This is a genomic window from Chryseobacterium piscicola, assembly GCF_900156685.1.
GTDB classification, from domain to species: domain Bacteria; phylum Bacteroidota; class Bacteroidia; order Flavobacteriales; family Weeksellaceae; genus Chryseobacterium; species Chryseobacterium piscicola.
The window spans coordinates 1-230,686 of the sequence record NZ_FTOJ01000001.1 but is presented as its reverse complement, the minus strand read 5'-3'; the positions used below and the strand labels follow the sequence as shown (position 1 = coordinate 230,686).

Annotated in this window: 216 protein-coding genes, 5 tRNA genes and 1 pseudogene; 115 read left to right on the top strand and 107 right to left on the bottom strand. The window is 34.4% G+C overall.

What is annotated here, in order from left to right; all coding sequences use genetic code 11:
• The first annotated feature begins 57 nt into the window (after positions 1 to 57).
• From BW939_RS01120 to BW939_RS01110, 3 genes are read left to right on the top strand one after another with little or no spacing between them, the layout of a single operon-like run.
• Complete coding sequence (locus tag BW939_RS01120) at positions 58 to 363, top strand: 2TM domain-containing protein (protein ID WP_076448979.1); 306 nt, start codon at positions 58 to 60, stop codon at positions 361 to 363.
• Positions 364 to 386: 23 nt separating this feature from the next.
• Complete coding sequence (locus BW939_RS01115; RefSeq protein ID WP_076448977.1) at positions 387 to 653, top strand: 2TM domain-containing protein; 267 nt, start codon at positions 387 to 389, stop codon at positions 651 to 653.
• 60 nt (positions 654 to 713) lie between these two features.
• Positions 714 to 1,457 carry a LytR/AlgR family response regulator transcription factor gene (locus BW939_RS01110; protein ID WP_084566562.1) on the top strand — a complete coding sequence of 248 codons (744 nt, stop codon included), beginning with the start codon at positions 714 to 716 and terminating at the stop codon, positions 1,455 to 1,457.
• 452 nt (positions 1,458 to 1,909) lie between these two features.
• Here BW939_RS01110 and mnmA read toward each other — a convergent pair whose 3' ends face one another.
• Positions 1,910 to 3,106 (bottom strand): tRNA 2-thiouridine(34) synthase MnmA, encoded by a 1,197-nt coding sequence (gene mnmA / locus BW939_RS01105; protein ID WP_262484463.1) that lies wholly within the window; start codon positions 3,104 to 3,106, stop codon positions 1,910 to 1,912.
• Between the two features lie 102 nt (positions 3,107 to 3,208).
• Positions 3,209 to 3,829: an endonuclease III domain-containing protein gene (locus BW939_RS01100; RefSeq protein ID WP_076448974.1), complete on the bottom strand. Its 621-nt coding sequence runs from the start codon at positions 3,827 to 3,829 to the stop codon at positions 3,209 to 3,211.
• A gap of 32 nt (positions 3,830 to 3,861) precedes the next feature.
• Between BW939_RS01100 and bcp the strand changes: the two genes are divergently transcribed.
• On the top strand, positions 3,862 to 4,314 hold the full coding sequence (gene bcp, locus BW939_RS01095; RefSeq protein ID WP_076448972.1) for a thioredoxin-dependent thiol peroxidase: 453 nt from the start codon (positions 3,862 to 3,864) through the stop codon (positions 4,312 to 4,314).
• On the opposite strand, the gene BW939_RS01090 is transcribed toward bcp, so the two are convergent.
• From BW939_RS01090 to BW939_RS01080, 3 genes are all read right to left on the bottom strand, one after another.
• Positions 4,311 to 5,147, bottom strand: coding sequence for a sulfurtransferase (locus BW939_RS01090; RefSeq protein WP_076448970.1), 837 nt, complete (start codon positions 5,145 to 5,147; stop codon positions 4,311 to 4,313). The two genes, bcp and BW939_RS01090, sit on opposite strands and share 4 nt — an antisense overlap.
• A gap of 105 nt (positions 5,148 to 5,252) precedes the next feature.
• A complete protein-coding gene (locus BW939_RS01085; RefSeq protein ID WP_076448968.1) occupies positions 5,253 to 5,654 on the bottom strand; it encodes an OsmC family protein in 402 nt (133 codons plus the stop codon).
• Positions 5,655 to 5,710: 56 nt separating this feature from the next.
• Complete coding sequence (locus tag BW939_RS01080; RefSeq protein WP_076450072.1) at positions 5,711 to 6,559, bottom strand: hydroxymethylglutaryl-CoA lyase; 849 nt, start codon at positions 6,557 to 6,559, stop codon at positions 5,711 to 5,713.
• Positions 6,560 to 6,746: 187 nt separating this feature from the next.
• Here BW939_RS01080 and pepT point away from each other — a divergent pair, with 187 nt between their 5' ends.
• Positions 6,747 to 7,994 carry a peptidase T gene (gene pepT, locus BW939_RS01075; RefSeq protein ID WP_076448966.1) on the top strand — a complete coding sequence of 416 codons (1,248 nt, stop codon included), beginning with the start codon at positions 6,747 to 6,749 and terminating at the stop codon, positions 7,992 to 7,994.
• A 136-nt stretch (positions 7,995 to 8,130) separates the two neighbouring features.
• Here the strand turns inward: pepT and BW939_RS01070 are convergent, their stop codons facing one another.
• Positions 8,131 to 9,927 carry a DUF885 domain-containing protein gene (locus tag BW939_RS01070; RefSeq protein ID WP_076450070.1) on the bottom strand — a complete coding sequence of 599 codons (1,797 nt, stop codon included), beginning with the start codon at positions 9,925 to 9,927 and terminating at the stop codon, positions 8,131 to 8,133.
• Between the two features lie 166 nt (positions 9,928 to 10,093).
• Here BW939_RS01070 and BW939_RS01065 point away from each other — a divergent pair, with 166 nt between their 5' ends.
• From BW939_RS01065 to BW939_RS01050, 4 genes are all read left to right on the top strand, one after another.
• Positions 10,094 to 10,555, top strand: a complete 462-nt coding sequence (locus BW939_RS01065) for a hypothetical protein (RefSeq protein WP_076448964.1) — start codon at positions 10,094 to 10,096, stop codon at positions 10,553 to 10,555.
• A 158-nt stretch (positions 10,556 to 10,713) separates the two neighbouring features.
• The gene (locus BW939_RS01060; protein ID WP_076448962.1) at positions 10,714 to 11,418 is read left to right on the top strand and encodes a MotA/TolQ/ExbB proton channel family protein; all 705 of its coding nucleotides are present in this window, start codon (positions 10,714 to 10,716) and stop codon (positions 11,416 to 11,418) included.
• A gap of 9 nt (positions 11,419 to 11,427) precedes the next feature.
• Positions 11,428 to 11,826, top strand: coding sequence for an ExbD/TolR family protein (locus BW939_RS01055; protein ID WP_076448960.1), 399 nt, complete (start codon positions 11,428 to 11,430; stop codon positions 11,824 to 11,826).
• A 26-nt stretch (positions 11,827 to 11,852) separates the two neighbouring features.
• Positions 11,853 to 12,725 carry a ferric siderophore ABC transporter substrate-binding protein gene (locus tag BW939_RS01050; RefSeq protein ID WP_076448958.1) on the top strand — a complete coding sequence of 291 codons (873 nt, stop codon included), beginning with the start codon at positions 11,853 to 11,855 and terminating at the stop codon, positions 12,723 to 12,725.
• Positions 12,726 to 12,740: 15 nt separating this feature from the next.
• Here BW939_RS01050 and BW939_RS01045 read toward each other — a convergent pair whose 3' ends face one another.
• From BW939_RS01045 to BW939_RS00995, 11 genes are all read right to left on the bottom strand, one after another.
• Entirely contained in the window at positions 12,741 to 13,133 is a 393-nt protein-coding gene (locus BW939_RS01045; protein WP_076448957.1) for a hypothetical protein, read from the bottom strand.
• Positions 13,134 to 13,144: 11 nt separating this feature from the next.
• Positions 13,145 to 13,636 (bottom strand): hypothetical protein, encoded by a 492-nt coding sequence (locus tag BW939_RS01040; protein WP_076448947.1) that lies wholly within the window; start codon positions 13,634 to 13,636, stop codon positions 13,145 to 13,147.
• Positions 13,637 to 13,669: 33 nt separating this feature from the next.
• A complete protein-coding gene (locus tag BW939_RS01035; protein WP_076448945.1) occupies positions 13,670 to 15,073 on the bottom strand; it encodes a nucleoside recognition domain-containing protein in 1,404 nt (467 codons plus the stop codon).
• A gap of 36 nt (positions 15,074 to 15,109) precedes the next feature.
• Positions 15,110 to 16,015: a KilA-N domain-containing protein gene (locus BW939_RS01030; protein ID WP_076448943.1), complete on the bottom strand. Its 906-nt coding sequence runs from the start codon at positions 16,013 to 16,015 to the stop codon at positions 15,110 to 15,112.
• A 100-nt stretch (positions 16,016 to 16,115) separates the two neighbouring features.
• Positions 16,116 to 16,628, bottom strand: a complete 513-nt coding sequence (locus BW939_RS01025) for a DUF6973 domain-containing protein (RefSeq protein ID WP_076448941.1) — start codon at positions 16,626 to 16,628, stop codon at positions 16,116 to 16,118.
• A gap of 145 nt (positions 16,629 to 16,773) precedes the next feature.
• Complete coding sequence (gene accD / locus BW939_RS01020) at positions 16,774 to 17,628, bottom strand: acetyl-CoA carboxylase, carboxyltransferase subunit beta (RefSeq protein ID WP_076448931.1); 855 nt, start codon at positions 17,626 to 17,628, stop codon at positions 16,774 to 16,776.
• A gap of 75 nt (positions 17,629 to 17,703) precedes the next feature.
• Positions 17,704 to 18,774: a class II fructose-bisphosphate aldolase gene (fbaA, locus tag BW939_RS01015; RefSeq protein ID WP_076448929.1), complete on the bottom strand. Its 1,071-nt coding sequence runs from the start codon at positions 18,772 to 18,774 to the stop codon at positions 17,704 to 17,706.
• A gap of 69 nt (positions 18,775 to 18,843) precedes the next feature.
• A complete protein-coding gene (locus BW939_RS01010; protein WP_076448927.1) occupies positions 18,844 to 19,710 on the bottom strand; it encodes an NAD kinase in 867 nt (288 codons plus the stop codon).
• A gap of 1 nt (position 19,711) precedes the next feature.
• A complete protein-coding gene (locus tag BW939_RS01005; RefSeq protein ID WP_056083255.1) occupies positions 19,712 to 20,362 on the bottom strand; it encodes a CBS domain-containing protein in 651 nt (216 codons plus the stop codon).
• A 272-nt stretch (positions 20,363 to 20,634) separates the two neighbouring features.
• On the bottom strand, positions 20,635 to 21,171 hold the full coding sequence (locus BW939_RS01000; protein WP_076448925.1) for an RNA methyltransferase: 537 nt from the start codon (positions 21,169 to 21,171) through the stop codon (positions 20,635 to 20,637).
• A 66-nt stretch (positions 21,172 to 21,237) separates the two neighbouring features.
• Complete coding sequence (locus tag BW939_RS00995) at positions 21,238 to 22,119, bottom strand: bestrophin family protein (RefSeq protein ID WP_076448924.1); 882 nt, start codon at positions 22,117 to 22,119, stop codon at positions 21,238 to 21,240.
• A 237-nt stretch (positions 22,120 to 22,356) separates the two neighbouring features.
• Between BW939_RS00995 and mutS the strand changes: the two genes are divergently transcribed.
• Positions 22,357 to 24,945 (top strand): DNA mismatch repair protein MutS, encoded by a 2,589-nt coding sequence (gene mutS / locus BW939_RS00990; RefSeq protein WP_076450068.1) that lies wholly within the window; start codon positions 22,357 to 22,359, stop codon positions 24,943 to 24,945.
• 46 nt (positions 24,946 to 24,991) lie between these two features.
• Here the strand turns inward: mutS and BW939_RS00985 are convergent, their stop codons facing one another.
• Together BW939_RS00985 and BW939_RS00980 are read right to left on the bottom strand one after the other, a co-directional pair.
• Positions 24,992 to 25,432 (bottom strand): energy transducer TonB, encoded by a 441-nt coding sequence (locus tag BW939_RS00985; RefSeq protein ID WP_076448922.1) that lies wholly within the window; start codon positions 25,430 to 25,432, stop codon positions 24,992 to 24,994.
• Positions 25,433 to 25,505: 73 nt separating this feature from the next.
• A complete protein-coding gene (locus BW939_RS00980) occupies positions 25,506 to 25,973 on the bottom strand; it encodes an energy transducer TonB (RefSeq protein WP_076448920.1) in 468 nt (155 codons plus the stop codon).
• A gap of 147 nt (positions 25,974 to 26,120) precedes the next feature.
• Between BW939_RS00980 and BW939_RS00975 the strand changes: the two genes are divergently transcribed.
• Positions 26,121 to 26,498 carry a ribosomal maturation YjgA family protein gene (locus BW939_RS00975; RefSeq protein WP_076448919.1) on the top strand — a complete coding sequence of 126 codons (378 nt, stop codon included), beginning with the start codon at positions 26,121 to 26,123 and terminating at the stop codon, positions 26,496 to 26,498.
• Positions 26,499 to 26,528: 30 nt separating this feature from the next.
• Here the strand turns inward: BW939_RS00975 and BW939_RS00970 are convergent, their stop codons facing one another.
• The 4 genes from BW939_RS00970 to BW939_RS00955 form a co-directional block, all read right to left on the bottom strand.
• Positions 26,529 to 27,434, bottom strand: a complete 906-nt coding sequence (locus tag BW939_RS00970; protein ID WP_076448917.1) for a YARHG domain-containing protein — start codon at positions 27,432 to 27,434, stop codon at positions 26,529 to 26,531.
• Complete coding sequence (locus BW939_RS00965; protein WP_076448915.1) at positions 27,431 to 28,069, bottom strand: DUF2306 domain-containing protein; 639 nt, start codon at positions 28,067 to 28,069, stop codon at positions 27,431 to 27,433. Before BW939_RS00965 ends, BW939_RS00970 begins: the two co-directional genes overlap by 4 nt.
• A 110-nt stretch (positions 28,070 to 28,179) precedes the next feature.
• Positions 28,180 to 28,590 (bottom strand): energy transducer TonB, encoded by a 411-nt coding sequence (locus BW939_RS00960; protein WP_123891547.1) that lies wholly within the window; start codon positions 28,588 to 28,590, stop codon positions 28,180 to 28,182.
• 10 nt (positions 28,591 to 28,600) lie between these two features.
• Positions 28,601 to 29,803 carry a BaiN/RdsA family NAD(P)/FAD-dependent oxidoreductase gene (locus tag BW939_RS00955; protein ID WP_076448911.1) on the bottom strand — a complete coding sequence of 401 codons (1,203 nt, stop codon included), beginning with the start codon at positions 29,801 to 29,803 and terminating at the stop codon, positions 28,601 to 28,603.
• A gap of 225 nt (positions 29,804 to 30,028) precedes the next feature.
• Here BW939_RS00955 and BW939_RS00950 point away from each other — a divergent pair, with 225 nt between their 5' ends.
• Positions 30,029 to 30,523: an acyl-CoA thioesterase gene (locus BW939_RS00950; protein WP_076448909.1), complete on the top strand. Its 495-nt coding sequence runs from the start codon at positions 30,029 to 30,031 to the stop codon at positions 30,521 to 30,523.
• Between the two features lie 85 nt (positions 30,524 to 30,608).
• The gene (gene thiL, locus BW939_RS00945; RefSeq protein ID WP_076448907.1) at positions 30,609 to 31,673 is read left to right on the top strand and encodes a thiamine-phosphate kinase; all 1,065 of its coding nucleotides are present in this window, start codon (positions 30,609 to 30,611) and stop codon (positions 31,671 to 31,673) included.
• A 347-nt stretch (positions 31,674 to 32,020) separates the two neighbouring features.
• On the opposite strand, the gene BW939_RS00940 is transcribed toward thiL, so the two are convergent.
• Positions 32,021 to 34,147, bottom strand: a complete 2,127-nt coding sequence (locus tag BW939_RS00940; protein ID WP_076448905.1) for a carboxy terminal-processing peptidase — start codon at positions 34,145 to 34,147, stop codon at positions 32,021 to 32,023.
• A gap of 256 nt (positions 34,148 to 34,403) precedes the next feature.
• Between BW939_RS00940 and surE the strand changes: the two genes are divergently transcribed.
• The gene (surE, locus tag BW939_RS00935; RefSeq protein WP_076448901.1) at positions 34,404 to 35,174 is read left to right on the top strand and encodes a 5'/3'-nucleotidase SurE; all 771 of its coding nucleotides are present in this window, start codon (positions 34,404 to 34,406) and stop codon (positions 35,172 to 35,174) included.
• Positions 35,175 to 35,329: 155 nt separating this feature from the next.
• Entirely contained in the window at positions 35,330 to 36,370 is a 1,041-nt protein-coding gene (locus BW939_RS00930) for a GMP reductase (RefSeq protein WP_076448899.1), read from the top strand.
• Positions 36,371 to 36,429: 59 nt separating this feature from the next.
• Here the strand turns inward: BW939_RS00930 and fabG are convergent, their stop codons facing one another.
• The 3 genes from fabG to BW939_RS00915 all read right to left on the bottom strand — a co-directional run bounded on the left by fabG (position 36,430) and on the right by BW939_RS00915 (position 39,390).
• Positions 36,430 to 37,173 carry a 3-oxoacyl-[acyl-carrier-protein] reductase gene (gene fabG / locus BW939_RS00925; protein ID WP_076448897.1) on the bottom strand — a complete coding sequence of 248 codons (744 nt, stop codon included), beginning with the start codon at positions 37,171 to 37,173 and terminating at the stop codon, positions 36,430 to 36,432.
• 109 nt (positions 37,174 to 37,282) lie between these two features.
• Positions 37,283 to 37,960 carry a 16S rRNA (cytidine(1402)-2'-O)-methyltransferase gene (gene rsmI, locus BW939_RS00920; protein ID WP_076448895.1) on the bottom strand — a complete coding sequence of 226 codons (678 nt, stop codon included), beginning with the start codon at positions 37,958 to 37,960 and terminating at the stop codon, positions 37,283 to 37,285.
• Between the two features lie 2 nt (positions 37,961 to 37,962).
• Complete coding sequence (locus tag BW939_RS00915; RefSeq protein WP_076448893.1) at positions 37,963 to 39,390, bottom strand: hypothetical protein; 1,428 nt, start codon at positions 39,388 to 39,390, stop codon at positions 37,963 to 37,965.
• A 60-nt stretch (positions 39,391 to 39,450) separates the two neighbouring features.
• Here BW939_RS00915 and BW939_RS00910 point away from each other — a divergent pair, with 60 nt between their 5' ends.
• The 6 genes from BW939_RS00910 (at position 39,451) to BW939_RS00885 (ending at position 48,132) form a co-directional block, all read left to right on the top strand.
• Positions 39,451 to 40,038: a thymidine kinase gene (locus BW939_RS00910; RefSeq protein WP_076448891.1), complete on the top strand. Its 588-nt coding sequence runs from the start codon at positions 39,451 to 39,453 to the stop codon at positions 40,036 to 40,038.
• Positions 40,039 to 40,119: 81 nt separating this feature from the next.
• Entirely contained in the window at positions 40,120 to 42,579 is a 2,460-nt protein-coding gene (locus BW939_RS00905) for a bifunctional UDP-N-acetylmuramoyl-tripeptide:D-alanyl-D-alanine ligase/alanine racemase (protein ID WP_076448889.1), read from the top strand.
• A 2-nt stretch (positions 42,580 to 42,581) separates the two neighbouring features.
• Complete coding sequence (locus BW939_RS00900) at positions 42,582 to 44,738, top strand: patatin-like phospholipase family protein (RefSeq protein WP_076448887.1); 2,157 nt, start codon at positions 42,582 to 42,584, stop codon at positions 44,736 to 44,738.
• Between the two features lie 4 nt (positions 44,739 to 44,742).
• Complete coding sequence (gene ybeY / locus BW939_RS00895) at positions 44,743 to 45,159, top strand: rRNA maturation RNase YbeY (RefSeq protein ID WP_076448885.1); 417 nt, start codon at positions 44,743 to 44,745, stop codon at positions 45,157 to 45,159.
• A gap of 188 nt (positions 45,160 to 45,347) precedes the next feature.
• Complete coding sequence (gene mnmG / locus BW939_RS00890) at positions 45,348 to 47,210, top strand: tRNA uridine-5-carboxymethylaminomethyl(34) synthesis enzyme MnmG (RefSeq protein WP_076448884.1); 1,863 nt, start codon at positions 45,348 to 45,350, stop codon at positions 47,208 to 47,210.
• Positions 47,211 to 47,310: 100 nt separating this feature from the next.
• Complete coding sequence (locus tag BW939_RS00885; RefSeq protein ID WP_076448882.1) at positions 47,311 to 48,132, top strand: class I SAM-dependent methyltransferase; 822 nt, start codon at positions 47,311 to 47,313, stop codon at positions 48,130 to 48,132.
• A gap of 585 nt (positions 48,133 to 48,717) precedes the next feature.
• Here BW939_RS00885 and BW939_RS00880 read toward each other — a convergent pair.
• Positions 48,718 to 49,908 carry a phosphoglycerate kinase gene (locus tag BW939_RS00880; protein WP_076448881.1) on the bottom strand — a complete coding sequence of 397 codons (1,191 nt, stop codon included), beginning with the start codon at positions 49,906 to 49,908 and terminating at the stop codon, positions 48,718 to 48,720.
• A gap of 619 nt (positions 49,909 to 50,527) precedes the next feature.
• Between BW939_RS00880 and BW939_RS00875 the strand changes: the two genes are divergently transcribed.
• The 12 genes from BW939_RS00875 (at position 50,528) to tsaB (ending at position 60,803) form a co-directional block, all read left to right on the top strand.
• A complete protein-coding gene (locus BW939_RS00875) occupies positions 50,528 to 52,105 on the top strand; it encodes a DUF4139 domain-containing protein (RefSeq protein WP_076448879.1) in 1,578 nt (525 codons plus the stop codon).
• A 19-nt stretch (positions 52,106 to 52,124) separates the two neighbouring features.
• Positions 52,125 to 52,559 (top strand): ribose 5-phosphate isomerase B, encoded by a 435-nt coding sequence (rpiB, locus tag BW939_RS00870; RefSeq protein ID WP_076448878.1) that lies wholly within the window; start codon positions 52,125 to 52,127, stop codon positions 52,557 to 52,559.
• A gap of 634 nt (positions 52,560 to 53,193) precedes the next feature.
• A complete protein-coding gene (gene rnr / locus BW939_RS00865; protein ID WP_076448876.1) occupies positions 53,194 to 55,344 on the top strand; it encodes a ribonuclease R in 2,151 nt (716 codons plus the stop codon).
• 140 nt (positions 55,345 to 55,484) lie between these two features.
• Positions 55,485 to 56,171: a LysE family translocator gene (locus tag BW939_RS00860; protein ID WP_076448875.1), complete on the top strand. Its 687-nt coding sequence runs from the start codon at positions 55,485 to 55,487 to the stop codon at positions 56,169 to 56,171.
• A gap of 108 nt (positions 56,172 to 56,279) precedes the next feature.
• Positions 56,280 to 57,209, top strand: a complete 930-nt coding sequence (locus BW939_RS00855) for a S66 peptidase family protein (RefSeq protein ID WP_076448874.1) — start codon at positions 56,280 to 56,282, stop codon at positions 57,207 to 57,209.
• Between the two features lie 4 nt (positions 57,210 to 57,213).
• Positions 57,214 to 57,564: a DoxX family protein gene (locus BW939_RS00850; RefSeq protein WP_076448873.1), complete on the top strand. Its 351-nt coding sequence runs from the start codon at positions 57,214 to 57,216 to the stop codon at positions 57,562 to 57,564.
• Between the two features lie 91 nt (positions 57,565 to 57,655).
• On the top strand, positions 57,656 to 58,027 hold the full coding sequence (locus tag BW939_RS00845) for a YraN family protein (RefSeq protein WP_076448872.1): 372 nt from the start codon (positions 57,656 to 57,658) through the stop codon (positions 58,025 to 58,027).
• Between the two features lie 77 nt (positions 58,028 to 58,104).
• The gene (locus BW939_RS00840; RefSeq protein WP_076450066.1) at positions 58,105 to 58,857 is read left to right on the top strand and encodes an SDR family NAD(P)-dependent oxidoreductase; all 753 of its coding nucleotides are present in this window, start codon (positions 58,105 to 58,107) and stop codon (positions 58,855 to 58,857) included.
• Between the two features lie 31 nt (positions 58,858 to 58,888).
• Positions 58,889 to 59,320: a nuclear transport factor 2 family protein gene (locus tag BW939_RS00835; protein ID WP_123891580.1), complete on the top strand. Its 432-nt coding sequence runs from the start codon at positions 58,889 to 58,891 to the stop codon at positions 59,318 to 59,320.
• Positions 59,321 to 59,448: 128 nt separating this feature from the next.
• Positions 59,449 to 59,616 (top strand): hypothetical protein, encoded by a 168-nt coding sequence (locus tag BW939_RS15985; RefSeq protein ID WP_228417068.1) that lies wholly within the window; start codon positions 59,449 to 59,451, stop codon positions 59,614 to 59,616.
• Positions 59,607 to 59,966: a RhuM family protein gene (rhuM, locus tag BW939_RS00830; RefSeq protein ID WP_076448870.1), complete on the top strand. Its 360-nt coding sequence runs from the start codon at positions 59,607 to 59,609 to the stop codon at positions 59,964 to 59,966. Before BW939_RS15985 ends, rhuM begins: the two co-directional genes overlap by 10 nt.
• Positions 59,967 to 60,122: 156 nt before the next feature.
• Complete coding sequence (gene tsaB / locus BW939_RS00825; RefSeq protein ID WP_076448869.1) at positions 60,123 to 60,803, top strand: tRNA (adenosine(37)-N6)-threonylcarbamoyltransferase complex dimerization subunit type 1 TsaB; 681 nt, start codon at positions 60,123 to 60,125, stop codon at positions 60,801 to 60,803.
• Positions 60,804 to 60,818: 15 nt separating this feature from the next.
• Here tsaB and porW read toward each other — a convergent pair whose 3' ends face one another.
• The 5 genes from porW to BW939_RS00800 form a co-directional block, all read right to left on the bottom strand.
• The gene (porW, locus tag BW939_RS00820; protein ID WP_076448868.1) at positions 60,819 to 63,431 is read right to left on the bottom strand and encodes a type IX secretion system periplasmic lipoprotein PorW/SprE; all 2,613 of its coding nucleotides are present in this window, start codon (positions 63,429 to 63,431) and stop codon (positions 60,819 to 60,821) included.
• Positions 63,432 to 63,514: 83 nt separating this feature from the next.
• Positions 63,515 to 64,069 (bottom strand): Maf family protein, encoded by a 555-nt coding sequence (locus BW939_RS00815; protein ID WP_076448867.1) that lies wholly within the window; start codon positions 64,067 to 64,069, stop codon positions 63,515 to 63,517.
• 6 nt (positions 64,070 to 64,075) lie between these two features.
• On the bottom strand, positions 64,076 to 64,594 hold the full coding sequence (locus BW939_RS00810; RefSeq protein WP_076448866.1) for a KdsC family phosphatase: 519 nt from the start codon (positions 64,592 to 64,594) through the stop codon (positions 64,076 to 64,078).
• Positions 64,595 to 64,622: 28 nt separating this feature from the next.
• Positions 64,623 to 65,378: an SIMPL domain-containing protein gene (locus BW939_RS00805; RefSeq protein ID WP_076448864.1), complete on the bottom strand. Its 756-nt coding sequence runs from the start codon at positions 65,376 to 65,378 to the stop codon at positions 64,623 to 64,625.
• A 32-nt stretch (positions 65,379 to 65,410) separates the two neighbouring features.
• The gene (locus BW939_RS00800) at positions 65,411 to 66,160 is read right to left on the bottom strand and encodes a Rossmann-like and DUF2520 domain-containing protein (RefSeq protein ID WP_076448862.1); all 750 of its coding nucleotides are present in this window, start codon (positions 66,158 to 66,160) and stop codon (positions 65,411 to 65,413) included.
• 315 nt (positions 66,161 to 66,475) lie between these two features.
• Here BW939_RS00800 and BW939_RS00795 point away from each other — a divergent pair, with 315 nt between their 5' ends.
• The 4 genes from BW939_RS00795 (at position 66,476) to lepA (ending at position 70,260) form a co-directional block, all read left to right on the top strand.
• Positions 66,476 to 67,027, top strand: a complete 552-nt coding sequence (locus BW939_RS00795) for an RNA polymerase sigma factor (protein WP_076448860.1) — start codon at positions 66,476 to 66,478, stop codon at positions 67,025 to 67,027.
• A 17-nt stretch (positions 67,028 to 67,044) separates the two neighbouring features.
• Positions 67,045 to 67,752 (top strand): hypothetical protein, encoded by a 708-nt coding sequence (locus tag BW939_RS00790; RefSeq protein WP_228417066.1) that lies wholly within the window; start codon positions 67,045 to 67,047, stop codon positions 67,750 to 67,752.
• A gap of 7 nt (positions 67,753 to 67,759) precedes the next feature.
• The gene (locus BW939_RS00785) at positions 67,760 to 68,242 is read left to right on the top strand and encodes a hypothetical protein (protein ID WP_076448859.1); all 483 of its coding nucleotides are present in this window, start codon (positions 67,760 to 67,762) and stop codon (positions 68,240 to 68,242) included.
• A 221-nt stretch (positions 68,243 to 68,463) separates the two neighbouring features.
• Positions 68,464 to 70,260, top strand: coding sequence for a translation elongation factor 4 (gene lepA, locus BW939_RS00780; RefSeq protein ID WP_076448857.1), 1,797 nt, complete (start codon positions 68,464 to 68,466; stop codon positions 70,258 to 70,260).
• A gap of 52 nt (positions 70,261 to 70,312) precedes the next feature.
• Here the strand turns inward: lepA and BW939_RS00775 are convergent, their stop codons facing one another.
• Both BW939_RS00775 and BW939_RS00770 read right to left on the bottom strand, forming a co-directional pair.
• Positions 70,313 to 71,101, bottom strand: coding sequence for a hypothetical protein (locus BW939_RS00775; protein ID WP_076448855.1), 789 nt, complete (start codon positions 71,099 to 71,101; stop codon positions 70,313 to 70,315).
• A 63-nt stretch (positions 71,102 to 71,164) separates the two neighbouring features.
• The gene (locus tag BW939_RS00770) at positions 71,165 to 71,800 is read right to left on the bottom strand and encodes a DUF1579 domain-containing protein (RefSeq protein WP_076448853.1); all 636 of its coding nucleotides are present in this window, start codon (positions 71,798 to 71,800) and stop codon (positions 71,165 to 71,167) included.
• Positions 71,801 to 71,923: 123 nt separating this feature from the next.
• On the opposite strand from BW939_RS00770, the gene BW939_RS00765 reads away from it, so the two are divergent.
• From BW939_RS00765 to BW939_RS00755, 3 genes are all read left to right on the top strand, one after another.
• Positions 71,924 to 72,619: an NUDIX hydrolase gene (locus BW939_RS00765; RefSeq protein ID WP_076448851.1), complete on the top strand. Its 696-nt coding sequence runs from the start codon at positions 71,924 to 71,926 to the stop codon at positions 72,617 to 72,619.
• 93 nt (positions 72,620 to 72,712) lie between these two features.
• Complete coding sequence (locus tag BW939_RS00760; protein ID WP_076448848.1) at positions 72,713 to 72,895, top strand: macro domain-containing protein; 183 nt, start codon at positions 72,713 to 72,715, stop codon at positions 72,893 to 72,895.
• Between the two features lie 142 nt (positions 72,896 to 73,037).
• Complete coding sequence (locus BW939_RS00755) at positions 73,038 to 74,030, top strand: AAA family ATPase (RefSeq protein ID WP_076448840.1); 993 nt, start codon at positions 73,038 to 73,040, stop codon at positions 74,028 to 74,030.
• 155 nt (positions 74,031 to 74,185) lie between these two features.
• Here BW939_RS00755 and BW939_RS00750 read toward each other — a convergent pair whose 3' ends face one another.
• From BW939_RS00750 to BW939_RS00725, 6 genes are all read right to left on the bottom strand, one after another.
• Positions 74,186 to 75,565 carry a tetratricopeptide repeat protein gene (locus BW939_RS00750; RefSeq protein WP_076448838.1) on the bottom strand — a complete coding sequence of 460 codons (1,380 nt, stop codon included), beginning with the start codon at positions 75,563 to 75,565 and terminating at the stop codon, positions 74,186 to 74,188.
• Between the two features lie 156 nt (positions 75,566 to 75,721).
• The gene (gene glmM / locus BW939_RS00745) at positions 75,722 to 77,104 is read right to left on the bottom strand and encodes a phosphoglucosamine mutase (protein ID WP_076448836.1); all 1,383 of its coding nucleotides are present in this window, start codon (positions 77,102 to 77,104) and stop codon (positions 75,722 to 75,724) included.
• Positions 77,105 to 77,749: 645 nt separating this feature from the next.
• Positions 77,750 to 79,765, bottom strand: a complete 2,016-nt coding sequence (gene feoB, locus BW939_RS00740; RefSeq protein WP_076448835.1) for a ferrous iron transport protein B — start codon at positions 79,763 to 79,765, stop codon at positions 77,750 to 77,752.
• Positions 79,766 to 79,768: 3 nt separating this feature from the next.
• Positions 79,769 to 80,023, bottom strand: a complete 255-nt coding sequence (locus BW939_RS00735; RefSeq protein WP_076450062.1) for a FeoA family protein — start codon at positions 80,021 to 80,023, stop codon at positions 79,769 to 79,771.
• Between the two features lie 127 nt (positions 80,024 to 80,150).
• Positions 80,151 to 81,089, bottom strand: a complete 939-nt coding sequence (locus tag BW939_RS00730; RefSeq protein ID WP_076448833.1) for a GLPGLI family protein — start codon at positions 81,087 to 81,089, stop codon at positions 80,151 to 80,153.
• Between the two features lie 121 nt (positions 81,090 to 81,210).
• Positions 81,211 to 83,919 carry a peptidase associated/transthyretin-like domain-containing protein gene (locus BW939_RS00725; RefSeq protein WP_076448831.1) on the bottom strand — a complete coding sequence of 903 codons (2,709 nt, stop codon included), beginning with the start codon at positions 83,917 to 83,919 and terminating at the stop codon, positions 81,211 to 81,213.
• Positions 83,920 to 84,264: 345 nt separating this feature from the next.
• Between BW939_RS00725 and BW939_RS00720 the strand changes: the two genes are divergently transcribed.
• Positions 84,265 to 85,149, top strand: coding sequence for a cupin-like domain-containing protein (locus tag BW939_RS00720; RefSeq protein ID WP_076448829.1), 885 nt, complete (start codon positions 84,265 to 84,267; stop codon positions 85,147 to 85,149).
• A gap of 60 nt (positions 85,150 to 85,209) precedes the next feature.
• On the opposite strand, the gene BW939_RS00715 is transcribed toward BW939_RS00720, so the two are convergent.
• The 5 genes from BW939_RS00715 to BW939_RS00695 form a co-directional block, all read right to left on the bottom strand.
• Positions 85,210 to 86,934 (bottom strand): M14 family metallopeptidase, encoded by a 1,725-nt coding sequence (locus tag BW939_RS00715; protein WP_076448828.1) that lies wholly within the window; start codon positions 86,932 to 86,934, stop codon positions 85,210 to 85,212.
• Positions 86,935 to 86,990: 56 nt separating this feature from the next.
• Positions 86,991 to 87,533, bottom strand: a complete 543-nt coding sequence (locus BW939_RS00710; RefSeq protein WP_076448826.1) for an RNA 2'-phosphotransferase — start codon at positions 87,531 to 87,533, stop codon at positions 86,991 to 86,993.
• Between the two features lie 10 nt (positions 87,534 to 87,543).
• Positions 87,544 to 88,230 (bottom strand): SIR2 family NAD-dependent protein deacylase, encoded by a 687-nt coding sequence (locus BW939_RS00705; RefSeq protein ID WP_076448824.1) that lies wholly within the window; start codon positions 88,228 to 88,230, stop codon positions 87,544 to 87,546.
• Positions 88,231 to 88,236: 6 nt separating this feature from the next.
• Complete coding sequence (aat, locus tag BW939_RS00700) at positions 88,237 to 88,887, bottom strand: leucyl/phenylalanyl-tRNA--protein transferase (protein WP_076448822.1); 651 nt, start codon at positions 88,885 to 88,887, stop codon at positions 88,237 to 88,239.
• A gap of 62 nt (positions 88,888 to 88,949) precedes the next feature.
• Positions 88,950 to 89,333, bottom strand: a complete 384-nt coding sequence (locus BW939_RS00695; RefSeq protein ID WP_076448821.1) for a DUF3127 domain-containing protein — start codon at positions 89,331 to 89,333, stop codon at positions 88,950 to 88,952.
• A gap of 174 nt (positions 89,334 to 89,507) precedes the next feature.
• On the opposite strand from BW939_RS00695, the gene BW939_RS00690 reads away from it, so the two are divergent.
• The 3 genes from BW939_RS00690 (at position 89,508) to BW939_RS00680 (ending at position 89,762) form a co-directional block, all read left to right on the top strand.
• Positions 89,508 to 89,589: transfer RNA gene (locus BW939_RS00690), tRNA-Leu, on the top strand.
• Positions 89,590 to 89,597: 8 nt separating this feature from the next.
• Positions 89,598 to 89,670: transfer RNA gene (locus BW939_RS00685), tRNA-Gly, on the top strand.
• Between the two features lie 8 nt (positions 89,671 to 89,678).
• Positions 89,679 to 89,762: transfer RNA gene (locus tag BW939_RS00680), tRNA-Leu, on the top strand.
• Positions 89,763 to 90,404: 642 nt separating this feature from the next.
• Here the strand turns inward: BW939_RS00680 and BW939_RS00675 are convergent.
• The 4 genes from BW939_RS00675 to BW939_RS00660 all read right to left on the bottom strand — a co-directional run bounded on the left by BW939_RS00675 (position 90,405) and on the right by BW939_RS00660 (position 94,471).
• Entirely contained in the window at positions 90,405 to 92,099 is a 1,695-nt protein-coding gene (locus BW939_RS00675) for a hypothetical protein (protein WP_076448819.1), read from the bottom strand.
• Between the two features lie 482 nt (positions 92,100 to 92,581).
• On the bottom strand, positions 92,582 to 93,031 hold the full coding sequence (locus BW939_RS00670; RefSeq protein ID WP_076448818.1) for a GNAT family N-acetyltransferase: 450 nt from the start codon (positions 93,029 to 93,031) through the stop codon (positions 92,582 to 92,584).
• Positions 93,024 to 93,647, bottom strand: a complete 624-nt coding sequence (gene yihA / locus BW939_RS00665; RefSeq protein ID WP_076448816.1) for a ribosome biogenesis GTP-binding protein YihA/YsxC — start codon at positions 93,645 to 93,647, stop codon at positions 93,024 to 93,026. The genes BW939_RS00670 and yihA overlap by 8 nt, the downstream gene beginning before the upstream one ends.
• Before the next feature lie 62 nt (positions 93,648 to 93,709).
• The gene (locus BW939_RS00660; protein WP_076448814.1) at positions 93,710 to 94,471 is read right to left on the bottom strand and encodes an alpha/beta fold hydrolase; all 762 of its coding nucleotides are present in this window, start codon (positions 94,469 to 94,471) and stop codon (positions 93,710 to 93,712) included.
• A 266-nt stretch (positions 94,472 to 94,737) separates the two neighbouring features.
• Between BW939_RS00660 and mraZ the strand changes: the two genes are divergently transcribed.
• The 23 genes from mraZ to BW939_RS00540 all read left to right on the top strand — a co-directional run bounded on the left by mraZ (position 94,738) and on the right by BW939_RS00540 (position 118,517).
• Positions 94,738 to 95,196, top strand: coding sequence for a division/cell wall cluster transcriptional repressor MraZ (gene mraZ, locus BW939_RS00655; RefSeq protein WP_076448811.1), 459 nt, complete (start codon positions 94,738 to 94,740; stop codon positions 95,194 to 95,196).
• A gap of 19 nt (positions 95,197 to 95,215) precedes the next feature.
• The gene (gene rsmH, locus BW939_RS00650) at positions 95,216 to 96,109 is read left to right on the top strand and encodes a 16S rRNA (cytosine(1402)-N(4))-methyltransferase RsmH (RefSeq protein ID WP_076448810.1); all 894 of its coding nucleotides are present in this window, start codon (positions 95,216 to 95,218) and stop codon (positions 96,107 to 96,109) included.
• Between the two features lie 54 nt (positions 96,110 to 96,163).
• Positions 96,164 to 96,529 (top strand): FtsL-like putative cell division protein, encoded by a 366-nt coding sequence (locus BW939_RS00645; RefSeq protein ID WP_076448808.1) that lies wholly within the window; start codon positions 96,164 to 96,166, stop codon positions 96,527 to 96,529.
• Positions 96,513 to 98,504: a penicillin-binding transpeptidase domain-containing protein gene (locus tag BW939_RS00640; protein WP_076448807.1), complete on the top strand. Its 1,992-nt coding sequence runs from the start codon at positions 96,513 to 96,515 to the stop codon at positions 98,502 to 98,504. The genes BW939_RS00645 and BW939_RS00640 overlap by 17 nt, the downstream gene beginning before the upstream one ends.
• A 23-nt stretch (positions 98,505 to 98,527) precedes the next feature.
• Entirely contained in the window at positions 98,528 to 99,988 is a 1,461-nt protein-coding gene (locus tag BW939_RS00635) for a UDP-N-acetylmuramoyl-L-alanyl-D-glutamate--2,6-diaminopimelate ligase (RefSeq protein ID WP_076448805.1), read from the top strand.
• Between the two features lie 44 nt (positions 99,989 to 100,032).
• Positions 100,033 to 100,413 (top strand): four helix bundle protein, encoded by a 381-nt coding sequence (locus BW939_RS00630; RefSeq protein ID WP_228417064.1) that lies wholly within the window; start codon positions 100,033 to 100,035, stop codon positions 100,411 to 100,413.
• A gap of 35 nt (positions 100,414 to 100,448) precedes the next feature.
• Positions 100,449 to 101,690 (top strand): phospho-N-acetylmuramoyl-pentapeptide-transferase, encoded by a 1,242-nt coding sequence (gene mraY, locus BW939_RS00625; RefSeq protein WP_076448802.1) that lies wholly within the window; start codon positions 100,449 to 100,451, stop codon positions 101,688 to 101,690.
• Between the two features lie 56 nt (positions 101,691 to 101,746).
• Positions 101,747 to 103,084: a UDP-N-acetylmuramoyl-L-alanine--D-glutamate ligase gene (gene murD, locus BW939_RS00620; RefSeq protein WP_084566587.1), complete on the top strand. Its 1,338-nt coding sequence runs from the start codon at positions 101,747 to 101,749 to the stop codon at positions 103,082 to 103,084.
• A gap of 22 nt (positions 103,085 to 103,106) precedes the next feature.
• On the top strand, positions 103,107 to 104,345 hold the full coding sequence (locus tag BW939_RS00615) for an FtsW/RodA/SpoVE family cell cycle protein (RefSeq protein ID WP_076450060.1): 1,239 nt from the start codon (positions 103,107 to 103,109) through the stop codon (positions 104,343 to 104,345).
• Between the two features lie 75 nt (positions 104,346 to 104,420).
• Positions 104,421 to 105,548: an undecaprenyldiphospho-muramoylpentapeptide beta-N-acetylglucosaminyltransferase gene (murG, locus tag BW939_RS00610; RefSeq protein WP_084566586.1), complete on the top strand. Its 1,128-nt coding sequence runs from the start codon at positions 104,421 to 104,423 to the stop codon at positions 105,546 to 105,548.
• Between the two features lie 55 nt (positions 105,549 to 105,603).
• A complete protein-coding gene (murC, locus tag BW939_RS00605) occupies positions 105,604 to 106,962 on the top strand; it encodes a UDP-N-acetylmuramate--L-alanine ligase (protein WP_076448797.1) in 1,359 nt (452 codons plus the stop codon).
• Positions 106,963 to 107,022: 60 nt separating this feature from the next.
• Complete coding sequence (locus BW939_RS00600) at positions 107,023 to 107,973, top strand: cell division protein FtsQ/DivIB (RefSeq protein WP_076448789.1); 951 nt, start codon at positions 107,023 to 107,025, stop codon at positions 107,971 to 107,973.
• A gap of 91 nt (positions 107,974 to 108,064) precedes the next feature.
• A complete protein-coding gene (gene ftsA, locus BW939_RS00595) occupies positions 108,065 to 109,456 on the top strand; it encodes a cell division protein FtsA (protein ID WP_076448787.1) in 1,392 nt (463 codons plus the stop codon).
• 81 nt (positions 109,457 to 109,537) lie between these two features.
• Positions 109,538 to 111,451, top strand: coding sequence for a cell division protein FtsZ (gene ftsZ, locus BW939_RS00590; protein ID WP_076448783.1), 1,914 nt, complete (start codon positions 109,538 to 109,540; stop codon positions 111,449 to 111,451).
• A gap of 87 nt (positions 111,452 to 111,538) precedes the next feature.
• On the top strand, positions 111,539 to 111,985 hold the full coding sequence (locus BW939_RS00585; protein WP_076448781.1) for a GatB/YqeY domain-containing protein: 447 nt from the start codon (positions 111,539 to 111,541) through the stop codon (positions 111,983 to 111,985).
• Between the two features lie 412 nt (positions 111,986 to 112,397).
• Positions 112,398 to 112,808, top strand: coding sequence for a BrxA/BrxB family bacilliredoxin (locus BW939_RS00580; RefSeq protein ID WP_076448780.1), 411 nt, complete (start codon positions 112,398 to 112,400; stop codon positions 112,806 to 112,808).
• A 207-nt stretch (positions 112,809 to 113,015) separates the two neighbouring features.
• Positions 113,016 to 113,435 (top strand): hypothetical protein, encoded by a 420-nt coding sequence (locus BW939_RS00575; RefSeq protein WP_076448778.1) that lies wholly within the window; start codon positions 113,016 to 113,018, stop codon positions 113,433 to 113,435.
• A 68-nt stretch (positions 113,436 to 113,503) separates the two neighbouring features.
• Positions 113,504 to 114,034 carry a hypothetical protein gene (locus tag BW939_RS00570; RefSeq protein WP_076448777.1) on the top strand — a complete coding sequence of 177 codons (531 nt, stop codon included), beginning with the start codon at positions 113,504 to 113,506 and terminating at the stop codon, positions 114,032 to 114,034.
• A 5-nt stretch (positions 114,035 to 114,039) separates the two neighbouring features.
• A complete protein-coding gene (locus tag BW939_RS00565; protein ID WP_105170201.1) occupies positions 114,040 to 114,513 on the top strand; it encodes a hypothetical protein in 474 nt (157 codons plus the stop codon).
• Between the two features lies 1 nt (position 114,514).
• A complete protein-coding gene (locus BW939_RS00560; protein ID WP_076448773.1) occupies positions 114,515 to 115,132 on the top strand; it encodes a DUF6705 family protein in 618 nt (205 codons plus the stop codon).
• Between the two features lie 743 nt (positions 115,133 to 115,875).
• The gene (locus BW939_RS00550; protein WP_123891581.1) at positions 115,876 to 116,463 is read left to right on the top strand and encodes a hypothetical protein; all 588 of its coding nucleotides are present in this window, start codon (positions 115,876 to 115,878) and stop codon (positions 116,461 to 116,463) included.
• A gap of 72 nt (positions 116,464 to 116,535) precedes the next feature.
• Complete coding sequence (locus tag BW939_RS00545) at positions 116,536 to 116,814, top strand: hypothetical protein (protein WP_076448769.1); 279 nt, start codon at positions 116,536 to 116,538, stop codon at positions 116,812 to 116,814.
• Positions 116,815 to 117,002: 188 nt separating this feature from the next.
• Complete coding sequence (locus BW939_RS00540; protein ID WP_076448768.1) at positions 117,003 to 118,517, top strand: GH3 auxin-responsive promoter family protein; 1,515 nt, start codon at positions 117,003 to 117,005, stop codon at positions 118,515 to 118,517.
• Positions 118,518 to 118,577: 60 nt separating this feature from the next.
• On the opposite strand, the gene BW939_RS00535 is transcribed toward BW939_RS00540, so the two are convergent.
• From BW939_RS00535 to BW939_RS00495, 9 genes are all read right to left on the bottom strand, one after another.
• Positions 118,578 to 118,952: a hypothetical protein gene (locus tag BW939_RS00535; protein WP_076448767.1), complete on the bottom strand. Its 375-nt coding sequence runs from the start codon at positions 118,950 to 118,952 to the stop codon at positions 118,578 to 118,580.
• Between the two features lie 10 nt (positions 118,953 to 118,962).
• A complete protein-coding gene (locus BW939_RS00530; RefSeq protein ID WP_076450058.1) occupies positions 118,963 to 119,298 on the bottom strand; it encodes a hypothetical protein in 336 nt (111 codons plus the stop codon).
• A 44-nt stretch (positions 119,299 to 119,342) separates the two neighbouring features.
• Complete coding sequence (locus BW939_RS00525) at positions 119,343 to 120,335, bottom strand: endonuclease/exonuclease/phosphatase family protein (protein ID WP_076448765.1); 993 nt, start codon at positions 120,333 to 120,335, stop codon at positions 119,343 to 119,345.
• A gap of 6 nt (positions 120,336 to 120,341) precedes the next feature.
• Positions 120,342 to 121,064 (bottom strand): rhomboid family intramembrane serine protease, encoded by a 723-nt coding sequence (locus BW939_RS00520; RefSeq protein WP_076448764.1) that lies wholly within the window; start codon positions 121,062 to 121,064, stop codon positions 120,342 to 120,344.
• A 4-nt stretch (positions 121,065 to 121,068) separates the two neighbouring features.
• Positions 121,069 to 122,844 carry a DNA mismatch repair endonuclease MutL gene (gene mutL, locus BW939_RS00515; protein ID WP_076448762.1) on the bottom strand — a complete coding sequence of 592 codons (1,776 nt, stop codon included), beginning with the start codon at positions 122,842 to 122,844 and terminating at the stop codon, positions 121,069 to 121,071.
• A 305-nt stretch (positions 122,845 to 123,149) separates the two neighbouring features.
• Positions 123,150 to 123,647 (bottom strand): hypothetical protein, encoded by a 498-nt coding sequence (locus BW939_RS00510; protein WP_076448760.1) that lies wholly within the window; start codon positions 123,645 to 123,647, stop codon positions 123,150 to 123,152.
• Positions 123,648 to 123,779: 132 nt separating this feature from the next.
• Positions 123,780 to 125,192 (bottom strand): sensor histidine kinase, encoded by a 1,413-nt coding sequence (locus BW939_RS00505; RefSeq protein ID WP_076448759.1) that lies wholly within the window; start codon positions 125,190 to 125,192, stop codon positions 123,780 to 123,782.
• A gap of 2 nt (positions 125,193 to 125,194) precedes the next feature.
• Positions 125,195 to 125,902: a response regulator transcription factor gene (locus tag BW939_RS00500; RefSeq protein ID WP_076448751.1), complete on the bottom strand. Its 708-nt coding sequence runs from the start codon at positions 125,900 to 125,902 to the stop codon at positions 125,195 to 125,197.
• Between the two features lie 105 nt (positions 125,903 to 126,007).
• Entirely contained in the window at positions 126,008 to 128,539 is a 2,532-nt protein-coding gene (locus BW939_RS00495; RefSeq protein WP_076448750.1) for an ATP-dependent Clp protease ATP-binding subunit, read from the bottom strand.
• A gap of 151 nt (positions 128,540 to 128,690) precedes the next feature.
• Between BW939_RS00495 and BW939_RS00490 the strand changes: the two genes are divergently transcribed.
• The 5 genes from BW939_RS00490 to BW939_RS00470 all read left to right on the top strand — a co-directional run bounded on the left by BW939_RS00490 (position 128,691) and on the right by BW939_RS00470 (position 132,383).
• Positions 128,691 to 128,912 carry a uroporphyrinogen decarboxylase gene (locus tag BW939_RS00490; RefSeq protein WP_076448748.1) on the top strand — a complete coding sequence of 74 codons (222 nt, stop codon included), beginning with the start codon at positions 128,691 to 128,693 and terminating at the stop codon, positions 128,910 to 128,912.
• 4 nt (positions 128,913 to 128,916) lie between these two features.
• Positions 128,917 to 130,023 (top strand): glycosyltransferase, encoded by a 1,107-nt coding sequence (locus tag BW939_RS00485; RefSeq protein ID WP_076450055.1) that lies wholly within the window; start codon positions 128,917 to 128,919, stop codon positions 130,021 to 130,023.
• A 66-nt stretch (positions 130,024 to 130,089) separates the two neighbouring features.
• Positions 130,090 to 130,509, top strand: a complete 420-nt coding sequence (locus tag BW939_RS00480; RefSeq protein WP_076448746.1) for a SufE family protein — start codon at positions 130,090 to 130,092, stop codon at positions 130,507 to 130,509.
• 2 nt (positions 130,510 to 130,511) lie between these two features.
• Complete coding sequence (locus tag BW939_RS00475) at positions 130,512 to 131,477, top strand: glycosyltransferase family 9 protein (RefSeq protein ID WP_228417060.1); 966 nt, start codon at positions 130,512 to 130,514, stop codon at positions 131,475 to 131,477.
• Positions 131,478 to 131,480: 3 nt separating this feature from the next.
• A complete protein-coding gene (locus BW939_RS00470) occupies positions 131,481 to 132,383 on the top strand; it encodes a glycosyltransferase family 2 protein (RefSeq protein ID WP_076448744.1) in 903 nt (300 codons plus the stop codon).
• A gap of 16 nt (positions 132,384 to 132,399) precedes the next feature.
• On the opposite strand, the gene BW939_RS00465 is transcribed toward BW939_RS00470, so the two are convergent.
• Positions 132,400 to 133,677 carry a Y-family DNA polymerase gene (locus tag BW939_RS00465; RefSeq protein WP_076448743.1) on the bottom strand — a complete coding sequence of 426 codons (1,278 nt, stop codon included), beginning with the start codon at positions 133,675 to 133,677 and terminating at the stop codon, positions 132,400 to 132,402.
• A gap of 244 nt (positions 133,678 to 133,921) precedes the next feature.
• Entirely contained in the window at positions 133,922 to 134,770 is an 849-nt protein-coding gene (gene ypfJ, locus BW939_RS00460) for a KPN_02809 family neutral zinc metallopeptidase (RefSeq protein ID WP_076448741.1), read from the bottom strand.
• Positions 134,771 to 134,825: 55 nt separating this feature from the next.
• Here ypfJ and BW939_RS00455 point away from each other — a divergent pair, with 55 nt between their 5' ends.
• From BW939_RS00455 to BW939_RS00445, 3 genes are all read left to right on the top strand, one after another.
• A complete protein-coding gene (locus BW939_RS00455) occupies positions 134,826 to 135,161 on the top strand; it encodes a hypothetical protein (RefSeq protein WP_076448740.1) in 336 nt (111 codons plus the stop codon).
• Positions 135,162 to 135,235: 74 nt separating this feature from the next.
• On the top strand, positions 135,236 to 135,493 hold the full coding sequence (locus BW939_RS00450; protein WP_143753979.1) for a hypothetical protein: 258 nt from the start codon (positions 135,236 to 135,238) through the stop codon (positions 135,491 to 135,493).
• Between the two features lie 107 nt (positions 135,494 to 135,600).
• On the top strand, positions 135,601 to 136,761 hold the full coding sequence (locus tag BW939_RS00445; RefSeq protein ID WP_105170202.1) for a glutathionylspermidine synthase family protein: 1,161 nt from the start codon (positions 135,601 to 135,603) through the stop codon (positions 136,759 to 136,761).
• Between the two features lie 33 nt (positions 136,762 to 136,794).
• Here the strand turns inward: BW939_RS00445 and ribH are convergent, their stop codons facing one another.
• The 10 genes from ribH to BW939_RS00395 all read right to left on the bottom strand — a co-directional run bounded on the left by ribH (position 136,795) and on the right by BW939_RS00395 (position 149,368).
• A complete protein-coding gene (gene ribH, locus BW939_RS00440; RefSeq protein ID WP_076448728.1) occupies positions 136,795 to 137,310 on the bottom strand; it encodes a 6,7-dimethyl-8-ribityllumazine synthase in 516 nt (171 codons plus the stop codon).
• Positions 137,311 to 137,313: 3 nt separating this feature from the next.
• Complete coding sequence (locus BW939_RS00435) at positions 137,314 to 138,024, bottom strand: YfgM family protein (protein ID WP_076448726.1); 711 nt, start codon at positions 138,022 to 138,024, stop codon at positions 137,314 to 137,316.
• Positions 138,025 to 138,170: 146 nt separating this feature from the next.
• Positions 138,171 to 139,349: an NTF2-like N-terminal transpeptidase gene (locus BW939_RS00430; protein WP_076448724.1), complete on the bottom strand. Its 1,179-nt coding sequence runs from the start codon at positions 139,347 to 139,349 to the stop codon at positions 138,171 to 138,173.
• A 53-nt stretch (positions 139,350 to 139,402) separates the two neighbouring features.
• The gene (locus BW939_RS00425) at positions 139,403 to 140,419 is read right to left on the bottom strand and encodes a hypothetical protein (protein ID WP_076448723.1); all 1,017 of its coding nucleotides are present in this window, start codon (positions 140,417 to 140,419) and stop codon (positions 139,403 to 139,405) included.
• A 530-nt stretch (positions 140,420 to 140,949) separates the two neighbouring features.
• A complete protein-coding gene (locus BW939_RS00420; protein WP_076448721.1) occupies positions 140,950 to 142,281 on the bottom strand; it encodes a quinol:cytochrome C oxidoreductase in 1,332 nt (443 codons plus the stop codon).
• 8 nt (positions 142,282 to 142,289) lie between these two features.
• Positions 142,290 to 142,988, bottom strand: coding sequence for a c-type cytochrome (locus tag BW939_RS00415; protein ID WP_076448720.1), 699 nt, complete (start codon positions 142,986 to 142,988; stop codon positions 142,290 to 142,292).
• Entirely contained in the window at positions 142,981 to 143,502 is a 522-nt protein-coding gene (locus tag BW939_RS00410) for a DUF3341 domain-containing protein (protein WP_076448718.1), read from the bottom strand. The genes BW939_RS00415 and BW939_RS00410 overlap by 8 nt, the downstream gene beginning before the upstream one ends.
• A complete protein-coding gene (gene nrfD / locus BW939_RS00405; protein WP_076448717.1) occupies positions 143,489 to 144,886 on the bottom strand; it encodes an NrfD/PsrC family molybdoenzyme membrane anchor subunit in 1,398 nt (465 codons plus the stop codon). The genes BW939_RS00410 and nrfD overlap by 14 nt, the downstream gene beginning before the upstream one ends.
• Before the next feature lie 25 nt (positions 144,887 to 144,911).
• Complete coding sequence (locus tag BW939_RS00400; RefSeq protein WP_076448715.1) at positions 144,912 to 147,983, bottom strand: TAT-variant-translocated molybdopterin oxidoreductase; 3,072 nt, start codon at positions 147,981 to 147,983, stop codon at positions 144,912 to 144,914.
• A 23-nt stretch (positions 147,984 to 148,006) separates the two neighbouring features.
• Positions 148,007 to 149,368 carry a c-type cytochrome gene (locus BW939_RS00395; protein WP_076448712.1) on the bottom strand — a complete coding sequence of 454 codons (1,362 nt, stop codon included), beginning with the start codon at positions 149,366 to 149,368 and terminating at the stop codon, positions 148,007 to 148,009.
• A 185-nt stretch (positions 149,369 to 149,553) separates the two neighbouring features.
• Here BW939_RS00395 and BW939_RS00390 point away from each other — a divergent pair, with 185 nt between their 5' ends.
• On the top strand, positions 149,554 to 150,087 hold the full coding sequence (locus tag BW939_RS00390) for a sporulation protein (protein WP_076448710.1): 534 nt from the start codon (positions 149,554 to 149,556) through the stop codon (positions 150,085 to 150,087).
• 53 nt (positions 150,088 to 150,140) lie between these two features.
• Here BW939_RS00390 and BW939_RS00385 read toward each other — a convergent pair whose 3' ends face one another.
• From BW939_RS00385 to BW939_RS00350, 7 genes are all read right to left on the bottom strand, one after another.
• A complete protein-coding gene (locus tag BW939_RS00385) occupies positions 150,141 to 151,376 on the bottom strand; it encodes a DUF6080 domain-containing protein (protein WP_228417058.1) in 1,236 nt (411 codons plus the stop codon).
• Between the two features lie 109 nt (positions 151,377 to 151,485).
• Positions 151,486 to 153,030, bottom strand: a complete 1,545-nt coding sequence (locus BW939_RS00380; protein WP_076448707.1) for a protein adenylyltransferase SelO — start codon at positions 153,028 to 153,030, stop codon at positions 151,486 to 151,488.
• A gap of 139 nt (positions 153,031 to 153,169) precedes the next feature.
• A complete protein-coding gene (locus BW939_RS00375; protein ID WP_076448705.1) occupies positions 153,170 to 153,736 on the bottom strand; it encodes a DUF6705 family protein in 567 nt (188 codons plus the stop codon).
• A 367-nt stretch (positions 153,737 to 154,103) separates the two neighbouring features.
• Positions 154,104 to 154,589, bottom strand: a complete 486-nt coding sequence (locus tag BW939_RS00365) for a hypothetical protein (RefSeq protein ID WP_076448701.1) — start codon at positions 154,587 to 154,589, stop codon at positions 154,104 to 154,106.
• A 278-nt stretch (positions 154,590 to 154,867) separates the two neighbouring features.
• Positions 154,868 to 157,243, bottom strand: coding sequence for a penicillin-binding protein 1A (locus BW939_RS00360; RefSeq protein ID WP_076448699.1), 2,376 nt, complete (start codon positions 157,241 to 157,243; stop codon positions 154,868 to 154,870).
• Between the two features lie 6 nt (positions 157,244 to 157,249).
• Positions 157,250 to 157,711, bottom strand: coding sequence for a gliding motility lipoprotein GldH (locus BW939_RS00355; protein WP_076448697.1), 462 nt, complete (start codon positions 157,709 to 157,711; stop codon positions 157,250 to 157,252).
• A complete protein-coding gene (locus BW939_RS00350; RefSeq protein WP_076448695.1) occupies positions 157,704 to 159,170 on the bottom strand; it encodes a PSP1 domain-containing protein in 1,467 nt (488 codons plus the stop codon). Before BW939_RS00350 ends, BW939_RS00355 begins: the two co-directional genes overlap by 8 nt.
• 283 nt (positions 159,171 to 159,453) lie before the next feature.
• On the opposite strand from BW939_RS00350, the gene BW939_RS00345 reads away from it, so the two are divergent.
• From BW939_RS00345 to BW939_RS00325, 5 genes are all read left to right on the top strand, one after another.
• On the top strand, positions 159,454 to 160,689 hold the full coding sequence (locus BW939_RS00345; protein WP_076448693.1) for an OmpP1/FadL family transporter: 1,236 nt from the start codon (positions 159,454 to 159,456) through the stop codon (positions 160,687 to 160,689).
• A gap of 12 nt (positions 160,690 to 160,701) precedes the next feature.
• Positions 160,702 to 162,234, top strand: a complete 1,533-nt coding sequence (locus BW939_RS00340; RefSeq protein WP_076448691.1) for an SGNH/GDSL hydrolase family protein — start codon at positions 160,702 to 160,704, stop codon at positions 162,232 to 162,234.
• An 84-nt stretch (positions 162,235 to 162,318) separates the two neighbouring features.
• Positions 162,319 to 163,257 (top strand): ribose-phosphate pyrophosphokinase, encoded by a 939-nt coding sequence (locus BW939_RS00335; protein WP_076448684.1) that lies wholly within the window; start codon positions 162,319 to 162,321, stop codon positions 163,255 to 163,257.
• Positions 163,258 to 163,312: 55 nt separating this feature from the next.
• Positions 163,313 to 163,951 (top strand): 50S ribosomal protein L25/general stress protein Ctc, encoded by a 639-nt coding sequence (locus BW939_RS00330; RefSeq protein ID WP_076448682.1) that lies wholly within the window; start codon positions 163,313 to 163,315, stop codon positions 163,949 to 163,951.
• Positions 163,952 to 164,216: 265 nt separating this feature from the next.
• Positions 164,217 to 165,437 carry an aminotransferase class V-fold PLP-dependent enzyme gene (locus BW939_RS00325; RefSeq protein WP_076448681.1) on the top strand — a complete coding sequence of 407 codons (1,221 nt, stop codon included), beginning with the start codon at positions 164,217 to 164,219 and terminating at the stop codon, positions 165,435 to 165,437.
• A gap of 81 nt (positions 165,438 to 165,518) precedes the next feature.
• Here the strand turns inward: BW939_RS00325 and BW939_RS00320 are convergent, their stop codons facing one another.
• Positions 165,519 to 167,714 carry a glutamine synthetase III family protein gene (locus tag BW939_RS00320; RefSeq protein ID WP_076448679.1) on the bottom strand — a complete coding sequence of 732 codons (2,196 nt, stop codon included), beginning with the start codon at positions 167,712 to 167,714 and terminating at the stop codon, positions 165,519 to 165,521.
• Positions 167,715 to 167,811: 97 nt separating this feature from the next.
• On the bottom strand, positions 167,812 to 168,903 hold the full coding sequence (locus BW939_RS00315; protein ID WP_123891583.1) for a hypothetical protein: 1,092 nt from the start codon (positions 168,901 to 168,903) through the stop codon (positions 167,812 to 167,814).
• A gap of 496 nt (positions 168,904 to 169,399) precedes the next feature.
• On the opposite strand from BW939_RS00315, the gene BW939_RS00310 reads away from it, so the two are divergent.
• The 4 genes from BW939_RS00310 (at position 169,400) to BW939_RS00295 (ending at position 174,623) form a co-directional block, all read left to right on the top strand.
• Positions 169,400 to 171,091 (top strand): DUF6909 family protein, encoded by a 1,692-nt coding sequence (locus BW939_RS00310; RefSeq protein WP_076448676.1) that lies wholly within the window; start codon positions 169,400 to 169,402, stop codon positions 171,089 to 171,091.
• A 156-nt stretch (positions 171,092 to 171,247) separates the two neighbouring features.
• Complete coding sequence (locus BW939_RS00305; protein ID WP_076448667.1) at positions 171,248 to 173,089, top strand: M1 family metallopeptidase; 1,842 nt, start codon at positions 171,248 to 171,250, stop codon at positions 173,087 to 173,089.
• A gap of 418 nt (positions 173,090 to 173,507) precedes the next feature.
• Entirely contained in the window at positions 173,508 to 173,762 is a 255-nt protein-coding gene (locus BW939_RS15980) for a hypothetical protein (protein ID WP_228417056.1), read from the top strand.
• A gap of 297 nt (positions 173,763 to 174,059) precedes the next feature.
• Entirely contained in the window at positions 174,060 to 174,623 is a 564-nt protein-coding gene (locus BW939_RS00295) for an STM3941 family protein (RefSeq protein WP_076448666.1), read from the top strand.
• Here BW939_RS00295 and BW939_RS00290 read toward each other — a convergent pair.
• Positions 174,620 to 175,453, bottom strand: a complete 834-nt coding sequence (locus BW939_RS00290) for a M23 family metallopeptidase (protein ID WP_076448664.1) — start codon at positions 175,451 to 175,453, stop codon at positions 174,620 to 174,622. The genes BW939_RS00295 and BW939_RS00290 overlap by 4 nt on opposite strands.
• Before the next feature lie 108 nt (positions 175,454 to 175,561).
• On the opposite strand from BW939_RS00290, the gene BW939_RS00285 reads away from it, so the two are divergent.
• On the top strand, positions 175,562 to 176,320 hold the full coding sequence (locus BW939_RS00285) for a type III pantothenate kinase (RefSeq protein WP_076448662.1): 759 nt from the start codon (positions 175,562 to 175,564) through the stop codon (positions 176,318 to 176,320).
• Between the two features lie 47 nt (positions 176,321 to 176,367).
• Here the strand turns inward: BW939_RS00285 and BW939_RS00280 are convergent, their stop codons facing one another.
• The 4 genes from BW939_RS00280 to BW939_RS00265 all read right to left on the bottom strand — a co-directional run bounded on the left by BW939_RS00280 (position 176,368) and on the right by BW939_RS00265 (position 179,051).
• A complete protein-coding gene (locus BW939_RS00280; RefSeq protein WP_076448660.1) occupies positions 176,368 to 176,799 on the bottom strand; it encodes a nucleoside deaminase in 432 nt (143 codons plus the stop codon).
• Positions 176,800 to 176,855: 56 nt separating this feature from the next.
• Entirely contained in the window at positions 176,856 to 177,422 is a 567-nt protein-coding gene (locus tag BW939_RS00275; RefSeq protein WP_076448659.1) for a DUF3575 domain-containing protein, read from the bottom strand.
• A gap of 55 nt (positions 177,423 to 177,477) precedes the next feature.
• On the bottom strand, positions 177,478 to 177,990 hold the full coding sequence (locus tag BW939_RS00270) for an energy transducer TonB (protein WP_076448656.1): 513 nt from the start codon (positions 177,988 to 177,990) through the stop codon (positions 177,478 to 177,480).
• 203 nt (positions 177,991 to 178,193) lie between these two features.
• The gene (locus BW939_RS00265; protein WP_076448654.1) at positions 178,194 to 179,051 is read right to left on the bottom strand and encodes a GLPGLI family protein; all 858 of its coding nucleotides are present in this window, start codon (positions 179,049 to 179,051) and stop codon (positions 178,194 to 178,196) included.
• 145 nt (positions 179,052 to 179,196) lie between these two features.
• On the opposite strand from BW939_RS00265, the gene BW939_RS00260 reads away from it, so the two are divergent.
• The 6 genes and pseudogenes from BW939_RS00260 to sufD all read left to right on the top strand — a co-directional run bounded on the left by BW939_RS00260 (position 179,197) and on the right by sufD (position 184,196).
• Entirely contained in the window at positions 179,197 to 179,526 is a 330-nt protein-coding gene (locus tag BW939_RS00260; RefSeq protein ID WP_076448652.1) for a HesB/IscA family protein, read from the top strand.
• A gap of 157 nt (positions 179,527 to 179,683) precedes the next feature.
• Positions 179,684 to 179,863 carry a four helix bundle protein gene (locus BW939_RS15975; RefSeq protein ID WP_228417054.1) on the top strand — a complete coding sequence of 60 codons (180 nt, stop codon included), beginning with the start codon at positions 179,684 to 179,686 and terminating at the stop codon, positions 179,861 to 179,863.
• A gap of 118 nt (positions 179,864 to 179,981) precedes the next feature.
• Positions 179,982 to 181,430, top strand: a complete 1,449-nt coding sequence (gene sufB, locus BW939_RS00250) for a Fe-S cluster assembly protein SufB (RefSeq protein WP_076448650.1) — start codon at positions 179,982 to 179,984, stop codon at positions 181,428 to 181,430.
• A 143-nt stretch (positions 181,431 to 181,573) separates the two neighbouring features.
• Positions 181,574 to 181,943 (top strand): annotated as a pseudogene (locus BW939_RS00245) (GxxExxY protein).
• A 98-nt stretch (positions 181,944 to 182,041) separates the two neighbouring features.
• Positions 182,042 to 182,785 (top strand): Fe-S cluster assembly ATPase SufC, encoded by a 744-nt coding sequence (sufC, locus tag BW939_RS00240; RefSeq protein WP_076450051.1) that lies wholly within the window; start codon positions 182,042 to 182,044, stop codon positions 182,783 to 182,785.
• Between the two features lie 103 nt (positions 182,786 to 182,888).
• The gene (sufD, locus tag BW939_RS00235; protein ID WP_076448648.1) at positions 182,889 to 184,196 is read left to right on the top strand and encodes a Fe-S cluster assembly protein SufD; all 1,308 of its coding nucleotides are present in this window, start codon (positions 182,889 to 182,891) and stop codon (positions 184,194 to 184,196) included.
• Positions 184,197 to 184,263: 67 nt separating this feature from the next.
• Here sufD and BW939_RS00230 read toward each other — a convergent pair whose 3' ends face one another.
• A complete protein-coding gene (locus BW939_RS00230; protein ID WP_076448646.1) occupies positions 184,264 to 185,196 on the bottom strand; it encodes a DUF3078 domain-containing protein in 933 nt (310 codons plus the stop codon).
• Positions 185,197 to 185,429: 233 nt separating this feature from the next.
• Here BW939_RS00230 and BW939_RS00225 point away from each other — a divergent pair, with 233 nt between their 5' ends.
• The 4 genes from BW939_RS00225 to BW939_RS00210 all read left to right on the top strand — a co-directional run bounded on the left by BW939_RS00225 (position 185,430) and on the right by BW939_RS00210 (position 189,453).
• A complete protein-coding gene (locus tag BW939_RS00225; protein ID WP_076450049.1) occupies positions 185,430 to 186,203 on the top strand; it encodes a rhomboid family intramembrane serine protease in 774 nt (257 codons plus the stop codon).
• Positions 186,204 to 186,233: 30 nt separating this feature from the next.
• Positions 186,234 to 187,343, top strand: coding sequence for a DNA-processing protein DprA (gene dprA, locus BW939_RS00220; RefSeq protein ID WP_076448643.1), 1,110 nt, complete (start codon positions 186,234 to 186,236; stop codon positions 187,341 to 187,343).
• Positions 187,344 to 187,534: 191 nt separating this feature from the next.
• Positions 187,535 to 188,893 (top strand): NADP-specific glutamate dehydrogenase, encoded by a 1,359-nt coding sequence (gdhA, locus tag BW939_RS00215; RefSeq protein WP_076448641.1) that lies wholly within the window; start codon positions 187,535 to 187,537, stop codon positions 188,891 to 188,893.
• Positions 188,894 to 189,090: 197 nt separating this feature from the next.
• Positions 189,091 to 189,453: an iron chaperone gene (locus tag BW939_RS00210; protein ID WP_076448639.1), complete on the top strand. Its 363-nt coding sequence runs from the start codon at positions 189,091 to 189,093 to the stop codon at positions 189,451 to 189,453.
• Between the two features lie 3 nt (positions 189,454 to 189,456).
• Here BW939_RS00210 and BW939_RS00205 read toward each other — a convergent pair whose 3' ends face one another.
• Positions 189,457 to 189,945 (bottom strand): YkgJ family cysteine cluster protein, encoded by a 489-nt coding sequence (locus tag BW939_RS00205; RefSeq protein WP_076448637.1) that lies wholly within the window; start codon positions 189,943 to 189,945, stop codon positions 189,457 to 189,459.
• Positions 189,946 to 190,917: an ion channel gene (locus BW939_RS00200; protein ID WP_076448635.1), complete on the bottom strand. Its 972-nt coding sequence runs from the start codon at positions 190,915 to 190,917 to the stop codon at positions 189,946 to 189,948.
• Between the two features lie 125 nt (positions 190,918 to 191,042).
• Between BW939_RS00200 and BW939_RS00195 the strand changes: the two genes are divergently transcribed.
• Together BW939_RS00195 and BW939_RS00190 are read left to right on the top strand one after the other, a co-directional pair.
• On the top strand, positions 191,043 to 191,423 hold the full coding sequence (locus BW939_RS00195) for a group III truncated hemoglobin (protein ID WP_076448633.1): 381 nt from the start codon (positions 191,043 to 191,045) through the stop codon (positions 191,421 to 191,423).
• A gap of 24 nt (positions 191,424 to 191,447) precedes the next feature.
• Positions 191,448 to 191,972: a hypothetical protein gene (locus tag BW939_RS00190; RefSeq protein WP_076448631.1), complete on the top strand. Its 525-nt coding sequence runs from the start codon at positions 191,448 to 191,450 to the stop codon at positions 191,970 to 191,972.
• A 31-nt stretch (positions 191,973 to 192,003) separates the two neighbouring features.
• Here BW939_RS00190 and BW939_RS00185 read toward each other — a convergent pair whose 3' ends face one another.
• The 10 genes from BW939_RS00185 to BW939_RS00135 form a co-directional block, all read right to left on the bottom strand.
• Complete coding sequence (locus tag BW939_RS00185; protein ID WP_076448629.1) at positions 192,004 to 193,074, bottom strand: calcium:cation antiporter; 1,071 nt, start codon at positions 193,072 to 193,074, stop codon at positions 192,004 to 192,006.
• Between the two features lie 64 nt (positions 193,075 to 193,138).
• Positions 193,139 to 193,477 (bottom strand): DUF6122 family protein, encoded by a 339-nt coding sequence (locus tag BW939_RS00180; protein ID WP_076448626.1) that lies wholly within the window; start codon positions 193,475 to 193,477, stop codon positions 193,139 to 193,141.
• Positions 193,478 to 193,673: 196 nt separating this feature from the next.
• Complete coding sequence (locus BW939_RS00175; protein WP_076448624.1) at positions 193,674 to 194,897, bottom strand: hypothetical protein; 1,224 nt, start codon at positions 194,895 to 194,897, stop codon at positions 193,674 to 193,676.
• Positions 194,898 to 197,006, bottom strand: coding sequence for a hypothetical protein (locus BW939_RS00170; RefSeq protein WP_076448622.1), 2,109 nt, complete (start codon positions 197,004 to 197,006; stop codon positions 194,898 to 194,900). It abuts the gene before it with no gap.
• Positions 197,007 to 197,018: 12 nt separating this feature from the next.
• Positions 197,019 to 197,681, bottom strand: coding sequence for a hypothetical protein (locus BW939_RS00165; RefSeq protein WP_076448620.1), 663 nt, complete (start codon positions 197,679 to 197,681; stop codon positions 197,019 to 197,021).
• A 21-nt stretch (positions 197,682 to 197,702) separates the two neighbouring features.
• A complete protein-coding gene (locus tag BW939_RS00160) occupies positions 197,703 to 198,413 on the bottom strand; it encodes a DNA alkylation repair protein (RefSeq protein ID WP_076448618.1) in 711 nt (236 codons plus the stop codon).
• A gap of 10 nt (positions 198,414 to 198,423) precedes the next feature.
• On the bottom strand, positions 198,424 to 199,707 hold the full coding sequence (locus BW939_RS00155) for a cation:proton antiporter (protein WP_076448615.1): 1,284 nt from the start codon (positions 199,705 to 199,707) through the stop codon (positions 198,424 to 198,426).
• A gap of 24 nt (positions 199,708 to 199,731) precedes the next feature.
• Complete coding sequence (locus BW939_RS00150) at positions 199,732 to 200,349, bottom strand: DUF4919 domain-containing protein (RefSeq protein WP_076450047.1); 618 nt, start codon at positions 200,347 to 200,349, stop codon at positions 199,732 to 199,734.
• Positions 200,350 to 200,351: 2 nt separating this feature from the next.
• Positions 200,352 to 201,569, bottom strand: coding sequence for a GTPase HflX (hflX, locus tag BW939_RS00145; RefSeq protein WP_076448613.1), 1,218 nt, complete (start codon positions 201,567 to 201,569; stop codon positions 200,352 to 200,354).
• A 784-nt stretch (positions 201,570 to 202,353) separates the two neighbouring features.
• Positions 202,354 to 202,788 carry an META domain-containing protein gene (locus BW939_RS00135; RefSeq protein WP_076448609.1) on the bottom strand — a complete coding sequence of 145 codons (435 nt, stop codon included), beginning with the start codon at positions 202,786 to 202,788 and terminating at the stop codon, positions 202,354 to 202,356.
• An 85-nt stretch (positions 202,789 to 202,873) separates the two neighbouring features.
• On the opposite strand from BW939_RS00135, the gene BW939_RS00130 reads away from it, so the two are divergent.
• Positions 202,874 to 205,072, top strand: a complete 2,199-nt coding sequence (locus BW939_RS00130) for a S46 family peptidase (protein WP_076448608.1) — start codon at positions 202,874 to 202,876, stop codon at positions 205,070 to 205,072.
• A 106-nt stretch (positions 205,073 to 205,178) separates the two neighbouring features.
• On the opposite strand, the gene BW939_RS00125 is transcribed toward BW939_RS00130, so the two are convergent.
• A complete protein-coding gene (locus BW939_RS00125; RefSeq protein ID WP_076448607.1) occupies positions 205,179 to 206,714 on the bottom strand; it encodes a YifB family Mg chelatase-like AAA ATPase in 1,536 nt (511 codons plus the stop codon).
• A 319-nt stretch (positions 206,715 to 207,033) separates the two neighbouring features.
• Here BW939_RS00125 and BW939_RS00120 point away from each other — a divergent pair, with 319 nt between their 5' ends.
• From BW939_RS00120 to BW939_RS00100, 5 genes are all read left to right on the top strand, one after another.
• Positions 207,034 to 207,381, top strand: coding sequence for a tRNA-binding protein (locus tag BW939_RS00120; protein WP_076448596.1), 348 nt, complete (start codon positions 207,034 to 207,036; stop codon positions 207,379 to 207,381).
• Positions 207,382 to 207,451: 70 nt separating this feature from the next.
• Positions 207,452 to 208,144 carry a 3'-5' exonuclease gene (locus BW939_RS00115; RefSeq protein ID WP_076448593.1) on the top strand — a complete coding sequence of 231 codons (693 nt, stop codon included), beginning with the start codon at positions 207,452 to 207,454 and terminating at the stop codon, positions 208,142 to 208,144.
• An 18-nt stretch (positions 208,145 to 208,162) separates the two neighbouring features.
• Positions 208,163 to 208,489, top strand: coding sequence for an SUF system Fe-S cluster assembly protein (locus BW939_RS00110; RefSeq protein ID WP_076448590.1), 327 nt, complete (start codon positions 208,163 to 208,165; stop codon positions 208,487 to 208,489).
• Positions 208,490 to 208,638: 149 nt separating this feature from the next.
• Positions 208,639 to 209,034 (top strand): hypothetical protein, encoded by a 396-nt coding sequence (locus tag BW939_RS00105; protein WP_076448588.1) that lies wholly within the window; start codon positions 208,639 to 208,641, stop codon positions 209,032 to 209,034.
• Between the two features lie 14 nt (positions 209,035 to 209,048).
• Positions 209,049 to 210,350, top strand: coding sequence for a C2 family cysteine protease (locus BW939_RS00100; protein WP_076448585.1), 1,302 nt, complete (start codon positions 209,049 to 209,051; stop codon positions 210,348 to 210,350).
• 72 nt (positions 210,351 to 210,422) lie between these two features.
• On the opposite strand, the gene BW939_RS00095 is transcribed toward BW939_RS00100, so the two are convergent.
• Genes BW939_RS00095 through BW939_RS00075 form a run of 5 tightly spaced genes read right to left on the bottom strand, consistent with a single transcriptional unit; the run spans position 210,423 to position 214,643 of the window.
• Positions 210,423 to 210,962 carry a GNAT family N-acetyltransferase gene (locus BW939_RS00095; RefSeq protein ID WP_076448582.1) on the bottom strand — a complete coding sequence of 180 codons (540 nt, stop codon included), beginning with the start codon at positions 210,960 to 210,962 and terminating at the stop codon, positions 210,423 to 210,425.
• Positions 210,925 to 211,590: a hypothetical protein gene (locus tag BW939_RS00090; RefSeq protein ID WP_076448580.1), complete on the bottom strand. Its 666-nt coding sequence runs from the start codon at positions 211,588 to 211,590 to the stop codon at positions 210,925 to 210,927. Before BW939_RS00090 ends, BW939_RS00095 begins: the two co-directional genes overlap by 38 nt.
• Positions 211,591 to 211,623: 33 nt before the next feature.
• Entirely contained in the window at positions 211,624 to 212,706 is a 1,083-nt protein-coding gene (locus tag BW939_RS00085; protein WP_076448578.1) for a mannose-1-phosphate guanylyltransferase, read from the bottom strand.
• A gap of 4 nt (positions 212,707 to 212,710) precedes the next feature.
• A complete protein-coding gene (locus BW939_RS00080) occupies positions 212,711 to 213,301 on the bottom strand; it encodes a SprT-like domain-containing protein (RefSeq protein WP_076448576.1) in 591 nt (196 codons plus the stop codon).
• A gap of 1 nt (position 213,302) precedes the next feature.
• On the bottom strand, positions 213,303 to 214,643 hold the full coding sequence (locus BW939_RS00075) for a TolC family protein (protein WP_076450044.1): 1,341 nt from the start codon (positions 214,641 to 214,643) through the stop codon (positions 213,303 to 213,305).
• Positions 214,644 to 214,741: 98 nt separating this feature from the next.
• Between BW939_RS00075 and BW939_RS00070 the strand changes: the two genes are divergently transcribed.
• From BW939_RS00070 to BW939_RS00040, 7 genes are all read left to right on the top strand, one after another.
• Entirely contained in the window at positions 214,742 to 215,986 is a 1,245-nt protein-coding gene (locus tag BW939_RS00070; RefSeq protein WP_076448574.1) for a bifunctional folylpolyglutamate synthase/dihydrofolate synthase, read from the top strand.
• A gap of 39 nt (positions 215,987 to 216,025) precedes the next feature.
• A tRNA-Val gene (locus tag BW939_RS00065) sits at positions 216,026 to 216,100 on the top strand.
• Positions 216,101 to 216,133: 33 nt separating this feature from the next.
• Positions 216,134 to 216,208 (top strand) — tRNA-Val (locus BW939_RS00060).
• A 186-nt stretch (positions 216,209 to 216,394) separates the two neighbouring features.
• The gene (locus tag BW939_RS00055) at positions 216,395 to 216,937 is read left to right on the top strand and encodes a hypothetical protein (protein ID WP_076448572.1); all 543 of its coding nucleotides are present in this window, start codon (positions 216,395 to 216,397) and stop codon (positions 216,935 to 216,937) included.
• 153 nt (positions 216,938 to 217,090) lie between these two features.
• The gene (locus tag BW939_RS00050) at positions 217,091 to 219,136 is read left to right on the top strand and encodes a prolyl oligopeptidase family serine peptidase (protein ID WP_228417052.1); all 2,046 of its coding nucleotides are present in this window, start codon (positions 217,091 to 217,093) and stop codon (positions 219,134 to 219,136) included.
• 244 nt (positions 219,137 to 219,380) lie between these two features.
• A complete protein-coding gene (gene scpA / locus BW939_RS00045; RefSeq protein WP_076448568.1) occupies positions 219,381 to 221,498 on the top strand; it encodes a methylmalonyl-CoA mutase in 2,118 nt (705 codons plus the stop codon).
• 320 nt (positions 221,499 to 221,818) lie between these two features.
• Positions 221,819 to 222,322, top strand: coding sequence for a hypothetical protein (locus BW939_RS00040; RefSeq protein ID WP_076448566.1), 504 nt, complete (start codon positions 221,819 to 221,821; stop codon positions 222,320 to 222,322).
• Positions 222,323 to 222,376: 54 nt separating this feature from the next.
• Here the strand turns inward: BW939_RS00040 and BW939_RS00035 are convergent, their stop codons facing one another.
• The 3 genes from BW939_RS00035 to BW939_RS00025 are packed head-to-tail and all read right to left on the bottom strand — an operon-like array spanning position 222,377 to position 225,624.
• Positions 222,377 to 223,537: an ABC transporter permease gene (locus BW939_RS00035; protein ID WP_076448564.1), complete on the bottom strand. Its 1,161-nt coding sequence runs from the start codon at positions 223,535 to 223,537 to the stop codon at positions 222,377 to 222,379.
• Between the two features lie 4 nt (positions 223,538 to 223,541).
• Positions 223,542 to 224,189: an ATP-binding cassette domain-containing protein gene (locus BW939_RS00030; protein ID WP_076448560.1), complete on the bottom strand. Its 648-nt coding sequence runs from the start codon at positions 224,187 to 224,189 to the stop codon at positions 223,542 to 223,544.
• Complete coding sequence (locus BW939_RS00025; protein ID WP_159439247.1) at positions 224,182 to 225,624, bottom strand: DUF4836 family protein; 1,443 nt, start codon at positions 225,622 to 225,624, stop codon at positions 224,182 to 224,184. The genes BW939_RS00030 and BW939_RS00025 overlap by 8 nt, the downstream gene beginning before the upstream one ends.
• 618 nt (positions 225,625 to 226,242) lie before the next feature.
• Between BW939_RS00025 and BW939_RS00020 the strand changes: the two genes are divergently transcribed.
• The 4 genes from BW939_RS00020 to BW939_RS00005 all read left to right on the top strand — a co-directional run bounded on the left by BW939_RS00020 (position 226,243) and on the right by BW939_RS00005 (position 229,983).
• Entirely contained in the window at positions 226,243 to 227,634 is a 1,392-nt protein-coding gene (locus BW939_RS00020) for an RtcB family protein (RefSeq protein ID WP_076448556.1), read from the top strand.
• A gap of 88 nt (positions 227,635 to 227,722) precedes the next feature.
• The gene (prfH, locus tag BW939_RS00015) at positions 227,723 to 228,421 is read left to right on the top strand and encodes a peptide chain release factor H (protein ID WP_076450042.1); all 699 of its coding nucleotides are present in this window, start codon (positions 227,723 to 227,725) and stop codon (positions 228,419 to 228,421) included.
• Positions 228,408 to 228,917, top strand: a complete 510-nt coding sequence (locus BW939_RS00010) for a tetratricopeptide repeat protein (protein WP_076448554.1) — start codon at positions 228,408 to 228,410, stop codon at positions 228,915 to 228,917. The genes prfH and BW939_RS00010 overlap by 14 nt, the downstream gene beginning before the upstream one ends.
• A 361-nt stretch (positions 228,918 to 229,278) precedes the next feature.
• Complete coding sequence (locus BW939_RS00005; RefSeq protein ID WP_076448552.1) at positions 229,279 to 229,983, top strand: C40 family peptidase; 705 nt, start codon at positions 229,279 to 229,281, stop codon at positions 229,981 to 229,983.
• Positions 229,984 to 230,686: the final 703 nt, after the last annotated feature.

Genomic DNA, 230,686 nt, shown 5'->3' with positions numbered 1-230,686 from the left:
TTCTTATTCTACATTTGTCTTAACAAAAACAAATATTCTTTTTTAAAACAAAACATTATGGAAAACATTACTTACAACAAAGAAAATTTAGCTTACGAAAAAGCGGCAAAAAGAGTAAAAGACCTTAAAGGATTCTACGGAAATCTTACATCATATTGCTTAGTAATTCCGTTTTTACTTATTATTAATTTAATCAATACACCCAAGCATTTGTGGTTTTATTGGCCAATGTTGGGTTGGGGATTTGGCATTGTAGCACATGCCGTAAATACTTTCGGGATAGGGAAAAACTGGGAAGAAAAAAAGATAATGGAATTGATGTCACAAGAAAAAAAAGCTCAAAACAACTTTAAACAACTGTAATTAATCAAATAAAAATCAGCATCATGGAATATAAAAACGCACAAGAAAAAGTAAAAGAATTAAAATCATTTTACAAAAACTGTATGTGGTTCGCAATAGTAGCATTATTCATTTTCACAAGAAGAATCACTAGATTTGGAGATTTTGAAGAAGCTATTATTTCTGGCTCAATTATTTTAACTATTTGGGGAATTGTAATTGCCGTAAAAGCAGTAAAAATATTTATCCTAAACTCTGAGTGGGAAGAAAAAATAAGGCAAAACGAAATTAAAAAAAGCAAAAGCCTATAAATTTCTAAAAACAGAAAGATTTAATTAATTTTAGAGCGGAGATTAAAACCAAATTACAAAATGATCAGAACACTCATTATAGAAGATGAAAAACCGGCAGCCAGAAAAATTGAAAGAATGCTTAATGGGTTTCCGGAGATAGAAATTGTTGCCAAAATAGAATCTGTGGAAGAAGGTGTACAATGGTTTTCGGAAAATGAACATCCGCAGCTTATTTTTTCAGATATCGTCTTAGGCGACGGTGTTTCTTTTGATATTTTCGAAAAAATTCCAACTAAAGCTTTTATAATCTACACAACGGCATTTGATCAATACACTTTGAAAGCCTTTAAACTCAACAGCATAGATTATCTTTTGAAACCTATTATGGATGAAGATTTATCTGCTGCTTTAGAAAAATTCAAATCATTTCTTCCTTCAGGCAATCCCGTAAATTCTCAGGAAATTAAAGATTTAATTAAAAAAGATAAATCTACGCTTTCCCGGATCTTAGTTAAAATAGGGTACAATCTAAAAATTGTTCAAACATCAGAAATAAGCTGTTTTTTCAGCGAAAATAAAATAGTTTATCTGCAAACTCAAGAAAGAACTTACCCTACAGATTTTACTTTAGATGAATTATCAGATATTCTTGATAATCAAAAGTTTTTTCGCACAAATAGACAATTCATTATCAATTCAGATTACATAAAAAACATTCATACGTCACCAAATTACAAAGTCGAATTAAATTTTCAGCCTGATGAAGAAATTTCAGTGAGCCGAGAACGGGTGAAAGACTTCAAAGATTGGCTCATTTCGTAGATAAAAAAGACCAAAAATCTTCTGAACTCATCCAAATGAACAATTGTAGGTTGATTTTCGCTCTTTACTTTCTCTCCCTTTATTTTGAGCATCTATCAATCCCGTTTCTTAGTAAAACTCTTTTTGGTCGTGGTCTCATATACTCATTCTTCACTTCTACTCTGTTCTGCTGTGATGACTGCGCCAACTTATAAACTTGCTTCTAAAACTAATTATTTCTTATTCTTAAGGTGTTTCATTAATGAAACAAGAACCTAAACCCATAAATAAAGGCTTATAGAAGTATAAGCCTTTTGTGTAGATGAATGGTAAAATTTCGTCGAATAATCATTTTCAAGAGCTGATCCCGCTCTCCGCACTCGCTATTTTCTTTTTTTCAAAAGAAAATGAGCTCAAACAAATGCTGTGATCGGGGCTATGGGATTTGTTTTTGTAATAACATTATTTGCTGTTTACGAAATTACACCACTTCCAATCAATTCATCAGCAATATACCACGATGCAAATTGCCCTTCTGCAATAGCCGATTGAGGATTTTCAAATTCCATATAAAAAACGTCTTCAAATTGGTAAATCTTTGCCTGTTGAAGCTCTTGTCTGTATCGAAATCTTGCCATAACATCCATAGATTCACCATTTTTCAATTTTAAATCTTCCCGAACCCAATGCAGTTCTGATTGAGCAATTTTCAGAGCTTTCTTGTGTAAACCTGGAAAACTGTGACTTTCTCCAACGAAGATGATATTATTTTCCATATCTCTGGAAACGATAAAGCACGATTCTTTATGACCGCCAATGCCAAGTCCTTTGCTTTGTCCGATGGTAAAAAACTGAGCACCCTGATGCTTTCCGATTACTTTTCCATCCGCTTTTTTATATTTTATTTTTCTGCTTAAAAATTCAAGCTCTTCTTCTTTTGAAGAAAAATCGGGAATTTCTTGAGAAAACAATGGCGAATCTTTGAAAATTTCAACAATTTCTCCTTCTTTCGGTACCAATTGCTGTTGCAAAAACTGTGGCAAGCTTACTTTACCAATAAAACACAACCCCTGAGAATCTTTTTTATCAGCCGTCACTAAACCGATTTCCTTGGCAATTTCGCGCACTCTGGGTTTCGTAAGTTCTCCAATAGGAAATAAAGCATTAGACAATTGATCCTGATTAAGCTGACACAAGAAGTATGATTGGTCTTTATTATTGTCTTTTCCAGCCAGAAGATGGAAGATTTCTTTGCCATTTTCATCAAAAGTAGAATCTACTCTTGCGTAATGCCCAGTGGCCACTTTATCGGCACCCAAAGACATTGCAGTTTTCATAAAAACATCAAATTTCACTTCTCTGTTGCACAAAACATCAGGATTAGGCGTTCTACCTTTCTGATATTCATCAAACATATAATCAACGATTCTTTCTTTATACAAATCGCTCATGTCAATCACCTGAAACGGAATACCTAATTTCTGAGCCACCATTAAGGCATCATTACTGTCTTCAATCCACGGGCATTCGTCTTCTAAAGTAACGGAAGCATCGTTCCAGTTTCTCATAAATAAAGCCACGACTTCATGGCCTTGCTGCTGCAGCAAATACGCTGTAACACTCGAATCTACACCTCCGGAGAGGCCTACTACTACTTTCATTTTATTCAATTTTACGAAACTCTTAACGGGAGTTCTTAGTTGAGCCACAAAATTACGATATTACTTTTGGCAAAAAAAATGATAATTTAGAGGATTGATAAAAACTATATTCTACTTTTCGAAAAGCATTTTTGTTAAAAAATCTTTTTCTCCCTTCCCTCTCGCCGGAGAATATTCTCTTCCATAAAAAATAATCTGAAGGTGAAGTTTGTTCCACACCTCTTCTTTCCAAAGCGTTTTTGCATCCCGCTCGGTTTCCACAACATTTTTACCAGAGGTAAGTTTCCACTGCGTCATTAAACGATGAATATGCGTATCAACAGGAAATGCAGGATAACCAAACCCTTGGCTCATCACCACCGAGGCAGTTTTATGCCCTACGCCGGGAAGCGCTTCGAGCTCTTCATACGTTTGGGGAACGATTCCGTTGTGATTTTCCAAAAGAAGTTCGGCCATTCTTTTCAGGTTTTTTGCTTTCGTATTGGAAAGACCGATTTCTTTTATCAGTTCTTTGATTTGAAACTCTTCCAATTTCGCCATTCTCTGTGGTGTACCGGCCACTGCGAAAAGTTCCGGCGTCACCTGATTCACTTTTTTATCGGTAGTCTGAGCCGAAAGTGCCACTGCAACCATCAGAGTATAGGCATCAGTATGATCCAGCGGAATAGGAACTTCGGGATAAAGTTTTTCCAATTCCTGTTGAATGAGTTCAGCTCTTTGTTTTTTTGTCATTTAAACTTTAAATTTGAGCAAAATTAAAAAATATGTTGAAAGTTGGAGACGCGTTACCAAAATTTGAAAGCGTAAATCAGGATGGCGAAACAATTAATTCTGAAAATTTTAAAAACCAAAAACTCGTAGTTTTCTTTTATCCTCAGGCGAGTACGCCCACTTGTACGGTTGAAGCTTGTAATTTAAGCGATAATTATTCAGACTTGAAAAAAGCGGGTTTTCAATTATTGGGAATCAGTGGGGATTCTGTGAAAAAACAGAAAAATTTTCATTCTAAATTTTCATTTCCTTACGATTTGATTGCTGATGAAAACCATGACATCATTGAGAAATTCGGCGTTTGGCAGGAAAAGAAAACTTTCGGAAAAACTTACATGGGAATCGTAAGAACCACTTTTATCTTCAACGAAAAAGGAGTCTGCACGAGAGTGATTGAAAAAGTGACTTCGAAGACTGCAGCACAGCAGATTTTGGAGGAAAACTAGATTTCTGTTGCAACTTTCTTCCCTTCTCTTCTACTCCATTCGCTCCATGAGCCAACGTACAGATTGGGAATTTCAAAACCAGCTTCATGCAAAGCTAAAATTGTGTGACAGGCAGTTACGCCCGAACCACAATGAATAATCAACTTGTGAGGAAGACCTTTTAAAAATGCTGAATATTTCTCTTTCAAAATATCAGGTTTCAAAAAACTTCCGTTGTGATCCAAATTTTCAGAAAACGGAATATTTATAGCTCCAGAAATATGCCCAGCCACTAAATCAATCGGTTCAGATTCGCCTTTGTAACGATAAGAATCTCTTACATCAATAACCGTTGCAGAATAGTTTGTTAATTCATTTTCAACATCTTCCAATGAAGACAATGGAAGAAGCCAGTTTTTAATTTTAATGAAATCTGACTTACTAAAAGTTTCTATTCCGGAAGAAAATTCCAGTTTTTCTTTTTCAGCAGCCTGAATTCCTCCATCCAAAACTTTTACATTATTCAATCCAAAGGCTTTGAGCATCCACCACGCTCTGGCCGCGGCATTGGCTCCGTATTTATCATCATAAATTACAATGTCGGAATCATTAGAAATTCCTAAATTGGAAAGTGTTTCAGTAAATTTTTTCAAATCCGGAAGTGGATGCCTTCCTCCAAAGCTGGCATCTTCTACAATTTCAGCCAATTCTTTATCTAAACTTATAAATCTGGCACCTTTCAAATGCTTTTTAAGGTAGTTTTGGTACGCTTCTTTTCCTGCTCTGGCATCAAGAATAATAAGATTTTCTGTTGAAATGTTTTTTATATCTGAAGCGGAAATTATTGATGACATATTGAGTTTTTGGTGAATAGATTTTGGCTAAATCTGTTTAATTCAACGCTAAACAAAACGGGCTAAAGCCCGCTTCTATTGATAATATTCTAAAAAATAAGATTTTTATTGATAAACAAAACTCAACGTCTGCTTCAAATCCGGATGCAGGCTTTTGGAAACCGGACAGTTGTATGCAATTTCTTCAATGGTCTTTTTCTGTTCATCAGAATACTGATTTTTAAAAATAAACTCACATTTTATTTCGCTGATTCTGCGTGGATTTGCAGCCATTACTTTTTCCAGATTACAGTAAGCACCATCGATATTAATATCTTTGTCTTTACCTAAAATGGCAATAGTTGTAAGAGCACATTCTGCCAAAGAAGTTGCACACATATCGGTTGGAGAAAACTTTTCGCCTTTCCCGTGATTGTCTGTCGGCGCATCACTTTCTATGATTGTTCCGGACTGCAAATGTTCTGCGGAACATCTTAAATCTCCGATGTAAGTTATTTTTGAAGTCATAATAATTTAGTTTAATAATTTTGGATAAAGCCAAATCTTGCTGATTTCTCTCTATTTTAAAAATGAAAAATATCTTTTGCTTTATTGTAAGCACTTTCAAAATTGAGTAAATTCAGTTCATGAGGTGCTTTTTCTACGCTCATAAAATTAATTACTTGCTCAGTCGGCATATTTCCTACCAAATCATCTTTTGCCATTGGGCAGCCTCCGATTCCTTTGATAGCAGAATCAAACCTGCGGCAGCCTTGGTCGTAAGCAGCTTTTAATTTTTTATAAGAATCTTCATACCGGTTATGAAAATGAGCTCCGAAGTGTATCTCGGGATATTTCTGAGGAATTTCGCCAAAAACCAACCCAATTGTTTCAGTTGTAGCAACGCCTGTTGTGTCTGAAAGTAAGATATTATCAATCCCTACTTCAGAAAATCTTTTAGCCCAGAATTCTACATCTTGTAATTTCCACATTTCGCCGTAAGGATTTCCAAAAGCCATTGAGAAATAGATATTGAGACTTCTGTGCTCTGATTTTGTAAGTTCAAGAATTTTCACAATATCTGTGAAAGCCTCTTCCTGGCTTTTGTTGGTATTTCGGTGCTGAAAAGTTTCAGAAATGGAAAATGGAAAGCCTAAAACATCAATTGAATTGTATTTTAAAGCTTTTTCAGCTCCTCTGAAGTTCCCTATGATGGCGGAAACCTTAGTTCCTGAACCGGATTTATCAATATTCTCTGCAACCTCTGCAGAATCAGCCATTTGAGGGATCGCTTTCGGAGATACGAAGCTTAGGCAATCGAGCACATCAAAACCTACATCCATTAAAGCGTTAATGTAATCTATCTTTTTGGAAGTCGGTATAAACTCTCCCCAGCCTTGCATGGCATCGCGCGGACATTCTGTAAGAAACATTTCTATTTTGTTTGTACCAAATATAATCATTCTGATGAATTGTTATTCTAAACCCTTGTTTTAAATTTAAATAATTAAAAATCAAATAAATACATACAAATAAGAACTATAAGCAATGTTTAAAATTTAATCTCGAATTTCTCTCAATTAACAAATTGTTTACCTTTGTGAAAATTTAAAATCAATAATGAGTACCATAGAATTTAACCAACTTTGGAAAGAAAAATTACTAAACCGTTTTCTTAATTACGTAAAAATATATTCTACCAGCGATGCAGAAAGCGAAACTACACCATCTACTGAAAGACAGTGGGACATCGCAAAATATATCGTGCAGGAACTGAAAAACATTGGTCTAGAAGACGTTTCAATAGACGATTACGGATACATTATGGGGTATGTTCCTTCTAATTTGGAAAAAGACAACCATCCAACTATCGGATTTATATCTCATTACGACACTTCGCCGGATTTCAGTGGAGAGAATGTGAAGCCTCAGGTTTGGGAAAATTATGACGGAAGCGATTTGGTTTTAAATCAAACTTCAGGATTTGCTTTGTCGCCTTCAAAATTTGAAAGTTTAAAAAAGTATATCGGTCAAACGTTGATTACAACTGATGGAAACACGCTTTTAGGAGCAGATGACAAGGCGGGTTGTGCAGAAATTGTAACTGCTGCAGAATACCTTATTGCCCATCCTGAAATTAAGCACGGAAGAATTGCCGTTGGTTTTACACCAGACGAAGAAATTGGAAGAGGAGCACACAAATTTGATGTTGCTAAATTTGGAGCAGAATTCGCTTACACGATGGACGGCGGAGAAGTGGGCGAACTGGAATATGAAAACTTCAATGCTGCAGGTGCCGTTGTAAAAATCCACGGGTTGAGCGTACACCCCGGTTACGCCTACGGAAAAATGGTGAATGCTGCTTTGCTTGCCGCTGAGTTTATTCAAACGTTGCCGGAAAATGAAACTCCAGCTACAACGAAAGGTTTTGACGGGTTTTATCATTTAATGGATGTAACTGCTGATATCTCTGAGGCTAAGCTTCAATACATCATCCGTGATCATAACGAAGAAAAATATGAGGCAAGAAAAAAATTCATGGAGGAAAAAATTGCAGAATTTAACCAAAAACATGGCGAAGGAACCGCAGAGATAGAAATTAAAGAGCAGTACAGAAACATGAAGCAGCAGTTTGAAGGCAAAATGCACATCGTAGATCTGGCAGCAAAAGCAATGAAAGAAGCAGGAATTGAACCAAAAATAAAAGCCATCAGAGGCGGAACAGATGGAGCGCAATTGTCTTACATGGGATTGCCTTGTCCGAATATTTTTGCCGGAGGAATCAATTTCCACGGACCTTATGAGTATGTGGCTTTGGAAAGTATGATGAAGGCAACTGAAGTGATTATTAATATTGTGAAAGCGTAAGTTTATTATAAAATATGAACCGCGGCAAAGATTTTTGCCGCGGTTTTTTTGTTAAATTGCTTTTCTGCTATTATTCTACTGTGAGGATTTTAAATCTGCTGTACTTTACCTATTTATTTCTGTATTTCAATACTATTTATTTCTGCTTTTTCGCCCAAAGTGCTATTTTTCTGTTTAAAACATCCAATGGGAGACATCCCTGACTAAGAATCTCATCATGGAATTTTGCAAGACTAAATTTCGCTCCCAATTCTTTTTGATATCTCTCTCTCAGTTCGCGAATTCTCAATGAACCAATTTTATAGCCTAACGCTTGTCCGGGCATTGCCATGTATCTTTCAACTTCTGCGATTGCGCTCGGTTCATCGTAGGCAATATTGCTTAGAAAATACGCAATTGCCTCCTCTCTTTTCATTTTTCCTGTGTGAAGCCCGGTGTCTACAACGAGTCTTACTGCCCGCAACATTTGATCACTTAGATAACCCATTTTTTGGTAAGGATCTGTATACAGCCCGAACTCAGGACCTAACGTTTCACAATAGTGAGCCCAGCCCTCGCCATAAGCACCAAGCCAACCGAATCTCATAAATTTAGGCAAATTCAAATTTTCCTGTTGCAGCGAAACCTGATAATGATGCCCAGGAATCGCCTCATGAAGAAACAGAGATTCCATTCCTGAAGTCACATTAAATTTTGTAGGATCCGGAAGCGGAACATAGAAAATCCCTGGTCTTTTACCATCTGGTGTTCCCTGAATGTATTCTGCACTCGCACTGGCTTCCCTGAATTTTTCGGTTTGCCTGATTTCAAATTTCGTTTTTGGATTTACACTGAACATTGTTTTCAGTTTGGGTGTAATTTTCGCCAAAATCCCATTGAATGCCTTAAGAACCTCACCTGCGTTTTTGTAAGGCATGGCTTTCGGATCATTTTTCACATGCGTAATAAATTCTTCAAGTGTTCCTGCAAAGCCAACCTGCAGTTTTACTTTCTCCATTTCGGCACGCAGCATTGCAACTTGCTGAAGACCAATTTTGTTGATTTCTTCGGGAGTTAGATTGGTGGTCGTCCAGCTTTTTGCGTAGAAGGAATAGATTTTATCACCATTCGGCAAACTATTGTACCCGTCTGTATCACGGGCTTTCGGATAATATTCTTTTTCAAGAAAATCTCCTAGCTTGGTGTAGGAAGGTATAATATTTTTTTTGATTGACTCTTCAAATAAGCTTGTGAATTTTGTTTTTGTCTCTTCAGAAAACTCTTTTGGGAAATTTCTTACAGGACCAAAGAAAATATTTTTTTCAGAATCAGAAGATATAATTTCCTCAGCTCTCATTTGTGGAATCATTTTAATTACCAATTTCTTTGGCAAAACTATTTTTGCGTTCACTCCATCTTTAAAATTATTGATGGCTGCATCGCTCCATTCTGGAAATTTATCCATTCTTTTGAGCCAGTCTTCATAATCTTTTTCAGTTTTGAATGGCTGACTTCCTTCCCCACTTCCGAGCAAAGGAAAAGTGAGCGGTAAACCTCCAAACTGAGTAAATGGTATGTACTCCGGATGATAATCGTAAGCTCCTATTTTATCTTTCAATGTAAAATTAAGTACATCAAAAACTACTTTTTTATCATCTGTAAGGCTTTCGTAGTCTACATTTTCAAGTTGTTTTTGCACCGAAGTGTAGAAAGCAATTTCCCCTGAAATAAAATCTTTATCTATATTAATTGGAAGTTGATCATTATACCGTAAATCGCCTTGTTGCGTGGCTTCCATAGGATATAGCTTAAGATATTGCTCGTAATAATTGGCAGCAATACTATCTATATCACTGGGAGTAACTTTGGTAAGCGGGGAATCTGTTTTCCGGCATGAGGTAACAGCAGTTGCAAGGCCAATACACAAAAGGCTTCCCAATACAATTTTTCGCATGATTATCATTTTTTTGAAGAAAACAAATGTACAGAATTCTGCATCAAAAATTTTTCTATATTAAATTTTAAAAAAAAATTAAAAAAATTTTTCACATTCCATCAATTTTCTATCTTTGTTAAAACAATTAACATTCATACCATTACGGCTCTTTTTTCGCGAAATAATGAAAGGGATTTTAAAAATTTACCATCCAGACGAAACGCTTAAATACAATATCAAACATACTTATTGCAAAGCGGTCTATAGCAATCAACAACATTTTTTGGAAGTAGAAATCACAACAGATGATGGTCTAGACCATGTGGAAGATGATTCACTACAATACAATTTTCCTCAGCTCTCTATGAAAGTTTATGATTTTCTAATAGATTCGGGCGAGATTGATGGCAAAACATTCCTCATCAACGATTCTGATGATGATTCTTACACTGAAGTTGATCTTTTTGATGACGAAGAAGCCTACCTATATGAAAGCGAACTTTGTTTTGAAAAAGATGAAGATGGCGAACTACAGCTGATTTGGAAAGGCGAGATAGATGATTTCTACACAGGTTCAGAAAACACGATTCCATTCAGACTTAAATGTGAATTTAAGCAAGATGAAATTGAGGTAGACGAAGATTAATTCAAAATAAATAAATCGATACAGACAGTTTTCTCTTCAATTTTTTTGGAGAGAAATTTGCTATTTCCTAATCTAAGGTTTATTTTAAGCATATTTTAAGATTAAAATTAATAATATTCCTTTATTTTTGTCGTTTAAACTACTAAAAATACAGATTAATGCTTGTAACAGAACTTACTCATGTTTTATTTGCACAGGTCGTAGCTCCTGTTGTTGCTCCGGAAAATGCAGAGTTTTCATTTTGGAAAATCATGTTCCATGGAGGTATTTTTGCCAAAATAGTAATGGCTACAGTAATTTTGCTTGGTGTATTTTCTGTGTATCTTTTTTTTGAAAGATTCTTCTTCATTAAAAGAATGACCTCAAAAACAGATTCTAATTTTATGAATAATATTGAGGACTTTGTGAGAAACGGAAAGATAGATTCTGCATTAGATTATTGTAAAACACAAAACTCTCCTGAGGCAAGAATTTTAGAAAAAGGAATTTCAAGATTGGGAAGACCTGTTTCTGATATAGTAAGCGCAATGGAATCCCAAACGCAGATAGAAGTTGCAAATATGGAAAAAAATCTGAATCTTTTGGCGGTTGTACCAAGCATTGCGCCAATGTTGGGACTTCTGGGTACCGTAATCGGGATGATTCTTGCTTTCTACAAACTATCTGAAGCGGAAGGCTCTTTTTCTCCGAAAACTTTATCTGAAGGAATTTATACTGCTTTGGGGCAAACTGCAGTAGGTTTGGCGGTTGCTATTCCGGCAAATTTTGCATACAATCTTCTCTTAACAAGAATTGACAAATTCGTTCTGAATGCTCAAAATATGTCTGGAGAATTTTTAGATGTAATTAATAAACCTTTATAATCTTTAAAGATGAAAATTCAGAGAAGAAATAAAGCTAACCCAGAATTCAGTTTAGCAGCAATGACAGATGTTATACTGCTGATGTTGATTTTCTTTATGGTAACCTCGTCGGCAGCTAACCAAAGCGCTATAGATGTGAAACTTCCGACAGCTGACACGGTAGCTGACAATACACAAAATCCGCTGACATTAAGCATTGATGCTACAGGAAATTACTTTGTGGATGATAAACCAGTAGCAAAAGAACAAGTGGAACAAACCATTGTAAGCCTTTTGAACTCTAGAGCTGGTAAATCTTTTACCATACGTGCAGATGAAAATACGATGCACAAAGACGTGGTTTTTGCAATGACAATAGCAGAAAAGCATAAGTTTAATATCGCAATTGCCACAGTAAAAAATGATTAATCTCAAATTAAGTTAAACAACTGATAATGAGAAGTTATACACTTGATAAAAACGAACACAATAAAGACCGGATTAAGAGCGGAATTCTTTCTGTTTTGATATGGTCTGCAATTTTGTTGTTCGTATTTATTTATAAACTTGAACCTTCCGAAGAAGAAAAGAAGCCGGAAATAATTACCACAATGCTGGTGAATTTCGGCGACAATAGAAACGGAGATGGCATTGAAGAACCTGCTCCACAGGAAGGAAGCCAGGCTGCCAAGGTTGATGAGACTACTGCCGAACCGATAGAAACCGAAACCGAACCGAATACGGTCATTAAAACTGAACCAAAAGCAGAAAGTAAGAAGTCTGATGTAAAGGAAAAAGCAATTTCTGGTAATGACAATCGTAAGGTTGCTAAGAAAGATGAAGCAAAAACAAATACTAAATCAACATCAATTCCTACAAAAAGCAAAACTAAAGGAGGTTCAACTGCAGCCAACAGCACAATAGGAAGAGGCGACGGAAAAGGAAATGCAGCCATTGGAAACCTACTAAACGGAAGAGGAAAAAACCCTGGAAATCAAGGTAATGGCAAAGGTCCTGGAAATGTAGGCGATCCTTTAGGTGGTGATGGAAATGGGGATAGTAAAATAGGAATCGACAGAAGTTTAACTCACTATATTCCCGGAACTTACAACAGAGGGGGAACCCAACCCAGTCATAATTGTACAGCCAGTGGCTCTATTACAATTGCTTATATTGTTGATAAAGCAGGAAATATTTCTTCTGCAAGACGCGTAAAAGGAATTTCAGATCCTTGTGTGGTTTCTACTTCGGTAGCTTGGGTCAAAAAATACGTGAAAGCTGAAAAAGCAAGCGTATCTTCATCTGGAACATACAGCATAACTTTCTAAAAATACAAAAGCACTTTATTCAAGTGCTTTTTTTATTTCGTTGATTCTGTTGATAATGGGAAGTGCAAATATCCCGCTGGTTTGTAAATAAAGCTCGTAGAAGGTTTTTGCTTTGTCTAAAAAGTCTTTGTTGTTTAATACTTTCCCATTGTAATAGAAAAGATTCCCCAGCATTTCGTAATAATCTTTGTGATCTCTTTCTTGTCTTTCTTTTACAATTTCAATCACTTCTTGCTTTGGTTTTGCCGAAAGTTCTTTAAAATCAAATTTAAAAATATCTTTCATTAAAGAATCAAAGTCTAGCTCTTTCTGCATTAAACTTTCTTCGGGTTTGTCTAAAATCAGTTTCTCCAACGCTTGAGATAACTGACGGATGAGTCTTAGGGTGAATTCTTTATCTGTAATCATAGGTTTTGAATTTAAAATTTTGAATTTAAAAAGATCAATCCTTCCAACTCATTTTTGTGAATTTCAATTTCTTTCTTGAAGCTTATTTTTTCATTCTGATCATTAATTTGTGTTTCAAAATCAGCAACAAAAATTAATGTTTCTTCTGTTATTTCTAATAATAGCATATCTAAAATTCTTAGAGGTGCCTTACATTTTTTACAGACTAAAAATTGGTCTTTATAATATCCTGCATCAGAATAGATTTTTCTTACTTCTATAAATTCTATTGTATTGCTGTCAATTGAAAGAAAATTGGAATCTTTTGTGTGAAAATACGATCTTATGGAAGGTTCTTTTTCTCTTAATTTATTGGATTTAAAATCTATTCTAAATATTTTTCCAACATGGTCTTTCGTAACATCTCCAATATTCAAATAGCCAATATTCCATCCACCTTGTGCAAACAACAGAGAATTAAGAGAAAGAATTAAAAGTGCTATTAAACTTAATTTGATTTTCATTTTATTTAAAATTCAAAAAAATGTTTCCCTTTTCTAAGCAAAAAACAAGTACGCCAATCCAATCGCAGTAATCACACCCACTAAATCAGCCAAAAGCATCGCAATTACGGTGTATCTCGTATTCTTCACGGCTACAGCTCCAAAATAAACTGCAATCACGTAAAACGTCGTGTCTGAACTGCCCTGAAGAACCGCTGCTAATTTCCCTTGGAAACTGTCTGCTCCGAAAGTTGCCATCGTATCCACCATCATTCCTCTTGCTCCGGAACCCGACAGTGGTTTGATTAAAGCCGTCGGAAGTCCGTCAACAAATCTTGCATCGAGATTGGTAGAATAGGCAACCCATTTCATTCCGTCGATAATAACATCAAAAACGCCAGAAGTTCTCAGAAGAGAAATGGCAATCAACATTCCGACTAAATATGGGATGATTTTTACGCAAGTATAAAAACCTTCTTTTGCGCCTTCGATAAAGGCATCAAAAACATTTATTTTTTTGTAAACAGCTCCAAGAACGATGGCTAAGAAAATAAAAAGTATTAAACCATTACTTAAAACTTTACTGAAATCGTCAAGTTCATTTTTACTTAACTGAACTAAATACACTACCAAAAGGGCAATCAGGGCTGAAATTCCACCAACATAAGCAAGAACAACAGGTTTTAAAAGATTTATTTTCTGGTATAATGAAACGATGATCATTGCTGCCAATGTCGCTGCAAAAGTTGCAATCATACAAGGAAGGAAAATGTCTGTCGGTGTTTTTGAACCCATCGACGCTCTTATCGCAATGATAGAAACCGGGATCAATGTCATTCCTCCAGCGTGTAGGCAGAGAAACATAATCTGAGAATTACTTGCCGTATCTTTATTAGGGTTTAAAGTCTGCAAACTTTCCATTGCTTTTAAACCAAATGGTGTTGCTGCATTGTCTAAACCTAAGAGATTAGCACTGAAATTCATCAGCATGTGTCCGAATGCGGGATGATTTTTAGGGATTTCGGGGAAGAGTCTTGAGAAAAATGGCTGAATAAATCTACTCAATAAATTAATTCCGCCCGCTTTTTCAGCAATGCTCATGAATCCCATGAAAAGCGTCATGATTCCAATCAATCCGATACAGATTTTAACTGCCGTTTCTGAAGTTCCGATGACGCCATCTGCTTCCTGTATGCGGTATACCTGAACGTTCTGCTTTAGAGAATCTGTTTTGTAATGAATTCTGCTGTCTGCAAAATCATTTTTCTTCATCAAACTGTCTCTCACGATTGGAGAAAGGACACTGATGTTTTGAGTTGCCACTTGTACAGTATCGCCGCCTTTTCCAACAACCATATCGTTGAAAATGGTTTTGTAGTGGCTAGACGAAATGTATTTTATACTGGCAATGGCAATGGCGATGATAATGAAAGCCGACCAAATTCTGCTGAGAACCATTTATTTGAATATTAAAATTAATAAAATTGAAAGTGCTTAATTACTTTTTTGATCTTTATCCGTGACTGATTTATTTTGAGCATCAAAGAATGTAGTGTCCGAAATCTTTTTTAATGATTTTATAATATCAATTGATTCTAGAGATTTTCTTTGATCTTTTACTGTTTCAAGAAGAATTTTGAATCTATTCTTTTTGTCAATCTTATTTTTAATTAAACTTGAATTTAGGCTTTCGATGTTTGAGAGTATGGTCAAATCATTAATACTTGCCATATCTCGAATATTTTCACCATTTAGAACTTTTTGCGGATTAGCTTGTTTCCACTGCTTTGCTGTACATCCAAAAAGAACAATATTTAAAAGATCAGCTTCCTCTGCATAGATCCAATCTTTCTTTTGTGAATACGTTAAGGTTGGAATGATGTAATTTTTAATGGCATCTGTATGGATTTGATAGTTAGCCTTACTTAATACTCTTTTTATATCCCATTCTAATCCATACTTATTACTTTCAATTTCTTTTAGCCTCTGGTATTCCCTAATGATGTAAAGCTTAAAAACAGGACTTATGGCAGAGCCAAATTCAAATGCAATATCTTTATGTGCATAAGTTCCCCCATATTTGCCTTGCTTTGAAAAGACACCAATTGCATTTGTCTTTTCAACCCAATTATTTACACTCATTGTGAAAGTAGGTAAACCGGCCTCTTTTCTAAAGTGGTCAAATTCGACCACTTTAAAATCTGGGTTATAAATTGATTCCCAAGTTCCTAAAAATTCAATAGTGCCTCTGTTTCTAATCCAGTTTTTTATTATATCAGCAGCCCTGCTATCATCTTCTTTAGCTTTCGCCATATCTGTGAGGCAGATATAGTCTGTGTCATTTATACAAGTAATAGATATTTCAATATCCTGAACTTTAAGTAAATTATTTTTAGGCATAGATAAATAGAATGTACATTAAATAGTTATCTCATCAAAAATAACAAAATTAATCTATTATCTGTTTTTAGTTTAAGTGTCGGTGATGTCATGTTGTCAATTACTTCTCATCCAAATAAACCAATTCCCCCGCAAAATCATCATCCAGACTTTTCAAAACTTTTGCGTTGGCGGTTTTCTTTTTTAATTCTTCAATAAAAAAATTTTTCTCAAAAAACTGGCGGTGAATTCCAGGAAGAAGTTCCATGAAATAATCCATCCCTATTTTATTGTTGTGGAGATCCATTTTGGTTTCCAAAGGCTCGTTGGGGAATAATTCTTCGTGTAAATCTGTTATTTTTTTGCAGAAATCTAGAGATTTTTCTGTTGAAGAGATTTTGCTGCAATACATCATAATCAGGCAACACCAAAGCGAATGTCTGAAAGCATTTCCCTCGCCGTTGTTGGATGCCGTTTTGGGATAAAGTTTCTGCGCAATAGAAAAGGCTTTTACTGTTGCATAAAAACTTAAAATAGAAAAAAAAGGGTGTGGTAAAACAGCAGATAAGAGTCTAAAGATTTTCTTTAAACTCATTGATGTGATGGTATTTAAAACGACTTTAAATGTCCTCATAATTTAGCTTTTGGCAATTGGCTTATTGGTTTTGGTTTTGCAATGAAGCCATAAATTTTAAAAATACAGAGATAAATTATTGCCAATATTCAAATAAAAATCTCTCCCGAAAATAGAGAGAGATTATATGATTTTAGTTTAAATTTTAAGCTTTTGCTGCTAGCAAGTTAACCGTTTTAGAAACAGTTTCTTTTATTTCAGTTCTTTTCACAATGAAATCTACAAAGCCTTTTTCCTGAAGAAATTCTGAAGTCTGGAAACCTTCCGGTAAATCTCTACCGATGGTTTCACGAATCACTCTTGGTCCTGCAAAACCGATCAATGCTTTTGGCTCAGCCATGATGATATCTGCAGTCATTGCAAAAGATGCGGTAATTCCACCGAAAGTAGGGTCGCAAAGATAAGCGATGTATAAAAGTCCTGCTTCTGAAAGCTGAGCCAGTTTTGACTGTACTTTTGCCAATTGCATCAAAGAGTATGTTGCTTCCTGCATTCTTGCACCACCAGACTGACAAATAATCATGTACGGAAGTCTTTTTTCTATACAGTAATCAATCGCTCTTCTTATTTTTTCGCCCATTACAGAGCCCAAAGAACCACCGATAAACGCAAAATCCATACAAGAAACCACCATTTCAGTTCCGTTGACGGTACCTACTCCATTTCTGATAGAATCTGTAAGTTTTGTTTTTGCTTTTACTTCTTTCAGACGGTCTGTGTAAGACTTTGTATCTTTAAAGTTGAGCATATCAATACTTTCAACATTTGCATTGAGCTCGGTGAATTTTCCTTCGTCAAAAAGAATGCTGAAAAACTCGGCACTACCGATTCTTACGTGAAATCCGTCTTCAGGAGAAACATAATTATTTTTCTTTAATTCTTCGTGTTCTACTACTTTTCCAGACGGAGTTTGATGCCAAAGCCCTTTCGGAACATCTTTTTTTTCCTCGGTTGAAGTGGTAATATTTTGTGCTTTTCTTTTAAACCAGTCGAATGCCATTTATGAAATTTTAGATTTTAGATTTTGAATTATAGATTAAAAACAATTTAAAATCTATAATTCAAAATTTATAATTTATTTAAGCGTATTTACGTTATTTAAATCTTCAAATGCCTGAACCAATCTTTTAGCGAAAGTTTCTTCCCCTTTTCTGATCCAAACTCTTGGGTCATAATATTTTTTGTTTGGTTTTTCTTCTCCTTCAGGATTTCCGATTTGAGTTTTCAAATATTCTACATTGTTTACCATATAATCTCTGATTCCTTCTGTATAAGCAAACTGAAGATCAGTATCTATATTCATCTTAATTACTCCATAATCAATCGCTTCTCTAATCTCTTCTAAAGAAGAACCTGAACCTCCGTGGAATACAAAATTAATTGGCTTCTCTGCAGTTCCGAATTTCTCTTGAACAAATTTCTGAGAATTATCAAGGATTTTTGGAGTTAAAACTACGTTTCCTGGCTTATAAACACCATGTACATTTCCGAAAGCTGCTGCAATGGTAAAATTATCAGAAACTGCTTTCAGTTTTTCGTAAGTGTAAGCGATATCTTCAGGCTGAGTATATAATTTAGAATTGTCTACATCAGAATTGTCTACACCATCTTCTTCTCCTCCAGTTACCCCGATTTCTACTTCTAAAGTCATCTGCATTTTTGCCATTCTTTCGAAATATTCTGCTGAGATTTCAAGATTTTCTTCCAAAGACTCCTCAGAAAGATCTAGCATGTGAGAAGAGTAAAGCGATTTTCCGGTTTGCTTGAAGAATTCTTCGTTAGCCTCCATCAAACCATCGATCCAAGGTAGTAATTTTTTTGCTGCATGATCGGTATGTAAAATTACTGTTGCTCCGTATGCTTCTGCAAGGGTATGAATGTGTTTTGCTCCAGCGATGCCACCAAAAATAGCTGATTTCTGTGCGTCATTGCTCAATCCTTTTCCAGCGTTGAAAGATGCTCCACCATTAGAAAACTGAATGATAACAGGCGAATTTAGTTTTGCTGCAGTTTCCATTACTGCGTTTACATTGCTAGATCCAACTACGTTTACTGCAGGTAATGCAAATTTATTTTCTTTAGCATACTGAAAAATATCTGTAACTAACTGACCTGTGGCAACTCCTGCCGGGAAAATTCTGCTCATGTTTACTTATTATTATATTAGGATGTTTTTTTGAAAATTCTGGTAAAGATAATCAATTTTAAGAAATTACTAATTTCTTTTATCTCTCCCCCAAAGTAGCTTCTGGCGGATGGTTTCGTAAAAACTCAAATCATTCGGCTGTACTAATAATAGCTGAAAACTTGCCTTTTTAATCACAATTTCTTTATCGGTCTCAATATGAATTAATCTTGAATCCAAAGAAAGAGAATATTGCGGAACCCTGCTTTCTACTTTAAATTTAATTTCTACTTTATCATTCACAACCAGAGGACGCACATTCAAATTATGTGGAGCAATTGGAGTTATTACAAAGTTTTCGTTATTTGGAGAAATGATTGGTCCACCACAACTTAACGAGTATGCTGTAGAACCTGTAGGTGTAGAAACAATCACACCATCGCCCCAGAAAACGTTTAGAAACTCATTATTGATGTAAGAATCTACCGTTACCATTGAGGTAGTTTCTTTTCTTGAAATGGTTACATCATTTAAAGCATACGGAAAAAATTCGTCAGATTTTGGTGAAATAACTTCAATTACAGATCTCCGACTGGTCTTTACGTCTCCTTTCAAAATAGAATCAAGTTCTTTGAAGGCTTCTTCTTTGGTAAAACTCGCCAAAAATCCCAATCTTCCGGTGTTCACACCCACAACTGGAATTTCTAGATCTTCTATGAAAGTTAATGAATTTACAATCGTTCCGTCTCCGCCAAATGTGAAGAAGAGATCAATTTCTCTGTCTATAAGATCTTGTTTGTTGCTAAAAGTCTCAAAAATTTTAGAAAACTGAAGAGCTTCAGCCATTTCGTCAAACAAAACAGATTTTACACCTCTGCTTTCTAATTCAGAAATAAATTTGCTTAAATATAAAAAAGTATCAAGATCTTTTTTCTGAGAATATATGGCTGCCTTCATATTATATTTCGATAAATTTTTGTAAAAAACCTAAACGGTCTTTGAAAAGATCTGTTTTTTCATCAGAATAATATTTTTCTACTATTCTGTAATCATAACGGTCGAAAGTAGCATCAATTGAGGCTAAATTTTCGTTGCTGATTTTAATGGTGATGTGAATAAATTCGTCTGACATGAAGCTTATAAATCCGCCATAGAATTTAGAATTATTGCTCTCAACGATATTTGCAATCTCGGTCATAGAATATTTTCTTGCCGGAGTTTCTATCGTGAGAGTAGCACCGGTTTCCGAAAAAAGAGGGTATTTTGAAAAGGTTTGAAAAACATCATCACAACAAATATATCCCAGATATTTTTCGTTTTTATTAATTACAGGAATCACGTTGGCGTTGAAAGTATAAAACAACCGAATGCTATCCATGATATTATTATCCTCTAAAATGGCGAATCGCTCGATCTGATGTTCGAGATTTTTCAAAGTTCCTTCTTCTTCATAAAGAAAGTCTTTGGCGATGGCTCCGTAAAAGTGGTGTGATTTTTTGATGAAAATATGCGTATATCCAAATGCTTCTAGGGTTTCTCTAGCTGATTCGATAGAGTCAGTCAGATGAAAACACGGAAAATCCTTTGAGATATAGTCCTTGATAAACATTGTGCTAATTTATAAAATTAAAAACGAAACCCTCCTTTTTTATTGCAGTTTTTTTTCACAAAAACAAAAAAAATGAAATAAAAATTTGTTCGTAATGAAATTTGAAGTATCTTTGTCGCCTTTCATTTTTACTTTTTATTAGATTTATTTCAAACTGCACTGTCTTTTGACAGACGCAGTTTTTTTTATTTTAGGGCATTTGCGAAACAAAATTTCATTCTTTTTGGCGCAAATTCCGCAAAGACTTCAAGAATTAATTTTAGAATTAAAGGTTATTTAAATCCTAAAGCTTTTGCAAACTCCCACATCACAATTCCCCCGCATACACTTACGTTTAGAGAATGCTTCGTGCCGAGTTGCGGAATTTCAATAAAAGAATCTATATTCTGCAAAGCTTCATCACTGATTCCTTCTACTTCATTGCCTAAAATCACCGCATACTTTTTAGTACTATCGATTTTGAAATCAGTAATCATTTGACTATTGGTTGTCTGCTCTATGCCTACAAGTTCAAAACCCTTACTTTTTAAATCAATAATGGTGACATTGATATCTTCTTCATACGACCAATCCACACTTTCTGTTGCTCCTAATGCAGCTTTATGAATTTCACGGTGTGGCGGTTGCGGAGTAATTCCACACAAAATAATTTTCTGAACCAAAAAAGCATCTGCTGTTCTAAAAGTAGCACCCACATTGTGCATGCTTCTGATATTGTCTAAAACAACCACCAACGGAATCTTCTCAACCTTTTTAAAAGTTTCTACATCTATTCTGTTGAGTTCTTCAAGTTTTAATTTATTTACCAAAATAATTTATTTATTTCTTATTACAATTTACGAATTCTTCTTCACGAACAGATTTAAATCTGTTCTTTATTTTTTCAATCCCATAATCTGATGCACATTTTTCTCTATATTTTGAGCAATCGTTTCCATCGGAATATCGTTTTCATCGTTATTAAAAGGGTCTTCTATTTCCTCAGCAATCAATTCCAAACTCATCAACACGTAATATACAAAAACTGTGAGCGGAATCATAAATAATCCTAAATTGATAACATAAGCGATCGGCAGAGCCAATACATATAAGATGATGAATTTTTTGATAAATGAAGAGTAAGAATAAGGAATTGGTGTGTTTTTAATTCTTTCACAACCTCCACAAACATCCAGAAAACCCGTCAGCTGAGTATCAAGAAATAGCATTTCGAGATCAGAAATTTTCCCTGCTTTTTTCAATTGAAACAATTTGTGGGTCAAAAGAACAACCAAATCTGTAGGGCCATGATTTTTAAGTGATTTTTCAATTTCAGAATAATCTTCGTCTAAAGCCAATCTTGTAGATTCCTGTGAAAGGTGTTTGGCTAAAAAATGCGGGAAATATTTAAGGTATCTGGAAATCTGATCGGCAGATTTTCGGTCGTCTTCAAGAATGATATTGATTTTTACTGCAAAATTTCTCGTGTCATTCACTAGTTTCCCCCAAAGTTTTCTGCCTTCCCACCATCTGTCGTATGCCGTATTGGTTCTGAAAACCAACAACAATGACAAAACAAATCCTAATAATGAATGAATCAATCCTACATTGCTGACTTTTGATTTTTCCGTCAAATGCAGATACTCAACTTCGAGATACTGAATTCCGTAAGAATAAATCGCCATCAAAATCATCGTAGGAAACAGGATTTTCATGGTGTCGCTTTTATGTAAGCTGACCAATATTTTCAGGAAATTTTTGGTGTTATAAACTCTCATGCTGAATGTCTGTTTTGCAAAGATAAATTTTTATAAATTTCAAAAAGACTACTCATTTTTAATTTTTACAAATTTATTTGATTGTGATTTTGCTAAAACATCACTCTATACCTTCGCTTTTTTTTGAAAAATCAAATTCAAACCCCTTTAAAAACTGACAAAACAGAATTCTTTGAAAAGTTCTTAATTCCTTATTTATTCCCTATTTTTACCAACCCAATTTTAATACCTATTTCAATGGCAAAGGCGACGAAGAAAGAAACCCCTTTAATGACACAGTACAATACCATCAAGGCTAAATATCCTGATGCGCTTTTGCTTTTCAGAGTGGGAGATTTCTACGAAACTTTTGGTCAGGATGCCGTGAGAACTTCTCAGATTTTGGGCATTGTTTTAACGAAAAGAGCCAACGGAGATGGTCATATCGAACTGGCAGGATTTCCGCATCATTCGGTAGATTCTTATTTGCCGAAATTGGTCAGAGCAGGAATTCGTGTGGCGATTTGCGATCAGCTGGAAGATCCGAAAACCGTTAAAGGAATTGTAAAACGCGGGGTAACAGAATTGGTGACTCCTGGAGTAACGTTCAACGATCAGGTTTTGACTTCCAAAAAGAACAATTTCCTGCTTTCTCTTCATAAAGAAAAAGAAAAATACGGAATTGCGATGGTGGATGTATCTACGGGAGAATTTTTGGTAAGTGAAGGGAATTTAGATAAAATTCTACACATCATCAACACGTTTGATCCCAGCGAAATTATTTACCAGCGAAGCGTACAAATTCCGGATCAACTGAAAAACAGGAATGTTTTTAAACTAGAAGACTGGGCGTATCAATATAATTTTGCCTATGAAAAACTAACGAATCAATTCAGAACCAATTCATTAAAAGGTTTTGGGGTTGAAAACCTTCCTTTAGCAATCACTGCTGCGGGAGCTATTTTCGCTTATTTGGTTGAAGATACGCATCACAAATTATTGGCGCATATTACCAAAATTCAGATTATTCCACAAGAAGATTATCTGATGATGGATCATTTTACGCTGAGAAATCTCGAAATTGTTTATCCAAGTCATCCGAAAGGAAAATCTTTGCTGGATATTATTGATAAAACGTCTACTCCAATGGGCGGAAGATTATTGAGAAGAAGAATTATTCTGCCTTTAAAATCTGCTGAGGAAATAGGAAGAAGACTTTCATTAATTGACTTTTTAAACGAAAATGATCAGCTTAAATATGAAATTTCGCAATTACTAAGAGCGATTTCAGATTTAGACCGATTGATGGGGAAACTGGCGGCAGAAAAAATTTCGCCTAAAGAATTGGGTTATCTACGCCAAAGTTTGATTAATATTCATAAAATTAAAGGATTGCTTCATCCTCATGCAGATGTTTTAGCTTGGCTGGAACCGTTAAATTCTTTAGATGAATTGATTATGTTACTTGAAAATCATTTGAATGAAGAGCTTCCGGTTAATTTGGCAAAAGGAAATGTCATCAAACAAAATATTTCTGAAGAACTCGATCATTTGAGAGGGTTACAAAACAAAGGTCGTGGTTTTCTGGATGAGATGTGTCAGCGTGAAGTAGAACGCACCGGAATTACCAGTCTGAAAATTGATTTTAATAACGTTTTCGGATATTTTATCGAAGTAAGAAATACGCATAAAGATAAAGTTCCTAGCGATTGGATAAGAAAGCAAACGCTCGTCAACGCAGAAAGATACATCACAGAAGAACTGAAAGAATACGAAAGCCAGATTCTGGGCGCTGAAGAAAAAATCAGTGTTTTGGAAAATCAATTGTACCGAAAAGTTTGTTCGGATACGATGATTTATATGGACAGGATTCAGGGAAATTCAAATATTATTGCGCAGCTTGATGTGGCGGTGGGTCTTTCTGAGCTGGCAGTTTCTGAAAGTTACACCAAACCTGTTTTGAATGACGGTTTTAAAATTGATTTAAAGGAAGCCAGACATCCAATTATTGAAAACGCTCTTCCTTTAGGTGAAAAATACATCCCGAATGACATCTTTTTAGATAAAGATTCTCAGCAGATCATTATGGTTACCGGCCCCAACATGGCGGGTAAATCTGCAATCCTTCGTCAGACGGCAATTGTTTGTCTCATGGCTCAAATCGGGAGTTTTGTTCCTGCAAAGCACGCTGAAATCGGAGTTTTAGATAAAATTTTTACAAGAGTTGGAGCAAGTGATAATATTTCTGCCGGAGAATCTACTTTTATGGTGGAAATGAATGAGGCGGCTTACATTTTAAATAATATTTCAGACCGAAGTTTGATTCTTTTAGACGAAATCGGTCGTGGAACATCCACTTATGACGGGGTTTCTATTGCTTGGGCTATTGCAGAATATCTTCATCAGCATCCTACGCAGGCAAAGACGTTATTTGCAACGCATTATCACGAGTTGAATGAAATGACCGTGAATTTTGATCGGGTAAGAAATTTCCATGTTTCTATCCAAGAAAATAAAGGAAATATTATCTTTTTAAGAAAATTAATTCCGGGCGGAAGCGAACATAGTTTTGGTATTCATGTGGCGAAATTGGCGGGAATGCCCGCAAAAGTAGTTAACAGAGCGAATGAAATTCTGAAAACCTTGGAAGCCAGTCGTTCTCAAAGCGGCTCATCTGAAAGCATTAAAAGAGTAACTGATGAAAATATGCAGCTTTCTTTCTTCCAATTAGATGACCCAGTTTTGGAAAATATCAGAGAAGAATTGACGAAAATAGACATCAATACGTTGACACCGATTGAAGCTTTGATGAAGCTGAATTCTATTAAAAAGATGATTGGGAAATAGTTGGAGTTGAATGGTTTGAGGGTTTTTGAATTGAAGAAATAAAAGACTATTCAAGATTCATTGTCAAAGGAATTCTATATCTGCTTCTTACCGTTTCACCTTTGTATTTGGCGGGTTTCCACTTGTCTTTTACGCTTCTTACTGCCCTTTTAACCTCAGCGTCGAAATTCGCATTTGTTCCTTTTGCCTGCACGTCTGTAACTGTACCATCTCTTTCAACTATAAAGCTAATTATTGTTTTCAGGGTATTTTCTCTTTCTTTTTTAAAAGAATCTACAACTATCGCATTGGCAAACTTTTTCCTGAAAGTATTGAGTCCGAAAGGATATTGAGCCACTTCATGCGGGGAATCATAGACTTTGGTGATACTTGCAGGAAGCATATCGTCTTTAGTTGCAACATTTGGCGGCGGTGGTGGCGAAACTTCATGCTGAGCAAAAAAAGCCTGACTGCAGATTGAAAATAAAATAGCAAAAATATTCTTCATTTTTTGATTTTTTCCAAAAGTATAAATTTAAAACGGCATCAAAAATATGATGCCGCCTTTATTTTTTACCAAATTACCATTTTTTTAAACCGATGGGAATATAGAAGATATATCTCACAGGTTTGCCTCCAATTTTGGCAGGCTTCCATCTTTCAAAAACTTTTTTTACTGCTTCTTCACCAGCCGCGGCGTGTTTTTTATTTTTGCTGATTGCGGCATATTTCCTTACGTAGCCATCTTTTTCTACAATCACGTAAATCGTGGTGCTAAACTGATCCTTATTTTTTATATCAATAATCGGCATGTTTTCTGAGACTTTGTATAAATAAGCTTTCTTTCCGCCTGGATATTCTGGCTCTTCTTCAGCTACGGTAACTACATCCTTCAAATCCAGCTTTTTTTTGAGCTCTGCATAATCTGGAAGTTCTTCAACAGATTTTGGACCTTGTGGCTTTGCTTCTGCATCGGTTTTTGGCTTGGTCTGTGCAGCTATAAACGCGGGAACAGAAGCCAACATTACCATCATCAATAATTTTTTCATTCAAAAACTTTTGTGTAAAATTAAAATAATTAAGAATATGGCTTTCTTACAAAAAAAGTGCCTAATTATAATTTTAACCAAATCATTATCAATAAAAATTCTTTTTTTTTAATAAATAATTTATGTTTGTAGTAAAATAAACATAAAATGAAAATAAAATTTAGCTTAATCTATCTCATAATTACTGTTTTGCTATTTCTAACAGAAGTAGTTATTGCAACAGTATTGCAACATAATTTTTTTGTAAGAGCCTATCTAGGCGATGTTATTGTTGTTATGCTCCTCTATTCTTTCGTAAAAAGTTTTGTTAAAATGAATAACCAAAAACTAATTTTAGGAATTTTCATTTTTTCTTGTTTAATTGAATTGGCTCAATATTTCAATATTGCAGAAAGATTAGGCTTTCAAAAAGGAAGCTTTATGTATATCGTTATAGGAAATTCATTCTCATGGATTGACATTTTGTGTTATGCCTTTGGATGTGTATTGCTTTTTATTTGGGTAAAAATGAATCAGCCAGAATAATTTCATTTCACTTTCTTACAATTCATAAAATCATCTCCCAAACTGATCGTATTTGTCTTCTGCATATTGAATGAAGCGATTGAGAAGAACAATATTTTCTTTTTCTATCTTAGTAAGCTCATTATCAACATTATTAGACACGGGAATATACCAATCTGTCTGCTCAAAAAAGTATCTGTAAGTTGGTTTTTTAAATGAATAACCATGTCTTGCAAAAACTGAATTTTTAATAATTTCCATATCCAGTTTTCTTAAATTTTTAAGATCTTTTTCTGTTAATTTCTGCTTCGAAGCATTGATTTTGAATACTTCATCAGAAGCAATCCTATTTTTAGAAGTAGTGTAGGATTCTGTTTTCCCCGTTTCTTCGTCGGTATATTTTTCCACAAAATCTTTCGGATTTTCCCAGTCTATGAGCTCAGAATTCTCGTTGAGCATAAAATTCGGGTTATAGACGAAATTCTTTTTAATCAGTTTAAGTTTTTTCACGGGAGCATTCACTGCAGTTTTTTTGTAGGCGGCCCAGTTTCCAGAAATAGAATCTTTATTTAGGATTATTTCAAATCTGCCATCTGACTTGTTGTTCCCTGGTTCGTCTAGCACAAATGTATTCGTTGCCTCATTAAAAACGCCTCGAAAAGGTCTTTGATTTCCACTCACAATGCTTTGTCCGTAGACAGAATCTTTTGTAATACGGTTTATTTTCAAAGAAATTTTTTGTCCGCTGTAATTGGGATTGTCCCAATCTTTCGGGTTTTCACTATAAAAGTCACCATTGTAAATTCCATAAAACTCTTTATGAATCTCTGGAGCCACAACAGAATCTTTTTTTGTTACACTTTTTGTATCAGACTTTACTGTAGTATCCTTTCCTTTTTTACAACCCACTAAAGCGCCTACTGAGATAGCAATAACGAATAATTTTAAAGTTTTCATAAATGTTTTTTTCTGATTAAATATTCAATAAAAATAAGATTTGGAACCCAACCGAGCCATGCAATAATTTGATAAACATCCATAGGGTTTGGGTGAAATAAATATACAATAATTACTTTCCAGATTCTCAAGGTAAGCGCAGAAATTGTGAGGGCAAAACTCCGCCACATCCATTGCTTGTGTTCTTTGAATTTTTTCTGTTGGGCTAGCTGATACGCTTTGAAAGTAGAAAACCACCAAATACATCCTAAAATAACGAAAGAAAGTTTGGATAAAAACCCGCCATTGGCAAAAATCCCCATGTAAATTCCGGAGGGTGCGGCAAAGAAGAGAATCAGAAAAATATAAATTTTCCCAGTATTTCTGTGAAAATTTTCCCACCCGAAATTCTTCCTGAGAATTGCTAAAAATCCTGTCAGTAAAACAAAAATACTGGTGTAAACATGGGTGTAGAAAAACCAAAGATATTCTGGTCTTTCAACCACTTCCGTCTGTTTGATCATTAAAAAACTGACATCTGTTTTAAGTGGAACATATTCTAAAGTGATTTTCAACATCAGGCAAAAGAAATACTCAAATCCTATAATTAAAAGGATTTTTGTTAAGATTGGGATTATTTTTTTGAGCGAAAACATATTAAAAAAACAAATAGTACAAATTGTACTACAACTATTTAATAATAGTCTGTTCGATGATTTAAAGTAATTGTGGGATATATGTTTTATTCAATCATTTTCATTCACCACTACTGAATATTCATTTTTACCGGAAGTCTGAATTTATATCTTACTGGGCTCCCGTTAATCTCCCCCGGGCTCCATTTTGTTTTTGCTACTCTATTTAGCGCACTTCTTATTTCCTCATTCAAAGAATAGTTCTCTCCTTTCACTCTGATATCTGTAATAAAACCGTCTTTACCAATAACAAATTGCGCTTCAGCACTCAGAAAACCTTTTCCAATGATTTTATTTGATTTAATACCTTCAGAAAACTTTTTCCTGAATACATTAATTCCTCCGGGATACTCTGGTTGCTTATCTACAGATTCATAAATAGTATCACCTCTTTTCACTTCATTAGACATCATGGGAATAACTTGCTGTGAAAACGATTTTATTGAAAAAAGAAGTATAGAAAAGATAAATATTTTTTTCATTACAATTAAATTATAAATTATTTAAATCCTGCGAAATCAGCCACGCCTCACTCCAGCATGCCTGAAAATTAAATCCTCCGGTCACGGCATCAATATTTAAAACTTCTCCGGCGATATAGAAATTCGGCAAAATTTTTGAAGACATATTTTTGAAGTTAATCTCCTTTAAATCAACGCCTCCAGCGGTTACAAACTCATCTTTAAAAGTTGATTTTCCGGTTACCTGAAATTTCTTTTTGCATAAATTTTCAATAATGGTTTGCATTTCTTTTCCGGAAATATTGGCAATTTGTTTATTTAAATCCACTTTTGAAACCTCCAAGATTCTTTGCCAGAAACGATTCGTGACATCAAAAATTTTCGAAGATCCAACCGTTTTTTTAGGATTGGATTGTTTGAAGTTTTGAAATAATTCTTCCGCATCATCCATATCTTTTGAAATAAAATTGACTTCAATTTCGAAATTATATTTCACATTCGCCAAATTAATCGCTTCCCAGGCAGAAATCTTCAAAATTGCCGGTCCCGATAATCCCCAATGTGTAATCAGAAGCGGACCGCTTTCTTCGGTTTTCAGCTTTGGTATCGATGTTTCTGCCATTTCAAAACTTGTTCCTGCCAAATCTTTTAACAAATCGTCTTTGATATTAAATGTAAACAATGACGGAACAAGATCAATAATTTTATGCCCTAAATTTTCAATTATTTTCAGCGATTTTGGCGAACTGCCTGTAGAATAAATGAGAAAATCAGCTTCAAAAGCTCCTAAACTGGTATTTACAATATATTTTTCGTTGATCTTCTGGATTTCTTTAACCGAACATTTTGTTTTTACTTCTACATTTTTCTTTTGAATTTCATTTAAAAATGTTTTGATAACCGTCTGAGAAGAATTGCTTTCGGGGAAAACTCTGTTGTCATTTTCAATTTTTAAAAGAACATTTCTTTTCTCAAACCAATCCATCGTATCGCCAGGCTGAAATTTTGTAAAAACACTCAATAGTTCTTTGTTTCCGCGGGGATAAAACTGAACCAATTCTTTTGGATCAAAACACGCATGGCTTACATTACACCTTCCGCCTCCAGAAATTTTCACTTTCTGAAGTACGTCCGAATTCTGCTCAAGAATTGTAATTTTATATTTGTTCTCGTCAAGATTTGCTGCACAGAAAAACCCTGCTGCACCTCCTCCAATAATGATTATTTGCTTCATAATTTTTGATTAAGCATAAAAACACAAAAATTTTCGTCTTTAAAATTTTTATGCAACATATTATTTTACAAAACTACAATTTTTATAAACCATCTTATTTAAGTAATTTTGCGCCAATCAATCAACCGCACAAGCACTTCTCTTTTTCTCTTTTAAGAAAATAAATTTTGAACTTTTTGTACATTATTTAATGTGGGAGCCTTTTGTGGTTAAAAATAAATTTAAATGACTTTCTATCATACTTTTGAAGTTCGCTGGAGCGATCTGGACGCAAATAAACATCTTGCCAATTCTTCTTACGTACAATATTGCGCACAAACAAGAATGGCTTTTATGAAAAAGGAAAAAATGGGTGTTACCCAAATGAGCCGTTGGGGAATTGGCCCTGTGATTATGCACGAAAGATTTTCCTTTTTTAAGGAAATATTTGCCGACCAAAAAGTGATTGTAAGCTTAGAAATCGACGGTTGCGCAGAAGATGCGGCAATTTATCGTTTTATACACAAATTTTATCTTCCCGATGGCTCTCACTGTGCTACTTCTGAAGCTACTGGAGTTTGGATTGATACCATGCTGAGAAAAATGACCACGCCACCAGATGACGTGATGGAAGCGATGAACAAATACAAAACACCAGAAACGGTATTGATGACGAGAGATGATTTTAAAAAATTACCTTTCCGTCCGGAGAATATTGACCCCGCAATTTTTAATAAATAAATGATGATTGGTAAATGATGATTGATACTCTAGAACGTTTTCAAAATCATTTATCCGTAATCGACAATCAATTATATAAAAAGATATGTTTGAAGATAAAGAACCAGAATTAACGCCCATTTCCAAACTAGGAGAATTTGGGTTGATAAAACATTTAACAGAGCATTTTCCTGTAGCAAATGACTCCACGATACTTGGTGTTGGTGATGATGCAGCCGTAATAAATCCTGGGGATAAAAAAGTTGTTTTAACGACCGATGTTCTGGCGGAAGGTGTGCATTTTAATCTTGGATATGTTCCTTTGAAACATTTGGGATATAAAGCTGTTGTTGTGAATCTGAGCGATATTGCAGCAATGAACGCAACGCCAACCCAGATTTTGGTTTCACTGGCGGTTTCTAACCGTTTCCCTGTAGAAGCATTAGAAGAATTATATTCTGGAATCCAGGCAGCTTGTACGAGATACAAAGTTGACTTAATTGGCGGAGATACAACGAGTTCCAACGCAGGATTAATTATGAGTATTACTGCTGTAGGAATTGAAAATGAAGAAAATATCGTTAAAAGAAGTGGTGCAAAGCCTAATGATCTTTTGGTGGTAACAGGAGATTTGGGAGGTGCTTACATGGGACTTCAAATTTTGGAAAGAGAGCATTCGGTTTTCCTTGCTGATCCAAACATGCAGCCAGAAATGGAAGGTTTTGATTATATCTTGGAAAGACAACTGAAGCCTGAGGCAAGAACCGATGTAAAAGCAACTTTGGAGCAGTTAGACATTAAACCAACTTCTATGATTGATGTTTCTGATGGTTTAGCCTCTGAAATTTTACATTTATCTGACCAGTCTAAAGTTGGTTTCAGATTGTACGAAGAGAAAGTTCCGATGGATAATCTTACAATCACAACAGCAGATGAATTTAATTTAAATCCCGTGATGACAGCATTAAGCGGTGGTGAGGATTATGAGTTATTATTCACTATTTCTCCTAATGATTTTGATAAAATGAAAAACCATCCTGATTTTACGATTATCGGTCATGCCGTAGAAAAAGAGGAAGGAAACTTCATGGTAGCAAGAGGATCAAACCAATTGGTAGCTTTAACAGCGCAGGGTTGGGATGCTTTTTTGAGCAATCAGCAGAATGATTAAAATTTAATTTTAAATATTGTGAAAGCCACTGCATTTTGTAGTGGCTTTTTATTAACATTGATGTATGGCTGAATACTAGCAACTCGAACATTCCATTTATTTGCGGTGCATACTTTTCTTTAAGAGGAAAAAGGAATTGCTGAAATTTATCCAGTTTGTTATTCTAAAGATGATGAAGAAACTAATTTAGATATAATTAGTAATCCAAATCGGAGGATATTAAGAATACCACGGGGATACTTTTCAGAATCAGGAGTTTTTGAAAAACCTGATACTAAGGTTTAGAAAAGACAATTTTCCAAACTAAGAAACAAAGAAAAAAGCCAGCTAATTCGCTGGCTTTCAATTTATTTCTTACTCATATCTGCAATAATATTCATTGCTTCTTGGAGGTAAGTATCTTTGCGGAGATTTTTAACCCAGATTTCAGACTTCTTTTTGAAGGCTTCATCTTTTTTCTCCCTTTCTATTTCGGCCGGATACATTGTAAATTTCAAACCGTTATCAAACTTCGTCAATACTTTGAACTTTTCAATTTGTGCTTTTCTTTGCTTCATCAAATCGTTGAATTTATTCATATTCAAAGTAATCGTCTCTTCTTTGTCTAATTTCTCTCTCCATTGTGCAGATTCCATGAGCAATTGATAGTTTGAGTTTTTCGCCATTCTTGCATTGCTTGCCGCTTCCAGAGCTTTCACATCAAAATAGCTTAATTTTTCATATTTAGTAGCCGGAATTTTATCCCAAGCTAAAGCAAAATCATCATATCGCTCTCCTATTTCAGAATAGCTGAAGAAATCTTTCATTTGGACGTCAGAAACAATTCCTTTTCTCTGGTTAGATTCTCCTGTAATTCTATAGAACTTCTGTATGGTTAGTTTCAAAGAACCAAAATCATCTTCTGTATTTAAAAATCTATTTAAATCAACAAAAGTTTGCACAGTTCCTTTTCCGAAAGACTGAGGTGAACCAACAACTATAGCTCTACCGTAATCCTGCATTGCTCCAGCTAAAATCTCAGAAGCAGAAGCCGAAAGTTCGTTTTGCATTATAACAACTGAACCTGTCCAGATTGGAGCTTCTTGTTTGTTTTTAAGCGTCTGAATTTTCCCGTTAGAGTCTTTCACTTGTACATAAGGCCCTGCGTTCATAAAAAGCCCCATAATGTCTCCCACTTCCGTTAATGAACCTCCACCATTGTTTCTAAGGTCTAAAACGATTCCTTCGATGTTTTGAGCTTTTAATTTGATGATTTCATTTTTAATATCATCAGAAGCATTTCTTCCTTTTTCATTTTCGAAATCTGCGTTAAAACTTGGCAGATTAATAAATCCGTATTTTTTCCCGTTTGGAGAGTTTACGATGATACTTTTGGCAAAAGTATCTTCAATAGCTACTTCCTCACGAATCATCGTTACTTCTTTTACCGTCCCGTCTTTTTTCTGAACAGTTAAAGTTACAGGCGTACCTTTTTCTCCTCTAATTAAACGTACAGCTTCGTCAGAAAGCATTCCTACAACGTTTACGTGATCTTCTTTCGGCTTAGATCTCACCTTCAGAATTTTATCGCCTTCAGAAAGTTGTTTTGATTTCCAGGCTGGAGCGCCTATCGTTAATGCTCCCAAATAAAGATTCCCTTTTTTCTCTTGAATGATAGCTCCTATTCCTATTACTTTTCCTGTGAATTGAGTGTCAAAATCTTCTTTATCTTTTGGAGAATAGTAGTTTGTATGCGGATCAAAAACTTCTGTATAAGAATTCATATAGACAGAAAACCAATCCATTTTCTTTCTTTTTTTGAATCTTGTAAAAGTCTCTTTTACCAAATCTTTTACCTCGTCTGTAGCTTTTTTAATTTTTTGCTGAGGCGTAAGAATTTCAATTTTAATAGTATCTTTCAACTTGTATTTTTGTACAGAATCTTTCTTTTCTTTCTGCGCATCATACTTGCTATTCATAGATTCAACTTCTTGAAGAATGTTGTATTTGATGTACTTTCTCCATTCGTTGTATTGTTCTTGCTTATTGGCAGGAATTTTTTTATTTTTTGATTCTAAAACCAAGGTTTCATCTTCTTCAAGGTTGATTGGTTTGCTAAAGATGTCTTGTGTAATCTTATCAATTTCATCTACTCTTTGATAAAGTCTGTCGATTGTCAATTTATAAAAAACTAAATCTCCCTGATTAAGATAATCATCTAGTTTCGTTTCGTGTTTTGCAAATTCTGCCATGTCAGATTGTACAAAATATCTTTTCCCCGGATCTACCATTTCAAAATAATGTTTGTAAACATCTTTAGAATAGGCATCGTTAATGGGTTTAGGGCTATAATGAAGATATGAAAGTGTGTTTTTTACACTCACCATTATCGTCTGCATTTTTTCATCATCATTTTTAGGTGAATTGAAACAAAACATTAAGCTTGTTAATGGAATGAGGAGTAAAAATTTATTCAGTTTAAAATTTTTCCACATAAATTTTTAATGTATAATATTATTTTTTTTTAAAATTGTTTGCTGATTAGTCTATAAAATTTAATAGCTGTTACAAACTATCAAATTTAATACCTTATTTAGAAATATCATTCTGTTTTCAGGTTTTTTTAATAATTAAATCCTGTAAAATTTAAGACTTTGATTTTCTGCATCAATTTTGTACACTATTAATTAAATTGAGCCTTTCAAAAGAGCAATCCTTAATTCTTATCTTTGTCTAAATTAAATATAAAATATGAAAAAACCCTTGATTCTGGTAACCAATGACGACGGAATTACCGCTCCCGGTGTAAGAAATCTAATAGAATTTATGAATGAAATTGGTGATGTTATCGTGGTAGCACCCAATTCCCCACAAAGTGGAAAAGGTCATGCAATAACCATTAATTCTACATTAAGCTTTGAAGAATTGCATCTTGATGGACCTCAAAAAGATTTTTCGTGTAGCGGAACACCAGTAGATTGTGTAAAAATGGCTTTAGATAAAATTTTGCCAAGAAGGCCAGACATTGTGGTTTCTGGCATTAATCACGGGTCAAATTCTTCAATCAATGTGATCTATTCCGGAACGATGTCTGCAGCAGTAGAAGCCGGTGTGGAAGGTTTACCATCTATTGGGTTTTCACTTTTAGATTTCAGTTGGGAAGCAGATTTTACACAAGCCAAAGAATATATTCAGGGAATTGTAAGGAAAACCTTAGAAAATCCTATGCCTAAAGGCGTTGTTTTGAATGTGAATATCCCGAAATTAAAAAAAGAAGAAATTAAAGGCGTTAAAATATGTAAGCAGGCCAATGCAAAATGGGAAGAAAGTTTTGATGAAAGAATCAACCCGCACGGCAAAAAATACTATTGGTTGACAGGTAATTTCAATAATATGGATGAATCTGAAGATGCTGACGAAACCGCTTTAGCAAAAGGATACATCTCAATTGTACCTGTGAAATTTGATATGACAGCTTATGAATATATGAACACACTAAATTCGGTAATGAAGTTTGATTAAGTATCAAAAAAAATAATAATCTTCTCCCGTAGATTTTCTGAGATGATAGCATAGAATCTTTGAAAATCTGCGGGAGATTTATTGGTAAAAAATGACTTCTACATCCTTTTTTATGAATCTTTTCCGTAATTTTATTTAAATTAATTTTTTGAAATATGCGAATAGAATATGATATAAAATTGGGATTCAAAGATGTAATGTTCAGACCAAAACGTTCCACTTTAAAATCTCGTTCTGAGGTAAATCTTGAAAGAGAGTTTACCTTTAGGCACACTCAAAAAAAATGGAAGGGTACCCCCATTATTGCCGCCAATATGGATACGGTAGGAACTTTTGAAATGGCGATTGAGTTGGCAAAAGATAAAATAATTACCGCTATTCACAAACATTATTCTGTTGAAGAGTGGACTAATTTTTTAGACTCTCAACCTCAAGAAATCCATCAATATATCGCTTTGAGTACCGGAACAGGAAAAGCTGACGAAGAAAAGATTAAAAAAATCCTACACAAACATCCTCAGATTGACTTTTTGTGCATAGACGTTGCCAATGGATATTCAGAACATTTTGTTCAATTTGTAAAAAAAGCAAGAGAAAATTTCCCAGACAAAATCATTATTGCAGGAAATGTGGTAACTGGTGAAATGGTAGAAGAACTGCTTTTAGTAGGTGCAGATATCATTAAAGTAGGCATTGGTCCTGGTTCGGTTTGTACTACGAGAGTGAAAACCGGTGTAGGCTATCCTCAGCTTTCCGCAATTATAGAATGCTCTGATGCTGCTCATGGATTAAAAGGTCATATCATTGCTGATGGCGGCTGTAAAGTTCCTGGGGATGTTGCCAAAGCTTTTGGTGGCGGAGCAGATTTTGTGATGCTCGGCGGAATGTTTGCCGGACACGATGAAAGCGGTGGAGAAATGGTAGAAGAAAGCGGTAAAAAATATAAATTTTTCTACGGTATGAGTTCTAAAACGGCAATGGACAAACACTCTGGAGGCGTGGCAGAATACAGAGCTTCTGAAGGCAAAACGGTAAAGGTTTCTTACAAAGGCTCGGTCTCAGAAACAGTAAAAGATATTTTGGGTGGTGTACGCTCAACCTGCACTTATGTAGGTGCTTCCACTTTGAAAGAATTATCAAAAAGAACTACTTTTATAAGAGTTCAGGAGCAGGAAAATCAGATTTTTAATGACTAAAAAAATCCCTTTCATCCAATTGATGAGAGGGATTATATTTTAAATTTTTTATATTTATCTTAAGTAAGCATTCCTCCGTCCACGTTCAAAACTTGTCCAGAAATATAAGATGACATTTCACTACCGAAGAAAACGCACGCATTGGCAACATCTTCTGGCTGCCCTCCTCTCTTCAAAGGAATACCCTCTCTCCATCCTTGTACTGTTTTTTCGTCTAAAGCTGCTGTCATTTCCGTTTCAATAAATCCTGGCGCAATTGCGTTGCAACGAATGTTTCTTGAGCCTAATTCTAATGCAATAGATTTTGTAAAACCAATTACTCCGGCTTTTGAAGCTGCATAATTGGCTTGTCCTGCGTTTCCTTTTACTCCAACTACAGAAGTCATATTGATGATAGACCCTGATTTCGCCTTCATCATCGGCTTTATTACTGCTTTTGTAAGGTTGAATACAGAATCTAAATTTACTTTGATAATTGTATCCCAATCATCTTTAGACATTCTCATCAACAAATTGTCTTTGGTGATTCCTGCATTGTTGACCAAAATATCAATTTTACCAAACTCAGCCATCACATCATCTACTAATTTCTGAGCAGCATCGTAATCTGATGCATCAGACTGATATCCTTTAATGTGAGTTACAGAACTTAAAGCAGTTTCCAATTCTTTCGCTTTTTCTACAGATCCGGCATAGGTAAATGCTACTTTTGCTCCCTGTTGAGCGAAAATTTCAGCAATTCCCTTCCCGATTCCTCTTGTAGCTCCGGTAATTAGTGCTACTTTTCCTTCTAATAGTTTCATATATGATTAATTTTTTTTTGAACCTAAATAATTTGTTGGGTTTAAATTATCTGGTTTGCAAATATATTATTATTTGTTGGCTGTATTAAAGTCAGGGATTAATTTTCTTCTATTTCACAGCATTATTCACAATAAGCACAATCTCGCCTTTTAAAGTTTTACTTTTAGAAAATTCAATTAACTCATTGATAGTCCCTCTTTTAGTTTCTTCAAATTTTTTCGAAATTTCTCTGCTCAAACTTGCTCTTGTTTCTTCCCCGAAAAATTCTTTGATTTGTTCTAAAGTCGTATTTATTTTATGTGGGCTTTCGTACAAAACAATCGTCTTTTTCTCTTCTGCCAATTGTTTCAGCTTGGTTTGTCTTCCTTTTTTTGGGGGTAGAAAACCGGCAAAAAGAAACTCATTATTTGGTAAACCAGAAACCACCAAAGCCGGAATTAATGCCGTTGCACCTGGAAGACAGATCATTTCTATATTATGATCCGATCCTGCTCTTGCTAATAGATAACCAGGATCTGAAATTCCCGGAGTTCCCGCGTCTGTTATAATCGCAATATTCTGACCGTGTTGAAGGTCGGCAATCACTTTTTCGGTTGCGGTATGCTCGTTATGTAAATGATACGATTTTAAAGGTTTTGAAATTTCGTAATGCTTCAGGAGCACTCCAGATGTTCGTGTGTCTTCACACAAAATATAATCTACTTCTTTCAGCACTTTTATCGCTCTGAAAGTCATATCTTCAAGGTTCCCGACCGGTGTGGGAACAAAATACAGGATTCCGCTCAAAATTATATAAATTTATTTTCTACCAATACCCAAAGTCTTTGAGCATATTCATCTACTTTATCCCATTTTTTGTCATAATACAACTCACTGAGATACTCTTTTGCTTCATCAATAGTTCTACATCTGTTTAGTACAGAAACAGCATTATTAAGATCCGTCTGGCTTCCACTGAAAAGTACTTTTGTGAAAGCCAATCTGTCATTCAGATCTAGTCTGAACTCAGGTCTTTGCTTTTCAGCTTCCATAAAATCTATAGGCATATTTGTTTTAATCAAACTTCCTGTATCTTCTTTTGCAGCAGGTATTTCAGCTTTTTCTTTCGGTATTTCTCTTTCCAAAGGATCATCATCAAATAAGGTCTGGATATTTTTCAAACCTCTGATGTTCGCCAATTTTATTTTCTTTTCTTGGCGGTAGGCTTCAATATTTTCAAAACTTTCGTCTGATCGTAGATTATCACTTCCCGTTTCAGATTGAGGTTTATCAATGTCTACGATTTTTCTGCGATCAGAATCTTCAGGTTTTATTTCAATCATTTCCTCAGGAACTTCATTACCTGTTTTAATTTCGCTTAAAATAGATTCACCATTTGAAGTCTCTGTGATGATTTCGTCTTGTTCATGAATAAAGCTTGAAACATACTCATTTTCAGTCTCTTCAATCAAAATATCATCTTCATTCTGTTCTGTTGCAAAAACGTCGTTAAAAGGATTTTTTTCTTCTAGTAGAATTTCAGAATCAGGTTTTTCTTCATCGTTAATTTCATTAAACTGATCATTGAAAACAGTTTCTTCCCCAGTCACTTTATCTTCAAAGATTTCTTCTGTGATATCGTCATCATTATCTGGTTCAGAATTTCCCAGAATTCTTTCTTCATCTACAAAACTGAGAACACGGTTGGTATTTTCAGATTCTTCATCTTCATCAATTTCATTGAGTTGATTGTTGAATACAGCTTCTTCTTCCAATTGCAGATGATCAGAAATTTCGTCTGAAACAAAATTCACATCCTCTTCCGGCTGATTTTCTTCGGCTAAATTGACTCTATTTTCATGGAAATGACTTTCTTTAATTTCATTTAATTGATTATTAAAAAACGCTTCTTCTTCAATTTCAGATTTACTTTCAGGTTCGGTGAAAGATTCGTTTCCAATTTCGTTGAGCTCATTATTGAAAATCGCCTCTTCTTCTGTCACCGGATCTGGCATTAGTAAATCGTTCTGTTTAACTTCAGAAAAATTAGAATTTTCTTGGCTGTATTGTTCGAGATTTTTATTCAACAATTTCAAGAAAGCAATTTTTTCAGCGAGATCATGTAATAGATCATGCTTTGAAATCAATTCGTCAACACTGTTTGTTTTACCCAAAATACTGATGATATTTTGGGATTCAAAAAAAATCTTCTCCTTTAAATCTTGAATGTTCTGCATTGTAGATTCTTATTAAAATTGCTTACTTTTGATGTTAAAATATTACGGCTAATTTAACAAATGTTTTTAGAAAATACAATTAATCATTCCAAACAGAGCGGTTGGATGGAAGTTATTTGTGGCTCAATGTTTTCTGGAAAAACTGAAGAGTTGATCCGAAGACTGAGAAGAGCTGAAATGGCGGGGCAAAATGTGGAAATTTTCAAGCCCAAAACTGATACCAGATATTCTGATGAAGATGTGGTTTCGCACAACAAAAACAAAATCCGGAGTACTGCGGTAGAAAATCCTGATGAAATTATTTTGTTAGGGTCAAATTGTGATGTCGTGGGAATTGATGAAGCTCAGTTTTTTGACGAAAGCATTGTTGCCGTAGCCAATCAATTGGCAAACAGCGGAATACGTGTAGTTATAGCAGGTCTTGATATGGATTTTCTTGGACGCCCTTTTGGGCCGATGCCTCATTTGATGGCAACGGCAGAATATGTCACAAAAGTACATGCCATCTGCCGAAGAACCGGAAATCTTGCCAACTATTCTATGAGAACTTCTGCCGGAAAAAATCTTGTAGAATTGGGGGAAACAGAAGCTTATGACGCTGTAAGTAGAAGCGTTTTTGTGGATGAAGTTTTAAATAAGAAAAATTAATTTAAGTTTGAAATTTTTGAAATTATATTGAAATAGTAATTTAAAAGAACATTTTTCAAAATTTAATGAAGAACAGATAACATGAATTATACTATTAAACAAATAGCAGAAATAACAAACGCGAAAGTTATTGGAGATAAAAATTTGATTATCAAAAATATAGCTTTTGATAGCAGAATCATTTATTCTACTAGAAATACTGCGTTTATAGCTATTAATACTAATAAAAACTCTGGAGAAAAATTTATTGACTCGGTTATCGACAGAGGGATTAATATAATTATTTCTGAACATCACTATCCTCAATTTGAAAATATAAACTGGATAATCGTTAAAAACTCTGTTGAATTTCTTCAAAAATTAGCTCAGTATCATTTCGAAAGTTCTCATTTACAATCCATCGGAATTACCGGAAGTAATGGCAAAACTATATTGAAAGAATGGCTTTATCAATGTCTTTGGAATGAGTTTCCAACAGTAAAAAGCCCCAAAAGTTTTAATTCTCAGATAGGTTTACCTCTTTCTTTGCTTCAAATCAACGATTCTCATAAACTTGGGATTTTCGAAGTAGGAATTTCAATGCCCAACGAAATGGAAAAGCTTGAAAATATTTTTCATCCAAAAATCGGTTTATTAACTCATATTGGAACAGCTCATCTTGCCAATTTTCAATCTGAAGAAGAATTGATTTTAGAAAAATTAAAATTATTTAAAGATTCTGATACCCTATTTTTTAATGGAACCGAACAAGTTTACAACCTCGTTTACAAAACTTATTCCCCAAAATATTCAAAAACAACTTTAATCTCGTACGGACTTGATAATGTGAATAATATTTCCATTATTTCAGATATTAGGGATAGAAATCAAGATATAAAAATAAAATATTTTCACGAAGAATTTTCACTTAAAATTAATCAAAGAGATGAAGTAACTTTAACTAATGTTTTGGCATTAATAGGAATTTTGAAGAATTTTGAGTTTTCGAATGAAAAAATTCAATATAAAATTGACCAACTTCGTTCTGTAGAAATGCGTCTCGAAAGTATAGAAGGCATCAAAAACAATATCGTGGTTAATGATTCTTTCAACTTGGATCTAGACTCTCTGAAAACCGCTTTACAGTTTCTGAATGAATATCAAAAGTCAAAAAAATCTTTGGTTCTGACAGACATTTTGGGAGTTAATTCTAATTTAAAAGAATTATATGATGAAGTTTCAGACTTGGTTAATGAACAAAAATTTGATTCTGTTTTCTTAATAGGAAATGAAATATCAAAATTCAGTGAGTTATTTAAGTCTAAAACGTATACTTTCATTAATACTCAGGAATTAATTGATAGTAAACATCTTATAGAAATTGAAAATCAAATAATTTTACTGAAAGGAGCAAGAAAATTTGAAATCGAAAGGCTTAAAGATATACTTGAATTAAGAAAGCATGATACCGTTCTAGAAATCAATTTAAATGCACTACTTCATAATATCAATTATCATAAATCTTTGCTTAAACCTACTACCAAAATGATGGCGATGGTAAAAGCCAACTCTTATGGATTAGGAAGTTTTGAAATTTCTGAATTTCTGCAACACCATCATATTGATTATCTTGGTGTAGCTTTTGTAGATGAAGGTGTTGAGCTGCGAAAAAAAGGAATTACCGTACCAATCGTTGTCATGAATCCTGAGCAACATAGCTACGAAACGGTTATTCAATACAATCTGGAACCCGAGATTTATAGCTTTCGCGTTTTGGAATTATTTTACGAAGCTGTACAAAAATCTGGTTATGACAAGAAATATCCCATCCATATTAAATTAGAGACAGGAATGCATCGTCTTGGTTTTAAAGATCATGAATTGGACGAATTAAGTAAAAAATTGAATAAAATAAATGTAAAGGTTAAAAGTATTTTCAGCCATCTATCTTCTTCAGATATACCAAGTGAAAATGAATTTACTTCTAAACAACTCAACATTTTCGAAAAAAATTCTACTTATTTGATAGAAAAAATAGGATATTTCCCTATTCGACATGTATTGAATTCTTCGGGAATCACAAACTATACTAATCATCAATATGACATGGTAAGAATAGGTATTGGGATGCTAGGAGAATCACAATATAGTGAAATAAAAAAACAATTACAGCCTGTTGTTAGCTTCAAAACAGTAATTTCGCAAATTTCTTTGGTAGAAAATGGAGAATCTGTAGGCTACAGTAGAAGATTTAAAGCAGATAAGCCTACGAAAATAGCCACCATCCCTGTGGGCTATGCAGATGGAATTCCTAGATTGATAGGAAATGAAGTGGGATCTGTAGGAATCAACAAAAATTTAGCGCCAATTGTTGGCAGCATTTGTATGGATATGATGATGATTAATATCAATCACATACCCAATGTAAAAGAAGGTGACATCGTTACTATTTTTAATGCAAAACCTAGCTTAAGAGAATTTGCAGATTATTGCAAAACTATCACTTATGAAGTATTAACATCCATTTCGCCAAGGGTAAAACGGATTTATGTAAAAGATTAATTATGAGAAAACTCCTCCTTCTTTTATTCGCAATACAGATTCTTTTTATAAAGTCTCAGGTAAAAAAAGATTTAGTGATTCCTAAAAATCCAAAGATTGGGCTTTCACTTGCAGGTGGAGGTGCAAAAGGTTTTTCTCATGTAGGAATTCTAAAAGTACTGGATTCTTTGGGCGTAAAAGTTGATTACATTTCTGGAACAAGTATGGGGGCCATTGTTGGAGGTTTATATGCTTCCGGATATTCTGGAAAAGAAATAGAAAAAATTGTGATGGATACAGATTTCTACTCGCTAATCCGAGATCCGAAGTCAAGAAAAGAAAGCACATTTTTTAATAAATCTGTTGATAAATATTTGTTTTCTATCCCATTAAAAAATGGAAAAATTACCCTACCCTCGTCTATCAGCTCAGGACAAAAGAATGTTTATCTCTTAAAAGAACTTTTTAAGAATGTTTCCAACGTTAATGATTTTTCTAAACTTCCCATTCCTTTTATGTGCGTTGCCACGAATCTAGAAAGCGGAAATATGGAAATTTTTGAGAAAGGAGATTTGGTGCAGTCGATTATGGCAAGTTCTGCCTTTCCATCGCTAATGGATCCTGTAAAAATAGGCGACAGTATTTACATAGACGGTGCGATGACCGTAAACTATCCTTCAAAACCACTAAAAGATAAAGGGATTGATATTGTGATTGGAGTAGACTTAAATCAAGATTTATCGAAAAGAGAAGATCTCAATAATATAATCTCAATATTAAATCAAGTAATCGACTTTGGAATTCAAAAAGATACTCGCAAACAATACAAATATACCGATATCAACATCAAGCCAAACCTTACCGGGATGACAGCTACAAGCTACGATGAGAAGAAAAAAATTCTTGATAGCGGGTACGTGGAAGGTAAAAAATACGCTGCTATTTTGGATCAACTACCAAAACGGCAATTTGAACGCCTCAGACAGGCCATAAATCCAATTTATTCTAATGTTTATAAGATTGATAGCATTTCAATAGAAGGAGGTAAAATATATGGTAAAAACTATGTTCTAGGGAAAATGGGACTTCGTCTACCGTCTATGCAAACGTATGGAAGTATCAACAAAGGTTTAGACAAATTGGTTGCAACGAATAATTATAGCCTTATCAACTATGACATCGTGACAGAAAATAATATTAATTATCTTAAATTATATGTAACAGAAGATGATGCCAGACATTTTTTGAAAGTAGGACTTCACTACGATGAAATTTTCAAAACTGGGCTTTTATTAAATTATTCTTCAAAAAGACTGTTATTTAAAAATTCAAATCTTTCTTTCGACGTCATTGTTGGAGATAATCCAAGATATTATTTAAACTATTTTATTGATAATGGATACATACCTGGGTTTGGAATTTATTCTTCTGGTATGAGTTTTAATATTAAAGGAAACAACAATATCGATATAGACAATTGGGAATGGTTGCGAAACGAAGCTTACGTACAATCTATATGGAGAGATAAATTTGCCGTGGGAGCTGGTATTAGCCATGATTACTTTGAAGCAGAAATAAATGGTTCAAATAAAAGATACAATAGATTTCTAAATCCTTATATATTTTTGAAAAGCGACACCCAAAACGACCGTGATTTTCCAACAAAAGGATTTTATCTGAATGCTGAAGGTAAGGTAGTAGATTTACTAAAATCAGATGTTGAAAAACGGCTGATTCAGGTAAAAGCAGATATTAGGATAAATATACCTCTTTCGAAAAAATTTAGTTATCATCTTAATCTTTACGGTGGAATAACCATAGGCGAAAACCTGCCAAAATTCTATCAATATAGATTAGGAGGTATTTTTGAGCAAAATGTAGTTAATTTTAAAACTTTTAACGGTTTTTATTTTGCTCAGCTTAACAGTAATAATGTTGCGTTGATATCAAATGATATTCAATTTAAATTTAATAAAAACTTTTTCTTAAGCGGAAACTTTTCTTTTGCTAACCTTTCAGATGATATTAGTTTTGAAGATGCAGTAAAAGTAAATTACAGTTCATTTGGTGCAAGCGTGGGCTACAAATCTCCTTTTGGACAAATTAAATTTAACTTCGGTCACTCACTTAAAAATAATCAAAAAGGCATATTCAGTGTAATTTTAGGACACTGGTTTTAAAATCATGATACAATTCTTTTACGAAAACCTACCAGAAACTGTTAATACAAAATATACAGTGTGGCTGGAAGATATTATTCTTTCAGAGGAAAAAAAGCTAGGTGAAATCAATTACATCTTTTGCGACGACGAATATTTATTGAAGGTAAACCAAGATTATCTTCAGCACGATTACTATACAGATATCATTACTTTCGATTATGTAAAAGGCAAAACAATAAGCGGAGAGATTTTCGTATCTTTGCAGCGCATTTCAGAGAACGCTTCTACCCTATCCAAAAATTATGAAGAAGAACTCAGAAGAGTCTTAGCTCATGGCATTCTTCATCTTTGCGGATATAAAGATAAAACTGAGGAAGAAGAACTGTTAATGCGAAGTAAAGAAGATTTTTATATTGCAAAATATACTAAATCTTTTTAAAGCTTATTCCCACTCTCCGCATTTTTCATTTTCTATTTCAGAAAAGAAAATGATCTCAAACAAATATTGCGATTGAGGCTAAATAAGACACGTTACAAGCGATTATAGCTTGTAAATTTGAATAATGTTTCACGTGAAACATTTGGATAAAAGATTAAAATTTAAGGCTTAAAACAAGCAATAAAGAAATGATTTCAGAAATATATGATGTAATCGTAGTAGGTGCAGGTCACGCTGGTTGTGAAGCTGCTGCTGCTGCTGCCAATTTAGGTTCAAAAACCTTATTGGTTACAATGAATATGCAGACCATCGGGCAGATGAGCTGCAACCCGGCAATGGGAGGAATTGCCAAAGGACAAATTGTAAGAGAAATAGACGCAATGGGGGGTTATTCCGGAATTATTGCTGACAAATCTGCTATACAGTTTAAAATGCTGAACCTTTCAAAAGGTCCTGCTATGTGGTCTCCAAGAACACAAAATGACAGAATGCTTTTTGCAGAAGAATGGAGATACGCTTTGGAAAACACTCCCAATCTTGATTTTTTTCAAGATATGGTAAAGAGCTTAATTATAGAAAATAATAAAGCAGTAGGTGTAGTAACTTCATTAGGAATTGAAATAAGATCAAAATCTGTTGTTCTTACAAACGGTACTTTCCTTAATGGTTTAATCCACGTTGGTGATAAACAATTAGGAGGCGGAAGAATGGGAGAACCAAGAGCTTTCGGAATTACCGAACAATTGGTTTCTTTAGGTTTTGAAGCTGGAAGAATGAAAACCGGAACTCCTCCAAGAGTAGACGGTAGAAGTCTTGATTACTCTAAAATGGAAGAACAAAAAGGAGATGAAAATCCTCAAAAATTCAGCTATCTAGATAGTCCGAAATTAACCAAACAATTAAGCTGCCATATCGTTTATACCAACGAAGCAGTACACGATATATTACGCGAAGGTTTTGATAGAAGCCCAATGTTCAATGGTACAATCCAAAGTTTAGGTCCAAGATATTGCCCTAGTATTGAAGATAAAATAAACCGTTTTGCTGAACGTACAAGACATCAACTTTTCGTAGAACCAGAAGGTTGGAGAACTGTTGAAATCTATGTAAACGGTTTCAGTTCTTCTTTACAAGAAGATGTACAAATCAAAGCAATGAAACATATACCAGGATTTGAAAACGTAAAAGTATTCAGACCAGGCTATGCAATTGAATATGACTACTTCCCCCCTACTCAATTAAAGCATACTTTAGAAACAAAATTGGTAGATAATTTATACTTTGCTGGACAAATAAATGGTACAACAGGATATGAAGAAGCTGCCGGCCAAGGATTAATGGCGGGGATTAATGCCCACAATAAGGTTAACGAGAAGGAAGATTTCATCCTTAACAGAGATGAGGCTTATATTGGAGTTCTTATTGATGATTTGATTACTAAAGGAACCGAAGAACCCTACAGAATGTTTACTTCAAGAGCAGAATACAGATTGCTTTTGAGACAAGATAATGCAGATATCCGTCTAACAGAAAAAGCACACCATTTAGGTTTAGCAAAAGAAGAAAGATTAAGAAAAGTAGAAGAGAAAATCAATAAGAGTCAGGAACTTGAAACTTACCTTAGAGAAACTTCTTTAAAGCCTGGAATTATTAATCCGATTTTAGAAAGTATTGAAAGCAACCCTGTAGATCAGGCTTATAGAGCTTCTCAATTCTTAACAAGGCCGAATATTACTTTAGATAAACTGGATCAAATTGAATCAATAAGGGAATTTACTTCTCAGTACAGCGATGAAGTAAGAGAACAAGCTGAAGTTAATATAAAATACAAAGGCTATATTGAAAAAGAAAAAGAAAATGTAGCTAAGTTGAATAGGCTAGAAAATGTGAAGATTCCTGAAGATTTTGACTATATTAAAATCACCAGTCTTTCTTCAGAAGCAAAACAAAAAATGAATAAAATAAGACCAAAAACTTTGGCTCAAGCAGGAAGAATAAGTGGTGTTTCTCCGGCCGATATAAACGTTTTAATGGTGTATTTAGGACGATAAACTAAATATGTTTCACGTGAAACATATACAATAAACTAAGGTATTTAGGAGCTTAAAACACTTTTCTGAATACCTTTATTTTTAAAATATAATTATCAAAATGAAAATAAAAGATCATTTTCTTTCTCAGGAAATATTTGAAATAAAAGAAACTGATACGAAAGGAGTTTTTAAAACCTCCCCTATTCCTTCCAATATTTCTAAATATTATGAAAGTGAAGATTACATATCTCACCATCAAGATTCTGGAAGTTTAAAGGAAAAACTCTATAAATTTTTACAATCGTTCAATCTTAAGTACAAGAAGAATATACTTATTGACAGAATAAAAAAAAATTCTAAAGTATTGGATTACGGATGTGGTGCAGGAGAATTTGTGAAATATATTGAAAATGATTTTCAAACATATGGATTCGAACCAGATCCTGATGCTAAAAATGCAGCAACAAATAAGGTCTCTAAAGCAAAAATAATAGCAGATATTCAATTGATTGAAAATAAAAGTCTAGATGCTATTACTCTTTGGCACGTTTTCGAACATATAGAAAACCAAAGTGAAATGTTATCTGTTTTTCATTCTAAATTAAAAGAAAAAGGCATGCTTATTATTGCAGTTCCCAACCCTACTTCTTACGATGCAAAACATTACAAAGAATTTTGGGCAGCTTATGATGTGCCAAGACATATCTATCATTTCTCTAAAAATGGAATGGAAAATCTAATTTCTAATAATAATAACTGGAAAATGAGAAAAATTAAACCTTTGGTTTTAGATTCTTATTACATCTCAATGTTGAGCGAAAAATACAAAAAATCACCTCTATTTTGGCTAAAAGCTGTCATTCACGGAACGATTTCTAACGTAAAGGCGTTATTTTCTAACGAATTTTCTAGTTTGATATACATTATAGAAAAAAAATAGAAAATCGATTTTTAAGCTATTTATGAAAGTCAATTTTCAGCATTTTCAACCAAAAATTAAAAAACTCAGGAATTTATCTTGAGTTTTTGTTTTTCATAACTATCAATTTAGATAATTTAATGATTAAGAATTTGAAAATTTTACTCCTCCCCTACTCTATTAGTATTTCACATAAAACATTTTAAGACATACTATAAAAAAAAATTGAAGTCATTAAGGAAATCTAAAAAATTGAAATTATAAAATTATTTTATTCCTTAAAATTCAAAATAAATAAACTAAAAGTTTTTATGAATGTAAATTCAAAAGTTATAAAATCGAAAATTCAATGTTTCATTAAAATATGAGAGAAAAATAGCAAATTTTTAATTTAAAAAATCAAATTCTTTCATTAACAAGGTATTTTAAGCTTAAATTCTGTTTTATGCGCTAACAATAGCAAAAATATTTATTTTTGATTTAAAGCGTATTTATGAATGCCAATTTTTTAATAGTTTCCTAAAAAATCTTCGTTTTATAATTTTTAATAAAATAAAAAAGTCTGTCGGAAATCCCAACAGACTTAAAAATTATATTAAAAATTTCTTACTTGTTAATAGCAGCAATACCTGGCAGTTCTAAACCTTCTAGACTTTCCAGCATTGCGCCACCTCCGGTAGAAACATAGCTTACTTTTTCACCATAGCCAAATTGTTTCACAAAAGCTACACTGTCTCCTCCCCCAACTAATGAGAAAGCTCCCAATTTTGTTGCTTCTGCAATACTGTCACCTAAAGCAATGGTCCCTGCTGAAAAATTAGACATTTCGAAAACACCAATCGGACCATTCCAAAGAATTGTTCTGGAATTTAATAAAACATCATTGAATTGATCTCTAGATTTTGAACCAGCATCCAACCCCATCCATCCTTCTGGAATTTCGTAAATGTTTACTTCATCTCTATCTGCATCATTACTGAAACTATCTGCAATAACAGCATCAGACGGAAGATAGATTTTTACATTATGCTCTTTTGCTTTACCCAAAATTTCAAGAGCAAGGGGAAGTTTATCCTCTTCTACTAATGAATTTCCTATTTTACCTCCCAAAGCTTTTATAAATGTAAAAGCCATACCTCCACCAATAATTAAATTATCAACTGCAGGTAAAATATTCTCTATAATGGTAATTTTAGTTGAAACTTTAGATCCGCCTAGAATAGCTGTAACAGGCTTTTCTCCGCTTTTTAAAACTTTATCAATTGCCTGAAGTTCTTTAGCCATCAATAAACCGAAAAATTTAGTTGAAGCGAAAAATTGGGCAATTATCGCTGTAGAAGCATGTGCTCTATGTGCCGTTCCGAAAGCATCATTTACATAAGCGTCTGCTAACTTAGAGAGTTGCTCAGCAAAACCTTCATCGCCTTTCTCTTCTTCACTATGAAAACGCAGATTTTCTAATAAAAGGATTTCCCCGTTCTTAAGTTCCGAAGCAGCTTGTTCTGCTTTTTCTCCTACGCACTCGTCTACAAATTTTACTTCTTGCCCGAACACATGAGAAACTTCTCCTAGGATATGTTTTAAAGAAAACTCATCTTTAACCTCTCCTTTTGGTCTACCCAAGTGAGCCATCAAAATTACAGATCCTCCATCTTTAAGAATCTTCTCAATAGTTGGTTTTACAGCAACAATTCTAGTGTTATCTGTCACTTTAAGCTGGTCATCCTGCGGAACATTAAAATCTACTCTTACAAGAGCTTTCTTATCCTTAAAATTGAAATCATTGATTGTTTTCATATCTAAAACTATATTTTTTTGTAAAATGCGATACCCTCAAAAAATTAAATACAAGATTTATAAGACTTCTAAAAAATCCGCAATTATATTTGAAATTTTGTTTCACAAATGTAAGATTTTAAATTCTCGCAAAAAATCGATTCTTTCAAAAGTTTTCAAATTTTTCCAAACCATTCAACACTCACCTATCAACACTAATTTCTTTTTTTTAAAAATAAAGAATGAGTATTGTTGTTGAGTGTTGTGCGTTTAGGGGATAACTTTAAGTTTAAAACTTCATAACACTCAATTTGGTTATAATTCATATTTAATTCACAAAATAAAATGCTGATAATCTGATTTTTCGAGTACTTACTAACAAATATGGATAACTTTTCCACGATTGCGATTATTGATAAATGATTTATGGAAAAACTCCAGAAATCTCTTAGAAAAGTTTTTGAAAATTTTTGACCAAATATTTGGAGGCAACTTTCATTAAGCATTTTCTGTTTGAAAAAAAAGATTATTTTTAACAAAGTTTTCCACAGTTATTCACAATGATTTTAACAGCTTGTTAGAATTTTATTAACAATTACTGATAATAAGGAAAAAAGATTAATTTAAAACAAAATACATATTGAAAATCAACCTATTAGTTTTAATTTTTGTTGTTGGTAACTGTTTCGGACAGGAAAACTACACTACTACGAGTTCCAAAATTAAAGAAGCAAAAATCTATTCAAATGGTGGAATGCTGAAACAATCGTTCTCTGCAGAGGTCGTTCCTGGGAAAAATTTTATTATTGTAAATGAATTTGGAAGAAACCGAGGAATTGAAATTTCTTCTTTTAAACCAGATAAAAAAATCACTCTTATTAGATATGAACCTTACAGTAATAATCCCACTCTTTTTGCTGATAAATTAGGAAAGAATAAAAATACAGAACTGTTGAATGACAGTATTGAAATCTACAGAAAAACTAATAAAGATTTTGATCAAGAGTTGTTATTAACCAGAAATTCTATCGGAATTATTCAGAAAAATCAGGCATTGGAGAATCCTTCATCTTCTGAAATTATAAAAATGATTGAATTCAACAAAGCTAATTTAAAGAATTTATATCTGGAAGAGCAGACTCTACAAGCAAAAATTGCTGAGAATCAAGCAAAAATTTCATCATTAGAAAACAAAAGATATTCTTCAACAAGAAATGATGAAACAAAAAATAATAACATTATCGTTCTTCTGGTTACTAGTGATAAAAAACAAACCGTTAATTTTGAGGTTAATCAATATATCCAAGAAGCCAATTGGCGACCATATTATATTATTAAATCAAATGGAGTAAATTCTCCATTAAAAATTTCCTATAAAGCTAAAATTCAACAAAATACAGGTTTAGAATTCAAAAATATTCCGATAAAACTAATTAACGGGAGTTTCAGCGCAGAAGATAAACCTTATGAATTAGACCGTTGGTTTTTGAGAACCGAGCGTGATCAATATGTTTCTAATCAGGCATTTCAGAGACCAAAGGGTGAATATAATCCTCGGGAAAAAAACATTCAGGAAGTAGTTGTGATGGGAAGTTCAAAAATTTCTCAGAAAACCATGAAAACAGAAATTTCTTTGGATAAAGATGTTACTCTACCATCTGATGTAGAAATTACAGAAGATCTTAATGATTTTGAAGTAACAACAACTTATAAATACTTCTCTACTCCGAAATTAGAAAACAAGACTTTCCTTTTAGCTTCAATAAAAGATTATTCAAAATACAATTTTCTACCCGGAAATGCTGATATTTTAATGGACGATTTACTAATTGGGACTGTAAATATTGATACGAATCAACTTACAAGTGAGATGTTAATTAGCCTAGGAAGTGATTCTAATATTTTATCAAAAAGGGAACTGGTAAAAAAAGAAACTAAAGATTTAGGTGAAAAAGAAAAATTAGAAAGTTACTCTTATGAAATTACGATTAAGAATAATAAAGACACAGCCATTGTTTTGGAAATGAAAGATCAAATTCCGGTTTCTACTGCTGAAAATATTAAAATTGAAGCTATAAATCCTGATAAAGCTAATTACGATAAAAGCTCAGGGTTTTTGATTTGGAATTTCGAGATAAAACCTAATGAAACTAAGAAGATTAAATTCGGATTTAACGTAACTTTGCCAAAAGATTTAATCACGGTAGATATCAAGTAAAATAAATTTAAAAGTAAAAATGAAAAGAAAAATTGCTATTGCAGGAGACCACGCCGGTTTTGAGTATAAGGAAATCTTGAAAAAACATCTTGAAGAAAATTTTGAAGTTCAAGATTTCGGAACTTTTTCTACAGATTCTGTTGATTATCCGGATTTTGTACATCCAGCTGCAACTTCAGTTGAAAATGGTGAAAATGAACTGGGAATCTTAATCTGCGGAAGCGGAAACGGCGTACAAATAACTGCAAACAAACATCAGAAAATAAGATGTGCATTGTGTTGGATGCCGGAAATTGCAGAATTGGCGAGACAGCATAATGATGCAAATATGATCTCTATTCCAGCAAGATTTATTGCAAAAGAAGTAGCGATAGAAATTGCAAATAAGTTTCTTTCTACAGATTTTGAAGGTGGAAGACACCAAACCAGAGTTGATAAAATTGCATTCTGCTAAATTTATAAAGGCTTGTAATTCAGTTTGCAAGCCTTATTTATTTTTTATTTCTTATATTTGTACTATCCAATGGTAATTACTCAACTGTTGATTCCGAACAAAGACTTTCCCTATTTTCACAGAAAGTTTATCTCACCTTCTCCAATTTTGTTTTAAATTTATAGAATAAAAGTAATCTGATATTATTTCTAAGACCGAAACTGTACTATATAATTTCATGAACGATAACTATCCAAAAAAAAAAGAAAGTTAAAGACAGAAAATTTAATTCTTAATAAAAGAAAAAATTTATTAAAGGAAATAAGGTAGTAATTGTGTTTCGTACAATGTAATAGAGCCAAAAGATAATAAAGAACTTTTATCAGAATATTTACATAATCGAAGTTTAAACGATAAATTTTTTAAAAAAGTAATTTTACATTTTGTTGCAAGATAAAGAAAGGTTAAATGAAGAAATATAGATAGTTTTATCATTCCAAAATTATCTTCTGCTCTCACAGATTTTAAGAAAAAAAAGTTACAAATATTTTAACTCAATTAAGGATTGAGGAAAAAATTAAAAGTTTACCATCATATTATTGTGAGAAAATCTAAAAAATTTTTAAAAACTTTTAAATAGAATAAATAATAAAAAATGCCAAAAAAAAATAAATACATAAGTCAAAAAAATGACTCAAAACTCGTGGAAATAGGGAGATTGATTCTCCGTTTCATGAATCAGAACCAAACAAAAGTTTATAATTACAAGCAGCTCTCCGACGGGATTGATCACAAAAATCCAAGACAGCGTGAGATGGTGATTCAGGCTTTGCACAAATTATTATCCAGCCAGAGAATCAAAGAAACCGAAAAAGGAAAATACAGTATCAATCTTAATATTGAAGGTACTTTAACAGGAACTATTGATTTCAACCAAAGTGGAAATGCTTACGTCACTGTAGAAAACCTTAAAGACGATGTTTTCGTTCACTCAAAAAACGTGAAAGACGCATTGCAAGGCGATAAAGTATTGATTGTTACCTACAATTTTAAAGGTAAAAAATTGGAAGGTTCAGTTTTGGAAGTTTTGGAGCGAAAAAGATCAGAATTTGTGGGAACTTTCCAATTGGTTCCTCATAAAGAATTTGGTTTTGTAGTTTGCGATAAAAAAACAATCAACACAGATATTTTTATTCCAAAAGGAAAAATAAACGGAGCTGAAAACGGTAATAAAGTCGTTGTAAAAATGACTGAATGGAAAGCTGGTGACAAAAATCCTGAAGGAGAAATTCTACAGGTTCTTGGAAATCCGGGAGATCATGAAACCGAAATTCACTCTATTCTTGCAGAATATGGTTTACCATACGAATTCCCTGAAGAAGTGGAAAGAGATGCCGATAAAATCGACCGTAGAATTACCGATGAAGAAGCCGCAAAACGTTGGGATATGCGTGATGTTTTAACATTTACAATTGACCCGAAAGATGCCAAAGATTTCGATGATGCTTTATCGATGAGAAAACTTGAAAACGGAAATTGGGAAGTTGGAGTTCACATTGCAGACGTTTCTCATTATGTAGTTCCGGGAACTATTTTGGATGATGAAGCGTATGAAAGAGCAACTTCAGTTTACCTTGTAGACCGAGTTGTACCGATGCTTCCTGAGGTTTTGAGTAACGATGTTTGCTCGCTTCGTCCCAATGAAGATAAATATACTTTCTCAGCAGTTTTTGAATTGAATGACAAAGCAGAAATTCAGAAAGAATGGTTTGGTAGAACGGTTATTCATTCAGACAGAAGATTCACGTATGAAGAAGCTCAGGAAAGAATTGAGACCAAAGAAGGCGATTTGCAGGAAGAAATTAATGTTTTGGACAGACTAGCCAAAATTATGCGTGGTGAACGTATCAGAAACGGTGCAATTACATTTGACAGAAGTGAAGTTCGGTTCAATTTAGATGAAAATAACCAGCCGATTGGAGTTTACTTTAAAATCAGCAAAGATTCAAACCACTTGATTGAAGAATTTATGTTGTTGGCAAATAAAAAAGTATCAGAATTTGTTTCGCTGAAAAAAGGAAGACCAAACGGAAATACCTTTATTTACAGAATTCACGACGATCCAGATCCTGCAAAACTGGAAGCTTTAAGAGATTTTGTTTCCACTTTCGGATATAAAATAGATTTAGCGAACACCAAAAAAGTAGCAGAATCTTTGAATACTTTACTGAAAGACGTCAAAGGAAAAGGCGAAGAAAATATGATTGAAACCTTGGCAATGCGGAGCATGAGCAAAGCAGTTTACTCTACCGAACCAATTGGTCACTACGGACTTGGGTTTGATTATTATTCGCATTTCACATCTCCTATCCGTCGTTATCCGGATTTGCTCGCCCATAGATTGCTTCAGCATTATTTAGATGGCGGGAAATCTCCCGACAGAAATGAGCTGGAAGAAAAATCTAAACACTGTAGCGCAAGAGAACGTCTCGCTGCCGATGCAGAAAGAGATTCTATCAAATTTATGCAGGTAAAATTCATGGAAAAACACTTGGGAGAAACGTTCACAGGAGTTATTTCCGGAGTAGCAGAATTTGGTTTCTGGGTTCAAATTCCTGAAAATGGTGCTGAAGGTCTCATCAAACTTCGTGATTTGATGGATGATTCTTACACCTACGACAAAGCAACGCATGCCGTTTATGGTACCCGTACAGGAAACAGATATCAATTGGGAGATCAACTGCAAATAAAAGTGGTAAAAGCCAATTTAATTGCAAAACAGCTAGATTTTAAGATTGTAGAATAGAATTTATTTATTAAAAAAAATAGAAAGACCGCTTTTTTGTGGTCTTTTTTTATTGCCAAAAAATAAATAAGATTTAAAAAACTCATTTTTGCAGACAAATAGAAATATAATTTTTAAATTTGGGATAGAAACAAATTTAAATGTTCGAACTTGTATCGTCGGCCGTTGGTCTGGGCTTTATGTTGAGTCTAGTTTTCATTGGGCCTATTTTTTTTCTTTTAATTGAAACCAGCTTCACAAGAGGTCCAAAACACGCTTTAGCATTAGATTTCGGTGTTATTACAGCTGATTTATTATGCATTATTGCAGCCTATTATGCCAGTGCAGATATTGTTGATTTGATAGATAAACATCCTGGTTTTTACAGAATTACATCTATTCTTATTCTCGCTTACGGAATCATTATGATGGTTACCAAAACCAAAATGCACATGCCGGGAGAAGAAAAATTAATCAGTCAGAATTATTTTAAAACCTTTCTCAATGGATTTTTACTGAATATTCTCAATGTAGGTGTCATTCTCTTTTGGCTCGTTACCGTAATTGGGGTAAGAAACCAGTATCCAGACACAGAAACGCTGATTTTGTATTTGGCAATCGTTATTGCAACCTATCTTATCATTGATTTTACTAAAATATTTCTCTCAAAACAGTTTCACGACAGGCTCACACAAAAACTGGCCAACAAAATCAGAAAAGGCGTTGGAGTGGTATTGATCATATTCAGTTTCTTTATTTTTCTTCAAAGTTTCAAAAAATTTAATCAATTTGATAAAAGACTTGAAGAAGCAGAAAAAAAAGAATTGATGTATAAAAAGAACAAATAAATCATTCTGATTTTAATGAAATACTCTGGTGTATGCTCAAAACTGATAAAAACACAAGCAACAATGAAAATTATAAATCTCGGATAGCCTAAAAAAAATAAAATACAAATGAAAAAAAAATTTCCAGAATCACTTAAAAAAGGTGATAAAATTGCCATTATTTCTCCCGCAGGAGCCGTTGAACCAGCACAATTGGAAAAGGGTATCCAAATGATAAAAGCTAAAGGTTTTGAACCAGTTTTGGGGGATAATCTTTACAGCAAATTTTTTAACGGATACAACTATGCCGGAACTGAAGAGCAAAGAATAGAAGATATGAATTGGGCTTTAAACGACCCTGAAATTTCTGCAATCTGGGCTTCTCGTGGTGGATATGGATGCCAGCACCTTATTGAAAATTTGAATTTAAAAGGTTTCATAAAAAATCCTAAATGGTACATCGGTTACTCGGATAATACAGTGATACAAAGCTATTTGCTCAAAAAAGGTTTTGCTTCCATTCATGGGCAAACCATTAAAACATCAAGTTTTGGAGTAACCGAAGAAAGTTATGACTTAATTTTTAATATTTTGAAAGGTAAAGCTTTAAAATATACCCTAAAATCAAATCATTTTAACAAAGACGGAAATGCAGAAGGTGAATTGGTTGGCGGAAATTTAGCCTTAGTTTATGCACTTTTAGGAACAAAATATTCTTTTGATTTTAAAGATAAAATTTTATTCATAGAAGATATTGGCGAAAACTTTTATGCACTAGACAGAATGATGATGAGCCTAGAATTAGCAGGTGTTTTCACAAAAATAAAAGGTTTAATAATAGGCGGAATAACCAATATGGGAGACGAAAAAGATAACAAACAATACGAAGAAAGCTTTGACGAATTTGCCTACAAATTAATTTCAGAAAGGATTTCAAAATACAGATTTCCAACGGTGTTTGCATTTCCAAACGGGCATATTCACAACAATATTCCATTAATTTTAGGAGCAGAAGTTTCCCTGAAAGCGGGTAAAAATGTATCATTAACTTTCAATTAAAATTATGTTTTACACAAAATTTGTACTCGCATTTTTCCTGATTTTAGCTGGGATTTTTCATTTTATAAAACCTCAGTTTTTTATGAAAATAATGCCAGATTATATTCCAATGCATTTGCAGATGGTTTACATCAGTGGCGCAGTAGAAATTTTGTGTGGTATTCTCCTCCTTTTTCCAGAGACTCAAAAGTTGGGAGCTTATCTTTGTATCGCATTATTTATCGCAGTTTTTCCGGCTAATATTGAGATGGCAAAAAATTTTTATCAATCTCATCACAAATATTTTTGGCTCACGATCTTGAGACTTCCTATTCAGATAGTTTTGATTTGGTGGGCATATCAGTTTAGAAAATAGAATTGAAACTCAATTAATTTAATAAAAAAATGCGTTACTTCTTTTTATTCAACAATAACTTTCTTCAACCCTCCAACTCTCCTATTCTATAATGGCAGACCACAACGACCTTGGCAAGAAAGCAGAAGATTTAGCTGCAGAATATTTAGTGAAAAACGGATACAAAATTTTGGTGAGAAATTTTAGGTTTAAAAAAACTGAAATTGATATTATTTCTGAAAAAGACAACTTCATTATCATCACAGAAGTGAAAGCCAGATCAACCGATTTTTTCATCTTGCCACAAGAAGCCGTTACAAAAGGAAAAATGAAGTCAATTGTTACGGCGGCCAACCATTTTTTGGAAGAATTTAATAAAAACCAGGAAGTGAGATTTGACATCATTTCCGTACTCCCAGACGAAAAAGGAAAATTGGAGATAGAACATATTCCAGATGCATTTCAGGCATTCGATGCAAACTAGCGAATGGCTGTTGGCAGCTTGATATCAGTAATTTGAAAGCCAGTAGCAAAAAGCTATTGGCCAAAAGCAAAAAAATTATGAAAACAATACTCATCACCGGAGCCACTTCCGGAATCGGAAAAGCTACAGCAGCACTTTTTGCAAAACAAGGAAATAGAATTATCATTTGTGGAAGAAGACAAGAAGTTTTAGAATCTCTAAAAACTGAATTATCTGCTTTTACCGAAATACTTAGTTTAAAATTTGATGTTAGGAACCTTGAAGAAGTTGAAAATGCCATCGCATCACTTCCTGAAGATTGGAAAAACGTAGATGTCCTAATCAATAATGCCGGAAATGCCCACGGTTTAGAGCCATTATCAGCAGGAAGTACCAATGATTGGGATTCTATGATAGACGGCAATGTGAAAGGACTTTTATACGTCTCAAAAACATTAATCCCGATGATGAAAGAAAGAAATTCTGGGCAGATTATCAACATCAGTTCAGTGGCGGCAAGACAAACTTATGCTAATGGCGTGGTATATTGCGCGACCAAAAAAGCCGTTGATGTTATTTCTGAAGGAATGAGAATAGAACTTACAGAATTTGGTATTAGAGTAACCAATATTCAGCCAGGAGCCGTGGAAACAGATTTTTCCTTAATCAGATTTAAAGGGGATCAGGAAAGAGCAGCAACCGTTTATGCGGGTTATGAAGCTTTAAAAGCCGAAGATATTGCCGATGCCATTGCTTACTGTGTGAATGCTCCTCAACACGTAACGGTTTCAGATATGACGATTTATCCGAGTGCTCAGAGTGAACCGAGAACGATTTATAGAAAAGGATAATTTGAAAATGTTTCAATTTGAGAATTTGAAAATGAGATTTTTTTGTGGAATTTTTTTATTGTTCTTTGTTTTTGGATATTCTCAAAAATATTCAAAATCTGAAGAAGCGGTTTTAATTCAGGCTAAAAAACTTGATTCTCTGATGAAGAATAATGATATTTCAATTGTAAATCTATTTTCCACAGATGTTTCTTTCGGTCATTCAAACAGTTGGATCCAGAATTTGGATGATTTTAAAAAAGATTTCTCTTCAAAAAAAGTGATTTACAAAGAAATCAAACAGACTGAAGTTTCTGAAATTAAAAATTTTAAAAATACCATCAGCCTCAGAAGAACCATTAAAGTGGAAGGTCTTTACAAAAATCAGGATTTTGAAATGAAACTTGCAGTGCTTGAAATTTGGGTTAAAAAGAAATCTGTCTGGAAATTGTGGAGCCGCCAAAGTGTGGAAATAAAGCCATAAATTTGTTATAAAACGAACAAATAAGGAACGAAGATTTTCAAAAATTTTTAATTTATCAGACGCCCAACAATGAAGTTCGGGTCGATGTTTTTCTGCAAAATGAAAAAGCATGGCTCACAAAGAAGTCAATGGCGGCGTTGTTTGATGTAAATGTTCCGGCAATTAGTAAACATCTTTCCAATATTTTTGATGAAAATGAGCTAAGTCTTGAAGCAATTATTTCCATTTTGGAAACAGTTCAACTGCCGAAATTATTTATAAAAACGCCGACAGTGAAAAAGAAAATATGGGTTTGACGACTTGGAAACATTCTCTAGATGAAAGAATTTTGAAATCTGATGTTGTGGTGGCTAAAAATTATCTGGCAGAAAAAGAAATTCAACAGTTGGAAAGAACGGTGACAGGCTATTTTGATTATATCGAGGACTTAATTGAAAGAGAAAATACCTTTACAATAGAAGCTTTGGCAGAAAGTGTTAATAAGTTTTTAAATTTCAATGAGTATAAGGTGCTTGAAGGAAATGGTAAAGTTGCCAAGATTGTCGCTGATAAAAAAGCGGTCACAGAATACGAAACATTTAATAAAACTCAAAAAATAGTTTCTGATTTTGATAAAGAAATCAAAAAATTAAGAAAGAATCCTTAAGCTTCTAAAATTTTATATTTTTAAATTGGCAAAGACCAAAGGATTAGATTTTTACATTTTGTAAACTTTTGAAACACTTTTATGCAATCATTTCTTTTGGTACTTTTGCGGTAGAAAAGAGAGTTTTGTAATGATCTCTTGTTTAAATTTAATTCAATGAAAATCCTATACCTAGAAACCTCTTCCAAAAACTGCTCAGTCGCTATTTCAGATGACGAAAAGCTGCTTTGCGTATGTGAGGAAGTCTCAGAAAATTATAAACAATCCGAAAGTCTTCACTCATTTGTAGAATGGGCTTTGGAAGGGGCAGAAATTTCTGTAAAAGATATTGATGCAGTTTGCCTCGGAAAAGGACCCGGTTCTTATACAGGTTTGAGAATTGGCGCAGCTTCGGCAAAAGGTTTTTGCTATGGACTAAAAATTCCTTTAATAGCCGTGAATTCTTTGGAGAGCATGATAGAGCCTTTTTTAAACCAAAACTACGATTTTGTAATACCCTTAGTGGATGCTAGAAGAATGGAGGTTTATACTGCCGTTTACGACGGGATTTCGGGAGAAGAGCTTGTTCCGACCGAGGCTAAGGTTTTAGACGAAACTTCTTTTCAGGAATTTAAGGATAAAAAAGTTCTTTTCGTGGGTGATGGAGCTTCTAAAACACAAGAGATTGTACAGCTTCCCAATGCAGAATTTAATAACGACTTCTACCCTTCTGCAAAATATTTGGTAAAGAAAACTCTTGAGAAAATTGAGAAAAAAGATTTTGAAGATATAGCCTACTTCGAGCCTTTTTATTTAAAAGAATTTCACGGAGTTAAAAAGAAAAAAAGCGAAGATTGATCTTCGCTTTTTTATTTATTTGGGTTTTACTGGTACTGCATTAGGGTTGGTTATATTAAAATTAGGATTGTTTCCTTCAGGCTGTTTAGAATTTGGTTTTGTCTGAATAGCATTCGGATCTGGTGGAGCAGAGTTAGGAATATTTCCTGCAGGAATTCCTGGCGCCCCCATTAGTGGAGGCTGTTGAGTAGGTGTTTGCGACTGGGGCTGACCCTGGAAATTTCCGAAATTGGGATTGCCTGGTTGTGGCATCACATTTCCTTTGTTGTCTGTAGACTGAAATGCAAGATCACTTTTCAAATAAGTAAGCATTTCCTTTGCTTTCTCTCCCTCAGGAGTTTTAGCATAATTAAGAACTATTTGCTCCAGCTGAAGAATCATCACTTCTTTCCCATTCAATTTTCCAGAATTGAAGGCGTTGAGCAAAGATAACTTAGGCACCAAAGCATCTTTAGGATTTTTCTTTATAGCCTGATCAATAATGGCTTGGCTTCCGGTAAATTTTTCAGATTCATACAAGGCGAAAGCGGTCTTATAGTCATTCTCTGTATCTGCAGAAGATTTTACAAATGTATTGTTCTTGGGGTTTCTGGCAAATTCTGCAAACGAAGTATAGGGATAATCTTTTAACAATATTTGTTTTGCGCGCTCTGCTATTTGAGGATTTTTTTCATAATTCATGGCAAAAATCTCATACAAAGCCTGAAGCATTACCTTTTCTTCAGGATTTACATCTACCAGATCGTAGAGGGTTTTTGTTGCCAAAGGAGTATTGGTAAAGTAATTTTGATACATTACACCCAAACCTAAAGAAGCGGTATCACGGTCTTTCTTCAGTTGACCCAATTTACCTTCATCGGTAGGGATTTGCTCAATATAGTAAGAAGGTTCAAAGCGTCTTGGGTTGGGTGTGGAATTTACACCTAGTGCTTCATTTTTCATATCTTCAATGGTCGCCATTTTTTTAGAAAAACGCCAATTGTCTGAAAGTGCTCTATCACCCCAAACCTGTTTAAAAGTAGAAGTTCCTTTGCTCACAGTTCCGGTATTGCTGAAATAAAACCCTTTTTGGCTTACCCCAAAATCTTCAAATGAACTTCCGGAGTTGGCAAATAGAGAATTTGCACTGTAATCTCCAGTGTCAAAACCTTTGTTTCTTTCTGCACGTATTCTTTCCTGCTCCTCCTTTTCTTCTTTTATTTTAAGCTTTGCAATATGTTTGCTGAAGAAATCTGTCTTTTGTTCTGGGCTTAGTTTTGCCAAAGATAGAATACTGTCATTTTTTTTGATGAGGTAATAATTTTTTGAAATCTTTTTGATGTAATTGCTTTGGTCTGCAAGAAGAATTTTTGAAGGTTCATACGTCATTACGGCCAAAGCAGAATCATAATAAGCCCCAGCTCCTATGTAATCGTTTTTCTCTAAATAATGATTGCCAATTTCATAATAAGTTAACCCCCTTACCTGCCCGTCTGAAACCTTTTCTAATAAAGATTTTTTGAAAAACTCCTGTGCTTCATCTTTTTTTTCGGCTTTATTTGCCATTAAACCTAGCGCATAATAAAACTCGTTTTTTCTAGATCCGTAAGTACCTTTTTTACTTATTTTTTCAAGATATTCTCTGGCACCGTCGTAGTTTCCTTTACCATTAAAAGTTTTGGCAATCTGAATTTGTGATTTCACTTCAAACTCAAAATCATTTGCATATTTGTAGGCAGCAGTAAAGCTCTCTCTGGCTTCATCATTTTTACCCATTTCCTGTTGCACTTGTCCTTTTAGAAAGGCAATTCGGCTTCTTAGTTCTCTGTTGCCATTGAGGTCAAATGCGCGATTCAGTTCTTCTAGAGCTTCGGCTTTTTTTCCATTATCAAGTAATGCTTCGGAACGGTAAATGCTTAAAAGTTTATCGTAATCTTTTTTTAAACTTTCATTTTTGATTTGTGACCAAATCTGTTCAGATTTATAAAAGTTTTCCATTTTCGCATAAGCGAGACCTTCGTAAACTTTGGCTAAAGGAATTCTTTTGTCTTCCTTCATGTGTGTGTAAACGTAATTGAGAGCATCTAAAGCCTGAAGATTTTTCCCTTGATAAATTCTGGATTGTACCAAAATAATGTAAGCATCAAAGATAGTTTTGTTAACTTCTTCATTTTTTCTGATAACAGAGTATTTGTTGATTGCTTTTAAAGCCTTTGCTTCGGCAATTTCAAGGATACTAGCTCCTTTATTAGCTTGTTGGTTAGGATCTTGTCTACCTGGCAAACCCATCATTGCGCCGCCCGGAGCTCCTTGCATTGAAGGAGGTCCGCTTGGTTTTCCATTTTGCGGGCGGGTAACTTCTGCCATTTTCATGGAGTTTTCTGCAAAAGCGGCAGATTGACCCAAGTCACTTCCTAAAGGTTGCTCGTCATAAGTCAAAATAGGAATATAAGGCGCATAAAAATTATCTTTATGGGCTTTGTCTCTGTTTTCAAACTCCGTATTCAGTGCGTCTTTTGCATTGAAAAGCGTGTTGTAATATGTTGAAAATCCTTTGATAAACTTAGATCTTGCTTCAGGTTTTTTTACTTTCGTAGTACAAGAAACAACAAGAATCGCCGTTAAAAGGAATAAGATATTCTTTTTCATTATTTAATATAACTCTCTAATCTGCTTTTTATTATCGCAGAATGATGATTTTGTAAAAATAACAAAATTTTATTTGGAAATTTTTAGATATTTTTCAAAATTTGATAAACAATATGCGTCGGAAGTCCCATTATTGTATAATAACTTCCTTTTATATTCTTAATTTTTGCCATTCCGAGCCATTCTTGTATTCCGTAGCTGCCTGCTTTGTCGAAAGGTTGATAATTTTTAATGTAAAAATCTATTTCTTCATCAGAGATTTCATCAAAATCTACATCGGCAACGTCTGTTTCTGTAGTGGTTTTGTCTAAAGTTTTAATTGTAATGGCTGTATAAACCTGATGTGTTTTACCAGATAAAAGTTTCAGCATTTTTTTTGCCTCATTTTCGTCCAAAGGTTTTCCCAAAAACTGATTTTCTATCGCAACAACGGTATCCGCCGTAATCAGTACTTCATCATCAACCAAAACTCTGAAAACATTTGCTTTTAATTCAGACAAATATGCTGCTGCCTCTCCTACTTTAATGTGCTCGGGAACAATCTCTTCGCAGTCAATTTTCACGACTTCAAACTCAAATCCCAAACTGGAGAGAAGTTCTTTTCTCCTAGGAGATTGTGATGCTAATAATATTTTCATATCACACTATACAGATTGTGTATTATCATCATGCCATTTTCCCTGCACTTTCATGACCTGCTCTATAACATCGCGTACTGCTCCACTCCCTCCTTTTACTGAAGAAATGTAATCTGAAATTCCCTTTACTTCAGGAACTGCATTTTCGGGACATGTTGCAATTGCAGAATTTTTCATCATGTGAATATCCGGAAGATCGTCTCCCATAGTAAGAATCTCGTGGTTTTTTAAATGGTATTTGGATTTAAAAGATTCATAATCAATCATTTTGTTGTGTGATTTTGCGTAATAATCTTCAATACCGAGATAGCTGATACGATGTCTTACCATTTCATCATTTCCACCGGTAATAACACCTATTAAATAGTCGTTTTTTAAAGCTTTTACAACAGCATATCCGTCCAAGACATTCATTACTCTGCTCATATTTCCTCCTGGCATCAGATAAACGCTTCCGTCTGTGAAAACACCATCTACATCAAAAACAAACGCCTTTATATCCTTTAATTTCTCTTTATAACTCATTATCAAAAATTTAAAAAAAACTTTAAATCTAGTCGAGATTGTAAGTAAGTCTTACCGTTATTCTCGCTGATTTTTCTTTACTTGAGGTATCAAAATTCCCACCATAACTGTCTTCGTCCGTAGATCCTTTTGCTGTAATCTGGAAGACACCCATTGATGCGTCTTTTAATTTTCCGAGGTCTTCGTCGGCAGTATTTACAATTTTTTCGGCTCTTTGCATGGCGTCTTTTGCACCTGCTTCTATCAAACTATGTTTCAAAGACGAAAGATCAGAATAGGTGTATTGAGCAGCGGATGGCTCAAACTGTACTCCACTATTGATTAGTTCAGCTGTTTTATCCATTACCGTTTCAATTTTTTTCATCAGATCCGGATTTTTCTGTGCTCTAAAAAACACATTTTGTGAAGCTCTGTAGCCATCAAAAACTTCTTCTGAACGCTCAGCACCATCTGGATCTTTTGTGGTAATAGTGCGGAAAGATTTTGAAAAATTTACGCCACCAAAAGCAAATTCTCCTGCTTTGAAACCTTTACTGTAGAAAAATGCTTTTACCTTTTCTTTGTCCTGCGAAATTAAACTGTAAGCCTCTTTTGCATCCATAGCACTAGCGTCAAAACTGCCTCCCCAACTCATTTCGTCTGATATAAAATCTTTAGAACCAAGTCCTGTAACGGAGATTGTATCTTGTTTTAAATTTCTATTTTTAAAACTGGAACCTAAAATGAGAGCAGTAATCACAATTGCTGATCCGATGATGAAGGAACGGATAATATTGGTATTCATTTTTTTGGGTTTTCATCAAAGTTAATATTTTATCACAAATGATACATTTTTTTAATTGAAAGATTCATTGTTTTATATATCTCAAGGCTTTCGTCTTTCAATAATTGCTCATGTAATTCTAAAATTCTTTTATCATTTCTTACGGCTGGTCCGGTTTGAGCAGATTTTGGATCTATTTCATTGATTTTCATCACGGTTTCGTTAATTAATGGTAAAAAGTAATCAAAAGGAATTTTCTGTGCGTCAGAGATTTCTTTAGCTCTCGAAAAAAGATGATTCACAAAATTACAGGCAAAAACAGCGGTAAGGTGAATGTATTTTCTCTTTTCGTAAGTACTTTCTGTTACATTTTCTGATATTTTTAAAGCCAACTCAGTTAAAATTTTCTGATCTTCTATATTCTCAGTCTCGATAAAAAAAGGAATTTTAGAATAATCTAATTCTTTTGATTTTGAAAAAGTCTGTAAAGGATAAAAGCTTGATTTTCTGTACTCCCCTGCCAAAATTTCTTTGGGTAAAGAACCTGAAGTATGGGCAACGAGACAATTTTTTTTGGTAATCAAATTAGAAATATATTCTACCGAACTGTCGCTTACACAAATCAAATACAAATCTGCATCTGATAGTTTTTCAGTTGAAAATGGGATATTTAATTCAGACGAAATTTTTTGAAGTTCAGTTTCGTTCCTTCCAAAAATAAGGCTTACAGGAATTTTATTAATAAAAAATGCTTTTGCCAAATGATAAGCGACATTTCCAGAACCAATGATTACTATTTGCATAAAACAAAGATAAGATTTTTGATTAGGACTGAGATTTGATGTTTTATGAATTATTAATGACCTAACCCCAAAATTTTTGAAAACTACAAAAGACACACAATTGGTTTATGTTATACTGTTTAAATAATTTTTAAGCTTTTTGTTATACGGCTTTTGTCTTTTAAGATCTGTAGTTGAAACTTGAATGTTTTAATATGAAAAAAATTAGTATTAACTTTAATAAGTTTAAAACTAGAAATAAATAGATGGACTCAAAAATGAAGAAGTAATTTAACTTTCGGTTATTTTTGTAATCCAAAACAATGAAAGCATCTTATGAAGAACAAAGACGCGGAAATAATTTCGTTGATGCAAGAACCGCAAACTCGCGAAAAAGGAGTTCGAGCTTTGATGGATGCTTACCAAAGCCGCTTGTATTGGCATATCAGGAGAATAATCGTAGACGGTGATTTGGCTCAGGATACTTTGCAGGAAACGTTTATCAAAGCTTATCAGAATTTCCATCAGTTCAAAAATGATAGTCAGCTCTACACTTGGCTCTACAGAATTGCAACTAATGAAGCATTGCAACAGCTTAATAAGCTAAAGAAAATGCAGAAAACCGATGAAGATCCTGAGTATCACATGCAAAATCTTGTTGCTGACAATGCGGGAACAGATGCGGAAGAGATACAGATTTTGTTGCAAAATGCAATACAAAGTCTGCCAGAGAAGCAAAAACTTGTCTTTATGATGAGGTATTATGATGATCTTCCTTATGAAGAAATATCAAAAATTGTGGATATGTCTGTTGGCACCTTGAAGACGAATTATCATTACGCCAAACAGAAGATAGAAGAGTACATAAAAGAAAATTTCGAAAAGTAATTTTTCAAGACCAAAACATGAAAGACTTCGATATAGAAAAATTAGATAGGCAAAACATTTACAGTGTTCCAGATAATCTGTTTCAGAATATTCAGAATAGAGTGTTGGCTGAAGCGAATGATTTCGATGTTGAGAAATTAGAACGCAAAAACATTTACCATATTTCGGATGGTTTATTTGAAAATATCCAAAATAATGTGATAGCTGATGTGAAGGGATTTGATTTAGAAAAGCTAGAAAGAAAAAATATTTATAAAGTTCAAGACTATTTATTTGAAAATATTCAAAGTAGAGTATTGGCAGAAATTATAGTAAAGAAGAAAACTCCTATTTTTAAGCTTAGTTGGGCTTATGCAGCGGCAGCATCTTTAGCGTTGATTTTTGGTGGAACGTTTTTATATAATAGTATTTCAGATAATTCATCAGAAATTGCTGTGGTAGAAATTTCTCCTAAAAAGGAAAGCCAAATAGCGTATGAGACTTTGCAGGCAGATTTAACCTCGGTAGAAAGTAATAATCAAATAGCTGAAAACCAAGACGTAAGACCTTTGGTAAGTACAGCTTCACAGAATGGTAATACTGCTAAAAATGTGAAAACTGTAACTGCATCAAAAAAACAGACAGAAAAACAAATGAACGAGTATTTGGATTCTTTCACAAGCTCTGAAATTGCAGATCTTGCAGTAAACGGTAATCAAGATGTTTACTTAGATCTTTATAACTAAACTAAAAATGAAAAAACTTTTTTTAATATTATTTGCGTTCTGCAGTTTGGGAGTTTTTGCCCAAAAAGATTACGATTGGAAGAAAATGGATCCCAAACAACGCAAAGAAATAATCAATAATATGTCACCGGAAGAAAGAAAGTCTTTGCTTATTAAATTCCGGAATAATATGGTGTTGGAGCAACTGAATATAGATGCAGATGATAAAGAAGAATTTACACAATTGTATAATGAATATCTGGACAAACAAAACCAAATAAAATCGCAGTTTGATTCTAATTTTAACCCAGAAACGCTGTCTGAAGACGACGCCAAAGTTAAACTACAGCAAAGCTTCGATGTAGGACAAAGACTACTAGACAACAGAAAAGATTATGCAGAGAAAATGCAAAAAGTAATTCCTTGCCAAAAGGTGTTGAAGCTTTTTCAATCTGAGGGAATGATGAGAGACAAGATGAATGAGAAAAAATACCACGGAGGCAAAAAATGATCAATACTGTAGTGAAGTTTACATAATAGTTTATTTTTTAATGTTTGAACGACCCATACAATCTATTTGTAAGGGTCGTTTGATTTAAATTAAGACTTTATGCAAGATAAATTTCTCTATTTTTATTCCATTAAATCACCTTTGAGGTAGAGTGAAAGCACAAAAAATTAAAACGTAATTACCCCACATTTTATTATCTTTGCAAATTACATAGTTCTTAAATGAAAAACATACGAAATTTTTGCATAATCGCCCATATCGACCACGGTAAATCTACTTTGGCAGACCGTCTTCTGGAATATACCAATACGGTGACCCAGAGAGAATTACAGTCTCAGACACTTGATGATATGGATTTGGAAAAAGAACGTGGGATTACAATAAAATCTCACGCCATCCAGATGGATTATGAGCTTAATGGCGAAAAATATATATTAAATCTTATCGATACACCGGGACACGTAGATTTTTCTTACGAAGTTTCCCGCTCAATTGCCGCTTGTGAAGGTGCACTTTTGATTGTAGATGCTGCGCAAAGTATTCAGGCACAAACAATTAGTAATTTGTATCTGGCTTTAGAAAACGATCTGGAAATTATCCCAATCCTTAATAAAATTGACCTTCCTTCTGCAAATCCTGAAGAAGTTACAGACGAAATTATGGGGCTTATTGGATGCAAATATGAGGATGTTCTTCGTGTTTCTGGGAAAACCGGGGAGGGTGTTCGTGATTTGTTAGAACAAATCGTTGCTAGAATTCCGGCTCCAGTTGGAGATCCGGAAGCACCACTTCAGGCATTAATTTTTGACTCAGTTTACAATCCGTTCAGAGGAATTGAAGCCTATTTCAAAGTAGTAAATGGTAGTATTTCTAAAAACGAAAAAATTAAGTTTTTTGCAACAGGAAAAGAATACGGTGCAGATGAGGTAGGAACTCTGAAACTGAAACAAGTTCCGAAAAAAACAATTGAATGTGGTGATGTAGGTTATATTATTTCAGGCATTAAAGATGCTCGTGAGGTAAAAGTGGGAGACACCATTACTTCTTTCGTGAATCCTGCTGCTGCTGCAATTGACGGGTTTGAAGAAGTAAAACCAATGGTTTTTGCAGGAATTTATCCTATTGAATCTGAAGATTTTGAGGAATTAAGATTTTCATTGGAAAAATTAAGACTTAATGATGCTTCTTTGGTTTTTGAACCGGAAAGTTCTGCAGCTCTTGGTTTTGGTTTCCGATGCGGATTCTTGGGAATGCTTCACATGGAAATCGTTCAGGAACGTCTTGAAAGAGAATTTGATATGAACGTAATCACGACGGTTCCCAACGTATCTTACCACGGATATTCTAAAAAAGATCCAGAAACAACTATTTTAATCAACAACCCGTCTGAAATGATTGATCCCAATCTTTTAGATAGAGTAGAAGAGCCGTATATAAAAGCTTCAATTATTACAAAATCTGATTTTGTGGGTCCTGTAATGACGCTTTGTATTGAGAAAAGAGGTGAAATTGTAAACCAGTCTTATTTAACGGCGGATAGAGTAGAACTGACCTTCAATATGCCTTTGGCAGAAGTTGTTTTCGACTTTTACGATCGTTTGAAATCTATTTCTAAAGGTTATGCATCTTTCGATTATTCACCAATTGGAATGCGTTCTTCTAAGTTGGTAAAAATGGATATCTTGATCAATGGTGATATGGTGGATGCGTTATCTTCATTAATTCACGATTCTAATGCTTACTACATTGGGAAAAAGATGTGTGAGAAACTTCGTGAACTGATCCCGAGACAGCAGTTTGATATCGCTGTTCAGGCTGCTTTGGGAGCGAAAGTTATCGCCAGAGAAACCATTAAAGCTTTGAGAAAAGACGTTACCGCAAAATGTTATGGTGGTGATATTTCAAGAAAAAGAAAATTGCTGGAAAAACAGAAAGAAGGTAAGAAAAAGATGAAGCAGATTGGTAGAGTAGAAGTACCGCAGTCGGCATTTATGGCTGTTTTGAAGCTGAATGACTAGCCATCATTGATAGTTTTTAAATACAAATCCGCAGAAAATTTCTGCGGATTTTTTATTGTAGATAGTGTGTAGATCTTTGATTTTTAATGATTTTTTCATCTATAGAGATTTCAAAATCCTTTGATGTAGCTTTATAAAAAGAAATTTTTGCCTTTCTTTTTTCTCCTTTTTTCAGATGTGGAAATGAATAAATCAGAATTTCGTTTGGTTTTAATTCAAAATAACGATTTTTAGGAAATCCCATTCCACATATTAAATAATCACTGTTTCTGATATATTGGAATTTCTTATCCTTGAGAACATATAAACCAACAACTTGTGCTTCGACGGGAATTCTCAGAGTTTTGGGTGAAATATTTTTAATAAAAACAGGAAACGCTTTATATTTTTTTACTTCTTCTATTTCATAATTTCTTGCATAAAGCGGAATAGTATCCTTTTCTTTGACGATAATTTGAGTCGTTTGATTATTTATAGTCTCATATAAATATTCTCCAGTTTCTTTAATTTGAATAGCTTCAGGATTGAAGAATGGTCTGTATATAAAATTGATAGAATCTTCAAACTTTTTTCTTGCTTTTGAATATTCAGCTGCATTTTCATTACTTTTTGGCGGCGGTGGCGGCGGCGGCAAAATATACTTGTAATATTTTACATCAATGTTTCTGTTTTCTTTTCCAATATAAATTAGTGAAGTTCCCATTTCATTCATATCGTAGTTAAAATTCTGAAAGCTCAATTTCTCACCTTTTGGGAAACTCAAAACAAGATTATCTGCAAAAGTTTTTTCCTTTTTGCAGCCTATTAATAAGATCGTTAAAATCAAAAGAAATCCTTTCATTCAAATCTTTGCTAATAATTTTGAATGTACGAAAAAACCGTCTCAGCTGAAACGGTTTGATATTTATTTTTTGGAAAATTTTATTTCCATGGTCTTAAACTCTTTGCCTGTTTTAGAATCTGGGCCGTACATTTCCATTTTTTGAGTGTTGTCATCAATAAAAGTGAAAACTTCTCTCACGTCGCAATCTTTTCCGGGTCTTGATGGGTCGGTCATTTTTCCTTTAAATTCTATGGCTTTTTTTGATGCATTCCAGTCGCCTTCCATGGTCATGATTCCCGTTCCCATATTGTCGATCCAAGTGCTTACAAATTTCTTTTTAGCGTTGTCATACCCTGTAATGCTCATTCCTTCAAAAGGCATTCCCATAAAATTTCCTTTGTGTTCACTTGTTTGGTAGCGACCGTCAAAGATCATTTTATTGGTTGTAGTTGATGTACTGGTCATAGGTTTTCCACCATCTTCCATCCACATTGTGTTTTCACCAGACCATGCACCGTCAGATTTTGCTAGCATTTTCTGCATATCTCCCGGCGTAGCAAATTCCATCCATGCTTTGTTTGCGGTTGCAGAATCTACAGGTTTCCATTCTTCATTGGCAACAGATTCTTTTCCGTCAGAAGTTTTTACATCGGATTTTGTTTTATCACAAGCGATAAATAGAAGCGCAGCGCAGGCTGTAAAGAATAAACTTTTCATAATTACTTAGTTTTAAAATGATTATAAATTTAAGAAATTATTGAATCCAACAATAAATTATTTTAATTTAGAGATTCAAATTTCTAATTGCTAATTTTGTGTACAAATAACGCAAATAAAATTATGGATTCGCCAAAAAAACCGCAAGATATCAAAGTAGCTGTTGATGCTGTTATTTTCGGATATTTTGATAAAAAAGACCTTCAGATTCTTTTAATAAAAAGAAATATTGAACCTTTCAAAGGAGTTTGGGCTTTACCTGGAGGTTTAGTTTTAGATGATGAAAACTTGGATGACGCTGTAAAAAGAGAATTGCAGGAAGAAGCGGGCATAAAACCAGATTTTCTGGAACAACTCTACACTTTCGGGAATATAGGTCGTGATCCCAGAAATAGGGTAGTTACGGTTGCTTATTTGGGTTTGGTTAATCCTTCTTATCATGAGTTATTGGCATATTCTGATGCGGATGAAGCGCAATGGTTTGGGATTAATAATCTTCCGAATTTGGCTTTTGATCATCAATCGATCATAGATATTGCTTTGAAAAGACTTCGTTCAAAAATTTGCTATCAACCAATAGGTTTCAATCTTCTTAATGAAGAATTTCCATTTTCCGATCTTGAAAACCTTTATAAAACGATTATAGGAAAAGAAATCGACCGCAGGAATTTCCGAAAAAAAATCATGAGCTATGGACTTTTGAATGAAACAGATAACATAAAAAAAGTAGGAAGTGGAAGACCGGGAAGATTATTTACTTTTAATCAGAAAAAATATAGAGAATTGGAAGAAAAAGGTTTTTATTTTGAAATAAATTAATTTTTTTTTGAATTCATAATAAGTAATTGATCTTAACGCTAAAAAGGTCTCAAATACATTGTTTTCTTTGAAATTTGCTTAAAAAAGCACAATATGAAGCCAATAATTAAATTAATAAAAGGCGACATCACGAAAATAAATGCAGACGCCATCTTTAAATTTACCAATTCCTCATTATTGGGCAAAATTGGTGTTGATGGTGTTATTTATCGAGCTATTGTAAAAGCAGATTTTAGATCAAAGGATAAAAATCTGAGTCCGACAGAAAAAATGTAAAACTCACGAAGTATTTGCCACTTCAGAGAAAGGTTTTGCTGCAAGATACGTCATTCACAAGTTGATAGATTCAATTTGAAATAATGAAAAAATGAGTCAAAATTATTGATGAATAATTATAAAAAGCTTTTAAATAATTAAAATGAAGGGTTTTGTATTTGGAAAATTTTATCCGTTTCATATCGGTCATAAGAAGATGATAGAGTTTGCTCTTGAAAAGGGAATTGTAACCGTTTTGGTATGTGCAGAAGAGCAGGAAAAAATAGCAGGAAACATCAGAAAAGAATGGATCAGGGAAACTTTTCGGAATAATAAAAATCTAAAGGTTCAGGTTTTTAAGTATAAAGAAAATTATTTCCCGAATACTTCTGTTTCAGATTGGGAAGTTTCCAAGATATGGAGCCAAGTTTTCAAAGAATATTTCAAAAATGAAGATTTTCTAGTGACTTCTGAAGAATACGGTGAAATGCTTTCTATGATTATGGATATTGACCATTTTATGTATGATGAAAACAGGGAAAACATCCCTATCTCAGCTTCAGAAATTCGTGAAAATTTGTTTGAAAACTGGAATTATCTGCCGTTATCTGTTCAGAAATATTTTGCATTACAAGTGGTTTTTCTTGGCACAGAATCTACTGGGAAAACTTTTTTAGTCAATAAATTATCTGATTATTTTAAATCTAATAAAGTTTTGGAAGCGGGACGAGATCTTATTTCAAATTCAAAAGAGTTTGATTTTAATGATTTAGAAAAAGTGTACATGGAACACACCACTAGAATTGAAAATGTGAATTATCAAGAAAGTTTTTTAACGTTGATTGATACCGATATTCACATTACAAAATCGTATTCTGAATTTATTTTCGGTAAAAAACTAATAGTTCCAGAAGAAATATGTGAGAAAAATAAAGCCCAACTTTATCTTTATTCAACAAATGACGCAGAATATATTCAAGACGGAACACGGCTAGAAATCGATGATAGAAATAAATTAGACGAAAGCCATCGGAAAGTTTTAAATGAAAATAGAATTGTGTTTAAAGAAATTTCCGGTACCCGGAGTAATAGAGAAAAATGGGCAATTCGATATATAGAAGAATTGATTTCAGAAAAAGCAAAATTATTGATGTAATAATTATAACCATAACCATAACAAAAGCAATAAATTTTGGGAGTTTGATTGGGCGATGACTAAAACCTGTCTGTGAGACTAGGGGAGAGGCTTTCTAAACAAAAAAGGATTTATTTAGCTTAAATAAATCCTTTTTTATGGTATAGAAAAATTTTCTAATTTTTCTTTTTTACTTTAGATTTTACCTTTTTTACTTCTTCTTTTATAAAAGGATATTTTTTCTGCATGTCTGTAGCTAAAGTAGAATCAAGTTCCAAAGCATTTTGTAGTGCCAGTTCGCCTTTTTCCTGATTTCTTAGGTTAAACCAACAATTACTTAGCTGGTAATATAACTCTGCTCTATTGTGCGATTTTAACGCATTTTCAACAACAGTTACAGCTTCGTCATATTCTCCCAAAAGCATTAGAACCTCACTATACGCATACCAGTTGTAAAAACGGGAAGGCTCTGTGTCTACCAGTTTTTTCAGGCAAACTAAACTTTCTTCAAACCTTCCAGATTCTATAAAAAGAAAAGCAAGCCTTTTTTGATACTCAAGGTTGTTGTCATTAAGTAAAGTGGCTTCTTTTGCAAAATGAAGAGATTCTGGCATGGCTCCCATTTCTTCGTACAAATAAGATTGTTCCATCATAGAAAGATAAAACTGAGGGTCTTCTCTCAATGATTTCTGAAAATAAGTAAGCGCCACAAAAAGTTGCTTTTGAGCTTTAAAACAAAGCCCAATTTTGTAAAAAGTAAATGCTTTGGTATATTCTAATTCCAGCATATCTTCATACACTTCAATGGCCTTGTCAAATTGCTTCAGAGCTTCGTAACAAGCTGCTTTGCTGGCATAAACACCCACCGCATTAGAGTTGATTGCCAAAAGATAATCGAACCCTCGTATGGCTTCTTCGTAATTTTTTCTGTTGAAATAAAACTGTCCGTATTCACTCCAGGCTACTTCAGAAAAGGCAAAATCATCCAAATACGTATTCAGGAAAGTGATTGCTTCGTCACTTTTGCTCAGCTCGTTGAAGCAAATCATAATGTTTTCTAATGAATATTCGTCTGTAGGATCATCTTTTAAAGCCTGCTGATAATGTTTCAAAGCATTGAAAGGGTCTCCTAAATTGATGTATTCATCTGCAATAAAATTGTTGAGAAAATTTTCTTCTTCGCCCAAATCTAATGCTTTTTTGCAAATATCTATTGATCTTTTGGGATTTCCTAGATTAGAATAGTATTTGGCGTAGCACACCAAAAAATCGGTGTTTTCCATCGATGCTCCTCTAAGCTCGTTAATGAGTTCTTTTGCAGAGGTGTAATCTTCCCATTCGAGTAAAACTTCAAGTTTTTTGATTTTTATCTCTAGAGAATTTGGATGTAGCTTTAGACCATAGTTCACTGCTATATCTGCATAATTAAAGTCGCCAAGCTCAAGGTAATAAACAATAATATCTTCCAACTCTTCTGTATCGTAGTAGAATTCATCATTGCTCTCAACCATTTCTTCGAACTTTTTTACAAGTTCATTTTCAAAATATTCTTCCAATATAGTATCTCTCCGTTATTTTCAAAGCTCAAAATTGATTTATAAACTTCGAAAAAACTTTTTTAATTAAATTTTATGTCCCAGACTTTTTCCAAAATTCTAGGTTGTTTTTGTGCTTATGTTTATTTTCTTTATTAAAAATACAAAAATTCCTATTTAAATCAAACTTTTTATCTTTTCAATCATTTTATCTCCTAAATCATCTGCTTCTTGCTGAGATTTTGCCTCAGTGTAAATTCTGATAATAGGTTCTGTATTAGATTTTCTTAGGTGAACCCAATTGTTTTCAAAATCAATTTTTACGCCATCTACTGTAGAAACCTCTTCATTTTGATACTCTTTTTCCATTTTAGTTAAAAGTGAATCAACATCAATTTCCGGTGTAAGTTCAATTTTCTTTTTGCCCATGTAATATTCTGGGTATCCTGCTCTTAATTCAGAGACCGTTTTGTTTTCTTTTGCAAGATGGGAGAGAAATAGAGCAACACCTACCAAAGAATCTCTACCGTAATGAATCTCTGGATAAATAATACCACCGTTGCCTTCACCACCAATTACTGCATTTTTTTCTTTCATTAGATTCACTACATTCACTTCTCCTACAGCGCTTGCAAAGTATTCTGAATTGTGGTTTTTTGCTACATCTCTCAAAGCGCGGCTTGAAGAAAGATTTGAAATCGCCACTCCGTTTTTATTTTTCAAAAGATAATCTGCAACAGCAACCAAGGTGTATTCTTCGCCAAACATTTCTCCTTTTTCATCAATCAGAGCCAATCTGTCAACATCCGGATCTACAACAATTCCTACATCTGCTTTTTCTTTGATAACCAATTCGCAAATGTCTCCCAAATGCTCCTTCAAGGGTTCAGGGTTATGTGGGAAATGACCTGTTGGGTCACAGTAAAGTTTTACCGTTTCAACACCTAATTTATCTAAAAGCATTGGGATTGCGATTCCTCCAGTAGAGTTTACCGCATCAAGAACGATTCTGTAATTTTTAGCTTTAATGGCTTCAACATCTACCATAGGCAAATCTAAAATCTGCTGAATATGAATATCAAAAGCATCATCTCTCGTTTCGTATTTTCCTAAATCATCTACTTCTGCGTAGTTGAAATCTTCATTTTCTGCCAATTCCAAAACTTCTGCACCATTTTCTCCGCTGATGAATTCTCCTTTTTCATTTAAAAGTTTCAGGGCGTTCCATTGTTTTGGGTTGTGGGAAGCTGTCAGGATGATTCCACCGTCTGCTTTTAATTCGGGAACCATTATTTCAACAGTTGGTGTTGTAGAAAGTCCCAGATCAATCACATTGATTCCTAAACCTTGTAAAGTTGCAGTAACCAATGAATTAACCATTAATCCTGAAATTCTCGCATCACGACCGATAATTAAGGTTAAATCTTTTTTATTTTTATTATTTTGAAGCCAGGTTCCGAAAGCAGACGCAAATTTTACAACGTCCAAGGGTGTAAGGTTATCACCTACTTTTCCACCTATTGTTCCTCGGATTCCGGAGATTGATTTTATTAAAGACATAAATTTTGTGAATTTTAAAACTTTTGCAAAAATACGAATAAAAGAAAGAATGAATTGTGAAAAGTTATTAACCTTTACGCTCAAAAAAATTATTATGATGCTAATCTTTATCAACAAGAAATAGAACATTTCTACCAAGAAAATAAAGAAATCACAACAGAACTCATTAAAGCAAAAGATCAATTGATAGAAGTTTTACAAAAAGAAATAGAATCTCTTAAACCCAAAAACTAAAGATTCCCAAATATCTCATCCGTAGAAAAACTCAGTTCTGGAAAGGTTCTGGAACTAATAATTTCTCCTTCGGTTGCGGGTTTTAATCCTATAAAATTCTGTTTAGCAAAACAAAAAATTGAATATTTTTATCGGGAGGATGCACAATCCAATATTCCGAAATACAGCTTCTTCGTAAATGCTGAATTTATAATCCATATCTCTTTTGGCGTTTACTGGAGAAAGGTTAAAGAAATGTTTTCATCTTTTTTTAATGATTTATGAACACCCACAATCAGAATCACAGCCTGGCTTTCCTTTTTTGAATTTTTTTGGGGCAAAATTCTTTCTAAGTGTCTTGTATAAAGAATAGCAGGCGAAAAGCACCATAAGCGCAACGATTACATATTGAAAGACGAGCGAAGTATCCATCTATTTTAAAATCTGATAGGCAATTAGCGACACAAAATAGGCCAAGCCAGTCATCATAGCCAGCTGAAAACCAGTCCATTTCCAGCTTTTGGTTTCTTTATAAACGATGGCGACAGTAGATGCACATTGCATAGCGAAGGCGTAGAAAAGCAATACAGAAATTCCGGTGGCAAAACTGAATACTTTTTCGCCGTTGGGCTTGGTGTCGTTTCTCATTTTATCGATTACTTTTCCTTCGGGAGCGTCGTCGTCAAGACTGTAAAGAGTAGACATTGTTCCTACAAAAACTTCTCTTGCAACGAAGCTTGTGAGAATGCCGACGCCCATTTTCCAGTCGTAGCCCAAAGGGGCAATGGCGGGCTCGATGGCTTTTCCCATTCTTGCCAAATAAGAGTGATCTAGTTCAACATCTGTGGCAACAATTTCGTTTTCATTGAGTTTAGGGCCAAAATAACTTAATACCCAAATAATTATACTTACTACAAAAATGATTTTTCCTGCTCCGGTAATAAATCCCCAAACTTTTCCTAAAACAAGTTTAAAATCATACCAGAAGAGAGGTTTTTTATAGGTAGGAAGATCCATCACTAGATAAGACTTTCCTTTTTGTTTAATGAAATATTTAAGAATGAAAGAAGACAACAGTGCAACGAAAAATCCTAAAAAATACATTCCCAACAGTACCAAAGCTTTGTAAGATATGCCAAAGAAATTGCCGTCTGAAATAATCAAACCAATCATAATGCTGTACACCGGAAGCCTCGCAGAACACGTCATGAAGGGTGTTATCAGAATGGTGAGCAGTCTTTCTCTTACGTTTTCTATATTTCTTGTAGACATTACTGCGGGTATTGCGCAGGCGGTACCTGAGACGAGCGGAACGATGCTTTTTCCGTTGAGACCAAAAGGGCGCAGAAACCTGTCCATCAAAAAAACTACTCTTGCCATATATCCCGAATCTTCTAACAGAGAAAGAAAAAACAATAAAATACCAATTTGAGGGGCAAAAATAACGATCCCGCCTATCCCAGGGATAATTCCGTTGGATATAAGTGAGTTTAAAGGGCCTTTTGGCAAATGCTCTTCCGAAAAAGCAGAAAGCCAAGCAAAAAGCTCATCAATCCAATTCATAGGATATTCTGCCAAGAAGAAAACGCATTGGAAAATGAAAAGTAAAACAAAAAGAAAAACAACATAACCCCAGATTTTGTTTACGAGAATTTTGTCTAATTTTTCTGTAAGCAATTCTTTTGCATTTTGCTTTTTAGAAATAACTCCCAGTAGCATTTTATCTGCAATTTGATATCTTCTAACCGTTTCTTGTACCTGAATTCTTTTTGGGTTTAAAGATTTTGAAGCTGAATTTTCTTCAGCCTGATTTTTTTTATCCGAATAAAGTGAGATGCTTAACCAAGCTTTGTAAGGATTTTGTATATTTTGCTGAGTGGCTATTTTTCCTACAATATTTTTATGCTCTTGAGGGATTTCAAAATAAGGAACAGAAGATTTCTTAAACTCATTTTTCAGAATTGATTCTTTCAGCTCCTCAATTCCGGTTTGTTCTTTGGCATTGGTCTGAATGATTTTTAAACCTAAAGCTACTTCTAGTTTTTTTACATCAATATCAACTCCTCTTCTTTTTGCCTGATCGACTTGGTTGAGAACCACAATCATTGGTAAACCTGCATCTAAGATCTGCTGCATCAAAAGCATTCCGCGTTTGATACTTAAAGCTTCGAGGATGTAAATTACTCCGGTATAGTTTTTCTTGTCGAGAAGAACTTTAGAAAAAACGGCTTCATCTTCCGAACTTGGGTAAATGCTGTACGATCCTGGAAGATCGGTAATTTTTACCTCTTCATTTTTATAAGAGTAATTTCCGGAATGGCTCGTAACCGTAACTCCGGAATAGTTTCCGGTTTTTTGTGTTGTATTGCAGAGTGCATTGAAAAGGGTAGACTTTCCCACATTGGGATTTCCTACCAATAGCAATTGTTTTTCTTGGTTTTCCTGCATTTTTTAGATTGATTCTTCAACAATAATAAAATCTCCTTCTTCTTCTCTAAGGGCAATTCGGCTTTTTTCTTCACCAAATTCAATATATATAGGCCCTTTGAATGGTGCCTGATACAGTATTCTGAATGAAGTTTCAGGAAGCAGGCCCATTTCAAGGATTTTGTTGGGCATATCGAAATGCTCATTGTCATAACCTTTTATAATTCCCATTTTGTTTTTAGGAAAGTGGCTCAGTTTCTGTGGATCTCTCTGTTTCAAAGCTGAAAATTTGTCGTGCAAATATAAGTTATTTAAATTAAATCTAAATTAGAAAAAAACAGAAACAAACCCAAACACATCGCTGTATTTGGGTTTGCTTTAATATAATTAAGTTAAATATGAATTTTTATTTTTTGATTTTCTCAGTTCCCGTTCTTTCAACTTCACCTACAGTAAGGTTTCCGTAATCGGGCTCGATTTCGTTGTCTGTTGCTTTAAAGAAATCTTTGTATTGTTTTTCCTGTTTTTTAATCATATCTCCCACGGTTCCGTCCATTCCAGGGATTGCTCTTGATGTTATTTCTGGGGTAAGCATTGGTCTAAGCGTAGCAAACGGATCTTTTTTGAACTCAGTAAATTTCTTTTCAAATTTATCTCTAGGCATTTCGCTTACTTTTCCACCTTTTGCCTGCATCATACCTTCAATGTAAGAATATTCTGTGTAATCCTGTACTTTTTTATTTCCTTGAAGCACCCAAGAATAATTTTTAGCATCATCTTCAATTTTTACAATTAAACCAGGAAGCCCAGAAAACTTATAAGGCCCGTCCTGAAAAGGAATATCTGTACTGAACCACGCAGTCCATTTTCTTCCACCGTATTCTGTAGTTGCTTTTTGGGTGTTGTATTCGCCAATTTTTTGTTTGTCTGAAAGAATTTTCCAGTTAAACTTAGAATCTTCTACATAACCGATATTGGCAGGAGTAAATCCGCTGGTGATTTTCTCAACAAACTGAATCTTCATTGTAGGATATGTTTTGTACACTCTTGCAGAAATTTTCGGCATTTTAATCAGTTTTGAAAGATCTTTCATCTGACCCGATTTCTGCATCGCTTCAATTTCCACTTTCATGATAGAATCCTGTGAAATGACTGTGTAATCTTGGTAAACGGATCTGTTTTTATCTGTAATATCCAAAATAGTAATTACCTTTTCTACTTTAGCTGAATCTTTTTTAGGTTTAAAATTAAGCTCGTAAAAAAATCTGTTGGCTGTTTCTTTAGAATCCTGAGCATTGGCAAATACTGCTGTTGCGATTAAAAATATTGAAAATAGTTTTTTCATTTTAAAAAGTAAATGTTTCTCTATTAGTTTATAAGGTTTGATAAATGTTACAGTTTTTTAAATAAATTTTCAGAAAACGAATAAAAAAATATCCCTCTCAAATTTGAGAGGGATATTTTTATTATTTAAAGTTAAATTTCACGGTAAACATAACCTGGCTTGGTCTGAGCTGAATTCTTGTATAAGTTAAAGCATTCAGTGTTCCATTAAGGTCATAAGTTTCAAATACTTTTCTGTTGCTGATGTTCATCCATTTCAGTTCAAAATCAATTTTCTTTTTAGACCATGAATATTGGTAAGAAACATCGAAGAAAGGGTTTCTGTAGGTAGTATCGTTATTGGTTGTATTCAACTGGTCCCAAGAAAAACCAATATTATGATCTTCAAGAGGATAGAAAAATAATGCTAAATTATGACTGTATCCTTTATTAATCCCCAAAGTTCCTCTGCGGCCTTCTTGTTTTGTGCGGGAAAGACTCATGTTGAAATCTACACTCATCCAGCTGAAATAGGTATTGTTTAGCTTAAAGCCGTAAGACTGGCTGGTGTTTTTATTTTTAAATCTCACTTCGTCCAAAAATGCATCAGAAATAGATGTTGTATTTCTGTAATTCAACGATACATTTGTTTTGAATGAAGGGAAATACTTTCCTATTTCTGCGCCTAATCTATTGTTTTCCGTATGATTTTCCGTGTCAATATACTGCATTAACGTAAAACCAGTGGTAGGATCCAGCAATGGTGCAGAAAGCAGGTTTCTTTTGCTGTCTGAGTAAGAATAGTTTACATTAAAAAATAAATTATTTAAAGGATTTCTATATTCTAGTCTTGAGCCCAAAGAGGAAGTTGTGGTCTGTGGAATTGGGTTGTTGGCATCCATCACATTAAAACCGTTAGGTGACAGTAACATGTAACCGGCATAAGCCGTCTGGATATCTCCGAAGTTATTGTTCACATTAGCATTAACGCTAGCCTTCCAAAAAGATGCAAAAGTGTACTGAGCAAATAGGTTGGGAGTAAAAGTGGTTCTGTTAAGATCCTTAGACACACCTCTCATGTCATCTTCAGCCTTAATACTTGTAAAGTTAACGGGTAGATTGGCAAATACATTCCAAACATCTGTTTTGTAGTTAATACCTAATGATGCGTTAGGATTAATTTCTGTGAATTTAAGATTGTTTTCGTAAGCCGGACTATTAAAATTAGGCGTTCCTGAAAGCGCAATTCCGTTGAAATCGGTATTTAATTGATCGCTAGAAAAATCAAATCCCACTTGTGGCGTAAACGTCCAGCCTTTTTTAGTAAAACTGATGTTGGCTGTATGCGAAGTTTCTAAAGTTTTGAGTCTGAAATTTTGCTGCGCCACAGTATTTGGCAAAAACATAAGGGTTCCTAATGGGCCGGTTGTGCCTTCTCTAAAAGGGATAAGTAGATAATTTGCTGGTGTGATTTTCAGCATCTGTTTGTCATCCTGGTAATTGATGTATGATCTCAGATTCACCATTTTTTCTTTCCATGGGATGATGGTACTTAAAGAGTTTTGGAAATTTGAAGTAGGAGACTCCACCGCTTGTCCTGAAGATCTTCCTTCTCTCACTGCAAAAGCACGGTCTGCGTTCCAGAATTGGCTGAAGCTGGTTGAGTTTTTAAAGAAACCCTTCTTTGCATTTTTGGTGAAAAGTAATTCTCCTCTTATTTTATCAGTAAAAAAGTCATTTCGTGTGCTGTTGATTACCTTGTTTCCTGCCAAATTTCCTGTTTGATACGTTGTTTCCTTGTAATCTTCTCTTTCAACGGCATTGTTGGTATAGTTGGCAATAGCTTTCAATTCCCACTGCTTTGCCTTGTCAATATTAGTTAAATAGTTTGCAGATGCATAATGCACATTGTTGAATAAATATCTTTTAACGGGTGTGTTTGGCGTGCCAGCGGTTTCTACGTTAAGCCAGTCGTTTTGCGAAACATTTCCACGTCTTCCTTCCCAAGGGTTGAAGCTTCCAAGGATATTTCCTTCGTTCTCCACCTGGTCGCCCACGTTGTTGGTCTTATAATTGACTACCCACTGGCTTGTTTTGCTGAAAAACATCGGCGTCAATTTCACATTCCATAAGAGAGGATCTGCTCCTACGCCTACTTCGCCACGACCGGTCATCGTCACCGATTTTTTTAGTTTTATGTTGATTGCTGCCGCGTCAGAAGGTATTTTTCCCTGGAGCATCTTTACGGGCTGGTGATTTTCAAGTACTTCTAGTTTTGAGATGGCGTCTTTCGGGAGAGAGTTGGTTACTGTACCATATCCTCCTTCCATCAAATCTTTACCTTCTACATAAAATTTGTTGATAGGATTTCCCTGATAGAGCACTGTGCCATCTGCGTTTACTTCAATTCCTGGGATTTTCTTCATCACGTCTGCCAAAGTACGGTCGCTTTTGCTGTCGAATGCTTTCAAATCATAAGCAATAGTATCTCCTCTTGCGGTAATTAGTTTGGTTTTCAGCTGAACTTCTTTAATTTCTGTAGTTTCAGACTGTAGTTTAAAACTTAAATTCTGATCAGAATTGCTTATTTGTTTTGTGAGTGGTTTTTGATTAAAGGCTTTTACTTTAAGATCAACACTAGATTCTGATGAGGTGAATGTAATTTTGTATTCTCCTTTTGTGTTGGTAATTCCGTACGCAAGAATGGCGTCTTTACCCGGCTCTTCTACAGTTACACTGGCACTAGGAATGCCGATTCCGTCTTCATCAGTAATTTTTCCTGAAATGGTCTTCTGCGAAAAAAGCATCGCCGAGCAGAACATCAGGACAAAGAGGAAAAAATTTTGCTTCATGTCAAATTATTTTTTTTAAGTTTTAAAAACCGGTTTAAGTTCTTCAAGTAGAGGATAAATTAAGTCCGGAATTTATTATTTGAACTATTAGTTTGTAAGAAACAGTTTTTGTTACTCACAATAGAGATATAATTTTTCAATAATAGTTAAATACAGCAACTGTAAAGGAAATTTCAGAATAAATCATTTTAAAAAGCGAATGTTAGTTTGTTTAAGCTAAAAGATAAAATGTAGTGCTTTCTATGGGTTCCGAATGAAATGTGATGAACATTATAGATTAAAAAAATCTTTATTGTATACGCATAAGCAATTATTTAATAATTTTGTAACACTAATTATTTAAAAATGGGAATTATCTTAAAGCCGATTGATGTTGTAGACGATATTACTCAGGAAGATTTTATTGAAAAATATCTAAAACCAAGAAAACCGCTAGTCATAAAAAATATGGCTAAAAAATGGCCGGCATACCAAAAATGGACGATGGATTATGTGAAGGAAGTAGTAGGCGACGTAGAAGTTCCATTATACGACTCGAAGAAAGCAGATCCTGCCGCGCCAATCAATACGCCGACTACCAAAATGAAGTTTGCAGATTATATCGATCTGATTCAAAAAGAACCTACGGATCTAAGAATTTTCTTTTTTGATCCTATCAAACATGCCAAAAGCCTTCTGAATGATTATATTTCGCCAAAAGAACTGATGGGAGGTTTCTTAGACAAATTTCCTTCTATGTTTTTTGGAGGTAAAGGCTCGGTTACGTTCCTGCATTACGATATAGATTTAGCTCATATTTTCCATACTCATTTCAACGGAAGAAAACATGTTTTGCTTTTCGAAAATAAATGGAAAAAAAGACTCTATCAATTACCTTATGCTACTTATGCACTGGAAGATTATGATATTTCTAATCCCGATTTTGAAAAATTTCCTGCACTCAATGGGGTAGAAGGAATAGAATGTTTCCTAGAGCATGGCGATACTTTGTTTATGCCAACTGGATGGTGGCACTGGATGAAATATCTAGACGGAAGTTTCTCTATTTCTCTAAGAGCATGGGACAAATCTTGGGCAGTAAAAGCAAAATCTTTATGGAATTTGACGGTTCAGAGAAAGTTTGACGACGTGATGAAGAAGAATTTCAAAAAGAAGTATATGGATTGGAAAGAGCGAAAAGCTATTGTTAGAGCCGAATTAGCTCTGAAAAAAGGTTTGCCTAAAAGATAAAAATTAAAGACGTTTCTACTGAAACGTCTTTTTTGCAAATGAAATGGGATAAATTTTTATTTAAAGAATTCTGAAAATTGGATATCTTCTGTAGGTTTTATATTCAAAGTAAAGAGAGTTCTTATAAATCCAATCGAGTTGAGCAGTGCCATCGTTGTAAAATGCTTTATCTGATGCTTTTTTAGCTTCAAATTTTTGTTTTAAATCTTTGTCTTTTTTTAGTAAATCTGCTGCGGTATCTTCAAAAATATAGGCTGAATAGTATTCTTTCTGAGCCAAAATTCCGTCAAAAAAATTCCAGTTGAAAAAAGAATCTGTTGCTTCGGGCTCCAGCGTTTCCAAGATATATTTTATTCCAGGTTGGTTGGTGTGTACAAAATAGTCTCCCTCAAAAAGTTGAACGGGCATTGGCTCTGAATGTACTTTGGTGTCGTAATGAGGATAATGACCTTCATACGGGTTTTTATGGGATTTAAAATCTTCAATGACGTATGTGCTTACATTCAAAGTGATATTCTTCGTTATTTGTTCCATTTGTATTCCGTTTCTTTGAAGTTCCGCCAATACTCTATATTCCGATTGCGGAATAATATAACTTTTAGGAATAGTAATAAACTTTGTAGCCTTTGCAGTATTGAAGAGTTTAATTTTCTTAACGAAGGGTTTGGTTCTGTCGTAGTACAGTCTTGGCTTTCCTGAGATTTCACTCGATTTATATTGGCCTTCAAAGCCTTTGAAATCCATCATAGAATATTTCGTGGAGTCTATTTTCCATTGGATTCCGTATTGTTTTCCCGGTTCGTACTGTTTTAGGTTTTCAAGTCGGAGTTGTTTTATTTTCAGATAATTTTTATCCAAATTCTGGAGGTTGACCAGCATATAGTGATACGTGGCATCCACTCTTTTGTCATAAGGCTTCAGCATGTGTGTTTCTGGCATTGTAGCCATTGTGTTAAATAGCGAAGCATAGCCTGTAGAATATCTTGGAGAGTCTTCAAACGCCGCAAATCCTGTATCGGGAATGTCTCCGTGGATATTTACATAAGGTGTGCTTTCGTAACCAAGTTTCTTTAGCTCCTGTAAATTTTTCGCCTGAAAATCATTGTGAAAATATTCCCCTAAAATTTCTCCTAAACGTTCCTTAAAAGTTGAAATGTAAGTAAAAGTGTATTGATAATCTGCTCCGTTGCTCACGTGGTTGTCTATAAAAACATCCGGTTTCAGCCATTGGAAAATTTCATGAAAACTTTTTGCATTTTTAGAATCTGCTTTTATGAAATCTCTGTTGAGGTCTAAATTTCTTGCATTTCCTCGGAAACCATATTCCTCAGGACCATTTTGATTGGCTCTTGAAAAACCACTTCTGTTTAGCATTCCGCTTACATTGTAGGCGGAAATTGCTGCGATGACAAAATTCTCTGGGGTTTTAATTTTTTTTGTAGCTAAATCTCGCATCAGCATCATGGTAGCATCTATTCCATCGGGTTCGCCAGGATGAATTCCGTTGTTGATGAAAAGAATGGCTTTTTCTTTCCTTAATTTCTCAAAATCTTTCTCAGCAAAAGGATTGTAAACGACGACGTAGATTGGTTTACCATTATCATCCTCTCCTTTTCGAAAATATTGAATGGTATTGAAATTTTCAGAAAGATTTTCATAAAAAACATTCATTTCTTTATAAGTTGCCGTTTTCTTTCCGTTTTCTTTTTCAAAAGGTGTAGGGAAATGAGTTTGTGCAAAAATAAGAGAAGGGAACAGAGAAAATAAGAGGTATTTTAACTTCATGATTGCTATTTTTTAACTTCAATACTTAGATTAAAACGAAGGATATTAAGTGAAATTTATAAAGTAATATAACACGGATTTACGAAGTCTGTTAACCAGACATTATTTTCAGAAAGATAAAACAGAATTCCATCCTCAAACATTTTTCCGGTGCTAATGGTTAAAATAATTGGCTTGCCATGACGCATTCCGACTTTTGTTGCAGTTTCTATATCTAAGCTTAAATGAACGTGTTGTCTGCTTCTTTTTTCAATCCCGGTTTTTAAAATAGAATCTACATTTGCCTGAGCTGATCCGTGATACAGTAATTCTGGTGGCTGCTGAGGTTTTAAATTTAAATCAATCCCAATAGAATGCCCTTGGTTGGCTCTAATCCGGGTTTTGTCTTCATTAAAAACAAAACGTTTTTTATCATTGGTTTCAACGATTTCGTTGAGTTCTTCAAAGGTAAACCCTTGGTTGTCATTGGCTGATTTTGCAATGATTTCATTTACGTTTGCCCAGCCTTTTTCGTCTAAATTTAAATCAATCAATTCAGGATGATGCCTCAGGATATAGCTCAAGAATTTGCTAATTTTCTTCTTTTTAGATTCAATCATGGTTATATTTTTAAGCTAAATTTTTCAGTTTTTCAAATAACAACTTCATTCCCTGCGTTGCCGTCTCTTTCATCACCACAGCCCTTTTTCCGTAACCGAAATTGGTTTCGTTGGGATTGATGACAAACAGAAGACAGCCATCTTTGATCTCATGAATTAATCCTGCAGCCGGATAAACCTGTAATGATGTTCCTATGACCAAAAAAATATCGGCTTCACGCACAAGTTGCGTTGCCTTTTCCATCATCGGAACTTCTTCGCCAAACCAGACAATGAAAGGCCTCAGCTGAGCTCCGTCTTCAGCTTTGTCGCCAATTAGGATATCGGTTTTTTGATCATAAATCAAATCTTTATTGTTGCAAGAACAAGATTTAAAGAGTTCGCCATGAAGGTGGATAATATTCTTAGAACCCGCCCTTTCATGAAGATCATCAATGTTTTGGGTGATAATCTGCACGTGAAAATACTGCTCAAGTTTTGCCAATAATTTATGAGCTTCATTGGGTGCCACTTCATGCAGCTGACGGCGTCTCTGGTTATAAAATTCTAGTACCAAAGCTCTGTCTTTATGCCATCCTTCTGGGCTTGCCACATCGGTAATACTGTGGTTTTCCCAAAGACTGTCGCCGTCTCTGAAGGTTTTTATCCCACTTTCTGCGCTAATTCCGGCACCGCTTAGTATGGTGAGTTTTTTCATAGGCTTTTAAATTTGATTATTTTCTCTTATAATATGCAAAAAATCTTTTTTGGCTATCATTTTTGCTCCCAAACTTTCTAGATGAGGTGTGTGAGATTGACAGTCAATAATCGTTAAAGAGTTTTTATTTCTTTCTACAAATGTTATAAATCCTGCTTTTGAGGCATTGCTCACTTTGCTGAACATACTTTCTCCACAAAAAACATTTCCTATTTTTAAACCATAAAATCCGCCTACCAATTCTTCGTTTTGCCAAACCTCTATGCTTTTTGCCAGACCGTACTTGTGAAATTTAAGAAAAACCTGAATGAGCTCCTCTGAAAGCCACGTTCCGTCTTGGCCTATTCTTGGTGTCTGCTGACAATTACGTATAACTTCTTCAAAACATTGATTTTCTGTAAAGCTGAAAGTTTTTCTGTCTAAAATTTTCTTCATCGATTTTGAAATCTTTATATCATCCGGAAAAAGTACAAATCTTGGGTCTGGGCACCACCATAGTATTTCTTCTCCCGGATTAAACCAAGGGAAAATGCCATTCTGATAAGCATACCAAACACGTTCTAGGGAAAGATCTCCACCGAAAGCAATGATGCCTTCATGACCATCATACAACTCAGGATTTGGGAATGATATTTCGTTGGGATTAAGTTTTATCATAAAGAAAAAAAATCCCACTTTTTTTGGAAAGCAGGATTGTATTTTGAGTTTAAAAAATTCAATTAGAAAGGAAGATCGTCATCTTCTTCTTCAAATGGGTTGGTGTTTGATGTAGCCGGCGTAGCGGTAGATTGGCTTGGTGTAGCGTGTGTAGGTTCTGCACTATTGCCATCCATTACTTTTTCTACTCTCCATCCTGTAATAGAGTTGAAATATTTCGTTTCACCTTGTGGAGATACCCATTCTCTTCCTCTGATGTTGATTCCTATTTTCACATTTTCGCCTTCAGAGATATTATCAAGCAAATTGATTTTATCTTGTAAAAATTCTATGTTGATTGGTTGCGGATACTGCTCCTGCGTCAAAATCACCATTTCTCTTTTCTGAAAACCACTTGCAAAAGACTGAACTTCAGAGATTTTCTTTACCGTACCTTGTAATTCCATATCATTAAATGTTAAGGGTGTAAAAGTAATAAAATGAAACGTAAAAATAAAGCAAGAAATTAAATTTTAAAAAAAATGAAAAAAAAGTTTGAAAACTCTTGCAATTACAAATTATTGTCCTATATTTGCACTCACAAAAACAAAGGTAGTTCTTTAAAATATTTCAATAATAATGCGGATGTGGTGTAATTGGTAGCCATGCCAGACTTAGGATCTGGTGCCGTGAGGCGTGGGGGTTCGAGTCCCTTCATCCGCACTATATTTGCGAAAATAGCTCAGCTGGTAGAGCACAACCTTGCCAAGGTTGGGGTCGCGGGTTCGAGTCCCGTTTTTCGCTCTCATCACGCCCTGGTGGTGGAATTGGTAGACACGCAGGACTTAAAATCCTGTATCCGCAAGGATGTACGGGTTCAAGTCCCGTCTGGGGTACTTAAAAAGACTGTTAATCATTGATTAGCAGTCTTTTTTGTTTTTATCAGTCACGTTATAGTAACAACACTTAGAAAACAAATGAAAAATGCACCCTTTTACAAGTGCATTTTAAATAATCCAAAATATTTTTTTTTCAACCAATCTCTTAAAATACTAAGATTAATCCTTTCAGATTTTCTCTTTCTCAATAATAATCTGTCATAAGTTTTAGTGATTTTTCCTCTGTAAGTTTTTTTTAAAATACTTCTTACTCATGTCAAAATATAAATCATCTTTAAAAGCATGAATAAAGGGTTTTGCATACATTATTCTACTTCTTTTAGATTTTATTGCTGTTCATAAAATAAGCTCTTAAAAGCTATTCTATGGTAGAAACATCCATTTCTTAAATGTAGCTTTCTACATACTTTTTTGAGTTATTGAACAGACGAAATACCATATTAAGCCAAAGCCTAAATTTGAATTTCTTATTATCAATTCAATGTCATAATCAATAGTATTTACATAATTGTGAGTGTAGTACAATTTGAGGACTCTACTGTTTTCAACAGTATTGAGTAAATAACTAATTGTGTTTTTTGTTCCATATTTGATTTTCTATAGGTATTTCTTTAAAAATCATCATGAATCTTCTAAAAATTAATTATTAAGAAGTGCCCATCCTGTTGATTTACAGCCGTAAAAATTATCTTCAACAAAAATGATCTGCCCTCTGTTGGTATTATCACAACTATTTCCCGATAATGCAGTAGAATTTGCACTTAGTTTTATCCCTCCGTTTATCTGCAGTTTTGCAGTGCTGGTATTGGTCTCAAAATTGTCTATATCTATACCTACTTGTCCGTTTTTAAGAATTGTAAAAGCGTCACTTCGAACTGCCAGAGGCGAACCAGTTACTACATCTCCTTGAAAATCAAAATTTGAAGGAGCCTTTCCGTTTCCAATGTTAAACAGTCGGTCTTTTGAGAGAGCCAAATCATTAAACCATGTTCCGTTAAATGTATACGCATTCGGATATTGCGGTGTATAAAGTGTGCCAAAAAGACCCAAAGAAACTTCAGCCACCGATTGAGCAACATTGGAAGCTCCACCTACAATAGAATAACTTCCTTTAGTACTATTACCTCTTCCTCCAACGACTGCGCTGAAATGTGCGTCATTAATAGTTTTATTGAATTGTCCGCCTGAAATAGTACTCATACCTGCTCCTTGCTGATATTGCGCTGTGCCCTCTAGTCTTATCAGATTTCGGTCACCACCTCCAATTACAGATTTGTCTGCATTAATCTCGTTTCCTTCACCTCCAGCAATGATGTTGGAAGAGTAATATGGTTGGTCATAGGGAGCAACAGCAGGTTTAATTTTATTACCACCACCACCTCCAATTACGGAGTGTCTTGATTCATTTATTAAATTGTTAATTCCTCCAACAATGGTATTAATGGTTAATGAAACAGATCCGGTAATACTGTTTGTGTGTCCTCCCAAAATGTTATTGGCTACCCCGTTATAATTATTTGGCCAATCATCTGCAGATGTTCCGGTGTAATTTATTGTATTATTGTTTCCTGACAACACTGCAGAGTTAAAAGAATTGGTGATTTTGTTGTTTCGACCAGCCAATATGCTTGAGTTTATTCCTAGATTATAATTGGTTTTTCCAAAAGCAACAGAATTAATATTATTTGCCTCCGCATTTTCTCCATAAGCAAAAGAGTTTAAACCTACAGACCTCGTATCCTGACCTCCTGCAAAAGAACCGTTCCCTAAAGCTTCTGTATCATTTCCGAATGCTGTTGAAGCAATCCCGCTAGATAAAGTATTAATCCCGGCAGCAAAAGAGTTATCACCTGTTGCACCATGAAAGGAAGTTGTTTGATTGCTAAATGAAGCATCTATGGCATTGCTGCCAATAAGTCCATATTTTTGGATGTCTGCATCAATTAGTCTTATTCCTGTTTTTCCTCCTTGAGCAATCCTTTCAAATGCTGAAGGTTCCATTCTTTTCCAATATTGCTGAAAAGCATTGCTACCATCATAAGTGTAGCGGTAAAATCCGGGTTGTGTAATTTTACTGGTAACAAAATCTCCTGACGGTGTGGTAGTGGTGGCAAACACTATTAAAGAATTTTGTTGAGATCCTAATGCATTCTGCTGAGTCATCGCGAGAATCTCTGTAGCTGTAAGTCTTGGAACTAATAATCCTTTTGTAGTATTAGTCCCAGAACCAGAAATATCTAAAGTTGCCTGAGGATTAGCGGTATTGATTCCAACTTGTGCGTAGAATAAATTCGCAGCAAGTAAAACAAAAGCTGTAGTAGTTATTTTTCTCATTTTTATAAATATGGTATTTAATTTTTTTCACAAATATATATATTGGAAATCAACCAAACAAGCCTAGAAATGGCATATACGGATAAATGTAATATGTGAATTAAATATAAAATTGACAGATAATAATGTAATCTTCCTCAAAAATAACATCAGTTAAAAATGTAATTTTTAAACCTCTTGGGTTATGGAGAATAGTAATTTTTTACATATTCAAATCATGAATATATTTTTTTCTAATAAATTAAGTTTTTGATATAAATTATTTTTAGAAAACAAACCAAAAAGATTAGCCTAAAACGCTATTTCTAATAGCAAATCATCATTAAGATTTTAATGGATATTGAGTTAAAAATATGATTTATCAAACAGCAATGTTCATTTTAATTTTTCGAATATAGGTAATGGAGTAAAAAAACTAAAGGGAGGTTTTAATTTTTTTTTATCTCAAAAAAATAGCTTCCCAAAGGAAGCTATTTAATTAATTATTTTCTGAACATTTCGGTATGAGGAATATTGTCCTCGAGATACTTCTTGCCAGTATCTTGAAAACCGAAGCCTGAATAGAACTTCAAAAGATAGTCTTGTGCTGATATTCTCACTTCAAGAGTTTTAAATCGATTTTCGATCGTTTCTAGGGCATATTGAATCAGTTGTTTGCCTAAGTTTTTTCCGCGTCCTTTTTCTGAAGTCAAAACTCTTCCTATGGAAGTTTCGTTGTATTTTATTCCTTTATCAAAAATACGGCAGTACGCTAAAACATTATTTTCCTGCTCAGCCCAGAGGTGAATAGCCTGTTGATCATACCCGTCCAAATCAGGATAAGGGCAATCTTGTTCTACTACAAAAACATCTACTCTGGCTTTTATGATCTCATAAAGTTCAGCAGTCGTTATTTCTTCAAAATTTTTTATTTTCCAAATAATATTATTCATCGAAAGTTACGCTATTGTTAAACAAAAATTCATTGGTGGTTTGTATAAAACTTAAAATTTCATCACATCCTGCTTTCTTTTCTGCTGAAGTCACGTATATTTCGGGCAAATCTTCCCAAGTTTTGTGAAGTTCAATTTTGTAATCTTCCACATTTTTTATGGCGGCGTTTGGCTTTAATTTATCTGCTTTAGTAAAAACGATGGAGAATGGAACACCACTTTCTCCACACCATTCAATAAATTCTAAATCAATTTTTTGAGGTGTGTGGCGAGAATCAACCAAAACAAATAAATTCACAAGATTATTTCTGTTTAAAATATAATTGTTGATTAGTTTTTCAAAATCCCTTCTCTGTACTTTAGAAACTTTTGCATAGCCGTATCCGGGTAAATCTGTCAGATACCAATTTTCATTAATTAAAAAATGATTGATCAATTGAGTTTTTCCCGGAGTTCCTGAGGTTTTTGCTAGGTCTTTTCTATTCATCATCGCATTAATAAGGGATGATTTACCTACGTTTGAACGGCCGATAAAAGCATATTCCGGCATAGTTCCTTCTGGGCATTCCTGCCATTTTCCGCTACTTTTTACAAACTCTGCTGTTTTTATAATCATTTTCTCTTGATTTTATTTAGAAAAGCAAACCATTAAGAAATTCTTAATGGTTTACTGTAAATTTATATTTTATCTTTTACCCAGTTGTAAAGAATTTCATTAAACTCATCGGGTTTTTCCATCATTGCCGCGTGTCCACATTTATCAATCCAAAACAAATCTGAGTTGGGAATAAATTTGTGCATGTCAATAGCAACTTCTGGAGGTGTTACATTGTCTTGTTTCCCCCAAATGAGACATGTTGGCCTCAAAATCTTAGGTAAATCGTGCAACATATTGTGTTTTATGGCGCTTCTTGCCAGCATAACAGTTTTTATACCTTTCATTCTATCGTTTACCACACTAAAAACTTCGTCTACCAAATCTTCCGTTGCAACAGTGGGGTCATAAAAAACTTCTTCCGCTTTCTTTCTTATATAGGAACGGTCATTTTTTCTTGGAAAACTATCCCCAAAAGCTCTTTCGTATAAACCGGAACTTCCTGTAAGAACGAGATTTTGTACCAAGTCCGGGCGAGCCAAAGTTAAAATTAAACCTACGTGGCCACCCATAGAATTTCCTACAATAGTAACAGGTTTACCAATATTGGCTTCAATAAATTTGATTACATATTTTGCAATCGTGGTGAGATTGGTGTTGAGTACCGGCAAATCATAAATAGGTAATTGAGGTACGTATACCTTGAACCCTTTTTCTGAAAAAAAATTTACCATTTTATCAAAATTACTCAATCCACCCATTAGCCCATGCAAAAGCACAAGTGGGTGGCCTTCTCCAGCCTCTATAAACGTATATTTCTTTTCTTTTTTTGTAATAAATCTCATAATGCCTTTCTAAGCCTTGCAAAAATACAAATTAAACACCAAAGATATTTTAATCTAACTAATATAAACTAAAAATAATATATTAAGGCTATTGTTTGTGTGTTTTTTAGTTTTCTTTTTGCTATGCATTGAATAAAGAACGGGTCTAGATAAAATAAAAATTCATATTCAGTTGATAGTCAGTGGAGAATGAAACTTATTAACATTGAGTCAAAAAGTGGGAAAAAGTGGGAGGATTTGGAAAAATATTTATAATTTTGTCCCAAATGAGAAATTTCATTGGAACATATGAATGCAAAATAGACGACAAGGGTCGCCTGAAAGTGCCTTCGTCTCTTATAAAGCAGATGGAGAACTTTGAGGATAAAACCTTTGTGGTAAAGCGTTCCGTGTTCCAATCATGCCTTGAAGTTTACCCTATGAAAGCCTGGGATAAGCTGATGGATAAGATTAATAAATTGAATAGATTCATCAAAAAAAATGCTGATTTTATCAGAATGTTTACGGCCGGAGTGAAGACTGTTGAGCTAGATTCTGCCGGTAGGATGCAAATTTCGAAAGATCTCACTCATTTTGCCAATCTTCAAAAAGATATTGTGATAACCAGTGCAGGAGAACTTTTTGAAATTTGGGATAAAGAAGTATACGAAAAAGTAATTGCTACCAACGAAGATGATTTTGCAAGTCTTGCAGAAGATGTAATGGGAGCTTTAGATGAAGAATAAATAAATAAACACAATGAGCATGTATCACAACCCCGTTTTATTGAAGCAAAGTGTGGATGATTTGGTGACGAATCCTAACGGAATATATGTGGACTGCACATTTGGTGGCGGAGGACATTCACGAGAAATCATTAGCAGGCTTTCGGAAAAAGGAAAGCTTTATGCATTTGATCAAGATCTAGATGCACTCAAAAATAATATTGAAGATCCCAAATTCACATTAATTAATCAGAATTTCAGATTTCTTGAAAATTCTCTTTTGATGTATGGTGTTTCTCAGGTGGATGGTGTTTTGGCTGATCTTGGAGTTTCTTCACATCAATTTGATGAAGCGGTAAGAGGTTTTTCCACCAGAAGCAATGCTCCGCTAGACATGAGAATGAATGTCATGCAAAGTCTTGATGCCAAAAAAGTAATCAACGATTATGACGAAGAAGCTTTAGCAGATATTTTTTATTACTACGGTGAATTGAGAGAGGCGAGAAAGTTGGCTCGCGATATTGTTCATCATAGAAAAATCAAAACAATTGAAACTACTGAAGATTTGAAAAAACTATTCAGTTTTCTGCCACCGCACAAAATCAATAAATTTTATGCTCAATTGTTTCAGGCTATAAGAATTGAAGTGAACCAAGAACTTGATGTTTTAAAGGAAATGCTGGTTCAGTCCTATAAAATTTTAAAACCAGGTGGGAGATTGGTGGTAATTTCTTACCATTCCTTGGAAGATCGTTTGGTGAAAAGATTCCTGAAAAACGGAATGTTTGAAGGTGAGCCACAACGTGATATTTTCGGAAACTACGAGAAGGCATTTGAGTTGGTAAAAAGTAAGGCAATCATTCCTGATGACAAGGAAATTGAAGAAAACTCTAGAGCCAGAAGCGCTAAAATGAGAACAGGAATAAAAATATAAATAGTTAGTAATGATTGATTTTGGTCTCAATCATTAATTATCGATTATAATAATTTGGCAAAAAAAACGACAAATCGCCCTCAGAAGAAACTTACTTTTATAGACATTATAAAAGGAAATTTCTTGAACCGTGATGAAGTGAAAGCCCATTACAAATACTTTCTCTTGCTTTTTGTTTTGATGATGGCCATGATTTACACCAATCATTTGGTCAATCAGAAAATAAAAACAGTAAATATTTTAAAAGAAGAAACTGAAGAATATAAATCAAGAAATGCTTATGCTCAAAGCAAGCTCATTAAAGTGAAAATGGAATCCGAGCTTGGAAAAGAGGTGGCCCGAGACTCTTTGATGACGCTAGAAAGCCATCCGCATAAACTATTAATAAAATTAGACAGTACCGATGCAAAAACAGAATGATTACGACAGTAAGCGTAAGAAAACTTTACGTTGGGGCTATCTCTTTGCAGTGGTAGCTTTATGTATATTTATGCTGTTTTTGGGTAGATTAGTAGTTTTGCAAAACACTAATGTTGCAGAAATAAAAGAAGATTATATCAACAAGAATTACCGCAAAGCTACACTGAAAGCTGCAAGAGGAAATCTTTTTGCTTCAGACGGATCTATTCTTGCAACAACAGTAATGCGTTACGATGTTTTCCTTGATTTTAAAACAATCAAAGATACCGTTTACTACAATAACATTGGTGCACTTACAGATTCTCTAAGTAAAATGTTTGGAAAACCTAGAGCGGAATTCAGAAAAACTTTTGATGAACATAAGAAAAACAAAAATCAATATTATTCTTTAGCAAAAGGGCTTGATTTTGATCAATACGATAGAATCCGAAATTTTCCGATTTTTAAAAGAGGTAAAAACAAAGGAGGATTTATTGTTGATAGAAATTACAAACGAGAATTAGCAACTTCAGAAATTGGTTCTGGAACAATCGGAATGGATAATGGCGAATATACTTCCGGTCTTGAAGGTGCATTTTCAAAATATTTGAGAGGCAAAGACGGCAATCGTCTTGAACAAAGAATAAACTCATCTCAATGGAAACCAATTGATTACTGGAAGGTAGAAGAGCCTGTTGATGGGCAAGATGTTTACACCACTTTAGATCTTAGAATTCAAGATATTGCCCATTCTGCATTAGAAAAGCAATTAATCAATTTCGAAGCAAAACACGGTACTGTGATTGTGATGGAAGTAGAAACAGGAAAAGTTCGCGCAATGGTCAACTTGAAAAGGAGTGACGCTGGCGAATATATAGATTCTTATAACTATGCCATTAAAGACAATATAGAACCGGGCTCTACTTTTAAAGTGATCTCGCTTTTGGCAGCAATGGATGATGGTTTCATAGACGAAAATACCACAGTAAATGTTGGAAATGGCATTTGGGTTTATGCAAAGCAGAGAATTACAGACGGTCATGGTGGAGGAATTTATGACATCAGTGATGTCTTAGCAAAATCTAGCAACGTAGGAACGGCTAAATTAATTACAAAATATTATTCAGAAAAACCCCAGATATTTCTTGATCATTTGAAACGATGGAAACTTTTTGATAAAATGGATATTGAATTACCCGGAATTACAAAACCCCGAATTCTTACCCCTAAAAGTACCACATGGAACGCTGCAACACTAGCTTCCATTGGCTATGGATATGCAACAAACATTAATCTATTGCAGCTGGCTACTTTCTATAATGGTGTTGCCAACAAAGGAAAAATGGTAAAACCTCTTTTCATAGACAAAATCATGCAAAATGGAAAAGTTACTTTTGAGGCACAACCTCAGGTAATGGTTAAAAAAATGGCTTCTGATAAAGCAATTCAGATGATGACAAGCGCTTTGACGAAAGCTGTAGAAAAGGGAACAGGAAGAAGCATTTTTACACCCAACCTGAAAATGGCAGGTAAAACAGGTACAGCAAGGTTTGAATACTGGCTTCCTGGCCCCATGAAATATAGAGCATCATTCGCAGGGTTTTATCCGGCAGACAATCCTAAATACACTTGTTATGTGATGATTAGTGAACCCAACCCTTCAAAAGGTTTTTATGGTGGAACGGTTTCAGCACCAGTTTTTAAAGAAATTGCAGGAAAAACGTTTTTGAAAACACCACAAAATATTGAAAAAGAAATGCTTATCGACAGAAAGGTAAACCTTAATAAAATGGTAGAGCCTAATGTAAAAGTAGCAGTTAATAATAAACAAATGCCAAGTCTGGTTGGATTAATCGGTAAAAACGTCATCCCGCAATTGGAAAATTTAGGATACCGTGTAGACTTTAAAGGTGTGGGAAGGATTAAAGAACAATTTCCTCTTGAGGGAACAACAATAAGCAAAAACCAGAGAATATATTTATCTCTGCAAAATTAAATAAAGAATAAAAAGCATCAACAATGCAATTAGTTGAATTATTAAACAGAATTCCAGTTTTAGAAATCCACGGTAAAAACGACCGTGAAGTTTCTGAATTGGTATTCGACAGCAGAAAAGTTTCCGAAGACTCACTTTACATCGCGGTAAAAGGAACAATTGCAGACGGACATTCATTTATTGCATCTTCCATTGAAAAAGGAGCAAAAATAATCGTTTGCGAAGAACTTCCGGAAAATTTAGATGAAAACATTACTTACATTAAAGTGAAAGATTCTTCTAAAACTTTAGGGCACTTAGCTTCCAATTTTTATGGAAATCCTTCAGAAAAGTTAAAGTTAATTGGCGTTACAGGAACCAACGGAAAAACGTCTGTTTCTACTTTGCTCTTTGATGTTTTTAAAAATTTAGGATACGATTCTGCTTTACTTTCAACGGTAGAAATCAGAATTGGAGAAAAAATCATTCCGGCGACTCATACAACTCCGGATGTCATTACCATTAATAAAATCTTAGCTCAGGCTGTTGAGGAAGGCTGCGAATTTGCCTTTATGGAAGTAAGCTCTCACGGAATTTCTCAAAACAGAATTGAAGGTTTAAATTTCAAAATTGCAGGCTTTACCAATCTTACGCACGACCATTTAGACTACCATAAAACGTTTGATGAATATTTGAAAATCAAGAAAAGATTTTTTGATGAATTAAATGGAAATGCAATCGCCATCACCAATGTTGATGATAAAAACGCAAATGTGATGCTTCAAAATACAAAGGCTATAAAAAAGTCTTATGCTTTGAAAACAATGGCAGATTACCACGGAAGAACTTTAGAAGTAGATTTCAACGGAATGCTGTTACATTTTAACGGAAAAGAATTCTGGACGACTTTAACAGGAAAATTCAATGTTTATAATTTGCTTTTAGTTTTCGGAATTGCTTCTGAGCTTGGTTTCGAACAAGATGAGGTTCTTCAGGCAATCAGTATTTTGAAAAGAGTCAATGGAAGATTTGAAACCTTCAAATCTGATGGTGGAATTTTCTTCATCGTAGATTATGCACACACTCCTGATGCGCTGGAAAATGTTTTAGACAGCATCAACGATATCAGAACAAAAAACGAAAGATTAATCACGGTTTTCGGTTGCGGAGGCGACAGAGATCATGCCAAAAGACCTGAAATGGGAAATATTGCGTCAAAGAAATCAACTTTGGCAATCATCACCTCAGACAATCCGAGAACGGAAGACCCTATTCAGATTATCAAAGAAATTGAAGCCGGCGTTGAACCTCAGAACTTCAGCAAATACACTTCAATACCAGACAGAAGAGAGGCTATAAAAATGGCAATTAAGTTTTCCGAACCGAAAGATATAGTTCTCGTAGCCGGAAAAGGTCACGAAAACTATCAGGAAATCAATGGTGTAAAACATTATTTTGATGATAAAGAAGTGATTAATGAGCTTTGGAAATTGATGAGCAAATAGATTTGTGATTGAAAGATTTATTTTATTTTAAAATTTAAAGATTTATGATGACAAAGAATTTTGAAGACTTTCCTGTTTATCATAAAAGTTTAGATTTAATTGAGAAAGTTTATTTCTTCCTTAAAGGTCAAGGCTTAGAAAGAGAGTTTGAGTTTATCAATCAAATTAAAAGGGCTGGTTTTTCAGTGTCAAATAATATTGCAGAAGGCTCAGAGTATAATAATAACAAACAATTTATTAAATATTTAAAAATTGCGAAAGGTAGTTGTGCTGAGGTAAGAAGCATGATGATAGTAAGAAAAAGATTAAAATTGGGAGAAGAAAAAGAGGCAGAGGAAATTATAATCCTGTCCAGAGAAATTTCTACCAATATCTCGAATTTTATTAAATATCTCAGCGCAAATATAGACAAACCCAAATCTTAAAATTTTTAAATAAATTAAATTTTAAATCTTAAAAAATGCTATACTATCTATACGAATATTTAACGAGCCAAGGCATTCACATTCCCGGAATGGGAATGATGAAGTACATCTCTTTCCGTGCAGGGATGGCTGTTTTACTTTCATTAATGATCGCCCTCGTTTATGGGAAAAGCATCATCAATTACCTCAGAGGAAAACAGATGGGCGAGTTGGTACGTGATTTAGGATTAGACGGGCAAAAGCAAAAAGAAGGAACACCTACAATGGGCGGTTTCATCATCATTATTGCCACTTTAATACCGGTTTTGCTGTTTACAAGAATCACCAATATTTACATCGTTCTTTTGATTGTAACTGTGATTTGGATGGGAGCAATTGGTTTTATAGATGATTATTTAAAGAAAATAAAGAAAAATAAAGACGGGCTAAGCGGAAAATTTAAAATTGTAGGCCAAGTCGGCTTAGGCTTAATTATAGGAGTTACAATGTATTTCCATCCCGATATTACAGTTAAAAGAAAATATGCAGACGCAAAAGTGGTCAACAGAAATAACGTTGAACAAAACTTTATGCCAACGGAAAAAATTACAGTTTCTACCGTTCCTTTTACTAAAAATAACGAATTTGATTATAGCGGAATTTTATTTTGGATGAATGACAAAGATGCTCACGAATGGGCATGGATAGTGTTTATTCCGATTGTAATTTTTATTGTTACAGCTGTTTCCAATGGTGCCAATATCACAGACGGAATAGATGGTTTAGCCGCGGGAACAAGCACCATAATTCTTTTAGCATTGGCATTTTTTGCCTACGTTTCCGGGAATATTATTTTTGCAGATTATCTCAATATTATGTTTCTTCCAAATATGGGCGAAACCACCATTTTTGCCGTCGCAATGGTAGGTGCCGTGATAGGCTTCTTTTGGTACAATACCTATCCTGCTCAGGTTTTCATGGGAGATACAGGAAGTTTAATGTTGGGTGGTGTAATTGCCGTTTTAGCGGTTATTTTAAGAAAAGAATTGATGATTCCTGTGCTTTGCGGAATTTTCTTAATTGAAAATATCTCGGTAATGCTTCAGGTGGTTGTCTTTAAATACAGAAAAAGAAAATTCGGGTTAGAATACGCCCAAAACAATAGATTGTTTAAAATGTCTCCGCTTCATCATCATTATCAGAAAGATGGTTTTCACGAAAGTAAAATCGTCAACAGAATGATTATCATCGGGGTTATGTTAGCAATTGTATGTCTTATTACATTAAAAATGAGATAAAATTAGCAGTAAGCGATAAGCTCTAAGCTTAAAGCCCAATGCATAAAGCAAATTATATGAAAATAGTTGTTTTAGGAGGTGGAGAAAGCGGTTGTGGTGCTGCTTATTTGGCTAAAAAAAAGGGTTTGGAAGTCTTTCTTTCAGACAAAGGTGCCATTAAGGATAGCTACAAGCAATTTCTTAGGGATAATGAAATTGAATTTGAAGAAGGAAACCACGATGAAGCAAGAATTTTAAGCGCTGATTGGATCGTAAAAAGCCCAGGAATTCCGAAAAAGGCAGAGATGATCAACAAAATTCATGAGAAGGGCATTAGACTTTCTTCTGAAATAGAGTTTGCTTCAGAATTTACAGATGCAAAAATCATTGCTATCACGGGAAGCAACGGAAAAACAACGACAACCTCTTTAATCTATTATATCCTGAAAAATGACGGATTAAATGTTGGTTTAGGCGGAAACATAGGCTACAGTTTTGCAAAACAAGTAGCAGATGAAAACCATGAATATTATGTTTTGGAGGTGAGTTCTTTCCAGTTGGATGATATTCAGAATTTCAGACCGTATATTTCTTTATTGTTGAATTTGTCTAAAGATCATTTGGATCAGTACAATTACAACTACGAAGAGTATGCTTTAGCCAAATTCAGAATTGCTGAGAACCAAGAGAATGATAATTTTTTCATCTACAATAAAGATGATGAAATGAGCAAAAACATTCTCGAAAAATTTGAAATCAAAGCTAAGATGATTCCTTTTTCAACCAACGAAAAATTGTCTGAAGGAGGTTTTATTAATGAAGATAAAATTGTGGTAAAACTAAAAGATGAATTCTCAATGAAAGTTGATGAGTTATCTCTATTGGGAAATCACAATGTAGCCAACAGTTTGGCAGCTTCAATTGCTGGTAAAATATTAGAAATCAATAATGAAAGTATTAGAAACTCACTAATGACTTTTCAGGCAGTAGAGCATAGATTAGAATTTGTTACAGAAATTGAAGGTGTAAAATACATCAACGACAGCAAGGCAACTAACGTAAATGCTGCTTATTATGCTTTAGAAAGCATGAAAAATCCAACTGTTTGGATTGTTGGAGGTGTAGATAAAGGAAACGATTATTCCGAAATTGAAGATTTAGTTAAAAGAAAAGTAAAAGCAATTGTTTGTTTAGGAGTTGATAACCATAAGATTATAGATTTCTTTAAGGACAAAAAAGAATTTATTTACAGCACTTCAAGCATGGAAGAAGCTGTAAAAACGTCAAAATCTCTGGTAAAAAATGGAGATACAGTTTTGCTATCGCCTTGTTGTGCAAGTTTTGATCTTTTCAAAAACTATGAAGATAGAGGGCGGCAGTTTAAAGAACAAGTTTTAAAAGCCAATGGTAACTAGCCAAAAGCCAACCACAAAAATTATGGACGAACAGAATATAGAAAGCAAATTTGAATTTCTAAAGGGCGATAAAGTACTTTGGATGGTTATTCTTGTGATCTCCATTTTATCTATTTTCCCAGTATATTCTGCAAGTTCAAACCTTGAATATATTGTAAATAACGGAACCACAACAGGTCACGTGATGAAACACATGTTTTTCGTGCTCTTAGGTTTGGCAATTATGAGGATTGTAGGCATGGCAAAATATGAATACATGGGAAAACTCAGCAGTATTATGTTGGGTTTAATGATTATTCTACTGATTGTCACAATGTTTACGGGGCAAACGATTGACGGGGCAAGTGCCTCTAGATGGCTGAAAATTCCCGGAACACCTATTTCGTTTCAACCCTCGTCTTTTGCTTTTTTAATGTTGGTCATCTATTTGTGCAGATATTTAACAAAAAAAATTACAAGAGAAAGGCTTCCAATAGAGAATGTAATGTACATTTTCGGACCTATTTTGTTGGTTTTCGTATTGGTTGCAAAAGATAACGGTTCTACGGCGTTGATGATTTTAATGGTTTCGGTGATTGTCTTGGTTATCGGGCAGCTTCATTGGAAGTACATCGCAGGATTTATTTCAGCATCCGTCGTGGCGATTGCCTTGTTTTTAGTAATTGCTCTAAACACCAATATGATTGGAGGAAACCGCGTACATACATGGATGAGCCGTATCGAAACATTTACTTCAAGCAAAGCAAAATCTGCAGATGTTGATGATGAAAGTGTAAAAGCAAAAAACTATCAGGTAATGCAGGCAAAAGCCGCCATAGTTCACGGCGGAATTACCGGGATGGGACCAGGAAAAAGTGCTTTAAAACAGATGCTTCCGCAATCTGCATCCGATTTTATTTTTGCGGTAATAGTAGAAGAGTATGGTTTGCTAGGAGCAGGATTTCTAATCAGTATGTACCTTATTATGATTGTACGGATTGTAATGATTGCAAGTAAAATGCCCGCATTTTTCGGGTCGTTGCTCGTGCTCAGTCTCGGGGTGATGATTTTCATCCAATTGGCAGTAAACATTGCCGTGGCCGTGAATCTGATTCCGGTTACAGGACAGCCATTACCGCTGATTAGCTATGGAGGAACATCCATGTTGGTAACCTACATCCAGCTAGGAATTATTTTAAATATAAGCTCAAGAATACAGATATATGACGAAGAAGGAATGGGCAAAAAACAAAGCATCGTAGAAATAAACGACATAGCGTAAATATAAATGATGAATGATAATTTATAATTGATTTTCATATCGCTTATCAATAATCATTCATCAATAATGAAAAATATGAACAAAAAACTAAAAATATTACTAAGCGGAGGCGGAACAGGTGGTCACATCTTCCCAGCCATTGCTATTGCAGACGAAATCAAAAAAAGATTTCCGGATGCAGAATTTTTGTTCATCGGTGCCAATGGAAAAATGGAAATGGAAAAAGTTCCGCAAGCTGGCTACAAAATCGAAGGAATTGACATCGCTGGAATCAACCGAGGAAATATACTTTCCAATTTAGGTTTGCCTTTCAAAATTTTGAAAAGTTTATCTAAATCTAAAAGAATCATTAAAAATTTCGCGCCAGATTTTGCAGTAGGAACAGGCGGTTTCGCAAGCGGACCAGCTTTGTATGAAGCCAGTAAAATGGGGATTCCAATCTTTATTCAGGAACAGAATGCACATGCAGGTGTGACGAATAAAATTTTAAGTAAAAAAGCAAAAGCCGTTTTCACAGCTTATCCTAAAGTGGAAGGTTTTCCTATTGAAAAAATAAAGTTTCTGGGAAATCCTATTCGTGAGAATATCATTTCAGGAATGCAGGAGACTTCCTCAGCTAAAGAAAAATTAAGTTTAGATAAAAATAAACTGACCATTTTATCAGTTGGTGGTTCTTTAGGATCAAGAACATTAAACAACGGTTGGAAAGAAAATTTAGATAAACTTAAAGAAAAAGGATATCAATTGATCTGGCAAACTGGCAAACTGGATTATAAAGAGATAGTTGATAGTTGTCAGTTGTCAGTTGATGGAAATAACCAACAACCAACAACCAACAACCAAATACAAATAAAGGAATTCATCAAAGACATGGAAACTGCCTATTCAGCAGCTGATGTCATTGTTTCCAGAGCGGGTGCCATTGCTATTTCAGAATTGGCTGTTACTCAGAAACCAGTTTTGTTGGTTCCGTTCCCATTTGCAGCGGAAGATCATCAAACCAAAAATGCGATGAATCTAGTTGAAAAAAACGCAGCCAAAATGGTAAAAGACTCTGAAATGCAGGAAAAATTCTGGAGCACGCTATCAGAAATCTGCGAGAGCGAAAATGTAAGAAAAGAAATGTCAGACAATCTGAAATATTTTGCCAAACCCAATGCGGCAAAAGAGATTGTGGATGAGATTTTTAAAGTGATAAAATAAGATAATTTGAATTAATTTTTTAATCATTTAATCTTTAAATATTTTAATTAAATAAATGAAAGTTTTAGAAACATATCAAAATTTTTACTTCGTCGGAATCGGAGGTATTGGGATGAGTGCTTTGGCGCGCTATTTCCATGCTTCGGGCAAGAATGTTTTGGGCTACGATAAAACCAACACCAAACTCACGACGGCTTTGATGAGCGAGGGAATCGATATTGTTTTTGAAGATGGTATTGATGATAAAATCACTTCTCTTAAGAAAGAAAATACATTGATAATCTACACTCCGGCAATTAAAAAATTGGGGATTTTAGATTATTTCAATGAAAATAAATTTGAAGTTTTAAAACGTGCAAAAGTTTTAGGTTTAATTACCGAAAACACAGATTGCATCGCAGTTGCAGGAACTCATGGTAAGACCACAACGTCTACTTTGGTTTCGCATTTGTGTAAAGAAGCAGATTTGCCTTTCTCTTGTTTTTTAGGTGGAATTTCAGAGAATTTTAAATCAAATTTCTTATTTAATGGAAATCAATATTCTGTAGTTGAAGCTGATGAATATGACAGAAGTTTTCTCAACCTTTCTCCGGATTGGGCGGTGATTACTTCTACGGATGCTGATCATTTGGATATTTACGGCGATAAAAACACAATCGAGGAAGGTTTCAAACAGTTTGCAGCCTTGGTTCCTGATGATAAGCAACTTTTTGTAAGAAAAGGAATTGAAATCGGAAGACCTCATATTACGTATGCCGTAAATGAAGAAGCTGATTATTACTCAGATAATCTTCGCATGGATTATGATAAAATCTACTTCGATTTTCATACCCCAACTGAAACGATAAAAGATTTTGTGTGGGATGTTCCTGGAATTCATAACGTTGAAAATGCGACGGTTGCCTTAGCAATTCTTCATAATTTGGGAGTTGATTTTGAAGTTTTAAAGAAAGCCATTGCCAATTTTAAAGGCATAAAAAGAAGGTATACAAAACGTATTTATCCGAGCGGTAAAATCTATATTGATGATTATGCACACCATCCAACAGAGATCAATGCTGTCGTTGGTTCAATCAAAACATTTTATCCAGATAAAAAATTGTTAGTGGTTTTCCAGCCTCATTTATTCAGTAGAACAAGAGATTTTGTGGATGGATTTGCTGAAAGTCTAAACAATTCTGAAGAGTTGATTTTGCTTGATATTTACCCAGCAAGAGAGCTTCAGGAGAATTTTGAAGGCATTACTTCAGATTGGTTGCTGGACAAAGTGACTTTAGATAAAAAAGAAATTTCAACTTTGTCTGAAGCTTTTAATAAAATTAAAGAGAAAGAATTTGACATCTTACTTACGGTAGGTGCAGGAAATATTGATACGCTGTACGATCCGATTTGTGAGTGGTTAGGAAATAGTTAAAAATAAATAAAATTTTAAATGTCTGAAATCTGACGTCTAAAATCTGTCATCTTAGAAACAATGAAAAACAAATACAGAATTTTAAAAATTGCCATCACAGTAATCATTCTTGGTTTTCTGCTGAGTTTCTCGTTGAAGAAATTCAGTGGTCAGAAGATTACGGATGAGAAAATTTCTGTAAAAATGAATGAGAAAACTCCCGTTTATTTCATAGACGAAAAAGATATTAAACAAATTGTAATCAAAGTAAACCCTTCAGGGAAAGTGGGAGATCTCAATATTCCGGAATTGGAAAAGAAAATCAATGCCCTTCCTGCAGTAGACAGCGCGAATGTTTATTTAAATTTAAATGGAAAATTGAACTTAGATATCAAACAAAGAGTTCCTGTTTTTAGATTAAATTATAACGGAAAAGATTTTTATGTAGACGAAAAAGGGAATGAGTTTCCTATTTCCAAAACCTATTCTCATCCATGTATGTTGGTTACCGGTGATGTGAAGAAAAACGAATACGAAAAAGTAGCAGAATTGGTTTCTAAAATAGATAAAGACGATTTTAGTAAAAAATATTTTATAGGAATTTCAAAAAACAAAGACAGCTATAATCTTTTAACTAGCGAGGGAAATTATAAGGTAGAAATTGGCGATTTAGAGCATATTGACTTCAAAGTGAAAGGATTTAAAACTTTTGTAGAGAAATTTTTGGTGTTTCAAGACTCACAAAAGTACAGTATGATTTCTGTAAAGTATGATAATCAAATTGTGACAACGTTGAATCCTTATTTTAAGGAGAATGACAGTATTTTAAAAGTAGGACATAAAGACCTGGCAAAAGCTGCAACAACTGTAAGTCCCATCAAAAAAAATGAAACAACAACTAAATCTGCTGCCAAAAAGCTAAGCTCTTCTTCTAAATCTAAAGAGGCTGTGAAACCAAAAGAAAAGAAGAAATCTCCAGATAAAAAAGCCGCTACCAAGCCAAAAACAAAGGCAAGGGTAAAAATAGAATAGGGTAATAATCCCACAAAGACGAGCTAATAAAAGATTAGGATAAATTCTATTAAAATTTTAAATAAATAAAAAATCAAATCGATATAACACAATGGAAAATCAAGAGTATTCAGTAGGTCTTGACATCGGGACAACCAAAATTGTCGCCATTGTCGGAAGAAGGAATGCACACGGGAAAATAGAAATACTCGGTGTAGGAAAGGCCAAAAGTCTTGGTGTACACAAAGGTATTGTGAATAACATTTCGCAAACCATTAATTCAATCAAAGCAGCTGTGTCTGAAGCACAGTCGAGTGCTGGAGTGCCCATTCGTAAAGTTACGGTAGGTATTGCGGGCAAACACATCCGTTCGTTGCAGCATTCAGATTATATTATGCGTGAACATCCGGATAAATTTATCACAGATGATGACATCGAGGCACTAAAAGATCAGGTGAAAAAATTAGTCATGTTGCCTGGGGAAGAAATTATTCACGTTTTACCGCAGGAATATAAAGTGGATTCTGAAGGAGAAATCCAAGAGCCTATAGGTATGCACGGAAGTCGTCTGGAAGCTAAATTCCACGTTGTAGTGGGGCAAATGGGTAGCATCAGAAATATTGCAAGATGCGTAAGAGAAGCGGGTCTTGAAATGGAAGCGCTTACCTTAGAACCATTGGCATCTTCTGAAGCTGTCTTAACTAAAGAAGAAAAAGAGGCAGGCGTTGCCATCGTTGATATTGGTGGAGGAACTACAGATATTGCCATCTTCAAAGACAGTATTATCCGTCATACATGCGTCATTCCTTATGGTGGCGGAATTATTACCGAAGACATTAAGGAAGGCTGTTCTATCATAGAAAAACACGCTGAGCAATTAAAAGTAAAATTTGGCTCTGCAGTTCCAGAATTAGAAAAAGATAGTACTTATGTAACTATTCCTGGACTTCACGGAAGGCCAGACAAAGAAATTTCACTTAAAACTTTAGCACAAATTATCAATGCAAGAGTTGAAGAAATTTTAGACCTTGTTAATACAGAATTGAAAGCTTACGGAGCTTTCGATCAAAAGAAAAAATTGATTGCAGGAATTGTTTTAACGGGTGGTGGATCAAACCTAAAGCATCTTCGTCAGTTAGCCAATTATACCACAGGATTCGACAGCAGAATTGGTTTTGCAAATGAATACGTTGCGAACGATAAAAATCAGTATCTTAAAGGACCAGAATTTGCTACCTCAATCGGTTTATTAATGGAAAGCTTAAAGATTAGAGATAAAAAAATAAATACTCCAGAAGAAATTGTACCTGTAGAAGAGCCTAAAGCAAAAAAAACAGATACAGTAGAGGTTTCAGAAGAAGAAAACAAACCGCAAATGCCACAGAACGATTTGCCAGAGGAAACTCCCAAATACGATGTTCGTACAAAAAGAGGGTCTTCTAAACCTACATTTGGGCAGTCGCTAATGGAGAAAGTTAAAAAATTCTTTGAGGAAGTAGAATAAAAAATAGATATAGAATGAATGTTAAGCGATAAATGATTGTCAACCATCAATAATCATTAATCAATTATAAAAAATATAAGCATGGAAAATATAGGAACACAAGGGTTTTCATTTGATTTGCCGAAAGGAAATTCATCAATCATAAAAGTAATCGGTGTTGGAGGAGGAGGAAATAACGCTCTGAAGCACATGTACGAAAAAGGTATTCACGGGGTAGATTTTGTAATTTGTAATACAGATGCACAAACACTAGACAACAACCCTGTTGCCAATAAAGTACAGCTTGGAACAACTATTACCGAGGGTCTTGGTGCAGGTGCTGATCCAGAAGTTGGAGAAAAATCAGCAATCGAAAGCATAGAAGATATCAAAGCGGCGATGGGGCAAAACACCAAAATGGTCTTCATCACTGCCGGAATGGGCGGTGGTACAGGTACGGGTGCGGCTCCGGTTATCGCAAAAGTGGCAAAAGACATGGGGATTCTTACCGTAGGAATCGTAACTGTGCCTTTCAGCTTTGAAGGTAAAAGAAGATTAGATCAAGCAGAATTAGGACTAGAGAAGCTTAGGAATAATGTTGATTCTTTAATCGTTATCAACAATGATAAATTGAGACAACAGTTCGGAAATTTAGGTTTCAAACAAGGTTTCTCTAAGGCCGATGAAGTTTTAACCAACGCCGCTAAAGGGATGGCAGAGGTTATTACAGGATATTTTGATGTTAATATTGACTTTAGAGATGCTAAATCTGTACTCCAAAATTCTGGTACAGCGTTAATGTCTACAGGAATGGCTTCTGGGGAAAACAAAGCAGAAGAAGCTGTAAGAAAAGCATTAGATTCACCATTATTAAATGACAACAAGATTACAGGCGCAAGAAATGTATTATTGTTGATTAGAAGTGGAGTAGAAGAAGCTACCATGGACGAAATTGGCATCATCATGGATTATATCCAGAAAGAAGCAGGCCATACAGCAGACATTATTTTTGGTGTAGGTGCAGACGAAGAATTAGGCGATGCAGTGAGTGTTTTGGTGATTGCTACTGGTTTTTCTAATGACAATCAAAAGTTTTCAGGCCCTACTGAGAAAATCAGAATTGGTTTGAATGATGCTTTGGATATGCCCAAAACTTCGCCTTTCAAAACAAAGGAAGAGAGAGAAATTACTCCAGAGAAAGGGTATGATTTCGGAGGAAAAAACCTTTTCAGATTGGATGATGAAGAGCAGGATACACCGCAATTTAAATTGTCGTCTTCTGAAAAAAAAATGATTATTGAGGATGAAGATGTAAAAACAGCAGTGAAATTCTCTGATAGAGAAGAAGATACGACAGAATATGCTGCTCAAAGCTGGAGAAGTGACGAGGAGGCTAATGAGGAAAGTGTAAATCTATTCACATTTGAAGATGACCCGAATGACTTAGAAATTCAGTCGTTTTCTTTTGATTTTGAAAATAAAAAAGAGGAGATTAAAGACAGTTCATTCAGCAATAATTTCTCTCAAGAGAAACCCGTTGAGTTTAATTTTACAGTTAACGAACCTCTTGTAGAACCGAAATATGATTCTGCACAACCGAAAAATGAAGTGGAGGTTTCTACCGTAATCGAGAAAAAAACCGAAGAAACAACTCACAAAGTTGAAACATTCTACCAAACTCCAGAACAGCCGAAAACAGCCGGACAACCTGTTTTTGAAAAAAGAGTGGAAGTAGAAACTACAAGACAGACAGAGTCTGAATTTACGTTTGTGAATAAACCTGCAGATCAAGAAAAAGTTTTTGAAAGAAGAAATAAACTGAAAGAATTCAATTCTCGCTACCAAAGTTTTGATAAGCAAGATGACTTCGAAACGGTACCCGCTTTCAAAAGAAAAAATATCTCAATAGATGGAGCCAACGCTTCAGACCAAAACATACACAGTTTCATGTCTGAAAACAACGAAGGTTCTATACAAATCAGAGAAAACAGATTTTTAAATAAAGACGTAGACTAAATTGCTGTAAGCGATAAGCTATAGGCTTTCCTATTCGAAAGTTGATTAAGCTTATTGCTTATAGCCAAGAGCATAAAGCCAAAAAATATGAGTTTAGAACTTACCATAAGTGAAGCAATAAAAACAGCGATGAGAGCTAAAGACAGAGTAGCTTTAGATTCTTTGAGAGCTGTAAAATCTCAGATATTATTATTGAAAACCGAAGCTCTTGGGGCTGAAGTTTCTTCTGAGCAGGAAATTGCTATTTTGCAGAGAATGATCAAGCAACGTAAAGATTCTTATGAGCAATTTACTGCCCAAGGAAGAAATGATTTGGCAGAAGTAGAAGACGCTCAGATGAAAGTCATTGAGAAGTTTTTACCTGCACAATTATCTTCAGAAGAATTAGAAGCAGAAATAAAACAGATTATCTCAGAAACTGGCGCAGAATCTATTAAGGATTTAGGAAAAGTAATGGGATTAGCTTCAAAAAACTTAGCCGGAAAATCTGACGGGAAAAGCATTTCCGAGATGGCGAAGAAGCTGCTTTCATAGACATGATTGATGACAGATAAATGTTGATTGATAAGCAATTCATCAACTATCATCCGTCAATTATCATTTATATTTTTGGATATTCAACCTTTGCATATCGATTTGATTAAAGAAGCCCGGAATTTTTTTTCGGGCTTCATTTTTTTTGAAACTAAAACTTCAAATTTAATACTTAGAGGGAGGTTTATTACTTGAAATAAAGTTTACGTGAATAAATAATGTTTAAGAATCGATTTTTTTTCATAGAAAATCGGTTTTAGAATCTATTCAAAATTAACAAATATTTATGAATTAACAAATATTATTGAGTATTTCTCAATATTGCTTTTCTTGAAGTTTCAAATAGTTTTTATAAATCAATTAAAAAAGATAATTGTTGTAAATTTGTACAGAATAAAAAACGAATTAATATATGTATCCAACAGATTTAGTAATGCCAATGAAGGCAGAGCTCACAGATAAAGGCTTTGAAAATTTAGATACTCCAACAGCTGTGGAAACTGCATTGAAGCAGTCGGGAACTACGCTTTTGGTGATCAATTCAGTTTGTGGTTGTGCGGCAGGTGCTGCAAGACCCGGAGTTGTGTACTCTTTAACTGGAGAAAAGAAGCCAGATCATCTTACGACTGTTTTCGCAGGTTATGATGTAGATGCAGTATCAGAAGCCAGAAAACATTTAGCGCCATTTCCTCCAAGCTCACCATGTGTAGCGCTTTTCAAAGACGGAGAATTGGTACACATGCTTGAAAGACACCACATCGAAGGAAATCCTGCGGGAGCCATCGCTGCCAATCTTCAGGCTGCTTACGACGAGTATTGTTAGTAATATTTTTTTTAATAATCTCAAGACCGCTATACTTTTGTGCAGCGGTTTTTTTATTTATTTATAAATTGTTCGTGTAATTGTGGATTCCCGTAATTATTTTCAAAATTATTCCTTTTAATTTGTAAAAAAGACACAAAGAGTTGTGTAAAAAGGAAAAAATCCTATTTTTGTGAGACAAATTTTGAAACTTAATCTATTTACATAATGAAACTAAAATTATTAACGCCCATTCATCACATAAGGTGGTATGGGCAGATGTTTTTTTTTCTATTTATTCTCTTTTCCTGCTCAAGTGAGCTTTTACAGAGCGAACAGGAATACAGCAGAATTACCAGTGAGAATCTTCTAAGACAACTTAGGTATGTTGAATTTAAAAATGAAGTCCCTCATCTATTCGAAAAACTAAAATTTAAAAGCCTAAAGAAAAATAATAAAGTTGCGGAGAATTCGAAAACTTTCTTAATTAACAACTTTAAGATTGATGCAGAATATGTTTATATTTCTGAACATGAAACAGGGAAGAAAACCTACACTTTTTATTCAGAAAATAATGATAAGTCTGCGTACCTTGAAAATTATGTTGTAAACGAACAGGATAATGGTGTTTTTGATGCGTATTTATAAGATATGACAGCATCATTGTAAATCATCAGAGCCAAGTTGCAAAAGAAGAAGTAACCAAGCATGTAAAATTGAAGTATTTAGGACAATTGCGGGATGGTTCTGCAACGCAAAAAGCAATATATTGTCCACAGGTTGCTTTTCAACAGTATGTCTGGGTTCCGGGAGTTTGCAGCAGTAATCAACAACATGAAACAGGTGATCCCGGTTGCCTCTGTGGAACACCAGGACATATGGATTGCACACCGGCTGATGCAGGATTTTACATGATACAATATGTAATGTTACCTGCAGATTGTGGCGGTGGAGTATCTCCTGGCAATGGACCTGGACCGAGCCCTATTTCTACAGGGCCGTATAATCCTGGAGGAGGCTTTGGGGCTGCAGCAAACCCTTGTGATAAAATAAAGAACGCAAATGTAAAGTATTCTAAATTAAAACCTTCTTTGGTTACAATTGCGGGAACAACCTCGCAAAATCATGAGAATGGATTTTTTATTGATGCGTCAGCTACTTCCACTACCACTAATCCTATTCAGGATTTTCCTTTGGGAACGGCTGGAACAATTGAAATTGACAATAATCCATCGCAAACTATGTGATAATAGTGCATACACATGATGCGGTAGGTTCTACAGGAAACGGTACGTATTCCGTTTTTACATGGGATGATTTAGCAAAAATAAATCAACTCATCATCAACAATCATATTGATGTTTCAAATTTTATTTTTTATGTTATTACAGCAGATGGTACAAAATATGCGATGACAATTGAAAATGGTGCAGTTTTTCAAAATTTCTTTTATTATTTAGACCCCAATAACGTTGGGCAAACTGTTGACATGGACAAGCTGCTTAATACACAGAAAGTATATGATACTTATTATAATAAAGAAACACCTGGTCTCATATCTGAAACAAGCAGTCCTGCAATTGACAAAGTAAATTTTTTGAAATTTTTAAAAGATACAGGACTTTCATCGGGTGTTTCTCTCTTTGAAAGCAATAGTGATTTTTCATCTTACTCAAAAATATCATTAAAGTCAAACGGAACTGTTAATTCTCAAAACTGCAATTAAAATGAAACAAATCTTTTTTATATTATTTCTTGCGACAAATACAATTTTTGCGCAACAGATCTCTGAATATAAAAATATATATTCAGATAATAAATCATTCGATTTTCCTCCTGCAAACCCAAAGTACTATAAGGATTTATATCATTATTTTGATCCTTTTTTAGGTACATGGAAATATACGTCTGGAAATAAAACTTTTGTGGTTACTTTATGGAAAGATGAAATGAGGTCATATAAGGATTCCGAAGGCTTAAGTGTAAAATTTTATTCTGATAATATTTATGGACATTATAAGATGGTCCAAGATTTTGGAACATTAAACCAACAGATACTTTATACGTCTGAAATTAATATTGGAGTGTCTTCTACACAATGGGCAACGGTTATTTTTGCCAGTTCAACAATTCCAAATAAGCTAAATGGTCATCTGTTTGATGTCAATACTGAGCCAGCAAATTCTGTATATTGGCCCTTAAGAGGTTTTCTAACCATGACAATTGACTCTGGGAGTAATCCAGTAACAGCGCACTGGAAAGTGACAGATTCTGAGGAAAGATTGTCAAGTGGTAAAAATTATAATTTTGTGATACCTACTGATATAATTCTTACGAAAGAATAAAGAAGGAGTTAATCAATCTCAAGACCGCTATACTTTTGTGCAGCGGTTTTTTTATTTATTAAAAAATTGTTTGTGTAATTGTGGATTCCCGTAATTATTTTCAAAATTATTCCTTTTAATTTGTAAAAAAGACACAAAGAGTTGTATAAAAAGGAAAAAATCCTATTTTTTCTGAGACAAATTTTGAGACTTAATTTATTTACATAATGAAACTAAAATTATTAACGCCCATTCATCACATAAGGTGGTATGGGCAGATGTTTTTTTTTTCTATTTATTCTCTTTTCCTGCTCAAGTGAGCTTTTACAGAGCGAACAGGAATACAGCAGAATTACCAGTGAGAATCTTCTAAGACAACTTAGATATGTTGAATTTAAAAATGAAGCCCCTCATCTATTCGAAAAACTAAAATTTAAAAGCCTAAAGAAAAATAATAAAGTTGCGGAGAATTCGAAAACTTTCTTAATTAACAACTTTAAGATTGATACAGAATATGTTTATATTTCTGAACATGAAAAAGGGAGGAAGACCTAGACTTTTTATTCAGAAAATAATGATAAGTCTGCGTACCTTGAAAATTATGTTGTAAACGAACAGGATAATGGTGTTTTTGATGCTTATTTATAAGATATGACAGCATCATTGTAAATCATCAGAGCCAAGTTGCAAAAGAAGAAGTAACCAAGCATGTAAGATTGGAGTATTTAGGACAATTGCGGGATGGTTCTGCAACGCAAAAAGCAATGTATTGTCCACAGGTTGCTTTTCAACAGTATGTCTGGGTTCCGGGAGTTTGCAGCAGTAATCAACAACATGAAACAGGTGATCCCGGTTGCCTCTGTGGAACACAAGGACATATGGATTGCACACCGGCTGATACAGGATTTTACATGATACGATATGTAATGTTACCAACAGATTGTGGCGGTGGAGCATCTCCTGGCAATGGACCTGGACCGAGCCCTATATATACGGGACCGTATAATCCGGGAGGAGGTTTTGGCTCAACAGCAAATCCATGTGATAAGATTAAAAATCCTTTACAAAGAAATGTTTTAGACGTAGCCTGTCCAACAACAGTCAAAGGAATGCTTACGCATTTAGAAAATAACTTACCTTCTACCAATCCACAGATTAAAGGAGAAATTTGTTATGCAATGTTTCAAGATTCCAATAATGAACTTCACGCTCAGTATTATGAGCAAACTAGCGAAGATCAACAAATTGAATTTTCTTTAGGAACTGGTTATATGTATCCTGTTTACATGCATACTCATACAGTAAATGGATTAACGATATTTTCTTTAGCAGATATTTTTGATATTAAGTAGGGAATAGACAATGGTAATTTTAATGAAAATACAGTCTTCTATCTTGTCACCGATCACGGCACACAATATGCGATGACCATTACAGATCTCAACTCATTTACTGCATGGGCTGATAGTTATTTCTTTGGTTGGGAGTTTGATAATATTAAAGAGAAAAAAGAAGAAACATATGCCGAAAGTGTTGATATTAAAAATACGATTGAGCAAAATGAAAATGGGCTTGTAAGCTTTTTTGAAGAAAAATTTGTAGGAATACAATTATTTAAGGCATCAAGTGATTTCAATACTTGGCAAAAATTATCTTATAACCCTTTTACAAAAAAAACAATTAAAACCAACTGTCCAAATTAAATAATTATGAAAAATATATTTTTAATATCAAGCTTTTTATTTTCATTTATACTTATGAATTGCCAGCATCTTAAAATGATAATTGTAGTCTTATCTGGATTAACTTTAAAACCGCTGCCCAATTTCCGCAGCGGTTTTTTTATACCCAAATATTTCCTGCCTATCCAAGAATTGTTATATTTGTTGTAATGGCAACGAAAGCACTTTTCAATACGGTGGTCAATTGGTTTATCAAGCAACGGATAGACCAGATACAGCATTTCATCGATCATCCGATAGAAACCCAGAAAGGGATTCTCTTTTCGCAACTTTTTCATGCGGAAGACACTGAGTATGGGAAAAAGTATGGCTTCAACTCTATTTCCAGCTATCAGGATTTTAAAAATAAAGTCCCTGTGGTTTGTTATGAAGATTTTGAACCTTACATCGAAAAGGCAAGGCAAGGACAAAAAGATGTCAGCTGGCCCGGCTACATCAAGCATTTTGCGAAATCTTCCGGTACGACGAATGCGAAAAGCAAATTCATCCCAATCTCTGCAGAAAGCCTGGAATACTGCCACATGAAAGCAGGTAAAGACATGGTTTCCATTTATGCCAATAATCATCCAGAAAATCAGCTTTTCACCAATAAAAACCTTCGTCTTGGTGGAAGCTCAGAATTATACGCCGATTTCAACACAAAATTCGGCGATTTATCAGCAATTATCATCGATAATCTCCCTTTTTGGGTAGAAATTACCACGATTCCGAATAAAAAAGTTTCTCTGATGTCTGAATGGGAAGCCAAGCTTCAAGCAATTGTTTCTCAGGTTAAAAATGAAGATGTCGGAAGTATTCTCGGTGTTCCCAGCTGGATGATGGTGCTTCTGCAAAGAGTTATCAAAGAAACAGATGCAGAAAGTATTTCTAAGCTCTGGCCGAATCTTGAGGTGTTTTTTCATGGTGGAATCAGTTTTAAACCTTATCGTGAACAATACCAACACCTTATCGGCAAGAAAATAAATTACTACGAAATTTATAATGCTTCTGAGGGATTTTTTGGGATTCAAGATCGTTCAGACAGCGACGAAATGCTTCTGATGCTAGATTACGGTATTTTCTACGAGTTTATTCCGATGGATCAGTTTCATCTTTCTAACCCGAAAGTAGTGTGCCTTGAAGAGGTGGAAAAAGGAAAAAATTACGCAATGGTTATTACTACCAACGGTGGCCTTTGGCGTTATTTAATAGGTGATACTGTAGTTTTTACGTCTACAAATCCTTTCAGAATAAAAATCACGGGAAGAACGAAGCATTATATCAATGCTTTTGGTGAAGAATTGATGATTAATAATGTAGATGCCGCTTTGGCGAAAGCTTGTGAATGCACGCACGCAAGTATTTCTGAATTTACGGGAGCTCCGGTTTTTATGAAAGAAAACGAAAGCGGTGCCCACGAATGGATTTTTGAATTCAATAAGCATCCCCAAAACTTGGAAGCTTTTATAGACTCTTTTGATCAGCATTTAAAATCTGTAAACTCAGATTATGAGGCTAAAAGATACAATAATATTACCCTGAAAAGACCAGTAGTACACGTTGCAAAGCCCAATCTATTCTATCTCTGGCTAGAATCTAAAGGAAAGCTTGGAGGTCAAAATAAAGTTCCTCGCCTTAGCAACGATCGAGAATATATTGATGTGCTTTTAGATTTAAATAAATAAAAAAATAAATAAATAAAACCGCAGAATTTCTGCGGTTTTTCTGTGGTTGATTTGTATTTGTTATTTATTCAAATCTTCCCTTAGCTTTTTTGCGCTTTCTTCTATTTTTCCGGCTCCTTTTGCAGCGGCATCTTTTATGTCTTTACCGGCCTCGTTCAAATCTTTCTTGGTCTTTTGGGCGGTTTCGTCAATCTTTTGTTTTGCTACATCAGCTTTATTATCAATGTCGTTTGTAGCTTCATCAATTTTGCTGTTGATATTATTTTTAGTTTTGTTAAGATCAGAACTGTCAACAATTCCTGAAGTGGTTTCAGTGGTTGTAATCGTGGTTTTTGATCCGTCAGCATTTTCAATAGTTTCGGTTTTTGAGGTAGATTTTGTACAAGCAGTCATTAATCCTAAAAATACTGCTGCAATGATGATATTCTTTTTCATATGTAAATTTTTATTGTTTGTTATCTTTCTCGGTTTCTGTCACTTTTTTCTTTTCTTCTTCCGCTTTCTTTTTGTTTTCTTTTTCCAATTCTTCAGCAATCTTCTTTTCCTGCTCTTGTAGTTTGATGACCTCTTTTAAAGAATCCTGATACCGTTGCGATGAAATTCGGATTTGTCTTACTACATCCACTGAAGTGGCACCAGGCGAAAAAGAATCTATGGCTGTTGTGTCATAAGTTGCACGGCTCTCGTCGCTTACTGTGGCTAAGTTAGCATCCGTTTTCTTACTGCACGCAAGAAACCCTAAAAAAGCAAAACTCAATAATGCTGGGATTAAATTTTTCATAAAGATTCTATTATTTGAAGCAATTTTGTTGCCACAATACACATTTAATTTAAAATTTTAAATGTTGCCAAAACGGGAAAATGGTCAGAGAGCCTTACCGAGCGGTCTACTTGGTAAGAAATAGGCTCAATAGATTTTGAAGTGAAGATATAATCTAACCGCAAAGGATATTTGTAGTCATGAAAACTTGTAGCACTGCCTTTTCCAGCTTTTACAAAAGCGTCCTGAAGATTTTTGCCTAAATGATAATATTCATAAGAATTGGGAACAGCATTGAAGTCTCCCGTCATGATTACAGGATAAGGTGAGTTGTCTATATATTTTCTGATAATATCTATTTGATCTTGATGTATTTTAAATGTTGGAATAAGTCTTTTTACTATATTTTTTACCTTTTGCTCATCTTGATTGCTGTCTCCGTTGAGTTTTACCATGCTTTTTTCAAATTTAAAAGGTTGAAGGTAAATATTGATTATTCGGTAGCCTTTACCTTCTATTTTTAAATCTGTATAATCTGCAAATGCATTAAAATCTTCACTGTACAAGCCTTCGAAAATCTCTTTGTATCCTACAATTTCATATTTTGAATAAAGTGAGCTGAGGGGGTTTTCTCTGGCTTTTTTTAAACCTGAAAATTGATAATCTAGATTACCGTCTTCCTGCATCAAGACAAGATCTGCATGTTGACTGTTGATGTATTTTTCTATTTCTTGTTTACCGAATTTTCCGCCTTTTGCATTGATTGTAATTATTTTTAAATCCGAATCGCCTTTTGTAGAACTGTAATTGAACCAACGCTGTGTTGCAGAAAAGAAAAACAATCCGAAAAGCAGAAATACAAACGCTCTCTTTTTCCACATAAAAATCCAAAAAACAGTAAGTAAAGCATAAGCTGAAATAAGAACAGGAAAACCTAAAGATAAAATATTAAACCATGGAAAAACCCTTGGCGGAATGTAGGCATTCAGCAAGACGGCAAAAAGCAGAAATAGAATTCCGAGATGACATATCAGCAAAATAAGTCTTACAGCTTTCATATATTTTTAGTTGAAACGGTAAAGGTGTTTTTTCCAGATTTTAGCTAAGATAAAACCGACAATGGCACCACCAACGTGTGCTAAATGGGCAATGCCGCCTGCATTTCCGGTTACTTCCAATGCAATGGATCCTATAATTATAACCGGCAAAACGTATTTAACCTTCACGGGTATTGGGATAAACATAATTCCTATTTTTGAGTCTGGATACAATGTTGCAAAAGCAGCAATAACACCGAATATGGCTCCCGAAGCCCCAACCATTCTGCCAAATATTACTGGATTTATTTTTTCACTTACTAACTCCTGAACCCGCAATGGGACTTTAGTGTTTATAAAACTTTCCGGATCAGCAATGTATCCTTGGATATTAAAACCTAAGTCATTTAATTCAGTATATGCATTCTGATATTGCAAAAAATTCCATAAGGTATATAGTAAAAATGCCCCTAAACCACTTAGGAAATAAAGAATTAAATATTTCTTTTCTCCTAAAGATTGCTCTAAAATAGGGCCGAAACTAAATAAGGTAAACATATTAAAAAGAATATGCATAAAACTTCCATGCATAAACATGTGTGTTACAATTTGCCATGACCGAAATTGCGGCAACAACGGAAAGTAAGCGGCTAAATAGTCATTGAGCTGCGGCATAACCAGAGCTGCAATAAAAACCACTATATTCAAAATAATAATGTTACGGGTAATGGGCGGTATATTATTAAACATTTACTTAAAATTTATTTTTAATATCATTAAAGGGAACTTCGTAAAAACAACGCTTTCCATTCGGTAAAAACTCAGGAAATCCAAGTGCTGTAAAGTCTTTTATGAGTTGCTCCGCATCTTTTTTATAAATAAAATCAAAACGGGATTTAGATTGCATCTTAGACCACTGATTCTGGTAAAACTGCATAAATTCGTCCTCATTTTTATATTCTAAAATGTCAAAAAGATTTTCTAGAAATTTCATTACCTGGGTTTTTTTTAAGCCCTCTGGTACGCTGTCTATTCTCAGTACGCTCTCATGTGCAATTTTCATGTCAAACCCCAATTCCGGCAAATATTTTTTTATCGAACGGTATTTGTTTTTCTCAATTTCATTCATGTGATATTCTAGAGAGAACAGTAATGAGTGACTTGTGGAATTTGTTTTTCTTTCAGATTTATTATTTTCAGAAACCACCAAACGGTGCATTCTACCTAAATCTAGCATCAGCGTTCTGTCGCCTTTGTTGAAGAGCCAATATCCGTTAGGAAGTCTCATCAAATCTTCATCGAAATCTTCGTCTTCAAAAAGATTAATCTTCGAAGGCTCCGCAGAAATATTCTGATGGTACATTTCCGCAAGATTCTGCATCTCGGCTTTGGTAACTTGCTTTTCTTCAAGAAAAGGATTGTAATCTTTGTCTACCGTAATTTCTGGCATTTTTACAGCAACATTTCCTTTGCTAGAAAAACTTCTCTGCATTATTTGATCCAGATGAGGATCTCTTTCGAAATCTAAACTCGGAGCAATATTATAAATTCCCAAAGATCTTTTGATAGTAGATCGTAAAAGCGCAAAAATAAGATGCTCATCTTCAAATTTTACTTCTGTTTTTTGAGGATGAATGTTAACATCAATTTTCTCAGGATCAATTTCCAGAAAAAGGAAAAATGTGGGAATAAACCCAGGTAAAAGCAATCCTTCAAAAGCTTCCTGAACAGCTTTATTAAAATAAGGACTTTTAAAAAATCTTCCGTTAACGAATAAAAATTGTTCGCCTCTGGTTTTTTTTGCTCCTTCGGGTTTCGCTACAAAACCATGAAGCTTGCACCAAGTAATATCTTCTTTTATAGGAATAAGCTGTGGGTGAAGTTTTCTGCCAAAAATATCTACAATTCTCTGCATTTGGCTTCCTTTTCTCAACCTAAAAATAGCCTCATCATCTTGAAAAAATGAGAACTCAATATTTTCGTGAGCTAATGCCACGCGTTGAAATTCATCAATAACGTGGCGGAATTCTATATTGTTGTTTTTAAGGAATTTTCTTCTTGCAGGAACATTGTAGAAAAGATTTTTAACCAAAAAATTTGATCCTTCAGACGTTTGTGCAGGCTCCTGAAACTGAAAAGTTCCTCCTTCTATATAGATGTTGGTTCCTAATGTAGCGTCTTTCAACTTGGTTTTTAGCTCAACCTGAGCTACCGCAGCAATTGATGCTAAAGCTTCCCCACGAAATCCTTTAGTAGCGATTTTGAAAATATCTTCAGTACCCCGTATTTTTGAGGTTGCATGGCGCTCGAAAGCCATTCTGGCATCAGTTTCAGACATGCCTTTGCCATCATCTACTACTTGGATGAGGTTTTTTCCGGCTTCCCGAATAATGAGCTCTACTTTTGAGGCACCTGCATCAATAGCGTTTTCCAACAACTCTTTTACAATAGAAGCTGGCCGTTGAACGACTTCTCCTGCCGCAATCTGATTGGCTACATGATCGGGTAAAAGCTGAATAATATCTGACATATATAAAGAATCAACTTACAAAAATAATCAAAGCAATTCACAACTGAAAAAAACAGACCATGAATTAACGGTTAACATATCAACAATTAATGTTTAAAACTTTTTTTAACAAAAAAACGCCCGCTTTCAAAATAAAGAAAACAGGAGTTTCAAACTAACTAAATACCACTAATGATTTTTATTACTATTTATTTTAACCCTCTTCTAAAATGAGTTTAGTTTTTTGTTTTCTTTTAGAGTTGGGGAGTGCCGCAATACAGCCGTGAATTTTATCATATAACAAAGACATCATATTCGGGCTATTATTAAACTTCTACAAATACTTCAGCGATTTTTCCTTTCTCGGGCAAGAATCCTTTGTTTTGTGTTTTGATTTCTTGTGCTTCCAAAACTGAATTTTTTTTCAAAAAGGGCGCAAGATTAAACTTTCTCTTGCTGATGCTATCTTGCAGATAATCTGTGTAGTAAGCTTCTTCTACGTTTTCTGTTATCAGATATTGATCAAATGTTCTTTGGAAATTTCCAGTAAAAACATCACACATGACCTTGTTAACGAGATGAGGGTACTTGTTTTTGATAATGTTGTAGGCGTCGGAAAATTCTTTGGATATTATTTTATTGAATATTTTGCCTTTGGTGTTGAAAAGAAGATTTCTTATTGAATCTCCTGCATCGTAGCCGGAAACAAGAAGAATATTAAATTGAATACCGCTGTCTGCGGAGTTTTTATCTCTTAATACTTTCTTCATTAGATGAAGAGATTCCAGAGAAAAATCGGTTGCTATTAAAATGGTTTTGATCATAACTTTTGGATTTGATTAGTGAATAACTTATTTACTAAACAAAAGTATCATCCCCAGATTAAATTTTTTTTGCAAGGAAATTAAAATGCAATTAAAGAGATTAGAATGCAATTAGAATGTAAAAAAAGTAGCCTAATTCACTATTTCTTGTTTGCTTAATGTGCCGTAAAGGGTGGGGAATCTAAGTTGAACAGTGGTTCCCAGGTTTTCATACGAGCTTACGATGAGCTCGCCGTTGTGCATTCTCATAATATTTCGGGCAAGCGGAAGACCGATTCCGTAGCCTTCGTAATTTTTGGTATTCGAAGCCCTGAAAAAAGGATCGTATATTTTATTCATTTCAGATTCTGGAATTCCAATTCCGTTGTCTTTGATAATGATATAAACGTCTGTATCTGTAGCGCCAAGTGATACTTTTACCTGTTGGAAATTAGAATATTTACAACCATTGTTGATGATGTTCGCTACTGCAAGATGAAGAAGTTGCTCGTTTCCTAATACTTTAAGTTTTTTAGGGTTGTCTGGTAACATGCTGATGTCTAGATGGATATTGTTTCTAGAGTCCATTTTTCTTATGGTCTCGATGGTGTCCCAGATAAGTTGGTCCATCCGTACTTTATCAATTTTCTGAATTTTGCCGTCAAAACCAGTTTGAGCAATCAACAGAAGAGCTTTTATTTTTTTATCAAGTTTTTCAGCTTCGTCAAGGATGATTTCTAAGGTTTCTTTATATTCCTGTGCATTTCTGTCAATACTTAAAGCAACATCTGCTTCTCCCATAATAGAGGTAAGAGGTGTGCGAAGTTCGTGAGAAACATTTCCGATGAGGTGATTTTGAGTTTCAAAAGAGGTTTCAAGCCTTGTAAGCATAGTGTTGAAGGTGTCTACAAGTTCGTTAAGTTCTCGGTTATCGGGTTGTGCTTCGAGGCGTAAATGTAGATTTTCGGAGCTGATTTCTTTTACCTTCCCTGTAATTTTTAAAATAGGTTTAAATAAAGTTCTCGATAGGTAAAAAGAAAAAATCATACTAAAAAATAGTGATAGAATGATGCATGTGATAAGTGTTCTTTTTAGAAAACCAAGATAATAGATGATGTAATGGTTTTGTGCAGAGGCAATTGCGATGTAGCTTTTATTATTATATTTAAAGCTTTTGCCAATGTAATAAAATTCGTTGTCGTTGTAATTGGCTTCTCCTTTTTGAACGATATTTTTAAAAAAGAAATCAGGTATTTGTACTTCTGAGGATATTTTTTTGAAATTTGAATCTTCGGGAATTGCAAATACGTAATCTCTTTCCATTGGAAGTTCTTCATCATTCAAACTATTGAGGATATGATTTTCTGGTATGTCTAGTTGTTTTTTACTTTTTTCGATTTGCACGATGGTTGTCGTCCTTATTTTTAGTAATTCATAGAATCTCTGATGCGAAAAATTAACAATCGAGTAATAGACCAAGCCTCCAAAAAGCAAAATAACAGTTGTAAAGACAACCATTAATAATATCATTGTTTTGGTTTGATTGGTAATTACTCTATTAAACATAGTTAAGATTTTTTAAGAACGTATCCCATTCCTATTACTGTATGAATAAGCTTGTTGTCTTCTTTTGTGTCTATTTTTTTACGCAGATAATTTACATAAACATCCACCACATTGGTTCCCATATCGTAGTTTACACCCCAAACTGCATCCAGAATTTCTGCACGAGAAATTACTTTTTCGGGATTATTGAGAAAATAGAGCAGAAGTTTGTATTCTGTGGAGGTTAGCGAAACTTCTTCTCCGGCACGAATCACTTTTTTGGTGTAATCGTTTAAGCTGAGATCAGAAAAATGAAATGTGTGTTCACTGTATGCATTTTCTTCTTCGTTCTCTAAAGCAGAAACGTTATTGCTTCTTCGTAGTAATGATTTTACCCTTGCTACGAGTTCTATAAATTTAAATGGTTTTACAAGGTAATCATCGCCACCACTTTCTAATCCGAGAACTATATTTTCTGAAGTTCCTAGTGCGGTAAGAAATAAAATAGGAACGTGTTTGTTTGTTTTACGGATTTCCTTGCAAACCTCAAGGCCATTCATTTCTGGTAGCATAATGTCTAGAATGACCAAATCAAAATCATTTTCTTTCACAAGCTTAGCTCCTGTAAGGCCATCAAAGGCTACAGAAATTTCATATCCATTTTCTTGAAGTCCTTTTTTAATAAAAGAAACAATGCTGGTTTCGTCCTCAATCAGAATTATTTTTTTCATAGATTTTGCTGATTTACAAAAATAGGAAATTCATTTTAAGTCTTTGATTAAAACAGAAAAGCACCGAAAATTTTCGGCGCTTTTCTGTTATTTATTTTAAATTAATTAAGACTGTGATTTCTCGGCGGCTTTTTTAGTTTTTTGGCTTTTGCCTTCCAATCCGTCTTTAGCTTCATTTAAGTCTAAAGTTACTGTTTCGCCTTCGGTTAATTGTTTGTTTACCAACATTTCAGCCAACAAATCTTCAATATATTTCTGAATGGCTCTCTTCAATGGTCTTGCTCCAAAATCTTTGTCCCAACCTTTTTCAGAGATGAAATCTTTAGCTTCAGTCGTTAAATCTACTTTATAACCTAATTTTTCAAGCCTTGAATACAGTTTGCCCAATTCAAGATCAATAATTTTAGAAATATCTGTTCTCTCAAGAGAGTTGAAGATCACGATGTCATCAATTCTGTTTAAGAATTCTGGAGCAAATGCTTTTTTAAGCGCATTTTCAATCGTACTTCTCGTTCTAGAATCCGAATTAGATTTCTTGGCATTGGTACCAAATCCTACACCATCACCGAAGTCTTTGATGTCTCTGGTTCCGATATTCGAAGTTAAGATAATAATTGTATTTCTAAAGTCAATTTTTCTTCCTAAACTATCTGTAACGTGACCTTCATCTAAGATTTGCAACAAAATATTGAACACATCTGGATGTGCTTTTTCAATTTCATCTAAAAGAACTACTGCATAAGGTTTTCTTCTCACAGCTTCTGTTAACTGACCACCTTCTTCATATCCCACGTATCCTGGAGGCGCACCCACTAATCTTGAAACCGCAAACTTCTCCATATATTCACTCATGTCAATTCTGATCAAAGCTTCGTCAGAATCAAAGAGTTCCCTCGCCATTACTTTTGCAAGCTCGGTTTTACCAACACCTGTTGTTCCAAGGAAAATAAATGTTCCAATCGGTCTATTTGGATCTTTCAATCCGGCTCTGTTTCTTTGGATGGCTTTCACTACCTTTTTTACAGCGTCTTCTTGTCCTATTACTTTTCCGTTCAGATTATTATCCATTCCGGCCAATTTATCCAGCTCATTTTTCCCAACTTTCGTTACAGGAACACCACTCATCATAGAAACTACTTCTGCAACACTTTCTTCAGATACAACTTCTTTTTTCTCTTTTACATCTTTATCCCACTGATCCTGAGCAGAGTTTAATTCCATTTGCAAACGCTCTTCTTCATCCTTTAGCTTTCTTGCTTCCAGATAATCCTGAGCTTTTACGGCTTTCTGTTTCAGTTCTTTAATTTCTTCAATTTTCTTCTCAAAATCAATAATTTCGGTAGGAACTTTCATGTTTTTAATATAAACACGAGATCCCGCTTCGTCCATAGCATCAATCGCTTTGTCTGGTAAAAAACGGTCTGTAATGTATCTTGATGTCAAATTGACACAGGCAAGAATTGCTTCCTCTGTATACACTACATTGTGATGTTCCTCATATTTGTCTTTAATTTGATTCAAAATCTGAATCGTTTCCTCAATATTGGTAGGCTCTACCATTACTTTTTGGAATCTTCTTTCTAAAGCACCATCTTTCTCGATGTACTGACGGTATTCATCTAAAGTTGTAGCACCAATACATTGAATTTCCCCTCTCGCCAAAGCCGGTTTAAACATATTGGAAGCGTCTAAACTTCCCGTAGAGCTTCCTGCACCCACAATGGTGTGCAATTCGTCGATAAATAAAATCACATCACGATTTTTTTCAAGTTCCGTCATGATGGCTTTCATTCTTTCTTCAAACTGTCCGCGGTATTTTGTACCCGCAACTAAACTCGCCAAATCAAGCGTGATTACTCTTTTGCCAAAAAGAACTCTAGAAACTTTCTTCTGCTGAATTCTTAAAGCCAAACCTTCAGCAATGGCAGATTTACCAACACCAGGCTCACCAATCAACAACGGATTGTTTTTCTTTCTTCTTGATAAAATTTGAGAAACTCTTTCAATTTCCTTCTCACGCCCAATTACAGGATCTAGCTTTCCGTCTCTCGCCAAAGAAGTAAGATCTCTACCAAAATTATCCAATGTAGGGGTTTTGCTTTTTCCTGCGCCGAGGTTTCCTGTTGGTTTTCTCATTTGCTCAAAATCTTCTCTCTCCTCATCATCGTCATAGGCGCTCATTTGGGGTGCTTGGCCAGAATTTTTCAACATTGTTTGATATTCCTTAGAAACACCCTCGTAGTCGATCTCGTGTGCTCCTAACACATTTGAGGTAGGATCTTCATATTTATAAAGAATGCCTAAAAGCAAATGCACAGTATTTATATCAGTACTTTTGTATTGTCTACATTCTAGCTCAGCACGCTTCACGGCATGGTCGGCCATTTTTGTAAACGAAATATTGGGAACTTCTTCAGACAAAGGGTTGATACCTGCAGCATTTAAAGTTTCAATTTTTCTTCTGATTTGTGTTAAATCAGCATTGAGGTTTTGAAGTATTTCTTTCGCAGAGTTTTCTGTTTTTAATATTCCTAAAAGGAGATGTTCTGTATTTAGAAATTCACTTTTCAGCCTTCTCGCCTCGCTCTTGCTTTGTTTGAACACTTGGCTCAAACCTTGTGAAAACTTGTAATCCATAATATAACTCATTAGAATAAATGCACCATTGCCATTTATTCAATATCTAAGTTACAAATATTTTACCAAAACACAATGTCTGACTTTATGGCAGGAATTAGTTTTTTTATCTTATTGAAAATGACTAAGTTTGTTGTTCTTAAATTTTCTCATGAGCCCAGAATTAGCATCTTACATTGGCTATGCCGCTTCTTTTTTTATCGTTTTAAGCTTCATACTCAAAGATCTTACTAAAATAAGAATCGTCAATCTCATTGGTTGTATCTGTTTTGTAGTCTATGGTTTATTCAGCGGAATGCTTTGGCCCGTTATTATTCCCAATGCTATTCTTTGTTTTGTACAGGTATACTATTTGATTTTTGGGAAAAAGTAATAAGATGAGAAAGAAAATCATCCTTTCAGCATTCAGTAATTTATATACAGACCAACGAATTGAGAAAATTTGTAAAACGCTGCACGAAAATGGCTACGATATTGAGCTAATTGGTAATAATTGGAATGGAGCCGATGAAATGACAAGACCTTATCCGTTTGTTCGAATTTCTTTAGTTTCTAAAAGTTTGAAAACGGCTTATTTTGAATTTAATTGGAAGCTTTATCGTCTTTTGAAGAAAAAAGTAAACCAGAATACTATTCTGTACGCCAATGACTTGGATGCTTTGCTTCCGAATTATTTGATTTCAAAAAAAAAGAATACACCATTAGTCTTCGATAGTCATGAGATTTTTTCTGAAATGCCTGCAATTCAAGGTAAAATCTCACAAAAACTATGGCGGTATTTGGAAAAGAAATTGGTTCCAAAAATAAAATTTATGATTACGGCAAGTGATGGATATGCGAATTGGTTTAAAAATGCATACGGCATACATCCTGTTGTTGTACAAAACGCTCCAAGAACAATACATGGTACTATTGAAATTCTTGAAAATAACCCAAAAATAATTCTGTATCAGGGGGCAATCAACCCGTTTCGAGGCATTGATAAAGCAATTTTGGCAATGCATTTTTTAGATAATACTCTATTTAAAATTGCCGGCGATGGACCACGGAAAAGAGATTATGAAGAGCTGGTAACTAAAGAGAATCTGCAAGATAAAGTTCTTTTTTTAGGGAAACTTCATCCGGATGACCTCAGAAAAATTACTTTAATGGCTGATTGCGGAATGAGCATTGAAGAAAACGGAGGCGAAAGTTATTTTTATTCACTTCCTAATAAGGTCTTAGATTGTATTCAAGCGAAAGTACCCTTAATAATGTCTGGCTTACCTGAAATGATGAATATAAAAAAACAGTTTGACGTAGGAGAAATCATTATCAATCATGAGCCAGAAAATATTGCTAAAGCCATTCAAAAGGTTTTAAACAAAGGAAGAAAAGCATATCAGACAGAGCTGGTAAATGCAGCAGATCAACTCTGCTGGGAAAAAGAAGAAAGCAAGCTGCTCAATCTTATAAATAAAGCCGAAAGGGTTGATAGAGCTTAAAGGTTGAAACAATGCTCCTCATCGAGTTTCTAAATTTAGTATCTTTGCACAAATTAATTGTTTAAAATGACCATTAAAGAAAAGCAGCGGGAAATCATCGATGAATTTGCGTTTCTCGAAGATTGGGAACAAAAATACGAGTACATCATTGATCTGGGAAAGGAGCTGAAAGGGCTTGCAGACGAAAAAAAAACGGATGATAATCTTATTAAAGGTTGCCAAAGTAAAGTATGGATTGATGCAGATTTCAAAGATGGAAAATTGTCTTTTGATGCGGATTCAGACGGCATTTTGCCTAAAGGAATTGTTTCTCTTCTGGTAAGCATTTACAGTGGTCATTCTACACAAGAAATTTTAGATTCAGATTTTGGGTTTATATCAGATATTGGTCTTCAGGAGTTTCTTTCGCCTTCAAGAGCCAATGGGCTTATGGCAATGACCAAACAAATCAAATTTTACGCAGTAGCTTATCAGTTGAAATCTTAGTTGTGACCAGAATTTTAGCATATAGATTTTCCGCTTTTGGAGATGTTGCCATGATAGTTCCTGTCTTCAGAGAATTTCTTGAGCAGAATCCAGATGTAGAAATAATCATGGTTTCTAGAAGTAATTTCGAGGGTTTGTTCTTTGGTATTCAGAATGTTAAGTTCAAAGGGGTTAATCTAGATGATTATAAAGGTTTTTTTGGGTTACGCAAGCTTGCCAATCAGCTTAATGAAGAGTTTAAACCAGATTTGGTTGCCAATCTTCATGATGTCATTCGAACCAAAGTTCTCGATAAAATTTATAAAAGAAAAGGCTTAAAAGTTTTTAAAATAAACAAAGGGAAAGAAGAAAAAGAACAGCTTACCGATGTTTGGAATCTCAATAAAAAACAACTTAAACTAACAGTTGAAAGATATGCGGATGTTTTTAGGGATATGGGTTTTGCTGTAGAGCTTTCTCATCAATTAAGACCTTCAGGCGGAAAAAAGAGTGGAATTGGGTTTGCTCCTTTTGCTCAGCATAAGGGAAAAATGATGCCTCTCGAAAAATCTTTTGAGTTGGTGAAAATTCTCTCCAAAAAAAATAAAATTTACTTTTTCGGAGGAGGGCCTAAAGAAACAGAAACTTTAAAATCTTGGGAAAATCAAATTCAAAATACAGAAAGTCTAGCAGGAAAACTCAGCCTTTCTGAAGAGTTGAAAAAAATTGCCGAACTGGAGTTGATGGTTTCTATGGATTCTGCCAATATGCATCTTTCTAGCGTTGTAGGAACTCGTTGTATTTCTATTTGGGGATCTACCCATCCTTTTGCCGGCTTTTTGGGATTCGGACAGAATATTCAAGATGCCGTACAGGTTTCAGACCTTACTTGTCGCCCTTGTTCTGTTTTCGGTGATAAAGAATGTTATCGTGGTGATTGGGCTTGCCTTGAAGAGCTAAGTGTGATGAAGATTGTAGAAAAAATCTAAAAGATGATAAAACTTTCGGTCTGTATTCCGGTTTATAATTTTGATGTTCGAGAGCTTGTAAATGCATTGAAAAAAGAAATTGTAAATAGAAATTTATCCGCCGAAATTATCTTAATTGATGACTCTTCTGAAGTGTTTTTTGTGAGTTTAAATTCTGAAATTCAACATGTTGTAGATGGGTTTATTCTGCTAAAAGAAAATATAGGAAGATCGAAAATCAGAAATCTTTTTTTGAAACATGCACAAGGACAATATTTTCTTTTTTTAGATTGCGACGGAAAATTGATACAAGAATGTTTTCTAGAAAATTACTTTAATTTTATTCTTAGAAATCCAGATTGTACATCAATTTATGGAGGGAGGAAAGTTTCGCTGTTACCGCCAAATCAATCTTATTTTTTGCGATGGAAATTTGCTGTAGAAAGAGAAAATCTTTCTCTGGAGAAAAGAAAAAAAAATCCGTATTTAAGTTTTCAAACCAATAATTTCGTTATTAAAAAAGAAATTTTAGAGAAAATTCTATTTAATGAAGCTTATACCAATTACGGATATGAAGATCTTCTTTTTGCGATGGATTTGAAGTCAGAAAACGTTATTATTAACCATATAGAAAATCCTATTTTGAATAATGATGTTGAAACCAATGAAGTGTATTTAGAAAAAGTAAAAGAGTCTGTAGATAGTCTTTCTTCTATGCTGAAGTATGGCGTTGTAAGAGAAAGATTATCAAGCATTAAGCTGGTAAAAACATTTATTGCTTTTGATTTTTTTCCTTTTAATTTTTTAATTATATTTTTGTTTAAATTTTCTTCAGATTTTTTAGAAAGAAAGCTTTTAAAAGGCAATCAAAGCCTTCGTTATCTTGATTTGTATAAACTCGGAATGCTTTTTAAACTCATGAAATAAAGTAGAATATTTTATTTTAATGAAATCTGAAATTGGCTTCAGGAAGAATATTGTTTTTTAAAAAAGCTTCATATTCGGGTGAAAGTATTGCCCTTCCAAAAGTGTTTTTACCGCTCATACTTCCTATACGAACCTTATCTTTTCCGTATTTTTTATTCATTTTGTCCATCGCTTTCATTACAGGTAAGTGCTGATTTTGAAAATCAGGTTCAAATAAGCTTATTAGTCTTTGATTTTCAGGTACAAAATCATTAACAATCACACCCGCTTTTTTATAATGAAAACCTTCTTTAAAAATAGACTCAAAAAGCTCCTTCACAGCTCTGCCAATAAGAATAGATGAATTGGTAGGATTGGGCAAAACTACAGATAATGCATTTCTGTATTCGGGCAAATCTTTTCTGAATCTATTGGTTTGTAGAAAAACAGTGATTGTTTTGCAGCAAGTATTTTGTTTTCTAAGCTTTTCTGCGCAATACATACCAAAAGTCTCTACCCGCTCTCTCACATCCTCTTTTTTGGTAAGCATTTCCATAAAGCTTCTCGTTACTGCGATAGATTTTTTAGGCGAAGGAGAGTCTAGCTCCAACTGCCGAATGCCTCGCAGCTCATTAATCATTCTGATGCCATGAATGCCCATTATTTCTCTAATCCACAGCTCTGGTTTCGCCAGGAGATCCCAAGCTTTATGAACTCCATTGGCATGCATTTTTAAAGCGATTCGTCGCCCAATTCCCCAAACGTCTTCAATAGCAAGCCATTTTAGTGCCTTTTCAATTTTTTCTGGACTATCTAAAATATAAACTCCATTAAAGTTTTCCGGATATTTTTTTACAATTCTGTTGGCAACCTTACAAAGTGTTTTTGTGGGTGCAATGCCAATACTTACAGGAAGATTTTCCTTATGAAGTATTTCGTCCTTAATTTTTAAAGTATAATCATAAATATCAACATACTTGAAATTTGTGAGGTCTAGGAAAAGCTCGTCTATGGAATATATTTCAAAATCAGATTTGTCAACGTAGGATGTAGAAATTTCCATAACCCGCTGGCTTTTGTAGTTGTAAAGTTCAAATTTTGCAGATAAAGATTTTACATTTTCTTTTTTAAAAAGCTCCTTGTATTTAAAAACGGGAGCTCCCATAGGTATTCCCAGTTTTTTTGCCTCTTCACTTCTAGACACAACGCAACCATCATTGTTTGAAAGAACAACCACGGGCTTTCCTTCTAGCGAAAGGTCTATCGTTCTTTCACAGGAAACAAAGAAATTATTGCAGTCGATAAGAGCGTACATGTTTTTTTTAATTCTTATTCTTAGAAGCAAAATTATACTTTTTAAAGTTTAAAACCTATTAACTGTAAAGGTTTAACATTAAAAATATATCGTTGGTAATCAGTTGTTTAATTATTTAATGCAGCTGTAGTTCAATCAAAAATAGAGAAAGGAAAAAGACTGTTTTAGGCTGAAAATAATACAAAAAACCTGCAGTACTTTAATATTCTGCAGGTTTATTATTTAGATTTTATTGTAGTTGAAATTATCTCACTTGCTGGAAGGTATTCCCTTGTTTGATGTCTCCGGAATTGTAGCCTTTCATAAACCATTCCTTACGCTGAGCGGAAGAACCATGTGTAAAACTCTCTTGGTTTACATACCCTTGAGATCTTTTTTGAATATTGTCATCGCCAACAGCTTCTGCAGCTTCTACGGCAGATTCTAGATCGCCAGGTTCTAAGAAGCTTTCTCTCTCATTAGAATATCTTGCCCAAAGCCCAGCATAGAAATCTGCTTGAAGTTCTGTAGCAACAGACATTTTGTTGAGATCAGATTCAGTATATCTTCCACTTTGCCTTGCGTTATGGGTTTCATTGAGTACACCGAGTAGATTTTGTACGTGATGTCCCATTTCGTGAGCCATTACATAGGCAATAGTAAATTCGGTAACCTTTGCCCCGAATTTTTGCTGAAGCTCATTGAAGAAGCTCATATCCATATAAACCGACTGATCGGCAGGGCAATAAAATGGTCCCATTGCAGATTGAGCCGTACCACATCCGGATGAGGTAGTGCTTTCAAACAAAACTACTTTTGCAGGCTTGTACTGCATATTATTTTCCGCAAAAATTTTCTGCCAGGTTTGTTCGTTCTCAGCGGTAATCATTTTTATGAAATCTCTTATTTGAAGCTCATTTTGGTTAAGTTCTCTCTGCTCACTCTGTTGTGGAGAGCCACCTCCAGAAGAAAGAATTGCAGAAGGATCGCCTCCCAAAAAGAAAACAATAGCTGCAATAATGATGGTTCCCAGACCACCACCTACTGCCATTCCTCCGCCACCAAGACCTCTTCGGTCATCTACATTGTCACTTCTGTCGTTCGTCCATTTCATATCTGTAATTTTTTGGGTAAATTTAGAATTTTAAATAATATTTTTGTAAAAAAAAATGACGAAAGTGAGAAAATTTAAATTAGGTCTTCTGTTTTTTTCTTTAATGATGATTATGGGATGCAAGGAGAGTGAAGAAAAAGAAGATGAAGTGCAAAATGTAGATAAAAAGGCTTCTGTAGAAACTGAACTTTCTGTACAGCATATTGATAGTGCAGATGTTTTAATTACCAAACACAAAATCTGGAAAGACAACAAGCTTTTCAAAGAAATCATCAAAAAAGATACAATTCCTTCGCTTGGCGATTCTTTGCAGCTGGTAGAAGATGCAAACGGAAACGAGCATAATATAAAAGTAAAAAAGGATTACGAATTTTATATTACAGTACAATAATGAAAAAATCGAAATCTATCAAGTTACTTTTTGTAACAGGAATTCTTGCTGCTTGCTCTCAAGAACCGGCAAAAATGCAAGGGCAAAATGAAAAAAAGGTTTATATGCGCTCAGATTCCACGGCTTCTTATTCTAGTTCCCATGGTTTTATGACCGGATTTTTACTGTATCACGCTTTTCGTCCCTATGGCGCATATAGCAATGGAGCTTATCAAAGATCTGGATATTACAGCGATGCTATCAGTTCAAAATCCAATATTGGTAGAAATACATATAAAGGAAATGTAGTAAGAGGAGGGCTTGGCAAAAGTGGCTTTCGGGCATCATCATAAAATTATAAAACACCAAAGATTTTGAAAATACAATGGGCAAGGAAGATTCTGCAATTACATTACTTGTTCTGATTATTAGGGATGATCTTAAAAAATAAAATCTGGATATGAAAAGAATAGCAGCGCCGTTCAGAAAAAACTGGCAACATAAACTAGAAAATTTAGGCTTTGGCTATCATTCTATGGAGGGGCTTTATTGGGATGAAAGTCATTACTATGAATTTTCTATGGATGAGGTCGATAGAATAGAAAAAGCAACTGCAGAGTTGTGGCAAATATGTTTAGAGGCCGTAGATTATGTAATTGATAAAAATCTTTGGGACAGATTCAACATTCCGGAATATTTCAGAAAACATATTGTTACTAGCTGGGAAGAAGATCATCCTTCTATTTATGGGAGATTTGATTTTGGTTTCGACGGAAAAAATTTGAAACTTCTAGAATTTAATGCTGATACACCTACTTCTCTCTACGAAGCTTCGGTGATTCAATGGTATTGGTTGCAGGAAATGTTCCCGGGAAAAGATCAGTTCAATTCAATCCACGAAAAATTGGTAGATTATTGGGTTTATCTTAAAAAATACATGAATCCGCATTATATTTATTTTGCATCGTTAACCAATATTGAAGACGTTACCAATGTGGAATATCTTCGTGACTGTGCTACTCAGGCAGGTTTTGAAACGGAATTTATTCCCATCCAAGACATCGGCTGGGCAGAAGATATTGAAGAATTTATTGCCACAGACAGAAGCGTAATGGAATATGTTTTTAAACTCTATCCTTACGAATGGATTTTGGAGGATGGTTTTGGCGAAAAGCTGGTTAAAAATAATTTCAGATCACAGTGGATGGAGCCTTCGTGGAAGATTCTTCTTTCTTCAAAAGCAATTTTGCCAATTATATGGGAAATGTACCCAAACCATCCCTATCTTTTAGAATCTTATTTTGAACAGAGAACTTTGACCAGTTTTGCTAAAAAACCAATCTATTCCAGAGAAGGAGCGAATGTGAGCCTCCACAAACACAGCGTTCTCGTAGAAAAAAATGAAGGTGATTATGCAAAAAACGGTTTCATCTATCAGCAACTATTTGAGTTGCCCAATTTTGATGGAAATTATCCCATTATCGGAAGTTGGATCATTGGCCAGGAATCTGCAGGAATAGGCGTGCGGGAAAGTGTGAATTTAATTACCAACAACCAAAGCAGGTTCGTACCTCATTTGATTGATAAAAACAAACTATATATAAAAGAAAAGGAGCTGTAAAAAGCTCCTTTATTATTTCAATACATTTCGGGTTTAGTTTCCAAAACCAATATTTCCTTTTTTGTCGGACAGATTTTTCTTAAAATCAATCATTCTTAAAGCAGTCACTGCTGCTTCCACGCCTTTATTCCCAAGATCGCCGCCGCTTCTTGCAATAGACTGTTCTTTTGTGTCGTCTGTAAGAACGCAGAAAATAGTCGGTATGTCGGTTAAGATATTACAGTCTTTAATTCCTTGTGCTACTGCCGAACACACGAAATCAAAATGAGGCGTTTCCCCACGGATAACGCATCCGATAGAAATTACAGCATCAAACTTACGCTCTTTACAAAGCTGCATGCTTGCGTAGCTCAATTCAAAAGCTCCCGGAACCGGAAAAAGCCTGATGTTTTCTTTTTTTACGCCTTCTGTTTCAAGAATTTCAATTGCTGCATCACGAAGATTGTAGGTTACAAAATCATTCCACTCAGAAAAAACAATGCCGATAGAAAAATCTTCGGCATTGATAATATGAAGTGGCTTGTAATCTGAAAGATTAACTGTTGCCATATTTTAATTTAAATATTTAGACATTTCGATATAAGAATCAGACATTCCGTTGTCGTAATCCTGATATTTTTCGTCAATTGTTGTAAAGTATTTTTTAGCTTCTGCGTTTTTCTTTAATCCTAAAGCCAAAATGCCAGCTTTTCTTGTGAAAAAATAGGTTGTATAAGGATCGTTAGAAGCAGAAACAGCTTTGTCTAAAAGGCTTAGAGCTTCTGTATTTTTATTTAATCCAGATTGTGCATCAGCCATTACACCATACTTCATTGCTTCTAGGGTTTTGTTGTCTGAAGAAAATTGATCCATCAAGTCATAAGCTTCTTGATATTTTCCTTCTTTAAATTTTAAAAGAGCTGCGTTGTAGCCAGCCAATTTACCTACTTTAGTTGAAGAATACTCATTAAAAGTTCCCAAAAACCCAGGATTAGCGCCAGATTTTCCACCTAAAGCTTCTTTATCTTTACCTTCAGTAAGGTTTTTTTGTGCAGCTAAATATGTTTTTACGGCCTCAGCATTCTTTGGAGCAACAATAAATTGTTTGTATCCGAAAAAAGCTAAAACACCTATAATTAAACCTATAAAACCAGCACTCAGAGGTTTCTGATATTTTTCAAGGAATCTTTCTGTGTTTAAAGCCTCTCTGTCTAGATCTTTAAAAAATTCCACTGTTTCTTTACCTTCCTGCTCGTTTGGAGCATTATTTCCCAATTTTGCCATAAATTCTTAAAAATTGAACTGCAAATTTAATTGTTTCTGAATGATTTACAAAATACTTTGCTAGTATTATTGATTTTAAATTTTAATATTTTAAAATGCTATAGATTTCTGTGTAAAATTTTGTTACTTTTTCTTGACGTGTATTCTTAAGGATTGATTTTGTAACTTGATATTTTCCAATCTCCATTGACGCTTTTTAATCCGAAAGTAACTTTCAGAGCAGTTGTTTTACCGCTTTTGTCTGTAACGTCGTAAGTTGCATTTACACTCGCCGCATTAGGATTTGAAGCGTTGGTGGTTATGTTTTTTACTGAAACGTTTTTTACTGCTCCAAACCCTGAAGTAGGATTAGAGAAGGCATCATAATTTCCCCAACTGGGGTTACTAGATGCGTCAAATGCTGCCTTCAGATTTTGTGTACTTACATTGTTTAAAAATCTACTAACAGTGGTTTTAGGATCTGTTGAAGGCGATTTTGGACTTGCTGGTGTTGTTGTGGTTGGATCTGTTGCTGTACCTGCAGGAATAGCGGGATCTACCATCGTAGGGTTTGTAGTAGCAGTTGAATCAACTTTTGGAGGCTCAGGCATTCTGAGTGCTGAAGGATTGATTTCTTGACCTATTTTAGACATTTTGAATGTCTTCGTTGCAGTTTTTATAGAGATTGTAATATCTATTTTGCCATCCGTAATTCTTTCTGCAGAAAGAGAAGAGAATTTGAGATAAAATCCTTTAAAATTATTATCCTGCATGATATTTCTAGCAGTAGAAAGCTTTACTCCGTTATTAAAAACTTCTAAAGTAGTCTCTAATGTTGCTCCGCTGAACGTTACTGGTTTTCCTGATCCATCCACTAATCTCGGGATAATCTGTATGGCAGTGGGTCCTGTTCCTGTATCTCCAGAATATTTTGTGAGAATAGTTACAGAGCTGGCGCGTACGTCATTAGAATTAACTTCTTTGGGATTTAGATCACCAAAAATATCCATTTCGCCTAAAGAAGGGGAAGCGGTACTAGACCAATCCATTCCGTTTTTTTGTGCTACTTGGTCGGCAAGGGACAATATTTCGGGCACTTTTTTTCCGTCAATGAGTTTTCCTAGAGCTTTGAGCTCGTTTACATCGCCGTCTGCTTCTACACCGAAAGTTTTTAAAACATACAAAGCTTCATTGAATTTTATTTGCTGAAGCGTGGTAAGACTTGAAGTCATATCATTGATGCTGGTTTGCAAAGATTGCGTAGAGCTTGCATCTACATGATCTTTCTTACAAGCTGTAAGAAATGCTAAACTGGCAATAAGTAAAAAAAATTTAACCTTTTTCATTGGTTGTTGGTTTGTTGCAAATTTAAATAAAACCTTTTTTATATAAGCGTTTTTTATTTTGCGTTTTGTTTTTCTTGTAAATCTTGTTTAAAGAACGAGCTGAAAATAGTTTGCATATTGGGGAACGAAGAGTCTTCCCAGTATTTTGTACCGTAATTGCTGGCGTTACGGTTGTACTTTACTTCTGGAGTGTTGTCTTTGTCTCCGTAATCCAATTCTGTAGGGTAAAAGTTTTTGTAAGAAATAACTTCATTAAAATTGGGTTCGCTTTTATGTTTAAGTTTTATAAAAGTAATGTCGTTGTACTCAGTAAAATCTCTTAGTAATTTTTTAGAATCTTTTTCAAAAGATAGATTCAGTATAGATCTGATGTCATAAAATCTATATCCTAAGAAAGTAAGTTCTTTTTCTCGTAATGCTTCTCCTGTTATTTCAATCTCGTCTTTGAAATTCGTTTTAAGTTCTTTAATTTTTAAGTTCTTGCTTTTATAGTCTTCATAATTACCCACATTCTTCATTTTTGGTAACTCTAGGAAAGAATTATAATCCCAAGATCCGGTTTCTTTTTTCTCATTTTTGGCATTTTCTAGTCGAAAAATTCGATATTGTTCTACATGAATGTCTTTTACTTTTCTTGTTTTATTGTCAAAAACATAAGTAGCAATGCCATCTACATAGCAATTCAGCATATTGTTTACTGTTACATAAGCGTTAAAATTACCTTTGATGAAAAGGAATTTAGCAGGCTTGGTTTTTTTGATGACAACGGGCTCTATTTCTCTTACTCTGTCATTTAGTTTTACAAATTCCTTATTAATTTCTGCGTAAGAAAGTTCGGCTAAAATAGAATTTTCATAAATCAATTTAAATTTTTCTTGATCTGGTTTCAAAGCAGATTTTTCTATTTTACCATCAATATCAGTGTATCCCAAAATATTGCCGTCTTTAGCAAAAACTGAAATCTTTGGAAGTGGATGATTTGTTGTTTCAGATATAAAAGTAATGGTTTGTGAGTACCAAAAATTGAAGAAGAAAAGAAATAAAAGAGTAGGTTTGATTTTAGAATTCATAGTTATTAGTTATTTTTTGTAGTTATATAAAGATTTAAAATTTATTTAAAACCTAATGTATAATCAGTCTTTGTTTGAAAGGTTTTGTTACGTAAAATAAATCTGAAAAAGGCTTCTTATTTTTTAATCGAGATTTTTTTCTGCTCATTGATTTTCTTAAATTGTCATCAACTGAAGTTGATAAGATTATTTTTTTACCTTTTGTACTTTTTTGTTCGTAATACTTTTTAATGTAAAATAATGAAGTTCCAGAAAATTTTAATTCGATAAATACTTCTTATGATAACTGAGTTGATGGAGAATGTAATTACGATAAATATCAATCTCATTTTTTTGGAAAGCTGGATGCGGTAATCATTAGTTATTATTTTTAATACAAATTCATGTATTTAGTTTGTAAGATACAAGCAGTGGAAATATATACTCACAAGGGAAATAATCTAATAAAATAATGGTAAAATTTACGATTAAACCAAAAAAAAGACTAATCTCAGATTAGTCTTTTTAATAATATGTTTTTAAACGAAGCCTTAAAAAGGATATTCGTAAATCTCCGATTCGTGTAAGAAAGGGTTTCCTGTAGGAATCAATTTAAGTTTTGCCAGCGCTGAAAGCACAACAAACATAAATAGACCAACTACAAATAGTACCGCTCCTGCTACCAATAAAATCATTTCAGGTGTTTTCCAGAAAGGACCTACTGTGCCCGGCATTACCATATTGAAATAATCCAAAAGGTGACCAAAAATAACTATGCAAGCCATTATTGTTACTACTTTATAATTTCTTTTAATGCTACTGCTTACTAAAACCAATAAAGGTAATACAAAGTTTATTACAAGCATTGGCAAGAAAGTAACACCGTAGTGCTGGAATCTTCCGAAGAAATAATTTACTTCTTCTGGAATATTTGCGTACCAATAGAGCATGAATTGTGCAAACCAAGTGTACGTCCATAGCATACTTGTAGCAAAAAGGAAAACGCCTAAATCATGCAAATGATTATCATTAAACTGAGGTAAGAAACCATTCTTTTTTAAATAAACACTCAATAAAATAATTACTGCGATTCCACTAGAAAGGCAACTAACCATAGAGTACCAAATGTACATTGTAGAATACCAGTGAGGGTCAATAGACATCAACCAATCCCAAGCCCAAGATGCAGATGCAAAACCAAAGAATGCAATATATCCTACTGCCCATCTGTAAAGGTATTGATACTCAACCAAAGATTTTGTATCATCTACTTTTTTAGATTGAGACTTAAGTTTCCAAGCAAAGAAAGACGCACCAATTACATAAATGAATGTTCTTACTGCATAGAAAGGAATATTTAAGAATATTCTTTTTTCAAATAAAATAACATCAAAATGTGCTGAGTTAGGATCTGTCAAATCAGGATCCATCCAATGGAAAAGGTGACCTTGATGAGTAATATTAAGAATCATAATGATAATTAATATCGCACCACCATAAGGAATATAAGAAGCAATAGCTTCCATTACTCTTGTAATAATAATTGGCCATCCTGCGTGAGCTGCGTGTTGGATGCAATAGAAAAACAATACACAAGCACTCACTCCGAAGAAAAATACAGCTACAAAGTGAATAGATGCCAATGGTGAATTATGAATCTGCATTGTAGCGTGCTCTAGATGAGCTTCGTGATCTTGCGGACCAACCATCTGGCTGGAATGCGTAGGTGCATCATGACCTGAAGCGTGTACGGCTTCCATCATTTCATTTATTCTTTCTGTGCTGATCCCTTTATTCATAAAGAAACCCGCTGCAAAAAGAACTAAACCTACAACAAGAATTATTATAGAAGTTGATTTTAATTTTGGTGAAAAACTATACATTTCTTTTCTTATTTTTTAGTTTCAGTAGATTCAGTAGTTGCTGGTGCTGTTGTTGCAGGAGCAGCAACAGGTGCTGGCGCTCCTTTTTTGAAAGCATTCATCACATACATTGCCACTCTCCATCTATCCCCAGGATTTAGTTGTCCTGCGTAAGAGCCCATGGCGTTTCTACCATTTATTAATACATAATGTACAGATCCTACAGTTATCTCTCTATCTGCATAATTTGGTACACCAGAATAAGCACCGCTCTGTACGATTGGTCCTTGCCCATCACCTCCTATACCATGACATGCTGAACAAGTACGCTCAAACAAGAATTTTCCTCTTTCGAGATCTTTAGCAGCATTTGCAGGGTTCAGAGGAGATGTAGTTATTGTTTTAGAAACATCATAACCTGTATTATATTCATCCGGATTTCTTGGAAGCTTACTTTCAGCAAAAACGCCATCTTTATTTTGAGCAACTGAGCCTTCTACTGGAGAAAGACCTGTAGCGCCGTTGTTTTTCACAAAAGCAGGGATTTCATTTTCGCGATCTGTATAAGCATCCTGAGCTTTCATCAAAGGATCATAAGCAACCGGATAATACATGTCTGGAAAATATACTAATGGTGTATTTTCTTTTGGCCCACAAGAATTAAACAATACTACTGAAAGACCTAGAACGGCTGTAATTTTTAAAATATTATTCTTCATCTTAAGCATCTTTTACAGTTATTTCTTCTACACCAGTCTCAATAAGAAGTTGTTTCACGGATTCTACATCATCAGTTAAGAATTCCATAAGGAATTTATCGTCTGTGGTTCTAGGATCTGGGTTTTGCGCGGGAGCACCAGGATACATTTTGTTTCTTACCATAAAGGTTAGCGACATTAAGTGTGCAGAGCAGAAAACCATTAATTCAAACATAGGGTCGATAAAAGCAGGGAAGTTATTTACCCAGCTAAAAGCGGGTTTACCTCCAATGTTTTGTGGCCAGTCATGATTCATGATGTACCAAGTAACCGTAAGCCCAATACTCACTCCATACAAAGCGTATAGGAAAGCGGCATCAGAAATTCTGGTCTTCTTTAAGCCCAAAGCTTTGTCTAGTCCGTGAACAGGAAAAGGTGTATAAACTTCGTTTATTGCAATTCCTTTATCGTTGAATGCTTTAACGCCGTTCATTAAATCGTCGTCATCAGCATAAAGTCCGTATACAATTTTAGTGGTGCTCATCTCCTTCTTTTGCTTTATAAGTTTCACCTGAAATCTTCAAGATCGATTTTAATTCTGCCTGTGCAATTACAGGGAATGTTCTTGCGTACAATAAGAATAATACAGTAAAGAACCCTATTGTTCCCAAATATACACCTACATCAATGATGGTTGGTTTAAACATCGTCCATGAACCAGGTAAGTAGTCTCTAGAAAGGTTGATAACAATAATGTCAAAACGCTCAAACCACATACCGATGTTAATGATTAATGCAATGATAAATGTTGCAATAATATTTGTTCTCACTCTCTTGAACCAGAATAGTGCAGGGATTACAAGGTTACAGATAATCAATGCCCAGAAAGCCCACCAATATGGTCCTACTGCTGCACCTGGGGAAAGATATGTAAAGTCTTCATATCTTGAACCAGAATACCATCCGATGAAATACTCAGTTGCGTAAGCTACTGTTACCATACCTCCTGTTACTACAATTACGATGTTCATAATTTCGATATGATACATTGTGATGTAATCTTCAAGGTGACAAACTTTTCTGGCGATTAACAATAGCGTTTGTACCATTGCAAACCCTGAGAAAATTGCACCTGCAACAAAGTATGGCGGATAGATTGTAGAGTGCCATCCTTTAATTACAGACGTAGCAAAGTCAAAAGATACCGTAGTGTGTACGGAGAATACAAGTGGTGTTGCCAAACCTGCCAATACCAAAGATACTTCTTCAAATCTCTGCCAGTGTTTTGCTTTACCTCCCCATCCGAAAGATAGGATTGTATAGATTTTCTTAGTCCAAGGAGTTTTTGCTCTATCTCTAATCATTGCAAAATCTGGGATTAAACCAATGAACCAGAATACTGTAGATACTGAGAAATACGTAGAAATCGCAAATACATCCCAAAGTAGAGGAGAGTTAAAGTTTGTCCAAAGTGAACCAAACTGGTTTGGTAATGGGAATACCCAATATCCTACCCAAACTCTACCCATGTGAATTACTGGGAAAAGTGCTGCCTGTACAACTGCAAAGATTGTCATAGCCTCCGCAGAACGGTTTACAGACATTCTCCAACGTTGTCTAAATAATAATAATACTGCGGAGATTAAGGTTCCGGCGTGACCGATACCTACCCACCATACGAAGTTGGTAATATCCCAACCCCAGTTAATAGTTCTGTTGAGTCCCCATGATCCAATACCTGTACCAATCGTATATGCAATACAACCAAAACCGTAGATGAAAAGAACTAATGCAGCGTATAGTGTAATCCACCATAGTTTACCTGCTCTTTCTTCGATAGGTCGTGCAATATCTTCAGTGATATCGTGATAAGTCTTGTGACCAATAATTAGAGGTTCCCTTATCGGAGCTTCGTAATGTCCTGACATTTTTTACCTATTTATTATTTAAACGTTATTTTTCTACTCTGTTTCTTACTTTAGTATGATAGAACACATTTGGTTTTGTTCCAATCTCCTCTAGTAAATGATATCTTCTATTGCTAGAATATAATTTTCTAACTTCAGATTCTTTGTCATTCATGTCCCCAAAAGTCAACGATCCTGTTGAACATGCTGCAGCACAAGCAACTGATCCTTTGAATTCTTGATCTGTTACCCTTCTGTTTTCTTTCTTAGCATTTAAGATGGTTGCCTGAGTCTGCTGGATACACAATGAACATTTTTCCATTACCCCTCTCGTTCTCACTACAACATCTGGATTTAACACCATTCTTCCTAAATCATTATTTTGATTGAAGTCGAATTTGTCATTCAAATTATAAGTAAACCAGTTGAATCTTCTTACTTTATAAGGACAGTTGTTTGCACAATATCTTGTACCAATACATCTGTTATAAGCCATGTGGTTTTGCCCTTGCTTACTGTGTGAAGTTGCCGCTACCGGACAAACTGTTTCACAAGGAGCGTGGTTACAGTGCTGGCACATTACAGGCTGGAAAATCACGTCAGGGTTTTCTGCTGGGTTTTCTAAAGATCCTTCTATTCCTAATATTTTGCTTCCGTAAAGCTCAGGAACAGCTTTGTCTTGTGCCAAACCGTCATATACAGTTAAGGTATCTTTCGAAGAATAGTAACGATCAATTCTTAACCAATACATATCCCTAGACATTCTGATCTCTTCTTTACCTACAACTGGTACGTTGTTTTCTGCCTGACAGGCGATGATACAAGCACCACAACCAGTACAAGAATTCAAGTCAACAGATAAGTTAAAGTGAGGTCCGTCTGTGTCGTCATAAGCATCCCACAGGTCAATCTTAGCTGCTGGAAGTGCTCCGCTTATGGTGTGGTATTCCAAAGGTTTGTTCCACCCTTTGTGCTCATCGTCAAAAGGTACATTGATGAAATCTGCTAAAGGAACTTCTCTCGCAATTTCGTAACGACCCATCAATGTATTTTGAAGCTGAACTCCAGCAAATTCGTGGTCTTCTCCAGTTTTTTCGATTTTAACACCTGAAAGTACAAGGTTTGAACCATCAAATAAAGGATAAGCATTTACCCCCGTATCTGCAGTTGCTCCAGAATTTTTCTTACCGTAACCAAGCGCAAGACCTACTGATCCTTCTGCCTGACCTGGCTGTACAAAAACAGGAACATTTTCTATTTTCACTCCGTTTACTGTAAGATTTACAATAGAACCGTCCAATTGCATTCTTGCATTAAGATCGTTATCTATTTCAAACTTCTCAGCATCTTTTGGAGAAATTGTTAAGTAATTATCCCAAGACATTCTTGTAATAGGATCTGGTAATTCTTGCAACCAAGGGTTGTTTGCCTGAGTTCCGTCTCCAATTGAAGTTTTGGTGTATAATACCAATTCTAGATCGGCAGCTTTGAAGTTTCCTAATTCAGCTAATGCTTGACCAGCGTTTCCGCCAGCGTAAGACAGCATTGTTGCATTACTAGATGCTATAAAGCCGTTATATAAAGCCTTATTAAATGATGTGGCTCCTAAAAGAGAGCTTGCATTTGCTTTTAAATAATCGTAGTAGTTGTTAGCAGCATTGTTTTTACCGTTTTTCCAAACCAATAGAGACTCTTCAATCTGTCTTGATTTGAAAATCTTTTGGATAGTAGGCTGCATTAATGTATAAACACCTGTCTGAGGCTCAATATCACCCCAAGACTCCAACCAGTTGGCTACAGGAATTACAGCTTTTGCTGCTTTATACATTTCGTTTTTCTTATCCGCAACAGCAACAATACAAGGTACTTTTGCTAAAGACTTTTTGAAGTCCTGACCTTTGTGGTAAGAATATATAGGGTCTACATTGTTTGAAATTAAAACACCAACTTGTCCGCCATTTACCCATCCTAAAAACTCTTCAAATCTTGCTTTGTCGAATTCTTTAAGGAAGTTTGCTTTACCAGTGAAAGCAACAGATCCTAATTTTTGGTTGATTAAATGAGCTAAAACATGAGCTGCCTTAGAACCATCTGCTAAAACAACAGCTTTATTGCCTTTTGCAAGAAGTTCTTTTACGATCTCATTGGCTGTTTTATCAGCTGAAGAAATTCCGCTAACGATAGCGTTGTAGACTTCCACCAAAGTTTTGTTTACTGCACTAGGCTTCAATCTGTATCTAGAATCGGCGTTGGCGCCGGTTAAAGACATATTAGATTCTACCTGAATGTGTCTCATCATTGTTGCTCCCGGAACTCTTGCTGCTGCATAAGAAGATTCAAGGCTTGAAGCGTTGTAATCTCCTAAGAAATCAGCTTGGAAGGCAATCACCAATTCAGATCCTTTAAGATCATAAACCGGCAATGCTCTTTGACCGAATACTTCCTGAGCTGCATCCAAAGCTGCAGAGTAAGGAACGGCATCATAAGTTACTAATTCAGCTGTAGGATATTTTGCTTTAAATTCAGCAAATAATTTTTTGAATGTAGGTGAAGCGAAAGACTGAGATAAAAGAACAATCTTTTTACCAGCAGACTGGGCTTCATTTAATCCTTTCAAAATGAAATCATCTACTTTATCGAAAGTTTCGTCTTTACCGTCAAGTTTAGGCTGCTTTACTTTGTCGTTATCATAAAGAGAAAGTACACTTGCCTGAGCTCTTGCATTAGTTTTACCTAAATCTCCAGCTGCCGGATTCGGATCAATTTTGATTGGTCTTCCTTCTCTGGTTTTTACTAAAACACTTGCAAAGTCGAAACCGTCAAAATAAGTTGAAGCGTAGTAATTAGGAACCCCAGGAATAATATCGTGTGGTTTCACTACATAAGGAATCGTTTTGATTACCGGAGCTTCACAAGCCGCTAAAGTAACCGCAGCAGTTGAGAAGCCTAATAGTTTTAAGAAATCTCTTCTAGACGTACTTGCATCACTGCTTTCTGCTTTGTCAAGAAAATCTTCTACCGGAATTTCTTCCTGAAACTCTTTAAGAGCGAGCTTTCCATTCAAAGCCGGATCTTTAAGTTCGTGAATACTTCTGAATTGTATTTTATTTGAAGCCATTTATACTTCTAATTTTTTAGTTATTAATAATGACATTTACCGCACTCAAGACCTCCAATAGCATCTACCGTAATCTTACCACCATCCTGAGGATATTGTTTTTTCAACTTGTCGTGTAGATTTTTGAAGTAATCTTTATTATAACCGTTGGTCATATCTATTTCTGTAGTTCTGTGACATTCAATACACCATCCCATCGTGAAATCATTTGCCATTTGTACAACATTCATGGTATCAATTTTACCGTGACATGCTTTACAAACTACATCAATTTTATTGTCAGGATTTTTCTTGTTGAAAGAGTTGATTATTGCTTTCTCACCAGCTACAACGTGTTGAGCGTGATTAAAATAAACAAAATCTGGCATATTATGTATTCTAGTCCATTCTACTGGAGTTGTTTTTCCTGTGTACTGTTGTGTAGCAGGATCCCAACCTGTAGCTGCATAAATCTTTTTAATTTCCTCGTCGTAGAATGCTTTGTCTTTTCCAGGCTCCATGTAATGATCTGCGTTGTATTCAGAAATGGTTCTGTGACAGTTCATACAAACGTTCATTGAAGGTATTTCAGATACTTTACCATATTTAGCACTAGAGTGGCAAAGCTGACAGTCTATTTTCTGCTCACCTGCGTGAATTTTGTGTGAGAAATAGATAGGTTGATCTGGTTTATACCCTTTGTAAACACCAATCCACATTACCCAGTTCCAAACACCGTAAGCAGCAAGGATTGCAAGGATTGCAAGAAGCCCTTTACCCACCATGTGGTATTTTTCATAGATTTCGCTGAATGATTTTACTCTTGATTTACTTAAATCAGATAACTCTTCAGACTGACCTAGTTTAACCAATTGTCTCAATTTTAGTAAAATCCAAACCAAAAGGCCTGCAATTGCTAAAAGAGAAATAATCATAATGCTAGTAACTGTTTTGTCAGCTGCAGGGGTAGAAGCGCTATCGCCAGCTGCTACAGCAGTTGCCTCTTTTTTTGGTTCTTCTACAGGAGGATTAGTTGTATAAGCTAAAATATCGTCAATATCCTTATCAGTAAGATTAGGAAATGCCAACATTTCAGTTTTGTTAAACTTCTCAAAAACTTCATTAGCATACTTGTCGCCTGAAGCTCTTAGTGCTTTGTTGTCTTTAATCCACTTGTGAAGCCAATCTGTATCCAAACCTTGTTCAGTTTTCAGCCTGTCTACCACACCTTTCAAATCAGGACCTATTACCTGTTTTCCCAATGCGTGACACGCTGTACAGTTTGCCTTAAAAAGTTTCTCACCATTTTTAGGATCGCCGTCTTGCCCGTAAATTGAAGCACTTGTTGATAGCAATAAACCTATCGCAATCAGCCCTTTTTTATAATGCTTTCTCCAACTAATCATTTAAATTATCTTATGTTAGTAATTATTGAATTTGTAATCAATCCCGCAAAAATAACAATTTTAAGAAGATTTTAACGACTGCTGTAAAAGGTAAAATGTCATTTTGGTTTAATTTGTAATAGTTCTAAATAACCTTGTTTGCTATGTTTTTTATTATTTATAACTTTGCCAAAACAAGATTTTAAATGAAAAAAATTATCGCAGTGTTTTCTTTACTTGCTTTTTTAGGAGCTAATTCTATTGATGCCCAGCAAGTTGTAAGAAGAGATACTATTTCAGGAACTGAGCTTATTTTATCTATGGATGCTAAGGTAGATGATGCTTTGGGTAATCTCGAAGATCGGTGTGAGAAGACTACTAATGGAAAATCTTTTACAGATTTTGAGCCTGAAGTAAAGAAACCTACCCGAATTTTGGTGCCAAGTCGCGAATTGACGAATGCTGAAGTTTGTCGGAAAAATCCAAGAATATTAGGTTTCAAAATTTTAATTACTACGGTGAAAAGTAATGAAGAGGCTAATGAAGTGAAGGGGTACTTCAGAAAAAGATTTCCAACTCTAAAAGTGGAAACAGATGCTTCGCTTAGGCCTAATTATAAAATTCTTGCTGGAAGCTATTTTAATAAGCAAAGTGCAGCGGCTGACCTTTCTCGTGTAAGAGAGTATTTTAAGTCTGCAATAGCGGTTCAGTACAGGATTTTCTGTGCAGATGCAAAGTAGTAATTTGATGGATTACAAAATAGCAACGCCTGAGTTTTCGGGCGTTTTTTTTGTTAGTAATATCGGGTTACAAAATCATAAAACTCTATCATTCTATAAATATTATTCATGCCTAAATAAACGGTCATAACGATAAAAGAACAAGCTAAAAAAGAGAGCATTTTTGGCATTTTTTTATAAGTTTTAAACAAGTATCCTAAAAGTAGAGGGTAAACAAACACAAAATGACCGCCGTAGATGTAAGAGGTATGAAGCCCAAATCTGAAAACACAGTGGATGAGGATATCTATACCAAACGAAATCATTAGAATTTGAACGAGTTTGTTTTTGAAATTTTTAAAATAAGACCAAAGTACAAATGCAAGTAGTAAAGAAATGAAAAAATAGGGAACAAAAGAGCTGTAAACATCCATGAATAATGCCTTGTAGTAAAATCCTTGCATGTTGTGTTTTTCTCTTATAAAAAAGCTTGGCAAAAGAATATTCCCACCAAGAAAGTAAGAATAAATCATGTCCCAAATTGGAGTAGAATTAACATTTGAAAATTTCTCGTATTGCTCGCCAGATTTTGAAAGGATATTTTCATATTTGAAATTGATCCTATTGAGATATAAAAGCACAAATATAACACAGGGAATTGCAACTTTTAAAGCTGTAAGTCCGAAATTTTTCCAATTTTTAAGCCAATTTTTCTCAAACAAAACAGGGATAAAAATTTTAACAATATTTGTTACAGTAAGTCCACCAACTATTGTAGTACCAAGTATTAAAGAAAGGCCGGAAATTTTGCCGTCTTTTTTTATTTTTTCAGCCGAATAATAATTAAAAGCAGTTAGAAAAAAAAGCGTGTAAGTGTACGTTTCTGGAGTGAAAGACAGTAATATACAAGTTGAAAATAAACTAAAAAATAATACCAAAATGAGATTAATTGCTGTTGGTGTTTGAAGGATGTTTTTTAAATACTTATATACTTGAATGATGCTTAAGCTAACAAGAATATTGCTAATCCAGACAAGAAAAAGTCTGAATTCCATTCCTGTTTTTCCTTTGGTAAAAAGGAAGATAAATTCTCTGATCCAATTGAAAAAATACCACGATAGCGGGTGTCTTTCAAAGCTTCCGCCCGTCATTACAATAGCTTTATTGTCAAAACTAAAATAAGCATCCCAAGGAATTCTACTATCAAAAACAATTTTGTAGTGTTGAGCCAAATAGGTCCCGAAAATCCCGTAAGCAGTAATGAAAAAAAAGAAAATTCCCAACTCCAAGAAAGAGCAAGGGAAAATCATTTTAAAAAAGTATATAAGCTTTGATTTTATAGACATTCACTGAAAATTTTAGCAAAAATAAGGTTTTGCAAAGGTTTTTCGCTAAGTCTTGTTTGTAATAATTCAAAAATTATGAACTGCATGAAAGCATTGAGCAGCCCGCAACGCCTTCAAAACCATTAGGACGTTTAACAGAGAATTCCGGAAAAATTTCTTCATAGGGGTTTTCTAAAGCTTCTAATAATTTTAAAAGTAAATCATTTTTACCGTTATCTAGCTCTTCAATGCATTGATAGAGTAGATAATTTCGCAAAATAAATTTCGGATTTGTTTTCCTCATCATTTCTTTAGAATCGGTTTCAGAAAATATATTTTTAGAAAGTCTTTTCTTGTAATCATCATGGAAATTCCGAAATTTCTCCAATAGAGTTTCATCAATATCTTGGTAAGAAATTTTAGAAATATCATCAATTGAAATTTCTTCGCTGTATATTTTTTCTATTAAATTAAAAAACAAAGTGTAATCTAAAGAAAGTTCCTGCATCATACTTTGCCATTGGGTAAAGAAATCATCATCACCAGATATTAACTGCTCGAATCCGAATTTTCTACTCAACATCTCATCATGTTTTTTCCAGAAGTAGTTGCCAAATTCGTTTAATGTTTTTTCTAAGAACTTTTCATCTTCAATAATTTGAAAAAGCGAATTGGCGAGTTGCCAGAGGTTCCATTGGGCGATCTGACCTTGTTTTCCGAAGGCATATCTTCTTCCGGGTAAATCTGTGGTGTTGGGTGTGAAATTCAAATCATATTCATCCAACATAGAGTAAGGACCGAAGTCGATACTTAAACCTAAAATTGACATATTGTCTGTGTTCATCACACCATGTACAAATCCTACGCGGTACCATTCAACCATTAAATCTGCTGTTTTTTTACAGACTGTTTCAAAAAAATCCTTGTATTTTTGTTCGTCCTCAGATTGTATTTCAGGAAAATAATTTTCAATTGTAAAATCAAGCAGTTTTTTTAATGTTTGCGTTTCTTTCTGAGCCGCAAGAAGTTCAAAATGCCCAAATCTAAGAAAAGTTTCTGCAGATCTTACAACCACGGCACCTTTTTCGTATTGAGGATTTCCGCTGTACATTATGTCGCGCAAAACATTTTCTCCACTCGAAATTAGGCTCAAAGCTCTAGTGGTTGGGATGTTGAGATGAAACATCGCTTCACTCATCAGATATTCTCGAACGGATGATCTCAAAACTGCTCTTCCATCTGCATGTCTTGAATACGGCGTTGCACCTGCACCTTTCCACTGAATTTCAAATTTTTCACCTTTATTATTTTCTATTTCACCTGCATAGATGGCGCGTCCGTCTCCAAGTTGACCTGCCCAGTTTCCAAACTGATGTCCGGCGTAAGCGGTTGCGTAGGTTTTTATATTTTGAGGTAAATCTGTTCCGGCCAAAAATTTTAAATCAGAATCTTCATTATATTTTCCAAGACCAATTTCATCTGAAAGTTTTTGATTGAATATCAATAATTCTGGATGTTCAAAACCCGAAGGTTCAACGGCGGCAAAAAGCATTTTTGGAGTCTGACGTTGCATGGTGTTTCCGGAAAAATCTCCGGGAAAATTTTCTGTGAAAGGTTGTTTTATCTGATTGAGATTCATGGTTCAAAATTAACTAAATTGTTTTAAAAAAGACCTTTCGGGTAATATTTGTAAAAACTTTTTTCTCTCAATATCAATTTTTTTTAAAAAGAAAATAAAACTCCGAAGTCAGGAGACTTTGGAGTTTTGAGGCATTTTTTTATTGTTTTGTTAATATGATATCCTTTGCATCCGGCATTATCGTCTGATATCCGGTTGGACATTTAGACGCAATATCCAAATCCTGCATAAAATACAATTTCATTTGATTTAAATTATTAGGATCTGGAAAAGATATGTATATATATCCTTTATCATTACAATTAGCATTTGCAGCATAGTACATTTGATACTCAGTTAAATTTTTCACAAATTCAAGACCTCCTATCGAGTTTAAATCACTTTCTGCTAATGAACTATAAATTATATTTCCATTAGCACTTTTTACAATAACACGACCAATAAGTTTATCCCAAAATTTTTCATTAAACCATCCTCCATCATTTTCTTTTTTTACAAAATGAAATTCATAAGTTCTACCATCTGTATAAGTACCTTTCCAAGTTCCGACAAATTTATTTAACCTATTGTTAGTATCTTTAACGTAAGTATAATCAGGACAGTTTGTGCCGTTACATTGAGACATTACATCAAGAGATACTATTTGCGCTTTGCACGACATTATTATTCCTAAAAGAAATAAGGTATAAACAATTTTATTTTTCATAATTATTATTTTATTATTTTAAGGACAATCCGCGTCCACTACTTGTGTTTTATCAGCACTTAAAGTCTTTTTAGTAAAAGTTCCATTGCTATTCATTTTGACTAAGGTAACACCTTTTACATACATATGCTCATCCATAAATTTAAGAAAATTCATTTCATCAGATCTGTTTTTATTTTCATTAAAGTAGTTTATATACATTCTGTTGTATTCCCCGTCACTAATTCGTTGAGCGGAGGGGGAAATAATTCTGGCAGTCTTTCTGGATTTTTCCCCAACATATTTGCAAGGTTTTAAAGCTATAAGATGCAAATTCTTGCAAGGAAAAACAAGTGAATTGATATTTAAAATATTAATATTCAGTGCGTTAAATGTGTTTTAAGGAGTGACTAAATATTAAGAGTAATTTGTACGGTATAAAAAAACCTTGACCGTTTGTAGTCAAGGCTTGTTTTAGAGGTTTTATTGTTTTCTGAAATCTTTTATTATTACTATTAGTGAACTTATTATAAAAAATTAATAAAGGAATAATAAATCCAAATGATATCCTGTCATAATTATTTTGGTCAAATGCTCCAGTTAGAAACAAAACAGATAACAATAAAGCAACAAAACAAAATAATAATAGAAATCTATCTTTACCTTTTCTACATAAAAGATAAATTATTAGAGTACCGATAGTAAATATTGCAAGGATGCTTATTTCCCAATAAATGCCCAAGTTATTATATGTAAAACTTTGAATAAAATCTACTAAATACAAAAAAAGCAGTGCAAAATTCACAGTTCCATGTAATTGAATTCCTCCAATTAATAAAAAAGAAATAACAGAAATAATTTTTAAAGCTTTCATAAGAATTTTTAATTACAAGTTCTTTTAGTTGCAGGAGCTGTTCCAAGCTGTGCTAAGCCACCAATTAAATTGGCGACAGTATTAGGGGTATCAACTCCTGAAGTATTAGTGTTAACTCCAGCATAGCTTAATATATTAAGAGTGCATTAAATACATTTTAAGGAGTGACTAAATATAGAAAGCATCTCAAAGATGCTTTTATTGTATTCAGAGAGATTTTTTTGATAAAAAAAAGACCTTCCATATCGGGAGGTCTCTATAGCTATAGTTGAGTATTCTTATTTATTAAAGTCGATATCTTCGGTATTATTCAAATTCTCGTTGATGTTTTCTTCTTTTCTTCCGGGTTGTTTGGTGTTCTTTTCTTCCGGTTTCGGGTTTTTAATCTCGTCGATAGTTTGCAATCCTCCATCGTCACCATATCCTGTGCTTAAGCCTTTCAGGTTTGTACAGCCGTCTTTCCATTCAGAAGGTTTTACAAATTTGTCTTCCTGAGATATTTTCAGAGATTTGTCTGCCCACACTTTTTTCATGAAAATTGCCCAGATTGGTAATGCCATTTTTGCACCTTGACCTTCACCTGTTCCGAGGAAGTGTGCGGCTCTGTCTTCCCATCCCACCCAAGCACCGGTGGCTAGTTTTGGAGTAATTCCCATAAACCAACCGTCTGAGTTATTCTGTGTAGTACCTGTTTTTCCTGCAATTTCTACAGTTTTTGGAATTCCTTTTCTGCCCAATTCCCCAGCAGCTGTTCCGTATTGTGCCACACCTTTCATTAACTCGATCATGGTGTACGCATAGTTAGGATTCATTACTTCTTTAGGTTCAGCATTGATTTCTTTAATAACTCTGTTGTTTGCGTCTTCAATTCTCCAGATCATTTCCGGTTTATTGTAGTTTCCGTAGTTGGCAAAAGTACTGTAGGCACCTACCATTTCGTAAATCGTAATATCTGACGCTCCTAATGCCATTGGTAAACTTGTAGAAATATCCTGAGTTACTCCCAAGTCTCTTGCTGTTTGAATAACGCTTTGAGTACCCGTCATTTCAGCAAGCCTAAGTGCAACAGGGTTTTGAGAATTGGCCAAAGCATCTTTTAAAGTAAGCATTCCGCCGCGTCCTGGTACATGGTAAGATCCTTTGTTAAAACTAGCATTCGAAACCACTGAACAAGGCGTCATTCCCAATTTCATAATTGCTGTCGCATATACGAAAGGCTTGAAGGTAGATCCTACTTGTCTTTTTCCTTGTTTAATGTGGTCGTATTGGAAGTGCTGCCAGTCTATACCCCCAACCCAAGCTTTGATTTCTCCGGTTCCTGGAACCATAGACATTAAACCAGCTTGTGCAACTTGTTTGTGCCATCTGATAGAATCCCAGGGTGACATTTCAACTTCTTCCTCTCCAGACCATGTAAATCGAGACATTTTGATAGGTTTTTGGAACTCCATCATGATAGAATCATCTGGCATGTTTTCAGCTTTCAGAAGTTTGTATCTACCTGTTCTTCTTACAGCCTGCATCATCACATTGTTTACTTCTTGGTCATTAAGATTATAAAAAGGTCTGTTTTTTCTTCTGTTTTGTTCTGCATCAAATCTTTTTTGAAGATCGGTAAGGTGTTCTTTTATAGATTCTTCAGCATATTTTTGCATTTTAGAATCAAGAGTAACGTAGATCTTAAGTCCATCCTTGTAGAGATTCAGTTTTTTACCTGTTTCTTTTTCATAATCATCAAGATATTTATCAATTTCTTTTTTCAGATAAGATTTGAAATAGGCAGAATAGCCTTGGGTAACATCTTTAATTGGGTGATAATCTACAACAACAGGTGCGCCTATAGCTTTTTGATAAGTTTCATTATCAATATAGCCTGTTTTCAGCATTTGCTCTAGAACAACATTTCGTCTTTCCTTTGCTTTTTCAGGATATCTGTGCGGATTATTTTTGTTTGGGTTTTCCAACATTGCAACGAAAGTTGCAGCTTCAGGAAGTGTGAGTTCTGAAGTTTTTTTATTGAAATAAATTTTCGAAGCCATCTCAATACCGTTGGCATTAAAAAGGAAGTCAAATTTATTAAAGTATAGCTCGATAATTTCCTGCTTGGTATATCTTTTTTCTAAACTTACAGCAACCACCCACTCTTTTAATTTTTGGATGCCTCTTTCAATTTTATTTCTTGAGGCTGTTCCCGTAAATAGTAGTTTTGCCAGCTGTTGAGTAATAGTAGATCCTCCGCCTCTTTTACCGCCATACGCTACTGCTCTGGCAATTGACTGCAGGTCTATTCCTGAGTGTTCGGAAAAACGCTCGTCTTCTTTTGCTTGCAATGCGTAAATGAGATAGGGAGGAAGCTCTTGGTATGTTATGGGTTGTGTTTTTTCTTTCTCAAATTTGCCCAAAACAACACCGTCTGCAGAGATAATTTCTGAGGCAACAAAAATATCAGGATTTTCAAGTTCTTTCACATCAGGCATTTCTCCCAAAAAGCCTTGGGAAACTGAAAAGAATAGACCTGAAATTCCTAAAACAATAGCAAGAAGGCCAATCCAGACGAATTTCACCCATCTTTTCCAAGAAGTGTCTTTCTTTTTTTTAGGCGGAAGGGGGAAGGTTTTCCCTTTGCTTCCAGAAATGTTTTTGTTTTCTTCCATGTGCAATTACGGTTTTGCCGTTTCTACTTTTATTCCCAGATCTTCGATGCCAGGTAGATTTTCATTTCTCATTGCCTGCTTCACGTTAATCTCGTATTGACCATTTTTTGGAAACTTGTATTTTACTTTATATAAAAATAATGTTTCTTTTGTGTCTCCAAAACCGGTTCCGAGCCATTCCCCGTTGGGTTTTGCAAGAATGTAATTTAAAGTGTCAACTTCGGTTTTTTTAGTTTGAAGATCCTTAAAATCAACGATAAATCTAATATTACTATAAGGATACTCACTGTTGTTTCTCACAACAAATATAATATTTTTAGAATTTTGATGATCAGAAATATTGATGTTGTATTTCTGAATTGTCTTTTTACTCCATTTTCCGTTCACAGGATTCATGAGGATTTCCTCTGATGAAGAACCACAACTTATGAATACAGCAAAAATTAAAAAACCTAAAAACTTACGCATTGTTGTCTTTTTTTGGAGGATATTTCTTTTTAAAATTCTTTTTATTAGGATTTTGAACCTTGGCCTGATCAGAATTATTGGTGTTTTCTACCTTTTCCACTTTTTCTATTTTATCAGGCTGTGTTTTTGGTTGCTGATTTTTCTGAGGTCGTGGGTTATTTTGATTTCTGTTTTGAGGATTCCGTACAGCATTTCTGTCAGAAGGCTTTTCTCCGGCTTGACGGTCATTTTGTGCAGGTCTTTCTTTTCGTTCTGGTTTCTCGGTCTTTTCAATGCGTTCTGGTCTTTCGCCACGAGGCTTATTTTTTTGAACACTGTTTTTGTTTTGATTTTGACTTTGATTCTGGTTACGATTTCTGTTGTTTCTGTTTTTCTTTTCAAAACGATCTACACTATTCTCTTGGATTAGGTCTACAGATGCTACAGCAAGTTCCGGCACTTTTAAATCTTCCAGAGGTGGTGTTTTTTCGCCTTTTTTATTTTGTGCAATTAGTTTTTTAACCAAATCTATATCGAAATCATACCATGCCATTGAACTATCAACGTAAGCAAACCACATTTTCTTCTTGAAAACATCAATTTTTATACAAAAAGCTCTTCCTTTTTCGGTATCCAACATTGTTGATGATGATGGGAAATGACTTAAGGCATCCAGATAACTGTCTAGCTCATAATTTAAACAACACTTCAGTTTTCCGCATTGCCCAGCCAATTTTTGTGGGTTGATGCTTAATTGCTGATATCTTGCAACATTGGTATTTACCGATCTGAAATCTGTAAGCCAGGTAGAACAACACAATTCTCTTCCACAAGAACCGATACCACCTACTTTCGCAGCTTCCTGACGGAACCCAATCTGCTTCATGTCAATCTTTGTACGAAAAGCAGCGGCATATTCTTTAATCAAAAGCCTAAAATCTACACGATTTTCTGCTGTGTAATAAAAGGTAACTTTTGAACCATCTCCCTGATATTCTACGTCTGTAATTTTCATTTCAAGACCTATTCTGTGAGAGATTTTTCTGGCTTCAACTTTTATTGTTTCTTCCTTCTTTCTGGCTTCCTGCCATACTTCGAGGTCTTTTTGATTGGCCTGTCTGTATATTTTGAGAGCAACATCTTCAGTAGCTCTCTTTTTTTTCATTTGAATTTTTACCAATTCACCGGTGAGACTTACTACGCCCACATCATGCCCCGGGCTTGATTCTACCGTTACTACACTACCAATTTGTAAAGGGATATTGTTTATATTTTTAAAAAACGCTTTCCTCTCATTTTTAAATCTAACTTCCACAAAATCACATCTGTCTGATGTAGGATTTTGTACGTTAGACAACCAGTCGAAAACACTTAATTTATAACTATTACCACAGGTATTTACATTTTCGCAGCCACTAGCGGTCTTTTTAGGTCCGCAAGAGTGGGTAGAATCGCCGGATGTTTTGCATCCACAACTCATATATTATATATTAATTTAATTTGCAAATTTATCGATTTTTATTTTTACATAATTCCAAAAATAAGAATTATTATTTCAGTTAATTGTTTAAGTTTAAACGCAGGAAGTATTGTTTTTATTTGTGAATTTTAAATATCTTGATAACAGTGGTTTAGCTTATTTATTTGCGGAAGTATTATTTTAAACATAGTTTTCTTTTGTTGTATTGTTTAAAAATTATGGTTTTATTAACATACCTTGGTAAAATAATTTTATATTTGAATTAATTATATAATAATACCCTATGAAAAAAATATTAGTATCAACTGCTTTATTAGCTGGGGTTTTATCTTATGCAGGAGGCTTCAGGGTTTCTTTGCAAGGGGTAAAACAATTAGCAATGGCACATACCAGTGCTCACACAGAGGATGCGAGTGTTGCATTTTTTAACCCCGCGGGAATGTCTTTCATTCCTTCAAGGTTGAGTATTGTGGCAGGAGGTTTCGGAGCGAGCAATAAGGTGACTTTTCAAAATTTAAATACATTGCAAAGCACCGAGACGGATAACCCTGTAGGAACGCCTATTTATGCAGCTATTGCATATAGACCCATAGAAAATCTATCTGTAGGTTTCAGTTTTTCTACACCGTTTGGCAGCACCATTCAATATCCTTACGATTGGGAAGGTAGAGAGTTGGTTCAAAAATTGGAATTGAAAAGTTTCTATTTTCAACCGATGGTTTCAGTAAAGATGGCTCCTTGGTTGGCGTTTGGTGCAAGTTATATTTATGCTGCAGGAAAGGTAAACTGGGATAAAGCAGTTACGCAATTCGGTGGTACAGTAAATCTTAATAGTGAAGACGCAAGTGGCCAAGGTTATGGTTTTGGTTTTTACTTCAAGCCAGATGATAAATTTGAAGCCAGTGTAGCTTATCGTTCACCAGTTGACATGAAAGCAGAGGATGCTACTGCTACTTTTAAATTCCCATCTCAGTCTGCTTACGGTCTCTTGGGGCTAGGAGCTGATGGTGTTGATAAATTTAATGCTACACTTCCCCTTGTTGAAGAATATACTATCGGTATGACTTATAAAGTGACACCAAAATGGCTTCTTTCTGCTGATTTCAATTATCATGGATGGGAGAGGTATTCTAAATTAACACTTGATTTTGCTAAAGCTCCTGCAGGAAACCAAACAGATCCTACTATTTCGGTGTCTCCAAAAAACTTTAGAAATGCAAAAACCTTCAGATTAGGAACTCAATATGCTCTTACGGATAAGATTTTTGGAAGATTAGGAGCGTATTATGATGAGTCTCCTTATACTGACGAAAATTTTATCCCAGAAACACCTTCATTCAATACGTTTGTTTTAACAGGAGGTTTAGGGTTTAAACTAAATAAATTTGGAGTAGATGTAGCGGGTGGCTATACATTCCCGCAAAGCAGAAACGTAAACAATAAAAATTTAGGTTTCTACGGACAAGCTAAAGCCCAAGCATTCTATTTAGGTTTGGGTGTATCATATAATGCTTTTTAATTTGACTATCACATGAAAAAAATAATAATATCTACTATTGCTGTTTCAGCATTGTTTTTTACAACAAGTTGCGAAACAGATTTTGATACAGACGTAAAGGACATTGTCGTAACGAGCGGTGAAGCTAATTTTACCACTTATGTGTCTATAGGTAACTCGCTTACCTCAGGATTCAGAGATAACGCTTTGTACATTGACGGACAGAATGAGTCTTATCCTAATATGATTGCCGAACAAATGAGACTTGCAGGAGGTGGCGCTTTTGTTCAGCCGCTTATGGCTGATAATAACGGTGGACTTCTTTTAGGAACAATGCCTATTCAGGGAACTAAACTGTATATTAAATCTTTTGTAGACGGATCTCCTGTAATAGAAAATGTTGCGGGTTCACCAACTACAAACGTTACAACGAAAGTGACGGGATCTTTGAATAATTTTGGAGTTCCGGGGGCAAAATCTTATCACCTTGTTGCTCCGGGATACGGAAATGCGGCTGGAATTTTAACGGGAACAGCAAATCCTTATTATGTAAGGTTTTCATCGAGTGCTACCTCTACCATTGCGGATGATGCTGCCAATAGAAATCCTACATTCTTCTCTTTATGGATAGGAAACAATGATGTTTTAAGCTATGCAACAAGCGGAGGTTTAGGTGTTAATCAAGCAACCAATACAAATCCTGCTACTTACGGAGCAAATGATATTTCTAGTCCAACAGTTGTAATGGGGTCTATTCAAGCGGTTTTAGAAAAATTAAAAGCAAAAGGTGCTACAAAAGGAGTGGTGGCAAATATTCCTTACGTGACGTCTATACCAATGTTTACTACAGTTCCTTATAATCCCCTTACTCCAGCAACTTTAGGAGCAAATCTTAATACTTTAAATACAAGTTTGTACGGGCCACTAAAGCAAGCCTTAACTGCTTTCGGTGCGGGCGACAGAATCAATCTTCTTTCATCTACATCTTCTAATCCTGTTTTAATTAAAGATGTTGCACTTACAGATCTTTCTGCTCAGCTTACCGCGGCACTTACGCCTTCACTGGGATTGCCAACAGCAACAGCGTTTGGCCAAATCTTCGGACAAGCAAGGCAGACGACGGCTGAAGATTATATTCTTTTATCATCAAGATCGGTTATTGGAACTACTTTTGCGGGTGCACCAGCTCCTGTAAATATTTATGGTATCTCTTATCCTTTACAGAATCAACATGTGTTGTCAAAATTGGAGGCAGCTGCTGTAAAAACGGCTACGGACGCTTACAATACCTCAATAAAAACCTTGGCTGATAATTACGGACTTGCTTTTGTAGATTCTAATAAAAAAATGGTTGAACTCAACGGAGCCTCAGGTATTTCTTTCGATGGAGTAAAGTACACGGCTAAATTCATTACAGGAGGTACATTCTCTTTAGACGGTGTACATCTTACAGGAAGAGGGTATGCCTTAATTGCCAATGAGTTTATAAAATCTATCAACACAAAGTATAAATCTACTTTACCACAAGTAGATCCAAACAAATATTCTGGAGTAAAATTCCCATAAAAAGGGAAGAAAATAAAAAATGAAAACCACAAGACTGATTCTTGTGGTTTTTTTTTAAATTTGCAAATCTATAAAAATGTAAAAATGGCCGATCAGTTAAGTTACTTATTTTCTACAAGAACCAGTAAAGAACTGGCAGAAAAAATTGCCCAGTATTACGGGAAAGAATTAGGAAAAATTATCATTCAGGAGTTCAGCGACGGAGAGTTTGAGCCTGTTTTAGACGAATCTGTAAGAGGGGGAAGGGTTTTTCTAATTGCCTCTACGTTTCCGCCAGCAGACAATCTTTTAGAATTGCTTCTTATGATTGATGCTGCTAAAAGAGCTTCTGCTAAAAGCATTACAGTTGTTCTTCCTTACTTTGGTTTGGCAAGACAAGACAGAAAAGACAAGCCAAGAGCGCCTATAGGAGCAAAATTGGTGGCCAATCTTTTAACAGCTGCCGGAGCTACAAGAATCATGACAATGGATCTGCACGCAGACCAAATCCAGGGGTTCTTTGAAATTCCTGTAGATCATTTGTATGCTTCTACAATTTTTGTAGACTACATTAGAAATCTAAATCTTGATAATCTTACTATTGCTTCTCCAGATATGGGAGGTGCAAAAAGAGCGAAAAACTATGCAGGTCACTTGGGTGCCGACGTCGTAATCGCTTATAAAGAGCGTAAAAAAGCTAATGTTGTAGAAGAAATGTTCCTAATCGGGGATGTGGAAGGTAAAAATGTTATCCTTATCGATGATATGATTGATACAGCAGGTACGCTTTGTAAAGCGGCAGATATTTTAATGGAAAAAGGAGCATTATCTGTAAGGGCGATGGCTACTCACGGTGTGCTTTCTGGTAAGGCTTACGACAATATTGAAAACTCACAATTGTTGGAAGTTATTGTAACTGACTCAATTCCTGTGAAAACAAATTTGTCAACTAAAATAAAAGTGCTATCTTGCGCCCCATTATTTGCTGATGTTATGAAGATGGTGCACGAGCATCAATCAATTAGTAGTAAATTTGTTATCTAATTGATAATTAAATATTTGCAAATTAAATAGAAACAATTTTTTTAAATTTTTATAAATGAAATCAATTACAATTCAAGGTACAAAAAGAGAAAGCGTGGGCAAAAAGTCGACAAAAGCTTTACGTGATGCTGAATTAGTTCCTTGTGTTGTTTACGGAGGTGGCGAGCCATTGAACTTCTCTGCATTAGAGAAAGCATTCAAAGGTTTAGTGTATACTCCCGAAGCACACACGGTATCTATTGAAGTTGACGGACAGGTAATTCCTGCTGTTCTTCAAGATATTCAGTTCCACCCAATTACAGACAAAATTATTCACGCAGATTTCTATAGATTATCTGATGATAAGCCAGTAGTAATGGAAGTTCCAGTAAGAATTACGGGTCGTTCTAAAGGTGTTGTAGCTGGTGGTGTATTGCGTCAAACTTTCAGAAAGTTGAAAGTTAAAGCTCTTCCTGCAAACTTGCCAGATGAGATCGTGGTAGATATTACTTCGCTTAAAATTGGTAATAAACTTTATGTAGGAGCAATCAAAGCTGAAGGTTACACTTTCGTACATCCAGACAATGCAGTTGTAGTAGCTGTTAAAATGTCTAGAAATGCGGCTAAAGGTGGTGCTATGGTGGATGATGACGATGAAGAAGAAGTTGCAACTGAAGGAGAAGCTCCTGCAACTGAAGAAGCAGCAGCAGAATAAGAATTTTCTTACTCTAAATAAATTAACCTGTCATTTTTTGGCAGGTTTTTTTATATAAATAAGGAAGTTATTTCAATTATGTCAGATTTCAAGGCAATCAGAAATTCATAAATGATTAATTAATCTTTTTTTTCAGCAATAGAAAATATTGAGTATATCTATCGGCATATAGCCGTCAACCATCAAAAACAAACCTTTCTTTTCATAAAAAAGCCGTAAATTTGAGGCGTTCTAAATAAAGAATTTTTAATTAAAATTTTAATAAATGTTTGACATTCAGGAAATCAGAAGTCAGTTTTCTATATTAAACCGGGAAGTGAATGGTAAGCCTTTGGTTTATTTAGATAATGCCGCAACATCACAGAAGCCAAATTCAGTTTTAGAAGTTTGGAACCAATATTATACAGAGCTCAACGCCAATGTGCATCGAGGAATTCATACTTTGAGCCAGTTGGCGACGGAAGAAATGGAGCTTTCAAGAAGGAAAATCCAAAATTTCATTAATGCAAAACATGATTTTGAGGTTATTTTTACCAAAGGAACCACGGAAGGTATAAATCTTGTCTCATATATTTTAACTCAAAAGTTGAAGAAAGACGATGAGATTATTATCTCGTATCTTGAGCATCATTCGAATATCGTTCCTTGGCAAATGCTTTGTGAAAGAACGGGTGCAAAACTTCGCGTCATCCCGATTGATGAAAACGGAGTTCTTCAACTGGATTATTTAGATCAGTTTTTGAGTGAGAAAACAAAAGTGGTTTCTGTAAATCAGGTTTCTAATGCTTTGGGAGTTGTAAATCCGATTGAAGAAATTATTGCAAAAACAAGAGCAAATTCTGATGCATACATCGTTATAGATGGTGCTCAGTCTGCACCTCATTTTAAAATAGACGTTCAGGCTTTAGATTGTGATTTTTTTGTGTTTTCAGGTCATAAAATGTACGCTCCTATGGGAACAGGAATTTTGTATGGAAAGCAAGAGGTTTTGGAAAGTCTCCCTCCTTTTCATGGTGGTGGCGAGATGATTGCAGTTTGTTCGTTTGATAAAACTACTTATGCAGGTTTGCCATTTAAATATGAGGCAGGAACGCCCAATGTTGGTGGAAACATCGCTTTGGGCGCAGCAGTTGATTTTATTAGTAAAATAGGTCATTCAACTCTGCAGAATCATGAAAATGCTTTGCTGGCTTATGCTCAAAGCAAACTTTTGGAAATAGAACGCTTAAAAGTGTATGCTGAAAAAGCGAATAGAACCGGCGTTGTTTCTTTTAATCTTAAAGGAATTGGTATTTCTTCTGATGTAGGAATGATTCTCGATAAAATGGGTATTGCTGTAAGAACGGGGCATCATTGTACGCAGCCGATTATGGACTTTTTTAATATTGCTGGAACGGTTCGCGCAAGTTTTGCTGTGTACAATACTTTTGAAGAAATAGATTTATTGGTGGAGGGTGTTAAAAAAGCGCAGAGAATGCTTTCTTAATCCACTTTTTTCACATGATATAAAACAAATTCCCCACCTTGAAGTGGGGAATTTTTAATAATAGTTAATTTTTTACAAATGTTATTTTGTAAACAGCATTTCTCTGTATTTGGTCATTGGCCAAAGCTCATCATCAACCATCATCTCAAGGTCGTCTGATGCATCCCTGATTACATCAAACAAAGGTTTTACTTTGTTGCAGTAATCTTCAGCTTGTTCTTGGCTTTCAGAAATCGCTTTTGCCGCTTCTCTAGCTTTCATAAGTGTTTCTACACCCAGTTTAATAGTGGAGATGTTTTCAGAAATATTAGTAATTAAGCTCATTTGCTCTTTTGCTAATTTTTTGAACTCTTCTTCTCCAAAGATTTCTTTAAGGCCTTTTACGTTTTCAATCAGTCTGTTTTGGTATTTTAAAGCAGAAGGAATGATGTGGTTTCTTGCGATGTCACTCAATACTCTTGCTTCAATATCAATTACAGTAGAATATTTTTCTAATTTGATTTCGTTTCTCGCTTCCACTTCTCTGTGGTTGAAGATTCCGATTTCTTCGTATAAATCAAGGAATTTCTGGTTCATTTCCTGCTTCAATGCTTCAGGAGTCGTTTTCCAGTTATTCAAACCTCTTTTTTCAGCTTCTAACGCCCAGTCGTCAGAATATCCATCACCTTCAAACATAATGTTTTTACATTGCTTGATGTATTCTCTCAATACGTTAAAGATGGCTTCGTCTTTCTTAAGACCTGTTTCAATTAAAGCATCTACTTCTTTTTTGAAGTCGCTTAATTGTTTTGCGGCAATCGTATTCATTACCGTCATAGATTCTGCGCAGTTCGCAGAAGAGCCTACCGCTCTGATTTCGAATTTATTTCCTGTAAATGCAAATGGAGAAGTTCTGTTTCTGTCGGTGTTATCCAACAAAATTTCAGGAATTTTCCCTACTACATTAAGTTTTAAATCTGTTTTTTCGTCTGGAGAAAGTTTTCCTTCAGTTACTTTTTCAAGCTCTTCCAAAACTCTGAATAATTGACTTCCGATAAATACAGAAATAATTGCTGGTGGAGCTTCGTTGGCGCCCAATCTGTGGTCGTTGCTTGCAGAAGCGATACTTGCTCTCAAAAGATCCGCATATTCGTGAACCGCTTTAATAGCATTCACGAAGAACGTTAAGAACTGTAAGTTTTTCTTAGGATTTTTTCCTGGGCTTAAAAGGTTTTCACCTGTGTCAGTTGCCAAAGACCAGTTATTATGTTTTCCGCTTCCGTTTACTCCTGCGAATGGTTTTTCGTGGAACAAAATATGGAAATGGTGTCTGTGAGCAATTCTTGCCATAACGTCCATCAACAGAGAGTTGTGGTCTACGGCAACGTTTACTTCTTCAAACATAGGAGCCAGCTCAAATTGGTTTGGAGCTACTTCGTTGTGTCTTGTTGTTACTGGGATACCCAATTTCATACATTCAACTTCCAATTCTTTCATGAAATTCATGACTCTCGTGGGAATTGAACCAAAATAATGGTCGTCTAACTGCTGTCCTTTTGCAGGAGAATGTCCTAATAATGTTTTACCTGTCAAAACCAAATCCGGACGAGATTGATACAATGCAGAATCAACCAAAAAATATTCTTGCTCCCAACCTAAAGTAGGAGTTACTTTTGTTACATTTTTGTCGAAATACTGCATTACATTAGTTGCAGCTTCGTCTACAGCGTGCAAAGCTCTAAGTAAAGGCGCTTTGTAGTCTAAAGTTTCTCCTGTATAAGAAATAAAGATTGACGGAATACATAAAGTAGTTCCCATAATGAATGCCGGAGATGTAGGATCCCAAGCCGTGTAGCCTCTTGCTTCAAATGTGTTTCTGATACCACCGTTCGGGAAAGAAGATGCATCTGGCTCTTGTTGGATCAATAAGTTTCCACTGAATCTCTCGATTGCTCTTCCGCCTTCAATTGGCGTGAAGAATGAGTCGTGCTTTTCTGCAGTAGATCCTGTTAATGGCTGAAACCAGTGCGTGTAATGGGTAACACCTTTGCTCATTGCCCAGTCTTTCATTGCTACAGCAACTTGATCAGCTATTAATCTCTGGATTTTAGTTCCCTTTTTAATAGCATCCATAATAGATTGGAATGCTTCTTTTGTGAGGTATTCTCTCATGGTATTTTCAGAGAATACATTTTCACAAAACAATTCTGATAATTTAGCAGGAATTTCTACCGAATTATCTTTTCTAAAGTCCTTGAATGGTAAAGTTTCTAAAGCTTTAAATCTTAAAGTTGACATAGAGTGTTGTATTTTATGGGGCAAATTTACAAAAAAAATGAATGAAAAGTGTTTTTGCCCTGAAATTTTAAGGGGTAGTTTTATTTTTGATAATTTTTTAAAAATAATATTTTAATCCTCCCGTAATATAACCATGTAAAGCTACTATTGAAGTTTCATCTATTCCTAAAAGTGAAACAGAACTATTTATATAATTAAATGAATTTAGATTTAAAATATTATTCATTGCTATATTATATTCTAAAACGGATTTATCTTTTCTGTATGATATTTGACCGCCCAATAGAAAGTTTTTTAATGTATTTTGTTGTGTTTTCTGAATAAAGTATTCTCCCAATACATTTCCTATCCATTCTTTTCGAATGTTTGCACGTAATCCTAAAGACACTTTTATATTTTGTTGATTAGAAGATGTATTGAACAAACTCTGCTTAAAAAAAGATTTTGTGAATGTATATCCTAAATCAAATTGTACAGGGAATTTTTCAAACTTGGATGAAATTTTTTGCCCTATTTCTATGTTTTTCAAGTCAGTTTCATTGGATTGCTGATTGATAAAATTTTTTGTGCGATTAGTTAATGCTGTTAATTTTGATTTAAGTAAAAAAGAAGTTCCTATTCTTCTGTCGTCAGAAATGACTAAGAGCCAACGATCGTTTAAATTACCAAGAACATTAAGTGATTGAGAAAACAGTCCAAAATTGATTACGTCTTTTGATAAATTGGAATTTGCTTTTTCATACGCCAATATTGAAAAAAAATGATGTCCTTTTGATAAATTGAAACTGATAAAATTAAATTTTAAACTATGTGTATTAATCAAAGTTTCGGGTAATAAAGAAAGATTCTGATTGTAAGATAAAGTTGGATTATAGTTTCTGTTATAGAAAAGGTCTAAGAAATCCGGTGATTGATATCGATTTGCGTATTCCAGACTAAACACCATACTTGCTTTTGACTTTAGCTTGTATTGTACCTGCAAGTTCTTTTCAAAATAATTTTTCTCAATTTGGTTAAAATTAAGAAAATGGGATCTTAAAGTTCCTGATAAATCGTAGCTGCCTACGCCTTTTTTAATAATTATTTCATTGAGAAAATCGTGAGTTTTTAAATTTTTCACTTCAGATTCGGAGGTGAAAAACTCTGATAACTTGGCATTTTCACTTTTATAAGAATACTTGAGTAGCAAAAACAACATCTGTGCATTCTGCAAAGAATTTTTGTGCCTCTTCGATAGAGTCAAATTGGTAAGTTATTTGGGATTTTTCAACATTGCTCTCTACTTTCGATGATTCGATGTTCGTAGATTTTTGATTTTGAACGTTGTCTTTAGCGAAACCTAATGTCGCTCCTGCGAATAATAACGCAGTAGATAAGATTTTTTTTCATAGTTTATGAATTTAATTATGTTTGAATTACAAAAATATTAAAATATTTCACGCAGCAAAGTTTTTTTTAACTTATTTAAATAATTGCAAATTAGAAACTTAACATAATATAAAAAACATTGCTTGTGTGATTTATATTATGTTAATAAAACTTATTCCAAAATTCTTTCGCAATAGAAACATAAATATTAATTTTAAAAAGTTTAGTTTAAATAGTAATCGTTTGATTTAAAGCGGTTTAAAATATTTAAAATATTTTTCGTAACTTAGCAGACTTTTTATAAAAAAATTTAATATATGACAAATTCTAGAGCAAGAGAAACCACCGAGGCAATTGAAAGACTATACATTTCTATGAGACATCTGTTTTATAGAGGTTTTTTCAAGCCAAGCGGAGTTTCCGGAGAAAGCATTAGAAGTTTGTTGAAGACGATCAATCCGGAAATTTACGGTACCATGAGCATTCCAAGCAAATTGGAATTGGATGGTTTGATGTATGTTTTAGACAGGCTTCCAGAAGGTATTGAAGAATGTGCCTTCATTCATCTTACATCAGACGAAGGTTTTGATAAAGGAAGTTTCGAGCCGATCGTTCCTAAAAAGAGAAGAAGAAACTGTTACAGAATAGATGAGCACCAAATGAATATTGAAGTTCTTTTGGGGCGTTCAGAAATCTATGATATCCTTACGCATTTAACGTTTTTATTTATAGAAGCAGATAAAATTCGTAACCTCGCATTTATTCAGGATGAAAACTGGAAGCCTACAAGAGCTTTCAAAATCATCGAAGAAGTGGTAAAAGGCGAAAAGAAATTCAGCAGAAGAGAAAAAGAAGTGGCGCTGATTCACCTTTCTTCTTTAATAGGAAGAACTTTTGATGAAACTCTAAATGCTTATAATACTTTTGGAGATGATGAAAATCCGGACAGATTATTCAAAATTATTTACCATTTAGGAAAAGTGAGTTTAGAAGATGCTAAACAAAGCAGAGAAAGAGAAATTTATTTCAGTGCAATTCTTAAAGAAAGAGTAGGGCATCATTATTTTGGTGAAAAATGGGCTCACAAAGTGAAAGAAGTTTTATTTGAAAACAATCTACACATGCGTCCGCTACACATTATTTCGGCAAATATGCATTCTGTGAAAAATATGCTGTACGGAAATGACGCCCTAAAGAAAAAAGATACCAAAGAAGTAGATTACAAGCTTTACGGAGATATTTCAGATAAAAAAGAACTTCGAGATAAAGTTTCAAAATATGCTTTAGATGAAGGTTTAATCTATATCAACGATAAAAGCGGAAGTAATATTGATGTTCAGATTATCGATTTAAGCAAAACCAATCTTAAGGACACGCCTTTCGGGCATTTGAAATATGACGGGGATGATGTCATTATGGTTTTCGATTATGCTTTTGGAGAGCAGGCTTTTGAAGTGATGGATGAGTTACTGAGACCTTTCGAGCAAAAAGGTGAAGTCTATATGATGAAAGTAAAATCTGTTTCCATCATGGGGAAAGCCGGAATTCTTGAAGGCGGAAAAGGTGATATTATGATCCCTACTTCTCATATTTTTGAAGGAACTGCAGATAATTATCCTTTTGAAAACGCTTTGAAATTAGAAGATTTTAAAGATGATGAATTAAAAGCTTTTGAAGGACCGATGATTACTGTTTTAGGAACTTCACTTCAAAATAGAGACATTCTTCAGTATTTTATGAACACTTCTTGGAAAGCAATTGGTCTTGAAATGGAGGGGGCGCATTACCAAAAAGCAATTCAGGTGGCCTCAAAAATCAGACATCATATTGCACCTGATTTATTTGTGAGTTATGCTTACTATGCTTCAGATAATCCTTTGGAAACAGGCGCTACTTTGTCTTCTGGAGGATTGGGATTAACAGGTGTAAAACCAACGTATCTGATTACTTTAAGAATCTTAGAAAAGATTTTACTAAGCGGAAAGAAAGAGATTTCTTCTAAAAAATAAAATTTTAATTAAATTTTAAAATCTAATCCTTCAAGGTTTCAAATAACTTGAAGGATTTTTTTTGTTCCTAAGGTTCTTAAGCGTAAACATCCGTAAAAATCTCTATAATCCGTAGGAAATAAAAATTTACTTATCTTTAAAAAAAATAAAACTTCAATGAAAAAATCGTTTGCAATACTCTTTGCTTTGATCCTTTCACAATTTCAGGCTCAGCAGAACGCTTATTACCAGCAGGCTGCCCAATACAAAATGGATATTGACGTCAATGCAGAAAAATTCACCTACGAAGGAAATCAAACTTTAAGCTATTCCAATAACTCTCCCGACGAACTCAATGTCGTGTATTTCCATTTGTATTGGAATGCTTTTAAACCCAATTCAATGATGGATCAAAGAGTTGGCGGACAAGGGAAAAACGGGGATTCGAGATTGCAGAAAGACGGAGTTTCAAGACTGGCATCAATTCCAAAAGATCAGGAAGGTGCGCAGAATATCCACTGGATCAAACAAAACGGAAAGAATGTGAAGTTTGAAATTCAGGAAACGGTGATGAAGGTGTATTTAAATGAATCTCTAAAGCCCAATTCCAAAACCACTTTCACGATGGAATGGGATGCTGTAATTCCTCAGCAGATTAGACGTAGTGGAAGAAACAACCGTGAAGGAGTTGATATGACCATGTCTCAATGGTATCCAAAAATCGCAGAATACGATTATGATGGCTGGGCAACTTTCGATTATGTGGGAAGAGAATTTCATGCTCCATTTGCAGATTTTGATGTAACTATTAAAATTAATAAAGATTATGTAGTAGGAGCGGGCGGAACGCTTTTGAACCCAAAAGAAGTAAAAGGTTATGATCCATCAGCAAATATTAAAGCCGATAAAAATAAAGCAACCTGGAAATGGACAGCCAAAAACATGCTCGACTTCGCTTGGGCGGCAGACAGAGATTATTCCGTAAAAAGTTTTGATGTTCCGCAAGGCCCGAAAGTATTTTTTGTCTATCAAAAGAACGATAAAACCAAAGTTTGGGAAGAGGCACAGCCTTTAGTGACGAAATATTTCCAAATCATGAATTCACGCTTCGGAAAATATGCTTATCCTTCTTACGCTTTCATCCAAGGTGGAGACGGCGGTATGGAATACGGAATGTGTACCATGATTTTAGGAGAATCAAAAAACCTTGAAGATTTAATGGGATTAATGGTTCATGAAGGTTCTCACTCTTGGTATCAGCAAATGCTGGCAACCAACGAACCCCTGAGACCGTGGATGGATGAAGGTTTTACAAGCTATGCAGAAAGTATAGTAATGCATCAATTATTTCCTCCAACGGATGAAAGACCAAATCCTTTTGTGGATAAAATAAATGCGTATAGAGGAATTGTACAAAAAGGAATTGAAGAACCTGCAGTTTGGCTTGGCGACCATCACGACAACGGTACCGCGTATAGTTTTGCAAGTTATGTAAAAGGTGAATTGTATTTGGTGCAGTTAGGTTACATAGTGGGTGAGCAGAATTTAGAAAAAATAATGACCGAATATTTCAAAGAGTGGAGCATGAAACATCCAACAGACAGAGATTTCCTTCATATCGCACAGAAAATTTCGGGGATGGATCTGAAGTGGTTTCATCATTACTGGATCAACACCATAAAAACGATTGACTACGGAATTAAAGACATACAATACGATGCAAAATCTACAACGATCACATTGTTGAACAACGGTCAGGTTCCGATGCCTATTGATTTTTCTGTAATGACGACAGATAAGAAAATCATTACCTACTACATTCCGATGAACATGACCCACACCTGGAAACAGAAAGACGGTTACGGTGATTTCACTACAGAAAAATACTGGCCTTGGACGCAGAAAGAATATACACTGACGATTCCTTACACCAAATCTCAACTGTCACTTTTAGGAATAGATTTCAGCCAGAGAATGGCGGATGTAAATCCTGAGAACAATTTTGTTGAAGTGAAATAGCTGAGTTTTAAATGAAATAATAATCCCCAAAGAAAAACTCTTTGGGGATTGTTTTATATAAACACAAACTGCATTTGGTTACAAACAACGGTGTTTGGAGCTTCTGTAAGTTGCATTTTGTTTCCTGCAACTTGCGGGAGACTTCATGCAGTTGACGTTTGTTTCCGCCAGTTTGCGGGAGACTTCCTGCTGTTGCATTTTGTTTCCAACAAATTGCGGGAGACTAAACGCAGTTGCATTTGGTTTAAAAAGGATATGTTTTGGGTTTTAATATGATAAAATTCCTATGAAGTACAGTCCGTAAGACCCAATTGTTTGAAATGATTTGGTGGAGATAATAAAGAGAACTTTTCAATTCTAAGGTTCTGCTATTAAGAAATTGTATATTTGGTACGGCAGGCCATAAAACAAATTTATTATGAATTACAAATATTCTATTTGCTATCCAGATCAAAAGAAAATTGAGTACAGAAATGAAATAATTTCTGCTAATGAAGTGATGATTATTGCCAAAAATTATCCGTGGAAAGAACAATTGCAGTTATCAGATAGTTTAGATAAAAATTCTGTTTATTATAATCCATCATTAGATTTTACCTGCTTATCAAATGAAAAAAGCTTTGGACTTACAGCTGATTTTAATAAAAATAAAGAAATTGAATTTTCTCTTTAGTATAAAAGACCAAAGAAAGTAAAAATTCTATTTGGGCTTTTAGGTACAAAGGAAATAATGATAGTAGATGATGTTTGGTCAATTGATTTTGATAAATCACTAAAATATCTTGAATATTTTGTCACAGCCAATTATGCTGGTGTTGAAGAATTATATATTAAGTAAGTCTGATGTCGCAGATTTGGAATCTGTGACTTAGTTTTTTATTATCAGAATTCTCATAGATTATAAATACACGAGAGTTATTTTTCTTTCGATTCTTTGATTTATTTTTGACAACCTAAAAAAGAATTAATAATGATGAGTAAAAAGATTGTTCCGGTAGTAATTCCCTTAAGTAAAATGAAAATGACGTTGCTTTTTATTGGGGCAGTACTATTTGTTGTTCTTGGGTTAATTTTAATAATATATGAACCGGAATCTATCAATCATTCAAACAGATATGCTTGGATAATGAAACCTTTTCCTCGTTTTCTGGCGGGTTTTGTTTGTGTTGTTTTTTTCGGTCTTGCAGCAATAACAATGTTGTTTAGATTGTTTAATAAAAAACCAGGACTAATTATTAACGAAAAAGGGATTAATGATAATTCCAGTGCTCTTGCATTGGGTTTTATACCGTGGAAAGACATAAGAGAAGTTAAAATGGTGACTGTTAATCAAAACAAATTTATCCTTATCATAGTGCGGAATCCAATAGATTATCTTAATAAAACAACTCAGTGGTTGAAACTTAGAGGGCTCAAGTTAAATTTCAGATATTATGAAACGCCAATCTGTATTTCGGCTAATTCATTACAAATAAAATTTGATGAACTTTATACATTGCTGGTTGATAATGTGAATCAATTTAAGAATAATTAATATCCTCTCGAATAAGATTTCTTTTCCTCCAAATATTCTACCTTATCCCCATGTCCGGTTTTAAAAAGCGTTTTTACCGTAATTCTATTTTTCTCTGCCGTCGCACTTGAAATATAAACATTAAAATGAAGATGAGGCCCACTGCTCCAGCCGGTATTTCCACTGTAAGCAATGAATTGTCCTTTCGTCACATTGTCCCCGAGTTTTACCTGAACACCGTTTTGTTCTAAATGATAATATTGCGCAATCGTTCCGTCGGGATGCAATATAGAAACATAATTCCCGAAAGGGGCACAGCTTCTGGTCGGGCAGCTTTGGTTATTATTCTGTACAATATCAATGACTAAGCCTTCTCTTGATGCTAAAACTTCCGTGCCTTCGGGCATGATGAAATCTAAAGAATTTTCATTTTGGTGAGAAAACGTTCCGTTGTACCCCTGATGGATCCAGAATGCTTTTCCCTTTCCAAAAGGTAAATCGTAAACGTATTGAGTGTCGTAATCTTTTATCGTGATATCACCGATGTAGCTTTTGTATCCGGGCATTTTTTTGATTCCCCAGCCTTTATTTTTATCGTTCACGATAAAGAAAGTCACTTTTTGCTTCGTTGTTTTTGCAGGAATGACCTGAGTAGTTTTAAATATTTCAGGTTTCTTTAAATTATTCGTTTCCGGCTGACCGTTGAAAACTAATGAAACAGGATAAATCTCCTGATTGTCAACATAGAATGTGATGGTGTCACTTTTTCTCTCGTTGTACATTTTGACGTTTTTCTGAGAGAAAAGAATTGCAAATTGACTGATGAATATGAGAATTATAAGTTTTTTCATTAGTGTTTCGAGCTTAATCAATTGTTTTTACAATTATAAACCAATTTTACAGATATTAAAAGGCTCTTTTTATGAAAATTGTTAAATTTACCACCGAAAAGCTATTCAATGAATTCTATCGTAATCAATGTTGGAAACAGCAATATAAGATTTGGCCTTTTTGATGATGACAATTGCGACATCTCGTGGGTGATCAATACAAAACCTTACCGTACCGCTGATGAACTTCACGGGCAGATGCTGATCTTGTATCAAACCTATAAAATTGATCCCAAAAAAATAGAGAAAATAATCATTGGATCAGTTGTACCACAGCTAACAAGGGAAATTAATTCGGCAATAAGAAAAATTCACGGCATTATACCTGTAATGGTAGACCGTAATACGCCTTCTGAAGTCGTTGCGAAATCCAAACAAATGGGAACAGACATCTATGCCAACCTTGTGGCGGCACATAATATGTACCCCAATAGGAAAAAAATTGTACTTGATTTTGGAACTGCGCTTACAGCAAGCTGCGTCGCAGAAAATGGTGAATGTTTAGGCGTAATCATCGCCCCGGGAATCGTGACATCATTAAATTCTCTCATCAGCCAAACTGCTCAGCTTCCAGAGATTGAATTGGTAAAGCCAAAATCTGTTTTGGGATTAGATACCATAACCTGCATGCAAAGTGGTATGGTATACGGATTCCTAGGTATGGTAGAAGGATTTATCGACCGAATTAATGATGAGGTAAAAGATGATTGCTTTGTAATTGCCACTGGCGGTGTTTCTCACGTTTACAAACCGCTAACCGATAAAATTCACCTTGCAGACCGACTTCATACGTTGAAAGGACTGTATTTTTTAGGGAAAAATCTTTAGGTTGAGGCAGTTTTTATTTTAGCCTGAATAGGCGCTTTAGCCTAAATTTATCTTTTGGATTTGAAAAACTCTTTTACAATCGTTGAGCATTCATGTTCCATTATTCCGGTGACGATTTCTGTTTTAGGATGAAGGCTTAGGTTTTTATTGATAAACCCGCGCTGTTCGTCACGTGCACCAATCACTACTTTTGAAATCTGTGACCAAGAAAGAGCTCCCGAACACATTACACAAGGCTCTAATGTTACATATAAAGTACAATTGATGAGGTATTTTCCGCCCAAAAAGTTTGCGGCAGCAGTGATGGCCTGCATTTCAGCGTGGGCAGTAACATCATTTAGAGTTTCAGTTAAATTATGAGACTTTGCAATCACTCTGTCATTGCAAACTACAACACAGCCAATTGGAACTTCATCTTTATCAAATGCTATTTCAGCTTCTTTTAAAGCTATTTTCATAAAATATTCGTCTGTAAACATAAAAAATAAAAGCTTAGTACAAAACTAAGCTTTTCAAAAACGTTATTTAGAAATAATTAAAATCTGTAACCAATACCGCCCATTATTTTTCCGGTAACTTCACCTACATCATAGCGGTCTCCGTTTCCGAATCTTCTTGCAATACCGCCACTAGCTTCTATTACCAATCTGTCTTTAATAATCCATTTGCCACCAACGCCAAAGCCGAGCCCTATTGTGGTCACACTTTTATCTCCTCTGTAGCTATAATAATAAGAGTTTGTAGGATCGTCATAGTTTATACCATAATAATCTCCTTTCTGGGTAGTGATAGGAACGAAACCCTCAAAAAAGAATCCTTGTGCAAACTTTTTTCCCATATAATATCTGAAATAAGGAGAGAATTGTTTGAAATCATCTACTTCGTCGCTCAATGTAATCATTGCGTTTACTCCTACACCCATGTCTTTACTAAGAAGCCTTTCGTAAGAAACATTGATCATTGGTACTGCTATCAGAAGAATAGGATCAATAACAATGTCGTTTTTTCTATGTGTTTCAGATTCTTGATTGTTATTAAGATCCTGAGCATTAAGTGAAAACAGAGTTGTGAAAACCGCAAGGATTGTGAAAATTCGTTTCATGTTTTTTTTTCAAAAATAAACATTCCCACGAAATAGTAAAATTTTTCGTTAATATTTAATCAAATTGTAAACTTAAAGGCAGTCGGAATCTGTATCTAACGGGATTTCCGTTCATATAAGCCGGAGAGAATCTTTCAAAAACCGAATATAAAGCAATCTCTGCCTGTCTGTTGAAAGTAAAATTTTCTCCTTCGGCCTTTACATTAGAGATGCTGCCGTCTTTTTCTACGATAAAGGCAACTTGGGTTTTTACATCTTTTATTTCCGAGTATACTCCATCAGAATAGAAAAGATTGGCGACCTCTTGTCTCAAAGCATTGATGCCACCAGGATAGTCTGCGTTTTTATCAATAGTCTGAGGAAAAACGTTATTATTTTGGTTTGATTTTAAGCTTTTAAAATGTTGCAGATCTTCCAAATTTTTTGTTTTTAGAAGAGCGCCGATGAGAGCAATATTTTCAATACTGTCCATTTTTTTCATAAAAAGCTGAAAATCATTTTTGATTCCTATTTTTACAAAAGTGTTTTGTTCTTTATCAAATTTCTTTTTAAATTCTTGATTCAGCATATTTCGATGTTGATTATAATAACCTTTGATAGATCGAAAATCATCAGTTTGTTGCGAGAAAACAGATGCTGAGAGAAATGAAAAAATTAAAATGAAATATTTCACAAAAGCTTATTTATGTAAATGTAAACAAAAAACGAGTAATTTATTTATTCTGAAGCTTAAAAAAGCCGAAGCTTTATAAAAACTTCGGCTTTTTTATTTTAATTTAATTCTATTGGGTTGCTATTGCGTTTTATTTCTTCCTTTATTCTTTCCTCTATTCTTTTTTTCATTTCTGCGGGGTTTTGATTTCCGCCGCCAAATCCACTTCCCATTGGAGCGTTAATTCTCATTGTGCCCGCTCCGCCACCTCCGGTAATTTGCGCACCGATAAAAGATTCTGGATCTTTTCTATATTTCTCCTGTTGTTTAGCATAGTCTGTGCGTTTTACTTTCATGGTGTTTCCAAACCTGCTGATGGCAGGGAAATCTGCGATTTTGTAATTCTTCATTAAATCAAAAGAATAGTCTCCCTTATCATCTTCTACTTTCACTGCCAATCCTGGAAGTCCCGAGAATTTGTATGGCCCATCCTGGTACGGTAAATCTGTAGTGAACCATGCGGTCCATTTTCTGCCGGCAAATTCTGTTTCGGCTTTTTGTACTTTGTAATTGCCTATTTTTGTTGTTTCAGAAAGTATTTTCCAGTTGATAGGTCTGTCTTCTTCGTAAGAATAGATATCTCGTCCGATTCTATTTTTAAAAGTAGTTTTCTGAGATTTTTTATCTTTTTCTATAGTGTAATTGATGTTTGATCTTAAACCTTCCATCTGTTCCCGATTAAAATTTCTTGCACCTCCGCTTTGAATCATTGCTTGTATTATAGAGTCTCTTTTAATCGAGTTTTCAGACGAAAACTGAGATTTCTCTTCTGAAATATCAAGGTAAGCATTTTCGGTTTTTACATCATTCTTATTTTCAGCATCAGATTTCATGGTGACCTGATAAACAAATCTATTAACTTGTGCATTAATGCTGATGGCTACAAATGAAGCAGCTAAGAAGAGAATTTTTTTCATTCTGTTTAATTTTAAGGTTGGATATTAATCTCTCGACAAAGTTAAATTTATCAATGATAAAAATAGTTAAAAATAAAAACACTGATTTTTATTTACTGATTATTAGTCGTAAATTCGCAAACTAAATTCATTCTAAATAGAAACAATGATAAAAGTAAGCGATCAAGCAAAGGTGAAAGCTGTTCAACTGATGACAGAAGACGGCTTCAATCCTGCTGAAGATTATATAAGAGTTGGAGTGAAGAGCGGTGGTTGTTCAGGATTAGAGTATATGTTGGGTTTCGATAATAAAAAAACAGAAACAGACCAGATTTTTGAAGATAACGGAATAAAAATCGTTGTCGAAAAAAAATCGATACTTTATTTGGCAGGTACTACTTTAGAATACTCCGGAGGATTGAACGGGAAAGGATTTATTTTTAATAATCCTAATGCATCCAGAACATGTGGTTGTGGAGAAAGTTTTTCTTTGTAATTATTCTATAATTATTAAAAGATAAAATAATTAAAAATTAAAGATTATTCATGACTGTAAAATTTGAAAATTTTGAAGTTTACAAACAAGCAACTGATCTTACAAAAATGTTTTTAATCTTTTAAGCAAAGAAAATTTCAAAGAAAAATAATTTGAATTGACAAATCAAATTAAAAGAGCCGTTTTGTCAATTACAAATAACATCGCAGAAGGCAGCGAATATAGTAACAATACACAAATCATTAGATATTTAAAACATTCTAAAGTAACGTGGAGAAGTAAGAAATATAGTAAGCCCTTGTTTGATGTTATTACGAAGAAGATACAACCGATTTAATTAATGATTGTAAAATAATTTCAAAACAATTGTCAAAATTTATTGATCATCTATCTAAAACTGATAATAAAAAGCGAAACTAATTTTTTAATCATTTAATTTTTTAATCATTTAAGAAATGTCAAAATATACTGAAGACGACTTAAGAGTCGATTTAGAAAACAAAAAATACGAATTCGGCTGGGAAACGATACTCGATTACGAAGATTTTCCCACTGGTTTAAACGAAGACATCGTCCGCGCTATTTCTGCTAAAAAAGAAGAGCCGGAATGGATGACAGAATGGCGTTTAGAATCTTTCAAAATTTGGTTGAAAATGGAGGAGCCTGAATGGGCAAACATCAAATACACAAAACCAGATTTTCAGGCCATAAAATATTATGCAGCACCGAAAGCGAAACCAGAATTGGCAAGCTTAGACGAAGTAGATCCGGAATTATTAGCCACTTTTGCTAAATTAGGAATCAACATTGAAGAGCAGAAAAGACTTTCAAATGTTGCCGTTGATATTGTAATCGATTCTATTTCTGTAAAAACAACTTTTCAGGATACATTAGCAGAAAAAGGAATTATCTTCTGTTCAATTTCCGAAGCCATTAAAAATCATCCGGATTTGGTGAAGAAATATCTTGGAAAAGTAGTTCCAAGAGGAGATAACTTTTACGCAGCATTAAACTCCGCAGTATTTTCTGATGGAAGTTTCTGCTATATTCCAAAAGGCGTAAGATGCCCAATGGAATTATCAACCTATTTCCGAATCAATCAGTCTGGAACAGGTCAGTTTGAAAGAACCCTTGTCATCGCTGACGAAGGCAGTTATGTTTCTTATCTTGAAGGCTGTACGGCTCCATCAAGAGATGAAAACCAACTTCATGCTGCAGTTGTAGAATTGATTGCTTTAGATAACGCAGAAATAAAATATTCAACAGTTCAAAACTGGTATCCGGGAAATGAAGAAGGTAAAGGTGGTGTTTTCAATTTTGTGACAAAAAGAGGATTGTGCGAAACAAAAGCAAAAATCTCATGGACTCAGGTGGAAACAGGTTCTGCAGTAACTTGGAAATATCCTTCTTGCATTTTAAAAGGTGACGGATCTATCGGTGAGTTTTACTCTATCGCGGTAACCAATAATCATCAATATGCTGATACGGGTACAAAGATGATTCACATTGGTAAAAACACCAAATCAACAATTATTTCCAAAGGGATTTCTGCCGGAAAATCCCAAAACTCTTACAGAGGATTGGTAAAAGTAATGCCTTCAGCAAAAGGAGCGAGAAACTTCTCACAATGTGACTCATTATTGATGGGTAATGAATGTGGAGCGCATACTTTCCCCTATATTGAAATTAAAGACCCAACGGCTCAGCTAGAACACGAAGCTACCACTTCAAAAATCGGGGAAGACCAGATTTTCTACTGTAACCAGAGAGGTATTGATACGGAAAGAGCAATTGCTTTGATCGTCAATGGTTTCAGTAAAGAAGTTTTGAATAAATTACCAATGGAATTTGCCATTGAAGCTCAGAAATTACTTGAGATTTCTTTGGAAGGTTCTGTAGGATAATTTTTAAACGCAAAGCGAGACAAAGTTTTTTTTTAATTGTTAGAAAACATTTAAACTAAAACAAAGCCGCTAAAGCTTAAAGAAGTAATACAATTTAATTTCATTTCATATTTGACTTGTTTATCTTTGCGAAAAACAAATAGATGACAGAAAATGAAATTTCAAAGATTGTATTTGAAAGAGGATTAAAGATTCATAGGCAAATTGGAGTCGGATTATTTGAGAGCGTTTATGAAGAATGCTTACATTATGAAATTCAAAAATCTGGTTTAGAAGTAGAGAGACAAAAGTTTTTAGATATCAATTATGATGAATTACTGATACGTAAAGCTTTTAAAATGTGAAAACAAAGTAGTCTTGGAAATTAAATCCGTAGAAAGCCTAAACAGCTTTCACGCTTCTCAATTGAAAAATTATTTAAGATTGGGAAATTATAGACTGGGAATGTTATTGAATTTCAATTCTCAGTTATTTAAAGATGGTGTGAAAAGAATTGCAAATGGCCTAAGCTAATTGTATTTCGGAAATAAGTGAAACGCCTTTGTATAACTTAAAAAATATCCGCAATTAAATAAAACTTGTTTAACCTTGCGATAAATTATAACAACAGAATGTTAAATATTAAAAACTTACATGCCAGAATTGAAGATGGCGCACAGATATTAAAAGGTATCAATCTTGAAATAAAGCCGGGTGAAGTTCATGCAATCATGGGCCCCAACGGAGCCGGAAAATCTACACTTTCTTCTGTAATTGCAGGAAAAGAAGATTACGAAGTGACGGAAGGAGAAATTCTTTTTCAAGGTGAAAACATTATTGAAGATGCTCCTGAAGAAAGAGCGCACAAAGGAATTTTCCTTTCATTTCAATATCCAGTAGAAATTCCGGGAGTTTCTGTGACGAATTTTATTAAAGCTGCTTTGAATGAAAACAGAAAAGCAAATGGATTAGATGATATGCCTGCAAAAGAAATGCTGGCTATGATTCGTGAAAAATCTGAGAAATTAGGAATAAAAAAAGATTTCCTTTCAAGATCATTGAACGAAGGATTCTCAGGAGGAGAAAAGAAAAGAAACGAGATTTTTCAGATGATGATGCTGAATCCTAAATTGGCAATTCTTGACGAAACAGATTCAGGGTTGGATATTGATGCTTTGAGAATCGTTGCAGATGGTGTAAACCAGTTTAAAAATGAAGGAAATGCTGTTCTTTTGATTACGCATTATCAAAGATTGCTGAATTATATTGAACCTGATTATGTACACGTTTTGGCGAACGGAAAAATCATTAAAACAGGTGATAAATCCTTGGCTTTAGAATTAGAAAGTAAAGGTTACGATTGGCTTTTAAATTAATATAAAAATTAAAAGCATTTAAAAATTAAAAAATTAAACGCAATATTTGTCATACTGTAGGAATCTATACATCTCTCACGATGGCAAAATAAACGTTCAAATAATGAGTTTAAACGAACAAATTTTACATAATCACACCGAATTTCTGGGCACACTTCGTCACAGATTTTTAGATGACGACAGAAAAACTGCGCTTCAGAAATTTGCAATGAAAGGTTTTCCTACCAAGAAAGACGAAGAATACAAGTACACCAACCTCAAAGAAATCACCGAGAAAGATTATAATTTTTTCCCGAAAGAAAGTCATAACATCACCAAAGAACAGCTTGAAAAGCTTCATTTGGGGGAAGAAAATTTTGATTGGATTGTATTTGTAAACGGACAGCTTCACAAAGAGCTTTCAAATATTTCTATCGAGAATGCAGAATTTTTATCTTTCAACTATGCTCTGAATGATGAAAATCACAAAGAGGTTTTTGAGCAATATTTCAATACAATTGCCGCAAAAGATTTGGCTTTTACCAACTTAAATCACGCATATTGCAAATACGGCTTTTTCCTGAAGGTGCCGAAAAACGTGATCATCGAAAAGCCAATTCATGTTTTTTATCTTTCTCAAAATCAGGAAGATAACACATTCTATAATACAAGAAATTTATTAATTGTAGAAGAAGGCGCAAAAGTAGAAATCATTGAAAGTCACCATAATTTTGATGAGAGTTTTGTGTTTACCAATTCGGTAACAGAAATTTTTACGTATCAGAATGCAAAAGCAGATTGGCACAAAATTCAAAATGACAGCGACACTTCTTATTTGGTAGATCACACATTTGCTAAACAAGAAAGAGATAGTTTAACGACGGTAAATACCTTTACATTCGGCGGGAAAATCATCAGAAACAATCTTGATTTTATACATAACGGAGAAAACATCAACTCTTTTATGAACGGAATTACCATTATAGGAAAAAATCAGTTGGTAGATCACCACACGGCGGTTCATCACAACACGCCAAACTGTCAGAGTTACCAGAATTACAAAGGTATTTTTAAAGATAAATCTCACGGAGTTTTCAACGGTAAAGTTTTTGTAAATAAGATTGCTCAGAAAACCAACGCGTATCAGCAAAACAACAACGTTCTATTGAGCGAAGGTGCTACGATTGATACCAAGCCTCAGTTGGAGATTTTTGCAGATGATGTGAAATGTTCTCATGGTTGTACGGTAGGTCAGTTGAATAAAGACGCATTGTTTTATTTAAGAGCAAGAGGTATTTCTAAAAAAGAAGCCCAAGCATTATTGCTTTTTGCATTTGCTAATGATGCCATGCAGAATATTGATATTGAACCTTTAAAAGAAAAAATATCTAAGCTTTTAACAGAGAAATTAGAAGTCAGTATTGAGTTTTAATCTCAAATATTACATAAATAAAAAAGCACTTCAATTTGAAGTGCTTTTTTATGGTGATTGAAAATAATTATTTCTTAGTCCAAGACTGATGGTCTTTTCTGTCAGATTTTTTTACTCCGTTATCAATATTGTAAGCAAAACCAACCCCAAGTGTTTGTTTTAGCTGTGTTTTTTGAATTTGATTGTGATCATAGAATAAATCGAGCATAATATTAGAAGAAATATGTTTATTGATTACCATTTTCAAAAGCATATTATACGACAAAACCATGTGGTCAGGATTCTCCAGATAATTAGAAAACAGAGTTCCTGTATTAATCATTTCAATATTTTTCATAAGTTGTATTTTGTAGATAGCATTACCATAAAAACCAAACTGCATCAAAAAGCTATCACCGTCTGCTTTTAAACCATAATTGTTTTTAAATTGTAATTCTTTATCTAAAACAAAGGTAAATCTTGCATTGGCAGGTCTCATCGTTACAGTAAGATTGTCATTAGGTCTGTAAGTAACACCCACACCTGCATTTACATATCCTGGAGCCATGAAAGCTGATATTTTCTTTGCCAAAGGATTATTTCCATCTTCGTATCCCGGAGAAAACTGACTTAGAAGGCTCACCCCTGTAGAAATATACCAACTTTTAGAAAACTGACGACCGTAGTTCGATGAAATATTAATGACATCCTGAGTTTTTCTTGTTCCTAAACCTTGTGTGGTGTTTTGCCCATAATTTAAGATAATTACGTTTTCCCAAAGATTTTTATCTCTTTCGTAAGTTAAATTTTCGTTCACGCTAGCGAGCCAGCCCACATTGTTTGCGCCACCGCCCACCCAGTTAGAAAACGCAGCTTGATTAAACATTACGGCGTTTTGTCCTGTTATAGACCAATATCTTGGCTTTTTTATTGTGTCAACTACAGCAGAATCGCTTATGATCACTTGGGCACTCATCTGGAACCCTGTATACATCATAAATAGTAGAAAAATATTCCTCATATTTGTAATAAATAATTTGTTCGATGCAAAAATAAGAATATATAAATTGACACATCTGGCAGATTTTTACGAAATAGTTTAGAGATAAATTTATATTTTTCAAAATGATTAATTCATAATAATTTATGTTTTGATAATTAATAACTTTCTGTCTCGTTTATACTTAAAAACATAAATTAAAAGCCAAAATTACCGACATTTATCCTTGGCTTTCGTTTTGTGAGCTAATGGATATGATTAAGAATGTAATTTCAAAGAAGGCACTGCTTTATCCGTTTTTGATGCTTGCTACGATGTGGTTTGGCTATCTGTTGCAGGTGAACGGCTTTTTCGACAGTTGTTTTGGCGCAATCATACCATTGCTGCCCGAAGGCCTTTTGGGAATTATCACTTCGCCGCTTCTTCACGGAAGTATAGATCATATTGTGAGCAATTCTATCCCAATAGCCGTACTGATGTTTTTTCTATATCAATTTTATCCCATAGTTGCTAATAAAGTTTTTGTGATAGGGTGGGTTGCAACAGGGTTTTTGCTCTGGGTATTGCCTCCAATCGATGTTTTTACGGGTAATTATCAATATACATGTACAATTGGGGCCAGTGGAGTAGTATATCTGTTAGCGTTTTTTCTTTTCTTCAGCGGAGTTTTTAGATGGAATATGAAGCTTCTTACCCTATCACTTTTGGTTGTTTTATACTACGGTAGTTTGGTTTGGGGAATGTTTCCCGAAGAATTATTCAGCAGCATGCAGGAACCGAGTAAAATTTCTTGGCAAGCACATTTAGCTGGCGCTGTTGTGGGAAGTGTATTGGCGTTTAGTTTTAAAAAATCGGGCGAAAAAAAGAAGAAGTTTATCTGGGAATTTCCTAATTATTACAGCGAAAAAGACGATAAACTTTGGCAAGAATATAAAGAAAATCATCCTGATGATTTTTTGGAACTGCCTTATCAAAAAAGAGAAGATATTTGGGATCATTTGGAAGATTTAAGAAAAAAAAGATCATAATTTATTACATTTGATTAAAATAAAACGCAAATGTACACAGAAGAGCAACTTTATTCTATTGCACTGCGAGAGTGCAATTTTATAGGAGATATCAATTTTTTGAAATTGGTCCGCAGGTTTGGAACGGCAGAAAATGTCTGGAAATTTTCAAAAAAAGAGCTCAGCAAAACCGATGGTATAGGCATGAAAACAGTTTCAGATATTGGAAACTCTCAATACTTAAAATTTGCTGAAAAAGAAATTCTGTTTTGCGAAAAGAATTCAATTAAGATAAATCTAAGGCATCAAAATGAGCTTCCATTTTTACTTAATGAATGCGATGATGCTCCCGCAATTCTCTATCAAAAAGGAAATTTTGATACTAAGCTTAAAGCCATAAGTGTTGTAGGAACAAGAAATATCACTTCTTACGGTAAAAAATTTATTGAAGATTTTTTTGAAGAAACAAAAGCACATTCTTTTATTTCTGTAAGCGGTTTGGCTTTGGGGGTTGATAAAGAAGTTCATGAGCAGTCTTTGAATCATGAAATTCCTACTATTGGTGTGTTGGCTCATGGTTTTCACACTTTTTATCCTTCAAAAAACAAGAAGCTCTCAGAGAAGATTTTGGAAGAAAAAGGAGGATTACTTACAGAATTCAATTCTTTGAGAAAACCCGACAGAGAAAATTTCATACAGAGAAACAGAATTGTAGCAGGTATTTCCCCAGCCACTATTGTTGTAGAAACAGCTTTTGGCGGTGGTTCTATAAGTACTGCAACCTTCGCCAATACTTACAATAGAGATGTTTTTGCACTTCCGGGGAGAGTTACAGATAAATTCAGCCAAGGATGCAATCATCTAATTTTTCAGAATAAAGCAACGGCAATTTCAACGGTTAAAGATTTGCTCGATCTTATTGGTTTTAATGATTCTAAAGAGAAAATTGGTGAGCTTTTTCCTCACAGTAAAGTTATTATTCAATTATCTGAAAATCAAGAATTAATATACAAATGTATTGCGGAAAATCCACATGTTACTTTAGATGATTTGGCGGAGAAAATATCGTTATCTTCTCACAAATTATTACCTGTCATCCTTGAACTCGAGCTTTTAGGAAAAGTAAAATCATTTTCTGGGAGACAATTTATAGCATTATAAGAATTAATGATTTCTTAATATTACATTATTTCATATATAACATTTAATTTTTAGCAAAATTTGATTTAATATTGTTGATTTAATAATATAGTGATGCATTATTATTGAATTATCAGCAAATATCAAATAAGGTGTTGTGAATCTTGAAAAAAAAATTAAATTTGTTGACATAATATTCAACCTTACCTAATATGGAACAATATAATATTGACCAAAAAATTCAGGAGTTTATTGCAAAAATTGAAGCAAAAAACCCGAATGAGCCAGAATTTTTACAGGCAGTAAAAGAAGTTGCTATCACAGTAATTCCATTTATCTTGACCAGAAAAGAATATACAGGCATGAAGCTTCTTGAAAGAATGGCTGAAGCCGAGAGAATTATTATTTTCAGAGTTCCATGGGTTGATGATAAAGGAGAAATTCAAGTGAATAGAGGTTTCAGAATTCAGATGAACTCTGCAATTGGACCTTACAAAGGAGGGATTCGTTTTCATCCTACAGTAAATCTTTCTGTACTTAAGTTTTTAGCATTCGAGCAGGTTTTCAAAAACTCTTTAACTACTCTTCCAATGGGAGGAGGGAAAGGAGGTTCAGATTTTGATCCTCAGGGAAAAACAGATATGGAAGTAATGCGTTTCTGCCAAGCTTTCATGACAGAATTGTGCAAGCACATTGGTCCTGAAACGGATGTACCTGCTGGAGACATTGGTGTGGGAGCTAGAGAAATCGGGTACTTATTCGGTCAATACAAAAAAGTAAGAAACGAATTTACAGGAGTGCTTACCGGGAAAGGTCTTGCTTATGGAGGTTCATTAATCCGTCCTGAAGCTACAGGATACGGTGTTGTGTACTTTGCAGAGCAGATGTTGAAGACTATCGGGCAAACTTTTAAAGATAAAATAGTAACAGTATCAGGTTTCGGTAACGTAGCTTGGGGAGTTATTAAAAAAGTACATGAGCTTGGTGGAAAAGTGGTAACACTTTCAGGACCAGATGGGTATATCTATGATAAAGACGGAATTGATGGTGATAAAATAGATTTCCTTTTGGAATTGAGATCTTCTGGAAACAATAGAGCTGAAGACTATGCAAAAAAATATCCATCTGCTGTTTTCTATGCCGGAAAAAGACCTTGGGAAGTAAAATGTGATGTAGCAATTCCTTCAGCAACACAAAATGAGCTTGACTTTGATGACGCTAAACTTTTGGTTGAAAATGGTTGTCTTTGTGTAACGGAAGCGGCAAATATGCCTTCCACTTTAGAAGCAATTAATTATTTCCTAGAAAACAAAGTGTTGTTCTCTCCTGGGAAAGCTTCCAATGCTGGTGGTGTAGCCACTTCAGGTTTAGAAATGACTCAAAACTCAATCAGACTCAACTGGACTTCTGAGGAAGTTGATGCAAGACTGAAAGAAATCATGATCGGAATCCACAAGGCTTGTAGAGACTACGGTAAAGAGGAAGACGGATATGTAAACTACGTGAAAGGCGCAAACATAGCTGGATTTGTGAAAGTAGCAGAAGCAATGTTGGCTCAAGGAGTTGTATAAAATATAAAGGTCGGGAATGCTTTCCCGATCTTTTTTGTTATAACCTGTCCCGGGACTATAAATGGGAAAAAGTAATAGTGAAAGTGAAAGCATTGAATGTCCAGTTCAATGCTTTTTTATTTAAATGTTGGTTTATTGTTTTTAGTCTTGAAGCAGTATTTGAATTTTTGAATTAAATTTAATGTTGTGAAAAATCCATGAAAATCATATTTGAAAATTTTGAAGAATATTTTATTCTCTTTCCCGAAGAAACCCAGCAAAAACTTGAACAGCTGCGGGAACTTATTCATTCTCTACAATCTGATTTAGAAGAATGCATTAGTTATCAAATGCCTGCCTTTAAATACAATAAAAAGGTGTTGGTTTATTTTGCTGCTTACAAAAATCATATTGGTTTCTATCCCTTGCCAGAAGTCATTGAATATTTTGAAAATGATTTTATTGAAAAAAAATATAAGTTTTCAAAAGGGGCCGTTCAGTTTCCAATAAAAGAAAGTTTACCATTGGATTTAATAAAAAAAATGGTGAAATTCAGAATCTCAAAGATTAATAAAACTTAAATTTTATTTATTCAAATTCTTCATCATAGCTTCTACAAACTCAAATGCGGCGGGGCAAATTATTGTGTTTTGGATCATTAAATCATTAATTTGATAGATTTTTTTTCGGTCTGTATGCGGGTATTCTCTACATGCTTTCGGACGAACATCATAAATAGAACACGTATTATCTTGATTCAGAAAAAAGCAGGGAAGATTTTGTAAAACTTTGTCATTTTCTTCATCTACACGCAAAAATTTATTTTCAAAGTCCACCTGCTTCATGCGCAAATGTTTTGAAATTCGCTCGATGTCTTTTTCTGTATAAAGTGGTCCTGTTGTTTTACAACAATTGGCACATTGAAGACAATCTACTTTCTCAAAAACCTTGTCATGTACTTCTTGCACAATATAATCTAAGTTTTTGGGAGGTTTTTTTTTCAAAACTTCTAAGAATTTCTTATGCTCTTTTTGCTTTTGTAAAGCTTGTTTCTTGTTTGGGTCTAAATTCATTTATACTTTTTCTGTTTCTAAAACTGGAAGTTCAACTTTTTGATATTCATTAATTTTATCAAGATCCAAAACTGTAGAATCTTTTTCTTGGTCGGGATAATACATTGGTGAAAATTTTGCACCATAAATAATTTCTTGAGATACATAAGAAGATCTCTGAACAACAGTATTAGAAAAAACTTCATCAAACGCTCTTACATGAACGATAATTTCAATATTGGTATTTTTAAAATCATCAGCTAAAAACCCGAAGAATGGAGAGTTTTCGTCTATTTTATGAACTACCGTCCAGTTCAGAGCTAATGTGTTTATTTTACTTAATTGAGTTTCTAAACGGTAAAAATTACTCTTCGTTGTTCCTTCTTCATTAATCTCAATTGCAGTAGAAAGGGTAACATCAGCGTCTGTCAATGCATTGTTTTTGTAAGGAGCTAATCTAAACATCAATGCTGTAGCTTCTTGGAAAGGAGCAATTACTGCAATATCTGAAAATCTAAGATAAGCTCTGGGCCTTGAAAATCTTCCGTAAAATAAACCAGTGGCGATGGCGAATGTTAGCAATCCAAGAAATGCTTCAAAAGTGGCAACCAAACTTGCTGCAAAGCCAATTGGTGCTATTCTTCCGTAACCTACCGTTGTAAAAGTCTGCGAACTGAAGAAAAAGACATCAATAAATTCGTTCATAGGATCACTTTTATCAATGCCGGTAAGATGCTCTACGCCAATGAGGTAATAAATAAATGCAAAAATAAGATTGATTAGGATATACATGATTACCAGGTAGGTGATAAATCGGAATGATGATAAATTCAACATCGTATGATACCAACTCAGCCTGTTGAAAACGTTGACTCCTTTTCTTCGTACATTCGGAAGCCCGTCTTTATTGATAAAACGTCCCGAAGCGCGACTTCCAAAACCACTATTTTCTGCGTTTTCTTGTTTTATTTTTTTCTTAAAACCTCTTGCCATAATTACTTATTCATTTGTGAAGCCTTTTTTTACGTTATTAATTTACAAAGATAAAATATTGTTATTATGAAATTTATCAATTTTACAATCAAAATTTTTATTTTAAATTAAGCTAAATTTGATCTATGAAAAAACTGGAATCAAGAGAAGATATTGAGCTTTTAGTCAATAGTTTTTATACAAAAGTAATTGATGATGAAACGATTGGTTTCTTCTTTAAAGATATTATAAAAGTTGATTTTGAAAAGCATTTGCCAAAAATGTATTCTTTTTGGGAAACTATTTTATTCGGGCAAATGAGCTATAAAGGAAATCCGATGGCGGTACACTTCCCAATAAACGCAATGGAAGCAATGGAAAAACATCATTTCGAACAGTGGCTTAAATTGTGGAAGCAAACCATCGAAGAAAATTTCAGTGGAGAAAATGCCAACATGGCGATTATAAAGTCTGAAAATATTGCTAATTTAATGGCTTACAAAATGGAAATGGCAAGAAAATTATAATAAATTTATTTACACTAATACTTCATGAAATTAAAACTTTTAATTGCTGCATTAATTCTAAATTTTTGTTTTTATTTCGGACAAAAAATTGAAATATTAAACATTGAAAAAACTGTCGAAAATGAATCTACACATTACATTTTGTATTGTGAACTTATTAATAATTCTAGTGAAGAGATCATTTTGCCTTTACCTACTGACCATCCAGGTAAACTTAACCCTAACGAATATAATTACTTTTATAACATCGAGGTTTCTCCTAAAAATTCAATTGATCAATGGGAAGTTCCACCTTATCAGCTTCAAGAAATTAGAAAATTACATATAGAAGATTTTGTGATTGCAAAACCAAAACAGAAAGTAAAGTTTCAAATCAATACAGAATACATCATTTTTTATAACCGAAGATTTAATCAAGATATATCTCCCAAAACGATTAAACTCATCTACCAACCGGGGAAAATTGATAAAGCAAAAAACTTGAGCTCAGAATTACAAGACTTGAAAATTTATTCTCAAAAAATAATTTCGAAGAAGTATAAGTTTTAAAAATGCCTTTTATAAAATGAATTTAGGCTTATTACGGCACAATTACGGTAAAAATGTAAGCGGCTAAATTAACCAGCAACACAGTTCCGTACAGAACATTCGTTTTCCCCCTGCTTAGAGATAGCATCACGATAAACACAGATAATGTAAGAAGAATAATATCTTTCTTGTCCAAACCTAAAACCAGCGGAATATCGTACATTATACTCACGGCAGAAATTGCAGGAATGCTCAAACCGATACTCGCCAAAGCTGATCCTAAAGCCAGATTTAAACTCGACTGTATCTGATTATTTCTCGCTGCACGAATTGCGGCAACACCTTCGGGAAGTAAAATAACCGCAGCAATAATAACTCCAACTAAAGATTTGGGTGCACCCATGCTTTGTACCATGTCTTCAATGGATCCAGATAATCCTTTCGCTAGCATTACCACAATTATAAGACAAATGACTAAAAAAGCAAAACTAATAATTGCCTGCGTTTTATTGGGAGTATAATGTTCTTCAGCATTTCCGTCTGCGGGAACAAAATAGCTTCTGTGTCTTACTGTTTGCACCATCAAAAAGACGCCATAAATAACTAAACAGGCTATGGAAACAAATATCAGTTGTGCGTTATTATAGTAAGGCCCATTGATGCTTGATGTGTAGTTTGGAAGCACTAAGGTAATAACCAAAATAGAAACAATGCTAATCAAATAGGTTGTAGCCGATGTACGAGCAAAGTATTGTTCAAAATATTTTACACCACCCACCAATATACATATACCGATGATTCCGTTCAGAATAATCATTACAGCTGCAAAGATTGTGTCTCTTGCCAGTGTAATAGCTTGTTTGCCCCCAGCCACCATTAACGAAACAATCAAAGCAACTTCTATGATGGTAATACACAATGCAAGAATAATGGTTCCGTAGGGTTCGCCTACTTTATGTGCTACTACTTCTGCGTGGTGTACAGCAGATAGTACACTCCCTGTTAATAAAATTCCGGCAATGATGTCGAAGATTACACCAGTTCCCATCAATCCAACGAAGTAATAGATTACTGCCAGTACAGGAAAAATGTAAGTATAGTGAATGAATTCTTTAATTTTCATAATAGTTGTAAAATACAAAAAATCTATTGAAAAATAAATTTTAAAAGAAAATATTAATAAACTATTAATGTGGCCAAAGTACAAAATCTTGATAATCGGTCAACATGTGAAATAGCAATCCGATTCCTATGATTCTGGAATTTCCTTTAAAAAATAGCATCAAAAAATACACCGCAATTGCAGGATAAGAATGTAAAAAATGAAAACCTATACTCATTCTATCCGGATCGAAAATAGGATTGGCAAACAAATGATCAATGTCTACCAATAATGTCGCTAGCATAATGAAATAAGCCTTTTTCCACTGTTTTCTGTAGAAAAGGTATGCGATAAATGCAGGAAAAATGAGGTGAAGAAAATAGTGTGTAAAAGTTTTTATTAGAGCAAGATGATCAGCATTCATCGGATAATGGTTTTTAAATTTAATGATTGGTCGCAATCTGTCATTACAGTAAAGATTTTCATCTATTTACTAAATTTGATGTTTATACTGAACGTGCTGAACTACCTTTCTTTTTGATAACGAACACTATTCACAATTATTTGTTTTGAATGTCGTTGAATTAAATTAATAAAGAGATGCAGATTTTAAATGTAAATTACCTCAAAATTAAAGGTAATTCTTGATGTTTAAACGCAAGTCTTATAAAAAAATTTTTATCTTGATTTAAATAAAAAAGATATGCTGCATCCGTTATTTTTTTTTGCCCAGAGGCGGTTACGCTTTTAAATGACGAGAGTATTAGGGGATTATTTTTTATAAGGATGAAGTTCTCTTTAAAATTGTTTTTTATTTTAGGATGAATATCAGAGTGAATCAAAATTCCGGTCTCATTTTTTGAAATTTTGTTTGGTGAAAAAGGAATTGCGTTAAATTGATTCTGATTATTGATGTATTTCTTTTGTTCAAAATAAGTCCACAGATCTTCTTTGTTTTTTGTATTAATTTGAATAAAGTACTGCGGCTGAACAATTTTTTGATAACTGATCTTTTCAATTTCATTAAAATTATCGTCGTAATCATAACTAACTATAGTATCTGTAACTTGTTTTAAATCTACATTAGCTTCAATAGCGTTGATTTTCTTATGAGATAAAAAATCAGTTTTTAAAATTTTTGTAATGATTTGAATGTTTTTTTGATCAAGCTGTGCCGTAGCAAATTCTGTAGAGTTTATGTTTTTAGATAGAAAAGATGTTGCGTGTTTAGAATCACCGAAGTTCGAAATTTCAATAAAATTATCTTCCAGAGTAATAGGATATTTTTCTATTTTTTTATTATTAATAATACCTAAACTGCCAATACCTTCAGTCATAAAATCGTCTGTATTGATGAAGTTTTTGGTAGATTGTAAAGAATTTTCTATATGTGAAAGATTTTTTTCTGATGTGCCGATAATGCAGATTTCTCCGCTTATTTTTAAGCTAAAATTTCCGTTACTGTAGATATTATGTCTTTTATTTTGAAAGCCATTTTTTTTAAGAAATAGTAGAAACTCTTCTTTGTTTTTAATTTCTAATACGGTATTCCAATTATAAAAACTTTCGTTTTTGAGATGAAATAATTGCACGAAATCTGGTATTTTAATTCCAGCATCTCTCCAAGAAATTTTGTCTTTCTTTTTATTGTCCTTAAACCAAGCTGATGGATGTGTGAGTGTTTCAAATAAATATTTTCTTGTGAAATTTTTCACATCAATCAAAACAACTGCATCTGCACTGTCTGGGATATATTTCAGTTCTTTATTTTTGTAATAAAGCCCAAAATATATCGCCAGAAGGGCAATGATTGCCATTGAAAAAAGGAACCATTTTTTCTTCATTTATAAAGTATGATTTTTCTTCTCAGAATCTGTTATTTTGTAGATTTCATCAATTAAATCAAAGAAATACATCAAGCTGTTTTCTGCAGAAGTTTTAATGTTATAATCAATCTCTGTCTGTATGCTGTTGCTTTTTATTTCACTTTTGTAATTAAATTCACCTGCATTTTTTTTCATCAGATTTAGAAGTTTTATCTCAGAAGAATCTTTGAATTCTTGGTCAATACCAATGAGTAATTTTTGAAGGTTTAATCTTCCTGATACTGGGTATTTTTCAGAATCTTTCATCCATTTTTTTGAAATTTCAGACTGGGTTTTTGGGTTGATGTTTTCTTTTGCAGTTGTAAGATAAACAATTCCGTCTTTTACGGTAAAATACAATTGATCAACGGGTCCTTGATTTGTGCCTTCCTTAAATCTATAGAAATCGCCTTCTTTGATGAAGTTTTTCCCTATGTCTTTATTAGAAATAAGCATATCAAAAATTCGGATCCAATATTTTTCGTTTTCTGTAGCGAATGCGAATGTAAAATCAGGAACCGTAACATCTTTGGTTTTTTTAATTTCCTTTTCGTTGTAATCTTCGTCGTACTCGTAATCTGTGTACTCTACTTTTTTAGATTTCAATTCATTCAAAACAAAAATTCCGTTTCCAGGAGCTATTTTTGAAATAGCTTCTTCGTCTAAAACTATTTTTATGGTTTCCATCATCAGTTTAATTTCTTTCTGATAATTTCCATCACCGGTATTCTCAAATAAGGTGTAGATAAGGTCAAAATACTTATAGCCATTAATGTTCAGTGCATAATATCCGATGCTTTTGTCGTTTATAAGGGCTGTTAGTTTTTTGTTCTTTTTTCCTTTATAGAGTGCAGAGAAACCATTGTTTATGTCGCTGTTTTTGTGTTGGTAATTGTTGATTAATCGTACCTTGTCATCATCAAAATAGAGATTGTAGGATGAATTAGAATTATACATTTTTCCTAAAATCTGGTCAAAATCAAAATTTCTGTAAAGGCTTTTGTAAGATTGTAGTCCGAAAATTTTCGCGTAATCTGTGTAAATAAATACATCAGAATTGGCATCTCTGAAATTCAAAACATCCTTAGAAACTTCAAGCTCAAAATTTGAATTGAAATATTTGTCGAAGTCTGCTTCTGCAAAATTTTTCACCATTTTAAATTTCTCAATATTTAGAGAGTCCATTTCTTTATAGTAAGCAGAATCAATAGCGGCTTCAGCTTCGTAATCATACACTTCAGTCTCATCTTCATCCTCCTCTTCGCCCTGTTTGCGTGGTCCTACGGGTGGCGGTGGTGGAACTTCCTCTTCATCACTTTCTGTGTAGGTAGTGTCTCTAATTGGTTCTTTAGTAACCTTTTCTTCAGGATATTTATGGTGTTTTTCTAGATATTTAATGTCTTTTTGAGTTTTTAGGATCTCTGCATTGTAATCTTTGATGTTTTGTTTCATATACGCAATCTCTTCTTTCAGATTTGCGATTTCCTCTTTGTAATCGAAAGGTCTTTCTTCTTCAATTTCATAATCATCTGCTACGGCTACGCTATCCACTGTGGCCACAGTTGTGCTATCTACAACGGCTACGGCACTGTCTGAATAGGTTTCATATTCATACGGTTTGTTGTAGTTCATCATTTTCAGAACCGCCTTTTTGTCATTCCATGCTACAAAAATATTATCGTCTATGTCAACATATTCGTAATTATTTTTTTTGGTTACTTCTTGGCCTTTTTTCTTTATAGAATTGATGAATTCTGTAAATTTTTGATTGTTGTCTAAAGTAAAATAAGTGGTGTAAGCATAAATAGAATCATTCGCTGAAGCGTAATGGTATTGTGTTTCATCGTATTTTATTCCCGTTTTAGAGTAGTCATTCCAAGACGCAGTTTTTTTATCATCATCTTTAGAAAGCTCTTTAAAAAACGGATTTACCTTTGCCCAATTAATCTTGTTATTGAGATGTTTCCCGTTGATTTCCATGTAAAAAAGAGCGTCTTTAGGTAATTTAGAGCTCTGCTGTGCGCCTATAAATCCAAAAGCGAAGAGAAGGAGGAAGATTTTCTGTGTTTTTATTAAATATTTTTTCATGAAGTTGATGGTTTATTGGAATAGGATATTGTTTTGAAGTTGTTTTTTCTGAAGAATAAAATCAAGAATATTACCCTCTAGCTTCAATGCTTTTTTGTTTGGTGAAAGAAGGTAAACACTGTTGCTTTGAGATTTAATTGCATTTTCAAACTGCATTACAGATACGTATTTTGCAGTGGCAAAAACTTCTTTGTCTGCTGCTGTCAGTTTGTTGTAATCTTCTTTGAAGGTGTTGATTTTATTTCTTGTAAATATTTTTTTCTCAATATTTTGATTGTACATATTGGTAGGAATCATTTTCCCTAAGATTTTTTTTGCTTTTAAATTCTCAAGGCCGGCGTTGATGTTTTCTATTTTTTTGAAGCTGCAACTTAATTTAATGATATAATTATCAAAATCCATCGAAGTTTTCACATTTGATATCCCTGGAGTAGATTTGAAAATATGTGCTGCTTGATTGATTTTAGCTTCAATTTCAGATTTTTTTGGAATTTTTTTACCATTCACGGTTTCCATTTTTGAGAGAGAAGCGATTCTTGTTTTGCTTTTGCTGGCGTTTAGAATCAAAGTGTAATCTCCACTTCCATCGGCTTTGATGTTTACTTTGTCTAAAATATCAAAACAGCTTGTCAGAAACAACAATGGGATGAGAAACAGAAAGTATTTTGATTTCATAATATGATCTGTATTTTTAGTTTAAATTTTTCCTTTTAAATAATCTTGTCTTACATTTTCATCTAGCTTTTCAATCGCATACCGAAGGCTTGTACGAGGCATTTTTTTGTAGTGAGCATTTAGAAAATCTATTAATTCGGTTTCGTTTTTGTTTCCCATTTCCCGCAAAAGCCACCCATTTGCTTTGTGCATAAGGTCATGACTGTGAGAAAGGTTTCTCAAAACGATTTTTTTTGTCAGTTCAAAATTACTTTTTTTTAGGTAATGCATTGTACTTACAACAGCAATTCTTTTGTGCCATAAATCTTCAGACTCAGAAAGTACTATGAGCAAGTCTTCTTTTTGATTTTCAAATGCATAACGACCCAAAATTTTGTAACAGCTGCTGTCTACAAGATCCCAATTGTTGATACCTTTAAGATTATTTAGATAAAATAGAGCAATTTGGTCTTTTAAAGAGGTGTTTTTTGTTTTTTCAAATTTAGAAATCAGCATGAAAAGTGCAGTCAGACGATGCTCATGGTATTGTGAAGACAGCAGCTCGCCAATTTCAGGTAAAGAGATTTTTGCATAAAATTCTTTTGCTACCGCTCGCTGGTCTGGAACTTTCACACCTAAGAATAAGTCGCCCTCGCCATATTCTCCTTTTCCCGTTTTGAAAAATTTAGGTAAAAAAGCGGCTTTTTCTGGAATAGAAAGTTCGGCAAGTGCGTTTTTTATATCTTTTATCATTATTTTGCCTCTATTTTTTGTCTGTGCTAATGATTTCTATGTTTTTTTCTTCCTCTTCTATCTGTTTCGGATTGGCAACTTTCGCAATTGTAAGCCCTTGTACAATAATTGAAAAAACCACAACGCAATAAGTAATACTTAAAATAGCATTGCTGTATTCGCCTTTCGGGATAGACATCGCTAAGGCGATAGAAACACCACCACGAATTCCACCCCAAAATAAAACTTTTATCGTTTGCGGGCTAAATCTTGTTTTGAAAGACATAAATTTAGTAGGTCCCCAAATCGAAATAAATCTCGCTACAAGCACTACTGCAATAGCTATCAAGCCAGGAATTACGTAATGGTTTAAATCTTTTATCATAAGCAATTCAAACCCGATGAAAAGGAATAATACAGCATTCAGGATTTCATCAATTAATTCCCAAAATTTAATGAGGTAATCTTGTGTGATAGATTTCATTTTAAAGCGAACATTGAAATTGCCCATAAATAATCCCGCAGCAACCATCGTTAAAGGCCCAGATACATGCATTTGTCTTGCAACAAGATAGCCTCCCATCACAACGGCAAGTGTCACCAAAACGGAAATAATGTAATCATCAACCTCACGCATTAATCTGGAGGTAACCCAACCTAAAACTACGCCCAAAAGCAAACCTCCACCTGCTTCTTTCGCCAATAGTATGGTGATATTTTCTATGCCTAAATCTACTTCACTGCCTACTGCCAATTGTAATACGACAGTAAAGACCACAACCGCCATACCATCATTAAACAGTGATTCTCCTGCAATTTTTGTTTCAAGCGATTTTGAAATATTGGCTTGTTTTAGTACACTTAGTACGGCAACGGGATCTGTAGGAGAAATCAATGCTCCGAAAACTAGGCAGTAAATAAAGGGTATTTTTAGCCCCACCAAAGGCAGCAGGTAAAACATGCCAAATCCTACTATAAAAGTTGAAATAATAACTCCGGCAGTAGAAAATATCAAAACTGGCCGAAACTGTTCCTTCAGGTCATTGATGTTAATGTGGATGCCTCCTGCAAAGAGAAGGAAATTCAGCATGGCACCCATTAAAACTTCTGTAAAATCGATGCTTTTCATTAAATTATTCAAATGGCCGAATGTTTTTGGGAGGAAGCTTTCGCCAAATAAAACCAAAATGATAGAAACCATAATGGCAATGACCATAATTCCGATGGTGCTCGGAAGCTTTAAAAACCTGTAATTGATGTAGGCGAATATAGATGCTAAAACGATAAGTGCTGAAAATGAATAATATAATTCCATTAAAAAATTTTATGTTTAAAAGCCTTAGTAAAGTACTTTTATATAGAGTTTTTCTTCCCCCTTTTGCCAAACATCATACATTGCACCGTTGGCAGATTGCGAACCGCGATTGTAATCTTGCCCGATGTTGAGCATATTGAGAAGGATATATTCGTCACCAACAGAATTCACAACGTATGCTGTTTTGTCAGATTTGCCGTCTCCCGAGTTTTTTATTGCATCGGTAAGGCTTTTTAGTTGATTCATGTGATGGGAAAAGTTTGAAATGTCTTTTTTTGTATCGTAGCCCCGAAGTAAAATCAACAAAACATCAAGATTGGTAGGGTCTTTACCATAGACCTCTTTTGCGAGATTGATAGTTTCATCTACATCTTTATCTTTAAAGGCATCAGCAAGATTTTTGAATTCTGTACTTGAAGTAGAAACCGTTTTCTGGAAATTTCTGCCGTAGTACAAATGCTGAGCCTCCATGTTGTCTAAAGATTTAGGAAGCCCTTTGTATTTGAAAATTAGTTTCTCAAAATTAAATTCAGATTTCTTGTTTTCAAGATTTTTTTTGATAACTTTTAGGTTGGGTGGCGTTTTTTGAGCATAAAAAAATCCTCCAATCAATAACATTACAAAAAAAAGACATTTTTTCATCATCAATTGTTTTCGTCGTCGTTGTCGAAATATTCAAAAAGAAAATCGTTGTATGGAAATCTCGAAATATGAATTTTCATTACCTCATCGTAGATCATTCTTTTCATTTCTGGGAAGTTTTCTTTCGTTAAAGCTGAAATAAAAACTGTAGGATATTTAGATTTAGCCATCCACGTTTTCGTCCATTCTTCTAGCGATATATTTTTCTTTGAAGCAGGTGTAAGATCGTCTTCGTCCTTCTTTTCGTAGCTGAAATCGTCAATTTTATTAAAAACCATGATCATCGGTTTTTGATGAGCATTAATTTCCATTAAAATTTGATTTACCGATTCTATGTGATCTTCAAAACTTTCATGCGAAATATCGACAACATGAATCAGCAAATCTGCCTCTCTCACCTCGTCCAAAGTAGATTTGAAAGACTCTACCAGTTGCGTAGGTAATTTTCTGATAAACCCTACCGTGTCGGTTAAAAGGAATGGCAAGTTTCCGATAACTACTTTTCTTACTGTTGTATCAAGTGTTGCAAAGAGTTTATTTTCAGCAAAAACATCAGATTTAGATATCGCATTCATCAAGGTAGATTTACCCACATTGGTGTATCCCACCAGAGCAGCACGTACTACTTTTCCACGATTGGTTCGCTGGGTTGCCATTTGTCTGTCAATGGTTTTCAGCTTGTCTTTCAATAAAGATATTCTATCTCGGATGATTCTTCTGTCGGTTTCTATTTCCGTTTCACCGGGTCCACGCATCCCTATTCCTCCTTTCTGGCGTTCAAGATGGGTCCACATTCTGGTTAATCTAGGAAGAAGATATTGGTATTGTGCCAACTCTACTTGAGTTCTTGCATAAGAAGTTTGTGCTCTTTGTGCAAAAATATCAAGAATAAGATTGGTGCGGTCAAGAATTTTAACCTCAATTTCTTTTTCAAGGTTTTTGAGTTGCGAAGGAGACAGTTCATCATCAAAAATAATAGTTCCAATCCCATTTTCTTTTACGTATTCTTTTATCTCTTGGGCTTTTCCACTTCCTACAAATGTTTTGGAATCGGGTTGAGTGAGTTTTTGAGTAAAGCGTTTGTCTATAGTAGCGCCCGCCGTGAAAGCTAAAAACTCTAGCTCATCCATATATTCCTGCAACTTCTCTTCGTCTTGATTTTGAGTGACAACGCCCACCAAAACTGCCTTTTCGTAATTGTGTTGTTTCTTTTCTAACATTAAATTTTGTATAATTTATAAGATTTACAAGATAACATTTTTTATCTGAAAATACAACAAAAGTCTGCGTGAATAAGGTTTTAACAAGTTAAAAAAGGATCTTTTTCTAAAACTAGTATCGGAATTTAAACAAAATCGGTTTGTTTTAAATAGAATTCTCTTAGCTTATTGTTTATTTTTTTAATATTTATGTTCTTTTCACTTAGATCTATTCAGACTACCTATGTTTAAAGAAAGGTTAACGGAAAGCGGTTGATTTTTTTAACTTTATAAATTTGATATTTAAAAACTTAGGGATTTTTTGTTTTTTTTATTCTGAAGAAAAAATTTTCATAAACTTTGGAGGTAGGTCTTTTTATTTTAGGAATTAATTTTCTTTGACTAAATGGTATTGAACTGCGGAAAAATTTTAAAAATGCGCTTGTCTGCAATTCTATATTTCAGATTTTATATGAAATTTGCTTCAAAAAGGAAATGTTTGTCCTTTTTAGAAAGTAGATGCATCAAGCAGTTTTTTGTTCGGAATTTGATGATTTTAAATAATGGCAAACAGTATTTTTATATTGGTCTTTACATGATAAAACATGGAGAGTCTGTTTAAAAATAATTGAAAAGCTAAATGTAAGCAAGCTTTTATGTCTATATAATAAATGATAGGGATGAGAAAATTGTCTTAAGTATACGTTTAATTAACTTCTTAATTGTATTTTAAAATAATAATGGCTTACTATAAGGAAATATGTTTTTTTTAATTAGCTTAGTTTTGGATTTAAATTTATAAAAATCAGTCCCAATCTGCTGCAATAAACCTCATTATGCTTCCTTTATTGTCAGTTACAGTTAAAAAATGACCTTCCACCGTGTAGTTTTTCATTTTTTTTAATTCTTTAGAAAATTCATCTTCCAGTTTCATATTTTCACAAGCCATTAAAGTAGAACCAATTCCGGAAAATTCTATTTTGTTTTTAGATTTAATTTCTGCTGTGAAAAACATTCTGTTGCAACCCATAAAAGCCGTACCTTGAATTTTTCCATCTTTTATTGCTGAGGTTAGGTTTATTTCAGATTTGCTTTTTACCAATTGTTCTTTGGTGAAATTTTTAAATGAAATCATCATCCACTGTCTTTGAATTTCTCTATTTTGAACCCCCACTGCAGAGCAATTTACCACTAATGCTAAACACAAAAAGCCGAAAAATATTGATATTGCCTTTTTCATTCGTTTTATCTCTCCATTTTCGTACCATTTAAACTTAAAATAAAGTAAAAATTAGTAATTTAGCCACACAAAAATTATTTAGAAAATGAAAAGAATACTATTACTATTCACTTTTTTACTGAGTTTCGCTCAGATGAGGGCAGATGAAGGAATGTGGCTTCTGATGCTCGTTAAGAGACTTAATGGTGTAGACATGCAGAAAGAAGGTCTTCATCTTACTCCAGAAGAGATTTATTCTGTAAACAATTCAAGTCTAAAAGATGCTATCGTAAGCTTCGGAGGATTTTGTACAGGAGAGATTGTTTCAGATAGAGGTCTTATTTTTACAAACCACCATTGCGGTTACGGAGCAGTGGCGGCAGCGTCAACCCCTTCAAAAGATTACCTGAAAAATGGTTTCTGGGCAATGAAAGACAAAGACGAGTTTAATGCAAAAGATCTTTACGTAAGATTTTTGGTAAGAATGGACGATGCTACGCAAAGAATCAATTCAAAACTCAACAACAATATGTCTGGTGCCGAAAGAAAAGCGGTAATTGATGCGGAAACCAAAGCTATACAGACAGAAAATTCAGAAAACGGTAAATATACGGTTGTGGTAAAAGATTTCTTCAACGGAAACGAATTTTACTATTTCGTATACCAAGATTATAAAGACATTAGATTGGTAGGTGCACCACCATCATCATTAGGAAAATTTGGTGGCGATACAGACAATTGGGAATGGCCAAGGCATACTGCAGACTTCACGGTTTTCAGAGTTTATGCTGATGCTGCCGGAAACCCTGCAGAGTTTTCTCCTTCCAACGTTCCTTTGAAGCCTAAGCATTCGCTTCCAGTTTCTTTAAAAGGAATTAAACCTGGTGATTTTTCTATGATTTTGGGTTATCCAGGTAGAACCAACCGTTACCTGACTTCATACGGAATTGAGCAGATGGTAAGCAAAGATTATCCGGCTTGGGTTGAAGCTTCAAAATTGGTGATGGATGTGATGAAAAAGTATATGGACAAAGAGAAAACCACTCAATTGGCATACGCTTCACAATATGCTTCAGTAGCCAACTATTGGAAAAACAGACAAGGTACCATTGATGCGGTAATCAAAAACGGAACAATAGCAGACAAGCAAAATCTTGAAAGTACATTCAGAAATTGGGCTTCTCAAGATGCAAATTCTATGTATGACGGGATTTTAGATGATATCAAAATCTACTACAAACAAACGACCAATAGAAGTGTAGAAAGAAATTATGCTTCTCTTTTAACAAGAAATTCTAAGTATTTTACCATAGCTCTACAGCTTTCAAGCTTATTAAATACTTATGCTACACAAGATATGGCTGGTAGACTTGCTATGAAAGCAAAATTAGAAGATGCCATCAAGCAAACGTACGAAAGCATCAATCCTGAATTGGAAGGTGAAATGATGAATTCTATGGTAAATCTTTATCAATCTAAGGTAAATGCAGATGTAGCTTTACCAACATTGATGGGTCTTGATGCTAAAAATCTTTCTTCAATTGCGTTCTCTTCCATTTTTGCCAATAAAACTTCGGTAACCAATTTCTTACAAAATCCTGATCGTTTGAAATTAGATGCAGATCCTTTATTGAAAATTGCAAAAGGAATAATGGCAGACCAAAAAGTGCAGTCTGAGAGATTTGTGAAAGTTGATGAGAATTTTGCAAAAAACAACAGACTTTTCCTTGCAGGATTAATGAAGGCAGTTCCTGAGAAAAAATTCTATCCAGATGCCAATTCTACAATGAGACTTACTTACGGGCAAATCGATACATTACCTGTGAGAGAAGACAGAAACTATTTTGGTGTTACAGATAACTACTATACTACTATGGAAGGTTTAGTAGGGAAATTCAAGCCGAATGACGAAGAGTTTGATCTTCCGCAAAGAGTATTAGCGCTTCAAGGAGCTAAAGATTACGGAATGTATGCTGACAAAGCGGGGTATTTGCCTGTAAACTTCCTTTCAAACAACGATATTACAGGAGGAAACTCTGGTTCCCCGGTAATTGATGGCGATGGTAATTTAATCGGTATCGCATTCGATGGTAACAGCGAAGCTTTAAGTGGAGATATCGTTTTCGAAAAAGATTCTCAAAAAACCATTAGCGTAGATGTTCGTTTTGTACTTTGGACGATCGATAAATTTGCTGGTGCAAGAAGAATTGTAGACGAGTTGAAATTAATTAAAGACGAAAATACTCCTGCAGATACAGGTAAGTCTAAAGTATCAACCACAGCTCCTGCAAAAAAGAAAAAATAATTTTTCTAAAAAAAATATTTTAAAACCGTAGAATTTATTCTGCGGTTTTTTTTTACTTAATTTTTAAGAGCTTATTTAATAAGTTCTCCATTACTCACCAAGTCTATCAAACATTCCAAAACTCCCGATCAAGACTTCTGTACTGTATGGCTTCAGAAATATGATGAGATTCGATGTTATCAGATTCCTCAAGATCAGCAATCGTTCGGGCAACTTTTAAAATTCTGTCATAAGCTCTTGCAGAAAGATTCAGTTTTTCCATTGCCATTTTGATGAGGTTAAAAGATGCTTCATCCAATTCACAAAACTTTTCCAATTCTCGGGATCCAATTTGAGCATTGTAGCTGATGGCCAAATCTTTATATCGCTCATTCTGAATCTCACGAGCTATCAAAACACGCTTTCTAATATCTTCACTGTTTTCGCCTTTTTTCTTTTCAGCCAATTGTTCAAACTCTACTTTTTGCACCTCAACATGAATGTCAATTCGGTCTAAAAGTGGTCCCGAAAGCTTATTCATATACCTTTGCATTTCCAAAACAGACGATGTATTTTGTGGATCGTCGGGGAAGTATCCACTTGGACTGGGGTTCATTGAAGCAACCAACATAAAGCTCGAAGGATAATTTACAGTAAATCGAGCTCTTGAAATCGTTACTTCACGATCTTCCAAAGGTTGTCTCATTACTTCTAAAACCGTTCTTTTGAATTCCGGCATTTCGTCTAGAAACAAAACACCGTTGTGAGCCAGAGAAATTTCTCCAGGTTGAGGATAACTCCCGCCGCCAACAAGTGCTACATCTGAAATTGTATGGTGCGGACTGCGAAAAGGACGTGTTGTCATTAAAGAAGTTTCCGTACCCATTTTTCCTGCTACAGAATGAATTTTTGTGGTTTCTAAAGCTTCCTTTAAAGTAAGTGGTGGCAAAATACTAGGAACTCTTTTGGCGAGCATGGTTTTTCCGCTGCCAGGTGGGCCGATGAGGATAATATTGTGTCCGCCTGCTGCAGCAACTTCCATTGCTCTTTTGGCAGTTTGCTGGCCTTTTACCTCAGAAAAATCAAAAGGAAAACTGTTAATTTTATCCTGAAATTCTTTCCGGGTATCTAAAACTACCTTCTGGATGGGTGTTCCTTCATTAAAAAAGTCAATAACTTCTTTAATGTTTTCAACTCCGTAGACATCCAAATTATTAACAATAGCCGCTTCTCGGGTATTTTGCTTAGGTAAAATAATTCCTTTAAAACCTTCTTCACGAGCTTGAATAGCAATCGGCAGAACTCCTTTAATAGGTTGCAGACTTCCATCTAAAGAAAGTTCGCCCATGATGATATAATCTTGAATGTTTTCTGCTACTATTTGGTCTGAAGCCACTAAAATCCCCATTGCAATGCTCAGATCATACGCAGCACCTTCTTTTCTGAGATCTGCAGGAGCCATGTTTATCGTGATTTTCTTTCCAGGTATTTTGAAACCCACATTTTTCAGCGCAGCAGAAATTCTATAACTGCTTTCTTTGATGGCATTGTCGGGTAGACCTACGAGATGGTAGCCTACACCGCCGGTATCAATATTAACTTCAATGGTAATGGTTTGTGCAGAAACTCCGAAGATGGCACTTCCGTATATTTTGATCAGCATTGCTTTGTGTTTTAAGTAAATTTAAAAATTTTAAAGCAAATCATCAAAGTTTTTAGATTTAAATTTTAATACTTCTATCTTTATTGAGAAATATCAAAGTCAATTCTCTTTTTTTTTATTCTAATAGAAAGCAAATGAGAATTAAAGTAAACGTTTTTATCAATTGGAAAGTGATTTTTAATTTGCAGATCATGTTCTCTTTTTTTATTAAAATGGGTTAGTATTTAAGCATAAAAAAACAAAATCGTTTGGTAGTAAATAAATTGTAAATCTAAATTTTAATACTTTTGTTTTAGAGATCAGTAAATACAAAACTAAAATGAATATAAAACCAGAAATATCCTGGACTGATTTTGAGAAATTAGACATTCGGTGCGGAGCAATTATTTCTGTAAGTGATTTTGAAGAAGCGAGAAATCCGTCTTATCAGCTTGAAATTGATTTTGGAGACTTGGGAATGAAGAAATCTGCTGCACAAATCACTTCTCTCTACAGCAAGGAAGATTTAGTAGGAAAACAAATTTTAGCGGTGGTTAATTTTCCTAAAAAACAGATTGCCAATTTCTTTAGTGAATGTCTTGTTTTGGGAGTTTACGGCGAAGATTCTAAAGATGTAACGCTTCTTTCTCTTTCATTGCCAACGAAAAACGGCTTGCAGGTAGGATGAGTTCTAGAAAATTGCTAAACGTAAAAGGGTTTAAAAAGAGTAAAATAGTTATTAAATAATAAACACAAATATGATACAAAATATTCCTTTAGAAAAAGTTTTATTTATTGATATAGAGACTGTTCCGCAGTACGGAAATTGGGAGGAGATTCCAGATGTAGAACAAACCCTCTGGGATAAGAAAACGAGATATCAGCGCAAAGACGAGATTTCACCGGAAGACTTTTATAACCGAGCCGGAATCATGGCAGAATTTGGTAAAATTATCTGCATCACCATAGGAATGCTTGAAAAAAATGACACTTTGAAAATCAAAAGTTTTGCAAATGACGAAGAAAAAAGACTTCTTTTAGAATTTGGAGAAATTTTCAACAGTCCGAAGCTTCGTGATGTTATTCTGTGCGCCCATAATGGTAAAGAATTTGATTTTCCTTGGATTGCGAGACGTTTCCTCATCAATGGTATGCAACCACCAACACCATTTCAGCTTTTCGGAAAAAAACCTTGGGAAATTCCGCACATCGATACGATGGAACTTTGGAAATTCGGAGATTACAAAAGCTTCGTTTCTCTGGAACTTCTGGCTCATGTTTTCGGTATTCCTACGCCAAAAGATGATATAGATGGCTCAATGGTTTCATCAATTTACTACATAGAAAAAGACTTGCAGAGAATTGTAGATTATTGTGAAAAAGATGTCTTAACTTTGGCAAATATTTTCCGGCGTATGCGTCAGGAAGATTTGTTGAAAAGGTATTCTTAATTTAGATTAATCATAAAAATGAAATTTACAGACGATCAAATCGCAGATATTGGTGAAGAAATAATTGGTGTTTTAAAAACGGTTTACGACCCTGAAATTCCGGTCGACATTTATGAGCTTGGATTAATTTACGACGTGCAGATTTCCGAAGAGGCCGATGTGAAGATCATCATGACCCTTACCACACCCAACTGTCCCGTAGCCGAAACACTTCCACAAGAAGTGAAAGATAAAGTGAAAGAAGTAGAACAAGTAAACGAGGTAGATCTCGAACTAACCTTCGAGCCAAGCTGGAATAAAGATATGATGAGCGAAGAGGCGAAATTTGAGCTGGGAATGCTTTAATGTTTGAATCTTTAAATTCAATAATACAGAAAGCTGTCACAATTGTGGCAGCTTTTTTTATTTACCGTTTTTTCACGGGTTAAAAATAGTGAATATACTGATATTATGCTTGTTACATTGTTTTAGTTTTGGATTATCAAACTAGAGTTATGAAAGATAAAAAAGTAATTGCCACATTCAATAACGGAAGTGTTCCGCCAGAATACGCATACCGTTACGATCTCGTTTTTTCGAGCAATGGTATTGCGGAGCTCAAAGTTTTCAAGGGGTATGATCTTGATGAAAAAAATGTTTATTCGGAATCAAAAAAAATAAATGTTTTGATCTTGGAGCAACTTATCATTGGTCTTATCAATCTAAAAATGCTCTCCAAGTCTTCTTCGAAAGTAGGTGGAAGCCAACGAACCTTAGAATTATGCCAACGAAATTCTGAAAAGAGTTTTATTCAAAATGATGACCTCCCTGGTATCGATCTTTTCAATCGCTTTCTTTTTCTCTACAACTCAGATTTTTTAAACAATATTAATAAAATCATTAACCATTAAAAACAATTATTATCATGGATCAAGCACCAAAAGAAATGCTAATAGGAGTGATCAATCCTTACGCATTAACAGAAGCAATTACAGGAAGAAAGTTTGATTGGAAAGACGCAAAATCTTATCAAATTATTGAGCAGGCTTTAGAAAAAAATTATGCAGAACTTTTTGACATTAAATTTAATTCGCCACTTTATGCGGGATTACAGCTTGCAAAAGACAACACTATAACAACCATGAAAATGGAAGATATTAAAGTGAGAGCGGTAGATAAGTTAGAAACAATTAACTTCTCAACGATCAAAAACTTGAGAGATCTTTCCAATTTTGGTGTTAAAGACCTTGACGGGATTTCTGTAAAAAATGCAAGACTAGACAGGGGAGAAGTAAAAGTAGTATTGAATGTCCCGAAACTCAATAACACAATCAGCAACACCATACTGTCTCCGGCTATCAGAGAAATTCTCTTTAATACTCAAAACTCAAATACGGGCTGGACGCCAGCTAACTGCTCTTGGAGCGACAGAGGGAATTTCTTCAATGATGTTACAGAATTTAATGATCCTATTCAGGGTGCTGTAGGGAACTGCTATTTTATCTCTGCTATTGTAGCCTTGGCTTGGGCAACACCTTATGCCATACAGCATAAAGTACGTGCTACCGGAGTGGGAGAAACAGAACGCGTAAATGCTGTCCAGTTTTATACAAAAGGTGGCGGAAAAGACGCTGCAACAAAGTTGATAGAGGTTACAGACAATACAATTGTTAACAATTACAGCAACCCTATATACTGCAGAAGTAATGATGCGGGAGAGATTTGGCCTGCTGTCTACGAAAAAGCATTTGCAAAATGGATCAACAATACCAATGACGATAAGCCGGATATTACAAAAACAGCTTACGGAGATCCTGTAAAAGCAATTGCTCAATTAAACAACAAAACGCCTTTGTATTATTACACAAATACAAGAACTGCAGATCAATTATACGGTATCGTGAGAGAAAACTCAATGAGCATGAAAACCATTCATCCAATGGTAGCATGGACTTATGGATCTGGAGACTATTCAGGGTCAAATATTGTGGCAAACCATGCTTATACCATTTTAGGTTGGGCATTAATCAATAATAAAAGCTACATTATCCTTAGAAACCCTTGGGGAGTGACAGAGCCCAATGGCTTAAATTCTTATCAGGGTCTCATCAGTTTCTTCGATAACAGCTTTTGGAGACCCATCAATATGATTGGTAATGATGGAGTTTTTGCATTGGAAATTAATGCTTTCAAATACTATTTTGCAGGGATGGGAGTTGCGAAATAATCATTCAAAACAAGCCAAAATTTTATATCAAGCTTTCATAGATTTTTTCTGTGAAAGTTTTTTATTTAAATATTATTCACTCTCAAAATACATCAATTCTTTATCTTCATTTGGAAGAGTTATGAAGTTTTTGAATTTTAAATCCAATTTTTGAATTAGTTTCTGAGAAGAGAAATTGTCTTTTGTAGTGATTGCCGAAATTGTCTTTAAACCAAAATTTTGCATCACGACTTCCTTTATTTTATGAGCCGCCTCGTACATTAAGCCTTTACCTTCAAACTCCTCTAGTACAGAGAAACCAATGTCGGCAACGTCTAAACCTTCACGCTCAAAAATACCAACTGCACCAATTTTAATAGTTCCTTCCTTTAAGATAATAGTGTAATTTCCGTAACCCAAACGATCTATTTGAGGGAAAAATTTGTTTTCAATATAATTTTCCGCAGCTTCAAGATTGGTGATATGTCTGTTGCCAATGAACTCTATAAATTTGGGCATATTATACAAATCAAAAACAAGCTGGGTATCGTGTAAAGAAATTAAACGAATAATAAGTCTTTCAGTTTCAAAAATATTATTTTCGTTTTTTTGCAGGTTGCTTCTTAGGATCATCTTTAGTTTCTTCCTTTTTTTCTAATTTTAAAAGTCGCGGATTATTGATGCATTTTTTATTGTAAAGTTCTATGTAGGAACCATTTTCTTTTATATTTTCAATTTTTCCTGCCGATTTTGAAACTGTTATCGTGAAATGTTTCTTTTGGTATGGGCATTCTTTAGAAGTCACTTTCCCCAAATCTAGATAATAATTTTTGGCGTCTTGATAATAATTTGCGGCAAGGTCTACAAATTCTTCGTCAATAATGTATCCTTCCAGTACGGCAGAAAGAGCAGCTTCCTCTGCATTATCGATGTCTCCTATGAATGGTTTTAAATCCTTCAATTCTGTAATGTAGCTTATTTTTCCGCCTTTAGAATTTACGATGTAAAAAAATGTATCTTTACTGGGTGTAAGATCAAAACCTGAAAATTGCGGAAGATAATCTTTCTTTGTTCCAGAGGCTTTCACCTCCTGATTTTTGCCGTAACTATTGTACACCAATACCCAAAAATCAAACTTATCATTAGGGATTATTTTAGCCAAAACATTCTGTACATTGGTAAATTTCTTCTTCTCTTGAGAAAAAACAAATACAGAAAAAAACATTAAAACTAAAACTCCGGTGTTCTTTAAAATCTTCATAAAATAGATTGCAGCAGAAATAATGCCGACTTTTTACATGAACTTATCTCCTTTTTTAAGATTTTTCAGATCTAGAACATATTCTTTAATGAGCTGATCGTGATCTCTTGGGCAAATTAAAAGGACTTTATCTGTATCTACAACGATAAAATCTTTCAAACCGTCTATCACAACAGCTTTATTTAAATTTTTCAGATGAATAATGTTTCCCGAAGAATTATAAGAAAGCGAATTTTTGTGAGGGTTGGCATTGTTGTTCTCATCTTTTTCACTGTTTTCAAAAACGGAAGTCCATGTTCCCAAATCACTCCATCCCAAATCAGCTGGAATAACGTAAACATTTTTTGCTTTTTCCAAAATTCCGTTGTCTATGGAGATTTTCTGAACTTTAGGATAAATATTTTCAATACAGCTCGTTTCGCTGTCAGCATTATATTCACAAGAGGTAAACTGCTGGGTCATCTCTGGTAAAAATTCTTCAAATGCTTTTTGAATCGTCTTCACATTCCAGATAAAAATTCCCGCGTTCCAAAGAAAATCTCCGCTTTCAAGAAAAGTGGTAGCTAATTCTAAAATAGGTTTCTCGGTAAACGTTTTTACTTTGTGAAAATCTGAGCCTTCTTTGTCTACAATCTGAATATATCCGTATCCAATATCAGGTCTGGTTGGTGTAATGCCAAGAGTAACGAGGTAATCTTTTTTTGCAGCCAAGTTCAGGGCTATTTTGGCTTTTTCAAGAAATATATCTTCTTTTAAAATCAAATGATCTGCCGGCAAAACAATCATGGTGGCATCAGGATTTATTTCTCGGATTTTGTTTGCCATGTAAAGGTTGCAGGCCGATGTATTCTTCATTAGAGGCTCTCCAACAATGTTTTCCTGGGGCACTTCGGGAAGCTGTTGATGAGAAATTGTGATATATTCTTTGTTGGTAATAACAAAAATATTTTCTTTCGGAATCAGTTTGCAGATTCGATCATAGGTCTGCTGAATCATTGTGCGACCTGTTCCTAGAATATCCTGAAACTGTTTAGGGAATTTTTGCGTACTTAATGGCCAGAAACGGCTACCGATGCCACCTGCCATGATGACGCAGTATTGATTTGATGTTGACATTTTTTTAACTACAATTTTGCACCTTTACCATAGGTCTGAAAGAATACTGTCTGCCCGTAGCGAGGTTCACACAAAGATAGTTTTTTTTGATCAGACCTTCTAAAACATACTTTTGATTTCGGAACATAAAATTTTCTCCCTTCTTAAGAGTTTCTACAAAAATACCTTCTTCTTCATTGTTTTCAAAGCGAAAGTATTTCACAAGCTCTGGGCTTGCCATAAAATTAGCCTTCGGAGATCTTGAAAAATAGGTGAGAATAGGTTTGAATTCTTCAGTATAGACCTCAATACTCTCTAAAAGCATCATTCTGAAAGTGTGTTTCCATTCATTTCCGTGAGGAGCAATTCTTCTTCCGTATTTCTCGAATGCAATGAGATGCGCCAATTCATGAGTCAAGACAAAGAAAAAAAGTTCGGGCTTTAAAGTGGAATTAATCGTAATAATATGTGAACCATCACGTTTTTTTCTGTAATCTCCAAGCTTAGAACTGCGATCTTTCGTAATTTTAATATGAATTGAATGATCTGAAAACCAGTTTTTTAAATGCGTTCTGCAATTGTCTGGTAAATGTTTTTCCAGAATTTGAATAGACATGCTACAAAGTTAAAGGAATTCCCGCATAAAAATTCAACAATTTTAAACTAAAAAGATAGTTGTACTTAGACTGAGCTACAGAGCCTTGTGCATTTGCATAATTATTTCTCGCAATATTCACATCAAAAATTGTAGAACGACCTGCAGCGTAGCTTTTTTCAGAAAAATCTAAAGAAAGTTTTGTGTTTTTCTCCGCCTCCGTGGCTGCAATATAAATTTCGTAATTGGCATTGGCATCAAATTGAGCTTGCTGCACGCTTTGTCTTACTGCAAATTTTTGCTGTTCATAATTATTTTTAGCTATACTTTCATTAATTTTAGACTGCTCTACCTGAAGTCTTGTGATTCCTTTATTAAAAATCGGAACATTTAGTGAAAGCCCCGCTTGCTGACCAAAGTTGGATTTGTATTGTTGAAAGAAAGATTTTTCACTGACGTAAAAAAAATCCGACCCCACATTGTTGGTATTCAGTAAATTATTGTAGAAACTTCCAATTCCTACAGATGCTGTAAGGGTAGGATAGAATGCGGTTCTCGTAACTACGGTTTGTGCCTCGGCGGATTTTATTCTGATTTCAGCCGCTTTAATCTGAGGTTGATTTTCGTAAGCTGTGGTAAGAACTTCATCTACAGCAACCAGTTGTGGTGTAAGTTGATCTGAAACATCCACATTTTCTACATCAAAATCTTTATAATCTCTAAGTTGAAGGAGCTGTGCTAAAGCAAAAAGACTTCTCCCAACATTAATTTCGGCAGTTTTTAGGTTTTGCTTTTCTCTTGCAAGTGCAGCAGAAGCTTCTGCTAAGACAGTTTGTGCTGTAGTTCCCACTTCAGTTGTAGCTTTTGAACGATCAAATTGTTTTTGAGCATTAGAAACTGCACTTTGATTGATTTTTACAATCTCTTTATTCAAAAGTGCATTCAGGTATTGCTGAGCAATCTGAAGTGAAATATCATTTTTTATAGTTTCAATATCGTATTGGCTTGCCTCTACATCAAACTGAGTTTTTCTAATCGTTTTTTCTAATCTGCCATTGTTGTAAAGCAAAACATCGGCTCCAATATTAGCATTATTGCTGAATCTATCGTTTCTAATACTTCCTGTTCCCAAAGAAGCCTGCCCAAAACTTACATTATTTCCAACATTTGCAGAAACGGTTGGTAAATAATTGTTTTTTGCAATTTTCAGATTGGCATCTTGGTTTTGTTTGTTGTATTCATTCTGAATTACCTGCAGATTGTTTTTCACGGCATAATCTACACATTCCCGCAACGACCATTTTTTCTGAGCATTAAGGCTCAAAACAGAAAATCCCGCAAGAATAAACAGAAATTTTTTCATATCAGCTTTTTTCAAATTAGACGATCTCATTGCAAAAAAGTTACAACAGATGTGAAATTTATATTTTTTTTTAAAAAAACTTTCAAGAATTTTGTAGCATGACAAATCAGCAATACCAAGAAGCTGTAGAATGGCTTTTCGTACAAGCTCCAAATTATCAGATTGATGGTGAGAAGGCCTACAAACCTGGATTGGAAAACATTACCAGACTTTGTGCTTTTTTTGGAAATCCACAAGAAAAAATAAAATGCATCCACATCGGTGGAACCAATGGTAAAGGTTCTACCAGCAATATGCTGGCTTCAGTTCTTCAAGAAGCTGGTTATACGGTAGGTTTGTACAATTCTCCCCATCTTATTGATTTTACCGAAAGAATCAAAGTTAACGGAGAAAACGGCGATAAAAAATTTGTTTATAATTTTATTCAAAAACTGAAAACCCTTCCGGAAGACATCCAGCCTTCCTTCTTTGAATTTACAACCATTATGGCGTTTGAATATTTCGCTCAAAAAAAAGTAGATTTTGCAATTATAGAAGTTGGTTTAGGAGGAAGATTAGACTCCACAAACATCATTAAGCCTATAGTATCAGCTATTACCAATGTTCAGCTTGATCATCAAAATATTTTGGGAAATACGATCCAAGAGATAGCATTTGAGAAGGCTGGCATTATTAAGCCAGAAACTCCAATTATTTTCGGAGATGAAAATGAATTGGTAAAAAACATCATTATAGCCAAAGCCGAAAAGGAAAATGCTCCGTTTATTGATGCTACATTATTCGAAACAGAGCTGAAATCCGATTTAAAAGGAAATTATCAGCAAAAAAATATAAAAGTAGTTTTGGCTTTAATTGATGAATTGAAGAAGCAGAATTTCAATATTTCTGATGAAAACATTAAAACCGGACTGATAAAGGTGCATCAAAATACGGGTTTCATCGGTCGGTGGTTTGAATTCTCTCAAAATCCGCTTACAATCTGTGATACGGGACACAATCAGGCAGGTTTGGAATATGTTTTTTCACAGTTAAATTCAATTCCGAAACGGAAACATATTGTTTTAGGTTTTGTGAATGACAAGAAAATTGATGACGTAATGTCTATTCTTCCCGAAAATTCTGAGTTTTATTTTGCAAAACCGAGCATCGAAAGAGGAAGACATCCTTTAGATTATGAAGTTTTGCTAAAAAATTCAAAAATATTTTATAAAATTTTCGATTCGGTGCAGGAAGCGTATCTTTCTGCAAAACAGAAGTGTACAAATGAAGAAATGATTTTTATTGGCGGAAGTAACTTTGTTGTTGGAGAATTTTTAGAAAAAAACTTGACTGATATAAAATAAGTGTGTATATTTGCACCACTCAAAACGAGAAATCGTCTAGGGCTCTTAGCTCAGTTGGTTCAGAGCATCTGGTTTACACCCAGAGGGTCGGGGGTTCGAATCCCTCAGGGCCCACAAAGGTTTACTGAAACCTTTCAAAAAAATTCAGGGCTCTTAGCTCAGTTGGTTCAGAGCATCTGGTTTACACCCAGAGGGTCGGGGGTTCGAATCCCTCAGGGCCCACAAAAACTCTCAGATTATTCTGAGAGTTTTTTATTTTATGCCTATTCATGGGGATCAATTCCAAAACTTGGGGGCTAGGCAAATTTCTTAATCTAAATCTGATTTTTTTATTGTAATTACGTGATCCCGTAAAAATAATGAATGATTAGTTAATATATTTGGAAATTAATTTTAATAAACAAACAAATGCAAAAAATCTTTTTACTTTTTATGCTTACTGTAAGTGTTACAGTATTTTCACAAAACAGATTTTCAAAAATCAATTCAATTCCTGAACTTAGGAAAGAATATCAATCTTTAAAAGAATCAGAAAAGAATATGTATTATGATAGATATTTTAAGCTAGCAACAATTAAAGATTTAAAAACGCAACCGAATTTTTCAAAGTTCTCAGATAAAATTTTATTAGATTTTGTAGATATACTATATTATGAAACTGATGATTTTAAAAGTGATCTAGAAAATGAGAGTTATAGAGATGATTGGAAAGTGACTTATGACAAAGTGGAGCAGGTTCATAGAAACGGACAAGAAATACAACTTGAAGATTTACACATCTTATATTATAGAATTGGAGAATATTCATCATCCCAATATAATGATATAGAAGCTAAAAATAATTTAATTTCTTACGTCATGCATGTAGGATTAAGTGGAGAACATTATAACATAACTTACAAAGTAAAAGGAAACAAATTAGTTCGTAGAAAAGAAGAAAAGACTTTTTAAATAACCGATTATTGAATTCAAAAGCTTCTTTCACAGAAGCTTTTTTTATTCCCGCAACTTTCCTTATTTTTGAGAAAATCATTCGCAATGAATCTTAAACCAATATTGTTAACAGCTGGAGTATTGTTTTCAGCTACGTTTTATTCCCAAAAAATGAATTATCCTAAAGCTATAAAAGGAAATCAAACCGATACTTATTTCGGAACTGCAGTTGCAGACCCGTACAGAGATTTGGAAAATGATTCTGAACCTACCAAAAAATGGGTAGACGAGGAAGTTGCCTACAGCCAGAATTATTTATCTAAAATTCCTTTCAGAAAGGAAATTGTAAAGCAGCTGACAGACATCTGGAATTACGAAAAAATCGGTGCACCTTTCAAAGAAGGAGATTACACGTATTACTATAAAAATAACGGGCTTCAGGCGCAATCTGTTTTGTACAGAACCGATAATAAAACCAAAACGACAGAAGTTTTTTTAGATCCAAATAAATTTTCAGAAAAAGGAACGACGTCACTTTCAAGTCTGTCTTTCAATAAAAAGGGAAACTTAGCAGCTTATGCCATTTCAGAAGGTGGAAGCGACTGGAATAAAATCATCATCATCGATGCTATAACCAAAAAACAAATAGACGAAACCATTGTTGATGTAAAATTCAGCGGAATTTCTTGGCATGGCGATGAAGGTTTTTACTATTCTAGCTACGACAAACCAAAAGAAGGAACCGTATTATCTGGAATGACGGATAAACATAAAGTTTTCTTCCACAAATTAGGCACAAAACAGGCTGCAGATCAGTTGATTTTCGGAGGAGATAAAACACCGAGAAGATATTTAGGAGCAAGCGTTTCGGAAGACCAGAGGTTTTTAATTATTTCTGCAGCCAATGCGACCAACGGAAACGAATTGTATATCAAAGATTTAAAAAAAGGAGGAGACTTCGTACAGATCAATAAAGGCTTTGATATCAACGTAAATATTGTAGATACAGAAGGCGACAATCTTTTCATTTTCACAGATAAAGACGCTCCCAATATGCGTCTGGTAAAAACTACCATTCAAAACCCATCTCCTGAAACATGGAAAGACCTAATTCCTGAAACAGATAATGTATTGGGGATCTCCGGCGGTGGCGGTTATTTCTTCGCAACTTACATGGTTGATGCAATTGATAAAGTAAAACAATTCGACAAAACAGGAAAACTCATCAGAGAAATTTCTCTTCCCGGAAAAGGAAATGTAGGCGGTTTTGGAGGTAAAGAAACCGAAAAAGAAATGTATTACTCTTTCAGCAACTACATTACACCAGGAACGACGTATAAATTCAATGCAGATACGGGAAAATCCGAAGTTTATCAAAAACCTAATGTGAAATTTAATCCTGAAGATTATGTTTCGGAACAAGTATTCTACACGTCAAAAGACGGAACAAAAGTTCCGATGATGATTAATTATAAAAAAGGAATTAAACTCAACGGGAAAAACCCAACGATGCTCTATTCTTACGGTGGTTTTAATATTAGTTTACAACCTTCATTCTCTGTAGTGAATGCAATCTGGATGGAAAATGGCGGGATTTATGCTGTTCCAAACATCCGTGGAGGTGGAGAATATGGGAAGAAATGGCACGATGCAGGAACTAAAATGGATAAGAAAAATGTATTCGAAGATTTCATTGCTGCAGGAGAATATCTTCAAAACAAAGGTTATACTTCAAAAGAATATATGGCACTTTCGGGAAGGTCAAACGGCGGATTGTTGGTTGGTGCAACCATGACGATGCGTCCGGATTTGGCTAAAGTAGCTTTCCCGGGAGTTGGCGTTTTAGATATGTTGAGATACAACAAATTCACTGCAGGAGCGGGTTGGTCTTACGACTACGGAACTGCCGAAGACAACAAAGAAATGTTTAATTATCTTAAATCTTATTCTCCGGTTCATAATGTAAAAGCAGGAACTTGTTACCCTTCAACGATGATTATCACGAGTGATCATGATGACAGGGTTGTTCCGGCACATTCATTTAAGTTTGGTGCAGAATTGCAGGAAAAACAGAAGTGTACCAACCCTATTTTGGTAAGAATTGAGAAAAATGCAGGTCACGGAGCAGGAAGAGCTACCGATCAGGTGATCAGTGAAAATGCAGATTTAATTTCTTTTGCTTTGTATGAAATGGGAATAAAAAAGCTGAATAAATAATTATTACCGTCATTTCCAGTAATGAACTGGTTTGTAATGAGAAATTTTAAAAAAAGCGAGATTGTAAGTACAGTCTCGCTTTTTTTAGCACTTTAGCCAAATAAGATGCAGTGTTCTTTTCTGCAGTGTAAATATCAAAATTCTTTTGTGACTAATGTGTTTTATATTCGTTGTTTTATATTGAAAATCAATCACAATACATTCTCTCAAAAATGCTTACTTTTAAGGTCTTAAATCAGAACTCATGAGAAGGGAAATTCAAAACAAAAATCCCCAGTTTAGTATATTAGAAAAGCATCTTGAAATTTATCAATTCGAGAAAGACGGATTAGAATTAAAGTCAAAATATACAGCTGAAGATATTAAAGATAAAAGTATAGCAGACAGTTCTCCCGGAATTGCCCCTTTTTTAAGAGGACCTTACTCTACGATGTATGTTCAGAAACCTTGGACAGTTCGCCAATACGCAGGATTTTCTACAGCAGAAGAATCTAATGCTTTTTACAGAAGAAACTTGGCAGCCGGGCAAAAAGGCCTTTCCGTGGCATTCGATTTGGCTACACACAGAGGCTATGATTCGGATCACGCAAGAGTAGTTGGTGATGTGGGAAAAGCCGGTGTTGCTATTGATTCTGTTGAAGATATGAAAATTTTGTTTAATGAAATTCCATTGGATGAAATCTCAGTTTCTATGACGATGAATGGTGCCGTTTTACCGATTCTTTCTTTTTATATTGTTGCGGCAGAAGAACAAGGCGTTTCCCAAGATAAGCTTTCAGGAACCATTCAGAATGATATTTTGAAAGAATTTATGGTGCGTAATACTTACATTTATCCGCCAACACCTTCCATGAAGATTATTGCTGATATTTTTGAATATACTTCTAAAAATATTCCAAAATTCAACTCCATTTCAATTTCCGGATACCACATGCAGGAAGCAGGTGCCACGCCGGTTTTGGAAATGGCTTACACTTTAGCCGATGGGTTAGAATATGTAAGAACCGGAATAAAAGCAGGTATGAATGTAGATGATTTTGCTCCAAGGTTGTCATTTTTCTGGGCAATTGGGATGAATCACTTCATGGAAATTGCAAAAATGCGTGCAGCAAGATATATTTGGGCAACATTGTTGAAGCAATTTAATCCTCAAAACCCAAAATCTTTAGCATTAAGAACCCATTCTCAGACTTCCGGATGGTCTTTAACAGAACAAGAACCTTTTAACAATATCACAAGAACTGCCATCGAAGCTTTGTCTTCAGCTTTAGGTGGAACCCAATCTTTGCACACAAACGCTTTGGATGAAGCTATTGCTCTTCCTACAGATTATTCAGCGAAAATTGCGAGAAATACTCAAATTATTCTTCAACAGGAAAGCGGAATTTGTGATGTGGTAGATCCTATGGGTGGAAGCAATTTGGTAGAAGCTTTAACTCAGCAGATGATTGAAGAAGCTATGAAATTCATCGATGAGGTAGAGAAAGAGGGCGGAATGACGAAAGCCATTGAAGCCGGAATTCCGAAAATGAGAATTGAGGAAGCTTCTGCAATAAAGCAGGCTAAAATCGATAGTGGCGAAGAATTTATCATCGGTGTCAACTCTTTTAAATCAAATTTAAAACAGATGCAATTGGAGATTTTAGATATTGATAACACCGAAGTTCGCAGAAAACAAATCGAAAGACTAGAATCTATAAAACTGAGCAGAAATTCTGAAGCGGTTGAAGAAGTTTTAAACGAAATCCGGGAGTCTGCAAAAACAGGAAACGGAAATCTTTTGGCATTATGTATCGAAGCGGCTCGCAGAAGAGTTACTTTGGGCGAAATGAGCGATGCTATGGAAGAAACTTTCGGACGCTATAAAGCCAACATCAGAACTATACAGGGAGTCTACGCTATGAATGCAGGTAAAAACGAATACTTTGGAAAAGCCCTTGCTCTTACCCAAAAATTTGAAGAAGAAGAGGGGCGCCGCCCGAGAATTATGGTGGCAAAAATGGGACAGGATGGTCATGACCGTGGTGCAAAAGTGGTAGCAACAGCATTTGCTGATATGGGATTTGACGTTGATGTTGCCCCATTGTTTCAAACTCCGGAAGAGGTGGCGAAACAAGCGGTAGAAAATGATATTCATATTTTAGGAGTATCTTCTTTGGCAGCGGGCCACAAAACTTTAGTTCCTCAAGTCGTGGAAGAATTAAAAAAACTCGGTGCAGAAGATATTACGATTGTCGTTGGTGGTGTAATTCCGCAACAGGATTATGAATACTTGTATGCGAATGGAGCTGATTTTATTTTTGGTCCCGGAACGAATTTGCCGAAATGTGCGGTGGATATTTTGAATCGGTTTTTAGATTAAATGAATATTCTACACGAAAAATCAATTCTAATGAGATTCGCTCAATCCCACAACAGAATTTTACCTTAGCTATCATTTTTGTGTAGATTCAGATTATGGATATAGGATTTATCCTTTTTATCTATTAAAGTTTTCTATTGAAGATTTGGGAATGAGTTGTCATGAGATGTGAACGATAATAATTTTAATGAAATTGCAATGAAAGAAGCAAAGATAGATAGGGATGAAAACTTTTATGATTTCAAATTATTTTTAACATTCTTTTAAGCCTACTCTTGCACACCATTTGCATCTACAGTCTTAACCAAAAACAAAATATTATGGCTTACACAGTGATTTCAGTATTTCCACCCACAGTAGATACGGAGGAAATAAGAGCAGAATTAGTAAATAACGGGTTTGGAGACGAAGATATAACCGTTTCAAAATCAAAAATTCATGAAGAGGCTTCAGATAATTTTGAAGATGATGAAAATACAAAACATTTTTGGAATCATATTTTTTCAAGTGACAAGAAAATGCATGATGCGTACAGCAAAAAAAGCAGAGGAAACACAACGGTAGTGCTTTATACTGCCAATTATGAAGAAGCACAAAAAGCTAAATTTATTCTCGACGGAAAAGGGGCCATTGAAATCATTAAGCAAAGAGAAGGAGAACCCATCAGAAAAGAAGTTACCGACAACATACCCGAAGATGTAGAAAGAGGAATTATAGCAAAAGCTAAACATAATCTATATTTTTTGGGCTCAGAACGAATGAATTCAGCAACACCTGGGCAAGGAATGAGTGATACAATGGATGGTTTAGGATCCAAAGATTAAAATATTCTTCTATAAAAATAAAAAACGACCGTCAAAATGATGGTCGTTTTTGTATTATAATTTCCAAGACTTCAGTAGCCAGCGGTATATCAGAATGTTTACAAAGAAATACACAAGTACCGGAATGATGATAATGACTGTCCACAGAAACGGATTCACATACATCGAAAGTAAACCGTTAGAAACATCCGATTTCGCAAGCAGATATTGTCCGGCAGCAATCACCCCTAAACTTAAAATTAAAACAAACATTAAGTTTAAACTAAACTTCCTGCTGATATCACTTACCATTTTTTTCGGCGAATATCCCAAACTGTTTTTAATAGAAACTTCTTCCTGTTTTTCCAGAAACTGAATTTTAATAAAATTTACAATAATATAAAGGCATAATGCGAAAATGAAAATACCTAAAACCGCAATAACTTTTAAGACCAGAAATAATTTTGACTTAATTTTTGCCGATCGAAGGCTTTCCTGATTAGATTCATAACCGTTTTCTTTCATTTTAGAAACCAATCCTTCATCTCCCGAATCTTTTACCTGAACCAAAACCCTGTTGTAAATTTTAGGATGGCTGGCAAGCTCAGGTTTTGCCGCAGCATTCAGCGAATCAAGGAATTTTTTCGGAATCAAAACAGAATGAATCCTGTCTGAAAGCCCAACCATTTTCCCTCTATAAGTTTTGTTTTCCTTGTTAATAGTAATGTTGATGTTGATTTCAATTTTTTTAGCGAAATCTTCAGAAATCTGCGGTAAGCCTTGGTTGATGGCAAATCCGTAGTTGTAAAGATTCAAATATTCTCTTGAAATAATAATAGGAATTTCGTCTCCTTTCACCTGAAATTCTTTTTCCGATAAAGGAACATCAATCGCTTTCAAATCTACACTTTCAAAATATAAATCGGTATAAAAGGGAATGAAATCTCCGCCATTGGCCGAAGCTTTAAATTCGTTGGCAGAAAAAGGATAAATACTTTTTACCTCAGACCAGTTTTTAATTTTTGAAATATCATTTTCATTAAAACCAAGAAGTTCTTTTCTTCCGATATTTTCCGGAGTTAGTTTCTTACTGAATGTCAACCAATAGTTACTATCAGAGCTTTTATTTCCGAATAAACGGTTGGCATTTTCGTACAATTGCAGACAAGACAAAACCAAAATAAAGGCGATGAATAATCCTGCGTATAAAATAAGTGAATTGAAAATTTTCTTCATAGCATTATAAATGAAGAATGTGATAATTATGTTCGAAAGGAAACTCGTTTAGTTCAAAAAAGATAACCGAACTTCCGCTTTCCTCAGAAATTTCATTGATTAGAGAAAAAGCAATCTTCTTATTATTGATGTCTAAGTGGCTGAAGCATTCATCATAAATCAAAAAGTCTGTAGGATTAATCAAGCTTCTTACGATGGCGCTTCGCTGGCGTTCTCCGTAAGAGCAGTTTTCTGCTTTTTTGTTTAAAAGGGTCTCAATTCCGAGCCTTTTGGAGTAATCTTCCATTTTAGATAAGTACTGTTTCCGGTCTTTATTAAAAACACGAAGCAGAATATTCTCAGAAATCGTGAGATTTTTAATCATCCTCACATCCTGAAAAAGCAAACTTATGCCTTGTCTTCTATGTTCAACAATTTTCTCCAGATGCAACGATTTCACAAATTCAGTCCCATATTTTATATCTCCTTGATACTGAAAATGAGTTCCCAGCATTGCCGTCGCAAGAGTAGATTTCCCACTCCCGGACGGTGCTATGATTAGATTTTTTTTACCTTTTTCGAAAGAGATATTTCTGTTCCAGATTTCAGAATCTTCAATGTTTTTCGGGGTAAAATATTTTGGCGAAATATTATTTAAAACAATACTAGTCATTCATTAACAAATAATACAGTGCGTTTTCGTCTTTTTTATCCAAAGTAAAAGTAGATTTCGAAACAAGATTTCCACCCTCTTCCTTAGATTCATTTACCATATTGATGATTTTTACAGTCGCATTTTCTTTTTGATTGTAATCTTTACCATCAGACCAAGAATAAGACATAATGCCAGATTTCTTGTCCAGACTCGCATTTTTACCCTCTTTTTTAGTTTGGAACTGAGAAAGTACCTCTGCGTTGTCAGATACAATTACTTCATTGTCTGTTACCATATATTTCTTACCTGCAGAAGTAAGGTACTGATCCATCAAACTGGTTAATGTAGCTTTGTTTTTTGGGTTAAATCCTAAAACGATAGCATTGTCTGATCTGTAATTGTAATAGTCTGTAGTATCTTGTTTTACTTTGAAATCCACAAAAGCATAATCTCCAGTGAAAGTTGAAGTAATATCTTCCAAAGACTTATTGCTTGAAGCCAAATAATGATTTATGGTGGCTTCAAATCCAGCTTCTTTTACAAGATATTTCATGAAATCCAAACTGAAAAATCCAATAGTATAAGATTTTGCATTATCTAGCTCTACATTTTTTACAAGATCGTAGTTTACTTTGTTTTTGTCATAGTATTTTTCTACAATTTTCTTCATATCACTATTGAAAAAAGTATTTGTTGACATTTCAGCTTTGCCTTTATCAAAATTAAAATCGAAACCAATACCAGAATCTTTAATTAGCTTATTAATAGCAAGAGTTTCAATATAACCTTTTGATGCAAAACTGGCTACTGCAGCAAGATTTACCCATCCGCTTACGTCTTTGTCTCCAACTAAAGATTTATTTATTTGCTCTTTTATGGCAGCATTTTTTGTTCCTTTTCTAGCCCAGAAATCAGTAAAGTATTGAGCATTTATTCTTTCAGAGCCTTGAGGCATAGAAGAATTCATAGAATTGTACCCACCATAAGGATTGTATGCCTTCTCGCTTACCATGATTGCCATTTCGCCTTTCATGTTTCCTACAAGTTGTCCATTGATGAGGATATTATCTTTGTTGTCTATTGTGACTTTAGATTTAGTTAAATTAGACATGCTTGTTTGAAATTTAGCTTTGTCATTAATCCACATAAAGGCTTTAGCATCAAATTCGGAATTCGTTTTGCCTTGATCAACTATAAAATAAAGTGGCTTATCGATGTCTATTCCAGATTCTCCAGGTTTATTAACCAACTGTAAAAACAGCTTTTCTTCTGCTTGCAGATTTTTTTTCTCTTTCAAAATTTTGTCCACCGGAATTTTGTTTGAGATTTCTTTAAGATTTACCCGAGATAATCCCAAAGTAGTGTCTGTAGTGTAAGTTAAGATCTCATCATTCTTGTTAGAATTACAAGAAAAAAAGATTACAAGTACAAATGCATAAAGTAATGTTTTCATTAAAGTGCTTTTCATATGAGTTTGAATTAAGGTAACAAATATAACATTTTGTATTACATTGAAATCATGAGGGAGTGAAAAAAAATAAATTTTTATTTTAAAATTCAAAAAAAATAATATCTTTGCATCTGAAAATCAAGTTCAACCAAATAAATAACAACGAAGCAATGTTCAAATACAACTTACATACATCAGTAGGATTGCCTTTTGCAAAGGCGAGGCTTCGCGGTTTGGTACATTCTTAGAACAACAGTATAATGAAATATCAAAACCCGAAGTCGTAAGATTTCGGGTTTTTTATTGCGCAATATTTCAAACTCAAAACGTTTCCCCGAAATCAATTTTTTATTAGGAGCTGTTTGACTACGTCGAATTGTTACTTATTATTTTTTTAAGGAGCAATTTCCCGCTTTCCGCTATATCTTTTTTGCCTTCGCTTTTTTCAAGCCAACGCAAAAAAAGGATACCGCTGCAATCGGGGCTAGAAACTACAACTCCTAATCAACATTTGTCATAAAAAACAATGTGACAGTAAAAAATCAACTAAAAATCTAGTTGAAAAAAAATCCGATGTGAGAATGTCTATCATCTCACGTCTATTATCTAAAAATCAAAAAGATGGGAAATTTAAAACTAAAAGGAAAAGATATATTAAAACTAGGATATCCAAACAACCAGAGCGTCAACATTGCTTTGGAAGTGATGAAAAGAAATTTTGCAACCAAAAATAGTCATTATGTAAAATCTCTTTTAAAGGAAATCTACCAAAATCCGGAAAACTTCGAGAAAGATTTAACCTTCGGACAAATCGCGGAAGCTTTGCTTTCATCAAAGAAAACAGAAAAAAGAATGCTCAACACCAACCGAGCAAATTTCCAGATTTTCGGAAACAATATTTCAGATGAGGCAAAAAACCAACTGTACACTGCATTGAAACTGCCGATTGCAACACAAGGTGCTTTGATGCCAGATGCACACAGCGGTTACGGACTTCCGATTGGCGGAGTTCTCGCGGTAGAAAATGCTGTGATTCCTTACGGAGTCGGGATGGATATTGGTTGCAGAATGGCACTCAGTATTTTGGATACACCAATTTCATATCTCGATGGCGCAAGAGACAAATATGAAAAAGCGCTTGCCGAACACACCAAATTCGGAATTTACGAAACGCACAAATCTTACGTTGACCACGAAATTTTCGATAGAGATACGTTCGATTTAATTCCGATTTTGAGGAGATTAAAAGGAAAAGCCATCAAACAAATGGGAAGTTCCGGCGGTGGAAACCACTTTGTAGAATTCGGGGAAGTGGAGATTACGGAAGAAGACAAACAGATCAATCTTCCAAAAGGAAAATATCTCGGAATACTTTCTCATAGCGGTTCGCGTGGATTGGGTGCTGAAATCGCTCAATATTATTCGAGAGTGGCGACAGAACAATGTCCGTTGCCAAAAGAAGCGCAAAACTTCGCCTGGCTGGATTTGAGCACACATCTGGGATTAGAATATTGGACAGCGATGAATCTCGCAGGAGATTACGCTTCGGCCTGTCACGATGATATTCACAGAAGATTGGTGAAAGTCGTTGGTGGAAGAGTGAAAGCCAGGATCGAAAACCATCACAATTTCGCGTGGAAAGAAATTCACAACGGAAAAGAAGTGATCGTTCACAGAAAAGGTGCAACTCCTGCCAACGAAAATGAGTTGGGAATGATTCCGGGTTCTATGACGGCAAAAGGTTTCATCGTTCGTGGAAAAGGAAATCCAGATTCACTGAACTCAGCATCACACGGAGCTGGGCGAGCTTTTTCGAGAGGAGAATGCAGAAACCGTTTCACTCAAAATGACATTAAAAAAGAATTAAAACTCAAAAATGTCACCTTGATGGGCGGAAATACCGAAGAAGCACCGATGGCGTACAAAGATATCAATGAAGTGATGAACGCTCAAAGTGAATTGGTCGACATCCTCGGAACGTTTCAACCCCGAATTGTGAGAATGGATAAATAAAATGGTTGTTAGTTTTTGGTTGATGGTTATTAGAATTTTCTTAGCACCATCAACTGACAACCATCAACCGACAACAAATTTAAAAACAATGGACAAAATAATACAAATCACCTCGGGAAGAGGACCTTTAGAATGTCAATGGGTAGTTGCCAAAGTTCTGAAAGTTTTCCTTGAGGAAACAAAACAAAATAAAATCGATTACGAAATCATCCACAGAGAAAATGGCGATGAAAACCTGACTTTGAAATCAGCAACTTTACTCTTAAAAGGAAAAGAAGTCAACGAATTTCTGAAAACCTGGCTTGGAAGCGTTCTTTGGATTGGTAAAAGCACGTTTAGAAAATTCCACAAAAGAAGCAAATGGTTCATCGGGTTTTTTGAACTGGAAGGTTTGGAGAAAATCGATTTTAATGAAAAAGAAATTCAGCTTCAGACGGCGAGAAGCCAAGGAAGTGGTGGGCAAAACGTGAATAAAGTGGAAACAGCAGTTCGTGCGACTTATGTGAAAACCGCACAAAGTGTTTTTGTTCAGGATTCTCGTTCGCAACTGGAAAATAAAAAACTTTCCATCATCAGACTCAAAGAAAAAGTGATGGAATTTCATATCCAACAACTGGAAAAACAAATGCAGGAAACATGGAACAATCATTTGAATGTTCAAAGAGGAAATCCGATCCGAACATTCTCGGGAACCGATTTTAAAAAGAATCATCAGGAAAAATCTTTCAAAAAAGAAAGAAATCAACTGAAAAATGAATTAAAAAATTACAGAAATGACCATAACTAAAAGTAAATATTATTTCGAAGCTTTGGATAATTATCCATACAACTTGCCAGATTGTCTGAAGGCATTGAATTATGCGCTTTCTTACGATCCTGAAGATGCGGACAGTCTTTGTCTGATGGGAAGAATCTACAGTGAAATGCTAACCGATTATGAAAAAGCAAAACTGTATTTCAAAGAAGCGATGCAATGTGATGTGACGAATCTGAATACACCAAAATACTACATAAAATGTCTTTTGGATAATGAAGATTTGCAGGAAGCAGAAAAACTGATCAATTATGCTTTAAAAATAAAAGGAATAGACAGATCAATTTTATTGTTTTACAGGGCTTTGCTTTCCGAGATAAGAGGAAGCTTTGTGAATGCTTTGAAGTTTTTGAAAGAAGCAGAAAAGTATTGCTTAACATCACAAAGTTTAGATTTGATGAAAAATAGAAAGAAATTTATAAAATCTAAAATGCCTAAGAAACTTGGAGACAAGAAGAAAATGGTATAAATGTCTTTATTTTGATAAAATAATTCTCTAGCAGTATTGATCATTCATATATATAAGGAATGTATTTCTAAGAATAGAGTTATCAAATATCAATAAGTTAAAATCAAGCTATAATTGATGATGTTTATCAGCTTTCTTATCAAATTTTTCAAATTGTTAAAAAACCTTAATAAATAAAACCTCAAAACTACCATATACGGACGTCTGAGGTTTTATTTGTTTTAACATAACTAATAATTATGTTAAAGTGTGTTAAATAGAGTGGTTTTATACGTCGTTTTCGAAACGTTTTTAGTGTTAATCGATATTTTTGTAACGCTTTAAAGATAAAAAAGACGTTTAACACGATAATAATTTATATATGAAGAAAAGAGTTTTGTTGTATTTGGTAATGCTAATTTCTACTGTAAGTTTACAATCTTGTGTTACTAATTATGTTGTTTCAAAACCAACAACCTACATTAAAGACAACAAATCAGATGCCAATTTTGCTGCTGTTGATAATAAAAAATTACAAATAGACAAAAAACAACTTATTAGTTCTTTTGTTTCTGAAAATTCAATAGCTTTATCTAATGCAAAAAATAAACTGAAAAATTCTGAAATTGCAAAAGCAATTAAATACAATAAGGTAATAGACAATATTCTTACAGAAGCAGAGACTTATTTAGGAACTCCTTACAGGTATGGTGGGACGAGTAGAAATGGGATAGACTGTTCAGCTTTTGTACTATCAGTTTTCGGAGCAGCAGCAAGTCTTACATTGCCAAGAGTTGCAGCATCTCAAGCACAAGAAGGAGAGTCAATTGATAAAACAGAGTTACAGAAAGGAGATTTGGTTTTCTTTTCCCACGGTAGAAGAATCTCTCACGTAGGTATAGTTGAAAGTATTTCAGAAGATGGCGATGTGAAATTTATCCACGCTGCAACTTCCAAAGGAGTTATGGTTTCATCTCTTAGTGATTCTTATTGGGGCCCAAAGTTTAGATTTGCCAAGAGAATGATTAATGAGAATGGCGAAAGTTATAATACTCCATCCAATTACGAAGTACAAGCAAGTTTATAATACAAATAAATAATTGATAAGAAAGAGACTGAATTTTCAGTCTCTTTTTTTTTGCTTAAAATTTTTTCACTAATTAAAGTAGAAAAGGTAGAAAATAAATTTATACATTATTAATTCTATGCCAGATGTTACTATTTTGATCTGTGTACTCCTTCACTGTAACTTGCATTTTTTTTATGAGCCGGGAACCCGCTGTCCGCTGTATCTTTTGCTCTTCGTTCCTCATCACAAAAGGATGCCGCTACCATCGGGGCTATAAAGAAGATTTATTCCTAAAACACGATCCAGTAAACAAACCTTTTTGGTGGTTCCCACAAAATATTTTCTTTCTAATCTAGACGCAGCAGTATATAGAAGAATCCATATTTTAAGATCTAGTATTATAAAACGCATTTTTTCAAAATCAAAATTTCATTAGAGATTTTTCATTTTATCATTTTGCATTATTTAACACCCGAAAAGATTCAAATGTAAACTAAAAATTCGCATAGCTACTTTAAAAAAAAAGGATTTAGGAGAACACAATTTTCATCTCTATATATAGATCAGCATTTAATTTTAGTAAAGATTTTGTTTCGGATAATTATAATATTGAATTTTCCCAGGCCCAAATGATGCAGTATATTCTATTATTATTTCATCACAAGACGCTAAACCCGCCCAGCTTCTCCTATAAAAAGCAAAAAAAACCTTTTTTTTAAAC

What these genes read in the sequence shown, in the direction of transcription:
- BW939_RS00760 (WP_076448848.1), top strand. Translation starts at nt 72,713, where the DNA reads ATGAAGCCAATAATTAAATTAATAAAAGGCGACATCACGAAAATAAAT.
- BW939_RS00580 (WP_076448780.1), top strand. Translation starts at nt 112,398, where the DNA reads ATGTATCCAACAGATTTAGTAATGCCAATGAAGGCAGAGCTCACAGAT.
- BW939_RS00425 (WP_076448723.1), bottom strand. Translation starts at nt 140,419, where the DNA reads ATGAATTCTAAAATCAAACCTACTCTTTTATTTCTTTTCTTCTTCAAT.
- BW939_RS00280 (WP_076448660.1), bottom strand. Translation starts at nt 176,799, where the DNA reads ATGTTTACAGACGAATATTTTATGAAAATAGCTTTAAAAGAAGCTGAA.
- sufB (WP_076448650.1), top strand. Translation starts at nt 179,982, where the DNA reads ATGTCAAAATATACTGAAGACGACTTAAGAGTCGATTTAGAAAACAAA.
- BW939_RS00455 (WP_076448740.1), top strand. Translation starts at nt 134,826, where the DNA reads ATGACGAAAGTGAGAAAATTTAAATTAGGTCTTCTGTTTTTTTCTTTA.
- tsaB (WP_076448869.1), top strand. Translation starts at nt 60,123, where the DNA reads ATGAAAATCCTATACCTAGAAACCTCTTCCAAAAACTGCTCAGTCGCT.
- BW939_RS00450 (WP_143753979.1), top strand. Translation starts at nt 135,236, where the DNA reads ATGCAAGGGCAAAATGAAAAAAAGGTTTATATGCGCTCAGATTCCACG.
- glmM (WP_076448836.1), bottom strand. Translation starts at nt 77,104, where the DNA reads ATGTCTTTAATAAAATCAATCTCCGGAATCCGAGGAACAATAGGTGGA.
- BW939_RS01090 (WP_076448970.1), bottom strand. Translation starts at nt 5,147, where the DNA reads ATGTCATCAATAATTTCCGCTTCAGATATAAAAAACATTTCAACAGAA.
- BW939_RS00445 (WP_105170202.1), top strand. Translation starts at nt 135,601, where the DNA reads ATGAAAAGAATAGCAGCGCCGTTCAGAAAAAACTGGCAACATAAACTA.
- BW939_RS00275 (WP_076448659.1), bottom strand. Translation starts at nt 177,422, where the DNA reads ATGAAACGAATTTTCACAATCCTTGCGGTTTTCACAACTCTGTTTTCA.
- BW939_RS00205 (WP_076448637.1), bottom strand. Translation starts at nt 189,945, where the DNA reads ATGAATTTAGACCCAAACAAGAAACAAGCTTTACAAAAGCAAAAAGAG.
- BW939_RS01070 (WP_076450070.1), bottom strand. Translation starts at nt 9,927, where the DNA reads ATGCGAAAAATTGTATTGGGAAGCCTTTTGTGTATTGGCCTTGCAACT.
- BW939_RS00155 (WP_076448615.1), bottom strand. Translation starts at nt 199,707, where the DNA reads ATGGAATTATATTATTCATTTTCAGCACTTATCGTTTTAGCATCTATA.
- BW939_RS00950 (WP_076448909.1), top strand. Translation starts at nt 30,029, where the DNA reads ATGACTTTCTATCATACTTTTGAAGTTCGCTGGAGCGATCTGGACGCA.
- BW939_RS00485 (WP_076450055.1), top strand. Translation starts at nt 128,917, where the DNA reads ATGAGAAAGAAAATCATCCTTTCAGCATTCAGTAATTTATATACAGAC.
- BW939_RS01035 (WP_076448945.1), bottom strand. Translation starts at nt 15,073, where the DNA reads ATGGTTCTCAGCAGAATTTGGTCGGCTTTCATTATCATCGCCATTGCC.
- BW939_RS00365 (WP_076448701.1), bottom strand. Translation starts at nt 154,589, where the DNA reads ATGAAAGCTTTAAAAATTATTTCTGTTATTTCTTTTTTATTAATTGGA.
- pepT (WP_076448966.1), top strand. Translation starts at nt 6,747, where the DNA reads ATGAGTACCATAGAATTTAACCAACTTTGGAAAGAAAAATTACTAAAC.
- mraZ (WP_076448811.1), top strand. Translation starts at nt 94,738, where the DNA reads ATGAGAAATTTCATTGGAACATATGAATGCAAAATAGACGACAAGGGT.
- BW939_RS00530 (WP_076450058.1), bottom strand. Translation starts at nt 119,298, where the DNA reads ATGAAAAATTTAATCCCAGCATTATTGAGTTTTGCTTTTTTAGGGTTT.
- BW939_RS00325 (WP_076448681.1), top strand. Translation starts at nt 164,217, where the DNA reads ATGTTTGACATTCAGGAAATCAGAAGTCAGTTTTCTATATTAAACCGG.
- BW939_RS00535 (WP_076448767.1), bottom strand. Translation starts at nt 118,952, where the DNA reads ATGAAAAAGAATATCATCATTGCAGCAGTATTTTTAGGATTAATGACT.
- BW939_RS00885 (WP_076448882.1), top strand. Translation starts at nt 47,311, where the DNA reads ATGAAAATAAAAGATCATTTTCTTTCTCAGGAAATATTTGAAATAAAA.
- BW939_RS00985 (WP_076448922.1), bottom strand. Translation starts at nt 25,432, where the DNA reads ATGAAGAATATTTTTGCTATTTTATTTTCAATCTGCAGTCAGGCTTTT.
- BW939_RS01005 (WP_056083255.1), bottom strand. Translation starts at nt 20,362, where the DNA reads ATGTTTATCAAGGACTATATCTCAAAGGATTTTCCGTGTTTTCATCTG.
- BW939_RS00980 (WP_076448920.1), bottom strand. Translation starts at nt 25,973, where the DNA reads ATGAAAAAATTATTGATGATGGTAATGTTGGCTTCTGTTCCCGCGTTT.
- BW939_RS00090 (WP_076448580.1), bottom strand. Translation starts at nt 211,590, where the DNA reads ATGAAGATTTTAAAGAACACCGGAGTTTTAGTTTTAATGTTTTTTTCT.
- BW939_RS00095 (WP_076448582.1), bottom strand. Translation starts at nt 210,962, where the DNA reads ATGATCCTAAGAAGCAACCTGCAAAAAAACGAAAATAATATTTTTGAA.
- BW939_RS00190 (WP_076448631.1), top strand. Translation starts at nt 191,448, where the DNA reads ATGAAATTAAAACTTTTAATTGCTGCATTAATTCTAAATTTTTGTTTT.
- BW939_RS00715 (WP_076448828.1), bottom strand. Translation starts at nt 86,934, where the DNA reads ATGAAGTTAAAATACCTCTTATTTTCTCTGTTCCCTTCTCTTATTTTT.
- BW939_RS00480 (WP_076448746.1), top strand. Translation starts at nt 130,090, where the DNA reads ATGACCATTAAAGAAAAGCAGCGGGAAATCATCGATGAATTTGCGTTT.
- BW939_RS00540 (WP_076448768.1), top strand. Translation starts at nt 117,003, where the DNA reads ATGGCAACGAAAGCACTTTTCAATACGGTGGTCAATTGGTTTATCAAG.
- BW939_RS00070 (WP_076448574.1), top strand. Translation starts at nt 214,742, where the DNA reads ATGACAAATCAGCAATACCAAGAAGCTGTAGAATGGCTTTTCGTACAA.
- BW939_RS00965 (WP_076448915.1), bottom strand. Translation starts at nt 28,069, where the DNA reads ATGTTTTCGCTCAAAAAAATAATCCCAATCTTAACAAAAATCCTTTTA.
- mutS (WP_076450068.1), top strand. Translation starts at nt 22,357, where the DNA reads ATGGCAAAGGCGACGAAGAAAGAAACCCCTTTAATGACACAGTACAAT.
- BW939_RS00200 (WP_076448635.1), bottom strand. Translation starts at nt 190,917, where the DNA reads ATGGCAAGAGGTTTTAAGAAAAAAATAAAACAAGAAAACGCAGAAAAT.
- BW939_RS00020 (WP_076448556.1), top strand. Translation starts at nt 226,243, where the DNA reads ATGGGAAATTTAAAACTAAAAGGAAAAGATATATTAAAACTAGGATAT.
- BW939_RS00270 (WP_076448656.1), bottom strand. Translation starts at nt 177,990, where the DNA reads ATGCTGAATCAAGAATTTAAAAAGAAATTTGATAAAGAACAAAACACT.
- BW939_RS00435 (WP_076448726.1), bottom strand. Translation starts at nt 138,024, where the DNA reads ATGGCAAAATTGGGAAATAATGCTCCAAACGAGCAGGAAGGTAAAGAA.
- BW939_RS00350 (WP_076448695.1), bottom strand. Translation starts at nt 159,170, where the DNA reads ATGAGTTGTGGATGCAAAACATCCGGCGATTCTACCCACTCTTGCGGA.
- BW939_RS00265 (WP_076448654.1), bottom strand. Translation starts at nt 179,051, where the DNA reads ATGAAAAAAATTCTCTTCTTAGCTGCTTCATTTGTAGCCATCAGCATT.
- BW939_RS01025 (WP_076448941.1), bottom strand. Translation starts at nt 16,628, where the DNA reads ATGAGGACATTTAAAGTCGTTTTAAATACCATCACATCAATGAGTTTA.
- BW939_RS00305 (WP_076448667.1), top strand. Translation starts at nt 171,248, where the DNA reads ATGAAAAAATCGTTTGCAATACTCTTTGCTTTGATCCTTTCACAATTT.
- BW939_RS00805 (WP_076448864.1), bottom strand. Translation starts at nt 65,378, where the DNA reads ATGAATACCAATATTATCCGTTCCTTCATCATCGGATCAGCAATTGTG.
- BW939_RS00320 (WP_076448679.1), bottom strand. Translation starts at nt 167,714, where the DNA reads ATGTCAACTTTAAGATTTAAAGCTTTAGAAACTTTACCATTCAAGGAC.
- BW939_RS00520 (WP_076448764.1), bottom strand. Translation starts at nt 121,064, where the DNA reads ATGTTTAATAATATACCGCCCATTACCCGTAACATTATTATTTTGAAT.
- BW939_RS00050 (WP_228417052.1), top strand. Translation starts at nt 217,091, where the DNA reads ATGAATTATCCTAAAGCTATAAAAGGAAATCAAACCGATACTTATTTC.
- BW939_RS00400 (WP_076448715.1), bottom strand. Translation starts at nt 147,983, where the DNA reads ATGGCTTCAAATAAAATACAATTCAGAAGTATTCACGAACTTAAAGAT.
- BW939_RS00345 (WP_076448693.1), top strand. Translation starts at nt 159,454, where the DNA reads ATGAAAAAAATATTAGTATCAACTGCTTTATTAGCTGGGGTTTTATCT.
- BW939_RS00420 (WP_076448721.1), bottom strand. Translation starts at nt 142,281, where the DNA reads ATGTATAGTTTTTCACCAAAATTAAAATCAACTTCTATAATAATTCTT.
- BW939_RS00005 (WP_076448552.1), top strand. Translation starts at nt 229,279, where the DNA reads ATGAAGAAAAGAGTTTTGTTGTATTTGGTAATGCTAATTTCTACTGTA.
- sufC (WP_076450051.1), top strand. Translation starts at nt 182,042, where the DNA reads ATGTTAAATATTAAAAACTTACATGCCAGAATTGAAGATGGCGCACAG.
- BW939_RS00130 (WP_076448608.1), top strand. Translation starts at nt 202,874, where the DNA reads ATGAAAAGAATACTATTACTATTCACTTTTTTACTGAGTTTCGCTCAG.
- BW939_RS00125 (WP_076448607.1), bottom strand. Translation starts at nt 206,714, where the DNA reads ATGCTGATCAAAATATACGGAAGTGCCATCTTCGGAGTTTCTGCACAA.
- BW939_RS01055 (WP_076448960.1), top strand. Translation starts at nt 11,428, where the DNA reads ATGAAAATTCAGAGAAGAAATAAAGCTAACCCAGAATTCAGTTTAGCA.
- BW939_RS00330 (WP_076448682.1), top strand. Translation starts at nt 163,313, where the DNA reads ATGAAATCAATTACAATTCAAGGTACAAAAAGAGAAAGCGTGGGCAAA.
- BW939_RS00355 (WP_076448697.1), bottom strand. Translation starts at nt 157,711, where the DNA reads ATGCGTAAGTTTTTAGGTTTTTTAATTTTTGCTGTATTCATAAGTTGT.
- BW939_RS01110 (WP_084566562.1), top strand. Translation starts at nt 714, where the DNA reads ATGATCAGAACACTCATTATAGAAGATGAAAAACCGGCAGCCAGAAAA.
- BW939_RS01060 (WP_076448962.1), top strand. Translation starts at nt 10,714, where the DNA reads ATGCTTGTAACAGAACTTACTCATGTTTTATTTGCACAGGTCGTAGCT.
- BW939_RS00230 (WP_076448646.1), bottom strand. Translation starts at nt 185,196, where the DNA reads ATGAGGAATATTTTTCTACTATTTATGATGTATACAGGGTTCCAGATG.
- BW939_RS00505 (WP_076448759.1), bottom strand. Translation starts at nt 125,192, where the DNA reads ATGTTTAATAGAGTAATTACCAATCAAACCAAAACAATGATATTATTA.
- BW939_RS00120 (WP_076448596.1), top strand. Translation starts at nt 207,034, where the DNA reads ATGAATATAAAACCAGAAATATCCTGGACTGATTTTGAGAAATTAGAC.
- murG (WP_084566586.1), top strand. Translation starts at nt 104,421, where the DNA reads ATGAACAAAAAACTAAAAATATTACTAAGCGGAGGCGGAACAGGTGGT.
- BW939_RS00725 (WP_076448831.1), bottom strand. Translation starts at nt 83,919, where the DNA reads ATGAAGCAAAATTTTTTCCTCTTTGTCCTGATGTTCTGCTCGGCGATG.
- BW939_RS00575 (WP_076448778.1), top strand. Translation starts at nt 113,016, where the DNA reads ATGAAACTAAAATTATTAACGCCCATTCATCACATAAGGTGGTATGGG.
- BW939_RS00660 (WP_076448814.1), bottom strand. Translation starts at nt 94,471, where the DNA reads ATGAGATTTATTACAAAAAAAGAAAAGAAATATACGTTTATAGAGGCT.
- BW939_RS01010 (WP_076448927.1), bottom strand. Translation starts at nt 19,710, where the DNA reads ATGAAGGCAGCCATATATTCTCAGAAAAAAGATCTTGATACTTTTTTA.
- BW939_RS01115 (WP_076448977.1), top strand. Translation starts at nt 387, where the DNA reads ATGGAATATAAAAACGCACAAGAAAAAGTAAAAGAATTAAAATCATTT.
- ribH (WP_076448728.1), bottom strand. Translation starts at nt 137,310, where the DNA reads ATGGCAACAGTTAATCTTTCAGATTACAAGCCACTTCATATTATCAAT.
- porW (WP_076448868.1), bottom strand. Translation starts at nt 63,431, where the DNA reads ATGAAAAAGAATATCTTATTCCTTTTAACGGCGATTCTTGTTGTTTCT.
- BW939_RS00470 (WP_076448744.1), top strand. Translation starts at nt 131,481, where the DNA reads ATGATAAAACTTTCGGTCTGTATTCCGGTTTATAATTTTGATGTTCGA.
- BW939_RS00040 (WP_076448566.1), top strand. Translation starts at nt 221,819, where the DNA reads ATGGCTTACACAGTGATTTCAGTATTTCCACCCACAGTAGATACGGAG.
- BW939_RS00105 (WP_076448588.1), top strand. Translation starts at nt 208,639, where the DNA reads ATGAAAGATAAAAAAGTAATTGCCACATTCAATAACGGAAGTGTTCCG.
- BW939_RS00055 (WP_076448572.1), top strand. Translation starts at nt 216,395, where the DNA reads ATGCAAAAAATCTTTTTACTTTTTATGCTTACTGTAAGTGTTACAGTA.
- mraY (WP_076448802.1), top strand. Translation starts at nt 100,449, where the DNA reads ATGCTATACTATCTATACGAATATTTAACGAGCCAAGGCATTCACATT.
- BW939_RS00905 (WP_076448889.1), top strand. Translation starts at nt 40,120, where the DNA reads ATGAATTATACTATTAAACAAATAGCAGAAATAACAAACGCGAAAGTT.
- ybeY (WP_076448885.1), top strand. Translation starts at nt 44,743, where the DNA reads ATGATACAATTCTTTTACGAAAACCTACCAGAAACTGTTAATACAAAA.
- surE (WP_076448901.1), top strand. Translation starts at nt 34,404, where the DNA reads ATGAAAAAACCCTTGATTCTGGTAACCAATGACGACGGAATTACCGCT.
- ftsA (WP_076448787.1), top strand. Translation starts at nt 108,065, where the DNA reads ATGGAAAATCAAGAGTATTCAGTAGGTCTTGACATCGGGACAACCAAA.
- BW939_RS00135 (WP_076448609.1), bottom strand. Translation starts at nt 202,788, where the DNA reads ATGAAAAAGGCAATATCAATATTTTTCGGCTTTTTGTGTTTAGCATTA.
- BW939_RS00210 (WP_076448639.1), top strand. Translation starts at nt 189,091, where the DNA reads ATGAAAATCATATTTGAAAATTTTGAAGAATATTTTATTCTCTTTCCC.
- BW939_RS00705 (WP_076448824.1), bottom strand. Translation starts at nt 88,230, where the DNA reads ATGAAAAAACTCACCATACTAAGCGGTGCCGGAATTAGCGCAGAAAGT.
- BW939_RS00495 (WP_076448750.1), bottom strand. Translation starts at nt 128,539, where the DNA reads ATGGATTACAAGTTTTCACAAGGTTTGAGCCAAGTGTTCAAACAAAGC.
- BW939_RS00635 (WP_076448805.1), top strand. Translation starts at nt 98,528, where the DNA reads ATGCAATTAGTTGAATTATTAAACAGAATTCCAGTTTTAGAAATCCAC.
- BW939_RS00150 (WP_076450047.1), bottom strand. Translation starts at nt 200,349, where the DNA reads ATGAAAAAATGTCTTTTTTTTGTAATGTTATTGATTGGAGGATTTTTT.
- BW939_RS00785 (WP_076448859.1), top strand. Translation starts at nt 67,760, where the DNA reads ATGAAAAAACTTTTTTTAATATTATTTGCGTTCTGCAGTTTGGGAGTT.
- BW939_RS00585 (WP_076448781.1), top strand. Translation starts at nt 111,539, where the DNA reads ATGAGTTTAGAACTTACCATAAGTGAAGCAATAAAAACAGCGATGAGA.
- BW939_RS00180 (WP_076448626.1), bottom strand. Translation starts at nt 193,477, where the DNA reads ATGAATGCTGATCATCTTGCTCTAATAAAAACTTTTACACACTATTTT.
- BW939_RS00640 (WP_076448807.1), top strand. Translation starts at nt 96,513, where the DNA reads ATGCAAAAACAGAATGATTACGACAGTAAGCGTAAGAAAACTTTACGT.
- rsmH (WP_076448810.1), top strand. Translation starts at nt 95,216, where the DNA reads ATGTATCACAACCCCGTTTTATTGAAGCAAAGTGTGGATGATTTGGTG.
- fabG (WP_076448897.1), bottom strand. Translation starts at nt 37,173, where the DNA reads ATGAAACTATTAGAAGGAAAAGTAGCACTAATTACCGGAGCTACAAGA.
- feoB (WP_076448835.1), bottom strand. Translation starts at nt 79,765, where the DNA reads ATGCAGGAAAACCAAGAAAAACAATTGCTATTGGTAGGAAATCCCAAT.
- BW939_RS00710 (WP_076448826.1), bottom strand. Translation starts at nt 87,533, where the DNA reads ATGATTGAATCTAAAAAGAAGAAAATTAGCAAATTCTTGAGCTATATC.
- BW939_RS00490 (WP_076448748.1), top strand. Translation starts at nt 128,691, where the DNA reads ATGAGCCCAGAATTAGCATCTTACATTGGCTATGCCGCTTCTTTTTTT.
- BW939_RS00755 (WP_076448840.1), top strand. Translation starts at nt 73,038, where the DNA reads ATGAAGGGTTTTGTATTTGGAAAATTTTATCCGTTTCATATCGGTCAT.
- BW939_RS00335 (WP_076448684.1), top strand. Translation starts at nt 162,319, where the DNA reads ATGGCCGATCAGTTAAGTTACTTATTTTCTACAAGAACCAGTAAAGAA.
- BW939_RS00030 (WP_076448560.1), bottom strand. Translation starts at nt 224,189, where the DNA reads ATGACTAGTATTGTTTTAAATAATATTTCGCCAAAATATTTTACCCCG.
- BW939_RS00550 (WP_123891581.1), top strand. Translation starts at nt 115,876, where the DNA reads ATGTATTGTCCACAGGTTGCTTTTCAACAGTATGTCTGGGTTCCGGGA.
- murC (WP_076448797.1), top strand. Translation starts at nt 105,604, where the DNA reads ATGAAAGTTTTAGAAACATATCAAAATTTTTACTTCGTCGGAATCGGA.
- BW939_RS00525 (WP_076448765.1), bottom strand. Translation starts at nt 120,335, where the DNA reads ATGAAAGCTGTAAGACTTATTTTGCTGATATGTCATCTCGGAATTCTA.
- BW939_RS00410 (WP_076448718.1), bottom strand. Translation starts at nt 143,502, where the DNA reads ATGAGCACCACTAAAATTGTATACGGACTTTATGCTGATGACGACGAT.
- BW939_RS00310 (WP_076448676.1), top strand. Translation starts at nt 169,400, where the DNA reads ATGACAAATTCTAGAGCAAGAGAAACCACCGAGGCAATTGAAAGACTA.
- BW939_RS00880 (WP_076448881.1), bottom strand. Translation starts at nt 49,908, where the DNA reads ATGAAAACAATCAATGATTTCAATTTTAAGGATAAGAAAGCTCTTGTA.
- BW939_RS00165 (WP_076448620.1), bottom strand. Translation starts at nt 197,681, where the DNA reads ATGAAATCAAAATACTTTCTGTTTCTCATCCCATTGTTGTTTCTGACA.
- BW939_RS00730 (WP_076448833.1), bottom strand. Translation starts at nt 81,089, where the DNA reads ATGAAAAAACTATTTTCAATATTTTTAATCGCAACAGCAGTATTTGCC.
- nrfD (WP_076448717.1), bottom strand. Translation starts at nt 144,886, where the DNA reads ATGTCAGGACATTACGAAGCTCCGATAAGGGAACCTCTAATTATTGGT.
- BW939_RS00360 (WP_076448699.1), bottom strand. Translation starts at nt 157,243, where the DNA reads ATGGAAGAAAACAAAAACATTTCTGGAAGCAAAGGGAAAACCTTCCCC.
- fbaA (WP_076448929.1), bottom strand. Translation starts at nt 18,774, where the DNA reads ATGAGCAGAATTTTCCCGGCAGGAGTTGCCACAGGTCAGTTAGTTACA.
- BW939_RS15980 (WP_228417056.1), top strand. Translation starts at nt 173,508, where the DNA reads ATGAATTACAAATATTCTATTTGCTATCCAGATCAAAAGAAAATTGAG.
- BW939_RS00225 (WP_076450049.1), top strand. Translation starts at nt 185,430, where the DNA reads ATGATTAAGAATGTAATTTCAAAGAAGGCACTGCTTTATCCGTTTTTG.
- ypfJ (WP_076448741.1), bottom strand. Translation starts at nt 134,770, where the DNA reads ATGAAATGGACGAACGACAGAAGTGACAATGTAGATGACCGAAGAGGT.
- BW939_RS00545 (WP_076448769.1), top strand. Translation starts at nt 116,536, where the DNA reads ATGACCATTACAGATCTCAACTCATTTACTGCATGGGCTGATAGTTAT.
- BW939_RS00115 (WP_076448593.1), top strand. Translation starts at nt 207,452, where the DNA reads ATGATACAAAATATTCCTTTAGAAAAAGTTTTATTTATTGATATAGAG.
- BW939_RS00790 (WP_228417066.1), top strand. Translation starts at nt 67,045, where the DNA reads ATGAAAGACTTCGATATAGAAAAATTAGATAGGCAAAACATTTACAGT.
- BW939_RS00910 (WP_076448891.1), top strand. Translation starts at nt 39,451, where the DNA reads ATGTTTTTAGAAAATACAATTAATCATTCCAAACAGAGCGGTTGGATG.
- BW939_RS00770 (WP_076448853.1), bottom strand. Translation starts at nt 71,800, where the DNA reads ATGAAAAGTTTATTCTTTACAGCCTGCGCTGCGCTTCTATTTATCGCT.
- BW939_RS00100 (WP_076448585.1), top strand. Translation starts at nt 209,049, where the DNA reads ATGGATCAAGCACCAAAAGAAATGCTAATAGGAGTGATCAATCCTTAC.
- BW939_RS00940 (WP_076448905.1), bottom strand. Translation starts at nt 34,147, where the DNA reads ATGTGGAAAAATTTTAAACTGAATAAATTTTTACTCCTCATTCCATTA.
- BW939_RS00615 (WP_076450060.1), top strand. Translation starts at nt 103,107, where the DNA reads ATGGACGAACAGAATATAGAAAGCAAATTTGAATTTCTAAAGGGCGAT.
- BW939_RS00170 (WP_076448622.1), bottom strand. Translation starts at nt 197,006, where the DNA reads ATGAAAAAATATTTAATAAAAACACAGAAAATCTTCCTCCTTCTCTTC.
- BW939_RS00080 (WP_076448576.1), bottom strand. Translation starts at nt 213,301, where the DNA reads ATGTCTATTCAAATTCTGGAAAAACATTTACCAGACAATTGCAGAACG.
- BW939_RS00815 (WP_076448867.1), bottom strand. Translation starts at nt 64,069, where the DNA reads ATGAAAATATTATTAGCATCACAATCTCCTAGGAGAAAAGAACTTCTC.
- dprA (WP_076448643.1), top strand. Translation starts at nt 186,234, where the DNA reads ATGTACACAGAAGAGCAACTTTATTCTATTGCACTGCGAGAGTGCAAT.
- BW939_RS00970 (WP_076448917.1), bottom strand. Translation starts at nt 27,434, where the DNA reads ATGAAAACTTTAAAATTATTCGTTATTGCTATCTCAGTAGGCGCTTTA.
- accD (WP_076448931.1), bottom strand. Translation starts at nt 17,628, where the DNA reads ATGGCATTCGACTGGTTTAAAAGAAAAGCACAAAATATTACCACTTCA.
- BW939_RS00075 (WP_076450044.1), bottom strand. Translation starts at nt 214,643, where the DNA reads ATGAAAAAATTTCTGTTTATTCTTGCGGGATTTTCTGTTTTGAGCCTT.
- BW939_RS00035 (WP_076448564.1), bottom strand. Translation starts at nt 223,537, where the DNA reads ATGAAGAAAATTTTCAATTCACTTATTTTATACGCAGGATTATTCATC.
- BW939_RS00930 (WP_076448899.1), top strand. Translation starts at nt 35,330, where the DNA reads ATGCGAATAGAATATGATATAAAATTGGGATTCAAAGATGTAATGTTC.
- BW939_RS00185 (WP_076448629.1), bottom strand. Translation starts at nt 193,074, where the DNA reads ATGAAAATTAAAGAATTCATTCACTATACTTACATTTTTCCTGTACTG.
- BW939_RS00765 (WP_076448851.1), top strand. Translation starts at nt 71,924, where the DNA reads ATGGATTCGCCAAAAAAACCGCAAGATATCAAAGTAGCTGTTGATGCT.
- BW939_RS00795 (WP_076448860.1), top strand. Translation starts at nt 66,476, where the DNA reads ATGAAGAACAAAGACGCGGAAATAATTTCGTTGATGCAAGAACCGCAA.
- BW939_RS00560 (WP_076448773.1), top strand. Translation starts at nt 114,515, where the DNA reads ATGAAACAAATCTTTTTTATATTATTTCTTGCGACAAATACAATTTTT.
- BW939_RS00675 (WP_076448819.1), bottom strand. Translation starts at nt 92,099, where the DNA reads ATGAGAAAAATAACTACTACAGCTTTTGTTTTACTTGCTGCGAATTTA.
- BW939_RS00390 (WP_076448710.1), top strand. Translation starts at nt 149,554, where the DNA reads ATGAAAAAAATTATCGCAGTGTTTTCTTTACTTGCTTTTTTAGGAGCT.
- hflX (WP_076448613.1), bottom strand. Translation starts at nt 201,569, where the DNA reads ATGTTAGAAAAGAAACAACACAATTACGAAAAGGCAGTTTTGGTGGGC.
- BW939_RS00195 (WP_076448633.1), top strand. Translation starts at nt 191,043, where the DNA reads ATGAAAAAACTGGAATCAAGAGAAGATATTGAGCTTTTAGTCAATAGT.
- ftsZ (WP_076448783.1), top strand. Translation starts at nt 109,538, where the DNA reads ATGGAAAATATAGGAACACAAGGGTTTTCATTTGATTTGCCGAAAGGA.
- BW939_RS00900 (WP_076448887.1), top strand. Translation starts at nt 42,582, where the DNA reads ATGAGAAAACTCCTCCTTCTTTTATTCGCAATACAGATTCTTTTTATA.
- BW939_RS01040 (WP_076448947.1), bottom strand. Translation starts at nt 13,636, where the DNA reads ATGAAAATCAAATTAAGTTTAATAGCACTTTTAATTCTTTCTCTTAAT.
- thiL (WP_076448907.1), top strand. Translation starts at nt 30,609, where the DNA reads ATGTTTGAAGATAAAGAACCAGAATTAACGCCCATTTCCAAACTAGGA.
- BW939_RS00840 (WP_076450066.1), top strand. Translation starts at nt 58,105, where the DNA reads ATGAAAACAATACTCATCACCGGAGCCACTTCCGGAATCGGAAAAGCT.
- scpA (WP_076448568.1), top strand. Translation starts at nt 219,381, where the DNA reads ATGAGAAGGGAAATTCAAAACAAAAATCCCCAGTTTAGTATATTAGAA.
- BW939_RS00110 (WP_076448590.1), top strand. Translation starts at nt 208,163, where the DNA reads ATGAAATTTACAGACGATCAAATCGCAGATATTGGTGAAGAAATAATT.
- lepA (WP_076448857.1), top strand. Translation starts at nt 68,464, where the DNA reads ATGAAAAACATACGAAATTTTTGCATAATCGCCCATATCGACCACGGT.
- BW939_RS00670 (WP_076448818.1), bottom strand. Translation starts at nt 93,031, where the DNA reads ATGAATAATATTATTTGGAAAATAAAAAATTTTGAAGAAATAACGACT.
- BW939_RS00085 (WP_076448578.1), bottom strand. Translation starts at nt 212,706, where the DNA reads ATGTCAACATCAAATCAATACTGCGTCATCATGGCAGGTGGCATCGGT.
- BW939_RS00160 (WP_076448618.1), bottom strand. Translation starts at nt 198,413, where the DNA reads ATGATAAAAGATATAAAAAACGCACTTGCCGAACTTTCTATTCCAGAA.
- BW939_RS00290 (WP_076448664.1), bottom strand. Translation starts at nt 175,453, where the DNA reads ATGAAAAAACTTATAATTCTCATATTCATCAGTCAATTTGCAATTCTT.
- bcp (WP_076448972.1), top strand. Translation starts at nt 3,862, where the DNA reads ATGTTGAAAGTTGGAGACGCGTTACCAAAATTTGAAAGCGTAAATCAG.
- BW939_RS00960 (WP_123891547.1), bottom strand. Translation starts at nt 28,590, where the DNA reads ATGAAAAAAATATTTATCTTTTCTATACTTCTTTTTTCAATAAAATCG.
- BW939_RS00500 (WP_076448751.1), bottom strand. Translation starts at nt 125,902, where the DNA reads ATGAAAAAAATAATTCTGATTGAGGACGAAACCAGCATTGTTTCTTTT.
- BW939_RS01065 (WP_076448964.1), top strand. Translation starts at nt 10,094, where the DNA reads ATGAAAGGGATTTTAAAAATTTACCATCCAGACGAAACGCTTAAATAC.
- BW939_RS00010 (WP_076448554.1), top strand. Translation starts at nt 228,408, where the DNA reads ATGACCATAACTAAAAGTAAATATTATTTCGAAGCTTTGGATAATTAT.
- aat (WP_076448822.1), bottom strand. Translation starts at nt 88,887, where the DNA reads ATGATAAAACTTAATCCCAACGAAATATCATTCCCAAATCCTGAGTTG.
- murD (WP_084566587.1), top strand. Translation starts at nt 101,747, where the DNA reads ATGAAAATAGTTGTTTTAGGAGGTGGAGAAAGCGGTTGTGGTGCTGCT.
- BW939_RS00775 (WP_076448855.1), bottom strand. Translation starts at nt 71,101, where the DNA reads ATGAAAGGATTTCTTTTGATTTTAACGATCTTATTAATAGGCTGCAAA.
- BW939_RS00175 (WP_076448624.1), bottom strand. Translation starts at nt 194,897, where the DNA reads ATGAAGAAAAAATGGTTCCTTTTTTCAATGGCAATCATTGCCCTTCTG.
- BW939_RS00380 (WP_076448707.1), bottom strand. Translation starts at nt 153,030, where the DNA reads ATGAATCTCAATCAGATAAAACAACCTTTCACAGAAAATTTTCCCGGA.
- BW939_RS00800 (WP_076448862.1), bottom strand. Translation starts at nt 66,160, where the DNA reads ATGCAAATAGTAATCATTGGTTCTGGAAATGTCGCTTATCATTTGGCA.
- BW939_RS01050 (WP_076448958.1), top strand. Translation starts at nt 11,853, where the DNA reads ATGAGAAGTTATACACTTGATAAAAACGAACACAATAAAGACCGGATT.
- BW939_RS00375 (WP_076448705.1), bottom strand. Translation starts at nt 153,736, where the DNA reads ATGAAAAATAAAATTGTTTATACCTTATTTCTTTTAGGAATAATAATG.
- mutL (WP_076448762.1), bottom strand. Translation starts at nt 122,844, where the DNA reads ATGTCAGATATTATTCAGCTTTTACCCGATCATGTAGCCAATCAGATT.
- BW939_RS00340 (WP_076448691.1), top strand. Translation starts at nt 160,702, where the DNA reads ATGAAAAAAATAATAATATCTACTATTGCTGTTTCAGCATTGTTTTTT.
- rhuM (WP_076448870.1), top strand. Translation starts at nt 59,607, where the DNA reads ATGGGTTTGACGACTTGGAAACATTCTCTAGATGAAAGAATTTTGAAA.
- rnr (WP_076448876.1), top strand. Translation starts at nt 53,194, where the DNA reads ATGCCAAAAAAAAATAAATACATAAGTCAAAAAAATGACTCAAAACTC.
- BW939_RS00720 (WP_076448829.1), top strand. Translation starts at nt 84,265, where the DNA reads ATGGGAATTATCTTAAAGCCGATTGATGTTGTAGACGATATTACTCAG.
- BW939_RS00695 (WP_076448821.1), bottom strand. Translation starts at nt 89,333, where the DNA reads ATGGAATTACAAGGTACGGTAAAGAAAATCTCTGAAGTTCAGTCTTTT.
- mnmG (WP_076448884.1), top strand. Translation starts at nt 45,348, where the DNA reads ATGATTTCAGAAATATATGATGTAATCGTAGTAGGTGCAGGTCACGCT.
- BW939_RS01085 (WP_076448968.1), bottom strand. Translation starts at nt 5,654, where the DNA reads ATGACTTCAAAAATAACTTACATCGGAGATTTAAGATGTTCCGCAGAA.
- BW939_RS01045 (WP_076448957.1), bottom strand. Translation starts at nt 13,133, where the DNA reads ATGATTACAGATAAAGAATTCACCCTAAGACTCATCCGTCAGTTATCT.
- BW939_RS00955 (WP_076448911.1), bottom strand. Translation starts at nt 29,803, where the DNA reads ATGAAGCAAATAATCATTATTGGAGGAGGTGCAGCAGGGTTTTTCTGT.
- prfH (WP_076450042.1), top strand. Translation starts at nt 227,723, where the DNA reads ATGGACAAAATAATACAAATCACCTCGGGAAGAGGACCTTTAGAATGT.
- BW939_RS00855 (WP_076448874.1), top strand. Translation starts at nt 56,280, where the DNA reads ATGAAAAAAAAATTTCCAGAATCACTTAAAAAAGGTGATAAAATTGCC.
- BW939_RS00845 (WP_076448872.1), top strand. Translation starts at nt 57,656, where the DNA reads ATGGCAGACCACAACGACCTTGGCAAGAAAGCAGAAGATTTAGCTGCA.
- BW939_RS00995 (WP_076448924.1), bottom strand. Translation starts at nt 22,119, where the DNA reads ATGAGAGTTTATAACACCAAAAATTTCCTGAAAATATTGGTCAGCTTA.
- BW939_RS01030 (WP_076448943.1), bottom strand. Translation starts at nt 16,015, where the DNA reads ATGCCTAAAAATAATTTACTTAAAGTTCAGGATATTGAAATATCTATT.
- BW939_RS00285 (WP_076448662.1), top strand. Translation starts at nt 175,562, where the DNA reads ATGAATTCTATCGTAATCAATGTTGGAAACAGCAATATAAGATTTGGC.
- BW939_RS00395 (WP_076448712.1), bottom strand. Translation starts at nt 149,368, where the DNA reads ATGATTAGTTGGAGAAAGCATTATAAAAAAGGGCTGATTGCGATAGGT.
- BW939_RS00260 (WP_076448652.1), top strand. Translation starts at nt 179,197, where the DNA reads ATGATAAAAGTAAGCGATCAAGCAAAGGTGAAAGCTGTTCAACTGATG.
- BW939_RS00025 (WP_159439247.1), bottom strand. Translation starts at nt 225,624, where the DNA reads ATGAAAACATTACTTTATGCATTTGTACTTGTAATCTTTTTTTCTTGT.
- BW939_RS00860 (WP_076448875.1), top strand. Translation starts at nt 55,485, where the DNA reads ATGTTCGAACTTGTATCGTCGGCCGTTGGTCTGGGCTTTATGTTGAGT.
- yihA (WP_076448816.1), bottom strand. Translation starts at nt 93,647, where the DNA reads ATGATTATAAAAACAGCAGAGTTTGTAAAAAGTAGCGGAAAATGGCAG.
- BW939_RS00630 (WP_228417064.1), top strand. Translation starts at nt 100,033, where the DNA reads ATGATGACAAAGAATTTTGAAGACTTTCCTGTTTATCATAAAAGTTTA.
- BW939_RS00600 (WP_076448789.1), top strand. Translation starts at nt 107,023, where the DNA reads ATGAAAAACAAATACAGAATTTTAAAAATTGCCATCACAGTAATCATT.
- rpiB (WP_076448878.1), top strand. Translation starts at nt 52,125, where the DNA reads ATGAAAAGAAAAATTGCTATTGCAGGAGACCACGCCGGTTTTGAGTAT.
- BW939_RS00975 (WP_076448919.1), top strand. Translation starts at nt 26,121, where the DNA reads ATGAAAATAAAATTTAGCTTAATCTATCTCATAATTACTGTTTTGCTA.
- BW939_RS00465 (WP_076448743.1), bottom strand. Translation starts at nt 133,677, where the DNA reads ATGTACGCTCTTATCGACTGCAATAATTTCTTTGTTTCCTGTGAAAGA.
- BW939_RS00415 (WP_076448720.1), bottom strand. Translation starts at nt 142,988, where the DNA reads ATGCTTAAGATGAAGAATAATATTTTAAAAATTACAGCCGTTCTAGGT.
- BW939_RS00850 (WP_076448873.1), top strand. Translation starts at nt 57,214, where the DNA reads ATGTTTTACACAAAATTTGTACTCGCATTTTTCCTGATTTTAGCTGGG.
- BW939_RS00385 (WP_228417058.1), bottom strand. Translation starts at nt 151,376, where the DNA reads ATGATTTTCCCTTGCTCTTTCTTGGAGTTGGGAATTTTCTTTTTTTTC.
- BW939_RS00915 (WP_076448893.1), bottom strand. Translation starts at nt 39,390, where the DNA reads ATGCAGAACATTCAAGATTTAAAGGAGAAGATTTTTTTTGAATCCCAA.
- BW939_RS01100 (WP_076448974.1), bottom strand. Translation starts at nt 3,829, where the DNA reads ATGACAAAAAAACAAAGAGCTGAACTCATTCAACAGGAATTGGAAAAA.
- BW939_RS00510 (WP_076448760.1), bottom strand. Translation starts at nt 123,647, where the DNA reads ATGATCAAAACCATTTTAATAGCAACCGATTTTTCTCTGGAATCTCTT.
- BW939_RS01080 (WP_076450072.1), bottom strand. Translation starts at nt 6,559, where the DNA reads ATGTTTCTTACAGAATGTCCGCGCGATGCCATGCAAGGCTGGGGAGAG.
- sufD (WP_076448648.1), top strand. Translation starts at nt 182,889, where the DNA reads ATGAGTTTAAACGAACAAATTTTACATAATCACACCGAATTTCTGGGC.
- BW939_RS01120 (WP_076448979.1), top strand. Translation starts at nt 58, where the DNA reads ATGGAAAACATTACTTACAACAAAGAAAATTTAGCTTACGAAAAAGCG.
- BW939_RS00430 (WP_076448724.1), bottom strand. Translation starts at nt 139,349, where the DNA reads ATGAAAAAGGTTAAATTTTTTTTACTTATTGCCAGTTTAGCATTTCTT.
- BW939_RS00295 (WP_076448666.1), top strand. Translation starts at nt 174,060, where the DNA reads ATGATGAGTAAAAAGATTGTTCCGGTAGTAATTCCCTTAAGTAAAATG.
- BW939_RS00835 (WP_123891580.1), top strand. Translation starts at nt 58,889, where the DNA reads ATGAGATTTTTTTGTGGAATTTTTTTATTGTTCTTTGTTTTTGGATAT.
- BW939_RS15985 (WP_228417068.1), top strand. Translation starts at nt 59,449, where the DNA reads ATGGCGGCGTTGTTTGATGTAAATGTTCCGGCAATTAGTAAACATCTT.
- BW939_RS00810 (WP_076448866.1), bottom strand. Translation starts at nt 64,594, where the DNA reads ATGAGTTATAAAGAGAAATTAAAGGATATAAAGGCGTTTGTTTTTGAT.
- gdhA (WP_076448641.1), top strand. Translation starts at nt 187,535, where the DNA reads ATGGAACAATATAATATTGACCAAAAAATTCAGGAGTTTATTGCAAAA.